General features: G+C 74.1%; 165 protein-coding genes, 1 tRNA gene and 2 riboswitches. Of the genes, 76 read left to right on the top strand and 90 right to left on the bottom strand.

Annotated elements, in window-relative coordinates; genetic code table 11:
* The first annotated feature begins 245 nt into the window (after nucleotides 1-245).
* Nucleotides 246-1,757 (top strand): glycerol kinase GlpK, encoded by a 1,512-nt coding sequence (gene glpK, locus AC3ERT_RS16335; RefSeq protein ID WP_335976248.1) that lies wholly within the window; start codon nucleotides 246-248, stop codon nucleotides 1,755-1,757.
* A gap of 7 nt (nucleotides 1,758-1,764) precedes the next feature.
* Nucleotides 1,765-3,378 carry a glycerol-3-phosphate dehydrogenase/oxidase gene (locus tag AC3ERT_RS16330; RefSeq protein WP_335975312.1) on the top strand — a complete coding sequence of 538 codons (1,614 nt, stop codon included), beginning with the start codon at nucleotides 1,765-1,767 and terminating at the stop codon, nucleotides 3,376-3,378.
* 172 nt (nucleotides 3,379-3,550) lie between these two features.
* On the opposite strand, the gene AC3ERT_RS16325 is transcribed toward AC3ERT_RS16330, so the two are convergent.
* Nucleotides 3,551-4,327 carry a nucleotidyltransferase domain-containing protein gene (locus AC3ERT_RS16325; RefSeq protein WP_335975309.1) on the bottom strand — a complete coding sequence of 259 codons (777 nt, stop codon included), beginning with the start codon at nucleotides 4,325-4,327 and terminating at the stop codon, nucleotides 3,551-3,553.
* Nucleotides 4,328-4,494: 167 nt separating this feature from the next.
* On the opposite strand from AC3ERT_RS16325, the gene AC3ERT_RS16320 reads away from it, so the two are divergent.
* Nucleotides 4,495-5,166, top strand: a complete 672-nt coding sequence (locus AC3ERT_RS16320; RefSeq protein ID WP_435174951.1) for a FadR/GntR family transcriptional regulator — start codon at nucleotides 4,495-4,497, stop codon at nucleotides 5,164-5,166.
* A gap of 49 nt (nucleotides 5,167-5,215) precedes the next feature.
* On the opposite strand, the gene AC3ERT_RS16315 is transcribed toward AC3ERT_RS16320, so the two are convergent.
* The 4 genes from AC3ERT_RS16315 to AC3ERT_RS16300 all read right to left on the bottom strand — a co-directional run bounded on the left by AC3ERT_RS16315 (nucleotide 5,216) and on the right by AC3ERT_RS16300 (nucleotide 9,289).
* Nucleotides 5,216-6,067: an amidohydrolase family protein gene (locus tag AC3ERT_RS16315; RefSeq protein ID WP_335975302.1), complete on the bottom strand. Its 852-nt coding sequence runs from the start codon at nucleotides 6,065-6,067 to the stop codon at nucleotides 5,216-5,218.
* Nucleotides 6,064-7,056, bottom strand: coding sequence for an aldo/keto reductase (locus AC3ERT_RS16310; RefSeq protein ID WP_435174948.1), 993 nt, complete (start codon nucleotides 7,054-7,056; stop codon nucleotides 6,064-6,066). Before AC3ERT_RS16310 ends, AC3ERT_RS16315 begins: the two co-directional genes overlap by 4 nt.
* A gap of 107 nt (nucleotides 7,057-7,163) precedes the next feature.
* Complete coding sequence (locus tag AC3ERT_RS16305; RefSeq protein ID WP_435174945.1) at nucleotides 7,164-7,973, bottom strand: SDR family NAD(P)-dependent oxidoreductase; 810 nt, start codon at nucleotides 7,971-7,973, stop codon at nucleotides 7,164-7,166.
* Nucleotides 7,970-9,289: an enolase C-terminal domain-like protein gene (locus AC3ERT_RS16300; RefSeq protein WP_435137731.1), complete on the bottom strand. Its 1,320-nt coding sequence runs from the start codon at nucleotides 9,287-9,289 to the stop codon at nucleotides 7,970-7,972. Before AC3ERT_RS16300 ends, AC3ERT_RS16305 begins: the two co-directional genes overlap by 4 nt.
* 305 nt (nucleotides 9,290-9,594) lie before the next feature.
* On the opposite strand from AC3ERT_RS16300, the gene AC3ERT_RS16295 reads away from it, so the two are divergent.
* On the top strand, nucleotides 9,595-10,584 hold the full coding sequence (locus AC3ERT_RS16295) for a PAC2 family protein (protein ID WP_435174942.1): 990 nt from the start codon (nucleotides 9,595-9,597) through the stop codon (nucleotides 10,582-10,584).
* Between the two features lie 12 nt (nucleotides 10,585-10,596).
* On the opposite strand, the gene mshC is transcribed toward AC3ERT_RS16295, so the two are convergent.
* The 4 genes from mshC to AC3ERT_RS16275 all read right to left on the bottom strand — a co-directional run bounded on the left by mshC (nucleotide 10,597) and on the right by AC3ERT_RS16275 (nucleotide 14,260).
* Nucleotides 10,597-11,826: a cysteine--1-D-myo-inosityl 2-amino-2-deoxy-alpha-D-glucopyranoside ligase gene (gene mshC / locus AC3ERT_RS16290; protein ID WP_435174940.1), complete on the bottom strand. Its 1,230-nt coding sequence runs from the start codon at nucleotides 11,824-11,826 to the stop codon at nucleotides 10,597-10,599.
* An 83-nt stretch (nucleotides 11,827-11,909) separates the two neighbouring features.
* A complete protein-coding gene (locus AC3ERT_RS16285) occupies nucleotides 11,910-12,872 on the bottom strand; it encodes an SCO1664 family protein (RefSeq protein WP_435174937.1) in 963 nt (320 codons plus the stop codon).
* The gene (locus tag AC3ERT_RS16280) at nucleotides 12,836-13,426 is read right to left on the bottom strand and encodes a DUF3090 domain-containing protein (RefSeq protein ID WP_335975281.1); all 591 of its coding nucleotides are present in this window, start codon (nucleotides 13,424-13,426) and stop codon (nucleotides 12,836-12,838) included. The genes AC3ERT_RS16285 and AC3ERT_RS16280 overlap by 37 nt, the downstream gene beginning before the upstream one ends.
* A 105-nt stretch (nucleotides 13,427-13,531) precedes the next feature.
* Nucleotides 13,532-14,260 carry a histidine phosphatase family protein gene (locus AC3ERT_RS16275; protein ID WP_335975278.1) on the bottom strand — a complete coding sequence of 243 codons (729 nt, stop codon included), beginning with the start codon at nucleotides 14,258-14,260 and terminating at the stop codon, nucleotides 13,532-13,534.
* Between the two features lie 366 nt (nucleotides 14,261-14,626).
* On the opposite strand from AC3ERT_RS16275, the gene AC3ERT_RS16270 reads away from it, so the two are divergent.
* The gene (locus AC3ERT_RS16270; RefSeq protein WP_335975275.1) at nucleotides 14,627-15,214 is read left to right on the top strand and encodes a hypothetical protein; all 588 of its coding nucleotides are present in this window, start codon (nucleotides 14,627-14,629) and stop codon (nucleotides 15,212-15,214) included.
* 40 nt (nucleotides 15,215-15,254) lie between these two features.
* Here AC3ERT_RS16270 and AC3ERT_RS16265 read toward each other — a convergent pair whose 3' ends face one another.
* Nucleotides 15,255-16,310 (bottom strand): LLM class F420-dependent oxidoreductase, encoded by a 1,056-nt coding sequence (locus AC3ERT_RS16265; RefSeq protein WP_435174934.1) that lies wholly within the window; start codon nucleotides 16,308-16,310, stop codon nucleotides 15,255-15,257.
* A gap of 133 nt (nucleotides 16,311-16,443) precedes the next feature.
* Between AC3ERT_RS16265 and AC3ERT_RS16260 the strand changes: the two genes are divergently transcribed.
* On the top strand, nucleotides 16,444-17,421 hold the full coding sequence (locus AC3ERT_RS16260) for an aldo/keto reductase (RefSeq protein ID WP_335979601.1): 978 nt from the start codon (nucleotides 16,444-16,446) through the stop codon (nucleotides 17,419-17,421).
* A gap of 62 nt (nucleotides 17,422-17,483) precedes the next feature.
* Nucleotides 17,484-19,823: a helix-hairpin-helix domain-containing protein gene (locus AC3ERT_RS16255; RefSeq protein ID WP_435174932.1), complete on the top strand. Its 2,340-nt coding sequence runs from the start codon at nucleotides 17,484-17,486 to the stop codon at nucleotides 19,821-19,823.
* 88 nt (nucleotides 19,824-19,911) lie between these two features.
* Here the strand turns inward: AC3ERT_RS16255 and AC3ERT_RS16250 are convergent, their stop codons facing one another.
* Entirely contained in the window at nucleotides 19,912-20,517 is a 606-nt protein-coding gene (locus AC3ERT_RS16250; RefSeq protein WP_335979597.1) for a hypothetical protein, read from the bottom strand.
* 48 nt (nucleotides 20,518-20,565) lie between these two features.
* On the opposite strand from AC3ERT_RS16250, the gene AC3ERT_RS16245 reads away from it, so the two are divergent.
* Entirely contained in the window at nucleotides 20,566-20,754 is a 189-nt protein-coding gene (locus AC3ERT_RS16245; RefSeq protein ID WP_335979596.1) for a DUF5703 family protein, read from the top strand.
* Nucleotides 20,755-20,978: 224 nt separating this feature from the next.
* On the opposite strand, the gene AC3ERT_RS16240 is transcribed toward AC3ERT_RS16245, so the two are convergent.
* From AC3ERT_RS16240 to AC3ERT_RS16230, 3 genes are all read right to left on the bottom strand, one after another.
* Complete coding sequence (locus AC3ERT_RS16240; protein WP_435136611.1) at nucleotides 20,979-21,596, bottom strand: chaplin; 618 nt, start codon at nucleotides 21,594-21,596, stop codon at nucleotides 20,979-20,981.
* A 210-nt stretch (nucleotides 21,597-21,806) separates the two neighbouring features.
* Nucleotides 21,807-22,040, bottom strand: coding sequence for a chaplin (locus AC3ERT_RS16235; protein WP_335979593.1), 234 nt, complete (start codon nucleotides 22,038-22,040; stop codon nucleotides 21,807-21,809).
* Between the two features lie 175 nt (nucleotides 22,041-22,215).
* Nucleotides 22,216-23,553, bottom strand: a complete 1,338-nt coding sequence (locus tag AC3ERT_RS16230) for a M20/M25/M40 family metallo-hydrolase (protein WP_335979592.1) — start codon at nucleotides 23,551-23,553, stop codon at nucleotides 22,216-22,218.
* Between the two features lie 243 nt (nucleotides 23,554-23,796).
* Here AC3ERT_RS16230 and AC3ERT_RS16225 point away from each other — a divergent pair.
* Nucleotides 23,797-23,881, top strand: a tRNA-Leu gene (locus AC3ERT_RS16225).
* A 351-nt stretch (nucleotides 23,882-24,232) separates the two neighbouring features.
* A complete protein-coding gene (locus AC3ERT_RS16220; protein WP_335979589.1) occupies nucleotides 24,233-25,417 on the top strand; it encodes a beta-ketoacyl-[acyl-carrier-protein] synthase family protein in 1,185 nt (394 codons plus the stop codon).
* A gap of 53 nt (nucleotides 25,418-25,470) precedes the next feature.
* On the opposite strand, the gene AC3ERT_RS16215 is transcribed toward AC3ERT_RS16220, so the two are convergent.
* Nucleotides 25,471-27,642, bottom strand: a complete 2,172-nt coding sequence (locus tag AC3ERT_RS16215) for a SpoIIE family protein phosphatase (RefSeq protein WP_335979587.1) — start codon at nucleotides 27,640-27,642, stop codon at nucleotides 25,471-25,473.
* Between the two features lie 423 nt (nucleotides 27,643-28,065).
* Here AC3ERT_RS16215 and AC3ERT_RS16210 point away from each other — a divergent pair, with 423 nt between their 5' ends.
* The gene (locus AC3ERT_RS16210; RefSeq protein ID WP_435136619.1) at nucleotides 28,066-28,818 is read left to right on the top strand and encodes a phosphatase PAP2 family protein; all 753 of its coding nucleotides are present in this window, start codon (nucleotides 28,066-28,068) and stop codon (nucleotides 28,816-28,818) included.
* Between the two features lie 82 nt (nucleotides 28,819-28,900).
* On the opposite strand, the gene AC3ERT_RS16205 is transcribed toward AC3ERT_RS16210, so the two are convergent.
* Nucleotides 28,901-29,323 carry an SH3 domain-containing protein gene (locus AC3ERT_RS16205; protein WP_435136622.1) on the bottom strand — a complete coding sequence of 141 codons (423 nt, stop codon included), beginning with the start codon at nucleotides 29,321-29,323 and terminating at the stop codon, nucleotides 28,901-28,903.
* Between the two features lie 118 nt (nucleotides 29,324-29,441).
* Nucleotides 29,442-30,119: a TetR family transcriptional regulator gene (locus AC3ERT_RS16200; protein WP_435136625.1), complete on the bottom strand. Its 678-nt coding sequence runs from the start codon at nucleotides 30,117-30,119 to the stop codon at nucleotides 29,442-29,444.
* Between the two features lie 165 nt (nucleotides 30,120-30,284).
* Between AC3ERT_RS16200 and AC3ERT_RS16195 the strand changes: the two genes are divergently transcribed.
* Together AC3ERT_RS16195 and metE are read left to right on the top strand one after the other, a co-directional pair.
* Nucleotides 30,285-31,778, top strand: coding sequence for an MFS transporter (locus AC3ERT_RS16195; RefSeq protein ID WP_435174928.1), 1,494 nt, complete (start codon nucleotides 30,285-30,287; stop codon nucleotides 31,776-31,778).
* A 95-nt stretch (nucleotides 31,779-31,873) separates the two neighbouring features.
* Nucleotides 31,874-32,092: riboswitch (cobalamin riboswitch) on the top strand.
* A 175-nt stretch (nucleotides 32,093-32,267) separates the two neighbouring features.
* The gene (gene metE, locus AC3ERT_RS16190; protein WP_435174925.1) at nucleotides 32,268-34,586 is read left to right on the top strand and encodes a 5-methyltetrahydropteroyltriglutamate--homocysteine S-methyltransferase; all 2,319 of its coding nucleotides are present in this window, start codon (nucleotides 32,268-32,270) and stop codon (nucleotides 34,584-34,586) included.
* 58 nt (nucleotides 34,587-34,644) lie between these two features.
* Here metE and cobF read toward each other — a convergent pair whose 3' ends face one another.
* From cobF to AC3ERT_RS16150, 8 genes are all read right to left on the bottom strand, one after another.
* Nucleotides 34,645-35,436 carry a precorrin-6A synthase (deacetylating) gene (gene cobF, locus AC3ERT_RS16185; RefSeq protein ID WP_435174923.1) on the bottom strand — a complete coding sequence of 264 codons (792 nt, stop codon included), beginning with the start codon at nucleotides 35,434-35,436 and terminating at the stop codon, nucleotides 34,645-34,647.
* 394 nt (nucleotides 35,437-35,830) lie between these two features.
* A complete protein-coding gene (locus AC3ERT_RS16180) occupies nucleotides 35,831-36,646 on the bottom strand; it encodes a DUF1684 domain-containing protein (protein WP_435174920.1) in 816 nt (271 codons plus the stop codon).
* A gap of 52 nt (nucleotides 36,647-36,698) precedes the next feature.
* On the bottom strand, nucleotides 36,699-37,394 hold the full coding sequence (locus tag AC3ERT_RS16175) for a flavin reductase family protein (protein WP_435174918.1): 696 nt from the start codon (nucleotides 37,392-37,394) through the stop codon (nucleotides 36,699-36,701).
* Nucleotides 37,391-38,524, bottom strand: a complete 1,134-nt coding sequence (locus tag AC3ERT_RS16170; RefSeq protein WP_435136640.1) for an LLM class flavin-dependent oxidoreductase — start codon at nucleotides 38,522-38,524, stop codon at nucleotides 37,391-37,393. The genes AC3ERT_RS16175 and AC3ERT_RS16170 overlap by 4 nt, the downstream gene beginning before the upstream one ends.
* 12 nt (nucleotides 38,525-38,536) lie before the next feature.
* The gene (locus tag AC3ERT_RS16165; protein WP_335979568.1) at nucleotides 38,537-39,658 is read right to left on the bottom strand and encodes an LLM class flavin-dependent oxidoreductase; all 1,122 of its coding nucleotides are present in this window, start codon (nucleotides 39,656-39,658) and stop codon (nucleotides 38,537-38,539) included.
* Nucleotides 39,655-41,094, bottom strand: coding sequence for an NtaA/DmoA family FMN-dependent monooxygenase (locus AC3ERT_RS16160; protein ID WP_435136644.1), 1,440 nt, complete (start codon nucleotides 41,092-41,094; stop codon nucleotides 39,655-39,657). Before AC3ERT_RS16160 ends, AC3ERT_RS16165 begins: the two co-directional genes overlap by 4 nt.
* A 35-nt stretch (nucleotides 41,095-41,129) precedes the next feature.
* Nucleotides 41,130-42,335 carry an LLM class flavin-dependent oxidoreductase gene (locus tag AC3ERT_RS16155; RefSeq protein WP_435174915.1) on the bottom strand — a complete coding sequence of 402 codons (1,206 nt, stop codon included), beginning with the start codon at nucleotides 42,333-42,335 and terminating at the stop codon, nucleotides 41,130-41,132.
* Between the two features lie 296 nt (nucleotides 42,336-42,631).
* Complete coding sequence (locus tag AC3ERT_RS16150) at nucleotides 42,632-42,775, bottom strand: putative leader peptide (RefSeq protein ID WP_335979562.1); 144 nt, start codon at nucleotides 42,773-42,775, stop codon at nucleotides 42,632-42,634.
* A 36-nt stretch (nucleotides 42,776-42,811) separates the two neighbouring features.
* Nucleotides 42,812-42,926: riboswitch (SAM riboswitch) on the bottom strand.
* Between the two features lie 573 nt (nucleotides 42,927-43,499).
* Between AC3ERT_RS16150 and AC3ERT_RS16145 the strand changes: the two genes are divergently transcribed.
* The 3 genes from AC3ERT_RS16145 to AC3ERT_RS16135 all read left to right on the top strand — a co-directional run bounded on the left by AC3ERT_RS16145 (nucleotide 43,500) and on the right by AC3ERT_RS16135 (nucleotide 46,506).
* The gene (locus AC3ERT_RS16145) at nucleotides 43,500-44,639 is read left to right on the top strand and encodes an amino acid ABC transporter permease (protein ID WP_435174912.1); all 1,140 of its coding nucleotides are present in this window, start codon (nucleotides 43,500-43,502) and stop codon (nucleotides 44,637-44,639) included.
* Nucleotides 44,636-45,409 carry an amino acid ABC transporter ATP-binding protein gene (locus AC3ERT_RS16140; RefSeq protein WP_435174909.1) on the top strand — a complete coding sequence of 258 codons (774 nt, stop codon included), beginning with the start codon at nucleotides 44,636-44,638 and terminating at the stop codon, nucleotides 45,407-45,409. Before AC3ERT_RS16145 ends, AC3ERT_RS16140 begins: the two co-directional genes overlap by 4 nt.
* A 137-nt stretch (nucleotides 45,410-45,546) precedes the next feature.
* Nucleotides 45,547-46,506, top strand: coding sequence for an ABC transporter substrate-binding protein (locus AC3ERT_RS16135; protein WP_335979558.1), 960 nt, complete (start codon nucleotides 45,547-45,549; stop codon nucleotides 46,504-46,506).
* A gap of 12 nt (nucleotides 46,507-46,518) precedes the next feature.
* Here the strand turns inward: AC3ERT_RS16135 and AC3ERT_RS16130 are convergent, their stop codons facing one another.
* The 11 genes from AC3ERT_RS16130 to AC3ERT_RS16080 all read right to left on the bottom strand — a co-directional run bounded on the left by AC3ERT_RS16130 (nucleotide 46,519) and on the right by AC3ERT_RS16080 (nucleotide 59,675).
* Nucleotides 46,519-47,370, bottom strand: coding sequence for an SMP-30/gluconolactonase/LRE family protein (locus AC3ERT_RS16130; protein ID WP_435174906.1), 852 nt, complete (start codon nucleotides 47,368-47,370; stop codon nucleotides 46,519-46,521).
* A gap of 51 nt (nucleotides 47,371-47,421) precedes the next feature.
* Entirely contained in the window at nucleotides 47,422-48,282 is an 861-nt protein-coding gene (locus AC3ERT_RS16125; RefSeq protein WP_435174903.1) for a fumarylacetoacetate hydrolase family protein, read from the bottom strand.
* A 91-nt stretch (nucleotides 48,283-48,373) separates the two neighbouring features.
* Nucleotides 48,374-49,438 (bottom strand): hydroxyacid dehydrogenase, encoded by a 1,065-nt coding sequence (locus AC3ERT_RS16120; RefSeq protein ID WP_435136665.1) that lies wholly within the window; start codon nucleotides 49,436-49,438, stop codon nucleotides 48,374-48,376.
* The gene (locus tag AC3ERT_RS16115; protein WP_435136722.1) at nucleotides 49,422-50,417 is read right to left on the bottom strand and encodes a dihydrodipicolinate synthase family protein; all 996 of its coding nucleotides are present in this window, start codon (nucleotides 50,415-50,417) and stop codon (nucleotides 49,422-49,424) included. The genes AC3ERT_RS16120 and AC3ERT_RS16115 overlap by 17 nt, the downstream gene beginning before the upstream one ends.
* A gap of 150 nt (nucleotides 50,418-50,567) precedes the next feature.
* Nucleotides 50,568-51,701: an NAD-dependent epimerase/dehydratase family protein gene (locus tag AC3ERT_RS16110; protein ID WP_435136668.1), complete on the bottom strand. Its 1,134-nt coding sequence runs from the start codon at nucleotides 51,699-51,701 to the stop codon at nucleotides 50,568-50,570.
* Nucleotides 51,702-51,709: 8 nt separating this feature from the next.
* Nucleotides 51,710-52,624: a carbohydrate ABC transporter permease gene (locus AC3ERT_RS16105; RefSeq protein WP_335979546.1), complete on the bottom strand. Its 915-nt coding sequence runs from the start codon at nucleotides 52,622-52,624 to the stop codon at nucleotides 51,710-51,712.
* 2 nt (nucleotides 52,625-52,626) lie between these two features.
* Nucleotides 52,627-53,538: a carbohydrate ABC transporter permease gene (locus tag AC3ERT_RS16100; RefSeq protein WP_335979544.1), complete on the bottom strand. Its 912-nt coding sequence runs from the start codon at nucleotides 53,536-53,538 to the stop codon at nucleotides 52,627-52,629.
* 95 nt (nucleotides 53,539-53,633) lie between these two features.
* Nucleotides 53,634-54,890: an extracellular solute-binding protein gene (locus tag AC3ERT_RS16095; protein ID WP_435174901.1), complete on the bottom strand. Its 1,257-nt coding sequence runs from the start codon at nucleotides 54,888-54,890 to the stop codon at nucleotides 53,634-53,636.
* 97 nt (nucleotides 54,891-54,987) lie between these two features.
* Nucleotides 54,988-56,292: a Gfo/Idh/MocA family protein gene (locus AC3ERT_RS16090; RefSeq protein ID WP_435174899.1), complete on the bottom strand. Its 1,305-nt coding sequence runs from the start codon at nucleotides 56,290-56,292 to the stop codon at nucleotides 54,988-54,990.
* A gap of 100 nt (nucleotides 56,293-56,392) precedes the next feature.
* Nucleotides 56,393-58,606, bottom strand: a complete 2,214-nt coding sequence (locus AC3ERT_RS16085) for a peptidase C14 (protein ID WP_488179843.1) — start codon at nucleotides 58,604-58,606, stop codon at nucleotides 56,393-56,395.
* 190 nt (nucleotides 58,607-58,796) lie between these two features.
* Nucleotides 58,797-59,675 (bottom strand): IclR family transcriptional regulator, encoded by an 879-nt coding sequence (locus AC3ERT_RS16080; RefSeq protein ID WP_435174896.1) that lies wholly within the window; start codon nucleotides 59,673-59,675, stop codon nucleotides 58,797-58,799.
* Nucleotides 59,676-59,891: 216 nt separating this feature from the next.
* On the opposite strand from AC3ERT_RS16080, the gene AC3ERT_RS16075 reads away from it, so the two are divergent.
* From AC3ERT_RS16075 to AC3ERT_RS16050, 6 genes are read left to right on the top strand one after another with little or no spacing between them, the layout of a single operon-like run.
* Nucleotides 59,892-61,244, top strand: coding sequence for an aspartate aminotransferase family protein (locus AC3ERT_RS16075; protein WP_435136678.1), 1,353 nt, complete (start codon nucleotides 59,892-59,894; stop codon nucleotides 61,242-61,244).
* A complete protein-coding gene (locus AC3ERT_RS16070; RefSeq protein WP_435174894.1) occupies nucleotides 61,244-62,431 on the top strand; it encodes a mandelate racemase/muconate lactonizing enzyme family protein in 1,188 nt (395 codons plus the stop codon). The genes AC3ERT_RS16075 and AC3ERT_RS16070 overlap by 1 nt, the downstream gene beginning before the upstream one ends.
* The gene (locus AC3ERT_RS16065) at nucleotides 62,428-63,276 is read left to right on the top strand and encodes an amidohydrolase family protein (RefSeq protein WP_435174891.1); all 849 of its coding nucleotides are present in this window, start codon (nucleotides 62,428-62,430) and stop codon (nucleotides 63,274-63,276) included. The genes AC3ERT_RS16070 and AC3ERT_RS16065 overlap by 4 nt, the downstream gene beginning before the upstream one ends.
* Nucleotides 63,273-64,211 (top strand): SDR family NAD(P)-dependent oxidoreductase, encoded by a 939-nt coding sequence (locus tag AC3ERT_RS16060; RefSeq protein WP_435174888.1) that lies wholly within the window; start codon nucleotides 63,273-63,275, stop codon nucleotides 64,209-64,211. The genes AC3ERT_RS16065 and AC3ERT_RS16060 overlap by 4 nt, the downstream gene beginning before the upstream one ends.
* A complete protein-coding gene (locus AC3ERT_RS16055) occupies nucleotides 64,208-66,412 on the top strand; it encodes a peptidase C14 (protein ID WP_435174885.1) in 2,205 nt (734 codons plus the stop codon). Before AC3ERT_RS16060 ends, AC3ERT_RS16055 begins: the two co-directional genes overlap by 4 nt.
* A gap of 49 nt (nucleotides 66,413-66,461) precedes the next feature.
* The gene (locus AC3ERT_RS16050) at nucleotides 66,462-67,391 is read left to right on the top strand and encodes a GNAT family N-acetyltransferase (protein ID WP_435174882.1); all 930 of its coding nucleotides are present in this window, start codon (nucleotides 66,462-66,464) and stop codon (nucleotides 67,389-67,391) included.
* A 48-nt stretch (nucleotides 67,392-67,439) separates the two neighbouring features.
* Here the strand turns inward: AC3ERT_RS16050 and AC3ERT_RS16045 are convergent, their stop codons facing one another.
* The 5 genes from AC3ERT_RS16045 to AC3ERT_RS16025 all read right to left on the bottom strand — a co-directional run bounded on the left by AC3ERT_RS16045 (nucleotide 67,440) and on the right by AC3ERT_RS16025 (nucleotide 70,934).
* Complete coding sequence (locus tag AC3ERT_RS16045; RefSeq protein WP_435136690.1) at nucleotides 67,440-67,922, bottom strand: GNAT family N-acetyltransferase; 483 nt, start codon at nucleotides 67,920-67,922, stop codon at nucleotides 67,440-67,442.
* 264 nt (nucleotides 67,923-68,186) lie between these two features.
* Nucleotides 68,187-68,516 carry a hypothetical protein gene (locus AC3ERT_RS16040; protein WP_435174879.1) on the bottom strand — a complete coding sequence of 110 codons (330 nt, stop codon included), beginning with the start codon at nucleotides 68,514-68,516 and terminating at the stop codon, nucleotides 68,187-68,189.
* Complete coding sequence (locus tag AC3ERT_RS16035; protein ID WP_435174876.1) at nucleotides 68,513-68,881, bottom strand: helix-turn-helix domain-containing protein; 369 nt, start codon at nucleotides 68,879-68,881, stop codon at nucleotides 68,513-68,515. The genes AC3ERT_RS16040 and AC3ERT_RS16035 overlap by 4 nt, the downstream gene beginning before the upstream one ends.
* A gap of 46 nt (nucleotides 68,882-68,927) precedes the next feature.
* On the bottom strand, nucleotides 68,928-69,746 hold the full coding sequence (locus AC3ERT_RS16030; protein ID WP_435136693.1) for an isocitrate lyase/PEP mutase family protein: 819 nt from the start codon (nucleotides 69,744-69,746) through the stop codon (nucleotides 68,928-68,930).
* A gap of 258 nt (nucleotides 69,747-70,004) precedes the next feature.
* Nucleotides 70,005-70,934, bottom strand: a complete 930-nt coding sequence (locus tag AC3ERT_RS16025; RefSeq protein WP_435174873.1) for an NAD-dependent epimerase/dehydratase family protein — start codon at nucleotides 70,932-70,934, stop codon at nucleotides 70,005-70,007.
* A 170-nt stretch (nucleotides 70,935-71,104) separates the two neighbouring features.
* Between AC3ERT_RS16025 and AC3ERT_RS16020 the strand changes: the two genes are divergently transcribed.
* The 5 genes from AC3ERT_RS16020 to AC3ERT_RS16000 all read left to right on the top strand — a co-directional run bounded on the left by AC3ERT_RS16020 (nucleotide 71,105) and on the right by AC3ERT_RS16000 (nucleotide 76,878).
* A complete protein-coding gene (locus AC3ERT_RS16020; protein ID WP_435136699.1) occupies nucleotides 71,105-71,731 on the top strand; it encodes a TetR/AcrR family transcriptional regulator in 627 nt (208 codons plus the stop codon).
* A complete protein-coding gene (locus AC3ERT_RS16015; RefSeq protein ID WP_435174870.1) occupies nucleotides 71,728-72,900 on the top strand; it encodes a GDSL-type esterase/lipase family protein in 1,173 nt (390 codons plus the stop codon). Before AC3ERT_RS16020 ends, AC3ERT_RS16015 begins: the two co-directional genes overlap by 4 nt.
* Nucleotides 72,901-73,373: 473 nt before the next feature.
* Nucleotides 73,374-74,813, top strand: coding sequence for a family 2B encapsulin nanocompartment shell protein (locus AC3ERT_RS16010; RefSeq protein WP_435136705.1), 1,440 nt, complete (start codon nucleotides 73,374-73,376; stop codon nucleotides 74,811-74,813).
* Between the two features lie 65 nt (nucleotides 74,814-74,878).
* A complete protein-coding gene (locus AC3ERT_RS16005) occupies nucleotides 74,879-75,904 on the top strand; it encodes a family 2 encapsulin nanocompartment cargo protein terpene cyclase (RefSeq protein WP_435174956.1) in 1,026 nt (341 codons plus the stop codon).
* Nucleotides 75,905-76,002: 98 nt separating this feature from the next.
* Entirely contained in the window at nucleotides 76,003-76,878 is an 876-nt protein-coding gene (locus AC3ERT_RS16000; RefSeq protein WP_335979518.1) for a geranyl diphosphate 2-C-methyltransferase, read from the top strand.
* Between the two features lie 108 nt (nucleotides 76,879-76,986).
* Here AC3ERT_RS16000 and AC3ERT_RS15995 read toward each other — a convergent pair whose 3' ends face one another.
* The 3 genes from AC3ERT_RS15995 to AC3ERT_RS15985 form a co-directional block, all read right to left on the bottom strand.
* The gene (locus AC3ERT_RS15995) at nucleotides 76,987-78,153 is read right to left on the bottom strand and encodes a ricin-type beta-trefoil lectin domain protein (protein WP_435174867.1); all 1,167 of its coding nucleotides are present in this window, start codon (nucleotides 78,151-78,153) and stop codon (nucleotides 76,987-76,989) included.
* Between the two features lie 94 nt (nucleotides 78,154-78,247).
* Nucleotides 78,248-79,669: a glycoside hydrolase family 76 protein gene (locus AC3ERT_RS15990; RefSeq protein WP_435174864.1), complete on the bottom strand. Its 1,422-nt coding sequence runs from the start codon at nucleotides 79,667-79,669 to the stop codon at nucleotides 78,248-78,250.
* A 373-nt stretch (nucleotides 79,670-80,042) separates the two neighbouring features.
* Nucleotides 80,043-80,891 carry an MmyB family transcriptional regulator gene (locus AC3ERT_RS15985; protein WP_435174862.1) on the bottom strand — a complete coding sequence of 283 codons (849 nt, stop codon included), beginning with the start codon at nucleotides 80,889-80,891 and terminating at the stop codon, nucleotides 80,043-80,045.
* 124 nt (nucleotides 80,892-81,015) lie between these two features.
* On the opposite strand from AC3ERT_RS15985, the gene AC3ERT_RS15980 reads away from it, so the two are divergent.
* Nucleotides 81,016-81,834, top strand: coding sequence for an SDR family oxidoreductase (locus AC3ERT_RS15980; protein WP_435174859.1), 819 nt, complete (start codon nucleotides 81,016-81,018; stop codon nucleotides 81,832-81,834).
* Nucleotides 81,835-81,943: 109 nt separating this feature from the next.
* Here AC3ERT_RS15980 and arr read toward each other — a convergent pair whose 3' ends face one another.
* Nucleotides 81,944-82,354, bottom strand: a complete 411-nt coding sequence (gene arr / locus AC3ERT_RS15975) for an NAD(+)--rifampin ADP-ribosyltransferase (protein ID WP_435174856.1) — start codon at nucleotides 82,352-82,354, stop codon at nucleotides 81,944-81,946.
* 275 nt (nucleotides 82,355-82,629) lie between these two features.
* Nucleotides 82,630-83,028 (bottom strand): hypothetical protein, encoded by a 399-nt coding sequence (locus AC3ERT_RS15970; RefSeq protein WP_435174854.1) that lies wholly within the window; start codon nucleotides 83,026-83,028, stop codon nucleotides 82,630-82,632.
* A gap of 184 nt (nucleotides 83,029-83,212) precedes the next feature.
* Between AC3ERT_RS15970 and AC3ERT_RS15965 the strand changes: the two genes are divergently transcribed.
* Together AC3ERT_RS15965 and AC3ERT_RS15960 are read left to right on the top strand one after the other, a co-directional pair.
* Entirely contained in the window at nucleotides 83,213-84,181 is a 969-nt protein-coding gene (locus AC3ERT_RS15965) for an ArsR/SmtB family transcription factor (RefSeq protein ID WP_435174851.1), read from the top strand.
* A 96-nt stretch (nucleotides 84,182-84,277) separates the two neighbouring features.
* The gene (locus tag AC3ERT_RS15960) at nucleotides 84,278-85,012 is read left to right on the top strand and encodes a Type 1 glutamine amidotransferase-like domain-containing protein (RefSeq protein ID WP_335979504.1); all 735 of its coding nucleotides are present in this window, start codon (nucleotides 84,278-84,280) and stop codon (nucleotides 85,010-85,012) included.
* Between the two features lie 5 nt (nucleotides 85,013-85,017).
* Here the strand turns inward: AC3ERT_RS15960 and AC3ERT_RS15955 are convergent, their stop codons facing one another.
* Nucleotides 85,018-85,413: an NUDIX hydrolase gene (locus AC3ERT_RS15955; RefSeq protein ID WP_335979503.1), complete on the bottom strand. Its 396-nt coding sequence runs from the start codon at nucleotides 85,411-85,413 to the stop codon at nucleotides 85,018-85,020.
* An 89-nt stretch (nucleotides 85,414-85,502) separates the two neighbouring features.
* Between AC3ERT_RS15955 and AC3ERT_RS15950 the strand changes: the two genes are divergently transcribed.
* Complete coding sequence (locus tag AC3ERT_RS15950) at nucleotides 85,503-86,126, top strand: DinB family protein (RefSeq protein WP_435135217.1); 624 nt, start codon at nucleotides 85,503-85,505, stop codon at nucleotides 86,124-86,126.
* A 23-nt stretch (nucleotides 86,127-86,149) separates the two neighbouring features.
* On the opposite strand, the gene AC3ERT_RS15945 is transcribed toward AC3ERT_RS15950, so the two are convergent.
* Nucleotides 86,150-86,767, bottom strand: a complete 618-nt coding sequence (locus AC3ERT_RS15945; protein ID WP_435174848.1) for a TetR/AcrR family transcriptional regulator — start codon at nucleotides 86,765-86,767, stop codon at nucleotides 86,150-86,152.
* Nucleotides 86,768-86,850: 83 nt separating this feature from the next.
* Here AC3ERT_RS15945 and AC3ERT_RS15940 point away from each other — a divergent pair, with 83 nt between their 5' ends.
* Nucleotides 86,851-87,546: an alpha/beta fold hydrolase gene (locus tag AC3ERT_RS15940; protein ID WP_435174846.1), complete on the top strand. Its 696-nt coding sequence runs from the start codon at nucleotides 86,851-86,853 to the stop codon at nucleotides 87,544-87,546.
* A 783-nt stretch (nucleotides 87,547-88,329) separates the two neighbouring features.
* On the opposite strand, the gene AC3ERT_RS15935 is transcribed toward AC3ERT_RS15940, so the two are convergent.
* The gene (locus AC3ERT_RS15935) at nucleotides 88,330-89,259 is read right to left on the bottom strand and encodes a LysR family transcriptional regulator (RefSeq protein WP_435174843.1); all 930 of its coding nucleotides are present in this window, start codon (nucleotides 89,257-89,259) and stop codon (nucleotides 88,330-88,332) included.
* A gap of 544 nt (nucleotides 89,260-89,803) precedes the next feature.
* Here AC3ERT_RS15935 and AC3ERT_RS15930 point away from each other — a divergent pair.
* The gene (locus AC3ERT_RS15930; protein ID WP_435174840.1) at nucleotides 89,804-90,286 is read left to right on the top strand and encodes a carboxymuconolactone decarboxylase family protein; all 483 of its coding nucleotides are present in this window, start codon (nucleotides 89,804-89,806) and stop codon (nucleotides 90,284-90,286) included.
* A gap of 64 nt (nucleotides 90,287-90,350) precedes the next feature.
* The gene (locus AC3ERT_RS15925) at nucleotides 90,351-91,331 is read left to right on the top strand and encodes a hypothetical protein (RefSeq protein WP_435174837.1); all 981 of its coding nucleotides are present in this window, start codon (nucleotides 90,351-90,353) and stop codon (nucleotides 91,329-91,331) included.
* A gap of 187 nt (nucleotides 91,332-91,518) precedes the next feature.
* Here AC3ERT_RS15925 and AC3ERT_RS15920 read toward each other — a convergent pair whose 3' ends face one another.
* The gene (locus AC3ERT_RS15920; RefSeq protein WP_435174834.1) at nucleotides 91,519-92,778 is read right to left on the bottom strand and encodes an ROK family transcriptional regulator; all 1,260 of its coding nucleotides are present in this window, start codon (nucleotides 92,776-92,778) and stop codon (nucleotides 91,519-91,521) included.
* A 527-nt stretch (nucleotides 92,779-93,305) separates the two neighbouring features.
* On the opposite strand from AC3ERT_RS15920, the gene AC3ERT_RS15915 reads away from it, so the two are divergent.
* The 4 genes from AC3ERT_RS15915 (at nucleotide 93,306) to AC3ERT_RS15900 (ending at nucleotide 99,776) form a co-directional block, all read left to right on the top strand.
* The gene (locus tag AC3ERT_RS15915) at nucleotides 93,306-94,688 is read left to right on the top strand and encodes an extracellular solute-binding protein (protein WP_435174831.1); all 1,383 of its coding nucleotides are present in this window, start codon (nucleotides 93,306-93,308) and stop codon (nucleotides 94,686-94,688) included.
* Nucleotides 94,685-95,635 carry a carbohydrate ABC transporter permease gene (locus tag AC3ERT_RS15910; protein WP_435174829.1) on the top strand — a complete coding sequence of 317 codons (951 nt, stop codon included), beginning with the start codon at nucleotides 94,685-94,687 and terminating at the stop codon, nucleotides 95,633-95,635. The genes AC3ERT_RS15915 and AC3ERT_RS15910 overlap by 4 nt, the downstream gene beginning before the upstream one ends.
* A gap of 89 nt (nucleotides 95,636-95,724) precedes the next feature.
* Nucleotides 95,725-96,630: a carbohydrate ABC transporter permease gene (locus tag AC3ERT_RS15905; RefSeq protein ID WP_435135195.1), complete on the top strand. Its 906-nt coding sequence runs from the start codon at nucleotides 95,725-95,727 to the stop codon at nucleotides 96,628-96,630.
* Between the two features lie 74 nt (nucleotides 96,631-96,704).
* Complete coding sequence (locus AC3ERT_RS15900; RefSeq protein ID WP_435174826.1) at nucleotides 96,705-99,776, top strand: alpha-mannosidase; 3,072 nt, start codon at nucleotides 96,705-96,707, stop codon at nucleotides 99,774-99,776.
* Nucleotides 99,777-99,849: 73 nt separating this feature from the next.
* Here the strand turns inward: AC3ERT_RS15900 and AC3ERT_RS15895 are convergent, their stop codons facing one another.
* From AC3ERT_RS15895 to AC3ERT_RS15880, 4 genes are all read right to left on the bottom strand, one after another.
* On the bottom strand, nucleotides 99,850-100,458 hold the full coding sequence (locus AC3ERT_RS15895; protein ID WP_435135189.1) for an NIPSNAP family protein: 609 nt from the start codon (nucleotides 100,456-100,458) through the stop codon (nucleotides 99,850-99,852).
* Nucleotides 100,459-100,563: 105 nt separating this feature from the next.
* A complete protein-coding gene (locus AC3ERT_RS15890; protein WP_335979487.1) occupies nucleotides 100,564-100,944 on the bottom strand; it encodes a toxin-antitoxin system YwqK family antitoxin in 381 nt (126 codons plus the stop codon).
* A gap of 202 nt (nucleotides 100,945-101,146) precedes the next feature.
* Nucleotides 101,147-102,181 (bottom strand): hypothetical protein, encoded by a 1,035-nt coding sequence (locus AC3ERT_RS15885; RefSeq protein ID WP_435174823.1) that lies wholly within the window; start codon nucleotides 102,179-102,181, stop codon nucleotides 101,147-101,149.
* Between the two features lie 187 nt (nucleotides 102,182-102,368).
* The gene (locus tag AC3ERT_RS15880; protein WP_435135183.1) at nucleotides 102,369-102,734 is read right to left on the bottom strand and encodes a YybH family protein; all 366 of its coding nucleotides are present in this window, start codon (nucleotides 102,732-102,734) and stop codon (nucleotides 102,369-102,371) included.
* A gap of 97 nt (nucleotides 102,735-102,831) precedes the next feature.
* On the opposite strand from AC3ERT_RS15880, the gene AC3ERT_RS15875 reads away from it, so the two are divergent.
* A complete protein-coding gene (locus AC3ERT_RS15875) occupies nucleotides 102,832-103,707 on the top strand; it encodes a LysR family transcriptional regulator (RefSeq protein ID WP_435135180.1) in 876 nt (291 codons plus the stop codon).
* A gap of 40 nt (nucleotides 103,708-103,747) precedes the next feature.
* Here the strand turns inward: AC3ERT_RS15875 and AC3ERT_RS15870 are convergent, their stop codons facing one another.
* The gene (locus AC3ERT_RS15870; RefSeq protein ID WP_335979470.1) at nucleotides 103,748-104,440 is read right to left on the bottom strand and encodes a response regulator; all 693 of its coding nucleotides are present in this window, start codon (nucleotides 104,438-104,440) and stop codon (nucleotides 103,748-103,750) included.
* Nucleotides 104,437-107,148: a DUF4118 domain-containing protein gene (locus AC3ERT_RS15865; protein WP_435174821.1), complete on the bottom strand. Its 2,712-nt coding sequence runs from the start codon at nucleotides 107,146-107,148 to the stop codon at nucleotides 104,437-104,439. The genes AC3ERT_RS15870 and AC3ERT_RS15865 overlap by 4 nt, the downstream gene beginning before the upstream one ends.
* 327 nt (nucleotides 107,149-107,475) lie before the next feature.
* On the opposite strand from AC3ERT_RS15865, the gene AC3ERT_RS15860 reads away from it, so the two are divergent.
* The gene (locus AC3ERT_RS15860) at nucleotides 107,476-109,473 is read left to right on the top strand and encodes an APC family permease (RefSeq protein WP_335979467.1); all 1,998 of its coding nucleotides are present in this window, start codon (nucleotides 107,476-107,478) and stop codon (nucleotides 109,471-109,473) included.
* Between the two features lie 98 nt (nucleotides 109,474-109,571).
* A complete protein-coding gene (locus tag AC3ERT_RS15855) occupies nucleotides 109,572-109,949 on the top strand; it encodes a DUF6221 family protein (RefSeq protein WP_435174817.1) in 378 nt (125 codons plus the stop codon).
* A gap of 103 nt (nucleotides 109,950-110,052) precedes the next feature.
* Here the strand turns inward: AC3ERT_RS15855 and AC3ERT_RS15850 are convergent, their stop codons facing one another.
* The gene (locus AC3ERT_RS15850) at nucleotides 110,053-110,220 is read right to left on the bottom strand and encodes a hydrophobic protein (RefSeq protein ID WP_200823292.1); all 168 of its coding nucleotides are present in this window, start codon (nucleotides 110,218-110,220) and stop codon (nucleotides 110,053-110,055) included.
* Nucleotides 110,221-110,323: 103 nt separating this feature from the next.
* Between AC3ERT_RS15850 and AC3ERT_RS15845 the strand changes: the two genes are divergently transcribed.
* Entirely contained in the window at nucleotides 110,324-111,094 is a 771-nt protein-coding gene (locus AC3ERT_RS15845) for an AraC family transcriptional regulator (RefSeq protein WP_435135167.1), read from the top strand.
* A 10-nt stretch (nucleotides 111,095-111,104) separates the two neighbouring features.
* Here AC3ERT_RS15845 and AC3ERT_RS15840 read toward each other — a convergent pair whose 3' ends face one another.
* Entirely contained in the window at nucleotides 111,105-112,202 is a 1,098-nt protein-coding gene (locus AC3ERT_RS15840) for an ABC transporter substrate-binding protein (RefSeq protein ID WP_435174815.1), read from the bottom strand.
* Nucleotides 112,203-112,629: 427 nt separating this feature from the next.
* Here AC3ERT_RS15840 and AC3ERT_RS15835 point away from each other — a divergent pair, with 427 nt between their 5' ends.
* The 4 genes from AC3ERT_RS15835 to AC3ERT_RS15820 all read left to right on the top strand — a co-directional run bounded on the left by AC3ERT_RS15835 (nucleotide 112,630) and on the right by AC3ERT_RS15820 (nucleotide 118,736).
* Nucleotides 112,630-113,733: a FecCD family ABC transporter permease gene (locus AC3ERT_RS15835; protein WP_435174812.1), complete on the top strand. Its 1,104-nt coding sequence runs from the start codon at nucleotides 112,630-112,632 to the stop codon at nucleotides 113,731-113,733.
* On the top strand, nucleotides 113,734-114,840 hold the full coding sequence (locus AC3ERT_RS15830; RefSeq protein WP_435174810.1) for a FecCD family ABC transporter permease: 1,107 nt from the start codon (nucleotides 113,734-113,736) through the stop codon (nucleotides 114,838-114,840).
* A gap of 4 nt (nucleotides 114,841-114,844) precedes the next feature.
* Complete coding sequence (locus AC3ERT_RS15825) at nucleotides 114,845-115,690, top strand: ABC transporter ATP-binding protein (RefSeq protein ID WP_435174807.1); 846 nt, start codon at nucleotides 114,845-114,847, stop codon at nucleotides 115,688-115,690.
* Between the two features lie 664 nt (nucleotides 115,691-116,354).
* A complete protein-coding gene (locus AC3ERT_RS15820) occupies nucleotides 116,355-118,736 on the top strand; it encodes a phosphoketolase family protein (protein ID WP_435174804.1) in 2,382 nt (793 codons plus the stop codon).
* A 72-nt stretch (nucleotides 118,737-118,808) separates the two neighbouring features.
* Here the strand turns inward: AC3ERT_RS15820 and AC3ERT_RS15815 are convergent, their stop codons facing one another.
* Entirely contained in the window at nucleotides 118,809-119,708 is a 900-nt protein-coding gene (locus tag AC3ERT_RS15815) for a substrate-binding domain-containing protein (RefSeq protein WP_435174802.1), read from the bottom strand.
* A gap of 433 nt (nucleotides 119,709-120,141) precedes the next feature.
* On the bottom strand, nucleotides 120,142-120,558 hold the full coding sequence (locus AC3ERT_RS15810; protein ID WP_435174796.1) for a hypothetical protein: 417 nt from the start codon (nucleotides 120,556-120,558) through the stop codon (nucleotides 120,142-120,144).
* A gap of 83 nt (nucleotides 120,559-120,641) precedes the next feature.
* Between AC3ERT_RS15810 and AC3ERT_RS15805 the strand changes: the two genes are divergently transcribed.
* Nucleotides 120,642-122,027: an FAD-dependent monooxygenase gene (locus tag AC3ERT_RS15805; protein ID WP_435135153.1), complete on the top strand. Its 1,386-nt coding sequence runs from the start codon at nucleotides 120,642-120,644 to the stop codon at nucleotides 122,025-122,027.
* Here the strand turns inward: AC3ERT_RS15805 and AC3ERT_RS15800 are convergent.
* Nucleotides 121,990-122,946: a DMT family transporter gene (locus tag AC3ERT_RS15800; protein WP_435174794.1), complete on the bottom strand. Its 957-nt coding sequence runs from the start codon at nucleotides 122,944-122,946 to the stop codon at nucleotides 121,990-121,992. The genes AC3ERT_RS15805 and AC3ERT_RS15800 overlap by 38 nt on opposite strands.
* Nucleotides 122,947-122,985: 39 nt before the next feature.
* Between AC3ERT_RS15800 and AC3ERT_RS15795 the strand changes: the two genes are divergently transcribed.
* Nucleotides 122,986-123,519: a MarR family winged helix-turn-helix transcriptional regulator gene (locus AC3ERT_RS15795; RefSeq protein WP_435135147.1), complete on the top strand. Its 534-nt coding sequence runs from the start codon at nucleotides 122,986-122,988 to the stop codon at nucleotides 123,517-123,519.
* Between the two features lie 412 nt (nucleotides 123,520-123,931).
* Nucleotides 123,932-124,699, top strand: a complete 768-nt coding sequence (locus AC3ERT_RS15790; protein ID WP_435174791.1) for an alpha/beta hydrolase — start codon at nucleotides 123,932-123,934, stop codon at nucleotides 124,697-124,699.
* Here the strand turns inward: AC3ERT_RS15790 and AC3ERT_RS15785 are convergent.
* From AC3ERT_RS15785 to AC3ERT_RS15775, 3 genes are all read right to left on the bottom strand, one after another.
* The gene (locus AC3ERT_RS15785; RefSeq protein WP_435174788.1) at nucleotides 124,696-125,577 is read right to left on the bottom strand and encodes a LysR family transcriptional regulator; all 882 of its coding nucleotides are present in this window, start codon (nucleotides 125,575-125,577) and stop codon (nucleotides 124,696-124,698) included. The genes AC3ERT_RS15790 and AC3ERT_RS15785 overlap by 4 nt on opposite strands.
* A 109-nt stretch (nucleotides 125,578-125,686) precedes the next feature.
* Nucleotides 125,687-126,679, bottom strand: coding sequence for an aldo/keto reductase (locus AC3ERT_RS15780; protein ID WP_435174785.1), 993 nt, complete (start codon nucleotides 126,677-126,679; stop codon nucleotides 125,687-125,689).
* Nucleotides 126,680-126,879: 200 nt separating this feature from the next.
* A complete protein-coding gene (locus tag AC3ERT_RS15775) occupies nucleotides 126,880-127,317 on the bottom strand; it encodes a hypothetical protein (protein WP_435174782.1) in 438 nt (145 codons plus the stop codon).
* Between the two features lie 140 nt (nucleotides 127,318-127,457).
* On the opposite strand from AC3ERT_RS15775, the gene AC3ERT_RS15770 reads away from it, so the two are divergent.
* On the top strand, nucleotides 127,458-128,543 hold the full coding sequence (locus AC3ERT_RS15770) for a LacI family DNA-binding transcriptional regulator (RefSeq protein ID WP_435135135.1): 1,086 nt from the start codon (nucleotides 127,458-127,460) through the stop codon (nucleotides 128,541-128,543).
* 151 nt (nucleotides 128,544-128,694) lie between these two features.
* Here AC3ERT_RS15770 and AC3ERT_RS15765 read toward each other — a convergent pair whose 3' ends face one another.
* Entirely contained in the window at nucleotides 128,695-130,416 is a 1,722-nt protein-coding gene (locus AC3ERT_RS15765) for a penicillin-binding transpeptidase domain-containing protein (RefSeq protein WP_435174779.1), read from the bottom strand.
* Between the two features lie 478 nt (nucleotides 130,417-130,894).
* Here AC3ERT_RS15765 and AC3ERT_RS15760 point away from each other — a divergent pair, with 478 nt between their 5' ends.
* Complete coding sequence (locus AC3ERT_RS15760; RefSeq protein WP_435174776.1) at nucleotides 130,895-132,619, top strand: carboxylesterase/lipase family protein; 1,725 nt, start codon at nucleotides 130,895-130,897, stop codon at nucleotides 132,617-132,619.
* A 67-nt stretch (nucleotides 132,620-132,686) separates the two neighbouring features.
* Here AC3ERT_RS15760 and AC3ERT_RS15755 read toward each other — a convergent pair whose 3' ends face one another.
* Nucleotides 132,687-133,421: a dienelactone hydrolase family protein gene (locus AC3ERT_RS15755; protein WP_435174773.1), complete on the bottom strand. Its 735-nt coding sequence runs from the start codon at nucleotides 133,419-133,421 to the stop codon at nucleotides 132,687-132,689.
* A gap of 299 nt (nucleotides 133,422-133,720) precedes the next feature.
* On the opposite strand from AC3ERT_RS15755, the gene tgmA reads away from it, so the two are divergent.
* From tgmA to tgmC, 3 genes are read left to right on the top strand one after another with little or no spacing between them, the layout of a single operon-like run.
* A complete protein-coding gene (gene tgmA / locus AC3ERT_RS15750; protein WP_435174770.1) occupies nucleotides 133,721-133,972 on the top strand; it encodes a putative ATP-grasp-modified RiPP in 252 nt (83 codons plus the stop codon).
* A complete protein-coding gene (gene tgmB / locus AC3ERT_RS15745; RefSeq protein WP_435174767.1) occupies nucleotides 133,969-134,937 on the top strand; it encodes an ATP-grasp ribosomal peptide maturase in 969 nt (322 codons plus the stop codon). Before tgmA ends, tgmB begins: the two co-directional genes overlap by 4 nt.
* Nucleotides 134,934-136,067: an ATP-grasp peptide maturase system methyltransferase gene (gene tgmC / locus AC3ERT_RS15740; protein ID WP_435174764.1), complete on the top strand. Its 1,134-nt coding sequence runs from the start codon at nucleotides 134,934-134,936 to the stop codon at nucleotides 136,065-136,067. Before tgmB ends, tgmC begins: the two co-directional genes overlap by 4 nt.
* A gap of 9 nt (nucleotides 136,068-136,076) precedes the next feature.
* Here the strand turns inward: tgmC and AC3ERT_RS15735 are convergent, their stop codons facing one another.
* Nucleotides 136,077-136,526 carry an SRPBCC family protein gene (locus tag AC3ERT_RS15735; protein WP_435174761.1) on the bottom strand — a complete coding sequence of 150 codons (450 nt, stop codon included), beginning with the start codon at nucleotides 136,524-136,526 and terminating at the stop codon, nucleotides 136,077-136,079.
* A 39-nt stretch (nucleotides 136,527-136,565) separates the two neighbouring features.
* Entirely contained in the window at nucleotides 136,566-138,131 is a 1,566-nt protein-coding gene (locus AC3ERT_RS15730) for an SDR family NAD(P)-dependent oxidoreductase (protein ID WP_435174758.1), read from the bottom strand.
* Nucleotides 138,132-138,346: 215 nt separating this feature from the next.
* Here AC3ERT_RS15730 and fahA point away from each other — a divergent pair, with 215 nt between their 5' ends.
* Nucleotides 138,347-139,585 carry a fumarylacetoacetase gene (gene fahA, locus AC3ERT_RS15725; protein ID WP_435174756.1) on the top strand — a complete coding sequence of 413 codons (1,239 nt, stop codon included), beginning with the start codon at nucleotides 138,347-138,349 and terminating at the stop codon, nucleotides 139,583-139,585.
* Nucleotides 139,586-139,606: 21 nt separating this feature from the next.
* Here fahA and AC3ERT_RS15720 read toward each other — a convergent pair whose 3' ends face one another.
* Entirely contained in the window at nucleotides 139,607-140,452 is an 846-nt protein-coding gene (locus AC3ERT_RS15720; RefSeq protein ID WP_435135229.1) for a UbiA family prenyltransferase, read from the bottom strand.
* Between the two features lie 134 nt (nucleotides 140,453-140,586).
* Here AC3ERT_RS15720 and AC3ERT_RS15715 point away from each other — a divergent pair, with 134 nt between their 5' ends.
* Genes AC3ERT_RS15715 through AC3ERT_RS15705 form a run of 3 tightly spaced genes read left to right on the top strand, consistent with a single transcriptional unit; the run spans nucleotide 140,587 to nucleotide 143,241 of the window.
* Complete coding sequence (locus AC3ERT_RS15715) at nucleotides 140,587-141,660, top strand: type III polyketide synthase (RefSeq protein WP_435174753.1); 1,074 nt, start codon at nucleotides 140,587-140,589, stop codon at nucleotides 141,658-141,660.
* A 7-nt stretch (nucleotides 141,661-141,667) separates the two neighbouring features.
* A complete protein-coding gene (locus AC3ERT_RS15710; RefSeq protein WP_335979429.1) occupies nucleotides 141,668-142,228 on the top strand; it encodes an isoprenylcysteine carboxyl methyltransferase family protein in 561 nt (186 codons plus the stop codon).
* Complete coding sequence (locus AC3ERT_RS15705) at nucleotides 142,225-143,241, top strand: NAD(P)/FAD-dependent oxidoreductase (protein WP_435174750.1); 1,017 nt, start codon at nucleotides 142,225-142,227, stop codon at nucleotides 143,239-143,241. Before AC3ERT_RS15710 ends, AC3ERT_RS15705 begins: the two co-directional genes overlap by 4 nt.
* Nucleotides 143,242-143,292: 51 nt before the next feature.
* Here the strand turns inward: AC3ERT_RS15705 and AC3ERT_RS15700 are convergent, their stop codons facing one another.
* Nucleotides 143,293-143,940: a DUF6529 family protein gene (locus AC3ERT_RS15700; RefSeq protein ID WP_435174748.1), complete on the bottom strand. Its 648-nt coding sequence runs from the start codon at nucleotides 143,938-143,940 to the stop codon at nucleotides 143,293-143,295.
* Nucleotides 143,898-144,470: a COG4315 family predicted lipoprotein gene (locus AC3ERT_RS15695; RefSeq protein WP_435135108.1), complete on the bottom strand. Its 573-nt coding sequence runs from the start codon at nucleotides 144,468-144,470 to the stop codon at nucleotides 143,898-143,900. The genes AC3ERT_RS15700 and AC3ERT_RS15695 overlap by 43 nt, the downstream gene beginning before the upstream one ends.
* Before the next feature lie 269 nt (nucleotides 144,471-144,739).
* Here AC3ERT_RS15695 and msrA point away from each other — a divergent pair, with 269 nt between their 5' ends.
* Nucleotides 144,740-145,255 carry a peptide-methionine (S)-S-oxide reductase MsrA gene (gene msrA, locus AC3ERT_RS15690; protein WP_435135105.1) on the top strand — a complete coding sequence of 172 codons (516 nt, stop codon included), beginning with the start codon at nucleotides 144,740-144,742 and terminating at the stop codon, nucleotides 145,253-145,255.
* Between the two features lie 104 nt (nucleotides 145,256-145,359).
* Here msrA and AC3ERT_RS15685 read toward each other — a convergent pair whose 3' ends face one another.
* Nucleotides 145,360-146,211, bottom strand: coding sequence for a discoidin domain-containing protein (locus AC3ERT_RS15685; protein ID WP_435174746.1), 852 nt, complete (start codon nucleotides 146,209-146,211; stop codon nucleotides 145,360-145,362).
* 15 nt (nucleotides 146,212-146,226) lie between these two features.
* Entirely contained in the window at nucleotides 146,227-147,825 is a 1,599-nt protein-coding gene (locus AC3ERT_RS15680; RefSeq protein WP_435174743.1) for an alkaline phosphatase D family protein, read from the bottom strand.
* Between the two features lie 323 nt (nucleotides 147,826-148,148).
* Between AC3ERT_RS15680 and AC3ERT_RS15675 the strand changes: the two genes are divergently transcribed.
* Both AC3ERT_RS15675 and AC3ERT_RS15670 read left to right on the top strand, forming a co-directional pair.
* Entirely contained in the window at nucleotides 148,149-148,799 is a 651-nt protein-coding gene (locus AC3ERT_RS15675; RefSeq protein WP_335979414.1) for a VOC family protein, read from the top strand.
* A gap of 905 nt (nucleotides 148,800-149,704) precedes the next feature.
* Nucleotides 149,705-149,902 carry a DUF397 domain-containing protein gene (locus AC3ERT_RS15670; RefSeq protein ID WP_335979411.1) on the top strand — a complete coding sequence of 66 codons (198 nt, stop codon included), beginning with the start codon at nucleotides 149,705-149,707 and terminating at the stop codon, nucleotides 149,900-149,902.
* A gap of 362 nt (nucleotides 149,903-150,264) precedes the next feature.
* On the opposite strand, the gene AC3ERT_RS15665 is transcribed toward AC3ERT_RS15670, so the two are convergent.
* The 3 genes from AC3ERT_RS15665 to AC3ERT_RS15655 form a co-directional block, all read right to left on the bottom strand.
* Nucleotides 150,265-150,948, bottom strand: a complete 684-nt coding sequence (locus AC3ERT_RS15665) for a hypothetical protein (RefSeq protein ID WP_435174739.1) — start codon at nucleotides 150,946-150,948, stop codon at nucleotides 150,265-150,267.
* A gap of 50 nt (nucleotides 150,949-150,998) precedes the next feature.
* Nucleotides 150,999-151,850 (bottom strand): helix-turn-helix domain-containing protein, encoded by an 852-nt coding sequence (locus AC3ERT_RS15660; RefSeq protein ID WP_335979407.1) that lies wholly within the window; start codon nucleotides 151,848-151,850, stop codon nucleotides 150,999-151,001.
* Nucleotides 151,851-152,092: 242 nt separating this feature from the next.
* Complete coding sequence (locus AC3ERT_RS15655) at nucleotides 152,093-152,989, bottom strand: LysR family transcriptional regulator (protein WP_435174736.1); 897 nt, start codon at nucleotides 152,987-152,989, stop codon at nucleotides 152,093-152,095.
* 75 nt (nucleotides 152,990-153,064) lie between these two features.
* On the opposite strand from AC3ERT_RS15655, the gene AC3ERT_RS15650 reads away from it, so the two are divergent.
* The 3 genes from AC3ERT_RS15650 (at nucleotide 153,065) to AC3ERT_RS15640 (ending at nucleotide 156,828) form a co-directional block, all read left to right on the top strand.
* Nucleotides 153,065-154,591: an MFS transporter gene (locus tag AC3ERT_RS15650; RefSeq protein WP_435174733.1), complete on the top strand. Its 1,527-nt coding sequence runs from the start codon at nucleotides 153,065-153,067 to the stop codon at nucleotides 154,589-154,591.
* Nucleotides 154,592-154,782: 191 nt separating this feature from the next.
* The gene (locus tag AC3ERT_RS15645; RefSeq protein WP_435135087.1) at nucleotides 154,783-155,679 is read left to right on the top strand and encodes an NAD-dependent epimerase/dehydratase family protein; all 897 of its coding nucleotides are present in this window, start codon (nucleotides 154,783-154,785) and stop codon (nucleotides 155,677-155,679) included.
* 438 nt (nucleotides 155,680-156,117) lie between these two features.
* On the top strand, nucleotides 156,118-156,828 hold the full coding sequence (locus AC3ERT_RS15640; RefSeq protein WP_435135084.1) for a G1 family glutamic endopeptidase: 711 nt from the start codon (nucleotides 156,118-156,120) through the stop codon (nucleotides 156,826-156,828).
* A gap of 161 nt (nucleotides 156,829-156,989) precedes the next feature.
* Here the strand turns inward: AC3ERT_RS15640 and AC3ERT_RS15635 are convergent, their stop codons facing one another.
* Nucleotides 156,990-157,826 (bottom strand): SDR family NAD(P)-dependent oxidoreductase, encoded by an 837-nt coding sequence (locus AC3ERT_RS15635; RefSeq protein WP_435174731.1) that lies wholly within the window; start codon nucleotides 157,824-157,826, stop codon nucleotides 156,990-156,992.
* Between the two features lie 166 nt (nucleotides 157,827-157,992).
* Nucleotides 157,993-158,655: an SGNH/GDSL hydrolase family protein gene (locus tag AC3ERT_RS15630; RefSeq protein ID WP_435174728.1), complete on the bottom strand. Its 663-nt coding sequence runs from the start codon at nucleotides 158,653-158,655 to the stop codon at nucleotides 157,993-157,995.
* Between the two features lie 146 nt (nucleotides 158,656-158,801).
* Between AC3ERT_RS15630 and AC3ERT_RS15625 the strand changes: the two genes are divergently transcribed.
* The gene (locus tag AC3ERT_RS15625) at nucleotides 158,802-159,854 is read left to right on the top strand and encodes a zinc-dependent alcohol dehydrogenase family protein (RefSeq protein WP_435174725.1); all 1,053 of its coding nucleotides are present in this window, start codon (nucleotides 158,802-158,804) and stop codon (nucleotides 159,852-159,854) included.
* 501 nt (nucleotides 159,855-160,355) lie between these two features.
* Here the strand turns inward: AC3ERT_RS15625 and AC3ERT_RS15620 are convergent.
* The gene (locus AC3ERT_RS15620) at nucleotides 160,356-161,141 is read right to left on the bottom strand and encodes a hypothetical protein (protein WP_335979387.1); all 786 of its coding nucleotides are present in this window, start codon (nucleotides 161,139-161,141) and stop codon (nucleotides 160,356-160,358) included.
* A complete protein-coding gene (locus AC3ERT_RS15615; protein ID WP_335979386.1) occupies nucleotides 161,131-161,733 on the bottom strand; it encodes a sigma-70 family RNA polymerase sigma factor in 603 nt (200 codons plus the stop codon). Before AC3ERT_RS15615 ends, AC3ERT_RS15620 begins: the two co-directional genes overlap by 11 nt.
* Before the next feature lie 692 nt (nucleotides 161,734-162,425).
* Between AC3ERT_RS15615 and AC3ERT_RS15610 the strand changes: the two genes are divergently transcribed.
* Nucleotides 162,426-163,289 (top strand): bifunctional 5,10-methylenetetrahydrofolate dehydrogenase/5,10-methenyltetrahydrofolate cyclohydrolase, encoded by an 864-nt coding sequence (locus AC3ERT_RS15610; protein ID WP_335979385.1) that lies wholly within the window; start codon nucleotides 162,426-162,428, stop codon nucleotides 163,287-163,289.
* Between the two features lie 106 nt (nucleotides 163,290-163,395).
* Here the strand turns inward: AC3ERT_RS15610 and AC3ERT_RS15605 are convergent, their stop codons facing one another.
* Complete coding sequence (locus tag AC3ERT_RS15605; RefSeq protein ID WP_335979383.1) at nucleotides 163,396-163,866, bottom strand: RrF2 family transcriptional regulator; 471 nt, start codon at nucleotides 163,864-163,866, stop codon at nucleotides 163,396-163,398.
* Between the two features lie 198 nt (nucleotides 163,867-164,064).
* On the opposite strand from AC3ERT_RS15605, the gene AC3ERT_RS15600 reads away from it, so the two are divergent.
* Nucleotides 164,065-166,782, top strand: a complete 2,718-nt coding sequence (locus AC3ERT_RS15600; protein WP_435174722.1) for an FAD/NAD(P)-binding protein — start codon at nucleotides 164,065-164,067, stop codon at nucleotides 166,780-166,782.
* Between the two features lie 492 nt (nucleotides 166,783-167,274).
* Nucleotides 167,275-168,066 carry a hypothetical protein gene (locus AC3ERT_RS15595; RefSeq protein ID WP_488180736.1) on the top strand — a complete coding sequence of 264 codons (792 nt, stop codon included), beginning with the start codon at nucleotides 167,275-167,277 and terminating at the stop codon, nucleotides 168,064-168,066.
* A 107-nt stretch (nucleotides 168,067-168,173) separates the two neighbouring features.
* Here AC3ERT_RS15595 and AC3ERT_RS15590 read toward each other — a convergent pair whose 3' ends face one another.
* Entirely contained in the window at nucleotides 168,174-168,995 is an 822-nt protein-coding gene (locus AC3ERT_RS15590) for an AfsR/SARP family transcriptional regulator (protein ID WP_335979377.1), read from the bottom strand.
* A gap of 695 nt (nucleotides 168,996-169,690) precedes the next feature.
* Here AC3ERT_RS15590 and AC3ERT_RS15585 point away from each other — a divergent pair.
* The 3 genes from AC3ERT_RS15585 to AC3ERT_RS15575 all read left to right on the top strand — a co-directional run bounded on the left by AC3ERT_RS15585 (nucleotide 169,691) and on the right by AC3ERT_RS15575 (nucleotide 173,102).
* Nucleotides 169,691-171,787 (top strand): MMPL family transporter, encoded by a 2,097-nt coding sequence (locus AC3ERT_RS15585; protein WP_435135060.1) that lies wholly within the window; start codon nucleotides 169,691-169,693, stop codon nucleotides 171,785-171,787.
* Between the two features lie 207 nt (nucleotides 171,788-171,994).
* Nucleotides 171,995-172,447, top strand: coding sequence for a carboxymuconolactone decarboxylase family protein (locus tag AC3ERT_RS15580; protein WP_335979374.1), 453 nt, complete (start codon nucleotides 171,995-171,997; stop codon nucleotides 172,445-172,447).
* A 178-nt stretch (nucleotides 172,448-172,625) separates the two neighbouring features.
* Entirely contained in the window at nucleotides 172,626-173,102 is a 477-nt protein-coding gene (locus AC3ERT_RS15575; RefSeq protein WP_435174716.1) for a DUF6059 family protein, read from the top strand.
* Between the two features lie 19 nt (nucleotides 173,103-173,121).
* Here AC3ERT_RS15575 and AC3ERT_RS15570 read toward each other — a convergent pair whose 3' ends face one another.
* The 3 genes from AC3ERT_RS15570 to hemG all read right to left on the bottom strand — a co-directional run bounded on the left by AC3ERT_RS15570 (nucleotide 173,122) and on the right by hemG (nucleotide 175,872).
* The gene (locus tag AC3ERT_RS15570; protein ID WP_335979371.1) at nucleotides 173,122-173,568 is read right to left on the bottom strand and encodes a YdeI/OmpD-associated family protein; all 447 of its coding nucleotides are present in this window, start codon (nucleotides 173,566-173,568) and stop codon (nucleotides 173,122-173,124) included.
* A gap of 166 nt (nucleotides 173,569-173,734) precedes the next feature.
* Nucleotides 173,735-174,343, bottom strand: coding sequence for a mycothiol-dependent nitroreductase Rv2466c family protein (locus AC3ERT_RS15565; RefSeq protein ID WP_435174714.1), 609 nt, complete (start codon nucleotides 174,341-174,343; stop codon nucleotides 173,735-173,737).
* 47 nt (nucleotides 174,344-174,390) lie between these two features.
* On the bottom strand, nucleotides 174,391-175,872 hold the full coding sequence (gene hemG, locus AC3ERT_RS15560; RefSeq protein WP_435174711.1) for a protoporphyrinogen oxidase: 1,482 nt from the start codon (nucleotides 175,870-175,872) through the stop codon (nucleotides 174,391-174,393).
* Nucleotides 175,873-176,062: 190 nt separating this feature from the next.
* Between hemG and AC3ERT_RS15555 the strand changes: the two genes are divergently transcribed.
* A complete protein-coding gene (locus AC3ERT_RS15555; protein ID WP_335979365.1) occupies nucleotides 176,063-176,839 on the top strand; it encodes an alpha/beta fold hydrolase in 777 nt (258 codons plus the stop codon).
* A 169-nt stretch (nucleotides 176,840-177,008) separates the two neighbouring features.
* Here AC3ERT_RS15555 and AC3ERT_RS15550 read toward each other — a convergent pair whose 3' ends face one another.
* From AC3ERT_RS15550 to AC3ERT_RS15530, 5 genes are all read right to left on the bottom strand, one after another.
* The gene (locus AC3ERT_RS15550) at nucleotides 177,009-177,884 is read right to left on the bottom strand and encodes an NmrA family NAD(P)-binding protein (protein WP_435174708.1); all 876 of its coding nucleotides are present in this window, start codon (nucleotides 177,882-177,884) and stop codon (nucleotides 177,009-177,011) included.
* A 90-nt stretch (nucleotides 177,885-177,974) separates the two neighbouring features.
* On the bottom strand, nucleotides 177,975-179,741 hold the full coding sequence (locus AC3ERT_RS15545; protein WP_435174706.1) for an FAD-dependent monooxygenase: 1,767 nt from the start codon (nucleotides 179,739-179,741) through the stop codon (nucleotides 177,975-177,977).
* Between the two features lie 213 nt (nucleotides 179,742-179,954).
* Entirely contained in the window at nucleotides 179,955-180,722 is a 768-nt protein-coding gene (locus tag AC3ERT_RS15540; RefSeq protein WP_435174704.1) for a gamma-glutamyl-gamma-aminobutyrate hydrolase family protein, read from the bottom strand.
* Entirely contained in the window at nucleotides 180,719-181,078 is a 360-nt protein-coding gene (locus tag AC3ERT_RS15535) for a non-heme iron oxygenase ferredoxin subunit (protein ID WP_435174701.1), read from the bottom strand. Before AC3ERT_RS15535 ends, AC3ERT_RS15540 begins: the two co-directional genes overlap by 4 nt.
* A gap of 193 nt (nucleotides 181,079-181,271) precedes the next feature.
* Entirely contained in the window at nucleotides 181,272-182,078 is an 807-nt protein-coding gene (locus AC3ERT_RS15530) for an SDR family oxidoreductase (RefSeq protein WP_435174698.1), read from the bottom strand.
* Between the two features lie 315 nt (nucleotides 182,079-182,393).
* On the opposite strand from AC3ERT_RS15530, the gene AC3ERT_RS15525 reads away from it, so the two are divergent.
* The 4 genes from AC3ERT_RS15525 to AC3ERT_RS15510 form a co-directional block, all read left to right on the top strand.
* The gene (locus tag AC3ERT_RS15525; protein WP_335979354.1) at nucleotides 182,394-182,840 is read left to right on the top strand and encodes a carboxymuconolactone decarboxylase family protein; all 447 of its coding nucleotides are present in this window, start codon (nucleotides 182,394-182,396) and stop codon (nucleotides 182,838-182,840) included.
* Nucleotides 182,841-182,900: 60 nt separating this feature from the next.
* A complete protein-coding gene (locus AC3ERT_RS15520; protein WP_435135033.1) occupies nucleotides 182,901-183,581 on the top strand; it encodes a sulfotransferase family protein in 681 nt (226 codons plus the stop codon).
* A 92-nt stretch (nucleotides 183,582-183,673) separates the two neighbouring features.
* Nucleotides 183,674-185,275: an alpha/beta fold hydrolase gene (locus AC3ERT_RS15515; RefSeq protein ID WP_435174695.1), complete on the top strand. Its 1,602-nt coding sequence runs from the start codon at nucleotides 183,674-183,676 to the stop codon at nucleotides 185,273-185,275.
* Between the two features lie 216 nt (nucleotides 185,276-185,491).
* The coding region (locus AC3ERT_RS15510) for an FAD-dependent monooxygenase (RefSeq protein WP_435174692.1) at nucleotides 185,492-186,806 on the top strand (1,315 nt) is incomplete at its 3' end.

Here is a 186,806-nt window from a genome sequence, read left to right as displayed (position 1 = left end):
CCCCCCCCCCCCCCCCCCCCCCACGGCCGCCGTACCGGCCCCACCGCCGGCCGCCGCACCCGAACACGAGACACGCGGCACCGGCCCGATCCGCCCACCGACCCGCCCGCACAGGACGCCAGACCCAGCAGGAGCAGACCGTGACCGACACCCCGCACGAGACCGGCACCACCGCCGCCGACGCCACCGCCTCCGCCGACCCGGCCGCACAGGACGCCGGCGGTTCGCACGGCACCGGCCCCTTCATCGCCGCCATCGACCAGGGCACCACCTCCAGCCGCTGCATCGTCTTCGACCGGGACGGCCGGATCGTGGCGGTGGACCAGAAGGAGCACGAGCAGATCTTCCCCAAGCCCGGCTGGGTGGAGCACGACGCCGCCGAGATCTGGACCAACGTCCAGGAGGTGGTGGCCGGCGCCGTCCGCCGCGCCGCCCAGGACGTGCCCGGCTTCGCGCCCTCCGACGTCAAGGCGATCGGCATCACCAACCAGCGCGAGACGACGCTGCTGTGGGACCGGCACACCGGCGAGCCGGTGCACAACGCGCTGGTCTGGCAGGACACCCGCACCGACGCGCTCTGCCGCGAACTGGGCCGGGACGTCGGCCAGGACCGGTTCCGCGCGAAGACCGGGCTGCCGCTCGCGTCGTACTTCGCCGGCCCGAAGATCCGCTGGCTGCTGGACAACGTGCCGGGCCTGCGCGAGCGCGCCGAGGCCGGCGACATCCTCTTCGGCACCATGGACTCCTGGGTGATCTGGAACCTCACCGGCGGCGCGGACGGCGGGGTGCACGTCACGGACGTCACCAACGCCTCCCGCACCCTGCTGATGGACCTGCGCACCCTCGACTGGGACCAGGAGATCCTGGACGAGATCGGCGTGCCGGCCGCGGTGCTGCCGCGCATCGGCTCCTCCGCCGAGGTCTACGGCACCACGGACATCGGCGGCCTGTCGGACGTCCCGGTGGCCTCCGCCCTCGGCGACCAGCAGGCCGCGCTCTTCGGCCAGACCTGCTTCGCGCCCGGCGAGGCCAAGTCCACCTACGGCACCGGCACGTTCATGCTGCTCAACACCGGCGAGACCCCGGTGGACTCGCACAACGGCCTGATCACCACCGTCGGCTACCGGATCGGCGACCAGGCGCCGGTGTACGCGCTGGAGGGCTCGATCGCCGTCACCGGCTCCCTGGTGCAGTGGATGCGCGACCAGATGGGCCTGATCAGCACCGCCGCCGAGATCGAGACGCTGGCGCTGACCGTCGAGGACAACGGCGGCGCCTACTTCGTACCGGCATTCTCCGGGCTGTTCGCCCCCTACTGGCAGGACGACGCCCGCGGGGTGATCGCCGGGCTGACCCGCTACGTCACCAAGGCGCACATCGCCCGCGCCGTCCTGGAGGCGACCGCCTGGCAGACCCGCGAGATCGCCGACGCGATGACCAAGGACTCCGGTGTCGAACTGGCCGCCCTGAAGGTCGACGGCGGCATGACCTCCAACAACCTGCTCATGCAGACCCTCGCCGACGTGCTGGCCGCACCCGTGGTGCGCCCCATGGTCGCCGAGACCACCTGCCTGGGCGCGGCCTACGCCGCCGGACTCGCGGTGGGCTTCTGGCCGGACACCGACACGCTGCGCGCCAACTGGCGGCGCGCGGCGGAATGGACGCCCCGGATGGCGGACGCCGAACGGGAGCGCGAGTACCACAACTGGCGCAAGGCCGTGACCCGGACCATGGGCTGGATCGAAGAGGAGCACTGAGAACGCCATGACCACCCTGCAACGCGTCCCCGCGCTGGGGACGCACCCGACCGCCGGCACGAACCCCGGGCGGGCCGAGACCCGCGAACTGCTCGGGCACGCCACGTACGACCTGCTGGTGATCGGCGGCGGCATCCTCGGCATCACCACCGCCTGGCACGCCGCCCAGTCGGGACTGCGGGTGGCGATGGTGGACGCCGGCGACTTCGCCGGCGCCACCTCCTCGGCCTCCTCCAAGCTGCTCCACGGCGGCCTGCGCTACCTCCAGACCGGAGCGGTGCGGCTGGTCGCCGAGAACCACCTGGAGCGGCGCGCGGTCTCCCACGACGTCGCGCCGCACCTGGCCAACCCGCTCACCTTCTACCTGCCGGTCTACAAGGGCGGCCCGCACGGCGCGGCCAAGCTCGGCGCGGGCGTGTTCGCGTACTCCGCGCTGTCCGCGTTCCGGGACGGCGTCGGGCACGTCATCAGCCCGGCCCGGGCCGCCCGCGACGTGCCCGAGCTGCGCACCGACGACCTGCGCGCGGTCGCGGTCTACGAGGACGGGCAGATGAACGACGCCCGGATGGCCCTGATGACGGTGCGGGCGGCGGTCGACGCGGGCGCGACCGTGCTCAACCACGCCGAGGTCACCGGGCTGCGCTTCACCCGCGGCCGGGTGACCGGCGCGGAGCTGCGCGACCGCACCGACGGCGCCGAGTTCGGCGTGGACGCGCGGCTGGTGCTCAACGCGACCGGCCCGTGGGTGGACCACCTGCGGCGGATGGAGGACCCGACCGCGGTGCCCTCGATCCGGCTGTCCAAGGGCGCGCACCTGGTGCTCAAGCGGACCGCGCCGTGGCGGGCGGCACTGGCCACCCCGATCGACAAGTACCGCATCACCTTCGCGCTGCCGTGGGAGGACATGCTGCTGCTCGGCACGACCGACGAGGAGTACGAGGGCGACCCGGGCGAGGTGGCGGTCACCGAGGCCGACATCACCCAGATCCTGGACGAGGCGGCGTTCTCCGTCCGCGACCACCAGCTCACCCGGGACCTGATCACCTACTCCTTCGCCGGGCTGCGGGTGCTGCCGGGCGGGCCGGGCGACACCGCGAAGGCCAAGCGGGAGACCGTGGTCACCGAGGGCCGCGGCGGGATGCTGTCCATCGCGGGCGGCAAGTGGACCACCTTCCGGCACATCGGCCGCACCGTGATGGCGAAGCTCGCCGAGCTGCCCGGGCACCCGCTCGCCGACGACCTGGAGCCGCTGTCCCGGCTGCCCAAGCGCGCCCCGCTGCCCGGGTTCGCCAGCCGCGACGCGGTCGCGCACCGGCTGGTCGTCGACGGCATCGCGCCCGGCCCGCGGATGGCCGCCGACACCGCGGGCCACCTCGCCGGGCACTACGGCTCGCTCGCCTTCGACATCGCCCGCCTGGCCAACGAGGACCCGGCGCTGGCCGAGCGCATCCACCCGGACGCGCCGGAGATCTGGGCCCAGGTGGTCTACGCCCGCGACCACGAGTGGGCGCAGGACGTGGACGACGTGCTGCGGCGGCGGACCACGCTCACCATCCGGGGTCTGGACACGCCGGAGGTAAGGGAGGGCGTGGCGCGCCTGCTGAAGGAGCGCCAGGACTGAGGACGGCACCGGCCGTTCGAATCAGCCGGGGCCGCCCGCTGTTCCTCCGGGGACGGCGGGCGGCCCCGCCCGCTTCCCGGCGGGGGCGGCCCGGCTTCACAGCTGGGGTCCGGCCTTGCAGCTGGGGCCCGGCTTTACGGCTGGGGCCCGGCTTTACGGCTGGGGTCCGGCTTTACGGCTGGGGCGGCGCGGGGTCCAGCAGGGCGTCGAGTTCCGCCAGGAGTTCGGCGGATGGGACGCGGCCGGTCCGCTCCAGCAGGGCCAGCCAGCGCTCCCGGCCCTCGCGCCACAGCGCGGGCAGGGTGCCGGCGGCGACGGCGCGGACGGTAGCGGGCGGCAGCTCGGCCTCGGCGGCGCGGGACGGGGTGAGCCAGTGCGCGGTGCTGTGCTCGGCCAGGCGGGCCATCCACAGCAGGTGGCGGGCGGCGTGCGCGAGGGCGTCCCGCGCCCGCAGGTGCTCGCCGCGGGCGGTGACGTGGGCGGCGAGCACCATCCAGTTGGCGAACCGCCCGCACAGGTCGGCGACCTCCTCGGCGGTGCCGGGCAGCGGCGCGCGGACGGGCAGCGCGGCGAGCACCGGGGCGAGCGCGCCGTCGCGGTCCACCACGACCATCGCGTCGACGGCCGCGCCCCTGGCCGGCCACTCCCCCACCGACGGGATGTCCGCGGTGGTGGCGAAGTGGAACTCGCCGCGGACCGCCTGGGCGAAGAGCGCCACATGGGTGCCGAACTCGTTGCGCAGCAGCAGGCGGACCGGCGCGACCCGGGCGCACCAGGCAGCCGGGTCGAGAGCGGCGCGCGCCGCCGGGTCGAGGAAGAGCCAGAACTCCACGTCGCTGTGCGCGTCGCCCTCCCCCGCGGCGAAGGAGCCGTACATCAAAGCGGCGCGGACGCCCTCGTCGGCGCGGCACAACGCCCGCACCCGGTCGATCAGTTCGTGCTGGATCACGCGCGCCAGTATGGGTGTGCGGCCGGGCCGGCTCCAGCGGTTTCGCGGCGCGGCGGCCCCGTACGGGGGCGGGCGTGGGGACGTGGCGGCGGGTGTGGCCCATAATGGGGATACATCGGAGGTCTGGCCCGGCAGGGTGCCGGCAGGCCCGACACGGGGAGGCCCGGATGGCGGTCACGGACGAGGCGATCGACAAGATCAAGGACATGATCGTCTCGGGGGCGCTGCGGCCGGGCGACCGGCTGCCCAAGGAGAGCGAACTGGCGGCCGAGCTGGGGCTGTCCCGCAACTCCCTGCGCGAGGCGGTGCGCGCGCTGTCGCTGATCCGCATCCTCGACGTACGGCAGGGCGACGGCACCTACGTCACCAGCCTGGACCCGCAACTGCTGCTGGAGGCGCTGAGCTTCGTGGTGGACTTCCACCGCGACGACACGGTGCTGGAGTTCCTGGCGGTGCGGCGCATCCTGGAGCCGGCGGCGACCGCGATGGCGGCGGTCCGACTCACCGCCGACGAGCTCGACGTCCTCCAGGGCAAGCTGGACGCGCTCGGCCCGGCCCCCTCGGTGGAGCAACTGGTCGCCTCCGACCTGGACTTCCACCGCGGCATCGTGCAGGGCTCGGGCAACTCCGTGCTCTGCTCGCTCCTGGACGGGCTGTCCGGGCCCACCACCCGCGCCCGGATCTGGCGCGGGGTGACCCAGGAGGACGCCATCGCCCGCACCCTCCACGAGCACCGGGCGATCCTCGGCGCGCTGCGCGACCGCGACCCCGACGCGGCGCGCGCCTGGGCCACGGTCCATGTGGCGAGCGTCGAGCAGTGGCTGCGCTCCACCCTGTAGGGGCCGGGCAGGTCGGGCCAAGCAGGTCAGGCCAGGTAGGCCGTGCCGGTCAGGCCAGGCCGTAGACGCGGAAGGCGTTGCCGCCGAACACCGCGTGCCGTTCGTCCGCGCTCAGGTCGGCCGTCGCCTGCTCGGCGAGCGCGACGACGTCGGCGTACCGGCCCGCGAGCGTGCACACCGGCCAGTCGGAGCCGAAGAGCACCCGGTCGGAGCCGAAGGCCGCCAGGACGTGGCGGGCGTGGGGCAGCACGTCCTGCGGCCGCCAGGACGCCCACTCCGCCTCGGTGACCAGCCCGGACAGCTTGCACACCGTGTTGGGGTGGTCGGCGACCGCGGAGATCTGCTCGGCCCACGGCTCCCACCGCCCGGCCGCGATCGGCGGCTTGCCCGCGTGGTCCAGCACGAAGCGCACCTCGGGCAGTTCCTCGACGGCGGCGAGCGCGGCGGACAGCTCGCGCGGGGTGACGAGCAGGTCGTAGGCGAGCCCGGCGGCGGCCACCGCGCGCAGCCCGGCGCGCACGTCGGGGCGGTCCAGCCACTGCGGGTCGGCCTCGTCCTGGACCTGGTGGCGGATGCCCACCAGCGGCCCGGCCGCGGCGAGTTCGGCGAGCACGCCGGGCAGCGCGTCGGGGTCGGTGAGGTCGGCCCAGCCGACCACGCCGGAGATCCGGCCGTGCGAGGCGCGGGCGAGGGCCAGCAGGTCGCGGGTCTCCTCGAGCGAGGAGCTGGACTGCACGACGATGGTGGTGTCGATGCCGTGCGCGTCCAGCTCCGGCAGCAGCTCCGGCAGCGCGAAGGTGCGGTTCAGCGGCGCCAGGGCGGCGCCGCGCAGCCAGGGCTGCGGGCGGCGGTCGAGGTCCCACAGGTGGTGGTGCGCGTCGATGCGCAGCGGCCGGGTCACCGCCCCACCGCCGGGAGGGCGGCGGCCGGCAGCGGCACGTCCGGGTCGAGCAGGCCCTGCGCGACGAGCGCGGGCCACAGCTCGGCGGGGATGTCGTAGTCGAACAGCGCCGCGTTGTCGCGGACCTCGGCCGCGCTCGCGGCGCCGACCACCGCGCAGGTGACCGCGGGGTGCGCGAACGGGTAGCGCAGCGCGGCCGCCCGCAGCGGCACTCCGAACTCGCCGCAGACCGCCTGGAGTTGCCGGGCCCGCTCGACGAGGCCGGCGGGCGCGGCCTGGTAGTCGTAGGGCGCGCCCGGCCGGGGGTCGGCGAGCAGCCCGGAGTTGTAGACGCCGCCGGCCACCACCTGGGTGCCGCGCCGCTCGCAGACCGGCAGCAGGTCGTCGTACGCGGTGCGCTCCAGCAGCGTCCAGCGGCCCGCGCACAGCACCACGTCCACGTCGAGGTCGGCGACGAGGCCGGCCAGTACCCCGCTGTGGTTCATGCCGAAGCCGATCGCCCCGACCACGCCCTGGTCGCGCAGCGCGGCGAGCGCCGGGAAGCCGGTGGCGCGGACCTCGTCGAGGTGGTCCTCGACGTCGTGCAGGAAGACGAGGTCGACCCGGTCCACGCCGAGGCGGCGCAGCGAGCCCTCCAACGTGGCCTCGATGCCGCCGGCGGTGAAGTCCCACTCCCGGGCCCGGGCCGGGTTGTCGACGAAGCCCTGGCCGTCGGGGGTCTCGCCGGGCCGCAGGTCCCGCAGCCGCCGGCCGACCTTGGTCGACAGCAGGTACGACCCGCGGTCCCGCCCGGCCAGCGCCGCGCCGAGCCGCTCCTCGGCGCGGCCCAGGCCGTAGTGCGGCGCCACGTCGAAGTACGCCGGCTGCCCGGCGCGGGTGGCGAACGCGGCCGCGACCGTCGCCTCGGCCTGCTCGTCGGTCATCGCGGTGTAGAGGTTGCCGAGCGGGGCGCAGCCGAGGCCGAGCCGGGGCAGTGCCGGTACGGGCATGCGGTGGGTCCCTCCTAGCGGGAAACGGGAGCGGGGTGCGGGCGGGGAGTGCGGTTCGGGCGTGCGGGCGGGGCCGGCGACGGGGGTCCGTCGCGGCAGGCAGGACCCTAGTCGGCCGACGGGCGCAGCCGCAGGCCCTGCATGCCGCCGTCCACGGCGAGACTGGCCCCGGTGACGCTGGCGGCCGCGGGGCTCGCCAGGTAGACGATCGCGGCGGCGACCTCGTCGGCGCTGACCAGCCGCCCCATCGGCTGCCGGGCGTTGAGCGCGGCCCGCTCGGCGGCCGGGTCGCCGGCCTGGTCGAGCAGCCGGCCGACCCACGGCGTGTCGGCCGTACCGGGGTTGACGCAGTTCACCCGGACGCCTTCGCGGACGTGGTCGGCGGCCATCGCGAGGGTCAGGGCGAGCACGGCGCCCTTGCTGGCGCTGTACAGGGCCCGTTGGGGCAGGCCGGCGGTGGCCGCGATGGAGCAGGTGTGGGTGATCGAGGCGCTGCCGGGGCGGGCGGCCGCGGCGGCGCGCAGGTGCGGCAGGGCGGCGCGGGCGGTCCGCACCAGGCCGAGCACATTGATGTCCAGCACCCGCCGCCACTCGTCGTCGGCGTTGTCCTCCACCGTCCCCACGGCGCCGATCCCGGCGTTGCCGACGAGGATGTGCAGGCTGCCCAGGGTGCCGACGGCCTCGGCGACCGCGGCGCGCACCGCCTGGTCGGAGGTGACGTCGGCCTGGACCGGGACGGTGCCCTCGGGGGCGCCCGCGGGGTCGCGGTCCAGTACGGCGACGCGCGCGCCGCGGGCGGTCAGCAGCCGGGCGGTGGCGGCGCCGATGCCGGAGGCGCCGCCGGTGACCAGGGCGGTCAGCCCGGTGAGGTCCTGGGCGGAGGCGGTGGGGACGGGGGTGTGCGGGGCGTCGGTCATCGGGCTGCCAGCTCCTGTCGGGCCACCCAGACCGGACCGTCCGGGTAGCGGTAGTCGGTGAGGGTCGCGGGGACCATGCGGGCGGAGAAGCCGGGGGCGGTGGGCGCCCGGTAGCGGCCGCCCGCGACCACCGCGGGGTCGGTGAAGTGCTCGTGCAGGTGGGGGACGTACTCGATCACGCGGTCGTCCCAACTGCCGGAGACGGCCACGTAGTCGAACATCGAGAGGTGCTGGACGAGTTCGCACAGGCCGACGCCGCCGGCGTGCGGGCAGACCGGCACGCCGAACTTGGCGGCCAGCAGCAGGATCGCCACGTTCTCGTTGACCCCGGCCACCCGGGCCGCGTCGATCTGCACGAAGTCCACGGCGCCGGCCTGGAGCAGCTGCTTGAACACCACCCGGTTGGCGACATGCTCGCCGGTGGCGACCGGCACCGGCTGCCCGGCGCGCACCGCCGCGTGCCCGAGCACGTCGTCGGGGCTGGTCGGCTCCTCGATCCAGTACGGGTCGTAGGGGGCGAGCGCGCGCATCCACGTGATCGCCTCGGCCGCCTCCCAGCGCTGGTTGGCGTCGACGGCGATCCGGATGTCCGGGCCGACCGCCGCCCGGGCCAGCCGCATCCGCCGCAGGTCGTCGTCGAGGTCGGCGCCGACCTTCAGCTTGATCTGGGTGAAGCCGGCCGCGACCGCCTCGCGGGCCAGCCGGGTCAGCTTCTCGTCGGTGTAGCCGAGCCAGCCGGGCTCGGTGGTGTAGGCGGGGTAGCCCTCGCGGCGCAGCCGCCGCGCCCGCTCGGCGCGGCCGGGTTCGGCGCGGCGCAGGATCTCCAGGGCCTCGTCGCGGGTCAGCGCGTCGCCGAGGTAGCGGAAGTCGACCAGGTCCACGAGCTGTTCCGGGGTCATCCCGGCCAGCAGTTCCCACACCGGGCGGCCGGCCCGGCGGGCGGCCAGGTCCCAGGCGGCGTTGACGACCGCGCCGGCCGCCATGTGCATCACGCCCTTCTCCGGGCCGAGCCAGCGCAGTTGCGAGTCGTGGGTGAGCAGGCGGGCGAAGCCGCCGAGGTCGGCGGTGACGCTGTCCACGGTGCGGCCGACCACGTACGGGCGCAGGGCGCCGATCGCGGCGGCGACGACGTCGTTGCCGCGGCCGATGGTGAAGCACAGCGCGTGTCCGGCCAGTTCGTCCGGCCCGTCGGTGCGCAGCACCACATAGGCCGCGGAGTAGTCCGGGTCGGGGTTCATGGCGTCCGAGCCGTCGAGCTGCTCCGAGGTCGGGAAGCGGATGTCGGACACCTCGACCCCGGTGATGGTCGGACTCATGCACTCTCCCGTCACGAGACATCGGATCTCTATCGGTGATCCGATGTATAGCCCCGTATGGTGCGCTCCGTCCAGAGGGAGGCCGGAAATCATCGACAACAGATCCGACGTATTCCGGTTCCGGCGGCCGGGGAGCCGACCGGCGGAGTGTGCGGGGCGGCGCGCGGGGGGCCGGCCCCGGCGCGGACTGCGGCGCACCGCCCCCGACGCCGTAGGCTTGTTCCCGCACGTGGACGTACACCGCGCGCACGGCAAGCCGGTACGGGGGCGGACCGCCGCCTCCGCCGGCCGGAAGGAGGAGCTGGGTGATCGAGCTGGAGGGTGTTCCCGAGCTGATCGACCCGGTCATGGTGGCCGCGTTCGAGGGCTGGAACGACGCCGGGGACGCGGCCTCCACCGCGGTCGACCACCTCGACCGGGAGTTCAAGGGCGAGGTCTTCGCGGCACTCGACGCGGAGGACTACTACGACTTCCAGGTCAATCGGCCCACGGTGTGGATGGACGGCGGCACCCGGAAGATCACCTGGCCCACCACCCGGCTGTCGGTGGTCCGCATCCAGTCGCCCAAGCCGCGCGACCTGGTGCTGGTGCGCGGGATCGAGCCCAGCATGCGGTGGCGCTCGTTCTGCAACGAGATCCTGGGCTTCGCCCACGAGTTGGGCGTCGAGATGGTCGTCGTCCTCGGCGCGCTGCTCGGCGACACCCCGCACACCCGGCCCGTCCCGGTCTCCGGGGTCACCTCCGACGCGGACCTGGCCGCCACCATGAACCTGGAGGAGTCCCGCTACGAGGGCCCCACCGGTATCGTCGGCATCCTCCAGGAGGCGTGCACGCACGCGGGCATCCCCGCGGTGAGCCTGTGGGCCGCGGTGCCGCACTACGTCTCCCAACCGCCCAACCCCAAGGCCACGTTGGCACTCCTGAACCGGCTGGAGGACCTGCTCGACCTGCGCGTCCCGCAGGGCGAGCTGCCCGAGGACGCCCGCGCCTGGCAGGTCGGCGTCGACCAGCTGGCCGCGGAGGACAGCGAGGTCGCGGAGTACGTCCAGACGCTGGAGGAGGCGCGGGACACCGCGGAGCTGCCGGAGGCCTCCGGCGAGGCCATCGCCAAGGAGTTCGAGCGGTACCTGCGGCGCCGCGACCCCGGGGACTACGCGACGAGCGAGGGTACGGACGGGGTGCCCAACTTCCGCGCCAAACCCGAGCCCCGTCAGGAGCCGGAGTCCGCTCCTGACGAGGCCGAGGGCGACGAGGAGAGCGGCTCCGGCTCCTCCGGGGAAGACGGCGACGAGTAGCGGCGCGCCGTATTACAGGGCCACGCCCAGGAGGGCGTCGACCGTGCGGGAGACCAGCCCGGGGGCACCTGTGTCCGTACCCCCACCCGCCGCCTGCGAGGCCGCCCAGGCGTCGACGGCGGCGAGGGCGCGAGGCGCGTCCAGGTCGTCCGCGAGGGCGGCCCGCACCTCTTCGAGCAGCGCGTCGGCGGAGGGCCCGTCCGGGCGGGAGACGGCGGCGCGCCAGCGGCCGAGGCGGGCGACGGCGTCGGCGAGGACGGCGTCGGTCCACTCCCAGTCGGCCCGGTAGTGGTGCGCGAGCAGCGCCAGCCGGATCGCGGCCGGATCGACCCCGTCCTTGCGCAGCGCGGAGACGAAGACGAGGTTGCCGCGGGACTTGGACATCTTCTCACCGTCGAGGCCGACCATCCCGGCGTGGACGTACGCCTTCGCGAACGGGTACCCGCCGGTGAGCACCTGCGCGTGCGAGGCGCCCATCTCGTGGTGCGGGAAGGCGAGGTCGGAGCCGCCGCCCTGGACGTCGAAGCCCATCCCGAGATGGTCCAGCGCGATCGCCACGCACTCGATGTGCCAGCCGGGCCGCCCCGGCCCGAGGGACGCGCCGTCCCAGCTCGGCTCGCCCGGCCGCTCGGCGCGCCACAGCATCGGGTCGAGCGGGTTCTTCTTGCCCGGGCGCTCCGGGTCACCGCCGCGCTCCGCGGAGAGCACCCGCATCGCCGCCGCGTCCAGGCGGGAGACCGAGCCGAAGTGCGGGTCGGTCTCGACCGAGAAGTACACGTCGCCGTCCACGTCGTAGGCGGCACCCGCCTCCCGCAGGCGCTCGATCAGCGGCACGATGCCGGGTATGGCCTCGACGGCGCCGATGTAGTGGGCCGGGGGCAGCAGCCGCAGCGCCGTCATGTCCTCGCGGAACAGCGCGGTCTCGCGCTCGGCGAGCGCGGTCCAGTCGTCCCCGGTGTCCGCGGCCCGCTCCAGCAGCGGGTCGTCCACGTCCGTGACGTTCTGCACGTACTCGACCTGGCGCTTCGTGTCGAGCCACACCCGCTGCACCAGGTCGAACGCGTTGTAGGTCGCCGCGTGCCCCATGTGGGTGGCGTCGTACGGGGTGATCCCGCAGACGTACAGGCGGGCGACCGGACCGGGCTCGACGGACACGAGTCCCCCGGTCGACGTGTCGTGCAGACGGAGGGGGCGTCCGGTGCCCGGAAGGGCGGGGACGTCGGAGGCTGGCCAGGCATGCATGAGATGAGGGTAACCGGGCGGCCTCGCGCCCACTCCTCGCGGGCCCGGCGGAAACCCGCCCGTGACCAGGCCCTCCAGCCCGATCAGACCGGCGGCCAGGGGATGGCGGGCCACTCGCCGGAGGGCGAGGGATGAACGCCGGTGGCCAGGAGCCGGTCCACCCGGGCGCGCAGGGCGGCGGTCTCGGCGGGGGTGAGGAGTTCGGCCAGCCGGTCGCCGAGCGGGCCGGAGAGGTCGGCTCCGAGCTGTCGGAGCATGTCGGCGGCCTCTACCGGCAGCGGCTCGCCCGCCCACCCCCACAGCAGGGTGCGCAGCTTGTCGTCGGTGTGGAAGGTCACGCCGTGGTCGATGCCGTAGAGCCGGCCGTCGGCGGCGACCAGCAGGTGGCCGCCCTTGCGGTCGGCGTTGTTCACCACGGCGTCCAGGACGGCCAGCCGGCGCAGCCTCGGGTCGTCGGCGTGGACGAGCAGCGCGGTGCCGCCGCCGTCGAGTTCGGCGCGGACGACCGCCTTCCAGCCCGGCGCCGGCTCCAGGTCCTCCGTCAGCGCCAGCAGCGCACCGGCGCCCCCCGCGCCGCCGGCCTCCTCGTCCGCGCCCGCGCCCTCACCGGCGTCCTCGGCCGGGTCGTCGTCGTCCGGGTCGTCCTCGTCCGCGGAGTCGATCCACAGCTGGACCATGCCCTCGCCGTACGGTCCGTCGCGCAGGACGGTGGGCGGCACCAGGCCCCAGCCGGTGGCCTCGGAGACGAGGTAGGCGGCGACCTCGCGCTCGGCGAGGGTGCCGTCGGGGAAGTCCCACAGCGGACGCTCGCCGCGTACCGGTTTGTACACGCAGACGACGGTGTGGCCCTCGTGGGTGCTCTCGCACAGCAGCACGGCGTTGGACGCGTCGCGGATCTGCCCCCGCACCGTCAGCTCGCCGTGGCGCAGCGCCTCGATGTCCCGCGGGTCGAACGCGGCCGGGGTGACGGCCGGTGCCGCGGTGCCGGTCCCCGGGTCCGTCCCGGTGCTCAGGCCGACCTCCGGTACCCGTTCTGGCGCGGGCATACGTGTCCTTCCGGGTCCAGGGGCAGGCTGCACAGCGGGCAGGGCGGGCGGCCGGCGGAGACCACGTCGAGCGCGCGCTTGGCGAACGACCGGGCCTGCGCGCCGGTGAGCAGCACCCGCAGCAGCGGCGGGCCGTTCTCGTCGTCCTGGAGCAGCTGCTCCTCGGCCGCCTCCAGCTCCTCCTCGTCCCCGCCGACCAGCTCCACCAGGGCCTGTGCCTCGATGACCATCCGCTCATGGGTGCCGTCCCACGCCAGCGCCATGGTGCCGACCCGGAACTCCTCCTCGACCGGCACCTCCAGCGGGGCGGCGTCCAGCATCTCGCTGGGGGCGACGGCGGGCACCGCGGCATTGCCGCCGGTCCTGCGCACCACCTCGTCCAGGAGTTCGTCGATGCGCTCGGCGAGCGCGGCCACCTGCGTCTTCTCCAGCGCCACGCTGGTGGTCCGGCCCAGCGCGGTGGCCTGGAGGAAGAACGTCCGCTGTCCCGGCTGACCGACGGTCCCGGCGACGAAACGCTCCGGGTGTTCGTAGAAGAAGACCTGACGGGGCACGCCCTGCTCCGTTTACTCGACGCGATCGGATGGATCGACTGTGCTGGTGGCGGGCGGCACGCCGGGGCGCGGGCCGCCGGTCATCCACCCTACTGCGGAAGGAGATCACGAGGTGCCGGTCGAGCCGCCCACCACCGCGTCCCCGGGGTCGATCCGGCCCGCCGCGCGCGCGTCCGCGGCGCCCTCGGCCGGCGGCACCGGGATCAGCCCGGTGAGGTCGCCGGTGTCGCCCAGCCGCAGCAGGAACGGCCGGTGCGGGGTGTAGCGGACCACCGTGACCGAGCAGGGGTCGGCGTTGATCCGCTGGAAGAGGTCGAGGTGCATGCCGAGCGCGTCGGCGACCAGCGCCTTGATGACGTCGCCGTGCGAGCAGACCAGGTACAGCGCGTCCGGGCCGTGCGCGGCCTCGATCCGGGCGTTCCAGTCCCGTACGGCGTCGACCGCGCGGGCCTGCATCGCCCGCATCGACTCGCCCTCGGCGCCGGGGAAGACCGCGGCGGAGGGGTGGCGCTGCACGGTCTCCCACAGCGGCTCCGCGACCAGCTCGCCGATCTTCCGGCCGGTCCAGTCGCCGTAGTGGCACTCGCCGAACCGGTCGTCGGTGTGCAGCGGCAGTTCGGACCGGGTCGCCAGCAGCGGGCCGACGGTCTCCTGGCAGCGCTCCAGGGGGCTGGCGACGACCGCGGCCAGCGGGAGCGCGGCGAGGCGGGCGGCGAGCGCGGTGGCCTGGGCGCGCCCGGTGTGGTCGAGGGCGACGCCGGGGGTCCAGCCGGCCAGTACGCCGTCGGTGTTGGCGGTCGAACGGCCGTGCCGGACGAGGATCACGGTGGGCATGTCCGCCACCGTAACCCCTTCCGGGCAGGCGCGTTGTGCTGGGTGACGGCCGTGGCGGGGAAGATCCCCCCGAGCCCCCACCACGGCCGCCGAGGGGCCGCCCGCCGCCCGGCCCGTTTTCCGAGCGTCTTTGCTCGCCGCTGACCGTGTTTTGCTCCCGCCTGACGCCCCGTTGCCTGTGCTTTGCATGCCCGTCAGGAGCCGTGCGCCCGGCGGCCGGTCGGGGTTTGCCGGTCCTCGCCCGCAGGCTCCGGCTTGTCACTCCCCGTGGGTAAGGTGCAACGGGGGACGGGTCGAGTCGGCCTGATGAGTCGGGACCGCGAAGCAGGTGTGGAGATGTTCAGCAAGGCGACGAGGAGCCGCCCGATGACGGATCTGGGCGTGGGTACCGCAGGCGCGGACTGGTCCGCCCACCCCCGGCTGAGGGACGCCGTGCAGGCCTACTTCCTGCACCCGGACATCGCGTTGGAGGCGATCGGCGGGGTGCTCGGCCGGCGCCGCGTGCGCGGCTTCACCCTGGAGCGGGTGGTGGACCTGACGGAGGCCGGCACCTCGATCTGGCAGGAGGCGGCGGTCTGCGACGGGCGGCGGCTCATCCTGTGGCACAGCGAGGAGTCCGCCGACGAGAGCGCCCCGGGCGGGACCGTGCTGGACTCCTCGGTGCAGGTGCTGCCCCTCGACGCGATCGGCCACATCGGCATGCGCACGCTCGTCGGGCACGACGAGCGCGGGCACCGCGTGGACCGCGGGGTCTACCTGGTGCTGGCCACCGCCATGCCCCACGAGGTCACCACCATCCAGCCCGACCCGGACGCCCCGCCGCCGCACGTCACCGCGCGCCTGCGCCCGGAGTCCTTCCGGTTCAGCAAGTCCCTGGAGGACGGCGGCCCCGGCCAGATCGCCCGCCTCATCGACTTCGGCCGCCTGCTGTCCCGCCTCGTCCCGAGCGGCTAGGACCCGAGCAGTTGGGAAGGGCGGGGCAGCCCGGCACGTCCTAGGCCAGCCCCGCCAGGGTCAGCGCCTCGACGCCCGCGCGCAGGCCGGCGAGGCGCTCCTCCAGCGTGAACCCGGACGGTGCGAGCGAGAGCGTGGTCACCCCCGCGGCGGCGTACTCCTTCATGCGGTCCGCGATCCGCTCCACCGGCCCCAACAGGCAGGTGGAGTCGATGAGTTCCTGCGGCACCGCGGCCGCGGCGGCCTCCTTCTCGCCGGCAAGGTACTTCTCCTGGATGTCGGCGGCCTCCCGCTCGTACCCCATGCGCCGCGCGAGCTGGTTGTAGAAGTTCTGCTTGCGGCTGCCCATGCCGCCGACGTACAGCGCGGTGTACGGGCGGAAGGTGTCCGCGAGCTTCGGCAGATCCTCGAGGGAGCCGAGCGACAGCGGCAGCGTGGGGCAGACGTCGAACCCGTCCATCGTCAGCCCGGCCTTCTCCCGGCCGGCCCGCAGCGGGCGGATCGCGGTCTCGGCCAGGTGCGCGGCGGACGGGAAGATCAGCAGGGCGCCGTCGGCGATCTCACCGGTCTGCTCCAGGTTCTTCGGGCCGATCGCCGCGATGTACAGCGGGATGTGCTCGCGCTGCGGGTGCACGGTCAGCCGCAGCGCCTTGCCGGGGCCGCCCGGCAGCGGCAGCGTCCAGTGCTCGCCCTCGTACGACAGCCGCTCGCGGGTCATCGCCTTGCGGACGATGTCGACGTACTCGCGGGTGCGGGCCAGCGGCTTGTCGAACCTGACGCCGTACCAGCCCTCGGAGACCTGCGGCCCGGACACGCCCAGGCCCAGCCGGAACCGGCCGCCGGTCAGGCTGTCCAGGGTGGCCGCGGTCATCGCGGTCATCGCGGGGGTGCGCGCGGGGATCTGGAGGATCGCCGAGCCGACGTCGATCCGCTCGGTCTGCGCGGCCACCCAGGACAGCACGGTCGGCGCGTCGGACCCGTACGCCTCGGCGGCCCAGCACACGGAGTACCCGAGACGGTCGGCCTCCTGCGCGACGGCGAGGTTGTCCGCGTCCATCCCGGCACCCCAGTAGCCGAGGTTGATCCCGAGCCGCATAGCGCTCCCCTAACTGCGTACTGGCCAGTAACGTCGTTGTCCCCCCGGACTTTAGCGCCTCGGCCCGGCGAACGCGCCTGTCGGGTACGTCACTGCTCCCCATTTGCGGGGCCGTTCGCTAGCCTCAGCGGTCATGGAGCACAGGCAACTCGGCCGCACCGGCCTCCGCGTGTCCCGGCTCGGGCTCGGCACGCTCACCTGGGGGCGCGACACGGGCGAACGGGACGCCGCCGACCAGCTCAAGTCCTTCTGGGAGGCGGGCGGGTCACTGGTCGACACCGCTGACGTGTACGCGGACGGAGGCGCGGAATACCTCCTCGGCCGGCTGATCGAGGACCTGGTGCCCCGCTCGGATCTGGTGATCGCCACGAAGGCGGGCAGCGTGCCCGACCCGGACCGGCGGTTCGACACCTCCCGGGGGCACCTGCTGGCCGCGCTCGACGCCTCGCTCCAGCGGCTCGGCACCGACCACGTCGACCTGTGGCAAGTGCACGCCTACGACCCGGACACGCCGCTGGAGGAGACCCTCCAGGCGCTCGACATCGCGGTCAGCAGCGGCCGGGCCCGCTACGTCGGCGTCTCCAACTTCTGCGGCTGGCAGCTCGCCAAGGCCGCGTCCTGGCAGCTCGCGTCGCCCGGGCGCACCCCGCTGGCCAGTACGCAGATGGAGTATTCGCTGCTCCAGCGCGGGGTCGAGCGCGAGGTGCTGCCTGCCGCGGTCGACCTCGGGGTGGGGCTGCTCCCGTCGTCGCCGCTCGGGCGCGGGGTGCTCACCGGCAAGTACCGCAACGGCACCCCCGAGGGCTCGCGCGGCTCCTCCGAGATGGCCGCGTTCGTCGCGCCCTACCTCGACGAGACCGCCGGGCTGATCGTGGACGCGCTGGCCATAGCGGCCGACGGGCTGGCGGTGTCCCCGCTGCACGTCGCGCTCGCCTGGGTACGGGACCGGCCCGGGGTCAGCGCGCCCATCCTCGGCGCGCGCAACGCCGCGCAGCTGAGCACCGCGCTGTCGGTGGAGGGCCTTACGCTGCCGGAAGAGATCTGCTCGGCCCTGGACGACGTCTCGGCGCCGCTGCACCGCTACCCGGACCACGACTGGACCACTCTCTGAGCGCCGTACCGCTCCTTGAGTGCTGTACGGCGCGGTCGTCCCGCTCCACGGAGGCTTTCCGCGTGACCACCCCGACCCCGTCCGACGACTCCACCGCGCCCCCGGCCACCGGCAGCGCCGCCACCGCGGACGGCCCCGCCGTGCCCGCCGCGCGCCCCGGCCCGGCCGGGAAGCCGGACCTGGCGAGCCTGGCGGCGGCGATGCGCTCCATCGAGCGCGGTGAGAGCCCGGCGGCCCCCGCCCCGCGCGGCGACGCGGCCGAGGCCCGGCGCAAGCGGCGCGAGGCGATGGCGGAGGAGACCGCCCGCCTCCAGGCCCTGGAGGCGGCGGAGGCCGTCCCGGCGGGTGGTTCCGCGGCGCCGGACGCGGACGCGGACGCGGGCCCGAGCGCGCCGGACGCCGTTGACGGTGACCCCGAACCCGCCCCCGCCCCCGCCACCGACGCGGGCGGCACCGGCGACGACGACGGGGAGAGCCCGCACAGCGACCCGGCCGCGCCCGAAGGCACGGACAGCGCCGAGGTGGACGCCCGGGGCAGGGAGCCGTCGTCGTCCGGTCCGCTCGGCAAGGAGGCCGCGGGGGCGGTCCGGGAGCGCCCGGAGCCGCGCTCCGCTGCCGCGGGTGCGGCGGTCCGGGGCCCCTTGGACGCGGTGGCGGTGGCGGCCGCGCGGGAGGTCCTGGCCGGGGGCGGGGCGCCCGGGGAGCTGGCGGAGCCGGTGGTGCGGGCGCTCGGGGAGGGCGCGGCGGAGCTGGTGCGGGCCGACCCGTGGAGCGTGCTCGGCCTGCCGGGGGTACGGGTCGGTGTTGAGCAGGTGGACGCGTTCGCGCGGGCGGTGCTGGGCGAGGCGGTCGGCCCGGGTGACGAGCGGCGGGTGCGGGCGCTGGTGAGCCATGTGCTGGACCGGGCCGCCGAGCAGGGCCACACCGCGCTGGGCGCGGACACGCTGCGTACGGCGCTCGCGCGCTACTCCGTGCCGGACCCGGACGCCGGGCTCGCGGCGGCCGTGGAGGAGGGCCGGGTGCTGGCCTTCCGCGAGGCGCCCGAGGGCGCGGAGGGCGCCGCACAGCACGCCGGCGATGCCGAGGGCGGCGAGGACGACGCGGACGGCGAGGACGGCGAACCGGCGCCCGTACGGCTGCTGTTCGGCCTGGACCGGTACGCCCTGGCGGAGGAGAGCCTCGCCGACGGCTGCGTGCGGCTGCTGCGGTCCTTCGAGGGCCCGCGGGAGGACGAGGCGCCCGGGTGGGAGGCCGCCGCGGCCGCCGCCCCGTCGCCGTCCGCGGCCGAGCTGATCCGGGCGGCGGCCGCGAGCGGCCTGGTCCTGCACACCGGCGGCGAGGCGGCCCGCGCGGAGCCCGCCGCGCTGGTGGCGGCCGCCCGGGCGGCGGGCCTGCGGGCGTACGCCGCCGCGTACACCGACAGCGGGCGGCGGCGGCTGGCCGAGGTCCCCGGGATCGGCGCGGAGGGCGCGCGGACGGTCGTAGAGCTGCTCGCGGGGGGCCGGTCCGCCGACGGCAGCCTGCCGCTGGACCTGCTCGCGGTGCTGGACGCCCCGCAGCTGTCCGTCGAGGAGGCCGCCACGCTGGTCGAGGCGGTCCCGGACGGTGCCCGGCTGGTGCTCAGCGGGGACCCGCACACGCTGTGGTCGGCCGGTCCGGGCCGCGCGTTCGCCGACCTGCTGGCCTCCAAGGCGTTCCCGCGGGTCACCTCGCGCACGCCGGACCCGGGGCCGATCGGCGAGCTCACCTCGTACGTGGCGGTCGGGGAGCTGGCCGCGGTGGAGGCGCCGGGCAAGGAGGTCGTGGTGGTCCCGGTGCGGGCGCCGGGCGAGGCGGTGCACCGCGCGGTGCAGCTCGTCGCGGACTCGGTGCCGCGCGCGTTCGGGGTGCCGCCGGGTGACACGCAGGTGATCACCCTCGCGCACGGCGGCCCGGTCGGCACCCGCGCGCTGAACGCGGCGCTCAAGGAGCGGCTGAACCCCGGCCCCGGCCGGTTCGGCGGCTTCGACCCGGGCGACCGGGTGGTCCATGTGCCGGCGCCGGGCCGTACGTATCCGGCCACCGTCGTGGGCGCCGACCAGGAGGGGCTGCGGCTGGCGGGCGCGGACGGGCCGGTGCTGGTGCCGCGCGCGGAGGTCGGGGCCACGGTCCGGCACGGCTGGGCCGTCACCGGCCACCAGGCGGCGGGCATCCGCTGGCCGGCGGCGGTCGTGGTGGTGCCGGGTGACGCGGGGCCGCTGCTCACCTGCGGCTGGGTCTACACCGCCTTCAGCCGCGGCGAGCGGCACCTGTCGGTCGTGCAGGGCGCGGATCAGGCGCTGGCGGCCGCGGTGGCCGGGCCGGTGGCGAAGGAGCGCACGACACGGCTGGCGGCGGTGCTGCGGGAGCTGGCCGCGCAGTAGGCACGCGGGGGCAGGAGCGGCAGCGGGGGCGGCGGCGGGCGGGCCGGGGGCGGCGGGCGGGGGCGGCGCGGCCCCCCCGCCCCCCGGTTCACTCGGACTCGACCGCGTCCGTCTCGTCCTCGAAGGCCAGGCTCATGTCGAAGCGGCACAGCGCGAGTTGCGGGTCGGCCTGGTCGAAGGGCGCGTCCAGCCACTCCCCCGGCTCGGTCGGCTCGGCCGCGCACACCCACAGCGTGGAGTCGCCCTCCTCCAGGCCGAACTCCTTGTGCCGCTGGGCGATCTCGTCGGGTTCGTACTCGCCGAAGACCGCCGCGACGGCCGCGGTGACCGACTCGCCGGCCTCCGCGTCGCCGTCGGCGGTGCGGCGGGCCTGGGCGAGCAGCCGCTCCGGCTCGACCACGGTGTAGTCGCGGCGGATCAGCACGCTGATCGACTCGGGGTCCTCGGGGCCGGTGTACTCCGGTGCGCCGTCACCCGCGGGCACCTCGAACGGGGTCACCTCGTCGTACGCGTCGTACAGCAGCTCGTCGTACGACTCGGCGGCCGAGGCCAGAGCTTCGAACGCCGCGTAGACGGACGGGTCGTCGTCCCCGGCACGGTTCTCGATGGCGTCGAGGTGGCGGTCGAGCGCGGCTTTGAGCGCTTCCGCCGCGGCACGGACCTCGGCGACGGTGGGCTGTACGTCATCAGACATGGAGCAGACGCTATCCGCAGAGGGGCGTTGCCCGCACAATAGATTGCGATGCCGGAATACGAATTCAGAGAGATGTACGTGCCGCGGGGTACCTCGCGCAAGGAAGCGGCACGTCTGCTGACCGACGAGGCCGAGTACAGGCACTGGGAACTGGACCGGGTGCGGCTCTACCCGGACGGGAGCCGCCGGGTGCGGCTGCGGCGCCGGATCATCCGCCAGATGCGGGCCACCTGGTGATCCACCAGGGGATATCCGCGCTCTGCCGGGAGGGCGCGGCCGGGGCCGGGTGAAGTGCCGCCGGTCGTTGCGCGGGGTGGTCCGCCCGCGCGGCCGGGGCGCCCGGCGGGGCCGGGTATGACCAGGGCATGTGACCAAGACCACGTGGAGTGGAGCGGCTCATCGATACCCGCGGGCCGGATCGGTGGATCGCCGGGGCCCGCGGGTCCGCCTGCCGTCGGCGGTCAGCGCCGTGCGGCGCGCCCGCGGCGGTAGAGCAGGGCGCCGCCGAGCAGCAGCGCGCCCGCGGCACCCGCGATCATCCCCATGTCGTCCGCGCCGGTGTGGGCGAGGGTGGGGGTGGTGGCGCCGGTCGGGGTGATCGTCTGCGCGGCCGGTACGGCGTCGTCGGTGGTGGTGCCGGTGTGGCCGGAGCCGCCCGAGCCGTTGGTGGTGCCGGGGTTGCCGGGGGTGGTCGGCGTACCGGGAGTCGTCGGCGTGCCCGGGGTGCCGGGGGTGGTCGGCGTACCGGGGGTCGTCGGCGTGCCGGGGGTGCCCGGGGCGCCGGGGTTGCCGGGCGTGCCCGGGCTGCTGGGTGTGCCGGGCGTCGTCGTTCCGCTGCTGCTGTTGCCGCAGCTGTTGCCGAACGCCGGGTTCAGCAGCGCGAGCACGTCGACGGTGTTGCCGCAGAGGTTCACCGGCACGTGGACCGGCACCTGGACGGTGTTGCCCGACACCACGCCGGGCGAGCCGGTTGCCGCGGCGCCCGCACCGGCGTCCGCGACGGCGAGCCCACCGGTCGCGGCGAGCACACCGCCCGTGGCGACCGCGGTGAGCAGGCCCTTCGTCATGACCTGACGCATGGGTTCGTTTCCCTACCTTCGATTCGACTCTTGACCGGAGCGGGCAGGGGGAACATCCATGCCCCGCACCTCCCCGAAAATGGCGAGCGGCCCCGGAGCGCCGCGAGGGCGTCCGGGGCCGGCCTCACCGCGCCCTCGGGCGCGGAAGGGTTCCCGAGCCGCGGCCTGAGGCGGCCGCGGAAGGTACCAGTGCTGGTGGCCAGGCGGTGCCTAGCTGTTGACGCAGGTGTTCCCGAAGGCGGGGTTGAGCAGCCCGACCACGTTGATCGTGTTGCCGCAGGCATTCACCGGCACGTGCACCGGGATCTGCACGACGTTGCCCGACAGCACGCCCGGGGACTGCACGGCGGCACCCTGGGCGCCGGCGTCCGCGAAAGCCAGGCCCGCGCCCGCGAGCACCAGACCGCCGGTGGCGGCCGCAGTGGCCACGACCTTCTTGATCATTACTTCCTCCTGAATGGGGCCGGTGTGGTCCCCTCAGCAGCGGACCACACCCGGCGTAACGACACGGAGGAAGCAGGGCAACGAAGAGAGTCGATCATTCACCCGTACCGGCGACCCGGGCCGCCGGTACGGGTACAGGAAAGCGAACGGCGTGCTCGGTGGACGCCGGCCGCGGTCAGCAGTTGTCGAGGAACCGGTCCAGCACCCGGACCCCGAACTTCAGGCCCTCGGTGGGCACCCGCTCGTCCACGCCGTGGAACATCCCGGCGAAGTCCAGCTCGGGCGGCAGTTGCAGCGGGGCGAAGCCGAAGCAGCGGATGCCCAGGTCGGAGAAGGACTTGGCGTCGGTGCCGCCGGAGAGCATGTAGGGCACGGTGCGGGAGATCGGGTCCTCGGCCTTGAGCGCGGTGCGCATCGCGTCGACCAGCGCGCCGTCGAAGTCGGTCTCCAGCGCCTTGTCGGAGTGCAGCGACTCGCGCTTCACCCGGGGGCCGAGCACCCGGTCGAGGTCGGCGAGGAACTCCTCCTCGTATCCGGGCAGGAAGCGCCCGTCGACATGGGCGGTGGCCTGGCCGGGGATGACGTTGACCTTGTAGCCGGCGCCGAGCATGGTCGGGGCGGCGGTGTTGCGCAGGGTGGTGCCGATCATGCGGGCGACGCCGCCGAGCCGGACGAGCGTCTCCTCCATGTCCTCCGGGTCCAGCTCGATCCCGAAGGCGTCGGACAGCTCGTCGAGGAAGCCGCGCACCGACTTCGTCAGCCGCACCGGGAACTGGTGCCGCCCGAGCCGGCCGACCGCCTCGCACAGCTCGGTGATCGCGTTGTCGTTGTTGGTCATCGAGCCGTGGCCGGCGGTGCCGTCCACGGTCAGCCGCATCCAGTGCATGCCCTTCTCGGCGGTCTCCACCAGGTACAGCCGCAGGTTCTCGTTGACGGTGAACGAGAAGCCGCCGACCTCGCCGATCGCCTCGTCGACGCCCTCGAACAGGCCCGGGTGGTTGTCGACCAGGTACCGGGCGCCGTAGGTGCCGCCGGCCTCCTCGTCGGCGAGGAAGGCCAGCACGACGTCCCGCGGCGGCTTGCGGCCGCTGCGCACCCGGTCGCGGATGACGGCGAGCGTCATCGCGTCCATGTCCTTCATGTCGACCGCGCCGCGGCCCCACACGCAGCCGTCGGCCACCTCGCCGGCGAAGGGGTGCCGGGTCCAGTCGTCGGCGTTCGCCGGGACCACGTCGGTGTGGCCGTGGATGAGCAGTCCGGGCCGGCTGCGGTCCTCGCCCTCGATCCGCACCACCGTGGACGCCCGGCCCGGGTGGGACTCGAAGATCTCCGGTTCCAGGCCCACTTCGGCGAGCTTCTCCGCCACGTACTCGGCGGCGGCGCGCTCCCCCGGGCCGGAGTGGTCGCCGTAGTTGCTCGTGTCGATCCGGATCAGCTCGGCGCACAGGTCGACGACCTCGTCCTCGCCCGCGACCCTCCCGTTCTCCGCCCTTGCGGGCCCCGACTCACTCACGCTGTCTCCTCGCTCGTTCCCCGCCGCCGCGACCGCGACCGGTGCCTGTTCCCATCCTCCCTCGCCGCCTGCCGTCTTCCCACCCCCGGCCCACCCCCCGGACCGGCCCCGCCGGGCCCCGCCCGGGCCGCTCCCCCGCTCCCGGCGCCCGGCGGCACCCGCCGACGGAGGTGCTTTCACGGTCTGGATCTTTGCTATGGTTTACCTCGTCGCCCCGGCCACGTCGCCGCGGTGACACACCCGGTCCGGGTGGCGGAATGGCAGACGCGCTAGCTTGAGGTGCTAGTGCCCTTTATCGGGCGTGGGGGTTCAAGTCCCCCCTCGGACACTCACAGTCATCACGGCATCGTCCGGGTCGAAATCCTTCGGCCCGGACTTTTTGCTGTCCGCCCGCCCGCTGGCCACCGCCCGGGCCCCCGGCAGGGTCAACGAGCCCCGCGCACGGCGCCGTTGCGCGTCGGCATCCCCAAACCCCCCGGTGGGCCGCGCACTTCTTCCAGCCGCGGTGCGTCGAGTGGCATCGGCCACAGATTCGCTCGAATCATGTCCAATTCGCCCTAACTTAGGTTATAAATTCCGAAGTGGTCAGCTGCTGTCCGCAATTGATCATCAGCGTGCGAAGTGACGTGTTTCATATACTTCGCAGCGATCCCTGGTACTGCGTCGAAAGGTGTGTCCCGTGGCCGCTTACCTCTCTCCCCCGGCGGTGATCCATGGCGAGCACGCCGTGACGACCGGCCAGATCCTGGCGGAGGTCCGGGCGCGGCACCCGCAGGCGCCGTGGCTGTCGCGGATCGAGGGCATCGCGGGCTCCACCGGGATCGACACCCGCGGCTGGATGCTGCCGCTGGAGGCGGCCGTCGCGCCCGGCGCCGGCAGCGGCCTGCGCACCCCGGACCCCGACCTGGCCCGCGAGGCGCTGGCCCGCGACGGGTTCGGCGAGGAAGAGGTGAAGCGGGCGATCGCCGCCCTGGAGGCGGTGCCGGCGCCGCAGACCGTGCAGGAGCGCACCGCCCCCGCGTGGGAGGCCGTGCAGGCGTACGGCGAGCGCGCGGCCCGCGGCGCCCTCCAGATCGCCGGGCTGGACGCCTCCGACGTCGACTGCCTGATCACCAGCAACTCCACCACCCCCGCGCTGCCCGGCCTGGACGTCTCACTCGCCAACCAGCTGCCGCTGCGCCCCGACGCGCTGCTGCTGCCGGCCGCGCAGTGGGCGTGCATCGCCGGCACCCGCTCCCTCGCGCTGGCCGCCGACCTGGTGGCCGCCGACCCCGACCGGGTGGTGCTGGTCGTCATATCCGAGGCGCTGAGCACCACCTACCAGCCCGCCGACGACACCCTCGAATCCCTCATCGTGCGGCTGCTGTTCGCCGACACCGCGGTGGCCGCGGTGGTCACCGGGCGCCGCCGCCCGGAGTCGGTGCTGCGGCTGGACGCGTCCTGGCACCACACCCTGCCCGGCACCCAGGCCCTGCACCGGCTGGAGACCCGCACCGACGGCACGCACTTCGTGATGGACCGGCACGGCCCGCGCGCGGTGCAGAAGACCGTCGGCGCGATGTGGGAGTGGCTGCGCCGCCGCCACGCCGGCGACGACTCCCCCTGGCACCCCGACCTGCTGCTCGCGCACCCCGGCGGCACCCGCGTGCTGGAGTACATGGAGCAGACCATGCCCGAGGGCTGGCCGACCGACGTTCTCAGCCACAGCCGGGACAGCTACCGCACCGGCAACCGCGGCGGCGCCGCCGTCTTCGACATCCTGCGGCGCGCCCATGACGCCGGGCAGCGGCCCGGCAGCCGCACCGTGCTGTACGCGGCGGCGCCCGGGCTGACGGCCACCGCCGTGGAAGCCGAGTGGCTCTGACCGCCTGACCGGCCCGGCCTTGCCCGGCCGGGCCGCCCCGGCAACCGCCGCGGCTACCAGGCGAGTTCGGCCCACACCACCTTGCCGGTCTCCGTCCAGCGCACCCCCCAGTGCGTGGTGACCTTGTGGACGACGTACAGGCCGCGGCCGCTGTCGTCCAGCAGCCCGGTCCGGCCCTTCCGGGGCCGCCCGTTGCCGGTGTCGCCCACCTCGCACAGCAGCCCACTGACGTCCTTGATCAGCCGTACGGTGATGGGCCCGGTGGCGAAGCGGCCGGCGTTCGTCACCAGCTCGCTGATCAGCAGCAGCGCGTTGTCCCGCGTCTCGTCCCTGGCCTGCCACTGCCGCAGCCGGGTCGCCGCCAGGGCGCGGGCCTGCCCTGCGGCGTCGGCGCGGGCGGGCAGCCGCCAGGTGGCCACGTCGCGCTTGCGGCGGCCGGTCATCCGGGCCAGCAGCAGCGTCATGTCGTCGCGCAGGTGGCTGCGCGCGGTGAGGGTGGTCACCAGCCGCCGCGCGGCCTGCTGGAGGTCGTCCCAGGGGTGCACCCGGCCGACGAGTTCCGCGAGCCGGGCGATGCCCTCGTCTATCGGCACCGCCGGGTCCTCCACCAGGCCGTCGGTGTACAGGGCGAGCAGCGACCCGGGCGGCGCGGCGAAGGTGTGCGTGTCGAACGGCTCGCGCAGCGCGAACTCGGTGCCGAGCCCCGGGTGCGGGGGCGCCGACAGCACCTCGGCGGTGCCGTCGGGCAGCACCAGCACCGGCGGCAGGTGGCCCGCGCTGGACATCACCACCTGGTGGCCGACCGGGTCGTACACCGCGATGCAGCAGGTCGAGCCGAGGGCGCTGTATCCGGCGGCCAGCCCCGCCTCCGCGTCGTCCAGCAGCGTCACGGTCTCGTCCAGGTGCTCCAGCACCTCGTCGGGGGCCAGACCCGCCGACAGCAGCGCGCGGGCCTCCATGCTGAGCTGGCCCATGGCCGCGGCGGCCCCCAGGCCGTGGCCGACCACGTCGCCGACGACCAGCGCGGTGCGCCCGCCCGGCAGCGGGAAGCTGTTCACCCAGTCCCCGCCGACGCCGGCGCTGTCGGGGGTGGTCGGCTGGTAGACGCTGGCGACGTCGATGGTGTCACTGCCGGCCCGCGGCAGCAGCCGCCGTTGGAGCGCGAGCACCTGGGCGTGCTCGCGTTGGTGCTGGCGGGCCAGGTCCACGTGGTGGGCGGTGCGCGCGGTCAGTTCCTGGAGGTCGAGCAGCTCGCTGTCGCGGAAGGGGCGGTCCGGGCGGCGCCAGATCTCCGCCACGCCCAGCACGATCGGCGCGGCGCCGTCCCGCCCCTCGACGACCAGCGGTATGCACGCCAGGCTGACCGGCCGGTCGCCCGGCACCAGGGCCCGGATCAGCAGCGGGTCGCCGCCCAGGGCCCGCTCGATCGACGCCCGGTCGGGGATGACGATGGGGCGGGTGACGCCGTCGCGCTTGACGGCCTCGGCCAGCAGGCGGTTCGCCTCGCCGGGGAGGTTGTCGCCGGGCGTGAGGTAGCCCTCCGGCCAGGCCCGGTCCGGCACCAGGGCCGCGCGGCGCAGCCGGACCCGCCCGGCCGGCTGCTCGGTGACGGCCTCGCCGGTCCACACCGCGTAGTCCAGGTCGATCGCGGCGACGTCGGCCCAGGCCAGCAGGGACTGGGCCAGGGACTGCGCGGTGTCGCCGATGTCCAGGGAGGTGCCGATGGCGGTCTCGGCGGCGTACAGGTGCAGCCGCTTGGCCATCGCGATCAGGGAGACGGTCAGGCCCTCCTGGGGCGGCGCGGCGGGCAGGATGCTCATCGAGACGACCAGCTCGGTGCCGTCGTCCCGCAGCAGCCGCTGGACCCGGGCGACGTGCGGCTCCTTCGTCTCGGCGACCTGCCGCAGCCGGCGGGTGACGGTCGGGATGTCCCCGGGCGGCAGCAGGTCGGCGAAGGGCCGGCCCGCGGCGACGCTCAGCCCCGCGAACGCGGGCGCCTCCAGGTTGCGGCGGGTGATGTTCAGCTCGCGGTCGAGGTCGACGGAGCCGAGGATCTGCTCCTGGCTCTCGGGGTGGTGTCCGGTGCCGCCGCCCGGCACGGCGGCCTCCTGCGCCCGGGCAGCGCCGGCCGCCGGCCCGGTGCCGCCGTGCGGGCCGTAGTTTCCCAGCGCGCGACTGACCTGGTCGGACGGCAACGAAGACGAGGGGGATGGTGTCGAGTCCATACGCTCTCTCAGCTCGCTGGCCGGCCCCGGTGCGTGGCCGGAGGCATGCCCGGTTTCTGCGTGCGAAGAAGCCCCGAGATCCCCTACCGCACACCCATTGAATAACACTCGACGCCGCCGCGCTCGCACGGTCGGCCACGCCTCGAACACACCCGGGCACCCTGCGTTCCCCGGCCCCGTGAATCCCCCGCCACTGCGCTCTGCCGCGGGCCCGAATTCCCGCGGTGCCCTGACCCGGGCGGGCGGAACAGGGGCGGGACGAGGCACGCGCGGGGGTACGGCTGGGCGGCGGGTTGGGGGGGCACGCCGGTGGGGGCGGCGTCGACCCGGGCGGGGTCTACGTCTACAGTGCTGTAGTCATTCGGGTTTCACGCACGTGCGGCCCGGGGCGGCAACGGACCAAGGATGCGGGGCCGAGGCAGGATGTCCTCAGCGTTCACCACGCGCGCCTTCGCCCACCGACGGCTGCGGACGCTCGCGCCGCACGGCGGCGGGGCCCTCGCGGCGGCCGGGGCGTTCACGCTGTGCGCGGCGCTCTTCACGCTCCTGGTGTGGGCGCTCGGCGCGCGCGGCGGCGCACCGCTCGGGCCGGACCGCGCCGTGCACCAGTGGGCCGTCGCCCACCGCTCCGCGGACGTGGTCGCCGCCTCGCGCCTGCTGGACACGACAGGGGCCGGCCCGCTGCCCTACGTCGCGGCGGCGCTGGCCGGGTGGACCGGGTGCGCGCAGCGGACGGCGTCGCGGCGGGAGGTGTCGGCGGCGCTGTGCGGGGTGGCGATCCTGCTGACCGGGCAGGCGCTGCGGCTGGCGGTCGTCTTCGCCCTGGACCGGCCGCGCCCGCCGGTGGCGGACTGGGCGGTGCTCGGCACCGACTGGGCGTTCCCGTCCGGCCACGCCACCACGGCCGCGCTGACCGCGGGGCTGCTGGCCTGGGCGGCGCTGCGCAGTGACGCGCCGCGCGGCGCCGTACGGCTGGACGTGCTGAGCTGCGGCTGCTGGGTGGCGGCGATCAGCGCCACCCGGATCTACCTGGGGGTGCAGTGGCCCACCGACGAGCTGGGCGGCTGGCTGCTCGGTGCGGCGTGGCTGGCCCTGACTCTGCCACTGCTGTCGGCGCTCGCCGGCCGTCCGGCGGCGGCGCGGACCGCTCCGCCCCCGGGCGGGATGCGGCACTGACCGGAGGCGGCGGGAGGGCGGCGCCCCGGAGCCGCTTGCGGGACCTGCCGCGGCTCCGGGATGCCCGCGTGCTTCGGGGCCGTCAGCCCTTGGCGCCCTTGGGCACCGCGTTCATCACGTCGCTGCCGCTGCGCAGCACGTCCTTGCAGTAGGAGACGTAGCCGGTGTTGTCGACGTACTTCGCCGAGACCCAGTTGGAGTTGTCCCGCAGCAGGTACCAGATGTCGTTGCCCTCGATGTTCTGGGCGCGGACCTTGCAGCGCAGGCCGACCTGCTGGCGGTAGGCGAGCGAGCCCTTCACGGAGGAGTCCGTGCTGGGGAACTGGCGCTGGACGACGCCGTTGCCGGCGACGACCGTGCCGTAGGGCTGGGCCGGGGCGGCCGGGGCCGCCTGGGCGGCGGTGGCGCCCAGCAGGGTGGTGCCGAGCGCCGCGGCGGCGGCCAGCGCGCCCGCGGCGGTGACGATGCGGCCTCGGAGGGTAGGAAGAGCAGCGGATGTCGCCAAGGGACTTCTCCTGTTCCTGGGGTGCGGTGAGACGCATGGGGCACCGCAGAAGCTACGCCGCACGCTCCGGGGACAAGGTGGGGAAATCGCCGCGTTCAGCCGAACGTGCGAGCCGCGCTCACCCGTCTGCGGACCCGTCCCCGGCCACCCGGCCGACCGGTCCGGGGTCGGTGCCAGGTCCGGTGCCGCCGCCGGGGCCGCCGCCAGGTACGGGCCCGGCCAGCCAGGGATCGGCGTCGAGCACGTGGTGGAACAGCGCGCGGGCCTCGTCCGCGGACAGATCGTGGTTGCCGCGCACCGCCTCGTCGAGCCAGACCCGGAAGGCGGCGACCGCGCGCGCCACCAGCAGGCGGGTGTGCAGGCCGGGCTCCGCGGCGCCGCCGTGCCGGTTGCGCACCTGCCGGGCGAACCGCTGCTCCTGCTGCGGCAGATGCCAGAACGCGTCGAACCGCCGGTCGGCGGAGCTGGTGATGATCCGCCGGTACAGGCCGAGTTGCCGCCGGTGGGCCAGCGCGTAGTCCGCGAGGTCCAGCATCGCCGAGCGGACCGCCTCGCGTTCGCCGGACCCGGCGGGTGTGGCGGCGAGCGACTGGTCGAGCCGCGCCGTCATCTCCTGGAGCGGCACGTTCAGCAGCTCCTCCTTGGAGGCGAAGTAGCGGAAGAAGGTGCGCCGCCCGATGTCGGCGGCCTCGCAGATGGCGGCCACGGTCACGTCGTCGTATCCGTGCTCGCCGAAGAGCCGGAAGGCGACCTCGATCGTCGCCGCGCGGTTGTCCGCGCGCTTGCGTTCGCGCATCCCGTCGATGTGCGCCTCCTCGGTGTACGGCCGTACGTCAACGATCCGATTGAATCCTATGCACGTTCGTGGCACCGTATGCCACATGGCACCGTGTGCCACGAAATCCGCGCGGGCCGCCGGACGGCCGCGCAGGCCAGGGCATGTCCAGAGCGAGGAGCAACCGTGGTGAAGAACTCGGAGCACGCCCCCGAGGCGTCGGAGGCGGCCGCCGACGGCGACGGCCGGGCCGGCTCGGGGCCCGGCTGGCAACCGGCCGAGATCGCCGCGCTCGCGGTGGTCTCGCTCGCCGGGCTGCTCGCCTCGCTCACCCAGTCGCTGCTGATCCCGGTGCTGCCGAAGATCACCACCGACCTGCACAGCTCCACCGGCGACGTGCAGTGGCTGCTGACGTCCACGCTGCTGGTCGCGTCCGTCGCGGTGCCGGTGGCCGGCCGGCTCGGCGACCTGTACGGCAAGAAGGTCACGCTGATCGCGGCGGCGGCCGCGCTCTGCGTCGGCTCGCTGGTCTCCGCGCTGAGCGACGGCCTGGTGCCGATGATCGTCGGCCGCGCGATCGTCGGCGTCTCGATGGCCGTGATCCCGCTGGGCATCAGCCTGTTGAGCTCGATCCTGCCGCGCGAGCGGGCATCGGCGGGGATCGCCCTGGTCAGCGCGATGCTCGGGATCGGCGGCGCGCTCGGGGTGCCGATGGCCGCGTGGATCGGCGAGCACGCCGACTACCACCTGCTCTTCTGGATCTGCGCGGCCGGCGGCGCGCTGTCGGTGCTCGGCACCTGGCTGCTGCTCAGCGAGCCGCCCGGGCGCTCCACCGGCCGGCTCGACCTGCCGGGCACCGTGGTGCTCGCCGGCGGCCTGGTCTGCCTGCTGCTGCCGCTGAGCCAGGCGTCCAGTTGGGGCTGGTCGTCGCCGACCACGATCGGCCTGCTGGTCGCCGCGGCGGTGCTGCTGGCCGGGTTCGTGGTCTGGGAGCGCCGCGCGGCCTCGCCGCTGGTCGACGTCCGGGTCAACGCCGCGCCCGCGCTGCTGCTGACGAACGTCGCGTCCGTCTGCGTCGGCTTCGCGCTGTTCGCCACGCTCATCGGCACCGCCTCCTACGTGGAGGCGCCGCGCGTGACCGGCTACGGCTTCGGCTCGTCCGTGGTGGTGGGCGGCCTGTGCCTGCTGCCCAGCGGCGTGGCGATGCTCATCCTGTCGCCGGCCTCGGCGGCGATCACCAACGCGGTCGGGCCGAAGATCACCCTGGCCATCGGCGCGACCATCGTGGCGGCCGGCTTCGTGGTGCGGATCGCGCTCACCGGCCACCTGTGGGAGATCATCCTCGGCACCAGCATCGCCGGGGCCGGCACCGGCATCGCGTACGCGGCCATGCCCGCGCTGATCAACCTCGCCGCGCCGCGCTCGGCCCTCGCGGCCGCCAACGGCCTCAACTCGCTCTTCCGCTCCGTCGGCAGCTCGCTGGCCAGCGCGGTCGGCGGCACCCTGTTCGCCTCGCAGGTGATCGTGCTGGGCGGCCAGGCCATACCCTCCCTGCACGCCTACCGGCTGCTCTTCGGGATCTGCGCGGGCGCGGCCCTGCTCGGCGCCCTGATCGCGCTGACGGTGCCCACCTCGCCGCAGGAGGAGGAAGCCGCGCAGGCGGAACCGGTACCGGCCTGACGCTCCCCGCCTGATGCTCCCCCGGCCGGGTGGAACACCCCGGCCGGGGCCGCCGGGACGGGAAAAGGGGCGGCCCGGCGGCGCCCGCGCGATCTATGCTGGCGGGTGCAGCTGGTTCGCCCCTGCCCGCCAGGCAGGCGCGTCGCAAGAGGGAACCCGGTGGGAATCCGGGACTGCCCCGCAGCGGTGAGTGGGAACGACCGCCGTCAGACGCACTGGGTCCGCCTCGGACCTGGGAAGCGACGGCCAGTAGGTGTCTGCCCCCGGCAGGCGTGCCCGCGAGTCCGAAGACCTGCCCGTTGCCCGTACGCGACCACTCGCGTGCGGAAGTCCCGGTGACCTCGTGGGCGGGTCGGCGTACATGGGCAGGCAGGTGGACGAGCGCGCGCCGTCGTCGGTGCGCCGGGTCCGTACCGGTCCGGTGTGCCGCCTTCGCACCCTCGTCCCGTCGCCGGGATGCCAGGGAGACATCTCGCGAAGGAGAGTTCCGTGTCAGCGAAGTCCGCAGCCGCGGCAGCACGGGCCACCGTGTACGGCTACCCCCGCCAGGGACAGCACCGGGAACTGAAGAAGGCCGTCGAGGGCTACTGGAAGGGCCAAGTCGGCGCCGACGCCCTCCGGCAGACCGCCGCCGGCCTGCGCCGCGCCAACTGGCGGCAGCTCGCCGGGGCCGGCCTCCACGAACTGCCCACCGGCGACTTCTCGTACTACGACCACGTGCTCGACACCAGCGTCATGGTCGGCGCCGTGCCCGAGCGGCACCGCGCGGCCGTCGCCGCCGACCGGCTCGACGGCTACTTCGCGATGGCCCGCGGCACCCAGGACACGGCGCCGCTGGAGATGACGAAGTGGTTCGACACCAACTACCACTACCTGGTGCCCGAGTTGGGTCCGGACACCGTCTTCCGCGCGGACTCCTCCCAGCAGGTCGGCGAGCTGCGCGAGGCCCTCGCGCTCGGGTACGACGCGCGGCCGGTGCTCGTCGGCCCCGTGACCTACCTGCTGCTCGCCAAGGCCGCGCCCGGCGCGCCGGCCGGGTTCGAGCCGCTGTCCCTGCTGGACCGGCTGCTGCCGGTGTACGCGGAGGTGCTCGCCGACCTGCGGGCCGCCGGCGCGGCGTGGGCGCAGCTCGACGAGCCCGCCCTCGTACAGGACCGCACGCCGGCCGAACTGGCCGCGGCCGACCGCGCCTACCGCGCGCTGGGCGGCGCCGCCGACCGGCCGAAGCTGCTCGTCGCGTCCTACTTCGACCGGCTCGGCGAGGCACTGCCGGTGCTGGCCGCGGCCCCCGTCGAGGGCCTGGCACTGGACTTCACCGGCCCGGCCGCCGCCAACCTCGACCACCTCGCCGCCGTCGGCGGGCTGCCCGGCAAGCGCCTGGTCGCCGGTGTCGTCGACGGCCGCAACATCTGGATCAACGACCTCCAACGGTCGCTGTCCACGCTCGGCACCCTCCTCGGCCTCGCCGACCGCGTCGACGTCGCCGCCTCCTGCTCGCTGCTGCACGTGCCGCTGGACACCGCGCCCGAACGGGACATCGACCCGCAGGTGCGGCGCTGGCTGGCCTTCGCGCGGCAGAAGGCCGCCGAGGTCGCCACGCTCGCCAGGGGCCTGGCCGAGGGCACCGGCAGCATCGCGGGCGAACTCGCCGCCTGCCGCGCCGCCCTCGCCTCCCGCGCGGCCTCCCCGATCACCCGCGACCCCGCCGTACGCGCCCGGGTCGCGGCGGTCACCGACGCCGACGCCCACCGCGCCCAGCCGTACCCGGAGCGGGCCGCCGCCCAGCGGGCCCGCCTCGGGCTGCCGCTGCTGCCCACCACCACCATCGGCTCCTTCCCGCAGACCGCCGAGCTGCGCACCGCCCGCGCCGACCTGCGCGCCGGGCGGATCGACCCGGCCGGCTACGAGGAGCGGATCAGGGCCGAGATCGGCGAGGTGATCTCCTTCCAGGAGCGGACGGGCCTGGACGTGCTGGTGCACGGCGAGCCCGAGCGCAACGACATGGTCCAGTACTTCGCCGAGCAGCTCACCGGCTACCTCGCCACGCGGCACGGCTGGGTCCAGTCCTACGGCACCCGGTACGTGCGCCCGCCGATCCTGGCCGGGGACATCTCCCGGCCCGGGCCGATGACCGTGCGCTGGACCTCCTACGCGCAGTCGCTGACCTCACGCCCGGTCAAGGGCATGCTCACCGGCCCGGTCACCATGCTCGCCTGGTCCTTCGTCCGCGACGACCAGCCGCCCGGCGACACCGCCCGGCAGGTCGCCCTCGCACTGCGCGACGAGGTGGCCGACCTGGAGGCGGCCGGGACGGCGGTGATCCAGGTCGACGAGCCGGCGCTGCGCGAGACGCTGCCGCTGCGCGCGGCCGACCGCCCCGCCTACCTGGCCTGGGCGACCACGGCCTTCCGGCTCACCACCGCGGCGGCCGGTCCGGCCACCCAGATCCACACCCACATGTGCTACGCCGAGTTCGGGGACATCGTGCAGGCCATCGAGGACCTCGACGCCGACGTCATCAGCCTGGAGGCCGCCCGCTCCCACATGCAGGTCGCCACCGAACTCGCCGGCCGCGGCTACCCGCGGGAGGCCGGTCCGGGCGTCTACGACATCCACTCGCCGCGCGTACCGGACGCGCAGGAGGCGGCGGCCCTGCTGCGCAAGGGACTTGAGGCCATCCCGGCCGAGCGGCTGTGGGTCAACCCGGACTGCGGCCTGAAGACCCGCGGCTGGCCCGAGACCCGGGCGTCCCTGGCCCACCTGGTGGCAGCCGCCCGCACGGTCCGGGCGGAGCTGGCCGCGAACTGACCCGGCCCGGCCGCGGGTCGGGGGGCGAGGGCCCGCCGGTCCGCGGCCGGGCGCCGGGTCACGGCCGGGTGCGGCGCAGCAGGTAGGTGTCCATGATCCAGCCGTGCCGGGCGCGGGCCTGCGCCCGGACCTCCCGGATGCGGTCGGCGACGTCGGCGAGCGGGCCGGCGACCAGGATCTCGTCCGGGGTGCCGAGGTAGGCGCCCCAGTAGATCCAGACGCCGTCGCCCTCGACCTGGGTGAAGGACTCGTGGGCGTCGAGCATCACGACCACGTCGCTGTCCACGCCGCCCTCCTGTCCGGGGAAGATCTCCGGGAGGCGGCGCGCGGGGGTGATGTGGACGGGCCGGCCGACCTGGTTCAGGCCGATCCGGTGCCGGGCGGCCAGCGCGGAGACGCTGCTGATGCCGGGCACCACCTCGACGTCGAAGGCGACGGTGCCGCGGGCGGCGATCTCGTCGAGCATGCCGAGCGTGCCGTCGTAGAGCGCCGGGTCGCCCCAGACGAGGAAGGCGCCCGCCTGGCCGGGCGCCAACTCGTCGCGGATCAGCTGCTCGCAGGCGTCCGCGCGCTTGCTCCGCCAGTCGTGCACGGCGGCGGTGTACGCGCCGCGCCCGGCGGCCGCCCGGTCGCGCGGCGGGTCTTCCGTCTCCACGATCCGGTGCGGCCGGTCGGAGTGCTCCTCGATCACGGCCCGCCGGAAGTCCGTCAGGGACGCCTTGACCGGCCCCTTCCCGATCAGGAAGAAGACGTCGGCGCGGCGGATGGCGCGCACCGCGCCGAGCGTCAGGTGGTCGGGGTCGCCGGCTCCGATGCCGATGACGAGGAGGTGGCGCTGCTCCGTGCTCATCTGCGGGCTTTCCAGGTGGTCGGTGGAGAAACCGCTGGTCCGCGGCAACCGCGCGCCCGCCGGGGGCGCGCTGCACGAAGCGTACGCTGCGCCGCGCCACGCCCGTCAGCGGGCCGTGGCGTCCCAGGCCGTGCCGGACACATCGCGCCTGCCCGGCGGGGCCCGGCACGCACGCTCCCCCCTGCCTCCGGCGGGAGGCGCCCCCAGCGTTGCCGGTCGTCGGCGCGGCCCGCCGCGCTCTGTTCCCCAGCGCTTCGCCTGGGCTACCCCCATCCTCCGCCGTGCGATCGGGGGGCACCGCCCATGCCGTAGGCCACGGGGGAGCACCAGACCCCGTCGGCCCCCGACCTTTGGGCGGGACGACGCTACGGGTCAGGCACGGTCCGGCCGCCCGTCACCGCCCGGCCGGGATCTTCTCGCCGGCCTCGATCGGCACCGGCAGGTGGTTCTCGGCCGGCGGCAGCGGGCAGGTGGCCAGGTCGGTGTAGGCGCAGGGGAGGTTGGCGGCCCGGTTGAAGTCGATCAGGACGGTGCCGTCGGCGTCAGGCGCGGCCAGCGACAGGGAGCGGTTGGCGGCGTAGGTGGTGACCCCGGAGGTGGCGTCGGTGAACAGCACCAGCAGGCTGCCGGGGGTGCGGCCGTTGAACGCGGTGAGCCGGTGGGTGGTGCCGTCGAGCTCGAACTCGACCTCGCCGGGGGCGTCGTAGACGTGCTGGAGGCCCTCGACGGCGGCGCCGACGGTCGTCGGGCGCGGGGCGTCGAACGGCAGGTAGCGGCCGGTGCGGGCCCAGCGCGGGTCGGGGGCGTAGGCGGGGGTGCCGGTGAAGTCGCGCAGCAGGGCGTTGTCGGGGTGGCGGGGGCGGAGGATGTCGTGGCCGCCGCGCTTGGCGATCTCGATGACGGCGTCCCCGGCGGTGGGGAAGAGCCCGTCGCGTTCGGCGATCACGCCGAACGCGTGGCGGCCGCGCAGGACCTGGCCGTCGAGGGTCAGCTCCTCGCCGTCGGCGAGGTCGACCACCACGCCGTCCTCGGTGGCCGACCAGGCGCCGGGCGCGTCGGGGAAGCGGGTGGGCGTGGCGTCGAGCCAGCGCAGGCTGGTGACGGCGAGGAAGCCGTGCGGGTCGGCGAGGACCCGTTCGTGCGCGGTGTGCCACTCCTCCCACTGGCGGGTGAAGGTCTCCTGCGCGGTCGCTTCGGCTTGTACGGTCATGGCGCTCCGTTCGGGGGTCGGACGGGCCCGGGCGGGCCGGGCCGGGGTCGGTTCAGCGGTGGTCGGTGTTCTCGCGGTCGGCGGCCTGTTCGAGGCGGCGGAACCGGCTGGCGTGGAAGACGAGCGGCGTGACCGCGTGGTCGGCGTCCAGCGCGTGCACCCGCAGCAGCACGATGTCGTGGTCGCCGGCCCGGACCAGCTGCTCGACGGAGCAGTCGAACCAGGCGCTGCCGCGGTCCAGCAGCACCGCGCCGTCGGCGGTGGCATGCCAGTCCAGCCCGGCGAACCGGTCGGCGCCGCGGGCGGCGAGCTGCGCGCAGTCGCGTTCCTGGTCGGCGCCGAGCACGGTGACGCCGAGCCGGGCGCGGCCGGCCAGCGCCGGCCACGTGGTGGAGGTGTGCGCCACGCACACCGACAGCAGCGGCGGGTCGAGGGAGACGGAGGTGAAGGAGTTGGCCGCCATGCCGGTGGGCACCCCGTCGACCAGCGCGGCTATCGCGGTCACGCCGGTGGGGAACGCGCCGAACACCCGGCGCAGTTCGGTGGCGGAGAGCGCCTCCTCCCCGGTGGGCAGCCGGCGCTGCGGCCGGTCGGGGTGCGGCGGCCGGGCGGCGGGGTCGTCGCGGTGCGCGGGGTCGTCGAGGTGGACGGGGTCGTCGCGGTGGACGGCGGCGGGCGGGCGCGCCGGCTGGCGGGCGCCGCGCCCGTCGTGCCGCTCGTCCCTGCGCTGCGCCCTGGTCGTCGTCATCGTCGCGTCCACTCCTCGGCCAGCAGCTGGTACGAGCGGACCCGGTCCGCGTGATCGTGGGTGATGGTGGTGATCAGCAGTTCGTCGGCGCCGGTGGCGTCGCGCAGCGTCTCCAGCTGGTCGGCGACCTGCCGCGCCGTCCCGACGAACTGCGTCTCGACCCGGTCGGCGACCAGGTCCCGGTCCTCGTCGCTCCAGGCGAGGGCGCGGGCCTGCTCGGGGGTGGGGAAGCGGATGGCGCCCGCGCCGGTGCGGATGCTGCGCACCCACGGGCCGTAGCCGGTGGCCAGCTCCCGCGCGGTGCCCTCGTCCGCGGCCACCACGACGTCGGCGGACACGCTCACATACGGCCGGTCCAGCTCCGCCGACGGCACGAACGCCGCCCGGTAGCCCTCGGCGGCCTCCAGTACGGTGGCCGGGCTGACGTGGTAGTTCGCCGCGAACCGCAGCCCGTGGGCGCCGGCGGTCTGGGCGCTGATCCCGGCGCTGCTGCCGAGTATCCACACCTGGAGGTCGGCGCCCTCGCCAGGGACGACGTGGGCGGCAGTGCCGTCCTCGGTGGCGTAGTCGCCGCCGAGCAGCGCGAGGATGTCCGCGATCTGCTCGTCGTAGGGCTGCGGCTGGGCTCCGGGCAGGGTCATCAGGCGCTGGTGCAGGGCGAAGCGGGGCGAGGTGAGCAGCTTCTCGGGGGCGAACCGGGCGGGGATGCGCAGGCCGTTCGGGGTGCGGCCGTCGACGACGGGCGTGGTGGCGGTGAGCGCGGGCTGCCGGCCGGCCGCGGGCGGGACCGGCCCGCCGGAGCGGCCCAGGCCCAGGTCGAAGCGGCCGGGGTGCAGCGCGTCGAGCAGCCCGAACTCCTCGACGGTGGACAGCGCGGTGCGGTGTCCGAGCTGCACCGCGCCCGACCCGAGCCGGATGGTGGAGGTGGCGGCCGCGGTCAGGGCGAGCACCACCGCCGGGGAGGTGCCGGCGACCCCGGGGTTGAGGTGGTGCTCGGCGAACCAGTGGCGGGTGTAGCCGAGTTGTTCGGCCTGCCGGGCGAGGTCGATGCTGTTGCGCAGGGCCTGGCCGGCGCTGGAGCCGGTGGAGATCGGCACCAGGTCCAGGACGGCGAGCGGGGTGGGGGCCACGGATGCTCCTTGTCAGGCGGCCGCGGACGGGGCCGCGGCGGGGTCGGACGTCGGCGCGGAGGGGTCGGGCGCGGCCGGGGCGCCGACCGGGCCCCAGGGCCACGGCGGGTCGGGGATGTCCCGGCGCAGGGTCGGCGCGATGTCCGACTGGAACAGCGCGAGCGCGTCGCGGTGCTGGGTGTCGGTGAGGCCGTCCGCGTCGGCGTGCAGGTGGAGCACGCTGTGGCCGAACTGCTCGTGGTAGCGGTGGACCTTGTCGATGATCTGCTGCGGGCTGCCGATCAGTGCCGAGCTGCGCGCGACGAAGTCCTCCAGGGTCGGGAAGACCGGTTCCAGGCCGAGCCGCTTGGAGAACGCGAGCCGGCCCTCGAAGACGGGGCGGTAGGCGGCCAGGGCCTCCTGCGAGGTGCGCGCGGCGTAGTAGCCGGCGCTGCCCGCGCCCACGGTGGCGAGCGCCGGGTCGTGGCCGTAGTGCGCCCACCGCTCCCGGTAGTAGCGCACCAACTCGGCGTAGGGCTCGATGGGGTTGGTGACGTTGGCGGAGAACAGCGGGTCGCCGTAGCGGGCGGCGAGGTCGACCGACTCGCGGCTGGTGGCGCTGCCGTGCCAGACCCGGATCGGCTGCTGGAACGGCCGCGGCCACACCTCGGCCTCCTCCAGGGCGGGCCGGAACCGCGGGCGGGCGGTGGTGCGGTCCTGCCGCCACAGGGTGCGGAACAGCTCGTAGCTCTCGGCGTTGCGGTCCCACTGGTCGTCGGTGGTGACGTGGAACAGCTCGCGCTGGGCGGAGCCGTTGCCCTTGCCGACGATCAGCTCCAGCCGGCCGTCGGAGAGGTGGTCGAGGGTGGCGTAGTCCTCGTAGGCCCGTACCGGGTCGAGCAGGCTGAGCGTGGTGACCGCGGTGAACAGCCGGATGCGGGAGGTGAGGGCGGCGAGGTGGCTGAGCACCACCGGCGGCGCCGAGGAGATGAACGGCCGTTCGTGGCGCTCCCCGACGCCGAAGCCGTCGAAACCCAGCTCCTCGGCGAGCAGGGCGTTGTCGACGACTTCCTGGAACCGGGCGCGGGTGGACTTGCGCTCACCGGTGACGGGGTGGGGCGCGTGGACGATCAGGGTGATGGCGAGGAACTTCACGACGCCGCCCTCACCTCACCGGCCGCGGCCGGTGCTCCGGCGCGGGCCGGGCCCGGGCGGTCGGGGTGGGCCAGGCCCAGGTGGTCGCGCAGGGTCTCGCCCTCGTACTCGGTGCGGAAGACGCCGCGCTCCTGGAGCAGCGGCACCACGGTGTCCGCGAACTCGTCGAGGCCGCCCGGGGTGAGGTGGGGCGCGAGGATGAAGCCGTCGCTGGCGTCGGCCTGGACGAACGCGTCGAGCTGAGCGGCGACGTGCTCGGCGGTGCCGACGAAGGACTGCCGCCCGGTCAGTTCGATCACCAGGTCCCGGATGGAGAGCTTGCGTTCCTCGGCGACGGCCCGCCAGCGGGCGGCGGTCTGCGCGCGGTCGTCGCGGTGGGCGTCGGCGCGGCCGCGGCCGATCGGCTCGGCGTCGGTCAGCGGCTCCACGTCCGGCAGCGGGCCCTCCGGGTCGTAGGCGCTCAGGTCGCGGTTCCACAGCCGCTCCAGGAAGGCGGTCGCGGTGGCCCCGCTGACCTGCTGGCGGCGGATCACCCGCGACTTCTCCTCGGCGTCGGCCGCGCTGTCGCCGAGGACGAAGCTCACGCCGGGCAGGATCAGCAGTTCCTCGGCGGTGCGGCCGTACTTCGGGAGGCGGCCCTTGACGTCGGCGTAGAACGCCTTGCCCGCCTCCAGGGTGCCGTGCCGGGTGAAGATCGCGTCGGCGGCGGAGGCGGCGAACTCCCGGCCCTGCTCGGAGTCGCCGGCCTGGAAGACCACCGGGTGGCCCTGCGGGCCGCGCGGCACGTTGAAGTGGCCGCGGATGTCGAACTGGGTGGTGCGGTGGTCGAACCGGCCGGGTCCCGGCGCCCGCAGGAAGGCGCCGCCCGCCCGGTCCGCGATGACCTCGCCGCCCGGCCAGGAGTCCAGCAACTCCCGTACGGCGGTGAGGAACTGGCGGGCCCGCTCGTAGCGGTCGGGCTGGGCGAGGTAGCCGCCGCGGCGGAAGTTCTCGCCGGTGAAGGCGTCCCAGGAAGTGACCACGTTCCAGGCGGCGCGACCGCCCGAGAGGTGGTCGAGCGACGCGAACTGCCGGGCCACCTCGTAGGGTTCGTTGAAGGTGGAGTTGATGGTGCCGGCCAGGCCCAGCCGGTCGGTGACGGCGGCGAGCGCGGCGAGCACCGTGAAGGTGTCGGGGCGGCCGACGACGTCCAGGTCGTGGATGAGGCCGCCCTGTTCGCGCAGCCGCAGCCCCTCGGCCAGGAACAGGAAGTCGAACTTCGCCCGTTCCGCGGTGCGCGCCAGGTGGACGAAGGAGCTGAAGTCGATCTGGCTGCCGGCGGCCGGGTCGCTCCACACGGTGGTGTTGTTGACGCCGGGGAAGTGCGCGGCGAGGTGGATCTGCTTGCGCGGCTTGCCATTGCTGCCGGGTGTGCCGGTCCGGTCGGTGCTGCTCATGCGGGGTCTGCCTCCTGGGGCTTCGCGCGGGTCGCTCAGGCGGGGGCGTAGCGGTTGGCCGGGCGGGGCAGGCCGAGCAGCCCGCGCAGCGTGTCGGCCTGGTACGACTCGCGGAAGGCGCCGCGGCGCTGGAGTTCGGGCACCAGGTCGCGGCTGACGCGGGCCAGGTCGTAGGGCAGCGTCGCGGGGCGCAGCCGGAAGCCGGTCAGCCCGGTGGCGGCGAACTCCAGCAGCAGGTCGGCGAGTTCGGCGGCGGTGCCGGTGAAGACCAGGGCGTCACTGGCGTAGGGCGCGTCCAGTTCGGCGTCCAGCCGGGCGCGGCGCTCGGCGGCCCGGCCGGGCTCCTCGTCGAGGAAGACCACCAGGTCCGCGAAGACGTGCACGGTCTGGCCGCCCCGCCCGGCCTCCTCCTGCGCCTGGCGGATCTCGCCGACGACCGCGGCCGCCTGCCCGATGCCGTGCGGGGTGGTGAAGCCGAGGTCGGCGGAGGAGGCGACCAGGCGGAAGGGCTCGGTGCGGTGCGCGAGCGCGGCCACCAGCGGCTGGCCCTGCGGCGGGCGCGGGGTGATGGAGGGCCCCTTGACGCTGAAGTGCGGTCCCTCGAAGTCGATGTAGTGCAGCTTGTCGCGGTCGATGAAGCGGCCGGTGGCCACGTCGCGGATCTCCGCGTCGTCCTCCCAGCTGTCCCACAGCCGCCGCACCACCTCGACGTAGTCGGCGGCCTCGCCGAACAGCTCGGCCAGCAGCGCCCTGCCGTCCGGGGTTTCCAGCGCGTCGAGCGACAGCCCGGGCAGGGTGCGGCGGCCGAAGTGCGCGGCCTCGTCGGGCCGGGCGGACACCCGCACCTGGACCCCGGCGCGGCCGGTGCTGACGTAGTCGAGGGTGGCGATCGCCTTCGACAGGTGGAACGGCTCGGTATGGGTGACCACCGCGACCGGCAGCAGGCCGATGTGCCGGGTCAGCGGTGCGATCCGGGCGGCGGTCAGCACCGCGTCCAGCCGGCCTCGCACCTGGTCGGTCCGCTCGTCGGGGCCGGTGGGCAGGGACGACTGGAGGCCGAGGGAGTCCTCGATGGTGAGCAGGTCCAGCAGGCCGCGTTCGGCCTCGGCGGCCAGGTCGGCCCAGTAGCGCGCGGTGAACAGCTCGGCCGGCCGCGCGTCGGCCTCCCGCCAGGCGGCGGGGTGCCAGCCGGCGCCGTCGAGGGCGACCGCGAGGTGGAGGGGGGTGGTGGATCGGGACATGGACGTACCGCTTCCTGCTCGGACGGGCCGCGGGCGAACGGCCGGGGCATGGAGGTCGGGGTGTGGACGGATCGGGGTGCGTACGGATCGGAGTGCGTACGGGATCGGGTGCCTACGAGGGCGCCGGGCCGCGGGTCCCCTCCGCACGCGGCGGACCGGCGGCCGCGGGGCCGGCGGCGGGCAGGCCGGAGGGAACCGGACGGGCCCGCACCGGGAACGGCGTCGTCCCCGGGTGGGCCGGCGGAAGGACGGAGGATGCGCGCAGGGCGCCAGGGTGAAGCGGGGGTGGAGCGGGCTCAGCCGGCGGTACGCGGCAGCCGGGCCGTCGGTGTGCCCGGACACAGGGCGCCGGCGACGCGCTGGAGGTCGATGTGGCGGCGCGAGTACGTGACGAGGCCGGGTACGCCGGGGGGCGTCGACTGCTCGCTGTCGCCGCGCACTTCGCACCTCCCGCCTCGATCGGCTCACGCCTGCCGAGCTCGCGCTTGCCGAGCCGCCGTCGGCTCCGCCGGGTCGTCACCTGGAGCACCCCACCGCGACGGAGGGTTGCCGGTCAGCCGGCCAGGGCCTTGGTTGCTGACGCTCATGACCTGCAAGCACGGTAACTCGGTGCCGTGTTCGAACACAATCCCCCCTCGCCGGACGCGATCCGCGCCACATCCGGCGGGCGCCGAGGGGGATTGCCCGGCCGCCGCCCTGCGGTTAACGTGCTGAGGGCACGGGCCCGGTGTCACGCGGCCCGCCACGACCGGTGTCCGCGGTCGTACCACCGGCCGTCAGGCCCGGCGCCCACAGCGCCGAAGACAGCGAGGGGACGGGCATGGACGCAGACCGACGCGGCCTGGCGCAGTGTCCCCGCGGCTTCGCCCGGACCCGGGTGGTCCGGCGCCATGTCGACCTGCTCCGCGTGTGCAGCGCCCTGTGTCCGGGGACGCCCGCGGCCCGCTGACGGCCCGCCGCCGTTCCTTCCGCACCTCCCGCACCTCCCGCTTTCCCACCGCCGCGCCATCGGTGCCGCGGCCCACTCCCCCGGCGTGCGCGGCCGGCTGAACTCCCGCCCGCCCCTGCCCTCCTTCCCGGTGGCCCCGCCCGGCCGGCCGGCCCCGCGCGGGGCCGCCATGCCCGGATGCCGCCGCGCTCCCCGACGAGACGGGAACCCCGACGATGCCCCAGCACGACACCTCCGGGCCGGTCACCGCCGCCCCCGGCCACCCGCCGCCCCCGCCCGACCCGACCGCGCCCGGCAAACCCGCGGACGCGGGCCGGCCCGCGTCCGACCGGCCCACCACGTCCGCAGCCGATCAGCCCGCTGAGCCGAAATCCGACCGGCCGCCGTCCCCGGAGTTCCGCGCGCTGGACGTCCGCCCGGCCGACGCCTCGCTGCTCGCCGCCCGGATCGTGCCGCTGCGGCGGCCGGGGCAGTGGCTCTCGGCGGCGGTGCTGCTGGTGCTCTTCGCGATGCTCGTCCACACCCTGGCCACCAACCCGCGCTTCCAATGGCACGTGGTCGGCCACTACTTCCTCAGCTCCTCGATCCTGCACGGCCTCGAGCTGACCCTGTGGCTGACCGGCGCGGTGATGGCCAGCGGCTACCTGCTGGGGGTCGGCGTCGCCGCGATGCGGCTGTCGCGCAACCCCGTGCTGCGCGCGCTGAGCTTCGGCTACGTCTGGCTGGTGCGCTCGGTCCCGCCGCTCGTCCAACTGCTCTTCTGGTACGAACTGGCCTCGCTGTACCCGCGGTTGTCGGTGGGGGTGCCGTTCGGGCCGCAGTTCGCGGGCGTCTCGACCGCGCACCTGTTCAGCGGGGTGCTGGCCGCCTACGTCGGGCTGACGCTGGACGTGGCCGCGTTCTCCTCGGAGATCGTCCGCGGCGGCATCCTGTCGGTCGACCGCGGGCAGCGCGAGGCGGCGCGGGCGCTGGGGCTGGGCGAGGGGCGGATCTTCCGCCGGATCGTGCTGCCGCAGGCCATGCCCGCGATCATCCCCGCCTCCGGCAACCTGCTGATCGGCATGCTGAAGGCGACCTCGATCGTCAGCGTCATCGCGGTCCAGGACCTGCTGTACTCCAGCCAGTTGATCTACAACCAGAACTTCCTGATCATGCCGCTGCTGCTGGTCGCCACCCTCTGGTACGTCATCCTGACCACGCTGCTGTCGGTCGGCCAGTACTACGTCGAGCGGCACTACGCGCGCGGCAGCGGGCGGCCCGGCGACCGTACCGCGCGCGGCTTCTGGCAGGTGGCCCGCGCGAACGTACCGCTGTTCGGGCCGGCCGGCGCCTCCACCGCGGCGGGGCTGTCATGAGCGCCGGCGGGCGGCCGCTGGTGCGGGTGCGCGGCCTGCGCAAGAGCTACGGCGCGCACACCGTGCTGGACGGTGTGGACCTCGACGTGCGCGAGGGCGAGGTCACGGTGCTGCTCGGGCCGTCCGGGTCCGGGAAGTCGACGCTGCTGCGCTGCGTGAACCACCTGGAGCGGCCGGACGCCGGGTTCGTGGAGATCGGCGGCGAGCTGGTCGGCTACCGGCACGACGGCGGGCGGCTGCACGAGCTGCGGGCGCGCGCGGTCACCCGGCAGCGGGCGGACGTCGGCATGGTCTTCCAGCAGTTCAACCTCTTCCCGCACCTGACGGTGCTCGGCAACATCGTCGAGGCACCGGTGGCGGTGCGCGGCGTCCCCCGCAAGCAGGCCGCCGCCCGGGCGCGCGAGCTGCTCGAACGGGTGGGCCTGGCGGGCCGGGAGGACTCCTATCCCCGGCAGTTGTCCGGCGGCCAGCAGCAGCGGGTGGCGATCGCCCGCGCACTGGCGATGGACCCGCGGCTGCTGCTCTTCGACGAGCCGACCAGCGCGCTCGACCCCGAACTCGTGGGCGAGGTGCTGGCGGTGATCCAGGACCTGGCGGTCAGCGGTATGACGATGATCGTCGTCACCCACGAGATCGGCTTCGCCCGCAAGGCCGCCGACACCGTGGTCTTCCTCGACGGCGGACGGATCATCGAATCCGGCGCCCCCGCCGACGTGTTGAGCGCGCCACGGCACGAACGCGCCCGCTCCTTCCTCGCCGCGGTCCTCTGACTCCCCCGCTCGCACCCCGCGTGCTCCCCCGCGGCCCCCTGCTGCCGCGCACCCGCCGGCGCCCTTCGCCGGTCTCCCCGAAAGGCACTCCCGTGACCACCGAACGCCGTTCCCACCGCCGTTCCCACCGCCGCTCCGTGAGACTCGCGGCCACCGCCGCGGCCACCGCGGCCGCCCTCGCGCTGCTCGCCGCCTGCGGCGGCTCCTCCGGCGACTCCGCCGGCACCTCCTCCGACGCGGGCGCCAAACCCGCTGCCAGCGGCGGGAGTTCGACCGCGATCCCCACCCAGGACGTGGTCTCCGCCGTCACCGCCGACCCGAAGCTCACCGCCGAACTGCCCGCCAAGGTCCGCGCCAGCGGCACCCTGACGCTCGGCACCACCCTCCAGCCGGGCGTGCAGGGCCTGCCGCACGCCGGCCAGGACAACGGCAAGGACGTCGGCCTCGACGTGGACCTGCGCAACGCCGTCGCCAAGGTGCTCGGCGTCACCTGGAAGGTGCAGAACGGCACCTTCCCCACGATCATCCCCGGTGTGCAGAACGGCCGTTACGACGTCGGCCAGGACAACTTCGGCGCCACCAAGGAACGCGAGAAGGTGGTCGACTTCGCCACCTACCTCAACGACGGGCAGGCGTTCCTCGGTTCGCGCACCGTCTCCCTCACGTCGGTGAAGAAGCTCACCGACCTGTGCGGCCTGACCGTCGCCACCTCGCCCGGCTCGACCTTCCAGCAGATCCTCACCGACGGCGCCGGCGACTGCGCGAAGGCCGGCAAGAAGCCGTACAAGGTGCAGTACTTCGCCGACAGCGCGCCGATCTTCCTCGGCCTGGCCAACGGCAAGGTCGATGTGATGTTCGGCCCGACCCTCGGCCTGAAGTACGACGCGACCCGGATCGCGGGCACCAGGTTCCTCGGCCAGATCAGCACCACCGCCGTGGGCTTCGTCACCGCCCGCAACTCGCCGATCGCCCCGGCGCTGCGCGACGCGGTGAACAAGCTGATCGCCGACGGCACCTACGCGAAGATCTTCGCCAAGTGGGGGGTGCCCGGCACCGGCATCACCAAGTCCGAGCTGAACCCGGCCACGACCTTCTGACCCGGGGCCCGCTCAGCGGCTCACGCCGTCCCAGGCGGGCAGGGGCGCGCCCCGCGCACCCGGGCGCACCGCGAACAGGCCGCCGTCGGGCCCGCCCGCGCTGATCAGCAGCGTGTCGAGGCCGGGCCCGGCGAAGGCCGCGCTCGACGGGTGCGCCACGGGAACCCGTACGGTCGCCAGGTGCCGGGCGTCCGGCGCGTGGCAGCGCACCTCGCCCGCGCCCCACACCGCGAGCCACAGGTTGCCGTCGCGGTCGGTGCACAGCCCGTCCGGCAGCCCGCCGCGCACCGCGAGGAAGTCCCGGCGCGGCCCGGCCCGGCCGGTCGCCGGGTCGTAGCCGCGGACCCGGACCAGTCCGGCGCCGGTGTCCACGCTGTACATCAGCGTGCCGTCGGGCGACCAGGCCAGGCCGTTGGAGCAGGTGAGGTCGGTGTCCAGGGGGCGGGGGCGGCCGTCGCCCGCGAGCCGGACCAGGATGTCCGCGCCGCGGCGGCCGTCGAGCGCGGCCGAGCCGACCAGGAAGCGCCCGGTCGGGTCGCAGCCGCCGTCGTTCAGCCGGGCCGGGGCGCCCTGCGGCAGCACCCGGGCGCCGGCCCGGCGGGTGCCGTCGGGCAGCAGCACCGTCAGGCCGTACCGGCCCGCGACCAGCAGGCGGCCGTCGGCGGCGCAGGCGACCGCGGCGGCCGGGCCCGGGAGGCGGTGCCTGCGCACCACCTCCACCCGGCCGGGCCGCAGCCGCCCCTCGTGGACCAGCCCGGCGTCGATGTCCACCCACAGCAGCCGCTCGCGCGGGCCGTCCCAGACCGGGCCCTCGGCGAGCCGGAAGCCGCCGGTGCGCACCGGCCGGGCGTCGAAGGTCAGCACCGCGCGGTCACCGGGCGGCCGCCGCGCCGGTCCGGGCCGCGTCGGGCGCGCTCAGGCATCGGCGCACACCGAGCGGTGCCGGCCGAGGCCCTCGATCTCCATCTCGACCACGTCGCCGGCGGACAGGTAGGGGAAGCGGCCGGAGAGCGCGACGCCCTCGGGGGTGCCGGTGTCGATCAGGTCGCCCGGCTCCAGGACCAGGTACTGGGACAGGTGCCGGACGATCTCGGCGACGCCGAAGATCATGTCGGCGGTCGAGGAGTCCTGCCGGGGCTCGCCGTTGACCCAGGAGCGCAGCCGCAGCGCCTGCGGGTCGGGCACCTCGTCGGCGGTCAGCAGCCAGGGGCCGAGCGGGTGGAAGGTCTCGCAGCTCTTGCCCTTGGCCCACTGGCCGCCGGGGGTGCCGAGCTGGAAGGCCCGCTCGGAGACGTCGTCGCCCAGCGCGTAGCCGGCGACGTACGCCAGCGGGTCGTCGTCCGCGGCGAGGTAGCGGGCGCGGCGGCCGATCACCACGGTCAGCTCCACCTCCCAGTCGGTCTGCCGCGAGCCGCGCGGGATGAGCACGGTGTCCTGCGGACCGACCACGGTGTTGGGGCTCTTGTGGAAGAGGATCGGCTCGGTGGGCGGTTCGGCGCCCGACTCGCGGGCGTGGGCGGCGTAGTTCTGGCCGATGCACAGCACCGCGCCGGGCCGGGCGACGGGCGCGCCGACGCGCAGCCCGGCGAGGTCGGCGGCCGGGAGTTCGGGCAGCGCGCCCGCGGCCAGCGCGTCCCGGGCCCGCGCGGGGCCGTCGGCGGCGAAGAAGGCGGGGTCGATGTCGGGGGTCAGGCCGGACAGGTCGTACGTCCGGCCGTCGGCGGTGCCGAGCACGGGGCGCTCGCCGCCGGCCGGTCCCAGGCGCATCAGGCGCATTGGTGTTCTCTCCTCGTGCGGGCGATGCGGGTGCGCATCGGGGTGCGGGCAGGGGTACGGGTGCGGGTGCCGGCCGGTGCCGGGTGTACGGCTACTCGACGCGTGCCAGCGCGTCGCGGTCCACCGCGTGCCGCAACTCCTCGCCCCGCAGGTGCCGTTCGACCTCGGCCACGGTGCTGTCGCCCAGCGCGTGCCGCCCCTCGACGGTCGCCGCGGCCTGATGGGGCGTCAGCAGCACGTTGGGCAGGGCGCGCAGCGGGTGGCCGGTGGGCAGCGGTTCGTCGTCGTAGACGTCGAGGGCCGCGTCGATCCGGCCGGTGCGCAGTTCGGCCAGCAGCGCGGCCTCGTCCACCAGCCAGGACCTGGCGGTGTTGACCAGCCCGGCGCCGTCGGGGAGCAGGGCCAGCTCCCTGCGGCCGAGCAGGTGCCGGGTCTCGGCGAGCGCGGGCGCGTGCACCGCGGTGATCCGGCTGCCGGCCAGCACCTGGTCCAGCCCGGCCACCCGCACCCCGAGCGCGTGCGCGTCCGCCGGGTCGAGATACGGGTCGGCCACTGTCACCTCGGCGCCGAGCGCCCGGACCAGGGCGATGTACGCGCGGCCGGTGCGGGAGGCGCCGATCACGCCCACCGGACAGCCGAGGATCTGGTGGCGCTCGGGCGCCGCCTCGGCCTGCTCCCAGGGCGCGCCGGAGCGCAGCGCGTGGTCGAAGCGGTGGACGCGGTGCAGCAGGGCGAGGGTGAAGGCGAGGGCGACCTCGGCTACCGGCCGGGCCATGGCGGCGCCGGCCTGGGTGACGCGCACCCCGCGGGCGAACACCTCCCGGGTGACATACGGGCTCACCGCTCCCCCGGTGTGCGCCACCAGCCCCAACCGGGGTGCGCCCGCGAGCAGTTCGGCGTCGAGCCGGGCGGTGCCCCAGCCGGTGACGAGCACGTCGGCCGCGCGCAGGGCGGCCGCCAGCTCCGCCCGGTCGCCGGGGTGTTCGAGGAGCACGACCTCGGCCAGTGCGGTCAGCCGCTCCCAGGACGCGCCGGTGAACAGCTGCCGCCGCAGCGCCTGCCCCACCGCGACGACGACCACCGCCCGCCCGCCCCGCGCCGGCTCCCCGCCGGCGAGGGGAGGTCGGGGGCCGCCGGGGTCAGGAGAGCCAGGCATCGCGGTGCTCCGCCACGAAGGCGTCGTCGGTCAGCCAGGGGTAGGCGGCGGCGACGCGGGCGATCTCCTCGGCCTGGCGCGGGGAGAGCCGTTCGGCGGGGTCGAGGCACCAGGTGCCGGCCAGCAGGCCCTGGCGGCGCAGGACTTCGTGGACGCCGGGGATGCAGCCGCGGAAGGCGTTGCGGACGTCGAAGACCGCCGCGTTGGCCTCGCTGAGCTGCGGGGCCCGGCGCAGCAGGTCGGTCATGAGGTCCTGGTCGCCGGCGCGGGCCGCGCGGACCTCGGCCAGCATCCGCACGGCGCCGCGGGTCCACACCGCCCACTGCCCGAGCAGCCCGCCGGCGAACCAGCGCAGTTCACCGCCGGAGGTGCGGTAGGGGGTGAGCAGGTCGTGGAGGATCGCGTCGTCGTTGCCGGTGTACAGGGCGACCTGCCCGGCGCGGTCGCTCGCGGCGACGGCGGCGATCACCTCGGCGGTGCGGTAGCGGTCGAAGGGCGCGGCCTTGATCGCCACCACGGAGGGGATCTCCGCGAACGCCCGCCAGAAGCCGGCCGACAGGTAGCGGCCCCCGACGGCCTCCTGGAGGTAGAAGCCGACCACGGGCAGCACCTGGCCGACGGCGCGGGCCCGCTCCAGCAGCCCGGCCTCGTCGGCGCCGGGCACCGCGGGGCTCAACAGCACCGCGTCGTAGCCGAGTTCGGCGGCGAGTTCGGCCTCGGCGACGGCCTGCGCGGTGTAGCCGCAGGCGCCCGCGATCTTCACCACGGGGCGGCCGGACTCCTTGTCGGCGGTCTCCGCGGCGAGTTCGAGCACCGGGCGGAGCAGGCCGACGGCGGCGTCCCTGATCTCGAACTGGGTGGTGTGCACGCCGACGGCGATGCCGCCGGCGCCCGAGGCCAGGTAGTAGCGGGTCAGGGCGCGCTGGCGCCGTTCGTCCAGCCGGCGTTCGGCGGTGAGGGCCAGCGGGTGGGCGGGTATGACGGTGCCGGCGGCGAGCAGGTCGAGCGGGCTCGCCCCGCCCGGTGCGCTGCCGGGAGCGTCGTCCGGGGTGCGGCCGGAAACGCTTGCGGGGGCGCCGTCGGTGCCGGTGGGGGCGGCGGTGCCGGGGGTGCGGGTGGACACGGTGGGTCAGAACCTTCCGTCGCGGACATGGAACTTGGTGGGCCGGCCCGACAGCGGCAGCCCGCGCCGAATCCACTCGGCCTGCCAGCCGACGAGGGTGCGCAGCGGCACCGGCGGATAGCCGAACAGGGCGTGGCAGCGGCTCGCGTCGGACAGCAGGGCCGTGCCGGATTCCTGACCCGTCGTCAAGGATGCCTGTTCCAGGGCGGTTTCGCTGCCCGGGCCGCCGCCAGTAGTGCCCGCCCGGCCGAACTCCTCGGCGAACAGGTGCGCCAGCCGCCGTACGGACGCGGTCTCCGGGCCGGTGAGGTTGAGGGTGAAGGCTTCGGCGTCGGCGTGCAGCAGCGCGCGCAGCGCGACCTCGTTGGCGTACCCCTGCCAGACCACGTTGGCGTGGCCGGTGGTGACGTCGACCGGCTCGCCCGCGTGCACGGTGGCGGCGATGTCGGCGAGCACCCCGTACCGCAGGTCGATCGCGTAGTTGAGCCGGAGCAGCGCGACGCGGGTGCCGTGTTCGGCGGCGTGGTGGCCGAAGACGCGTTCGCGGCCCAGGCAGGACATGGCGTACTCGCCGACCGGGCCAACGGGGTCGGTCTCGGCGGACCCGGCGGAGGCGGTGTCGACCAGCGGGTAGACGTTGCCGGTGGAGAAGGCGGCGATGCGCGCGTCCCGGTAGCGGCGGGCGATCCGGTCCGGCAGGGCGGCGTTGACCGCCCAGGCGTGCGCGGGGTTGCCCGCGGAGCCGAACTTGGCGCCGACCATGAAGACCGCGTTGCCCGCGTCGGGCAGTTCGGCCGGGTCGCCGTCGAGCAGGTCGAACGCGACCGGGCGGACGCCCTCGGCGGCGAGCGCGTCGGCCGCCTTCCGGTCCGACCAGCGGGACACGGCGTGCACCGCGAGGTCGCCGCGGCCCGCGGCGTCCAGCGCGCGGCGGGCCAGCCGGCACAGGCTGGGGCCCATCTTGCCGCCCGCGCCGAGGACGACCAGGTCGCCGTCGAGGCGGGCGAGGTCGGCCACCAGGGCGGGTGACGGCGTGGCGAGCAGGTCTTCGAGCTGCTGCTCGTCCTCCGGGAAGCCGGCGGGGGACGGGGAGGCGCTCGGGGAGGCGCTCGGAGAGGTGCTCGGGGAGGTGTGAGGCATGTGCGTGGTCATCCTTTGACGGCCGAACCGGTGACGCCCTCGGTGAAGTACCGCTGGCCGGCCAGGTAGGCGGCGAAGATGGGGACGAAGGCGATCACCGAACCGGCGAGCACCTGGCTGAGCGGCACCTGCTGCTGTTGCAGCGACGCGATGCCGACGGTGAGGGTGCGCATGTCGCTGCTCTGGCCCATGACCAGCGGCCACAGGAAGTCGTTCCAGTGCCACAGGAAGACGAACGTGCCGAGCGTGGCGAGGATCGGCTTGAGCAGCGGCAGCACGATGCTGACGAAGATCCGCAGTTCGCTGCACCCGTCCAGCCGGGCCGCCTCGAACATCTCGTCGGGCAGGTCCCTGATGAACTGCCGCATCAGGAAGACCGCCTGGGCGTTGGCGAGGGTGGGGACGATCAGGCCCCAGTAGGTGTCCACGCCGCCGAGCTTCGCCATCATGATGAAGGTCGGGATCATCGTGACGTGGTAGGGCACCATGACCATCGACAGGAACGACCAGAACATGGTCTCCCGGCCGCGGAACCGCTTCTTGGCGAAGGCGTACCCGGCCAGCGAGGACAGCACCAGCACCCCGACCACCGACACCACCGAGTAGACGACGGTGTTCAGCAGCCAGCGCGGCACGTCCTGGGCGTCGAGCACCGCGCTGTAGGAGGAGCCGGACAGGTGCCAGGGCAGCAGGCTGCCGGGCAGCGACACCGCGGCGCCGGGCTTCAGCGACAGCACCAGCATCGCGTAGAAGGGGAAGACCGTCGCCACGGAGGCGACCGCGAGCAGCACCCCGCGGACGATCCGCCCGGCGGCGGTGGGTTGCAGCGCGCGGGGCACGGTGTCGCGCTCGCGGGTGCGGGTGGCCCGGCGGGGCCGGTCGGCCCGGCGGAGCCGGGCGGCGCGCACGGTCGCGTTCGCCATGGTCACTTCTCCTTTCCGAGCACCAGCCGCTGCACGAGCGCCACGACCACGGTCATCACGAACAGCACGCAGCCGAGCGCGCTGGCGTAGCCGAGGTCGCTGTACTTGAAGCCGGCGTCGTAGAGCTGGTACACGAGGCTGTAGCTGGCGTTGGCCGGGCCGCCGCCGGTCATCACGTAGATGGCGTCGAAGATCTGGAAGCTGTTGGTGGTCTCGATCACCGCGAGGAAGAAGAACGCCGGCTTCAGCTGCGGGGCGACGATGTAGCGGAAGCGCTGGAACGGCCCGGCGCCGTCCATCAGCGCGGCTTCCTCCAACTCCCTCGGTACGTCCTGGAGTCGGGCGAGCAGGATGAGCATGCCGTAGCCGCAGCGGGACCAGATGCCGACCAGGGCGATCGCGGGCAGCACCAGCGCGGAGTCGGTCAGCCAGGACTGGTCGGGCAGCCCGAGCAGGCCCATCAGGTCCGACCAGGGGCCCTTGGTGGAGAAGATCCAGATGAAGACGGTGGAGGCCAGGATGAGGCTGGTGACCACCGGCAGGAAGAAGATCGACCGGAACAGCCGCGAGCCGCGAAAGGCCCGCCGGGTCAGCAGCGCGAGCCCGAGCGAGGCGAGGATGGTGAAGGGCACGGCGATCACGCTGTAGACGACGGTCACCCGCAGCGAGGACCAGAACAGCGGGTCGTGCACCATCCGCTGGAAGTTCTGGAGCCCGGTGAAGTGGGTGGTGTCGCCGATGGTGTAGTCGGTGAAGCCGAGCACCAGCCCGGCGACGCCCGGGCCGAACCGGAAGGCCAGGAAGAGCAGGAAGCAGGGCAGCACGAACAGCAGCCCGATCCGGGCCTCCCGGCGCGCGTGCGGTCCGCGTCGGTTCTTCTGCGGGCGGGTGGTACGTTCCGCGACTGCGGCCACGGGACCTCCTTCGGAAAGCGGCGGGTGCTGCCGGGCGGGCCGCCCACCGGGGGCGGGCGGCCCGCAGCCGTACGGGCGGTGGGCGGCGGGGGCGGTCAGCGCTTGCGGGCGATCAGCTGGTCGGCGGCCTGCGCCGCGTCGTCCAGCGCCTTCTGCGGGGTGGTCTTGCCGAGCAGCGCGGCCTGGATCTGCGGGGCGAGCAGGCCCATCACGTCACGCGCGGCCTTGTTGAGCGGCCCGACGTCGGTGCTGCCGAGCACCTTCTCGGTGGCCTGCTGGATGGCGTCGCCGGGGTAGAGCGCGGTGGCGTCGGTGCGCGGCGAGAAGTAGCCGCCCGGCGTCTGGAGCCCGGCGGAGTTCTTCGGCTGGGACACGTAGGAGATCCACTTGCCGGACAGCTCCTGGTTGGCGCCCTTGAAGACCGCGAGGGTGCCGACGGTGCCGTACGCCACGGACTTGGCGGCGGTCAGCGCCGGGCCGACCTCGATGTTCTCCTTGCCCCAGAACGGCTCGACCTCGGCGGCGGTGTTCTGCCAGGTGCAGGCGACCTTGTTCTTGGCGAGGTCGGTCTGCTCGATCTGCGGGGTGGTGGTGACCAGGTCCTTGGGCGTCCAGCCGTTGTCCACGAAGGTCTTCAGCCAGGTGAGGGCCTTGACGCCGGCCGCGCTGTTGAAGGCGGCCTTCTTGCCGTCGGCGGAGAAGACGTCCCCGCCGGCCTGCCACAGCAGCGGGTAGAAGGTCATGTTGAGGGTGGCGGTGGTGTCGCCGCTGTAGCTGGTGGCGTAGAAGCCCTTGGCCTTCAGCTTCGGGGCGAGCGCGGCGAGCTGGTCCCAGGTGGTCGGCGCGGTCGTCTCGCCGACGGCGTTCAGGACCTTCTTGTCGCACAGCAGCGGGTAGCTGGACATCAGCACCGGCGCGGCGTACGCCTGCCCGTCGACGGTGACCGCCTTGAGCGCGGCCGGGCGGTAGGCGGCCTTGTCCGCGGCGGACATCCACTTGGCCGCCGGGATCAGGTTGCGCTGGTAGGCGGAGAGCTGGTCGGGGATCAGGTAGGCGACGTCGGGGCCCTTGCCGGCGGCGATCGCGGTGGCCAGCGCGGTGTCGCGGTTGGCCCACGGGTAGGTGGAGACCTTGACGGTCACCCCCGGGTTCTCCTTCTCGAAGCCCTTGACCAGGCCGTCCCAGTAGGCGGAGTTCGCCTTCGCGTCATTGATCACCGGGTAGACCCAGGTGTTGATCGTCTTCTTCGAGCTGGACCCGGAGCCGGTGCCGGAGCCGCAGCCGGCGACGGCGGTGGCGGTCAGGGCGGCGGCGACGGAGAGGGCGAAGGCTGCGGTGTTACGGCGTCTCACGGTGGTTCTCGCTTTCCGGGCGTGGAGCGGGCGTTGGCGGTCGTACGGGCGCGGGCGGGGCGGGCGGGGTCGGCTGGGCGGGGTCAGCCGGGCGGGGTCAGCGGAGCGGCACGGTCTCGACGGTGCCGCGGTGCCGGGAGCGTTCCGCGGCGAAGGCGGCGAGGTGGCTGCCGAGGGACTCCAGCGGGCCGGAGCGGATGTGGGAGCGGTCGCCGGTGGCGAGCGCGGTGACGAAGGACTCGACCAGGACGGTGTCGCCGCCGCCGTGGCCGTCGGCGGCGTTGGAGCCGCTGGCGCCCACGTCGAGCACCTGGACGGTGTCGTCGCGGAAGTCGTGCACGGTGACCCGTTCGCCGTCGCCGCGCAGCCAGCCGTGGCTGCCGAAGATCCGGGTCTGGCGGTGGGTCTGCTCGGTGAAGGCGGTCATGGTGAACACCGCGGTGGCGCCGCCGGACAGCCGCATGGCGACCACCTGGTTGTCCACCACGTCGTTGTCCGCGCGGTACACGCAGCGCCCGTACGGTCCGGTGCGCAGCGCCTCGGTGAGGACCGGCTCGTCCTGCGGGCCGGTGGCGTGCTCGGTGACGTGGTCGATCGGCCAGGCGCCGCCGGTGGTGCGCAGCGCCGGGTAGTACAGCTTGGGCGCGGAGTACGGGCAGGCCGGTTCGGCCGGGCAGTCCAGGCAGGTGGCGGTCGCGCCGGCCGGGGCGTTCTCCGGGCGGAAGTGGGTCAGGGCGCCGAAGCTGGCCACGGTCTCGATCCGGCGGCCGGTGACGTAGGCGATCCAGTCCAGGTCGTGGCTGGACTTGGCGAGGATCATCGGCGAGGAGTCCGCCTCGCGGCGCCACGGGCCGCGGACGTAGGAGTGCGCGTAGTGCCACCAGCCGACCGGTTCCAGGTGGTCCAGGCCCGTGACGGTGCCCAGCACGCCGCTGTCCACGACGCTCTTCACCAGGTCGGTGTAGGGGGTGTAGCGCATGACGTGGCACACGGCGAAGGGCACGCCGGTCGCCTCGACGCCCTCGACGATGGCGCGGCACTCCTCCTCGGTGGGGGCGAGCGGCTTCTCGGTGAGTACCGCGTAGCCGGCCCGGGCCAGCGCGAGCACCGGTGCGGCGTGGTCGCGGTCCTGGGTGGCCACGATGACGCCGTCGGCCAGCGGGCCGCCGTTCGCCTCGGTCGCGGCGAGCAGTTCCCGCCAGTCGCCGTAGCCGGTCGCGGACGGCAGGGCGGCGCGCGCCTGGGGCCGGGGGTCGGCGACGGCGACGATCCGGGCCCGCTCGGGGTGTTCGCGTATCCACCCGGCGTAGGTCATCCCGCGGTTGCCCGCGCCCACGAGGGCGATCCGCACCGGGCGCCCCTGGATCGGGGTGCCGCCGGTGCTGCGCTGGTCGGTGGCCATGGTCTCTTCCTCACGGTGGACGTGGCGGTGCTGCGGGAACGGGTACGAGGGGGTGGTGGCCGGCCGGGCCCGGGAGGTGGAACGGGCCCGGCCGGCGGTCTCAGACCAGCAGGTTGCCGCTGGTGTGCCGGACCCGGTCGCCCTCGGCGGGCACCTTGGTGCGGGTGACGCCGTCCTCGGTGCAGCCGGTGTGCAGCAGGTAGCCGGCGCCGGTGAACGCGGCCGGGTCGAGTTCGATGCGGCCGCCGGTGAAGGACGAGCCGCCCGCGCGGTAGTGGTTGACGCCGTCGGTGATCAGCAGGTGCGCGGTCTTGCCGTCGGAGGCGCGGGAGTCCAGGCCGTCGAGCTGCCAGCTGACGGTGCGGTCGGCGCCGCTGCGGGCGAGGAAGGCGGCGGAGCTGTTGGTGCCGGTGAAGCGGGCGCCGCCGTCGATCCACAGCCGCTGGTCCTTGGCGGAGTCCAGCACCAGTCCGGTGTCGGCGAAGGTGCCGCCGTGCACCGCGGTGTCGGCGTGCGCGACGGTGCTCGGGGCGGCGCCGTCGCCCGCGCCGGTGAAGGTGCAGTGGTCCAGCACCAGGTCGCCGGTGCCGTTGAACTGCGCGCCGTCCAGGTTCTTCAGGGTGACCCGCAGCAGGTGCACGTCGGAGCTGACGGTGGCCGCGGTGACCTCGGACGCCTTGCCCTGGGTGAAGGCGGAGTCGGCGATCACCGTGGGCCGCTTGGAGCGCGCGGACGCCTGCGAGACCACCAGCGGCCCGGAGGCGACGCAGCCGCGCAGCTGGGCGCCGTCGGCGTTGACCCAGATCATGCCGGAGCCGGCCTGGGCGTTGCCGATGACGAGCATGTCCTCCAGCGTCAGGTCGGTGATGTTGGTGCGGGCCACGAACCAGGAGCAGGCGTGCCGGCGGACGGTGACCCGCTTGGCCGCGCCGCCCCAGGCGGCACCGGAGTTGGCGAAGGTCATCAGGCCGGAGTTGCCGGTGAAGGTCAGGTCGTGCTCGAACTGGCCGTGGGTGACGAAGGGGCCCTGGTCGTCGCCGTCGCCGTGGCAGTTGGTGACGTAGCCGTAGGCGGAGGCGGTCCAGTCGTTGAGGTGCCGGGCGTTGGCGACGTGGCAGTCCTCGACGTGGCCGTACAGGCAGTAGATCTGCTGGGTGAGGTAGCCGGCGCCGCCGTAGGTGACCGAGGCGGGGTTCTTCAGCTGGCACTCGGAGGTGCGGAAGTAGGTGCACCAGCGGCGGATGATCACCGGCCAGAAGGTGCCGGTGGCGTCGATGCCGGAGACGTCGCAGGAGACGGCGTACTCGTAGGCCAGCGGGTGCGAGCCGGTGACGGTGTCGTTGTCGGCGACGTCGGGGACGCCCTGGAAGACCATGTTGCGGACATGGGCGCGCTCGACCGGCTCGACCCGGGTCCAGGTGAAGGTGCGCCCGGCGGCCAGGTCCCAGCCGATCTTGTAGTTGACCCGGATGTGCGTGCCGTCCACGATCTCGGTGACCTGGACGAGCTTCTGCACCTCCTTCTCGTACAGCCCGGTGCCCGCGGCCGCGTCGATCTCGACGGTCCACCACTGGCCGACGGTGAAGGACGCGCTCCCCGGCACCTCGAAGATGTCGGCGAGGTCGGGCATGGCGGCGGACAGCTCGGACTTCACCGTGGTGTCGGTGACGGTGCCGCGGAAGTAGAGCACCGCGCCGAAGGGGTTGTTGTAGCTGTTCGGCTCGATCCCGTCGGTGGTGACGAGGTGGCCGCCGAAGTCCAGTTCGATCCGGGAGCGGGAGAAGGTGTGCCGCTTGGTGAAGTTGAGGTCGGTGTGCGCCTCGATCCGGTGGACGGCCGGGTCGTCCATCATGGCGTCCAGCGCGTCGTCGGCCGGGGTGGAGGCGTCGGCGATGCCGAACTGGCGGAAGTCCAGCAGGCCGTCGTGGACCATGAGCCAGCGGCCCTTGCCGGTGAGGCCGGCCGGGCGCAGCACGGTGCCGCCGTTGGGGGCGGTGGTGGCGCCGGCGTCCCAGCGGGCGGCCAGGCCGCCGCCGTCGCCGGGGGCGTGGTAGCCGGAGACGAACGCGACCGCGCCGTCGGCGAGCGACTTCGGGTTGAGCGCGAGCAGGTGGGCGACGGTGTCCACCGCGATCGGGGCGGGGGACTTGTCGGCGGCCGAGGCGGTGCCGGTGCCGGCGGCGACCGCGGTGGTGGTGGCCGCGAGCAGCAGCCCGCCGATGCCGCCGGCCCGCAGCAGCCTGCGGCGGGAGGTGTCCGGGTGGCTCGGTTCGGAGCTCGACTCGGGGCTCTGGTCGGTGGTGGAACCCGGCACGGGGCCAGGAGAAACGTTCACGGTGTGCCTCAGCCTTCGATGGGCCTTAGGTGAGGACGAGTCCCGTGACGCTTGCCGGAGGGGCGGATGGCGGTGACGGACCGGTGCGGGAAAAGCGCAGACCAGGGGCAGGGTGCTGACGCGGCACCGTCCGATGGGGCGAGACGCTATGCCCCGGCCGGTGAATCGGTCAAGACCCCGCGGTGGCCGCGGTGCGTCCCTCCGACGTCGCCCCGGCGCCGCCGTGCCCGAGGCTCTGACTGATCTGATCGGCGAAGTCCCGTACCTGGAGGCCGAGTTCGCGGAACCGCCAGCCGGGCAGGTCGAGCTTCAGCCCGGTGATGCTGATCGCGCCGACGCACCGGTCCCGGTGGTCGCGGACCACGCTGCCGATGCAGAAGATCCCGTCGGCATCCTCCTCGTCGTCCAGCGCGTAGCCGGTGGCGCGGATGTCGGCCAGGTGGGAGAAGAGCGTCGCCTCGTCGGTGATGGTGCGCGAGGTGCGGCGCGGCAGCCCGGTGCGGGCGATCAGCTCGCGTGCCTCGGCCTCGGGCATGGCCGCCAGCAGCGCCTTGCCGATGCCGGTGCAGTGCGGCAGTTCGCGGGCGCCCATCCGCAGGTCCAGCCGCAGTCCGCCGCCGGCGTCGACCTGGTCGACGATGACCGCCTGGCCGTCCTGGGGCACCGCGACGCGCGAGGCCATGCCGGTGGCGCCGGTCAGCTCGCGCAGCAGCGGGCGGGCCACGTCGCGCAGGGAGACCTGCGCCTGGGCACGGTCGCCGAGCCGGGCCAGCGACATGCCCAGCCGGTAGCGGCGGTTCATGCCCTCGCCCTCGTCGGCCACCAGCCCGTAGTGCCGCAGGGTCTGGAGCAGCCCGAACGCGGCGCTCTTGGAGACGCCGCTGCGCTGGGCGACCTCGGTGACGCTCAGTCCCGCACCCGGTCCGCCGGCGGCGAGCACCTCCAGCAGTTCCGCGGCTCTGGCCACGGTCTTCACCAGGTACTTCGGCTCCGCTCCCGGTGCCCGTCCCTGCTCGTCCGCGGACCCTTGCGCACCACTGTTCTGCATAGCGAAACAGTTTACCACCGGTTCCCCCTTGACCGGGGCGCGAAACCGGATCTAAGATCCCACCACTGTTCGGATATTCAGAACAGTGTTCTTGAAAATCGTTCCTTCAGTGCAGCGAACGATTCCTGCGACGACCTGCCGGGCGGATGGCCTCCCGCGGTCCCGACCGGGCAGGGCCGGGACCGTCACCCACAGCATCGACGCGAGGAGCACCACATGACGCTCGCCGAGCGGGCCCGCCAGGTGATACCGGGCGGGGTCAACAGCGGCCAGCGCAGCATTCCCGGCCTCACCGACCTGGTGATCACCCGCACCGCGGGTTCCCGGTTCTGGGACAGCGACGGACGGGAGTTCACCGACTACCACGCCGCCTTCGGGCCGCCGCTGCTCGGCCACAACGACCCGGACGTGGCCGCCGCGGTCGCCGACGCCTCCGGCCGGCTGGGGCTGACCGGCGTCGCCGTCACCGAGGACGAGGTGCTGCTCGCGGAGCAACTGGCCGAGCTGGTCCCCTCGATCGAGCAGGTGCTGCTCACCAGCACCGGCAGCGAGGCGACCTTCCACGCGCTGCGGCTGGCCCGCGCGGTCACCGGCCGCCGGCTGGTGGTGAAGTTCCAGGGCTGCTACCACGGCTGGCACGACGCGGTGAGCCTCAACGTCATCTCCGCGCCCGACCGGGTCGGCCGGCCCGACCCCACCTCCACCGGCATCCTGCCCGAAGTCCTCGACGCCACCTTGGTGCTGCGCTTCAACGACGCCGCCGCGCTGCGCGAGGTCTTCGCCGCGCACGGCCGCGACATCGCCGCGGTGATCGTGGAGCCCGTCCCGCACAACGTCGGCGCGCTGCTGCCGACCGCGGAGTTCCTGCGCGCGCTGCGCGAGGAGTGCACCGCCGCCGGCAGCGTGCTGGTCTTCGACGAGGTGATCACCGGCTTCCGGCACGCGCTCGGCGGCTACCAGGAGATCAGCGGGGTCACCCCGGACCTGACCACCCTCGGCAAGGCGATCGCCAACGGCGCCCCGATCGGCGCGCTCGGCGGCCGCGCCGACCTGATGCAGCACTTCAGCAGCCGGCCCGGCGGCCCGGTGTTCTTCGCCGGCACCTACAACGGCCACCCGCTGCCGGTCGCCGCCGCGCTGGCCACCCTGCGCAAGCTGCGCGAGGAGCCGGTGCACGAGCACGTCTTCCGGCTGGGCGAGCGGGTGCGCACCGAACTGGCCGCGCTCTACCGGCGGATCGGCGTGCCCGCGGTCGTCACCGGCTACGGCTCGGTCTTCGTCAGCTACTTCATGCCCGGCCCGGCCCCGCTCAGCTACGACGACCTGCTCGCCAACGACACCGCGCTGTTCGTCGGCTACCGCCGCCACCTGATCGAGCACGGCGTCTTCGAACTGCCGCTCAACCTCAAGCGCAGCCACCTGTCCTACGCGCACACCGACGCCGACGTGGACCGGCTGCTGGAGGCGACCGAGGCGGCCGTCACCCGCACCCTCGCCGAGGGCGGCCCGAGCGACCTGGCGCACACCTCGACCATGGGCGGCGCCGCCGCACCGAACGGAGCCCGCTGATGCTCACCGTCAACACCACCCGCCCGCCCGGCCCGGCCGGCCGGATCAGCAAGGTCGAGACCCTCCAACTCGGCACCGCCTGGCGCGACTTCGGCTATGTGCGCATCCACACCGACGAGGGCCTGACCGGCGTCGGCGAGATCACCCACCCCTACCGGGTGGACGAGACCTGCCGGCTCGCCGAGGCCATGGGCCACCGCCACCTGCTGGGCGCCGACCCGTTCGACGTCGAGGAACTCTGGCTGCGCATGTACCAGGGCGACTTCCTGCGCGGCGGCGACATCGGCGGCGTCGTCGTCTCCGGCGTCGACCAGGCGCTGTACGACCTGATGGGCAAGGCGCTGGGCGTGCCGGTCTACCGGCTCACCGGCGGCGCCACCCGCGACCGGGTCCGGGTCTACGCCAACGGCTGGTACACCGGCGAGCGGGAGCCAGCCGAGTTCGCCGCGAAGGCGAAGGAGACCGTCGCCAAGGGCTTCAGCGCGCTGAAGTTCGACCCGTTCGGCGCGGGCCTGCACGAGCTGGAGCGCCCCGAGCTGCGCCGCTCGCTGGCCCTGGTCGCCGCGGTGCGCGAGGCGGTCGGCCCGGAGGTGGACCTCTTCGTCGAGGGGCACGCCCGGTTCGCGATGGCCACCGCCCGCCGGCTGGTGCACGAGCTGGCGCCGTACGACATCGGCTGGTTCGAGGAGCCGCTGCCCTGGACGCACATCGAGCGCTACGCCGAGCTGCGGCAGATCGCGGCCTTCCCGATCTCCGGCGGCGAGCACTTCCACAACCGCTACGAGTACAAGCAGCTCTTCGCCACCGACGCCGTCGACATCGTGCAGCCCGACCTGTCGATGGCCGGCGGCTTCACCGAGCTGCGCAAGATCGCCGCCCAGGCCGACGCGCACGGCATGCTCGTCGCCCCGCACAACTCCAACTCGCCGCTGTGCACCACCGCTTCGGTGCACGCCACGCTCGGCATCACCAATCTGAAGATCCTGGAGACCTTCGACGGGCTGCTGGAGCCGTACGTCTTCGACGCGGTGCGCGGCGCGCTGCCGATCACCGACGGGCACGTCGAGCTGCCCACCGCGCCCGGGCTCGGCATCGAGCTGGTCGACGAGGTCTTCGCCGAGCACCCGCCCACCCACCGGTTCTGGAACATGTTCGCGGACGGCTGGGAGAAGAGGAACCGCACATGATCGTCGACGTGCACTCCCATCTCTTCCGGCACAGCCACGACTTCGACGACGTCTTCCGCGCCGAGTCCGCCCGGGCGCACGCCGGCGAGGTCGACCTCACCGTGCGGTACGAGGAGTACGCGGCCAGCGCGCCCGAGGGCACCCGGACCGTGGTGGTCGGCGGCAAGGCGCGCCGCAGCGGCCTGTGGGTCGACGACGCGGCCGTGGCCGGCTACGTCGCGAAGCACCCGGACCGGCTGATCGGCTACCTCTCCATCGACCCGACCCAGCCCGGCTGGCAGGACGAACTGCGCCACGGCCACCAGGAGTTGGGGCTGCGCGGGATCAAACTGATGCCGATGTACGCCGGGTTCGACCCGGCCGACGAGGCGTACGAGCCGCTGTACGCCTACGCCGAGCGGCACGGGCTGCCGCTGCTGGTGCACACCGGCACCACGTTCGTCTCGCAGGCGCCGCTGGAGTACGCCATGCCGCGGCACCTGGACTGGGTGGCCATGCGCCACCCGGAGCTGCGGATGGTGCTGGCCCACCTCAGCCACCCCTTCGAGGGCGAGTGCATCGCGGTGATCCGCAAGCACCGGCACGTCTACGCCGACGTCAGCGCGCTGCACTACCGGCCGTTCCAGCTGTGGCACAGCCTGCGCCTGGTGCAGGACTACGGGGTGTGGGACAAGCTGCTCTTCGGCAGCGACTACCCCTTCACCACGGTGGACGACTCGGTGGAGGGGCTGCGCCGGATCGCCCGCATCCCGGGCATCCCCGGGCTGGACCCGCTCGACCAGGACGCGGTGGAGGCGCTGATCCACCGCCCGTCGCTGGAACTGCTCGGCCTGGAGGGGCCGTGAGCGGCGCGGGTGCCTCCGGCGGGACGGACCGGGCGCGGCCCGACGGCGCTGACGCGGCGGCGGTCGGCACGGCGGCGGGCCGCTTCGACCTGACCGGCCGCACCGCGCTGGTCACCGGCGCGGCCCGCGGCCTGGGCCGGGCGTTCGCGACCGCGCTGGCCGAGGCGGGCGCCGACCTGGTCCTCACCGACCTGCCCGGCGCCGAAGGGCTCGCCGAGACCGCCGCGCTCGTCCGGGACCTGGGGCGCGGCGCGCTCGTCGTCGAGCAGGACCTGTCCGACATCGGGGCGCTGCACGACTTCGCCGACGAGGTACGCGCCCAGGCCGGCCCGATCCGCATCCTCGTCAACAACGCGGGCACCGCGGCCCTGGAGCGGTTCAACGAGATCACCCCGGACAGCTGGTACCGCGTGATGCGGGTCAACCTCGACGCGGTGTTCTTCCTCACCCAGCGGGTCGCCGAGCACATGGTCGCCGACGGCGTGCCCGGCCGGATCGTCAACATCACCTCCAAGAACGCGCTGGTCGCCGAGGCGGGGCTGGCGCACTACAACGCCTCCAAGGCCGCGGTGGACCTGCTCACGCAGACCCTCGCGGTCGAGCTGGCGCCGCACGGCATCACCGTCAACAGCCTGGCCCCGGGCATGGTGGAGACCCCGATCGACGGCGAGTTCCCGTTCGACCGGGCGGCGTTCGAGGCCGCCTACCGCCACCGCATCCCGCTCGGCCGCTACGCGCGGCCCGAGGAGTGCACCGGCGCGCTGCTGCTGCTCGCCGGGGACGGCGGCGGCTACCTGACCGGCACCCGCATCGTGGTGGACGGCGGGGTGCTGGCCGACCAGATGCCGCGCACCGAGTTCATGCCCCCGTACCGCACGTCACTCGACCCCGGGCCGCAGAGCGGTCCCGGACGGAAGGACGGCACCGCATCATGAACACCACCCGAAGGCACCTGCTGCGCTCCGGCGGGCTCGGCGCGGCGGCCGTCGCGGCCGGGGCGCTGGCCACGGTGCCCGCGCAGGCGGCCGAGCCCGCGGGCAGTACGAAGGACGACCAGGGCGGGGCCCCGGCCGCGGGGCGCCCGGCCGCGACATCGGCGGCCACCGTCGCCGACCTGCTGGCCGCCCCGTCGGCGTCGCTGCGGGCCGGCGCGGTGGCGGTCGTCGCCGGCTACCACGCGCCCGGCGACGGCGGCGGCATGACCGTACGCTGGGACGCCGCCAGCACCCTCGCGCCCGACGGCGGCCTCGTCCTGCGGCCGGACGACCGCCCCGCGCACGGCCGTTGGCGCCGCGTGCACGACGGGGTGCTGGACTTCCGCGGCTTCGGCCTGTTCGACGCGGGCACCCCGGCCGACGACGCGCTGGACGCCATGGTCGGCGACCCGTCCGTACACCGCGTCGAGGCCCACACCGACCTGCTCTTCCGGCGCCGCCACACCTACCACCGCTCCCGGATCACCCTGGACTTCGGCGGGCACACGGTGCACACCGGCGGCATCGAACGCAACACGCACGACAACCCGTTCGGCGCCGTCCTGTTCTTCCAGGGCACCGTCACCGGCGACACCGTCACCCACGTGCTGCCCGCCGGCGTCATCGAACTCACCGACGCCTTCCCGGTGCCCGACTCCGGCGCCTTCGAGGTCGGCCAGTGGTGGGCGGTGCAGAGCGACGAGGTGGCCGGCGGCGGCAGCGACGAGCGCGAGCTCCAGAAGATGGTCGAGGTCACCGAGATCATCGACGGCACCCACATCCGCGTCGACTACCTCAACGGCTGGCCGCTGGCGGCCGGCCGCACGCTCACCTGGCGCCGGGTGGAGCCGGTCGTCGGCGCCCGGGTGGAGCACCTCGTCTTCCTCGGCGCCGGCCAGGACACCGGCGCGGTCGACGACGAGTACACCGGCTCGCACCCCGTCGCCTACGAGTACGCCGTCGACTGCGACGTCTCCCGCATCCAGGCCACCGGCACCTTCTGGCCGGTCATCATGCGCCGCTGGTGCACCCGCTACCGCACCCTCCAGTGCGGCCTGAAGAACCCGCCCACCGTGATGTACGGCGGCGCCGGCTACCTCACCCAGCAGATCTACTGCCTGTACGGCCACGTCGCCGACTGCACCAGCAGCAACGTCCGCCACCTCAACGACCTGACGGCGTCGGCCTACTGCCAGGTCGTCAACTGCCACGGCGACGGCGACGACGAGGGCGGCAACCCCTTCACCACCCACGGGCAGTACGAGCACGACCTGCTCTTCGACGGCAACTCCGGGCTGATGGACATCGCCAACTCCGGTGCCCAATGGGGGAACTCGGCGAAGCGGATCACCGTACGCAACCACGTCTGCTCCTGGTTCACCGCGAACACCCTGATCACCGACCTGACGCTGGAGAACGTCAAGGTGATCCCCCGGCCCACCTTCGACCCCGACGGCACCCTGGTGATCAACGCCGACGGCGCCCAACTGCGCGGCTGCACGGGCGCGTTCTTCGCCGTCGCCCAGCGCTCGGCCCGCTCCAGCCGGCCGACCACCGTCACCGACTGCGTCTTCGACCTGCCGAAGGCGTCCGTGCTCGTGCAGACCCCGGTCACCGCGCCCGTGCACTTCGTGCGGACCACGTTCACCGGGCTCGACGGCAACGTCCTGCGCGGCAGCGGACCGGTGCACTTCACCGACTGCCGCCTCACCGGCAGCGCGAAGGGCGCGCCGCTGTCGGTCGGCGCGGCCGAGGTCACCGTCGACGGCGGCAGCCTCACCGACACCGGCATCGCGCTCAGCGCCGTACGCGACCAGCGGATCAGCGTCGGCGGCGGCGTACGGCTGGCCGGGACCAACGCGGCCGGCGCGCTGCTGTCCCGTGACACCGGCACCGGGGCCACCGTGGTGTGGGAGCTGGCGGACCTGCGCAGCGAGGCGGCCGACGCGGACACCGCGCACGTACGGGTCACCGACGGCACCAACCGCTACAGCGCGGTCGGCGCCCGGTTCACCGGCGGCCGACTCGCCCTGGCCGCAGCCGCGTTCGGCGGTTCCTCCGCGCTGCTGCACACCGCCTGCACAGAGGACCAGGTGACCCGCGAGGGGCTGCCCGCGGACGGGAAACGGGTCAGCGCCACCAGCGGCAACCTGATCCTCTGACCGACCGCCCACCCCCGCCCGCACCACCTCCGGAAGGGAGGCCGCCGCCATGCGCTACCGCACCGCGGCTCCGGCCGACGAGGGCGCCCTGCACGCCCTGTGGGCGGCGGTCTTCCCCGACGCGCCCACCGTCACCACGCTCTGGGGCCGCGACCCGGGGCGCCACCGCCGCACGTTCGTCGCCGAGACCGGCGACGGGCGGCTCGTCTCCGTCCTGCACTACCTGCCCCGGCCCATCCGCTCGGCCGCCGGCACACCCCAGCGCGTCGGCTGCGTCGGCAGCGTCGCCACCCACCCCGACGCCCGCGGCCAGGGCCACATCCGCCACCTCCTCGCCGCCGCCGTCGCCGCGATGACCGCCGACGGCTGCGCCTGGTCCCTGCTGTTCACGGGTACCCCGCGCGTCTACGAAGGCGCCGGCTGGCGGTCCTTCGCCGCACCCGGCTGGTCCGGGCCCCTCACCACCGCCGCACCGCACCCCGCCGCCGCGGGTGTCCGCCCCGCCGCCCCCGCCGACCTGCCCACCCTGCGCGCCCTGCGCTCCTCCTTCGACGCCACCCGCCCCCTGACCACCGTCCGCACCCCCGCCGACTGGGCCCACCGCGTCCCCGTCTGGTACGCGCCCCCGACGCAGACCCTGCTGACGGACGCGGGCACGGGCTTCGTCGTCCTGCGCCGTCCCGCGGCCGACTCCGTCGAGGTCGCCGAGATCGCGCTCGCCCCGGGCCACGAGGCCGTCGCGGCCCCGGCGCTCCTCTCGGCCGCGGCCATCCACGCCCGCGAGGCCCACCTCACCACCGCCACCGTCCACCTCCCCGCGGACCCCGCGATCCGCGCCGCCCTCCCCCACCTCCTCGCCGCCCCCCGCTTCTCCCCCACCCACTACGGCATGTCCCGCCCCCTCCTCGCCTCCCCCTCCTCCGTCCACGCCACCACCACGTCCCCCACCGCCTTCCACTGGCCCGCCGACTCCTTCTGACCCCACCCGGGGGGCGCCCGGCACCGGCGCGGACGAGGTCGCGTCGGGTCAGAGTTCGCGGAAGTAGACCGTGAGGGGGTGCGGGGTGCAGCCGAGGGAGGTGTAGAGGGCGCGGGCCGGGGCGTGGAAGGCGTCGCCGCCGGTGCCGATCTCGACGACCGCGGCGCCAAGTGCCCGCATCCGCGCGAAGGCGTGTTCGCACAGGGCAGTGCCCAGGCGGTGGCGCCGGTGTCCGGCCGCGACGGCCAGGATGTCGATGTCGCCCTTCTTGCGGGCCGGATCGACGCGCCAGGCCACGTATCCGGCGATCTTGTCGTCGGCCTCGGCGACAGCGACGTACCGGTGTCGTTCGGGTGCGTGGAGTTCGGCGACCTGTTTGCGGTAGTCCTCGCGCCAGTTGCCGTGCTGGACGGCGAAGACCACCTCGCCCACCAGCGGGCGGAAGGACTCCTCGTAGAACGGCCCGAACGTGTCGATGGACAGTTCGGTGAGCGGTGCAAGGTCCTGCGGGGTGCATGCGCGGATGAGCACGGAGGTGCTGCCTCTCAGGCTGAGGGCTCGTTACCCGGGCGGAAAAGGGCATCGGTCAGCCCGCTCCCTGCCCCCGTTCAGCAGTGAGCCGGGCTCCCTCAGCGGCGCGTACGCCAACTGGCAAAGCACTCCATCCCCGCAATGTACGCCGCCGGCCCCGGCGCTGGGGGTCTTTAGCGGTGGTTCCTCGCGAGGTACCCCGCTAATACACACCGCCGCACCTCCCTCCTCGGCCCCGCGGGACGGGCAATCCGTCCCGTCGACCTACGGCTGATCAGGAGCTCGTCGCTCCAGACCCGCCTGCACCGTACCCAACCGACCACCCGTCTCCGGGCGGGGCTTCTCTCCGCGGTAGGGGACCCATCGATATCCAGGCCGAAAGGTGACGTAGTCGTCGCCGAGGCCGAGTTCGGCGTGCAGTGCTTCGGAGAGAACCAGACCGTGGATGCTGCCGTCGCTGAGCTCGTCCGGAGTCCAGTCGGACTTGAGATCGCTGAGCTCTAGGAAGCCTTCTGGGTTCCAGCCAACCTTGGCGGCAACGTAGCCGTCGAACCGTGCGAGCAGCGTGTAGAGCTGGTGCCCCAACTCCGTCAACTCGGCCGGCTCCGGGTCCGACCAGCGTGACAGAGGCACTCCGCTCTCGGCAGCAGTCGGTAGGCCAGAACCTTCGCTTCGGCGGCCGGCAAGGGCGTGAACGGCGACGGACGGCCAGGTCGTTGGCGGTCCCGCAGTCCGGCAAGTCCCTGCTCGGCGAAGCAGTGCCGCCAGCGGCGCACCGTGTCCAGGTGCAGGCTCGTCTCCCACGCGATGCGGGCGATGGAGCGGCCGGGCGCGGCGTGCAGCACGATCTGCGCCCGCACCCGCTGCCGATAATCGCTCGTGTGGCCCCAGGTCACCTTCTGCAAGCGCTTGCGGTCGGTGACGGTGAGAAGGATCGGACAGGCGGCGGCAACGGGCACGGTAGGCGGGCCAACTCCTGGTATGCGAGGCCGGCTGGCGGGCCGGTCAGTGGGGGCCGGAGAGCAGCGCGTTGAGATCTGCGAAGGGGATGCCTTGGGCGAGGGAGTCGTAGCCGCCGGTGCCGAAGAGGTCCTGTGCAGCGCAGCGGGCGGCAGCGTAGGCGGCCTGCGCCACGCCCGAGCCGAGACTGACGCGAGCCACTCCGAGGGCGCCGAGCTCGGCAACGGTCGGGGTGCCGGGGCCGGCCATGACGTTCAGCGGTACGGAAATGTCCCTGGCCAGTGCCGCGATGGTGGCGGTGTCGGTGACACCGGGGACGAAGATGCCGTCCGCGCCCGCGTCAACGTACAGATGCGCCCGGGCCAGGGTTTCCTTCAGCCGGGTGTCCGGGTCGCCGAGCCCGAACAGAAAGGTGTCGATACGCGCGTTGAGGAACAGATCCGCGCCTGCCCGGTCGGCACTCCGCCGAGCTGCTGCCAGCCGCGCCGCGAGCTCTGCCGGAGGCCGGGCGCCGTCCTCGATGTTGACGCCGACGGCACCCGCCGCGAGGACCCCGGACACGGTTTCGGCAACGCCGGCGGCATCCGTCCCGTACCCGCCCTCGATGTCAGCGGTGACCGGCACCGCGACGGCAGTGACGATCCGGGCGATCAGCTTCAGCGCCCGGTCGCAGGTAAGGACGTCGCCGTCTGGAGCCCCCAGCGACCAGGCGACACCGGCGCTGGTGGTCGCGATCGCGGGGGCGCCCGCGGCCTCGATGACGCGGGCGCTCGCAACATCCCAGGCGTTGGCGAGCGCGAGGGGTTCAGCTGGTGTGTGCAGAGAGCGGAAGAGGCGGGCATTGTCCGGCTGCGTGATGGTCATGGATGCAGCCAAACATCGACTACTGCCCATCTTCTGGCAAGAATCCGACACGAACATAGATCTCGAACCCGCCCCATGGTTCCGGCTCCGAAGCCGACCCCCGAAGGAATTCCGGAGCCGACCACTGAGCCGACAGCGCCGCGTGCGGCCGTCCGGTCACATCGCCACTCGCGGGCCGCGTGCAGGGTGATCGACGAGATCCGGCGCAGGCCCCCGTCGGAGTGCGGCCGGTCGTGCCGACGTCTGGGCCGCCCGGGATCACGCTGCTGTCCAGGCGTCGCGGATCATCGTGGCGAGGTCGGACCGCTCGGCTTTCCAGCCGAGTTCATTCGTGATCCTGGCGATGTCGGCCACCAGACGCGGGGGCTCGGGTTGGGGAGGGCGGCGGACCACGGGGACGGGGCGGGCCGTGATGCGCTCGACCGTCGCCACGACCTCGCGCATGCTCGCCGGGGTGGCGCCGACGTTGTAGACGCGGTAGGGCACGTCGGTGGTGGACTCCAGCGCCAGCAGGTACGCGCGCGCCACGTCGTCCACGTGCACGAAGTCCCGGACCGCGGTGCCGTCCCCGTTCATCTCCAGGTGCGGGAACCGGCCGGCCGCGACGGCCAGCGCCTTCGGGATGATCCGGGTGCCGTCGGCGTCCCCCACCCCCTGCACGGCCCCGGCGATGTTGAAGCACCGCAGGCTCACCGCGCGCACCGCGCCGGTCTCCGCGCGATCCCTCAGCACATCCTCCGCGGCCAGCTTCGACACGCCGTACGGATTGCCCGGGGCGGGTGCGGCGTCCTCACCGATGGGTTGGTGCTCCGGAGCACCGAAGACCGCGGCCGTGGAGCCCAGGACGACGGTGGGGACGTCCCGGCCGGTACGTGCGGCTCCCACGGCGTTCAGCAGGGCGGTCGTGCCGCCGACGTTGACCCGCTGGTAGTCGTCCGGCCGCTCGAAGGACTCGCGCACCCTGGTGAGGGCCGCCAGGTGGCACACGCCGTGCACGCCTTCGAGGGCGGCCGTCACACGGCGCTCGTCGAGAACGTCGGCCCGGAGGACGTCGGTGACCGGCAGTTCCGGTAGCGGGGCGTCGGCGCCGCGGTGGGTCATCGCCACGACGTCATGACCGGCATCGGCGAGCCTCCGCACCACGGCGGTGCCGACGAAACCGTAGGCACCGGTGACCAGTACACGCAACGGATGTTCCTCTCCGCCAAGGACGAGCCCGCGGGGTGCGAGAGGTTCGCCGTCCAGCAGCCCGCGCCCGTCCGCACGGTACACGGTGCCGCTCCTCCCATGGTCGGTAGGCATTTGCCTAAAGGATGTAGGCAGATGCATGATGGGTGGAGGCGGATGGGAGGAAGCCGATGGTTCGGGTGGGGCTGAGTGCGGAGCGGCTGGCGCGGGCGGGGGCCGAGCTGGCCGACGAGGTCGGGTTCGGGCAGGTGACCGCGTCGGCGCTGGCGCGGCGGTTCGACGTGAAGGTGGCGAGCCTGTACTCGCACGTGCGCAGCTCGCACGACCTGAAGGTCAGGATCGCGCTGCTGGCGCTGGAGGAGATGGCCGACCGGGCGGCCGCGGCGGTCGCGGGCCGGGCCGGGAAGGACGCGCTCGCGGCGTTCGCGGAGGCGTACCGGGACTACGCACGGGAGCACCCGGGCCGCTACGAGGCGGCGCGCCTGCGGCTGGACCCGCAGACGGCGGCACACAGCGCCGGGGTACGGCACGCCCAGATGACCCGGGCGATCCTGCGCGGGTATGACCTGGCGGAGCCGGACCAGACCCACGCCGTACGGATGCTCGGCGGCGCCTTCCACGGCTACGTGGACCTGGAGCTGAGCGGAGCGTTCAGCCACACCCCGGTCGCCGCCGAGGAGTCATGGGCATGGCTGATCGACTCGCTCGACCTCCTCCTGCGCAACCGCGCGACCCCCGCCACCGGCACCGGCACGGACCCGGGCACCGACCCCTCGACCGACAGGCAGAAACCATGAGCACCGAGCAGCCCCTGACCACCACCCCCGTCACCCCCGAACTGCTGCGCGGCGCCGTGGACATCGAGCCCACCGCGCACGGACTGCTGCCGCACCGGCTGCCCGCCGCCGCCCGCCGGCAGATCCCCGAGAACGACCTGCTGGCCGTCGCGGAGGCCCAACCGTCCGGCGTGCGCCTGGTGTTCCGGACCCGGGCGACCGTGATCGAGCTGGACGCGCTGGCCACGAAGCGGGCGTACGTCGGTGCGCCGCTGCCCGCGGACGGCGTGTACGACCTGGTGGTGGACGGGAAGCCCGCCGGCCAGGCCACCGCGCCCGGCGGCCGGGTGCGCACCACGGACATGGCGACCGGGGCCGTGGAGGTGACGGAGGGGCCCGCGGGCACCGCCCGCTTCACCGGCCTGCCCGGACACGCCAAGGACGTGGAGATCTGGCTGCCGCACAACGAAGGCAGCGAGCTGATCGCGCTGCGCACCGACGCTCCGGTGGAGCCGCTCGCCGCCGGCCGCCGCAAGGTGTGGCTGCACCACGGCAGTTCGATCAGCCACGGCTCCAACGCCACGCATCCGACGGGCACCTGGCCCGCGCTGGCCGCCGCCCGCGGCGGCGTCGACCTGGTCAACCTCGGCTTCAGCGGCAGCGCGCTGCTCGACCCGTTCACCGCCCGCGCGATGCGCGACACCCCGGCGGACCTGATCAGCGTCAAGCTCGGCATCAACATCGTCAATGCCGACCTGATGCGGCTGCGCGCGTTCGGCCCGGCGGTCCACGGCTTCCTCGACACCGTCCGCGAGGGGCACCCGACCGCGCCGCTGCTGGTGGTGTCGGCGATCCTGTGCCCGGTGCAGGAGGACACCCCCGGCCCGCTGGCGCCGGACTTCGGCGACGGGGTGATCCGCTTCAAGGCGACCGGTGACCCCGCCGACGTCGCGGCGGGCCGCCTGACGCTGAGCGTCATCCGTTCCGAACTCGCCCGGATCGTCAAGCAGCGCGCAGCGGACGACCCGCACCTGCACTACCTGGACGGCCGCGAGCTGTACGGCGCCGCGGACTACGCCGAACTGCCGCTGCCCGACGAGGTGCACCCCTCCCAGGAAGCGCACCTGCGGATCGGAGACAACTTCGCGCGGCTGGCCTTCGGCCCGGGCGGCGCCTTCGCCGGCGCGTAGCCCGCAACCGCGGAACGTCTCGTACGGTCGGATCGAACACGTTGTAGACACATCGCCCGAACGGGCGGATCATTCAGGCCCCGGGCGCGGCAGCCGCCCGGGGCCTGTTCCGCGTACCCCTCCAGGCGCCCACCCGGGCACCCTGCCTGGTACCTACCGGCGTGCGACGGTCCCCCGCGCGCCGGGGGTGCACTCCCGCACTCCGGCGCGCGTTGCGCGCCAACGGCACACTCCTGCGCGCACTCCCCCAGGTGCTCCACCTGCGAGGTTTACACCACCGGGGGCGCGAAGGCGCCCCCCTTCCGCTATACCGCCGCACACCCCCGGCTGCTTGGCTGGACCCTGCACGCAACCACCGGCGGGCTCCGCCGCCCCGACCGTCGGCGTACGCCAACACCGTTGCCCACCAAGCCCGTTCACCTGTCACCAGGTCCTCTCACGCTGCCTGTCCAGCTCGTCTTACGGGAGAAAACGTGCCCGAACCGGGACACCCCACCGGCGCCACCACCGACGACCCCGCCGCCGACCAGGCGAGCGGCGCACAGCTCACCAGTCTCACCACCCAGGCGGCGCGCCAGCTGGCGACCACCACCAAGTCCGAACCGCAGATGCAGGGGATCAGCTCCCGGTGGCTGATCCGCATGCTGCCGTGGCTGGACATCAAGGGCGGCACCTACCGCGTCAACCGGCGGCTGCAACTGACCGTCGGGCGCGGCCGGGTGGCGTTCGAGCAGAACGGCGCCGACGACATCCGGGTCATCCCCGAAAGCCTCACCGAACTCCCGCCGCTGCGCGGCTACGCCGACACCGGCGTCCTCACCGACCTGGCCGCCCACTTCCAGCCCCGGGACGTCCGCCCGGGCGAGGTGCTCTTCGAGGCCGGCCAGCCGATCACCGACACCTTCCTGGTCGTGCACGGCCGGCTCACCCGCTACGCCGAGGGCATGTACGGCGAGGAGGGCGTCGTCGGCGTCCTCACCGACGGCGACCAGGTCGGCGACGAGGCGATCGGCCAGGCCGAACCGCGCTGGAAGACCACCGTGCGGGCCGACACCGCCGGCGTCGTGCTGGCGCTGCCCTGGCAGACCGTCCAGGAACTCTCCGCCCGCGAACCGTCGTTGGCCGCGCACCTGGCGGCGTACGCCGAGCAGCAGCGGCGGCCCACCAACCGCCGCGGCGAGGCGGACATCCCGCTCCAGGCCGGCCACTTCGGCGAACCCGTGCTCAACAGCGGCTTCGTCGACTACGAGCTGCGCCCGCGCGAGTACGAACTCTCGCTCACCCAGACGGTGTTGAAGGTGCACAGCCGGGTCGCCGACCTCTACAACGACCCGATGAACCAGACCCAGCAGCAACTGCGGCTGACCATCGAGGAGATCCGCGAGCGCCAGGAATGGGAGATGGTCAACAACCGCGAGTTCGGGCTGCTGCACAACACCGACTACGGCCAGCGGATCAGCACCCACTCGGGCCCGCCGACCCCGGACGACCTCGACGACCTGCTCTCGATGCGCCGCAAGACCAAGCTCTTCCTCGCCCACCCGAAGGCCATCGCCGCCTTCTTCCGGCAGTGCAACAAGCGCGGACTGGTGCCCGGCAGCGCCGATGTCGGCGGCCACCAGGTGCCCGCCTGGCGCGGGGTACCGATCTTCCCCTGCGGCAAGATCCCGGTCAGCGAACGGCACACCAGCAGCATCATCGCGCTGCGCACCGGCGAGGAGGACCAGGGCGTCGTCGGCCTGCACGCGACCGGCATCCCCGAGGAGTACCAACCCGGCCTGAACGTCCGCTTCATGGGCATCAACGAGGCCGCGGTCATCAGCTACCTCGTCACGGCCTACTACTCGGTGGCGATCCTGGTGCCCGACGCGGTCGGCATCCTGGAGAACGCCCAGCTCGGCCGGGTCGAGTGACCGCGTCCGAGGGCCGGGCGGAGAACCCGGCGACCGCGTCCCCCCAACCGGCCCGCCCGGCCCGCCTGTCGCTGCCCGGACCGCCGAGCTTCCCGCGCCCGGCCGCACGCCGCACCGGGGTCATCCCGGGGCTGAGGTACCAGCCGGCCGTGCCCGCCGACCCGGAGAAGGTCAAGGAGGTCGACCGCCGGCTGGAGGAGTGGGCCCGCGAACTCGACCTCTTCCCCACCGCGTGGACCGGGGACTTCTCCGGCTTCCAGTTCGGCCGGGCCGTGGTGCTCCAGCACCCCCACGCGGCGGACCTGGACCGGCTCACCGTCGCCGGCCAGCTCCTGCTCGCGGAGAACCTCGTGGACGACTGCTACTGCGAGGAAGCGGAGGACCGCGGCGGCTCGCACCGGGGGCTGGGCGGACCGCTACTGTTCGCCCAGTCGGCGATCGACCCCTACCACGGCACGCCGGAGGCCGAAGCGGGCTGGCAGCAGGGCATGCAGGCGGACGGACCGCTGCGCTCGTACTACTGGGCGATGAAGGGGTACGCCGCCTTCGCCACGCCCAGCCAGACCACCCGCTTCGTCCACGACATGGCCCGCCTGCACATGGGCTACCTCGCCGAAGCCGCCTGGGCCGAGACGAAGTACGTGCCCACCGTCTGGGAGTACCTGGTCATGCGGCAGTTCAACAACTTCCGCCCCTGCCTGTCGATCGTCGACGCGCTGGACGGCTACGAACTGCCCGAACCGCTCTACTCCCGGCCGGAGGTCCAGCGGATCACCGCGCTCGCGTGCAACGCGACCACCCTGGTCAACGACCTCTACTCCTTCACCAAGGAGCTGGAGACCGACCCGGAGCACCTCAACCTGCCCCAGGTGGTGGCCGCCAACGAGGGTTGCGGGCTCAAGTCCGCCTACCTGCGGGGCGTGGAGATCCACAACCAGATCATGGCGTCCTTCGAGGAGGAGGCCGCCGCGCTGGCGGTGACCTCTCCGCTGGTCGGCCGCTACGCCAAGGGGCTGTCGGACTGGGTGGCCGGCAACCACGAGTGGCACGCGACCAACACCCACCGATACCACCTGCCGAACTACTGGTAGGCGCACCACCGCACCACCGCCAGACGCGCCACCGGTACACCGCACCACCAGAAACACCGCACCACCAGCACCATGCACCCGTACAGAAGGAGTCAGCGTTGACCACGTCCCACCACGGCACCGCCACCGCACCGGTGCCGGCCCAATCCACGTACCAGACCCGCATCGCGGACTACTGGAACGCTGAGGAGAACCCGGTCAACCTCGAACTCGGCAAGATCGACGACCTCTACCACCACCACTACGGCGTCGGCGACGCCGACCGGTCGGTGCTCGACGAGCCGGACCCGAACCTGCGGCGCGATCGGATCACCGCCGAACTGCACCGCCTGGAGCACGCGCAGGCCGAGCTGCTCGCCTCCCACCTCGGGCCGCTCACCCCCGACGACCGGGTCTTCGACGCCGGTTGCGGGCGCGGCGGCGGCAGCGTGGTGGCCCACCTGCGCTACGGCTGCCACGCCGACGGGGTGACGCTCTCCACCAAGCAGGCGGACTTCGCCAACGCGCAGGCCCGCGCCCGCGGCATCGACGGCAAGGTCCGCTACCACCACCGCAACATGCTCGACACCGGCTTCCAGACCGGCGCCTACGCCGCCTCCTGGAACAACGAGTCGACGATGTACGTGGAGTTGGAGCTGCTCTTCGCCGAGCACGCCCGGCTGCTGCGGCGCGGTGGCCGCTACGTCACGATCACCGGCTGCTACAACGACACATACGGCCGGGCCTCCCGCGAGGTGTCGCTGATCAACGCGCACTACATCTGCGACATCCACCCGCGCTCGGGGTACTTCCGGGCGATGGCGGCCAACCGGCTGGTCCCGGTGCACGTCGAGGACCTGACGGCGACGGCGATCCCGTACTGGGAGCTGCGCCAGCAGGCCGACCACCTTGTCACGGGCATCGAAGAACCGTTTCTGACGGCATACAAGAACGGCAGCTTCCAGTACCTGCTGATCGTGGCCGACCGGGTGTAGCGGGCCCGCGCGGACGCCGAGCGGCGCGGTCCGGCCACGGGAGGGTGCCCCGTGGCCTGGCCGCGCCGCCGTCATGCCGCCCCTCGGGGCAGTGAATGTGCCGGCCTGTCAGATGGCGGTCAGCGTCGTCCACTTCTGCGCGTCGGTGCCGTTGCAGTCCCACAGCTGGAGCTGGGTGCCGTCCGCCGTCGAGGAGTTGGGGTCGTCGAGGCAGCGGCCGGACACCGGGTTGCGGTAGCCCCCGCCGTAGGGCTCCCAGACCTGGTTGGCGCCGCCGTTGCACTCCCAGAGCTGCACCTTCGTGCCGTCGCCGGTGCCGAGGTCGGCCGCGTCCAGGCACTTGCCGACCGCCCGCAGGGTGCCGTCGGTGCGCAGCTGCCACCACTGGGCGTCGCTGCTGTTGCACGACCACAGCTGGACGGCGGTGCCGTTGGCGGCGCTGTCGCCGTTGTCGTCGAGGCACTTGCCCGCGATGCCGGAGTGCACGGTGCCGCCGTTCGGCACCGGGGGCGTGATCCAGCCGGCGGCGTCCGCGGCCTGGATGCCGGCGTCGAAGGCGTCGGCCATCTTCTGGTAGCCGCCGTCGTTGGGGTGCAGCGCGTCCGACAGGTCGGCGGTGGTCAGGGCGCTCATGTCGACGAATCCCACGTGCTTGCCCGCGTTCTGCTCGGCCTGCACGATGCCGGGCACCGCCGCGTTGAACGCGGGCCGGTTGGGCTCCTCCACCGCGTTGGTCGACACGATCAGCGAGCCGACCAGCACGGTGACGCCGGGCACGTCCGCGGTGATCTGGTCGATCAGGGCGTGCAACCGGTCGGTGGCGGTGGCGACCTGGTAGTTCTGGTTGAGGTCGTTGGTGCCGATCTCCAGGGTGACGACGTCGGGCCGGTAGCGGTCGAGCACACCGTCCGCGATGCCGGCGATCTGGTCGATCCGCCAGCCGGAGTGCCCTTCGTTGTCCGGGTCGCCCATCGTGCCGTTGCGGCCGGTGCCGACGAAGTCCAACGCGTGTCCCTGGCCGGACAGTTCGTCCCACAGCGCGGACCGGTAGCTGTCACCGGTGCTGCTGCCGACGCCCCAGGTGATCGAGTCGCCCAGCGGCATCACCCGCAGGCTCGACGCGGCGGCGGGCGAGACGGCGGACGACACGGCGGACGCGGAGGCGGAGGCGGGGGAAGCCGCCGGGGCGGCCGCCGCGGCCGGCAGCGCGGTGCCCGCACCGGCCCCGACCGCGGCGGCCAGCGCCAGGGCGAGCAGTAAGGGGGATCTTCTCATCGTCGTGCCACGCTCCTTCACGGGTCCACGCGGTCAGGCGTGGACGGGAAGTGGGGGGGAAGGGAAGGGGTGGTGCGCGGGACGAACGGCCGGGTCAGCCGGCCGCGTTGAGCAGGTCGAGCACGCTCTGCTGGCAGCCGTAGTCGCTGCTGCCGCTGCCGCCGGCCCAGTGCGGGCCGTACTGGTCGAGCGCGTTGCGGTCGTGGGCGTAGGCGGAGTTCGCCCACGCGGTGAGGTCGGCGGCGTAGGGGTGGTCGGACAGCTGGGTGTTGAGCTTGCCCAGCCCCCGCACGTAGGCGCCCTTGAAGCTCGGGCCGTCGCCGGTGCAGCCGTCGCCCTCGCCCGGCTCGCGCAGCACCCCGCCGGAGACGAGCTTGACCGTGGAGGCGTCGGCGAGGGTACGGGCGGTGGTCAGCAGGCCCGAGTCACCGGTCGCCTTGTACAGCTCCGTCAACCCGCCGAGCACCACGCCCTGGTTGTACGTCCAGGTGGTCTGCCCGTTGTTGGCGCAGGAGTCGTCGAGGCCGTCGTTGATCATATGGTCGCTGTTGATCATGCCGCTGTTCTGGAACCACGACCACTCGGTGTTCGCCCGGCCCAGGTAGGTGGTGTCGCCCGAGATCCGGTTGTGCAGCGCCGCGTTGAGGTAGAGGTACAGCTCGTTGGTGATGGCGTTCTTGTACTGGCCGCCGGTGTTCCAGCGCACCCCGCCGCCGCAGGTGCTGTTCCAGTTGTCGGCCATGTGGTCGGCGTCGGCCCGCGCGGTGGTCAGGTAGCGGCTGTCGCCGGTCGCGTCGTAGGCGTCCACCCACGCCAGGCCCCACCAACCGGTGTCGTCCAGGTAGCTGTTGGTGAAGTTGCCGTCCTGCGCGTTGATGTTCGCGCTGTACGTCTCGCTGATCGCGTACTTGTAGCTCGGCATGCCGCTGACCCGGGCGTTGTCGATGATCGCGGTCAGCGCGTTGGCGCTGGTCCACCAGCCGTTGCCGCCGAAGAGCTTGCTGCCGCGGTCGTAGGACATCATCAGCGCGGTCGCCGCGGCGGTGCCGCGGGACCAGGCGTTCCAGGTGGTGCGGGCCCACGCGGTGCAGGCGATGTCGCTCGTCCCGGCCGGCTCGCCGCAGGCGCGCACCGCGCCGACGCCTTCGTTGTTCCAGTCGTCGACGTTGTACATCAGCGTGCGCCAGCCGCCGTTGCCGGACGGGACGGAGGTGGCGCCGAGCTTGCTGCCGTCGCTCCAGGTGCGGCCGCCGTCCCAGGACCGGTCGAGCCACACCTGGTCGCCGGCGCCGCCGTTGCCGATCGACCCCCACGCCATGGCGTCGTTGTCGTCGAAGTGCAGCACGATCGAGCGGGAGTCGACGGAGGCGGTCACCGGCTGCCGGTCCTGCGTGCTGAGCGCGGGGTCCCGGGCATCGCAGTAGCTGTTGCAGACGGTCGTGGCCGCGCTGACAGCGCTGACCGCGGGCGAGGACTGCTCCGGCGGTGCGGCACCTTGCGCCACGGCGACTGACATCGTTGTCAGAACGGCCGTGAGGACAGCGATGCGCAGTGTTCTCATTGCTCGCATGGGGGGCTCCTGAGCCGTGGTCTGGCGTGCGGGAACACGCGAGTTGGGGGGAAGGGGCTCTGGTCGGAAGCTAGCCAGCGGGTGCGGGCGCGTCAAGGACCCGGGCGGATGGTCGGATCACTCGGGCGCCGCGGGCGCGGGTGCCCGTAGCGGCGCCCGGTCGCCCCGCTCCGGGCAGGACGTCGGGCCCTGATGAGCCGCCTCAGCGATCACCGGCGGAACTCCCGTACCAGCAGCCTCGGTTCGCCGACCAGTCGTCGGAGGTCTGCGGAGCCCGGTCGGGGGGCGGTCGGGGGCGGTCGGGCGGTCGGGGGCTGACTCAAGCGTGGTGGAGCGGCGCGAGGGGCGGGTGGGCGCCGCCGGAATCCCGCGCCGGCGTGCAGGTCATGATGCGGACGTCGTTCTCGGGCAGCTTGAGGACGTCGTAGTGGAAGACGGGGCGGCCCGCGGACGGGTGTGCGGCGCTTCGCCGCCCGCCCATCCGTGCGCCGAGCGACGGGGACTTCCACAGGGCGCGGAAGTGCGCGCTGGCCGCGGTGGCCTGTGCGACGAGTCCGGCCAGCTCGCGGTCGTCGGGATAGGCGGCGAGGGTCAGGCGCAGTTCGGCGACGAGCGCGGTGGTGAAGTCGGGGTCGCCGTCGCCGGTCGGAAGGACGGCTGTTCCGCCGGGCGCGGGGGGATCGACGAACAGGGCCCGGACCAGGTTGCGCGGGGCCAGGGGGTGCTGGTCGGGGTCGGCCAGCAGGGCGGCCCAGGACGGGTTCCACGCCAGCAGGGTCCAGTCGGCGGCGAAGACCCCGGCGGGGATGTCGCCGAGGTGCCGGACCAGCCGCGCGACGCTCGCCGGCACCTGGTCGGGCACCTGGCCGGGTACGGGCGGCAGCAGCCCGGCGACCAGGTGCAGGCGGCATGCCTCGTCCGGGCTCAGCCGCAGCGCCCTGGCGAGCGCGGCGAGCACCTCGCGCGAGGGGCGCCGTGAACGGCCCTGCTCCAGGCGCAGCAGGTAGTCGACGGAGACGCCGGCGAGCGCGGCGAGTTCCTCACGGCGCAGGCCCGCGGTGCGGCGGCGGCGCGTCGCGGGGAGCCCGACGTCGGCAGCGGTCAGGCGCCCGCGCCAGGCACGCAACGCCTCGCCCAGCGTGTTCTCGGCCCGCGTCGGTTCATCCATGCTCGCTCCTCGCTCCCGCTCAGCGTAGTACCGGCGTTCTGGTGATCAGCAGGGCTCTGGCTGCGGCCGCCGGCCGGATCGAAGGTGGGGACGGATCGGATACGGCCGAGGAAGGGACACCATCATGAGTCAGGCGCAGTCCGGTGCGAGCCAGGCGGGCGGGGCCCCCGCCGGTGCTCCGCAGGGGTCGGGCCCGGCGTTGGCCGGGCGGGTCGCGCTGGTCACCGGGGCCTCCAGCGGGATCGGGCGGGCGACGGCGCTGGCGGTCGCCGAGCAGGGCGGTGCGGTCGCGGTCACCGCGCGCCGCGCCGACCGGCTCGAGGAGCTCGCCGGGGGCATCCGGGCGCGTGGCGGCTCGGTGCTGGTGCTGCCGGCGGACCTGTCGGACCCGGCGCAGGTCGACGCCGTGGTCGAGCACACCGTCGGGCACTTCGGGCGGCTGGACGTGCTGGTGAACAACGCGGCCGCCAGCGCACCCGGGTTCGTCGAGCACAGCGACCCGGCGCGGTGGGACACCCTGGTGGAGGTCAACTTCCGCGCTGTGCTGCGCCTTTCGCACACCGCGCTGCCGCACCTCCTGCGGGCGGCCGACGGGCCGGCGGGCGTCGCGGACGTCGTCAACATCAGCTCGGTCGTCGGGCGCAAGCCCATCAAGGGCAACGCGGTGTACTCGGCGGCCAAGCACGCGGTCATCGCCTTCGGCGACGCGTTCCGCCAGGAAGTGGCGCTGCGCAAGGTGCGGGTCGGTGTCGTCGAGCCGGGCATGGTGGCCACGGACATGACGGTCGGCACCGGCGTCGGGGACGAGGCCGGGCACACGATGACCGAGCGGGACTGGCTGCACGTGGACGATGTGGCGCGTGCCGTCGTCTTCATGGTCACCCAGCCGCGGCACTCCGCGGTCAGCGAGATCCTGCTGCGGCCGACCGCCCAGGAGTACTGATCCGCTCGGCGGGCGGGCGAGCCGGCCCGCGCTAGCGCGGGTCGCTTCCCCGTCCGGCGCCGCCCGACGCCGCTCGACGCCGCTCGGCAGACCGGCGGCGGGACGGCCCTCAGTTGATGATCTCGGCGCGGCTGTCCTGGCGCGTCGCGGACAGCCGTTCCCGCCACATCCGGAGTGCTTCGGGTGTCTGGCGGGTCCAGTCCGTGACCTCGCCGAGGATGCGGAGCGGGTGCTTGCTGCGGTAGGAGCGGGTGGGGTTGCCGGGGAACTTCTTGTCGGTGACGTTGGGGTCGTGTTCGAACTCCCCGGTGGGCTCGACGGCGTACACCCGCGGGGGCCCGTCTCCGGCGGCGAGTTCGGCGGCGAGCCCCGCGCCGTCCCGCAACGCGGTGAAGTAGATGTGGTTCATCACGACCTCGGGCCGGTAGTTGGAGCGGAACCCGGGGGTGAGCTGGTCCCCGGTCCGCAGATCGGCCCTGGTCCCGTGGAAGAACGGCCCGTCGTCCAGCACCTCGCTCATCGCGGCAGATTACCAAGCCGCCGCGGGCACAGGGTGCGTACGCACGCGGGCCGACCCGCGTACCGCGGCGGGGCCTTCGTGCCGAGGGGATGCCGGGGCCGGTGCACGAGATCGCCCGCCGGACGGGCGGTCCGGGCACCGGCACCGGCACCGGCACCGGCACCAGGTTCGACGCCGAAGCTGGTGCCTCAGCCGCCGGCTGCGACGTCTCAAGCGGGCGGGCGCGCCCGCCCCGGCCGTCGGCTAGCCGGCGCGGCCCGCCGGCGCCTGAGTCGTCAGCAGGGGTGCGTGGCTCCGTGGTTGCTGAGATAGACGTCGCTGAACCAGCCCTCCTGGCTCGTACCGGAGATCCGGCCGTAGGTCCAGGTGTCCATCGTGAGGCCGTTCGAGGTGACCGAGCTGCCGGTGTCGTAGCACCAGTAGTAGATCTTCGCGCCGTGGGCGGCATAGCCGTACGCGTCGCAGTAGGTGTACGGGCCCTCGCGGCGGGCGAGGCTGTCGGCGGTGACCGTGCCGCTGCCCGCGTCCGCGTTGTGGTGGTAGAAGTCGCAGGCGACCTTGGGCGATACGTCGGCCGACGCCGAGGCCGAGGCCGACGCCGACGGCGCCAGGACGAGGCCGCTGCCGAGCAGTGCGGCTCCTGCCATGAGTCCGATGTGCGTCTTTTTCAGCACGTGGGTTCCCTCCCGTGATCGAGCGTGATGTCCGGTTTCTGCCTGCCGCACCCTTCCCCCGGCGGCAGAGACTGGACCGGAACGCGTCACAGCGTGCGTGTCGGGCGCCGTCCGCGGCAATGTATTCAGCTGCCGCTGAACTGTCGGACGGGTCAGGCGCGGGACCGGACGGTGGGGGGACCGTGTGCTGAGGGTGCATTTCACCGCGGAGGACCTGTTACGGGTCCGGATGGCCGACGAGCCCGCGCCGTTGATGGAACTGGGCCTGGCGCTCATGACGCTCAGACGCCCGGCGGACCCGGTGTTCCGCCAGTGGCGGCAGCGCGCCCAGCGGTCCCTCCCGCCGCAGGCCCGGCCGGTGCTCGACCTGCTGTCGCCGACCGGTACGGGCCCGCTGTTCCTCGACCCGCCCACCGCGGGCTTCGCCGAGGGGATGGACACCGTCCGCTCGGCGCCGCGCGCGTACGTTCGCTCCGAGCTGCTCAGGGTGCGCGCTCCGGAGCAGCCGCGCGCCCGGTGGGCCCGCGGGCTCGCCGACGACGACCGCGAGTCCTGGCAGCTCCTCGAGCGGTCGATGGCCGCGGCCTACGCGAGCCTGCTCGCCGGTGCCTGGCCGCGGGTCCGGGCCGGATTCCACGCGGAAGCGGCATGGCGTGCGCGGTACCTGGCCCGGCACGGGCTGCTCGCCACGCTGACCGGGCTGTCCCCCTCGGCCCGGTGGGACGGCATGGCCCTGGAGTTCCCGGGCGCGTACGACCGCGAGATCCGGCTGACCGGGCAGGGCCTGACGCTGCTCCCCTCGCTGCTCTGGACCGCAGGTCCGCTGCTCGCCCCGCAGCCCGAGGGCCCCACGCTCCTCGTCTACCCGGCCGTCACCCCGCTGCCCCTCCAGGAGGCCGCCGCCACCCCCGACCCCCTCAACGCCCTCCTCGGCAGCACCCGCGCGGCGATGCTCCGGCTGCTGACGGCGCAACACACCACCACGGGCCTGGCCAAGGCGCTCGACATCAGCCCCGCGGCGGCCTCCATGCAGGCCAGAACCCTGCGGGACGCCCGGCTGATCACCACCCGGCGCGAAGGCCGGAGCGTCTCCCACTGCTGCACCGCGCTGGGGCTCGACATGATCTCGGCGGCAACGCCCGCACTGTGCTGAGCGCGTCGGCACCGCGCCTGCCGAAGACGCACTCGGCTGTGCGGCGCGGCAGCTCCTCGGCGGCGGAGTCGGCGTGTTCGGCGTACGGTTGGGGGCATGACCGCTGGTGAGCCGACCATTGTCGCCACGTCCGGGGGGCTTCGGGCCGGCGGGCGGACCCGGGTGGAGTTCGACGCGCTCGTCCACCACGCCGTGGAGCTGTCGGGGGTGCACGGGCGCCGGCCGCGGGTGATGTACGTGGGGACCGCGATCGGGGATGCGGAGCACTTCACGGCGCGGGCGGTGGAGGCCGGACGGGTGGCGGGGTTCGACGTGACGCCGCTGCACCTGTTCCCGATGCCGAACGTCGCGGACATCGAGGGCGAGGTGCTGGCCCAGGACGTGGTGTGGGTGATGGGCGGTTCGGTGGTGAACCTGCTCGCGGTGTGGCGGGCGCACGGGGTGGACGCGGTGATGCGGCGCGCGTGGGAGTCCGGGGTGGTGCTCAGCGGGGTGAGCGCGGGCTCGATCTGCTGGTTCCGGGGCGGTACCACGGACTCCTACGGGCCGCGGCTGCGCCCGGTGACGGACGCGCTGGGCCTGCTGCCATACGGGAACGGGGTGCACTACGACTCGGACGCGGGCCGACGGCCGCTGGTCCACCGGCTCGTCGCGGACGGCACCCTGCCGGCGGCGCACTGCACGGACGACGGGGTCGGGCTGGTCTACCGCGGCACCGAACTGGTGGAGGCGGTCGCGGAGGTGCCGGGCAAGGGCGCCTACGTCGTCCGCCGCGAGGGGGACACCGCCGTGGAGGAGCGGATCGAGCCGCGCAGGCTGCCCCCGGTGTGAGGCGATCAGGCCAGCTCGCCCGCGGCGTTGAGGTCGTCGAAGAGCAACTGGTCGACGGGCGGGACGCGTTCACGGTCCGCGTACGAGAACCAGGCCGTCTCCTCGATCTCGCTGCTCGGCGCCAACCGCCCTTCGTACGCGGCGGTGTAGCACGCCATCCGCACCACGGCGCCCTCGGGCAGATTGGGCCCGCCGGCCTCGTACGTGCCCGCGTGGACGGCGCTGTGCGGGTCGAGCCGGACCGTCAGCTCCTCCCGGATCTCGCGGACCAGCGTCTCCAGATCCGTCTCGGCGCCCTCCCGCTTGCCGCCGGGAACGTAGAACACGCCCTTCCCGCGCGGCCGCGCGCACAGAATCCGGCCGCCCTCGATCCGCACCCAGGCGACCGTGTCGATCAGCACGCCGCCCCTCCTCTCCCCGGCACGGGGCCGACCCCGCAGCCGTACGCCACTCGCCTGCGCCGACCCTACGGGACGGCAGAATGACCCGCATGACCGCACACGACGCGAAGGCCGAACTGCACCTCTACCTCCAGGGCGCTCGGGAGGCGTTGCTGTGGAAGCTGGACGGGCTCTCGGAGTACGACATCCGGCGGCCGATGACGCCGACGGGCACCAATCTGCTCGGGCTGGTCAAGCACGTGACCGGCGCCGAACTGGGCTACCTCGGCGACACGTTCGGTCGGCCCTCCGGCAAGCTCGCGCAGTGGAGCGACGAGAACGCGGAGCCCAACGCCGACATGTGGGCCACCGCCGAGGAGTCGCGCGAGTTCATCGTGGCCGGATACCGCCGGGCGTGGGCGCACGCCGACGCGACGATCGAGGCACTGCCGCTCGACACGGTCGGCGAGGTCCCGTGGTGGCCGGCCGGCCGCAGGGACGTGACGCTGCACCACGCCGTGGTACGGGTCGTCGCCGACGCGCAACGGCACGCAGGCCACGCGGACATCCTGCGCGAACTCCTCGACGGCACCGTGGGGATGACGCGGCAGAACGTCGGCGTGCCCGAGCAGGACCGTGCGTGGTGGGAGGCGCACCGTGCCCGCGTCGAACAAGCCGCCGCCCAGGCTCCGACCGCCCGCACCGCCCCGCTCCCCGGGCAGGCCACCGCGTAAGCGCTCGGCCGGGCGGCGCGGGGTCAGGCTTCCGCCGCCGTGTCGGGCCCGGCGGGGCGGGCGGGACGGCCGTCGCCCTGCTCCCCCGGGACGGACAGGTGCTCGAGCGCGGCGAGGAAGTGGTGGAAGGCGCGGTCGGCGCGGTCGGTGTCGCCGGTCGCGTCGAGGTCCATGATCAGCCCGCGGATGACCGCGAGCACGAGCGTGGCGAGGTCCGGCCGGCCGATGCTGCGCAGGCCCTCCTCCAGCGGGCCGAGCCAGTCGGTCGTCGCGGTGCGGCGGAAGCCGGGCCACAGCCGCTGTTCCGCGCTTTCGCGCAGCCGGCCGAACATCCGCAGGTAGGGCTGCCCGCCCGGGCCGGTGATGGCGCTCCAGGCGCGATCGAGCGTGGCCGGGTACGGCTCGCCGGGCCGCACGCGCAGCAGGTCGCCGAACGCGTCGAGTTGGCGCTGCCGCGCCCTTTCCAGGACGGCGCGCAGCAGGGCGTCGCGGGTGCCGAAGTGGTAGATCAGCATGCGGGCCGAGGTACCGGTGGCGGTGGCCAGCGGCTCCAGCCGGTCGGGCAGGCCGTGGGCGAGCGCGTGGTCGGCGCAGGCGTCGAGCAGCCTGTCCTTGATGTGCGGTTCCGGTCGTCTGCCCACGCCCCGACTTTTTCACGTAATTGTCGTTACGTCTATCGTCGGAAGGGAAGCAGGTCGCGACAGACAGACACACGGAGGCTGGGATGAGGGTCGTGTTCGTGCACGGGGCATGCGTGCGGGACGGGTCGTGGTGGTGGCACCGCACCGCCGAGCTGCTGCGGGAGCGGGGGGTGCCGAGCGTGGCCCCGGCGCTGCCGAGCTGCGGCGAGGCGGGCCCGCCCGGCGGCGCCGGGGGTCCGGGGCTCGTCGAGGACGTCGCCGCGGTGCGCCGGGTGCTGCGCGGCAGCGACGAGCCGACGGTCGTGGTCGCCCACAGCTACGGCGGCATCGTCACCGCGGAGGCCGCTGCCGGAATCGGGTCGGTTCGCCACCTGCTGCTGGTCTCCAGCTACCTGCCCGAGGCCGGGCAGAGCCTGTCGGACTTCGGGGACGGCGGCCCCGCCCCGTTCCTCGACGTCGACCCCGATGCCGGCACCTTCGCGGTCCGCCCCGAACTGCTGGTGGACACCTTCCTCCATGACTGCGGCTCCGAGGTACAGGCGCAGGCGGCGGACCACCTCGCCGCGCAGAGCGTGCGGGTGACCGGGCAACCGGTCGGCGCGGCCGCGTGGCAGCAGGTGCCCTCGACATACCTCGTCTGCGCCCGGGACCGCGGCACCCCGCCGCGGCTCCAGCGCGAGTTCGCCCGGCGGGCCGCCGACGTCGTCGAACTCGACGCCGGCCACCACCCCTTCCTGTCCCAACCGGCCGCGGTCCGGGACCTGCTGCTCGCCCTGTGACGACCCACCGCCGCGCCGCCACCGCACCCCCAGGGCCTGGGCGGGACCGCGCTGGTGGGCCTTCAGTTCGCGATGCGGGCGGGCCCGCCAGAGCAGGTCCGCGCTTCCGGCCGAGGCAACCCGCCACAACTCCGCTCCGGTGAAGCCGCGGTCGCTTGTCCCGCCCGGCCCGCGGCACCCAGGAACCTCCGGACACCCGACACCAGCCGAAACCCGCAAGTCGCTACTGGCATTGAGGTTGACGTGTCATTCGGACAGCCTGAAAGAGTCACGGCCGCCAGCATGCGCCTGCCGAATCCATGGCACCGCGGACCACAGGCCGAGATCGACCCGGCGAGGCGGTACACGCATGCCAACTATTCACCTCACGAATGCCAGTTATCGCAAATACTCATTTGAATAATGTTCGTTGCTGCTGCATCGTGGCCATTGCAAGCTGTTCGGGCGGAGCCGACGGCGCCGGCACATATCCTCAGCAGTTCGGCAATCCTCCCCACCGCTTCTCTCGCGCAATGGAATGCAACACTGGAGGTACCGACATGACGGTGAACGCTTCCCTCACCAGGGCCTCTCTCCCGGCGCGGGTATCGGCTGACACACCCGGACGCCGCATACGCCGTCGTCTGCGGCCCGCCGAAAACCTCAACGCCCCGGTCACGGTGCTGATCGTGCTGGTGGGTCTCGTTCTCCTGGCCTGCGGCGCGCTCGGGCTCGGGGCGGCACTGTACGGGCTCTGCCACTGCCTGTAGAGCGCCGGCCGGGCCGTCCGCCGCATACCACTCCTCAGTGGTCGCCAGTCGGCCCAGGTGGCTGGGGAGTTGCGGGGAACCGAGTGCCGAGCGCGACACGTTCGAAGGCTCTGGCGGCCGCGCCCAGTGTCCTGTTGGTAGGGACGGCCAGGGAGATGGGCCAGTTCAGGTCGGCGTTGGTCACAGGCAGAGAACTGAGGCCGTTCCGAGCCCGGCCAACGCCTCGTGGCAGAAGTGCGATGCCCAGCCCGTGGCGGACGAAGTCGGCGCCGGAGGTTATGGACGTGATTTCGATGACGACTCGGCGTTGCAGACCAGCGGACTCGAAAGCCCGGTCGGCCACAGCTCGGTTGCCGTAGCCGACCGGGAAGTCGATGAAGGACTCCTCGGCCAGTTCCGAGAGGTCGACGCTCTCTTTTCGGGCCAGGCGGTGATCGGGGAGGGTCACAACGTCCAGGGGGGTGGAGGCGACCTCTGTCAGGCGGGCACCGGACGGAACCGCGCCTGGGATCGACACGAACGCCAGATCCATGGCGCCCTCTTTGACCGCGTGGATCAGCCCCGGTGAGCCGCCGTTCGAGGAAGCCGTGGCAAGGTGGACGGATACGGCAGGGTAGTCGCGGCGGAAGCGTCCGAGCAGCGCGGCCAGGTCGATGAGCCCGAGGGAACTCATCGTCCCCAGGCGGAGGGTGCCGCGAACGCTGCCTGTGGCGTCGTCGACTGCGTTCCTTGCCTCCTCGGCGGCCAGCAGGGCAGCCCTGGCCTTGGGCAGCAGGGCGTTGCCGGCGTCGGTCAGTCCTACCCGGCGCGAGGTGCGCTGGACCAACTGGGCGTGCAGTTCGCGCTCCAGAGAGGCGATGGTCACCGACACGGCGGATTGCACGATGTGCAGGCGCGCCGCCGCGCGAGTGAAGCTTGATTCTTCCGCTACTGCGATGAAGCACTCGAGTTGACGCAGGTCCATGCCCGCGACTATCGCATGTTCAGATGGATGGAGACGACATCAATCGTCGGACGCCATCCTTCGTGTGACGGCCCGTCATGGCTGACAACTGCTCCGAGGCAGCCGCCGATGGCGTGGTCGTGCCCGTCCCCGTCGGGAGACGGCATACGCACCGATTTCCTCGACGGCTTGTGTTCCGCGCGCCGCGTCGCCGGACCTCGAATATACGGTCCGGCAGAGCATCCCTCGGACGCATGGGCGCCCAGGCCGAGTTCCCTCATCGATCTTCGGGATGAATCCGAGTCATCAACAAACACCATTGGACACCGCAGGGGTCCTGGACAACCCTGGGAAGTGGTTGCGGCGGGCTCTGGAACAACCATCCCTTTGCTGGCCTCTTCCAGAAGCCAGAGAACCTGCAGAAGAGAACTAAGCGATGGTCAAGGAGCTTCGAAGTGACCGTTCAAAGTGACGCACTCGGTGGGCGCCTCCCGTTGGTCGGCCTGGCAACGCTGACAGACGCGCAGCAGGAACTGTTCGACTATGTGGTGGCGAATCAGCTGCCGTGGGCAAACGACGCCGGGTCAAAATCACGACCGGCGACGGCCGCCTCATCGGCCCTTTCAACGGATTTCTGCGTCGCCCCCGGGTGGCGTTGCAGTGGCTCGCTTTCGCTGAGGCCGAGGCGAAGCACACGTCGCTGACGGACCGGGTACGAGAGGTGGTGATCGTCGCTGTCGGAGCCGTGTGGGAGTCGCAGTACGAGATGTACGCCCACAAGATCCTGGCCCGCCAGTACGGTCTTTCGCCTGAGGTCGTCAAGGCGCTGGGCGAGGGGGCGGTACCGGATGAACTGAGCGACGACGAAAAACTCGCAGTACGCATCACACGGCAGTTGACGCTCAATCACCGCCTCGACGACGAACTCTTCCGCGAGGCTGAGCAGACTTTCGGCCATCAGGGGCTGTCCGACATCTGGGCAGTAATGGCCGAATACCAGGGAGTGTGCATCCTGTTGAACATGTTCACGGTCCCCATTCCCGACTGATCGCGTAGAACCGCGAAGCCATGACCCGTTCCGGGTCTTCTTTCGATCTCAGAGGAGATTCAAGGTGACAACTGAGAACAGCCAGCCCAAGCTGACGACGGTCGCTACGCTGCCGGAGCACTACTTTCTGGAGAATCTCGCGGTCCGTGCTGACGGCTCGATGCTGGTGACCGCGCTCAACCGCCGGGAGCTGTGGTGGGCGCCGGCTCCGGCGGAGGACGCGACCATCGGGGCCGTCCTGGTGGACCGGCTGGAGGGCCTGCCCATGAGCATCGTCGAGGCCGAGCCCGACGTGTTCTACGTGTCCTCGATGGCGCCGGCCACCCTGGACCGTTTCGACCTGCGCGGCTGGACGCCCGGCGCGCCGGTGAACCGCACCCGGGTACTCAACTTCGCGTCGCAGGCAGCGGGGCTGAACGGCAGCTGCCTGCTGGCTCCTGGCGTGATCCTGGTCGCCGACTGCGCGGCCGGTCTGATCTGGCGGGTCGACCTCAGCGACGACGGGATGGCCGGGACCGCCAAGGTCTGGTTGAAGCACGACTCCATGGCCCCCGGGCTGGACCCCGAGCGAGCGGTCCACCTGACGCAGACCTTCTCCATCCCCTACCCGGGCGTCAACGGCGTGCGTACGGCGGAGAAGTCGAACCACGTGTACTTCACCGGTTCGTGGGAGCAGATCTTCGTGCGGGTGGCCTTCGACCCCGACACCCACGAGCCGGTGGGAGAGCCGGAAGTGGTCTTCAAGGGCATCCACGCGGTCGACGACTTCTGCATGGACGAGAACAAGGGCGTCGCGTACATCACGACTCACATCGACAACAGTCTGTACAGCGTCCCGCTGGACCCCGGGGTCGCGGCGAAGGAGACCAAGCTCATCGTCGGTGACCCCATCGACGACCGGTTCCTCGGCCCGTCGAGCGCTGCGTGGGGCCGCCAGGAGGGTGACTACGGCCGCGTCGCCTACTTCACCACGGACGGTGGCCACACCCCGCCGAACAACTCCGGGCTGATCCGGCCCTCAGCGGTCGTTCGGATCGAGTTCTGAGCCGGTCGCAGTCCGCCCGGCCGAAGACGGCATGACGGAGAGCGTCTTCGGCCGGGCCCTTCGGGGACACCGGGCCCGTCCCACTCACAGCGGCCTCCCCGGCCCCGATGCCACTTCCACGTCTGTCATCAACTGTCGCTCCCATCACGGGAGTTACACCGCTCGCCGTACAGACCCGTGCCGGTTCCTAGCCTCGCGGCTGCGTCAGCATCCGCCAGCCCGGGGCGTAGGTGCCGTGCAGGACCAGCGATGCCGCGCCCACCGCGCCCACCGCCTCGCCGATCACGCTGCGCTCGACGGCGACGCGCCGGATCACCCGGGTCACCGATGTCGTGTTGACGGCCGCCTCGACCTCCTCGCACATGATGTCCTCGATGCCGCGCAGCGCCTCCCCGCCCAGCACCACCCGCTCGACGTCGAGGAGGGCGACGGCGCCGCGGGCGGCCTGGCCGATGCGGGCGGCGGCGGTGCGGACGACGTCGCAGGCCGCGCGGTCGCCGCGGCGGGCGGCCCGGCACAGCAGCTTCCAGTCCGCGTGCGCGGACTCCTCGACCCGCGCGGGGTCCGCGGCGCAGGTGAGCCCGATCCGCTCGGCGGCCGAACTGCCGTACCGGGCCAGCAGATCGGCCAGGACTGCGGACGGGCTGACGTACGGACCCAGGCAGTTGGTGCCACCGCAGTGGCAGGTCCGTTCGCCCGGCTCGACGGCCATGTGGCCGAACTCGCCCGCGTTGCTCGAATCACCGTGCAGCACCGTGTTGTTGAGCACGATCCCGGCGCCGATGCCGGTCCCGAGGTAGAGGAAGAGGAAGCTGCCGGCCCGGGCCCGGCCGCCGATCCAGCGTTCACCGATGGCCGCGGCGGTCGCGTCGTTGTCCATGGCGACCGGCATCCCGGTGGCGGCGCCGAACATCTCCAGCAGCGGCACCCGGCCCCAGCGGGGGAAGTTCGGCGGGTGCACCACCTCGCCCGCGGTGCCGTCGATCGGTCCGGGCGTGGCGATGCCGGTGCCGAGCAGCCGGGCGGGGTCCACCCGGGTCCGGGCGGTCAGGCGCCGGGCCGCGGCGGCCACCCGGGCCACCACGTCGGCCGGCTCGGCGGAGTCCGCGAGCGCGACCCGGCGCGAGGCCAGCACCTCGCCGGCGAGGTCGACCACCACGATCACCGCGGCGTCCGGATCGAGCTGCACCCCGACCGCGAACGCCCCGTCGGCGCGCGGCGAGAGCAGGGTCCGGCGCTTGCCGCCGCTGGAGGGCGCGTGCCCGGACTCCGTGATCAGGCCGGCCGCCAGCAGCCGCCGCACCACATTGGAGACGGTCTGGCTGGTCAGCCCGGTCAGCGGCGCCAGCTCCACCCGGCTGACCGGCCCCGCGGTCCGGATCGCGTCCAGGATCACGGCCTGGTTGTAGCCCCCCACCCGGGGCAGATTGGTCCCACCCTGCGTCACCGTGTCACGTTCCTCTCCCCTCGCCGTGTCACGCCTCCCGCCCGTCCCGTCCGCGCGCCGCCCGTACGAAGCAGCCGTACGAACCAGCCGCCGTACGAAGCCGCCACGCAAAGTCGCCGCGCAAAGCAGCCGCCGCCCCCAACGGCCGCCGCACGCGCCCGACTTCGCGAGCCCCCGGCCCGTACCCGCCCGCGCCCCATTCCGCTTACGCCCCCGCCCCGCCCGGAACGCTCCCCCGCCCGGCACCGCCCGCGCCCGCGCGGCCCCGCGGCGACCGCGGCGAACCGCCCCGCCGCGCGCCCCGCGCCCGCTTCCGCACCCCCCGACGGCGGGAAGTTTACATGTCAGAAGCGTTGACTTACTCCATCCATTGGATTTAGCTTCGCCGACAACCAGGGCGCCGCCCGCCCTGCCGGCCACAGGTTTCCGACTGTTGGCGCCCTGTGGCACACCCGCGTCCCGCGCCCGGCCCGCCCTGTCACCTCACGCTCGCGGGCCGAGTACGGGCACTCCACCGGAGGTTGAGCGTGCGCACGAGACTCACCGTTGCCGCCGGCATCACCGCCGTCACCGCACTGCTGGGCGCGACCGCAGCGGGCTGCGGTTCCGGTTCCGGCAGTTCCGGAAAAACGATCAAGGTCGTCTACCAGAAGCAGCTCAACAGCAGCAACACGGTGCAGCCCGACTTCCTGGCCGCGCAGGTCAAGGCGTTCGAGAAGGCGAACCCCGGCACCACCGTCAAGCTCGTGCCCGTCACCGCCAGCGAGAACGACTACTACACGAAGATCCAGCTGATGATGCGCTCCCCCGTGACCGCGCCCGACCTGGTCTACGAGGACACCGCCACCATCAACTCCGACGTGGCCAGCGGCTACTTGAAGCCGCTGGACAGCTACCTGGCGTCGTGGCAGGACTGGAGCCGGTACGCGGCGGCGTCCAAGACCGCGATGAAGTACGCCAAGGACGGCAAGACCTACGGCGTCCCGGACAACACCGACACCCGCGGCATCTGGTACAACAAGACGCTCTTCAAGCAGGCCGGCATAGCAGTGCCCTGGCAGCCGAAGACCTGGGCCGACGTGCTCACCGCGGCCCGCGCCATCAAGGCCAAGGTGCCCGGCGTCACCCCGATGAACCTCTACACCGGCACCGCGGGCGGCGAGCAGTCCTCGATGCAGGGCTTCGAGATGCTGCTGTACGGCACGGCCGCCGGCGGCAACTCCCTCTACGACGCGGCGCAGCAGAAGTGGGTGGTGGGCAGCGCGGGCTTCAAGGACGCGCTGGACTTCCTGCACACCGTCTACAGCGAGAACCTCGGCCCGAAGGTGCAGACCGCGCTCGGTGTCAACATCGGCGCCCAGGTCGGCACCGAGATGATCCCGCAGGGCAAGCTCGCCATCGACATCGACGGCTCCTGGATGCCCAACAACTGGATTCGCACCGGCGCGAAGCCCTGGCCGCAGTGGGAGACCACGATGGGCGAAGCCGCGATGCCGACCCAGAACGGCCAGGGCAAGGGCAAGGTCAGCATGTCCGGCGGCTGGGCCTGGTCGATCCCGGCCAAGGCGAAGAACACCGCCCTGGCGTGGAAGTTCCTCCAGGCGCTGGAGACGGAGTCCGCCTCGGCGCAGTGGAACAACGTCAACGCCACCATCCCCACCCGCCAGGACGTCGCCGCCGACCCGAAGTACCTCAAGGCGCTGCCGACCAACGAGTTCTTCAGCTCCCTGGTCGCCGACACCTACTACCGGCCCGGTGTGCCGGCCTACACCCAGGTCTCGACCGCCATCCAGAAGGCCATGGAGTCGGTGACGACCGGTCAGGCCTCCGTCGACAAGGCCGCGAGTACGTTCGATAACGATGTCAAGTCCGCGGTCGGCGCGGACCACACCGTCCAGGGCGCGCAGTGACCTCCGCCGCGCCCGCCCCCACCGCTCCCGCCGCCGGCCGCAAGGGGGCCGGCGGCGGCCGACCCGAGCGGGGGCCGCTGCCGGCGCCGCTGGCCGCACTGCTGCGCGGGCTGCCGGTGCTGCCGTCGGTGGTGCTGCTGGCGGTGTTCCTCGCCGGGCCGATCGGGTACTGCGTCTACTACGCCTTCACCGACATGCAGCTCACCGGCGCGTCGGGCACCCACTTCACCGGGCTGCACAACTTCTCCCGCGCCTTCGGCGACCCCGACTTCACCAACGCGGTCGAGCTGACGCTGCTGTTCGTGATCGGCTCGGCGGTGATCGGGCAGAACACGCTGGGGCTGGCGCTGGCGGTGCTGATGGAGAAGGCGTCCAAGCCGGTGCGGTCGTTCACCAGCGCGGTGGTGATCTCCGCGTGGGTGCTGCCGGAGGTGGTCGCGGGCTACCTGATGTACGCGTTCTTCTTCCAGCAGGGCTCGCTCAACGCGATCCTGCGCTTCCTGCACCTGCCGCAGCAGAACTGGCTGTACACGCTGCCGATCCTGGCGGTGTGCCTGGCCAACGTGTGGCGCGGCACCGCGTTCTCGATGCTGGTGTTCTCCGCGGCGCTCGGTGATGTGCCGCGCGAGCTGGTGGAGGCGGCGGAGGTGGACGGCGCGAACCCGTGGCAGCGGCTGTGGCGGGTGACGCTGCCGGTGATCCGGCGCTCGATCCTCACCAACCTGATGCTCATCACGTTGCAGACGCTGTCGGTGTTCGGGCTGATCTACACGATGACCCGGGGCGGCCCGGGCAACAAGACCGAGACGCTGCCGATCTTCATGTACCAGCAGGCGTTCCAGAACAGCCTGATCGGCTACGGCACCGCGATCGCGCTGGTGCTGCTGGTGGTGGGGGCGCTGTTTTCTGTGGTGTACATCCGGATGCTCAGAATCGAGGAGGGGTGACGAGCGAGTCACCGCAGTGGGCGGCCGACGAAGGAGGCCGTCCGCGAAGGAGACGAGGAGGAACACCGACCAATGAAAGGGGCGGGGTGATGGCCGCTACGGACAGTGCGCCTGTCGCGGCGGTCTCGGCCGGGCGGCGGGCACCGGTGCGGGTGCGGGTGGGGCGGACCCGCAAGGGGCGGGTGCGGGCGGGGCGCAGCGTGATCAACGTGGTGCTGCTGCTGTTCTCGGTGCTGTACCTGGTGCCGCTGGTGTGGATGGTGCTGGCGTCGGTCAACGCGCACGCGTCGTTCAGGCTGTCGGTGCCCTCGCCGACCACCGCGAACTTCCGCCATGTGCTCACCTACGACACCACGTTCCGGCCGATGCTCAACGGCCTGCTGCTGTGCGGCGGCGGGACCCTGGTGTGCGTGGTGTGCTCGATCCTGGCTGCGTATCCGCTGTCGCGGTTCCGGTCGCGGCTGCGCCGGCCGTTCCTCTACACGATCCTGTTCAGCACCGGACTGCCGATCACCGCGGTGATGATCCCGGTGTACAGCATGTTCGTGCAGGTCAACCTGATCGACTCGATGCCGGCGACCACGCTGTTCCTGGCCGCGTCCGCGCTGCCGTTCGGGATCTGGCTGATGAAGAACTTCATGGACGGGGTGCCGGTGGTGCTGGAGGAGGCCGCCCGGATCGACGGCGCCAACTCCATGCAGGTGCTGTGGCGGATCGTGCTGCCGCTGATGTGGCCGGGGGTGATCGTGGTGACGATCTTCACCTTCATCAGCATGTGGGGGAACTTCTTCGTGCCGTTCATCCTGCTGCTGACGCCGGAGAAGCTGCCCGCCTCGGTGAGCGTCTTCAACTTCCTCAGCGCCCACGACTACACGCAGTACGGGCAGTTGTCGGCGTTCTCGATCCTGTACTCGATCCCCGTGGTGATGCTCTACCTGGTGCTCGCCCGGCGGTTGGGCGGCGGGTTCGCGCTGGGCGGCGCGCTCAAGGGCTGACCGGCCGCCGTTCCGTTTCCCCGGTGCCCGGCGTCCGCCCGGGCACCTGTCCACCCAGAGGGAGGGCCCCTGCTATGCACAGCGATCCCGCCGCCATCGAGGAGCGGTTGCGGCGTGTGCTGGACCAGCGGCTGCGGCCGGCCGTGCACGCGCGGACGGTGCCGCTGGCCGTGGAGGTGTGGCACGTGCCGGGGGAACCGGTGCCGGTGGCCGAGGCGTTGGCCGCCGGGTACGGTCCGGCGCGGGTCGGCGACCGGTGGGGGCCGGCCTGGTCGACGAGCTGGTTCCGGCTCGCCGGCCGGGTGCCGCGGGAGTGGGCGGGGCTGCCGGTGGAGGCGGTGGTGGACCTGGGGTTCGGCACGACCGCGCCCGGGTTCTCCACCGAGGGGCTCGCCTACCGGCCGGACGGCACCGCGGTGAAGGCGCTCAACCCGCGCAACACGCATCTGCCGGTCGCCTCCCCGGCGGCCGGCGGCGAGGAGGCGGTGTTCTACGTCGAGGCGGCGGCGAACCCGGTGGTGATGCACACCGGCCCGGACCAGCTGACGTTCGGCGTCACCTCGGCCGGCGACCGGGCCGGCTGGCTCGCGGACGGCGAGGGCGGCGGGGGCGGCGCGGACATCGGTGGCGAACCCCTGTACCAGCTGCGGCGCGCGGACCTCGCGGTCTTCGACGCGGGCGTCTTCGAACTGGTCCAGGACCTGGACGTGCTGGGCGAGTTGGCGCGGGAGCTGCCCGAACAGGCCACCCGGCGCTGGCAGATCCTGCGGGCGGTCGAGGACGCGCTCGACGTCATCGACCTCCAGGACATCGGCGGCACCGCGGCCGCCGCCCGCCAGGTGCTGGCGCCCGCGCTCGCCGCCCCGGCGTCCGCCGGCGCGCACCGCGTCTCCGCGGTCGGCCACGCGCACATCGACTCCGCGTGGCTGTGGCCGCTGCGCGAGACAGTGCGGAAGGTGGCCCGGACCGTCTCCAACGTCACCGAACTGATGGACGGCCACCCGGAGTTCAGGTTCGTGATGAGCCAGGCGCAGCAGCTGGCGTGGCTGAAGGAGCACCGCCCGGAGGTGTACGCGCGAGCCCAGGAGAAGGCGCGGACCGGGCAGTTCCTGCCGACCGGCAGCCTGTGGGTGGAGCCCGACACCAACATCACCGGCGGCGAGTCGCTGGTCCGGCAGTTCGTGCACGGCAAGCGGTTCTACCTCGCGGAGTTCGGGGTGGAGACCGAGGACATGTGGCTGCCGGACACCTTCGGCTACAACGCGGCGCTGCCGCAGCTGATGAAGCTGGCCGGGGTGCGCTGGTTCCTCACCCAGAAGATCTCCTGGAACACCACGAACGCCTTCCCGCACCACACGTTCCTGTGGGAGGGCATCGACGGCAGCCGCGTCTTCAGCCACTTCCCGCCGGTCGACTCCTACAACAGCGGGCTGACCGGGGCCGAACTCGCGCACGCCGAGCGGAACTTCCGGGACAAGGCGCACACCCACCGCTCGCTGGTGCCGTTCGGGTACGGCGACGGCGGGGGCGGTCCCACCCGGGAGATGCTGGCGCGGGCCGCGCGGGTGGCCGACCTGGAGGGCTCGCCGCGCCTGAGCGTGGAGGGGCCGGCCGAGTTCTTCCCGAAGGCCCGCGCGGAGTACCCCGAACCGCCGGTGTGGGTGGGCGAGTTGTACCTGGAGTTCCACCGCGGCACCCTGACCAGCCAGCACCGTACGAAGCAGGGTAACCGGCGCAGCGAACACCTGCTGCTGGAGGCCGAGTTGTGGTCGGCGACCGCGGCGCTGCGGACCGGGGCGCCCTACCCGTACGACGCGCTGGACCGGCTGTGGAAGACGGTGCTGCTGCACCAGTTCCACGACATCCTGCCGGGGACCTCGATCGCCTGGGTGCACCGGGAGGCGGAGCAGACGTACGCCGAGGTGACGCGGGAGCTGCGGGAGCTGGTGGACATCGCGCAGCGGGCGCTGGCCGGGGGCGGCGGCGGCACGGTGGTGTTCAACGCGGCGCCGCACGCCCGCGACGGGGTGCCCGCGATGGGTGCCGCCCCGCGCGGCGCCGGCCCCGCCGCGGTGCGGCCGGTGCCGTCCGGCGGCGGTTTCGTGCTCGACAACGGCCTGGTGCGCGTCACCGTCGACGGTCGCGGCCTGATCACGTCGGCGTACGACGTGGGTGCGGGGCGGGAGGCGTTGCCGCCGGGGGCGGTGGCGAACCTGCTCCAGTTGCACCAGGACTTCCCGAACCGCTGGGACGCCTGGGACATCGACGCCTTCTACCGCAACGCGGTGCGCGACCTGACCGAGGCGGAGTCGGTCACCGCGGACGAGGGCGCGGGCGGGGTGCGGGTGGTCCGCGGCTTCGGCGACTCCCGGGTGGAGCAGGTGCTCACCTTGCGCGAGGGCGCCCGGCAGGTGGACATCGACACGGTGATCGACTGGCACGAGCGGGAGAAGCTGCTCAAGGCGGCCTTCCCGCTGGACGTGCGGGCCGCGCACTCCACCGCGGAGATCCCGTTCGGCCACGTGGAGCGCCCGACGCACGTCAACACCAGTTGGGACGCGGCCAAGTTCGAGGTGTGCGCGCACCGCTTCCTGCACGTCGGCGAGCCCGGCTGGGGTGCCGCGCTGGTCAACGACTCCACCTACGGCCACGACATCACGCGGGACGTGCGGCCGGACGGCGGCACCACCACCACGGTCCGGCTGTCGCTGCTGCGCGCGGCGCGCTTCCCGGACCCGGAGCAGGACCAGGGCCGGCACCGCCTGCGGTACGCGTTCGCCGTCGGCGCCGAGGTGCCGGACGCGATCCGCGCGGGCTACCGGATGAACCTGCCCGAGCGGAGCGTGCCGGGTAGGGCGGCGGTCGCGCCGCTGGTCGCCGTCGACCACGACGGGGTGGTCGTCACCTCGGTGAAGCTCGCCGACGACCGGTCCGGGGACGTCATGGTGCGGCTGTACGAGGCGCACGGCCGGCGGGCGCGGGCCACGCTGACGGCATCGTTCGCGCCTGCGTCGGTGACGGTCACCGATCTGCTGGAGCGGCCGCTCGCGGACGACGGAAGCTGTACGGCCGACGGGGCCGGTGTGCATCTGGCGCTGCGGCCGTTCCAGATCCTGACGCTGCGGCTGGCGCCGGGGCGGCCCTGAGACCGGCCCGGGGCGCGCGGGTGTACGCGCGCCCCGGGGGCCCGGCGGCCCTCGGCGAGCACGCCGGTCGGGCTCAGTGCAGGGGCGAGATCGCGGTCGGGATGCCGATGCTGGAGGTGGCGTGGGCGATGTTCTGCGGACCGTTCTCGGGCGGCCAGATCCCCCGGTCGTAGGACTCCTTGCGGATCTCCAGCCGGGCGTTGAGATCCGGGAACGGCCAGATGTGGGTGATCCTGGGGATGCCGTCCAGGCCGTACATGGCCGCGGTCAGCGGGTACATCCGGGTCCGTTCGGGCACCGCCTTGCGCCAGCCGCTCATCGTGGGGTTCAGGCCGCCCAGCTTCAGGTGGTAGGTGCGGAACTCGTACACGCCCCCGTACGCGCCCGGGGTGACGTCCGGGAGGAAGGGGAACATGCGGTAGGTCTCCACGGTGAAGTGGTCCAGGTGGTCACCGATGCCGAACGGGTCGGCGCTGGTGAGCAACCGCTCGCGCTCCCGGGCCAGTTCGGCGGCGTCCTCGAAGCCGCGCAGCACCAGCAGCCGGCCGAAGATCTCGCCGTGCTCGATCTCCCAGCAGCCCAGCAGCCGCCCGGGCGCGCCGGCCGTGTAGGACTCCAGCGGTCCGAGCACGTCGGGCACCGCGAACAGGGTGACCTGGAGGGTGGCGATCTCGTACAGCATCTGCGGTCCTCGTTCCGGGAGGAGGGGTTCCGGGTCTCCAGGATCGCGTGCGGCCCGCCGCACCCTCGCGGCGCCCCCTGTCGGCGGCCCCTGCCAGGGCCCCCGTTACCAGGCGGAGTGCTCGGACTCCTGGTCGGCGAAGCGCCACGTCATGGTGGGCAGCCCCTCGCGGTCCCACTCGTAGTGCTCCAGCAGCGTGGTGCGCTCGTCGAAGACGCGGCTGACGGCGAGCACGCCGTTGGGGTGCCAGTCCTTGAACTCGCCCACCACCTGGCCCATCCGCAGCGAGCCCTTCGAGCGGAGGGTGCCGTCCGGGTACCACTCGATGGACGGGCCGTCGGGCACGCCGTCCCGGTAGGTGCTCAGCGCGACCCGGGCCTCGCCCGCGAACTCCTCCACCTCGCCGGTGAACAGTTCGTTCCGATACACGACGCGCAGTTCCTCGTCCTTGCCGACGTCCGGATCGTCGAAGTTGATGCGCTGCACCGGCCTCACTCCTGTCCCAGTCCCCTTTGTTCCGTTCCGCCCCGCGACGCCCGTGCGGCGGCGGCCGTCCGCCCGCGCCACCAGCCGGGCGGAAGACCGTACCGGACCTGCCTGGACCCCAGTATGGCCGCCCCGGGGCGCTTCGGTGACCGCCGATCGGGCCGAATCGCCCGACAGGCCCCAAGCGCCCCGGAAGGTGCGCTCAGCCGACTTCGGCGGCCGGCCGCTCGGAGGTCCGCGCGAGCCACGCGGCCGCCTCCGCGGGCGGGAGGACCGCCTCGAGCGCCACCTCACCCGGCATGCCGGCGAAGAGCCGCCCGGCAGGCCAGCTGCGGACGTACGACGGCGGGTCGAGGACGAGCACGCGGACGCCGTCCACCGGCGGGATGTCGGCGGGGATGCCCTCGTTCCAGATCACGGTGCCGTCGGCCGCCGCCAGGTCGAAGGAGCCGGTGGTGTCGGGTGCGGGCGTGCCCGGGGACGCGTCGCGGCAGACGGCCGCGGCAGGCGCGGCGGGCGCCTCGCCGGGCAGGTGGCCGCCGCCGACGAGTTCGGCGGCGAGCAGCGTGTGCAGCTGGAAGTTGTCGCCGAGGCCGCTGATCCGCAGCCGGTAGCCGGTGCCGGTCGGGCGGTGCAGCACCACCAGCGGCTCGTCGTCGAGGACGGCGAGCATGTAGCGCAGGTACTTCAGGCCGCCCCCGGTCGCGTCGCCGAGCCGCTCGGCGGCGTCGATCAGCGCGGAGCGGTCGGGCACGGCCTGGCGCACCGCCTTGTGGTTCAGCACCGCGACCGCGGCCATCTCCCACTGCGGCAGCGTCCACCACGCCTCGGTGGCGGGCTGGCCGACCCGGTCGAAGACGGCGTCCTCGGGGTTGGTCCGCTGCGGGTCGGGCAGGTCGCCGCCACCGGTGGCCGCCCACCGCGCGGTGAACTCCTCGGCGGCGGCGAGCGCTTCGCCGAGCCCGGCGAGGACGTTCGGCGCGCAGGCGGCCGGGTCGGCGCCGCGCTCCACGGCCGCGCCGACCACCACCGCGACCACCGATCGCGGCCCGAGCGGCACTTCCGGCGCCAGCGCCGCCAACCGCGGTGCCACAGCGGCCAGTTCCCCGTCGTCCGCCGTCTGGAACGTCTCCTGGAGCCGCCCGAACGCGACCCCCGAGGCGTGCGCGTCCCGCGCCCGCACGGCGGTCTCGAAGTCGGCGGCGGCGCTGGTGAAGGTGGCTTGTCCGGAGTTCACCCCGGCAGCCTATCGGCCGCGGCACCGCGCCGAAGCCGTCGCCGCCGACGGGGTGTGCCCTCCTCGGGTGCGCGGGCCACGTCGAACGGCGGCCTCGCCCGGCCGACCCGACCGAGCGACGACGAACCGAACCCCATCCTGTACAGCGGGACTTCCGGGGTACGCGGGGGGGTGGTCCGGCGGTCGGTCAGGTCTCGGGGGTGGTGAACTCCGGCTGGTCGAGGATGCGCAGCCAGGTGCCGTCCGGCTGGCGGCGGGCGACCTGGGCGCGGGCGCCGGCGCCGTCGCGCGGGGCGGTGGAGGTGAGCGCGATGTCGCCGTGGACGAGGGTCGGGAGGGGTTCTTCGGGCGCGAAGTGCGGCCGGGCGGCGAGCACCTTCTCCCACAGCGCGCGGATGGCCTCGCGGCCGACGGTCCGCCCGCCGGGCGGGTAGGCCAGGACGGCGTCCTCGGCGTAGAGCGCGGCGACCCCGGCGGCGTCGCCGGCGTTGGACCGCTCCACGAACAGGCGGGTGATGTCCTCGGGCCGTTCGGCCCCGGCGTACTCCGGCATGGTGTGCCTCCTCGGTCGTCGGCCTGGACTTCCAGCGTGGCTCCGCCCGGATGAGAAGTCCAACAGATGGTTCTGCTGCGAACTAGAATCAGTAGTTATGGACCTCAGGCAGCTGGAGTACTTCGTCGCGGTCGCGGAGGAGCGCAATTTCACGCGGGCCGCCGAGCGCGTGCACATCAGCCAGTCCGGGGTGAGCGCGCAGATCCGGCGCCTGGAGCAGGAGTTGGGCGCGGAGCTGTTCGACCGTTCCGCGCGGGTGGTGGCGCTGACCGTCGCGGGCAAGGCGGCGCTCGCACACGCCCGGGCCGCGCTGGCCGCCGCCGGCGCGGTGGCGCACGCCGTCGGGGAGGTCAGCGAGGTGGTCCGGGGCCGGCTGGCGGTGGGGATGGTGGTGGGCTGCACCGTGACCCCGCTCTTCGACGCGCTGGCCGCCTTCCACCGGGCGCACCCGGGGGTCGGGATCGCCCTGCTTGAGGGCGGTTCCGAGGCGCTGGTGGAGGATGTGCGGTCCGGGGCGCTCGACCTCGCGCTGGCCGGGACGGCGAGCCCCGCGCCGGACGGGCTGGAGGCGCTCGTGGTCGTCGGCGAACGCCTGGTCGCCGCGGTCCCGCCCGGGCACCCCCTCGCCGCCCGCGGCTCCGTGGCGCTGGCCGACCTCGCCGCCCACCCGGTGATCTGCATGCCCGCCGGCACGGGGCTGCGCACCGTTTTCGACCGGGCGTGCGCGGCGGCCGGGGCGCAGCCGGTGGTCTCCTGCCAGGCGAGCGCGCCCGACGCGATCGCGGACCTCACCGCCCGCGGGCTCGGCGTGGGCGTGCTCAGCGCCTCCATGGCCGAGCGGTACCGCGACCGCCTGCTCGCCCTCCCGATCGAGGACGCCGCCGCACCCGCGTACCTGTCCCTGCTGTGGCGCCCCTCCCCCGCCCCGGCCCTGCGCGCCTTCCTCCCGCACGCCCACCGCGCTTTCGCCTGACGCACCGTCATATCAGCGCTTCAGCACGGCAGTTGGGTCGTCACGGTTCGAAGCGGTAGCCCATGCCCGGTTCGGTGATGAGGTGGCGGGGGCGGGACGGGTCGGGTTCGAGTTTGCGACGCAGCTGGGCGAGGTAGACGCGCAGGTAGTTGGTCTCGGAGCGGTAGGAGGGGCCCCAGACCTCCTGGAGGAGCTGGGTCTGCGTGACCAGCCGCCCGGGGTTGCGGACCAGGACCTCCAGCAGGTGCCACTCGGTGGGCGTCAGCCGTACGTCGGCGCCCGCGGCGGTGTGCACCTTCTTCGCCGCCAGGTCCACGGTGAAGGCGTCGGTGGCCACCACGGCCTGGTCGTCGGCGCCGGTGCTGGTCCCGGGTTCGGCGCGGCGGACCGCGGCGCGCAGCCGGGCCAGCAGCTCGTCCATGCCGAAGGGCTTGGTGACGTAGTCGTCGGCGCCCGCGTCGAGCGCCTGGACCTTCTCCTTGGAGGCGTGCCGGGCCGACAGCACGATGATCGGCACCCGGGTCCAGCCGCGCAGGCCGCGGATCACGTCGGCGCCGTCCATGTCGGGCAGGCTCAGGTCGAGCAGCACCACGTCGGGGTTGTGGGCGGCGGCCAGCCGCAGCGCGCCCGTGCCGTCGGGGGCGGCGTCCACCTCGTAGTGCCGGGCGCGGAGGTTGATCACCAGCGCCCGGACCAGCTGGGGTTCGTCGTCGACCACCAGGACCCGTGTCATCGTTCCGGCGCCGCCTCTCGCAGCTCGGGGGCCGGGGCCGGCCCGGGGGCGGTGGGCAGCGTGAAGACCATGCTCAGGCCGCCCCCGGGGGTGTCCTCGGCGGTGAGGGTGCCGCCGGTGGCCTCGGTGAAGCCGCGGGCGACGGCCAGGCCGAGGCCGACGCCGGTCCCGGCGGTGGGCGCGTCGCCGTAGCGCTGGAAGGGCTCGAAGACCAGGTCCTTCGCCTCCTCCGGTACGCCGGGCCCGCGGTCGATCACCCGCACCTCGACCCGGGTGCCGTCCGGCAGGGCGAGCGGGTCGGCCCGGATCACCACGGGCCGCCCGGGCGGGCTGTACTTGACGGCGTTCTCCACCACGTTGGCGACCGCCCGCTCCAGCAGCCCGGTGTCCACCCGCACCAGCGGCAGCGCCTCGGGCAGCTCCAGGCGTACGGCATCGGCGGGTACGTCGGCGAGCGCGGCGGGCACCACCTCCTCCAGCGCGACCTCGCGCAGCAGCGCGTGGACGGCGCCGGTGCGCAGCCGGCTCATGTCGAGGAGGTTGCCGATGAGGTGGTTGAGGCGGTCGGCGCCGGTCTCGATGCCCGCGAGCAGCTCCGCCTCGTCCTCCTCGCTCCAGTCGACCTCGTCGGAGCGCAGCGAGGTGACCGCGGCCTTGATCCCGGCGAGCGGGGTGCGCAGGTCGTGGGAGACGGCGGCGAGCAGCGCGGTGCGGATGCGGTTGCCCTCGGCGAGGCGGCGGGCCCGGGCGGCCTGCTCGGCCAGCCGCCGCCGCTCCAGCAGCGCGGCGGTCTGCGCGGCGAACGCGACCAGCACCCGGCGGTCCTCGGCGGGCAGCACCCGGCCGTTCAGCGCCAGCACCAGCCGCTCCCCGGCCGGGACTTCGACGTCGGCGGCTTCGGGTTCCAGCGCGGGGTGCGGCCCCACCGAGGCGGCGGTGCTCCAGCCCCCGGCCGCCTCGCCCCCGTCACCCGTCGTTCCGCCGTCGCCCGCCCCGCCGCCGTCACCGGCACCGCGACCGCCACCCTCACCCTTGCCGTCGCCCTCGCCCTCGCCGGGCTCTCCCGCGGGCGGCCCGCCCGCGTCCGGGCCCGCGGTGAACTCCAGCAGCGCCGCCGACTCCATCGCGAAGGTCTCCCGGACCCGGTCCAGCAGCGCGGTGATGCTGTCGGTGCCGTCCTCCCCGCGCAGCACCGCCCCCGCGAGGTACCCCAGGATCTCCGTCTCCGCGCGGCTGCGGGCCGCCTGCTGGGCTCGGCGCGCCGCGAGGTCGACCACGGAGGCGACCGAGATGCCGACGGCGACGAAGATCGCCAGCGCGAGCAGGTTCTGCGGGTCGGAGATGGTGAAGGTGTGGGTGGGCGGCGCGAAGTAGTAGTTGAGCAGGAGCGAGCCGACCAGGGCCGCCGCGATCGCCGGGAAGACCCCGCCGACGAGGGCGGCGGCGACGGTGAGCGCGAGGAAGAGCAGCAGCGGCGTGGTGAGCCCGGGGGTGCCGGTGCCGGCCCGCAGCAGCAGGGTGAGCAGCGGCGGGCCGCCGACGCCGATCAGCCAGCCGCCGACCGCGCGGGCCCGGCCCAGGCCGATCGGCAGCCGCCCGGGCAGTCGGGGCCGCCCGCCGGCCACGTGCTCGTGGGTGACGATGTGCACGTCGATGTCGCCGGACTCGCGGGCGACGGTCGCGCCGACGCCGGGCCCGAGGACGTACTGCCACGCCTTGCGGCGGCTGGAGCCGAGCACGACCTGCGTGGCGTCCACCCCGCGGGCGAAGTCCAGCAGCGCGGCGGGGATGTCGGCGCCGACCACGGAGTGGTAGCTGCCGCCCAGGTCCTCCACCAGCCGCCGCTGCCCGGCGAGGTCGCCGGCGGCCGGTCCGGCCAGGCCGTCGGAGCGGACGACGTGCACCGCGAGCAGTTCGCTGCCGGAGCCCTTGGCGGCGATCCGGGCGGCGCGCCGGATGAGGGTGGCGCCCTCGGGCCCGCCGGTCAGGCCGACCACGATGCGCTCGCGGGTCTGCCAGGTCGCGGCGATGCCGTGCTCGGCGCGGTAGCGCAGCAGGTACTCGTCGACGCGGTCGGCGGTCCACAGCAGCGCCAGTTCGCGCAGCGCGGTGAGGTTGCCGGGCCGGAAGTAGTGCGAGAGGGCGGCGTCGACCCGGTCGGGGGTGTAGACGTTGCCGTGCGCGAGGCGGCGGCGCAGCGCGTCGGGGTCCATGTCGACCAGGTGGATCTGCGCGGCGCGCCGGACCACCTCGTCGGGCACGGTCTCCTGCTGCCGCACCCCGGTGATGCCCTCCACCACGTCGCCGAGGGACTCCAGGTGCTGGATGTTGACGGTGGAGACGACGTCGATGCCGGCCCGCAGCAGCTCCTCGACGTCCTGCCAGCGCTTGGCGTGGCGGCTGCCGGGCACATTGGTGTGGGCCAGTTCGTCGACCAGCGCGACCTTGGGGCGGCGGGCGAGCACCGCGTCGAGGTCCATCTCGGTGAACTGCGCGCCGCGGTGCGTGACATGGCGGCGCGGCACGGTCTCCAGGCCGGCCAGCAGCTCGCGGGTGCGCGGCCGGGCGTGGTCCTCGACGTAGGCGGCCACGACGTCGGTGCCGCGGGCGATCCGGCGGTGCGCCTCGCCGAGCATGGCGTAGGTCTTGCCGACCCCCGGCGCGGCGCCGAGGTAGATCCGCAGACTGCCGCCGTGCGACGTGCCCACCGCTGCCTCTCCCTCTCCACGGACTCCGCCCGCGAACCGCGCCCACGGACTCCGCCCGCGAGCAGCACCCACCACTGCGCCCGCCGCGAAGCTCCGCGGACACCCTTGAGCATAGGCCGCCGAAGGCCGCCGCAACGCCTCCCACCAGCGGTGGCGCGGCCGCGGCCCCCCGCGGGGCGGTAAGGGGAAGGGGTCGCGCCAAGGCACCAGAGGGAAAGGCGTTAAGGACGCGCTAAGATCCCGCGCCCGCCGCCCTGGATGTCCGGTTCGCCCGGACTGCGTGCCGTCTCATAGGAGGGCCCGCACTCCTTTCCGAACGGACCGCCCATGCTGTCGTCCCCCGCCCGGCCCCCGGCTGCCGCGCTCCCCGAGAGCCCCGGGTACCGGGTGAAGAAGCACCTGCTGGGCACGCCGCTCGTCACGGAGCAGCTCACGGCCGAGCGGCTGTCCAACCCGATCGCGCTGGGCGTGCTCGCCTCGGACTGCATCTCCTCGATGGCCTACGGCTCGGAGCAGATGCTCGTGGTGCTGATCCCGGCGATCGGGGTCGCCGCTTTCACCGCGCTGATACCCCTGACCGCCGCGATCCTGTGCGTCCTGCTGCTGCTCACCCTCTCCTACCGCGACGTGGTCATGGCCTACACCCGGGCCGGCGGGTCCTACGTGGTGGCGCGGGAGAACTTCGGGCCGCGGGTCGCCCAGGTCGCGGCGGTCGCGCTGCTGATCGACTACATCGTCACCGTCGCGGTGCAGGCGGCGGCCGGCACCGACGCGCTGGTCTCGCTGATCCACCTGCTGTGGGGCGACGCCCGGCTGACCGCGCTGGACGACAACAAGCTGTTCATCACCGTCGGGGTGGTGCTGCTGCTGTGCTGGGGCAACCTGCGCGGCATCCGCGAGGCGGGCCGCTCCTTCGCGCTGCCCGCCTACCTGTTCATGAGTGCGATGGCGCTGCTGATCGTCACCGGCTTCACCCGCTTCCTGCTGGGCGACCACTCCCGGATCGACGTGCACACCCCCGGCATGGTGGGCCTGGGCGGCGACACCCACGGCTTCTTCTACGGCGCCTCGCTGCTGATCCTGCTGCGCGCCTTCGCCAACGGCGGCTCCTCGCTGACCGGCCTGGAGGCGATCTCCAACGGGGTGAGCGTCTTCCGCGCCCCGCAGGGCCCCAACGCCCGCCGCACCATGGTCGCGATGTCCTGCATCCTGGGCACCGGCGTGCTCGGGGTGTCGCTGCTCGCGCACATCACCCACGCCACGCCGTACGTCGCGCAGACCCCCACCGTCGTGTCGCAGGAGGCGAGTTGGGCCTTCGGCGACAGCTGGTACGGCACCGCGGGCCTGGTCTTCGTGCAGCTGGCGACCGCGCTGATCCTGTACATGGGCGCGAACACCTCCTTCAACGGCTTCCCGTTCCTGGCCAGCTTCGTGGCCGAGGACTCCTTCCTGCCGCGCCAACTCACCCGGCGCGGGCACCGGTTGGCGTTCTCCAACGGCATCATCGTGCTGACCGTGGTGTCGCTGGCGCTGCTGTTCGCCACCAAGGGCAGCCTCAACTCGCTCGTCGGGCTGTACGCGATCGGCGTGTTCTCCGGCTTCACCATGGCCGGCGCGGGCCTGGTCCGGCACCACTGGCGGGCCCGCGACGGCCGGTGGCGGGCGAAGCTCGCGCTCAACGGGCTGGCCTGCGGGGTGTCGCTGCTGGTCGCCCTGATCTTCGCGGTCACCAAGTTCACCGAGGGCGCGTGGGTGGTGGTGCTGGTCTTCCCGCTGGGCGTGTGGGCGCTGATCAAGGTGAACCAGCGCTACCGCGAGGAGGCCGCCGCGCTGGCGGCCGCGCCCGCGGACGCCACGCTGCCGGGGGCCAGCACCCAGGTGATGTACCTCCTGGTGGACCGGGTGGACCTGGCGGTGATCAAGGCCATCCGGTACGCCCGCGCGCTGCGCCCGGCCGAGATCCGCGCGGTGCACGTCATGGTGGACGCCCAGGAGGCCAAGCGGCTGGCGGCGCAATGGAACCGCACCGAGGTGGGTGACCTGCCGCTGGAGATGGTGGAGTGCCCCGACCGCCGGATCAGCCGCGCGGTCCTGGAACTGGTCGACCGCCGGGTCCGCGAGCAGCGGGCGCAGGTGACCCTGCTCATCCCCGAGCGCAACTACTCCCCGGTGCTCGGCCGCCTCCTGCACCGCCGTACCGCCGACCACATCGCCCGCGCGGTCGGCCGGCTGCCGGACGTGGTCGCCACGATCGTGCCCTTCGACGTCGCCGAGCCGCACGAGGAGCGCGCGCCCGACGGCTCGGCCGCCGCCCGCCGCACCTGAAGGACCACCCCACCGCCGCGGGGCGCGGGCCCGTACGATGCCAGGACGCCGGGGCCGCCAGCAGGGGCCGGGCGTGCGGCCGGGTGGAAGGGGACGCCGTGATCGAGGAGTTGACGGCCTTCGTGCGTGCCCGCATGGCGGAGGACCTGTCCTGCGCGTGGGGCGGCGCGGCGGACGGCGGGCGGTGGACGGCCGACGGGCCGCGCCTGGTCGTCGGCTCCGGTGCCGCGTTCGAGATGGGCGCGCCGGCGGCCGGGCACGCCGCGCACCACGACCCGGACCGGGTGGTGCGGGCGGTTGCGGCCAAGCAGGCGATCCTCGACCGGTGCGAACGGCACCTCGAGCGGACGGCGCCCGGGCCCGGCGCCCGCGACGGCGAACTGGTCGTCGCGCAGATCCTGGTGGCGCTGGCCGCGGAGTGGGCGGCCCACCCCGACTACCGCGCGCAGTGGACGGGCGCGCCCGCGCAGACGTAGCCCGCGCGCCGGGCCCGGACAGGGCAGTGGGCCGCCCCGGGTCGATCGGAGCGGCCCACCATGACGCGCGGGCCAGGTGCGAGGCAGCCGGCCCGCGCGCGTCTCACCACCGGTACCAGCGGCCCCTCCCGGAGCCGGACCCCGGCCGGATCAGGAATCCGAGCAGCCACAGCACAAGTACGACCACCGCGACCCACCAGAGGATCTTCACGGCGAACCCGATCCCGAACAGCAGCAGCGCCAGCAGTAGCACGACGAGCAACGGTCCCATGGTTATCAGCCTCCTTGACCTGCGCCTGCCCCGCCGCCCGCACCCCACACCGGGCAACCTCCGCCGGTTCCGCGGCGGGCGGGATGCGCTATGTTCGGTGACCATGTCGCCGACCAGCCGGCCCGCCCAGCGCCCCGCGGCCCCGCCCGCCGAGGCGCTGCGGGTGATCAACTTCGACCTGGCCCGCGGCCAGCGGTTCGGCGAGCACGAGCACAGCACGCACCAGCTGGTGTGGTCCCCGGCGAGCGTGCTGACCGTGGACATCGCGGACCACTCGTGGGTGCTGCCGCCGACGCTGGCGCTGTGGATACCGGCCGGGGTGCCGCACACCACGGGGGCGACCCGCCAGGCCCAGATGCGCAGCGTCTACCTGCTGCCGGACCGCTGCCCGGTGCGCTGGACCCAGCCGACGGTGGTCGGGGTGCCGCCGCTGCTGCGCGAGCTGATCACCCACCTGGGCGACCCGGACCTCGGCGCGCAGCCGCGGGCCCGGGCGGAGGCGGTGCTGTTCGACCTGATGCGGCCGGTGGCGGTGACCACCATCGAGCTGCCGATGCCGCTGGACGAGCGGGCCCGCAAGGTCGCCGAGGCGCTGCTCGCCCGCCCGTCCGACCACCGCGCGCTGGAGGAGTGGGGCCGGGAGGTGGGCGCCAGCGCCCGCACCCTGGCCCGGCTGTTCAGCGCCGAGACGGGGATGTCGTTCGGCCGGTGGCGCACCCGGGCCCGGCTGCGCGCGGGCTTGGAGCACATGGCGGCCAACCGCCCGCTCGCGGCGGTCGCCCACCACGTCGGCTACACCACGCCGAGTTCCTTCGTCGCCGCCTTCCGGCAGGAGACCGGCCGCACCCCGGGCGCGTACTTCACCGCGCGGTGAGCGCGTCGCGTCACAGCGAACCGAGTGCCTTCTCGAAGTCGCCGAGTGCCGCGATCGCGTCCTCGTAGCCGGCGGGCAGGAAGTAGCTGCTGCCGTAGAGGCGGCCGGCCTTGGTGGCGGCGAGCTGCTGGAAGGACTTCTGCGCGAAGAGCTTGGGGCCGAGGTTGGCGGGCTTGCCGTCGTTGGTCGTGTAGTAGAAGACCGCGTCGGCGTCGGCGAGTCTGCTCGTCACCAGCTCGTACGACACCGACTGCTGGACGTCCAGGCGGCTGCTGCCGGTGGCGAAGAGGGCGCCCGCGTCCGCGAGGATGCCGCCGATCGGCGAACCGTGGCCGTACAGCCACCAGTTGCCCGCGTCGAAGCCGCCCTGGAGCAGGTCCCAGCGGGTGCGGGCGAGCACCGCGGCGTGCGCCTTCCTGATGGCGGCGGCGCGGTCGGTGTAGCGCTTCTTGAGCTGGTCGAGCGCGCCGGGGACGCCGAGGACGGCCGCGGTCTGGTCGGACATGTCCCGCCAGGGCGCCTTGGACTTGCTGAACGGGAGCAGGACGGTGGGCGCGAGCGCGCTGAACTCGTCGTAGGAGATGGTCGTCTGGGCGTCGATGCCGATGATCAGGTCGGGCTTGAGCGCGGCGACCTTCTCCACCTGGATGGCGCCGCCGACGCCGTCGGAGACCTTGGGGACCGCCTTCCAGCGGGTGAGGTCGCGCGGCGGGACGTACTGCTCACCGGCGTCGAAGACACCGGCCGGGGTGAGGCCGAGGTCGAACATGGCGGACATCGGGAAGTCGTTGATCGCCACCACGCGCTTGGGCGAGGCGGGCACCTTCACCGGGCCCTTGGCGGTGTCGACAGTGCGGGTGCCCGAGGCGCCCTTCGCGCCTGAGCTGCCCGAGCCGCCGCCGGAGCCGCAGGCGGCGAGCCCGAAGAGTGCGGCGCCCGCCGCGCCCGCGGAGAGCAGCCCGCGCCGGGTCGGTCTGCCGCCGCCGCGCCCGGCGTCGGGGCCCTGGGAGCGGGCGGGTTCGGCGGAAGGAACGGCCGCGGGGTCGGCTACTGGCTCAGTTACGGACTCGGCCGCGTGTTCGGCGGACGGGCGGAACGTCAGGGGCATCGGGACCTCCGGTACGGCGACGGGCCGGTCGTACGCCGACCGAGCCAGAACTTAGGGTGACCTAACTTCGGCCACCCTAAGTGGCCCGTTCGCCGACGAAATCGGCACTAGGACGCCGGATAGCGCCAACCCGACACCCCGGCGGCCGGCCCGCTCCACCGCACTCCCGCCGCGCGGCGCCCCAACACCCCCGCCGCACAAGCACTTTCGGCCCTCACGCCATCCCGGGTCCGCCCGGCCGCCGCGAGCGCGCGCGGCCCCGCACGCCGCTCCGGGTGTCCGTCCAGCGACATATGACGGCCGTCCGACGCGGGATGGACACCGCCTCCGGCGGCACCGGGAGGCGGGGCGGGTGCGGACCACCGCGAAAAACTAAGTTAGCCTCCCCTTACTTCGCAGGGAGGAAGACCGGCCGAGGAGACCCCCCATGAACGTCCCGCGCGCCCGCACCGGGCCCGCCCCGGCCCCGGACCCGGCCCGGCCGGCGGCCGCAGGTCCGGCCCCGGCCGCGGTGCCGGCGCCCGGGCGGCGGCGCACCGCCACCCTGTCCGCGGGGTTGCTGGTGGCCGGTGCCGTCCTGGCCCTCGCGGTCGTGGCCAGCCTCGCCGTCGGCGCCAAGCCGGTCCCGCTGGGCACCGTGTGGGACACCGTCTTCCACCACGACCCCAGCGACCCCGACCAGCTCATCGTCACCTCGCTGCGGCTGCCGCGCACCGTGATCGGGCTGCTCACCGGGGCCGCGCTCGGCCTGTCCGGCACCCTCATGCAGGGCCTGACCCGCAACCCGCTCGCCGACCCCGGCCTGCTCGGCGTCAACGCCGGCGCGTCGCTCGCCGTGGTCGCCGCGATCAGCGTCTTCGGGATCGGCTCCTTCACCGGCTACGTGTGGTTCGGCTTCGCCGGCGCCGCGGCCGCCGCCCTGCTCGTCCACGCCGTCGGGTCCCTCGGCCGCGAGGGCGCCACCCCGGTCAAGCTCGCCCTCGCCGGGGCCGCGGTCAGCGCCGGGCTGTCCTCGCTGACCACCGCCGTGCTGCTCACCGACACCGCGACCTTCGACCAGTTCCGGTTCTGGCAGGTCGGCTCGCTGGCCGGGCGCGAACTGTCCACCGCCTACCAGGCGGGGCCCTTCCTCCTGATCGGCGCCGGGTGCGCGCTGTGCTCCGGGCGCCTGCTCAACACCCTCGGCCTCGGCGACGACACCGCGCGCAGCCTCGGCCAGAACGTGGCCGCGGCCCGGCTGTTCTGCGCGCTGTCGGTGGTGCTGCTGTGCGGCTCGGCCACCGCGCTGGCCGGCCCGATCGCCTTCGTGGGCCTGACGGTGCCGCACGCCGTGCGCTTCTTCACCGGGCCCGACCACCGCTGGATTCTGCCGTACTCGATGCTGGTCGCCCCCGCGCTGCTGCTCGTCTCCGACGTCGTCGGGCGCGTCGTGGCCCGGCCGGGCGAGGTCCAGGTGGGCATCGTGACCGCGGTGATCGGGGCGCCGGTCCTCATCGTCCTGGTGCGCCGCAGCCGGCCGGCGGGGGTGTAGATGTCCGCGCACACCTCCGGCGGCAAGGGGTCCGCCGCCGCGGCACCGGCCGCCCCACCGTACGGCGTGCCGTCCGCCGACGCGGTGCGGGCCGTACGGTCCGCGCGCAGCCAGCCGCGCGTCCGGGCGGCGGCGGTCACCGCCGTCATGGCCGTCGTGGTCCTCGCGCTGTTCTGCGCGTCGCTGTCGGTCGGCAGCTTCCGTATCCCGGTCCTGGACGTGCTTCGCACGCTGGGGGGCGGCGGCGACGCCGGGACCCGGTTCATCGTGGTGCGGGTGCGGATGCCGCGCGCGCTCACCGGGGTGGCGGCGGGCGCGGCGTTCGGGCTGTCCGGGGCGATCTTCCAGTCGCTGATCCGCAACCCGCTGGCCAGCCCGGACGTCATCGGGATCACGGCGGGCGCGAGCGCGGCGGCGGTCGTCGCGATCGTGGTGTTCTCGCTGGCGGGCACCGCGGTGTCGCTGACGGCCGTGGCGGGCGCGCTGCTGACCGCCCTGCTGATCTACCTGCTGGCCTGGCGCCGGGGCGTGACCGGCTACCGGCTGGTGCTGGTCGGCATCGGGGTGGCGGCGGCCCTGTCGAGCGTCGTCTCCTTCCTGCTCACCCGCGCCGACGTCTACACCGCGCAGCAGGCGCTGCTGTGGCTGACCGGCAGCCTCGACGGTGCGGACTGGCCGCGGGCCCGCGCCGTCCTCTACCCGCTGGCGGTGCTGCTCCCGGCCGCGTTCCTCGCCGCCCGCACGCTGCCCGCGCTCGGCCTCGGCGACGACAGCGCGCGCGGGCTCGGGGTACGGGTGGAGCGCGGGCGGCTCGGGCTGGTCCTCGTCGGGGTCTGCCTGGCCGCGGTCGCCACGTCGGCCGCGGGGCCGGTGGCGTTCGTGGCGTTCCTGTCCGGGCCGGTCGCCCGGCGGCTGCTGCACGGGCGCGGCCCGGCGCTGGTGCTGTCGGCGCTGACCGGTGCCGCGCTCATGCTCGGGTGCGACTTCGCCGGGCAACACCTGCTGGGGCCGACCGAGTTCCCGGTCGGCGTGATCACCGGGGTGCTGGGGGCGCCCGGCCTGCTGTGGCTGCTCGCCCGTGCCAACCGCGTCGGCCAGGGAGGCTGAACTCTTGAGCGACACCGACACCTCGGCGGGGACGGCGGCCCCCGCCGCCGAACCGCCCTCCTCCCTCGCCGCGCGCGACCTGCACCTGGGGTACGAGCAGCGCGCCGTCGTCCGCGGGGTGAGCGTCGCGATACCCACCGGGCAGGTGACGATGATCGTCGGGCCGAACGCCTGCGGGAAGTCCACGCTGCTGCGCGGTCTGGCGCGGCTGCTCGCCCCCAGCCGGGGCGAGGTGCTCCTCGACGGGCGCAGCATCCACGCGCTGCCGACCCGGCACGTGGCCGAACGGCTCGGCATCCTCCCGCAGACCCCGGTCGCGCCGGACGGCATCCGCGTCGTCGATCTCGTCGGGCGCGGGCGCTACCCGCACCAGGGGTGGTTCCGGCGGTGGAGCGCAGACGACGACCGCGCCGTCGCGGAGGCGCTGACCGCGACCGACACGCTCGAACTGGCGGAGCGGTGCGTGGACGAACTGTCCGGGGGGCAGCGGCAGCGGGTCTGGATCGCCGTCGCGCTCGCCCAGCGCACCGGGGTGCTCCTCCTCGACGAACCCACCACTTACCTCGACCTCCCGCACCAAATCGAGGTGCTCGACCTCCTCACCGACCTCAACCGCGACCGCGGCACCACCGTCGTCACCGTCCTCCACGACCTCAACCTCGCCTGCCGCTACGGCGACCACCTCATCGCCATGAAAGACGGCGCCGTCCTCGCCGAGGGCGCCCCCGCAGACGTCATCACCCCCGCGACCATCCGCGAGCTCTTCGCCATCGACTGCCGCGTTGTTGCCGACCCCGTCTCCCGCACCCCCCTCGTCCTCCCCATCGGCCGCCACCACGCCCTCTCCTGACAACGAAGCGCCTCCCCCCTGCGGAGCGCTCCCGGCCGCGCAGTTCCCCCGCGCCCCTGCGTAAGTGCCCCCTCCGGCCCGCAACCACCTGCCAGTACGTCGTGGCTCGTCGCGCAGTTCCCCGCGCCCCTGCGTGAGTGCCCCCTGCGGAGCGCTGCTACCTGCCGGTACATCGTGGCTGGTCGCGCAGTTCCCCGCGCCCCTGGGGTACGTGCGGCTGCTCCGCAGCGCACCGGCGCACCCGACCACGCCGAGCACCCCCACCAGGGGCGCGGGGAACTGCGCGCGCAACCACCCACCACCCAGCAGCCGGGAACGCACCGCACCCCAACGGCGCAGCACCGCAGGGGCGCGGGGAACTGCGCGCGCAACCACCCACCACCCAGCAGCCGGGAACGCACCGCACCCCAACGGCGCAGCACCGCAGGGGCGCGGGGAACTGCGCGCGCAACCACCCACCGGCCGGCAGCCGGCACCACACCGCACCCCCAACGGCGGGCCGCCGCAGGCACGCGCCGGAACCGCACCGCACCCCCAACGGCGGGGGGAACCGTCAAGCCCGCCCGGAGGGGCTCGCTCGGATGGGCGTACGCCCGCACGCCGCCGCTGGGTACGCCTGAGCATGCGGAAGCAAGCGCACATGCCCGACAAAGGACCACTGAGGATGCCGAGCGGCCTGACCGAAGAGGAACTGTCCGCGCTGGACGCCCACTGGCGTGCCGCGAACTATCTGGCCGTCGGCCAGATCTACCTGCTGGACGCGAACCCGCTGCTGAAGGAACCCCTGCGCCCGGAGCACGTGAAACCGCGGCTGCTGGGCCACTGGGGCACCTCCCCCGGCCTGAACCTGGTCCACACGCACCTGAACCGGATCGTCCGCGCCAGGGACGTGGACGCGATCTGCGTCTGGGGCCCGGGCCACGGCGGCCCGGCGGTGCTGGCGAACGCGTGGCTGGAGGGCAGCTACACGCAGACGTACCCGGACGTCACCCGGGACGCCGCGGGGATGGGCCGGCTGTTCCGCCAGTTCTCGTTCCCGGGCGGGGTGCCGAGCCATGTCGCCCCGGAGACGCCGGGCTCGATCCACGAGGGCGGCGAGCTGGGCTACGCGCTGTCGCACGCGTACGGCGCGGCGTTCGACAACCCGGACCTGCTGGTGGCGTGTGTGATCGGCGACGGCGAGGCGGAGACGGGCCCGCTGGCGACGTCGTGGCACGCCAACAAGTTCCTGGACCCGGCGCACGACGGCGCGGTCCTGCCGATCCTGCACCTGAACGGGTACAAGATCGCGAACCCGACGGTGCTGGCCCGCCTCCCCGAGGACGAGTTGGACGCGCTGCTGCGCGGCTACGGGCACGACCCGATCGTGGTCGCCGGGGACGAACCGGCCGCGGTGCACCGGGAGATGGCCGCGGCGATGGACACCGCGCTGGAGCGGATCACGCAGATCCAGCGGGCGGCACGCCATGGCGCGGGCCCGGTCCCGGACGGCACGGACCGCCCGCGCTGGCCGATGATCGTGCTGCGGACGCCGAAGGGCTGGACGGGCCCGGCGGAGGTCGACGGCCTGCCGGTGGAGGGCACCTGGCGCGCCCACCAGGTGCCGCTGGCGGAGGTCCGCACCAATCCGGAGCACCTGCTCCAGTTGGAGGAGTGGCTGCTGTCCTACCGTCCGGCCGAGCTGTTCGACGACACCGGGCGCCCGCGCGAGCAGGTCCTCGCGTGCGTGCCGTCCGGCGACCGGCGGCTGGGCGCGAACCCGCACACCAACGGCGGTCTGCTGCTGCGCGAGCTGCCGGTGCCCGACCTGGACCGCTTCGCGGTGCCGGTCGAGCGCCCGGGCACCGAGCTGCACGAACCCACCCGCGTGCTGGGCGGGTTGCTGGCGGAGGTGATGGCGGCGACCGCGCAGCGCCGCGACTTCCGGATCGTCGGCCCGGACGAGACGGCGTCCAACCGGCTCGACGCGGTGTACACGGCGTCGGGGAAGTCCTGGCAGGAGCGGCTGCTGCCCACCGATGAGGACCTGGACCGGCACGGGCGGGTCCTGGAGGTGCTGTCCGAACACACCTGCCAGGGTTGGCTGGAGGGCTATCTGCTCACCGGCCGGCACGGGCTGTTCTCCTGCTACGAGGCGTTCGTCCACATCGTCGACTCGATGGTGAACCAGCACATCAAGTGGCTGCGGGTGACCCGCGAGCTGCCCTGGCGGCGCCCGATCGCCTCGCTCAACTACCTGCTGACGTCGCACGTGTGGCGCCAGGACCACAACGGCTTCTCCCACCAGGACCCGGGGTTCATCGACCACATCCTCAACAAGTCCCCCGAGGTGGTGCGGGTCTACCTCCCGCCGGACGCCAACACGCTGCTGTCGGTCGCCGACCACGCCCTGCGGTCAAAGGACTACGTCAACGTCATCGTGGCCGGCAAGCAGCCCTGCTTCGACTGGCTGACGATGGACGCCGCCCGCGCGCACTGCGCCCGCGGCGCGGGCATCTGGGAGTGGGCGGGCACCGAGGACGGCAGCCGCGAACCGGACGTGGTGCTGGCCTGCGCGGGCGACGTACCGACCCAGGAGGTGCTGGCCGCGGCGCAGTTGGTGCGCCACCACCTGCCGGAGCTGGCGGTGCGGGTGGTCAACGTGGTGGACCTCGCGCGGCTGTTGCCGGAGAAGGAGCACCCGCACGGGATGTCCGACGCGCAGTACGACGCGCTGTTCACCGCGGACCGGCCGGTCGTCTTCGCCTACCACGGCTACCCGTGGCTGATCCACCGGCTCGCCTACCGCCGCAGCGGCCACCGCGAGCTGCATGTCCGCGGCTACAAGGAGATCGGCACCACCACCACGCCGTTCGACATGGTCGTCAGCAACGACCTGGACCGCTACCGGCTGGTGATGGACGTCATCGACCGGGTGCCGGGGCTGGCCGTACGCGCCGCCCCCGTACGGCAGTTGATGGAGGACACCCGGCTGCGGCACCGGGGCTGGATCCGCGCGCACGGCACCGACCTGCCGGAGGTCGCCGAGTGGCGCTGGGACGGGTGAACCCGCCTGGCTGAAGTGCCCCGTGCGGCCGTCCGGGTCCGCCCTTCCGCGCGGTCCCGGGCGGCCCACCGGTCAGCCCGCCGCCGGTCCCGGTGCGCGCAGCGCGGCCGCCACCGCGCGCAGGAACTGCGCGTACGCGCCCGGCGCGGGCGGCAGTTCGGGGTTCCAGGGCAGCACCTGGGCGGTGCGGGCGAGCTGCTGCCAGGCCGGGACCCCGGCCAGTTCGGCGAGCGGCACCGCGTTGGCGCGGGCGTCGGCGAGCAGCACCCCGGCGCCGCCGACCGCCTCCAGCGCCTGGTCCCAGTCGGTGGTCCGCCAGTTGACGCCCGGGCCGGGGCCGGGGTCGGGCGTGCGGACCCCGAGGTCGGCCAGGTGCCTCAGCTCCGGCCAGGTCTCCGGCCGGGCCAGGTGCACCTGCTCGGGCCCGCCCGGCGACAGCGCGACCACCCCGGCGGTGCCGGCGCCCGCCGCCAGCTCACGCAACTCCGCTTCGGCGGCGGCCAGTTCACCGTCGGCCGCGGGCGCGGGCGCACCGAACGCCGCCGCCAGCTCCGCGAACCGGCCGAGGATCGTCCGCAGCGGCGCCCCGCCCCCGACGCCGAGCGCCACCACCGGCACGCCCGCCTGCTCGGCGGCGTCCTCCGCGAGGGCGTACGCCGACTTGCCGTCGTAGGTCACGTCCACCACGACGTCCGGGCGCAGCTCGCGCAGCACCTCCGCGGTGATGTCCGCTCCCCCGCCGAGGTACGCCGCCTTCCGCGGGTCGAGCCCGCCCAGCTTGGCCGGGTCGGCCCGCGCGCCGCTGTCGTGGCCGGACCCGTAGACCGCGACCGGCCGTATGCCGTACTCCCACAGCGCCGCCCCGGCCCGTACGTACGCCACCACGCGGGGCGGCGTGCCCGGTCCGGTCGCGGTGCTGCCCCGGTCGTCGGTGAACTCCCACCCCGCCTGCCGCGCCCTGTCGTCCGCCATCACCGGCACCCCCTTCACGTCCCGTGCGGGACGCCTCGCTCCTCCAGCGTTGCCTGCGCCGGCCCGCCCCCGCCCTACGCGCCGCGCTTTCCACCCTGCGCCCCGACCCGCCTTCGCGACAAGGACGCCTCGCCCGCCGGATCGCGCGATCAGCCTTCGCCGCAAGGGAGTTCGGCGGAGGAGGAAGCGCGGCCAGGTGCGTGCTGGCGATCCGGCGGTCGCCGGTCCGGCCCGGCGCTGACCGGCGCTGGGCGGCGCTGACCGGCGAGGGAGACCTCGCGGCGGGGGCGCGGGAGGGGGACCGCGGGGACGGCGCCCTCGCCACCGTCCAGGCCTACTGAGCACCTACTGGAGCACCTGCCATGTTGTGTCGCCGAACGGCCATCGGCGGCCCATCAGTCGGCCGCGGGCCGCCGAACACCATGGTGGGGCTTCAGTAGTCGCAGCCGTTCAGCCCGCGGTAGACGAAACGGGTCAGCGCCTCGATCGCCTCGTCGTCCACCTGGCCGGCGCGCTGGGGGCGGGTCCGCAGCATGGCGTGGATCAGGTCGAACGCCATGCGCAGGGAGGTCTCCGGCGAGGCGGGCAGGGGGCGGCCGGCCTCGGCGACACAGGTGACGTGGCCCAGGATGTCGGCCATCTCGCTCGCCTCGAACCTGGCCAGTGTCGCGGCGATGTCGCCGCTCACCAACGCGGCCTCCTGCGCGGCGCGCATCGTCACGGCGTGCTCCCGGTAGAGGTGCGCGTACATGGCGATGTGTGCGCGGACGGCCTCCGGATCGGCGAAGACCCGCTTGGCCGCTGCCTTCAGTGCGACCTCGGTCTCCGCGGCCCTCTCCTTGCGTTTCACGGCACCTCCTTGACCCGGAACAGTACCAACGAGCATACTGAACCCACATTCACTGAATGCAGATTCAGAAAAGAGGTCCGATCATGGACGTACTGATCGCGGGTGCCGGTCCGACCGGCCTGACCCTGGGCATCGACCTCGCCCGGCGCGGGCTCGGCGTACGCGTCATCGACAAGGCGAGCGAGCACTTCGCGGGTTCGCGGGGCGACGGCCTCCAACCGCGCACCCTGGAGGTCTTCGAGGACCTCGGGGTCCTCGACGCGGTCCTCGCGCGAGGGCGCTCGGTGGCAACGGTCCGCGTCCACCTCGACGGCGCCCACGTCATGGACCGGCGGACGGCCGAACTGATGGAAGCGACTCCCGACGTGCCCTACCCGAACGCCTGGGTGCTCGGCCAGTCCCAGACGGAGGGCATCCTGCGGGACCGGCTCGCCGGACTCGGCGTGCGCGTCGAACTCGGCACGGCGCTGGTCGACTTCACCCAGGACGAGGACGGGGTGGCGGCGCGCCTGTCCACCGGAGAGACCGTACGCGCCTCCTACCTGGTGGGGGCGGACGGCGGACGCAGCACCGTCCGCAGGACCCTCGGCGTCCCCTTCGAGGGGACGACGGACGAGACCGTCCGGATGCTGCTCGGCGACGTGACCGCCGACGGACTGGATCACGCCTGGGGCTACTGGTTCGCCCGCGCGGACGCCCCGCAGGCCGGCGTCGGCCTGAGCCCGCTGCCCGGCACGCCCGGCCTGTTCCAGTTCAACGCGCCGCTCGTCGAGGAAGACGACGACGCCACGCTGGAGACCCTCCAGGCCGCGTTGGACGCACGCGGCGCGGGCGTCCGGCTGACCCGGCTGGACTGGTCCACCGTCTGGCGGCCGAACATCCGCCTGGCCGCGCGCTTCCGGGTGGGCCGGGTCTTCCTCGCGGGCGACGCCGCCCATGTGCATCCGCCCACCGGCGGGCAGGGGCTCAACACCGGTGTGCAGGACGCCTACAACCTCGGCTGGAAGCTGGCCGACGGCTCACCCGAACTGCTCGACAGCTACGAGAGCGAGCGGCGCGCGACCGCCCAGAAGGTCCTCACCGTCAGCACCGAACTCCTGCGCAAGCACCGGGAGGGAGCTGAGGACGCCCACGAACGCGGCGCGAACACACGTCAGTTGGACGTCTCCTACCGGACGGCCGAGGGACGGGTCGTGGCGGGCGACCGCGCTCCGGACGCACCCGTCACCGACGCCGACGGCCGGGCCATACGGCTCTTCGACCTCTACCGCGGCCCCCACGCCACCCGACTGACGTTCGGCGCACCCGCACCGGACGCCCCCCACGCCTTCGCGGTCCTCCGCCCCGGCCAAGCCGCGACCGGCCCCCATGTCATCGACACCCACGGGCACGCCTACCGGGCCTACGACGCCTCGGACGGCACCAGCCTCCTCATCCGCCCCGACGGCTACATCGGCCGGCGCCGCTGAGCGGGCGCCGGCGCCGGAAGCCGCCTGGCATCCTCACGCTCCCCGCGCCGTCACCAGTTGCGGCCGACCCGGACGCCGGCGCCGGACGGCCGAGCAGCACACCGGCCAGCACCAGCGGCAGCCCCGCGAACTGTCGTACGGTGAGCGGCTCGTGGGCGACGGCGGTGCCGAGCAGCACCCCGGTCACCGGGTTGAGCAATCCCACCAGGCCGACCGTCGCCGCGGGCAGCCGGCTCAGCGCGGCGAACCAGGCGGTGAACGCGACGGCCGTGGCGATCACCGCGACATAGCCGAACCCGAGCAGCGCGCGGCCGTCGAGCGCGGGCGGCGCGCCCTCGAAGGCCGCGGCGAACGGCAGCAGCAGGAGGCCGCCGGCGAGCAACTGCCAGCAGGTGGAGGCCAGGACGTCCACCCCGGTGCCCCAGCGCTTGGCCAGCACGTAGCCGAGCGAGGACAGCAGCATCGCGCCCGCGGACGCGGCCACCCCCAGCAGGTCCGCGCCGCCCGACCCGCCCCACAGCATCAGGCACACCCCGCCGATGCCGACGCCCGCGCCCGACAGGTGGGCGGCGCGCGGGCGTTCGCCGACCAGCGGCCACGCGATCAGCGCCATCACCAGCGGTGCCGCGGCCATCACGGTCGCCGCGGTGCTGGTCGGCAGGCGCTGCGCGGCGAGGTACACCAGCGCGAAGAAGCCCCCGGCGTTGAGCACCCCGAGCACCGCGGACCGCCACCACCACGCCCCGCGCGGCAGCCGGCGGCGCAGCGCGAGCAGCAGCAGCCCGGCCGGCAGCGCCCGGATCGCCCCGCCGTAGAGCGGGTCGCCCGGGGGCAGCGCCGCCTTGGTGACGTAGTAGTTGGCGCCCCAGGCCACTGGGGCGACCGCCGCGAGGAGCACCCACCGAATATTAGCTTCCATGGAAGATACTATGCCTTCCACGGAAGCTATAGTGAAGCCATGCCCGCAGAACCCGCCGGCTCCGGCCCGCCGCTCGACCACATCGCCCGCATCCAGGCGGAGTGGGCCCGCGAACGGCCCGGGGTGGACGTCTCCCCGCAGGGCGTGATCGGCAGGCTGCACCGCATCGCGGGCATGCTCACCGAGCAGCTCTGCGTGGTCTACCGCCGGTTCGGCCTGAGCGAGGGCGAGTTCGACGTGCTCGCCGCCCTGCGCCGGGCCGGGGCCCCGTACGAGCGCGCGCCCGGCGAACTGGCCGCGCACACCATGGTCACGACCGGCGCGATGACCAAGCGGATCGACCGGCTGGAGCGCGGCGGCCTGGTCGCCCGCCGCCGCGCCGCCGCCGACGGACGCGGCCGCGTGGTCCGGCTCACGCCCGCCGGGCGGGACCTGATCGACCGGGCCTTCACCGAGCACATGCGCAACGAGCGCCGGCTCCTCGACGCGCTGCCCCCGCAGGAGGCCGCCCAACTCGAAGCCCTCCTGACCGCCTGGCTCTCCCGCCTCGAACCGCCGCGCACGGAAGGGTGATCGCCGCCGACGCGGCGCTTCCGCAAGGAGAGCGGACCGCCCGCGGACGGGCGGGCGGACCGATGCGGATACGTGATCGGTCGTGATCAGGAATCGTCGTTGGACGGCCGCGCCGCGTGTGCTGCATGCTTCGGGACATGACGACGCACCCGCCCGCGGACCGACCCGGCCCCTGCGGCCCGGCACGCGGCGGGGCGCCTGCCCGCTGTTGCTGCGGCTAGCGGCGCCGTCCGACCGCCGCGGGCCAGTGCTGCCGCCCGGGTGCTGGCGCGGATGACCCGCGCCCCGCTGCCGGCGCGCATCCCCGGGTCCGCTCGTCCGCGGCCGCGCCCGTATCCGTACGTCCCCGTACACCCCCGCACCCGTCACCGTACGCACGCGCCCGCGCGCCCCTGCCCCCGAGGACACCGCCATGACTTCCGTGAACGCTGCTCCCGCCCCCGCGGCCTGGGAGATCCCGCCGGCGCTGGGCCCGCGCGGCACCGTCGTGCTGCTGCCGGGCCGCGGCGAGGACCCGCTGCTGTACGAGCGGTTCGGCACGCGGCTGGCCGCGGACGCCTACCGGGTGCGGGCGGTGGCCGACCCGAGCAGGTGGCCGCGGGAGGCGGCGGCGCAGGTGCGGGAGGTGCTGGCGGTCGCGGACACGGTGCGGCCGGTGGTGCTGGCCGGGTCGGACGCGGGCGCGCTGTTCGCGGTGGGGCTGGTGGCGGCCGGCGAGGTGGCCGTGGACGCGCTGCTGCTGGCCGGGCTCCCGACGGACAAGGACGCCGATGGCGCCCAAAGCGCCGAGTGGGAGGAGGAGTTGGGGACGCGCACCGCGTGCCCCACGCACCAGGGGCGGCTGGCCGCGGCCGAACGGCTGGAGCGCGGCGCGCTGTTCCGGCCGCTGCCCCCGCAGTGGTACGACCGCGCGGAGTTCGCGAAGGTGGCGGTCCCGGTGCTCGGCCTGCACGGCGCGGCCGACCCCGTAAGCCCCGTGGACGCGGCGCGCACCGCCTACGCGGCCGCGCCCCGCGCGGAGTTGGTGACCCTCGCCGACGGGCGGCACGACGCCTTCAACGACATCTCGCACCGCAGCGCCGCCGCGACCGTCGTGCTCTTCCTGGAACGGCTGCGGCAGGGCGCGGACCTCGCGCCCATCGCGACGCGCGAGCCGCTGCCCGGGCGGGCCGCCGACTAGACGGCGGCGGCCAGCAGGTCGCGCACCGCGGCGGCGGTGGCCCCGGCCAGTCCCGGCGGCGCGTCCGCCCTGGTCCGCAGGTGGAGCGGTTCCGGCGGCACCGGCGGGAGGTCCGCGCACCGCTGGAGCCCCTCCGGCGGCGGGCCGACGTCGGCGATCAGGCCGACGCCCAGCCCGCCGCGGATCGCGTTCATCACCCCGGCGAGGTAGGCCGCCTCCACGACGACCGCCGACGCCACGCCGTGCCGGGCCAGGGTGTCCAGCGCGCGGCGGCGGATCGTGCAGGGGTGGTCGATGACGACCACCGGCACGGGCACCCCGGGCGCCGGCATCCGCCAGCCGGGCGCCGCGAACCACGCCAGCGGCAGTTCCCCGGCCGGCACGCTGCCGCCCGTGCCCGTGCCCGTGCCCGCGTCGCCGACGAAGACGGCCACGTCGATGCCGCCGCGGTCCACGCCGTCGCTCAACCGGGTGCCGCGGTCCAGCCGGAACCGTACCCCGCGGCCCGGGTAGTGCTCCTTGAGCGCGCCCGTGATCGCCGGGAGGATGCGGTCGGCGGCGTGCTCGGTGGCGCCGACCACGAGGGTGCCCGCCCCCGCGGCGCCGCCCGCGCCCCGGCCGAGGCGGGCCAGCGCCTCGTCATGGGCGGCGAGGATCTTCCGCGCCTCGGCGAGCAGGATCTCCCCGGGCGCCGTCAGCCGCGTCACCCGCCCGACCCGCTCCACCAGCGGCCGCCCCACCGCCTTCTCCAGCCGCCGCACATGCTGGCTCACCGCCGACTGCGACAGCCCGATCGCCGCAGCCGCCCGGTGGAACCCGCCGCAGTCGGCGATCGAGGTGAAGCTGCGCAGCGCAGCGATGTCCAGCACGTCGGCCATCCGCGAAGCGTACCGATCCGCCGTTTCAGCAACCTTGCAGCGATATGTACCGCCGCACGGCAGCCGGACCGGGGACCCCCCGGGGGCCGGGCCGGGGCCGTACCACCGCTCAGCCCCGGGCGACCTCCGCGGTGTGCGCGGGGGTGTAGCGCTCGCCCCTCACCTGGTCGCTCAGCGGGTCCAGCGCGGCCAGCGCCTCGGCGTCCAGGGTGAGTTCCAGCGCGGCCGCGTTCTGCTCCAGCCGGGCCGGGCTGCGGGTGCCCGGAATGGCCGCCACCGCCACCCCGAGCCGCTCGGCCTGGGCGTACACCCAGGCCAGCGCCACCTGGGCCGGGGTGGCACCCAGCCGGTCGGCCACCTCGCGCACGGTCCGCGCGATCTGCTCGTTGGCCTCGCCCGCCGCGCCGGCGAAGCGGGGGTTGCCGCGCCGGAAGTCCTTCTCGCCGAGCGCGGAGCGGTCCAGGGTGCCGGTCAGGAACCCCCGCCCCAGCGGCGAGTACGGCACCAGCCCGACCCCCAGCTCGGCCATCACCGGGGTGACCGCCTCGACGTCGCGGGTCCACAGCGAGTACTCGCTCTGCACCGCGGCGATCGGGTGCACCGCGTGCGCCCGGCGCAGCAGCGTGCCGTCGACCTCGGACAGGCCCAGGTGGCGTACCTTGCCCGCCCGGACCAGCTCGGCCATCGCGCCGACGGTCTCCTCGATCTCCACGTCCTGGGGCGGGCGGTGGGCGTAGTACAGGTCGATCACGTCGACGCCCAGCCGCAGCAGCGAGGCGTCGCAGGAGCGCAGGACGTAGTCCCGGGCGCCGCGGATGCGGCGGGCCCGGTCGCCGGCGCTGCGGTCGATGCCGAACTTGGTGGCGAGCTGCACCTGGTCCCGGCGGCCGTGGACGGCCCGGCCGACCAGCACCTCGTTGTGCCCGGTGCCGTAGGCGTCGGCGGTGTCGAGGAACGTGACGCCCAGGTCCAGGGCCCGGCCGATGGTGGCCAGGCCGCCGTCCCAGTCGGCGGCGCCGTAGCTCTCGCTCATGCCCATGCACCCCAGGCCCATCGCGCTGACGGTGAGACCGGGTGAGCCCAGCGTGGTTCGGGTGATCATGTGCGGACACTCCTCCTGCCCGGCGGGCCGGGCGGTACGTCAAAGGCTGGTGAACGCCGCTGACGCTAGGACCTGGAGGGCGCTCGAAGGCAAGCCGGCAGTCCCGCACCCCGCCGGCGGGTCGGGCGTGGCAGGCACGGCGGGGCGGCGGGCACGGCATGCGCGGACCGGGGGCCCGGGCCGTACGGAGGCCGGGCCGGTCAGGCGGGAGGGGCCGGCGGAGTGCCCAGGGTGAGGGCGCCGTTGATGTCGCGGGCCTGGACGAAGGGGGCGTTCTGGGTACCGCCACTGATCGTGTTGTGGACCACGCTGATCGGGGCGGCTTCGGGCGGGGCACCCAACTCCGCCAGGAGCGCCCGCAGTTCGGCGGCCGCCGCCGGGTCGGCGCGCAGGACGCGGCGCAGCCGGGCCCGCCACTCCTCTTCGACGTCGGCCGCGGTGCCGGTGTCGCCGGACTGCCGGGCGGCCACCACTTCCGTACGGGCTGCGTCGAGTTGGCCGTCGACCGCGGTATCGTCGCCGCCGCGGGCGAAGAAGGCGGCGAGCCGGCCGCGGACGTGGCTCCACCCGTCCTGGACCATGAGCTGCACCAGCGTGGTCGCGCCGGACGCCGCAAGCGCGGTGAGTTCCGCCTCCACCTGTGCCTCCCCCGTCTCCCAGGTGCCCCGCGCCTCCCACCGTAGGGCACCTGCGCGCGCCGCCGCCGCGGGTTCGCGATACTGCTCCGGCAGGGCAGGCGCGTAAGGCGAAGGCGCGTGAGGCGAAGGGCAGGGGAACGATGGCGCGGGACACGTCGCGGGAGGCGCGGGAGGCGGCACCCGACGACGCGGGCGGCGCGGGCGGGCTGGCCCGGGTGGCCGCGGAGGCGGGCGTGTCCGTGTCGACCGTCTCGAAGGTGCTGCACGGCCGCTCGGACGTCGCCTCGCGCACCCGGGCGCGGGTGCAGCGGCTGCTGGAGCAGCACGGGTACGGTGCCGCGCCGCGCGGGCGGGCGGTGCCGACCGCGCTCGCCCCGGGCGGCCTGATCGACTTCGTGATCGGGGAGTTGGACGGCCCCTGGGCGGCCCAGCTGGTGCGCGGCGCCGAAGCGGCCCTGCACGCGGTCGGGATGGGCCTGGTCGTCTCGGCGACCCACGAGCGCGAGGGCGGCCCGGCCCGCAACTGGCTGGACGCGCTGGCCGAGCGGCCGACCCGCGGCGCGATCCTGGTCGTCCCGTCGCTGACGAAGGAGCACCGGGCCGAACTCGCCCGGCTGGGGCTGCCGTTCGCGCTGATCGCACCGGCCGAGGAACCGCCGCCGGGCGTGCCCTGGGTGGGGGCCACCAACTGGCCGGGCGGCCTCGCGGCGACCCGGCACCTCGTACGGCTGGGGCACCGCAGGATCGCGGTGATCGGCGGCCCGCCGGACCGGCTGGCCTCGCGCGCCCGGGTCGACGGGTACCGCTCGGCGCTGGAGGAGGCCGGGCTGCCCCACGACCCGGCGCTGGTCCGCTACGGCGACTTCTCCCGCGGCCCGGCGTACGACCACGCGCTCGACCTGCTGCGGCTGCCGGACCGGCCGACCGCGATCTTCGCCGGGAGCGACCAGCAGGCGCTGAGCACGTACCGCGCCGCGGACCGCCTGGGGTTGCGGGTCCCTACGGACCTGAGCGTCGTCGGGTTCGACGACCTCGACTTCGCGGACTGGGTCACTCCGCGGCTGACCACCGTCCGCACCCCGCTGCCGGAGATGGCGGCGGTCGCCACCCGCATGGTGCTCACGCTGCTGGCCGGGCAGGCGCCCGAGACCACGCGGGTGGAGGTGGCGAGCGAACTCGTCGTCCGCGACAGCACCGCGCCGCCGCCGCGGGCGCCGGGGCGGTAACGGTCGGGGCGCGCTGCGGACCGGGGCGCGGGCGCATCGCCGACGAACCGGTCGGCGCCTTCCGGGTGTTGGGCTCCCACGGCGCCGTCGACCGCGGGCCCGTGTGCGGACCGGAACGACCGCACCTCCGCGTCCACGGCCGGCGGGGCCGTCAGGACGCCCGCAGCACCTGCGCCACGATCGGGCCCGCCGAGGTGTTGCCGAACCCCGCGTCGTGGACGACCGCGGCGACCGCGACCCGGCCGGCGAACGCGGTGAACCAGCCGTTGGTGGCGGCCTGCCCGTCGACCTCCGCGGAGCCGGTCTTCGCCCCGGAGTCCGGCCCGAAGCCGCTCATCACGCCGGTGGCGGTGCCGTTGGTGATCGCGCCGCGCATCAGCTCCCGCAGGTCGCCCGACACGCGCGAGCCGACGCCGGCCGCGGTGATGCGTCCGTTGATCATCCCGGCGGCCACGATCCGCGGCTCGTGGAAGCTGCCGGTGGCCGCGGTCGCGGCGACCGACGCCATGATCAGCGGGTTCGCCACCACCCGGCCCTGCCCGATCATCTCCGAGGTCAGCTCGTCGGCGCCGGTGCCGTCGGGGAAGCCCGGCTGGTCGTCGGGCGTGGCGGTGCCGATGTTCCACGGCTGGGTGAGGCCGAACTGCGCGGCGGTGTCGCGCAGTCCGTTCGCGCCGAGCTTGGGAGCCTGCGTGATGAAGCCGGTGTTGCAGGAGTTGGCGAAGTCCCAGAGCAGGTCGGCGTTCGCGTTGTGCAGGCTCGGCGAGTCGTTGTGGTACATCCGGCCGTTCTGCACGTTGTCCGTGCTGTTGCAGGGCGCCGCGGAGCCCGGGCCCATGCCGCGTTCGATCAGCGCGGCGGACGTCACGATCTTCATCGTGGAGCCGGGGGCGTCGGCGCCCTGCAACGCGATGTCGGTGCCGCTCGGGTCGCTGTTGGCCACGGCCAGGATGGTGCCGTCGTCGATGTCCAGCGCGGTGACTCCCGCGCCGTTCTTGCCCTTCACCGCCTTCTCCGCGGCCGCCTGCACACCCGCGTCCAGCGTCGTCCGCAGCTTCTTGTCCGTGCCCTTGCGCAGGACCTTCAGCACCTTGCCCTGTGTCCCGTCGCTGTGCTGCACATACGTCTCCAGGCCCGCGGTGCCGCCCTTGACCTGGTCGCCGTGGCGGGACTTGAGGTCCTCGATGATCCTGGCCAGCGACGGGTAGGCGGCGGCGGTGAGCGCCTTCCCGTTCCGGTCGGTCACGTCGATCGCGGGTGCCCCGCCCGTGCCCGTGACGATCGAATCGCCCTCCCCCAGCTCCGGGTTGATCACGGACGGCTGCCAGGTGACGACCGGTGCGCCGGTGCTGTCGTGGTCCACCGCCAGCGACGAGGCGTACGTCCAGGTGGTGGCGACGCCGTCGGCGGACAGGTGGGCGGTGACCGTGAAGTCGGCTTGGCCGCCGCCCGCGGGGGTGGCGGTGGCCGGGGCGGCCGGGGCCGTCGTGGCGGCCGTCGCCGTCGCGCCCGCCGTCGCGCCCGCCGGGGTCGCGGTGACCGTCGGGACGATGCCGCTGATCGCCAACGACGTGACGTGGCCCTGGCTGCGGAAGCCGGTGAGGGCCGTCGTGGCGGTCTGCGGCGAGTCCGTCAGCGCCGCCGCCTTCGCGATCTCACCGCCGGACCACGCGGTCAGGAACTTGCCCGCCGTGTCCGCGACCTGCTTCACCGTCAACGGCCCCGGTGTCGCGGCCGCCGTGGACCCGCTGTGCCCGCCCCCCGAACCGTCCAGCGCCGTGTACACGTTGTAGGCCCCGTACCCGGCCACGCCGAACATCCCCGCACACACGACGCCTATGACGCCGATCTTCACACCTCTCGCAACGGGCACGGCCCGCTCCCCCCTTTGTGTCTGTGAACGCCCCCGCGCGCCCACTGCGATGCGCGCGCCCAGCATAGGGCGCCTGGCCAGGAGCCCGGCCCCCGCACACCGCCGCCCCGCGGCGATCCGGTGAAAACACGGCGAACCCCCGGCGAACTCCGTCCCGTTGGACCGGGTAATCCGCCGCGGGAACACGGCGGCGCATTCGCGCCCGGCATCTTCTTTCCACCTGAACGCACTCTTGATAAAGTCGCGCCGAGATCCCCCGCTGCCGATTAACCGGAACGTCACGCACACGTGTTCCCGGTGAAACTCCGACGTCTCCGGTACGTCAATGCGCTGCGCGGCCACGGCCGTTGGTAGGCGCGTCATCGCCGCGGCGCCGTCATGTCACGCCGTATTGCCACATTCCCGTGTTCCCGCGTTCCCGTATTCCCGCATTCGACCTGTTCCCGCATTCGACCCACTCCGCGATGGAAGTCCACGAATGATGAGATCTGTTCAGTCCGTCTTGCGGCGGTTCCGGCTGTTCGGTCCGGTCGCGCTCACCCTGCTCCTGATAGCCGGCAGCGGTTTCTTCGCCGGCTCGGCGGGAGGGGCGGCCTCCGCCGCCGACGCCGTCTCGGCCGCCGACGCCTCCGCCACCGCCACCACGTCCGCTGTCTCCTGTACGGCCGGTACGACGGTGCGGCCCGCCGCCGGCCCGCTCTGCGGCATCGACAAGGACGCGACCCGGAACTATCTCGGCGTGCCGTACGCCGCCGCGCCCGTGGGCGACCTGCGCTGGCGGGCACCCCAGCCGCGTACCCCCTGGACCAGCGTGTTCAGCGCCGTGCGGGAGGGCGCCGCGTGCCCGCAGCCGGCCGTGGACGGGGAGGCGCCGCCGGCCGTGATGAGCGAGGACTGCCTGAACCTCGACATCCAGGAGCCGACGACCGCCACGCCGGGCGCCAAGCTGCCGGTGATCGTCGACATCCACTTCGGCGGGTTCCTCCTCGCCAACCCGCTGGACAACTCCGAGATCGCCTCGAACGGCCACGCGGTGGTCGTGTCCATCAACTACCGCCTCGGCATCCTCGGCTTCCTCGCGGACAAGTCCCTCGGCGCGCATTCGGGCGACTACGGTCTCCAGGACCAGTACATGGCGCTGCGCTGGGTGCGGCAGAACATCGCGGCTTTCGGGGGCGACCCGGAAAACGTCACGCTGGAGGGCTCGTCGGCCGGCGGGGCCAGTGTGTGTGCCGCCATGGCGTCGCCCGAGGCGAAGGGGCTCTTCCAAAAGGGAATCAGCGAGAGCGGGTTCTACAACTACAACGACGACACCATCTGGTGGACCGCGGACTGCAAGTCCGACCTTCCCACCGAGGCGCAGGCGCAGGAACTCGGCGCCTCGTTCGCGGCGAAGGTCGGGTGCGGGTCGTCCGGCGACGTGGCGGCCTGCCTGCGGGCCGTGCCCGAGGACACGCTCGTCACCGCGGCGGGACAGCTCTTCACCCCGACCAGCGGCGGCGCGATCGGTCCCATCGTCAACGGCACGACGCTGCCGGTGTCGCCGGCCCAGGCGTTCGCCACCGGGCGGATCAACCAGGCGAGCCTGGTCATCGGGGTGGCCCGCGACGAGATCAACGGCAGCATCTACCAGCCGTCGGTGCTCGCCACCACCCCGGCGCAGTACAAGGCCCTGCTCACCCAGCAGTTCGGGAACAGCACCGCCGCGGTCATGGCCCGCTACCCGCTGGCGCGCTACCCCGACTCCTCCCCGCTGATCGCCTACCGGACGGTCATGGCCGACGCCTTCAGCGTCTGCCCGTCCCTCCGCGCGGCGGCCGAACTGGCCCGGCACACCGCCGTGTTCTCCTACGTCTTCGACGACACCGACGCGCTCTCCCCCAACGGGGGCTACCCGCTCGGCTCGCCCCACAGCGGCCAGGTCGTCTACCTCTCCCCCGACTTCTTCGAACCCCCGGCCGTCCAGTTCGACCCCGACCAGGCCGCGTTCCGCGACCAGATCGTCGCCCAGTGGTCCGGCTTCGCCCGCACCGGCAATCCGACCGTCGACGGCGCCCCCGCCTGGTCGCCCTTCCGCAACACCTCCGGCGCCACCGGCGGGCTCGTCATGGACCTGGCCCCGGCCGGGGACAGCGTCCTCACCCCCGCCTCCGTCCTGGCCCAGCAGCACAACTGCGGCTTCTGGCAGCAGACGAACGGCTAGGCAGGCAGCCGCCGTTGCCCCGGCCGGCCGTCACGCGCGGCCGGCCGGGGCAACGGCCCGGGGGCGGTCAGGGCGTCCGGAGGGTGCGGGCCAGGAGGGGGAGCAGGCGGGTCCAGTGGCGTCGCAGCCCGGCAGGGTCGAAGGCGTCGGTGTCGGACATGGTGAAGCCGTGGACGGTGCCGGGGTAGACCTCGGAGGTGGAGGCGATGCCGGCGGCTGCCAGGTTCCGGTCGAGCTCGGCGAGGGCGTCCGGCGTCATGTCGCCCTCGGCGTGGCCGAAGTGGACCTCGGCGGTCAGCCGGGCGAGGTCGTCGGGCCCGACGGCGCCCACCGGTGCGTGGAACGCGGCGACGGCGGCCACCTGGTCCGGGTGGGCCACGGCGGTGCGCAGCGCCAGCAGTCCGCCGACGCAGTAGCCGGTCACCGCGACCGGCCCGGCGGCGACCTCGGGCCGGGCGGCGAGGTACCGCAGGTACGCCTCCGCGTCGCTCAGGACGCGGTCGGTGGTGTGCGCCTTGATCAGCGGCATCACCTGCGCGAACACCGCGGGCCGGGTCTCCGCCCCGATGTACGCGGGCAGTTCGACCACCGGCGTCGGGCCGTGGCGGTAGAAGTAGTTCGGCACCAGCACGTAGTACCCGTGCCCGGCCAACTCCTCGGCCAACTCCCGCACCACCGGCCGGATACCGAACCCGTCGGCGTACATCAGCACCCCGGGGTGCCGCCCGCCGCCCTCCGGCAGCGCCGCGAACCCGTCGGCCACCCCGTCCGCCGTCGGAACGTGCACCGTCTTGATGGACATCAGCTCTCCTGTCGTCGTCGATCCTCCACACCCCTGACCAACGCGACGAAGGCGGCCCCCGCCCGGCGCTCAGAACACCCCCGGGTCACCCATCCGTGCATGGCGCGACGCCGTCCCGGTCCTCATACCCCCGGAGCATACCCACGGGTCGTCACCCGGAGGCCGGTGGGCCGACCACTTCTGCGCCATCACGTGCGCGTTCGTTCTTGTGTTGCCCGGCGAGAGCGTCAAGTCCAGTGCGTTCGGGGGCTTTTGAGGCGGGTAGCCATAGCGTGTCCCGCTGATGAAGGAGGATGTGGGTGACTTATTCGACGCCGAAGCCATGGGGGCTGACCCGGATGAGACCGTTCCCGGTGTCGGCCGCCGTCGTCGCGGGCAACGTCGTACTTGACGCGGAAAGCCAGACCGGACGATGGATCGGACCGGATGAATGCAGCGCGCAGAGCATGGCGCGCCACAAACGGAGCGAGACCAGCAAAGAGACCAAGACGAAGACCTCACTCGACGGAAACTCCGATGAAGGCAGTGACCAGGAAGGGGACACTGATTGACCAGGCCGTCGCCTGTCCTTGTCGTCACCCGACTCGACGACGTGACGGCCGACGGTGTCATCGCGGAACTGGGGCAGCGCGCGGTTCCCGTGGTCCGCCTGGACCCCGGGGACTTTCCCGCGGACGTCACCGTGAGCGTCCGCACCGGGTCGCTCGGCCTCACCGGTGATATCCGCACACCGACCCGTACGGTCGCGTTGGACCGGGTCCGGTCGGTGTTCTGGCGACGGCCTCGGCCGTACACGGCGCGGGCCGGGCTTGAGGACCGAGACGCCCAGTGGTGCATTGACCAGGCCCGGTACGGGCTCGGCGGCATCCTGGCGTCGCTGCCGGAAACGCACTACGTGAACCATCCCTGGCTGAACCGTGCCGCCGAGTACAAGCCTGCCCAGCTCTCGGCAGCCGCCCGATACGGGTTCCGCGTTCCGCCCACGCTTGTGACGAACGACGTGGACGAGGCCCGGCGATTCGTGGCCAGGTACGGGCCGGCCGTCTACAAGCCGCTCTACAACAGCGAATACGCCGACGCCGACGGACACGGGCTGACAGTCTGGGTGGAAGAAGTCACGTCCGAGGAACTGGACGCGGGGGTTGGCCATACCGCACATCTTTTCCAGCAGCGGGTGGCCAAAGTCGCGGACATCCGACTCACCGCGGTGAGCGGTTCCCTGTTCGCCGTGCGGATCGACGGCTCGCCCGGCTTGGACTGGCGCCGACACTATGACGACCTCTCGTACAGCACGATCGACACGCCGCACGACGTGGCGAAGAGCGTATGCGGCTACCTCTCGCACTTCGGCCTGACGTACGGTGCTTTCGACTTCGGGCTCGACGCCGCGGGCAGGTGGCACTTCTACGAGTGCAATCCGAACGGCCAGTTCGCGTGGTTTCCCGAACCCATCACCACTCGCATCACCGCAGCCATCGCCGATCAGCTGGAGTACCCCGGACGGGACCGCACATGACCACCAGCGCCTTGCTCCGCCAGGAACTCGCAGCTGAACTCACCCTGGGCGGCGGAATCACCGACCCCGCGTGGCGGGCTGCCGTGGAGGCCGTGCCCCGCGAACTCTTCCTGGGGGAGAGCGTCTTCCGCCCGGAGGGGGCGGGGTGGGAGCCCGTTCGCCGCGGCCAGGTCGGGGACGAGGAGTGGCTGCGGCTGGTCTACTCGAACACCACGTGGGTGACCCAGGTCGAAGGTGTCAGCGCCGACAGCGCCCGCGGAGCGATGACCGGGCGCCCCACGTCGTCCGGCACCCTGCCCTCCCTCGTCGTGCGGATGCTGGAACTCGCCGACGTCGAGGAAGGTGACAAGGTCCTCGAGATCGGGACGGGCACCGGCTACTCCACCGCGATCCTGTGCCACCGGCTCGGCGAGGAGGCCGTCTACTCCGTCGAGTACGACGAACACCTCTCCGCCGGCGCAGCGCAACGGCTCCGCGCCGCGGGGTTCGCGCCGCATCTCGTCACCGGGGACGGCCTGCGGGGCTGCCAGGCGGGCGCGGAGTACGACGCGGTCGTCGCCACGTGCGCGGTGCGCAGCATCCCACCGTCGTGGCTGTGGCAGCTGCGGGACGCGGGTGGCGTGGTGACAACGCTCAGTGGGTGGATGCTCGCCTCGGGTCTGATCCGGCTCGTCGTCGACGACGAGGGCGTGGCGCGCGGCCGGTTCACCGGGGACGAGGTCTCGTACATGCTCGCCCGCCCCCATGAGCGCCCGCCCCGGCCCACCTACTATCCGCACCCGGGCGCCGCCCGCACGACGCCTGTCGATCCCGCCGTGCTGGACGACTGGACCGGCCGTTTCGTCGCGCAACTGGCGGCGCCCTCGGCGGAGTTGGTGCGCACCGCGGAAGGCGTGGCCCTGCTCGACGTGGCGACGGGTTCGCAGGCGTGGACAGAGCCGGACGGCGGTGGCTGGACCGTGCACCAGGACGGCCCGCTCCGGTTGTGGGACCAGGTCGAGGACGCACTGACGCAGTGGCAGCAGGAGGGTGCGCCGGACCAGAGCGCGTTCGGCATGACCGTGACCGAGTGGGACCAGACGGTGTGGCTCGGCGACCCGGACGGGCCGAGTTGGCGGCTGCCGACGTGACCCCGCGGGTCAGGCGGGGGTGGTGAGGAGGGTGGTGAGGGCGCGGGTGAAGAGGGGGCGGGCGGTGAGGGTGGTGGGGCGGGCGAAGAGGGGGTCGGGGAGGCCCCGGACGCGGAGGTCCTCGCGCCAGCGGACGTGGGTGCCGGGGGTGGTGGGCGAGGGGCGGACGGAGAGTTCGGCCCAGCCGAGGACGACCCGGCCGGTCTTGACCAGGCGGCATTGTCCGCGGCCGTCGGCGCCGGGCGGCTGCCACTCCTCGACGCGCATGGGGTCGGCGAAGGAGAGCGGGCCGAAGCCGGTGCGGGCGACGAAGACGGTGCCGGCGCCGGACGGGGGCGGGGTGAGCACCTCGATCCGGGTCAGCGGCACCGTGGCGGTGTGGCGTTCCCAGGCGGTCAGGCGCCGCCACGCCTCGTCCGGCGGGAGGTCGGTGGTGCGTTCGACGGTGAAGAGGGCCACCCGGCAAGGGTAGGCCGCGCGCTCACACCGCCCGGGCCCTCACCACGCCGAGGGGCGGTAGTCCTTGAGGAAGCAGCCGTAGAGGTCCTCGCCGCGCTCGCCGCGCACCACGGGGTCGTACACGCGGGCGGCGCCGTCGACGAGGTCGAGCGGGGCGTGGAAGCCCTCGGCGGCGAGCCGCACCTTGTCCGGGTGCGGCCGCTCGTCGGTGATCCAGCCGGTGTCGACCGCGGTCATGAGGATGCCGTCGGTCTCCAGCATCTCCTGCGCGCTGGTGCGGGTGAGCATGTTGAGCGCGGCCTTGGCCATGTTGGTGTGGGGGTGGCCTGGGCCCTTGTAGCCGCGGCTGAACTGCCCCTCCATGGCGGAGACGTTCACGACGTACTTGCGCCGGGCGGTGGCCGCCGCCATGGCCGGCCGCAGCCGGCTGATGAGGACGAACGGCGCGGTGACGTTGCAGAGCTGGACCTCGAGCAGTTCGACGGGGTCCACCTCGCCGACGGTCTGCACCCAGGTGTTGCTGGCGTCGAGGTCCGGTACGAGCCCGCCCGCGTCGATCGCGGTGCCCGCCTCGATCCGGGCGAGCGAGGCGGAGCCGCTGACCAGGGCGAGGCCGGTGACGTCGTCGGGGGTGAGCAGTTCACCGCGCGGTGAGGGCAGCGCGGCGGCGGTCTGCGCGCCCGACCCGAAGGCGCCGAGCACCTCGGAGGCGGGCAGCTCCCCGGCGGGCAGCGGCGCGCTCTCGGCGGCGACCAGCTCGCTGTAGGCGCGCGGCGAGCGGCGTACGGTCTGGGCGGCGTTGTTGATGAGGATGTCCAGCGGCCCGCCGGCGGCGACGGAGTCGGCGAGCGCGACCACCTGCGCCGGGTCGCGCAGGTCGATCCCGACGATCTTCAGCCGGTGCAGCCAGTCCGCGCTGTCCGGCATCGCCTTGAAGCGGCGGATCGCGTCGTTCGGGAAGCGCGTGGTGATCGTGGTGTGGGCGCCGTCGCGCAGCAGCCGCAGCGCGATGTACATGCCGATCTTGGCCCGGCCGCCGGTGAGCAGCGCGCGCCGCCCGGTCAGGTCGGTGCGGGCGTCGCGGCGGGCCCGGTTCTCGGCCGCGCACGGCGGGCACAGCTGGTGGTAGAAGGCGTCGACCTCGACGTAGCGGGTCTTGCAGACGTAGCAGGAGCGGGGCCGCTCCAGGATGCCGGCGAGCTCGGTGCTCACGGAGGTGGCGAGCTGGATGCCGAGGGTCTCGTCGTCGATCCGGTCGGCGGCGCCGGTGGCGGTGGCCTCGGTGACGGCCTTGTCGTTGGCGGTCTTGGCGGCCCGGCGCTCCTGGCGGCGGCGCTGCTTGACCGTGCGGTAGATCCCGGCGGTGGCACGGCGTACGGCGATCGCGTCGGGGTGGTCGACCGGGAGGTCGTCCAGCTCGGCGAGGACGGCCAGGCACAGCGCGAGGCGCTCGGGGTCGATCCCGGGGACGTCCGAGGGGTCGGCCGGGGGCACGACAGCGGCAGCGGCACCGGCACCGGCGGGGTCGCCGTCGTCGGGCAGGCCCTCGCCGCCGTGGGCCGGGTCCGGCCCGGGCCCGTACAGGTCCTGCGTGGTCGCCGTCATGAAACCGCTGCTCTCCGTGTGATCCCCATGGGTGCCGGGTTCTGCGCCCCGCCCACCCGTGGGGCGAACTTTACGTTTGCCGCCCGGGCAGCTCCAAACCCGATTGCCGCCCCGCCCCGCGCCGCCCCCGATACCCTCGGGACGTTTCCGTGATCATCGCGACCACGGCACCGCCCGCACCGCACCAGCCGCACCCGCACCCCCGTGGAGGTCCGTTGAGCCCCGCCGACCCGTTCGACCTCCCGCACGACGCGCCCTACGGCGTGCACAACCTCCCGTACGGCGTCTTCAGCACCCCCGCCGACCCCGCCCGCCGCCGCCTCGGCGTGCGCTACGGCGACCACGTGCTGGACGCCGGCGCCGCCGCCCGCGCCACCGGCGCCCCGACCGACCTCGCGGACCTGCTGGCCGCGCCGTCGCTCGGCCCGCTGCTCGCCGCGGGCCGCCCCGCCTGGACGACGGTGCGCGCCGCGCTCACCTCCTGGCTGACCGCACCGGAGCACCGCGCCGCCGTCGCGCCCTGCCTGCTGCCGCTGACGGACACGGTGCCGCACCTGCCGTTCGAGGTCGCGGACTACGTCGACTTCTACGCCTCGGAGCACCACGCCTCGAACGTCGGGCGGATCTTCCGCCCGGGCGCCGACGCGCTGCCGCCGAACTGGAAGCACCTGCCGATCGGCTACCACGGCCGGGCGGGCACCGTGGTGGTGTCCGGCACCGACGTCGTACGGCCCTGCGGGCAGCGCCGGGAGCCCGGCGAGCAGGAGCCGTCGTACGGGCCCTCGGTGCGGCTGGACATCGAGGCGGAGGTCGGCTTCGTGGTCGGCACGCCCTCGGCGCGGGGCGAGCGGGTCGCGCTCGCCGACGCCGACGACCACGTCTTCGGGCTGTGCCTGCTCAACGACTGGTCCGCGCGGGACATCCAGGCGTGGGAGTACGTCCCGCTGGGGCCGATGCTCGGCAAGTCCTTCGCCACGTCGGTGTCGGCGTGGGTGACGCCGCTGGACGCGCTGCGGTACGCGCGCACCGACCCGCCGCCGCGCGACCCGGCCCCGTTGCCCTACCTCGACGACCGCGCCGCACCCGTCCCGTACGGCCTGGACCTCGCGCTGGAGGTGCGGCTGAACGGGCACGTCGTCGCCCGGCCGCCGTTCGCCGGGATGTACTGGACGTACGCGCAGATGCTCGCCCACCTCACCGTCAACGGCGCCTCGCTGCGCACCGGCGACCTCTTCGGGTCCGGCACCGTCAGCGGGCCGGTGCGCGAGACCCGGGGGGCACTGATCGAGCTGTCCTGGAACGGCGCGGAGCCGCTGCGGCTGCCCGACGGCACCGAGCGGGCGTTCCTTGAGGACGGCGACGAGGTGGCGATCTCGGCGACCGCGCCGGGCCCGGACGGCGCCCGCCTCGCGCTGGCCGAGGTGCGCGGCCGGGTCCGGCCCGCCCGCCCCTGACCGCGACCGGCGCCGCGGCCCTCACGCCAGCGCGCCGCCGTGCGCGAGGAGCAGGACGACCGCGGTGACGGCCATCGCCAGCGTGGTGAGGAAGGGCGCCCGGCTGCCGGTGCCGGCGCCCGCGGTGCGCACCGTGGCGACCGCCAGCCCGCCGGTCACCGCGAGTGCGGCCCACCCGGCGCGGCCGACCGGCCCGGGCGGCCCGAGGACGAGGACGACGGCCGCGGCCAGCAGCGGCACCGGCGCGAGCAGCCGGCTGCGGCGCCGCCCGATCCGCTGCGGCAGCCCGCGCACCCCCGCGGCCAGGTCCGCGTCGATGTCCGGCAGCACGTTCGTCACATGGGCGCCGACCCCGAGCAGCGCGCCCGCCGCGACCGCCCAGCCCGGCGGGCCGGGGTGCCCGGGCAGGCCGAGCGTCACGAACGCGGGCAGCAGCCCGAACCCGACGGCGTAGGGCAGCCAGGACAGCGCGGTGCGCTTCACGCCCAGATTGTACGCCCAGGCCGCCGCCACCCCGGCCAGGTGCGCGGCGCCCGCCGCGGCCCCGCACGCCAGCGACGCCACGACGCACACGGCGAGCGCCGCGGCGGCCGCGGCCGCGGCGGTGGCACGCGCCGGCACCCCGGCGGCCAGCGGCTTGTCCGTACGGCCGGCCGCGCGGTCCCGGTCGGCGTCCACCACGTCGTTGCACCAGCCGACCGACAACTGGCCGCCGAGCACCGCGACCGCGACCGCCGCGCACCCGCCCGGGCTCTGCCCGGACGCGGCCGCGAGCGCCGTCACCAGCACGGTCACCGCCGCGGTCGGCTCCGGGTGCGACGCCCTGACCAGGCCCCGCACCGCGCCGCCGCGCACCCTCGCCTCCATTGCCACGTCCGCCACGCTAGGCGGCCCGGGCACGGCAGCGGCCCCGGCTCGCCGCGCCCGCGACGGGTGGGTCGTCCGGGCGGCTCTCGGTCGCGCCTGGCCGGATTTGCGGTAGTTCTTCCTATGCTGAGGCGATGAGCCGAATCGTGGGCGTCCACGCTGTGCTGCCGCCGCACCGGTACGAGCAGCGCGACATCGCGGACGCCCTCGTGGCGATGGGGGCGGTGGGCGGGCAGGGCCGGGGCGTGCTGGACCGCTTCCACGCGGCCTCGACCGTCAAGTGCCGTTATCTGGCCCTGCCGTTGGAGCAGTACGCCGCCCTGGACGGCTTCGGCGCGGCGAACGCCGCGTACGTCGACGCGGCCACCCGCCTGTCGGAGGAGGCGCTCCGGGGCGCCCTGGCACGCGCGGAGCTCGCCGCCGACGACGTGGAGCTGGTGGTGTCGACGTCGGTGACGGGCCTCGCGGTGCCGTCGGTCGAGGCGCGGCTGGCCGCCCGGTGCGGGCTGTCCCCGCACGTCAGACGGGTGCCGATCTTCGGGCTCGGCTGTGTCGCGGGCGCGGCCGGGCTGGCGCGGGTGCACGACTACCTCGAAGGGCACCCGGCGGGCGTGGCGGTGCTGCTGTGCGTGGAGCTGTGCTCGCTGACGGTCCGCCCCGGCGAGCCGTCCGCGGCGGGCATGGTGGCGAGCGCCCTGTTCGGCGACGGCGCGGCCGCGGTGGTGGCGGTGGGCCGGGACCACCCGGCGGCGCGGACGGCCCCGCCCGGCCAGGGCCCGTGGACGGTGGCGACCCGCAGCCGCCTCTACCCCGACACCGAGGGGCTGCTCGGCTGGGAGACCACCGACCGCGGCTTCCGGATCGTGCTCGGCCCCGACCTGCCGGACACGGTGCTGCGCCATGTCGGCCCGGAGGCACGGGACTTCCTCGCCGGCCACGACCTGAAACCGGTCGACGTCGGCGGCTGGATCTGCCACCCGGGCGGCCCGAAGATGCTGGAGGCGGTCCGGGCCGGCCTCGATCTGCCCGCCCGCGCCCTGGAGCCGTCGTGGCGCTCGCTGGCGAAGGTCGGCAACCTCTCCTCCGCGTCGGTGCTGCACATCCTGCGCGACATCCTCGACGGGCCGCTGCCGCTGGCCGGGACGCCCGGGCTGATGGTGTCGATGGGCCCGGGCTTCAGTTCCGAACTCGTCCTCCTGACCTGGTAGGCCGCTGATGACGTCCTTCGCCCCGCCCGCCCCGTACACCGTGCTGGTGGCGCTGGTCGCCGTCGAACGGCTGGCCGAACTCCTCACCGCGCGGCGCCACACCGCGTGGAGCCGCGCCCGCGGCGGCGTCGAGCACGGCCGCGGCCACTACCCGGCGATGGTGCTGCTGCACACCGGGCTGCTGGCCGGGTGCCTGCTGGAGACCGGGTGGGGCGGGCGGCCGTTCACGCCCGCGCTCGGCTGGCCGATGCTGGTCCTGGTAGTGGCCGCCCAGGCGCTGCGCTGGTGGTGCATCCGCACGCTCGGGCCGCGCTGGAACACCCGGGTGGTCGTGGTGCCGGGGCTGCCGCTGGTGGCGGGCGGACCGTACCGGTGGCTGCGCCACCCCAACTACGTCGCGGTGGTCGTCGAGGGCGCCGCGCTGCCGCTGGTGCACGGCGCGTGGGTCACCGCGCTGTGCTTCACGCTGCTGGACGCGCCGCTGCTCGCGGTCCGGCTGCGCTGCGAGAACGCGGCGCTGGCCGCCGCCCCGGGCGCGGCGCCGGCCGTCGCGGTGGCCGCGCCGTGATCGACCTGCTCGTCGCCGGGGGCGGCCCGGCGGGGCTCGCCACCGCCATCCACGCGGCGCGGGCGGGCCTGGAGGTGGTGGTGGCCGAGCCCCGGCCGGGCCCGGTGGACAAGGCGTGCGGCGAGGGGCTGATGCCCGCGGCCGTGGCGGCGCTGTCCGGGATCGGGGTGGCCGTCGGCGGCCGCCCGCTGCGCGGCATCCGCTACGTCGACGCCCGCCACGCCGCCGAGGCGCGCTTCCGGGCCGGGCCCGGCCGGGGCGTACGGCGCACCGAACTGCACGCGGCCCTGGCCCGCCGGGCGGCCGAACTCGGCGTGCCCGTCCTGCCGTTGAAGGTCGACGCGGTACGGCAGGACGCGGACGGGGTGGCCGCCGCCGGCCTCACCGCGCGCTACCTCGCCGCCGCGGACGGCCTGCACTCCCCCATCCGGCGCGCCCTGGGCCTGTCCGGGCCGCCCGGCCCCGCGCCCGCCCGCTACGGCCTGCGGCGGCACTTCGCGGTGCCGCCGTGGAGCGACTGCGTCGAGGTGCACTGGTCCGCCCGCGCGGAGGCGTACGTCACGCCGGTCGGGCCCGACCTGGTCGGGGTCGCCCTGCTGACCTGCGACCGCGCGCCCTTCGACGAGCATCTGGCCGCCTTCCCGGCGCTCACCGCCCGCCTGCCGCCCACCGCGGCGACGGCGGTGCGCGGCGCCGGCCCGCTGCGGCAGCCGGTCCGGGCCCGGGTCGCCGGCCGGGTCCTGCTCGTGGGCGACGCCGCCGGGTACGTCGACGCCCTGACCGGCGAGGGCGTCTCACTGGCCGTGCGCGGCGCCGCGGAGCTCGTCCGCTGTGTGCGCGCCGGCCGGCCGGAGGCGTACGAACGGGCGTGGTCCGCGATGTCGCGGCGGCACCGCGCCCTGACCACGCTGCTGCTGCGGGCCCGCGGCTGTCCGGGGACGGCGGCCCGGATCGTGCCGGCCGCGGCGCGCTTCCCGGCGCTGTTCGCCGCGGTGGTCAACCGGCTCGCGTGACCCCGCGGGCCCCCCGACCCGGCTGGTACGGCCCGGCTCGTTCGCGGCCGGTCAGCCCGGCGGGAAGACGCTGGAGAAGCCGGGCACGGTGTAGCCGCCCAGTACCCACAAGGACGCGGTGTACCAGAGCAGGGCCGCCGTGACGAGCAGCAGCGAGCCCACGGCGGGGAGCAGCACCCCCGGCAGCCGCCTGCTGCGCACCACGATCACCTTCGCCACGAACGCGCCGTAGAAGACGCACCCGGCGAAGGAGTGCAGCGCCGCGCGCGCCGAGGTGGTCTCGATGCCGTACGTGACCAGGCAGTGGTAGGCGATCGGCAGCGAGAAAAGGAAGAGCAGGTAGCCGAGCACGCGGTGCCCGGTGCGTACGCGGGCGGGCGCGGCCGGCACCCGGGGGATGCGGCCGGTCATCCACAGCGCGATCCCGTACTGGAGCAGGACGAGGCAGAACAGGGCGCTGCCGAGCCGGGCCTTGAGGTCGATCGCGTCGATGCCGTGCTGCCCGTAGAGCCCGCTGGTGTAGTCGGGGGTGTGCTCCCGGCCGAAGACGTAGAGGCCGGCACCGACGGCGAAAGGCGCCAGGACGGCGAGCACGGCGAGGGCGGCGCGGGCACCCGGCCCGTGCCGCCGCCCGCCGGGCTCGCCGGCCTGCCCGCTCAGCTCGTGACCTGCTTGCCCTGGGCGTTCACGACGTACCACAGCGCGCCGAACTGCTTCAGGCCCTGGCCGTTGGTCTGCCCGGGGCTGGTGTCGCCGCTGTAGTAGTAGAGGGGGTGGCCGTTGTAGCTGACCTGGTTGATGCCGCCGGAGCGCTTGGCCACGCCGAGCATCTTCTGGTCGGCGCCCTTGCCGGGTTTGGCGGCGCCCTTGGTGGTCAGCAGCGGCGGCCAGGCCACGGCGCAGGCGCCGGTGCAGGTGGAGACGTTCTTCGTCTTGTCGGCGAGGAAGAGGTAGAGGGTGCGGCCCTTGCCGTCGACGAGGATCGTGCCGAGCTTGCCCGCGCTCTTGGTGGCGACGGTGGCCTGGCCCTTGGCGATCGCGGAGCTGACCGAGGCGGAGGGGCCGGTCGGGGTGGTCGCGGTGGTGGCGCCGCCGTAGCCGCCGGAGCTGTTGGCGCTCGGGGACGAGCCGGCGGCGGAGGTGGCTTTGGTGCTGGAGGAACAGCCGGCCAGTGCGGCGGCGATCAGGGCTGCGGCGGCGCAGGTGGCCACCCGGGCAGTGCGCTTCATCTGAGGGCTCCGAAAGGTGAGCGGGGAGACAGGATCACAGCGTCGCGCCGCGCCGCCCCGGCTCACGTGTCCGGCGCACGCACGCGCCTCCCGCTCCACCCTGACGGCGCATTTCCGTGCGGCCACCGGGGTTCGCGCCGTCGCCGCCATGGCGCAGACCCCCGCTGCGCGGCGGCTGCGCGGGTATGGAATCGCGGCGGGCCGGAAAGCGTTCACCTTCGTGCAGGATCGACGAGTACGCGAGCGAGCTCACGAGTGGGAGGACCGAGATGGCCGCGCAGACGCAGAGGGCCGTACTGGCCGGCGGGTGCTTCTGGGGGATGCAGGACCTGATCCGCCGGCAGCCGGGCGTGATCGCGACCCGGGTCGGCTACACCGGTGGCGACGTCCCGAACGCCACCTACCGCAACCACGGCACGCACGCGGAGGCGATCGAGATCCTCTTCGACCCCGAGCGCACCGACTACCGCGCGCTGCTGGAGTTCTTCTTCCAGATCCACGACCCCAGCACGCCCAACCGCCAGGGCAACGACATCGGGCTGAGCTACCGCTCGGCGATCTACTACGTGGACGACGCGCAGAAGGCCGTCGCCGAGGACACCATCGCCGATGTGGACGCCTCGGGGCTGTGGCCGGGCAAGGTCGTCACCGAGGTGGCGCCGGCGGGGCCGTTCTGGGAGGCGGAGCCGGAGCACCAGGACTACCTGGAGCGGTATCCGGAGGGGTACACGTGCCACTTCCCGCGGCCGAACTGGAAGTTGCCGGTGCGGGCGGACCGGGGCTGAGGCCGTAGGGCCGGGGCGCGGGCCGGGGGCCTGTCGGTAGGGGCGCCGGGGCGTGTCGGCAGGGGCGGGGCGCCAGGCCCCGCCCCCTTTGCGGCGGTGCGGGGTCAGGACGCGTACGCCTCCAGCTCCGCGACGCGGGAGTAGGTCGGTCCTTCGTTGCTGGCGAGGGTGACCACGCGCAGGGCGGTCGCCGTCTGCGGGGTGAAGGCCGAGGCGGCCTCGGCCGCGGTGTTGTCCCGCACCTGGGCGACGGTCTGCCAGCTGCCGTCGGTCAGCAGTTCCACGTCCCACGCGGACAGGCCGTAGCCGGCCGCGGGGTACTTCGCCGAGTCCAGCGTGTACAGGTCCACCCGGCCGACGGTGGTGGGCTCGTCGAAGGTGACCTGGAGCCAGTCGGGGAAGCTGCCCTTGGTGGCGTCGTTCCAGCCGCCCCCGGCGCCCCACTTCGCGGAGGTCCGGTCGCCGTCCACCGCCCCGCAGGCCGGGTAGTTGGGCAGGTTCTCCGACGACGCGGAGACCTGCATGTAGCGCACCAGGTTCCCCGTGTCGTTGACCGGCGCCGCGTTGACGTGCACCGGCAGGGACAGCTGCTGGTCGCCGGCGTGCACGCTGATCGTGTAGTCGCCCGGCGGCGTCGTACGCGGCGCGGACACGTCGATCTCCACCTTGAGCGTGTACCCGGGCGGCAGGTAGCTGGAGACCAGCGAGCGGGACACCGTCAGCGGCGCGGGCGCGTCGATGAACGCGTCGGCGTACACCGCGGCGGAGCCCGCGTTGCCGAACTGCAACTGGAAGCCCTGCACGGCGCAGGGCACCGGGTCGACCAGCACCTGGCCGACGTCGGAGCCGAGCGTGAGCTGCTGGCCGGCCGCCGCGGCCCGGCCCGGCGCGAACACCGCGCACAGCAGCACCACGGCGGCCGCGGCCAGCCCGCGCAGCCCCCGCGAAGTCGTCACTCGCATGCTCTCCCCCTACGCCGGGTTGAGGCCGGGGTGCCCGGCCTCGACGGTGAACTTCCTGATCGTGCTGATCGGCGCGCCGACCTGGTCGATGTACGGCACCGCGCGGTAGGACGCGTGCAGCGCGTGCGGGGTCAGCTCCACCACGATGTAGCCGCGCCGTTCGTTGACGAGCTTCAGGTGCGGGTTGTGGTCCAGGAAGTTCTGGCCGTTGACGGAGACGTCCACGCCGTTGCCGCCGCTGCTGATCGAGGTGCCGACCAGTTCCACGCCGATCGTCGGCGAGTCCGGGTCGTCGAAGTCGCGCTTGATGTCCATCGCGTACGCGGCGTGCACGTCGCCGGTGACCACCACGGGGTTGCGGGCGCGCAGCCCGGCCAGCCCGTCGAGCAGGGCGGTCTGCTCGGCGGTGTAGCCGTCCCAGGCGTCCATGTTGTACGTCGGGGTGCCGCTCGCGTCCAGGTCCATCCGGCTCAGCACGACCTGGTTGGCGAGCAGGTTCCAGGTGGCGTGCGAGGCGCGCATCCCGTCGAGCAGCCAGCGCCGCTGCTGCGCGCCGGCGAAGGTGCGGGCGGGGTCGTCGCGGCCGGGGTTGTCCGGCTTCCACAGGTCGCCGTCGGCCTGGTCGGAGCGGTACTGCCGGGTGTCGAGCACGTTGACCTCGGCGAGCCGGCCGAAGGTGAGGCGGCGGTAGAGCAGGTAGTCCGGGCCCTGCGGCGCGGGGGTGCGCAGCGGCATGTGCTCCCAGTAGGCGCGGTAGGCGCTGGCCCGGCGGACGGTGAAGTCGTCGATGGGGGCGAGGGTCTTGGAGTACAGGCCCGCGTAGTTGTCCTGCACCTCGTGGTCGTCCCAGGTGCCGATCCAGGGCGTGTTCTGGTGGGCGGCTTGCAGGTCGGGGTCGGACTTGTACAGCGCGTACTGGAGCCGGTAGCGGTCGAGGGTGTCGGCCTCGGTGCGGAACTGGTCGGGCACCGGGTCGGCGGTGTTGCGCAGCCCGCCCGCGGCGGAGATGCCGTACTCGTAGATGTAGTCGCCGACGAACAGCACCGCGTCGACCTCCTCGGCGGCGAGGTGGGCGTGCGCGGTGTAGTAGCCGTCGGGCCAGGACTGGCAGGAGGCCACGGCGAAGGTGAGCCGGTCCGGGCGGTCGCCGGGCGCGGGCGCGGTCTTCGTCCGCCCGACCGGGCTGAGGTGGCCGTCGGATCTGAAGCGGTACCAGTAGTGGCGGCCGGGCCGCAGCCCGCGCACGTCGACGTGCACGCTGTAGCTGTACTCGGGCTGCGCGGTGGCGGTCCCGGAGCGCACGACGTGCCGGAACCGCTCGTCGCTGGCGACCTGCCAGCTCACCGGCACCGCGTGGTAGGGCATGCCGCCCAGCGGCTCGTACGGCTGGGGGGCGAGCCGGGTCCAGATCACCACCGCGTCCGGCAGCGGGTCGCCGGAGGCGACACCGAGGGTGAACGGGTCGCCCGGTAACGGCGTGTCGGCGCCCGCCGCTGCCGCGTGCGCCACGTTGACGCCGAAGGCGAGGGCGGTCGCCGCGCCCGTCACGGTGAGGAACCGCCGCCGGGTGTGCCGGGCCGCCTGCGGTGGGAATGCGTCGGATGTCACGTGTGAGGCTCCTTCCAACGTCGGGCGGCCGCCCCGGAAGTTCGGGCGGCCGCCTGTTCATTAGCAAGGTGCCATATGGCCGCCGTACGGCCTCCAGGCGTGCGCAAGATGACCGGAATCCGTCCGAACTCCGCTCCTTCGGGGGTGTTCGCCGGCCCGCACCGGCAAAGGTGCACCCGGCGGGACGGGCCGGCGGGACGCCCGGCGGGACGGGGTGCGGGCGGTCGGGGCCGCGCCGCCGCCCGGGTGGAATCCGGCGGCCCGCCACGGCCGCGCCGCCCGCCTGGGGCACCGCCGGGCCCGGCGGTGTTACGTTGCCGCGCATGGTCGAACGCATCACACCGAGGCAGTTCCACGAGGCGGCCGGGGTCGACGACTGGCGGGTGCTCTTCGACGGCGCGAGCGCGTACTTCCGCACCGGGTCGTTCGCGACCGGCGTGCGGCTGGTGGACGCGATCGGCGCCCTCGCGGACTCCGCGAACCACCACCCCGACGTGGACCTGCGCTACCCGGGCGTGACGGTGCGGCTGACCACCCATGAGGTCGGCGGGCTCAGCGAGCGCGATGTCGCCCTGGCCCGGGCGATCTCCGGGGCGGCCCGGGAGTTGGGCGCGCCCGCCGACCCGGGCGCGCTGAAGTCCGTGCAGATCACGGTGGACGCCCTCGTCGGCCCGCAGGTGATGCCCTTCTGGCGCGCCCTGCTCGGCTACCGCGACGCGGGCGAGGCCGACCTGGTGGACCCCAACGGCAGCGAACCGCCCTTCTGGTTCCAGGAGATGAGCACCCCGCGCACCGAGCGCAACCGCCTCCACATCGACGTCGCGGTCCCCCACGACCAGGCCGAGGAGCGGATCGCCGCGGCCATCACCGCCGGCGGCCGCCTGCTCTCCGACGCCCACGCCCCCGCCTGGTGGACCCTCGTGGACCCCGAGGGCAACGAAGCCGACGTGGCCACCTGGATGTCCCGCGACTGACCCACCCACCCCTTACCGCTGCCCCGCCCCCTTCGCTCCTGCTCCCTTGCCCGTTGCCCCTGGCAACGGCTCCGGCACTCGCCTCTCAAGGAGAAGGTCCGACCCGCTGCCCCGGGGCACGTATTTTCCATATTTCCCTCACGGGAACTACATTCCGCGATCATGCGAGCACACGTGGCAGTTCGGCTCGCGCTCTTGGCATAGTCATAAGTCAAATGACCACCCGAATGGCGCGGATCGGGGTTCACAACCTAGTGGACCCGCACACAGGGATGGGCCGAAATCGAGCAGCGACGGGCAGATTCACCCGGGAACGTACCGCTTCCGCCTTCTTGGCCGCCGCCGCACCGGGCTCGGGCGGCGCCCGCGGAATCCGGGAATCCCAGCCGCTGGCCCCGCCCGCAGACGTACCAAAGCCCACTACCTCGCAGGTGAACGGGGCGAGTTCGCCCACGACCGGCCATCGGCCGCTTCGACGCCCCCGCCACCAGGCTTCGTTGATGGGGTGTCAAACATGCCCCGCATAAGCCGGTGCGCGGCACGATCGGGCGACCGCGCGTACGCCGGCTCGCTATTGGCGTTCGGGCGCGCCCGAGCGGGCGTTCGTAGCCCTCTCATCGAGACCATGACCGCCTGCAGCCGCCGCACATGCCCTTCGGTATGCTTCTTGCCACCGGTCGACCCGGTGCTTTAGCGTTCAACGCGGGCTGGGTTGTGTCTTGCCACCGCAAAATGGGTATCCCCCTTATTCGGAGGCGCGGCACGGCTATGGACCGCTCTGTGCGCGGAGACAGGTACTGCGGAATTCCACCGCACCATTTCCGCTCACCGAAGCGATCCGGACCGAGCGGCGCGCGACTGCGGGACCGGCCTACGACCGGCCGGTTGGGGGGATGGTGATCTTGATGCCCGACACGTCCGGCGGATGGCGCAAGAGCAGCTTCAGCGGAAACGAGTACGAGTGCGTGGAGGTGGCTCTCCATACCGACCAGGTGCGGGCTCGCGACTCGAAGGACCGTACCGGCCCTCAGTTGGTGTTCCCGGCCCAATCCTGGCGCGAGTTCGTCGCGGCCGTGGCGACCGGGCAGTTCGGGACACCGTGATCGTCGTGGCGAGTGTGGGAGAGGCAGGCGCGTGAGCAGCACCGACGGCGAGGACCGCGTGCAGCGCTCCCGTGCCCCTTCACCGTCCGTGCCCGGCGCGCGGTGGCGGCGCCGGCTGGCGCTGGTCGCACTCGGCGCGGGCAGCGCCGCGTTCGTGCTCGTCGCCGCCGGCCTCACAGCACAGGTGGTGGACGGACCCGCGGCCCGGACCGCGGTGTGGCTGGCGACCGCGGTCGTCCTCACCGCCGCACTCGGCCTCGGGGCGGCGTGTGCCCAGGTGATACGGGCGCGACGTCGCTGCGCGCCCCCGTCCCCGTACCCGTCCCCGCCGGCATCCACTCCGGACGCGGTTCACCCCGACCTCACCCAGGCCCTGACGGCTGGTCAGGACCCGAGGTCCGGCCCGGACGGTCATGCGACCGGGGACTCGATGGACCCGCCGCCGGAGTCGCCGTGTGCTCCGACGCGGCCGGGCTCGTCCCGGAACCGTCGGCCGTCGACCGGCTGGTCGGCCCGCTGACGTCGTCCCGGTCCCCGCCCGCCGAGCGCGTCAGCGACGCGACGATCCGCTGGAGCGGCGGCCGCCTCCTGCCCGCCACGCACGCGGGCACCACGACTCCGACCAGTACGGTGGCCACGCAGCTCCCGACCGTACCGAGCGGAAGCAGGGCGCGGTGGTGCGACAGCTCCACCAGCACCGCCACCGGCAGGCCGCAGACCGCGAGGCACGGAAGGATCAGCCCGAACACGATGACGGTGCGCCGCTGCTGCTGCGCACGCGAGGTCTCCACCCGCCGAAGGGCATCGGCGTCGGCCGAGGTGCGACGCTCGTACGCTTCGGTCTCGGCGCCGATGCGCTCCATCTCCTGTGCGTGCCGACGCGCCCGGTACTCCAGCACCTGATCGAAGCGCCCCCGGTCGCCCAGCGCGCTCAGCAGCACGTCGTTGTCCGAGACGTGCCCGGCAGCCGACCGGTCCGCGCCGGGCTCGTCGTCGCCCGGGTCCGCACCGTCCTCAGCGCTGCCGTCCTGCGCAGTACTCCGCATTGTTGGCCTGAAACTCTCTCGGTCTCCAGCAAGAACCCGACGACAGGTGTTCAGTCCTTGCCGGTCTCCTCCTTGGCCTGCTCGATCAGCGCGCGGGCGGCCTCTCCGTGCCTGGCTCCGGCGGTGAGGACTTCGAAGCACTCCTGGTAGCGGGCCAGCAGGGCGAGGTCGTCCCCGGTGGTGACACTGCCGGTGGCCTGCTCCAGGTAGAGCACGTCGGCGTCGTCGGTGAAACCCAGCAGGACGAAGCTGCCCATCGTGCTGTAGTGCGCCCCGAAGTCCAGCGGCAGCACACTGAGGTCCACGCGCGGATGCCCGGCCACCTCCAGCAGGTGGTCCAGCTGTCCGCGCATCACCGCCGGGCTGCCGATCCGGCGGCGCAGTGCGGCCTCGTCGATCACGAAGGAGAGGTTCGCCGTCCCGTCGAGCAGGTGCGTCTGGCGGTCCTGGCGCAGTGCCGCCACCCGCGCCACCCGCGCCGGCTCGACCCGCGGCTCGAGAAGCGCCTCGGTGTAGCCGCCGGTCTGCAAGTGCCCCGGCACGACGACCGGATGGTAGGCGGACACCTGCTCCGCCGCACCTTCCAGGCCCAGATACTGGCCGAACGACGGGGACAGCACGTCGTGGTACTTCGCCCACCAGCTCGACCCCTTGCTGTTGCGGGCGTCCGCCACCAGTTGCTCCACCTGCGCCCGCTCGGTCACCTGGTAGAGATCGGCCAGCGCACGGACATCGGTGACGGACACACCGACCTGACCCGTTTCGATCCGGATCAGCTTCGACGGTGACCATTCCAGCAACTTCGCGGCTTCGCGCTGCGTCAGGCCGGCGTGCTCCCGAGCCCGGCGCAGGTCCCTGCGGAGTTTGCGCCTGGTCACGCTCGGGTCCACCGTTCGGGTCATGTCACTCCTTCGGCCAACTCGCCACGCGGGCGGTGACATCAGCACGTCCCGTGGCCAACTTCTCACTCTGCTAGGCGCATTGTGCGACTAGCTATTCGTCGCACTCTAGCTGACGCCCCGCCAGCAGAAGGTCGCACCTCGTGTTCCGAGGGTCACCGGTCGCAGTTGCCTGGGATGTTCCGGGCGGGCATACCGTGACCAAACGGCCGGCGCGCACATGCAGGCCGGCGCGGGGGCCGTCGTCAGGCCAGAGCCGTACGGATGGTGGTGCGGAGCCAGCGTTGGGGTGGGTCGGCGTCCAGGCGGGCGTGCCAGAGGAGGCGGACGTCGAGTTCGGGGAGGTCCGCGGGCAGCGCGAACCAGCGGATGCCGAGCGTCGCCCCGTACTGCTCGGCGAGGCGCTGCGGGACCAGGCCGACGTAGCCGCTGGAGGCGACCAGCAGCGACGCCACCGCGAACGTCGGGACGACGGCGGCGACATGGCGGCGCAGGCCCGCTGCTTCGAGCACGTCGTCGAGGGGGCCGCGGGCCCGGCCGCGCCGGGAGGCGGACACGTGCGGGTGGCGGCACAGCTGGGCCAGGGTCGGGCGGCGGCCCGCGCCCAGCGGGCTGTCGGCGCGCACCACGCCGACCAGCCGCTCCCGGTACAGCACGGCGCCGCGGATGTCGGGCGCCGCGACATCGCCGACGCCGATGTCCAGGTCGACCGAGCCGTCCCGCAGCGCCTCGACGCTCTCGCTGCCCTCGGCCACGAAGCGCAGCACCACCCCGGGGGCGGCCGCCGCGACGGCGTCGACCACGGCGGGGGCGAGGGTCGCGGCCACGCCGTCGTTGATCCGGACGGTGAAGGTGCGCTCCAACTCGGAGACGGGCACCTCCCGGTCGCCGCTGACCAGCGCGGACGCCTCGTCGAGCAGGGACCGCACCCGCGGCGCGGTGCGCAGGGCGAACGGCGTCGGCGCCATCCCGCGGCCGGCCCGCACCAGGATCGGGTCGTCCATCGCCCGCCGCAGCCGGCCCAGCGCCCGGCTGGTCGCTGGGATGGACAGGTGCAGCCGCTCCGACGCCCCGGTGACGCTCCCTTCCTGGAGGAGCGCGTCGAACACGCGCAGGAGGTTCAGATCGAGCTGCTCGGCCATAGTTGCATGGTACGCAATGCGTGATTGCTGAAGTTGCGTGGCACGAAGGGCACCGGGGTTCGTAGCGTCGTCGGCATGCCAACCCACGCAACGATCAGCGGCCGTGCCCCGGCGCCGGACGGCCCGCGGCTCTCCCACGGCGGCGCCGCGCCGCGCGGCCTGACAGCGGTCATGTGCGCCTGCGTCGTCCTCGTCGTCGGCATGGTCGCCGCGGTCAACCTCGCCGTCCCGCTGCTCGCGTCGAGCGGGCTCCACCCGTCCGCGTCGGCGCTGATCTGGATCGTCGACACGTATGTGGTCGTCTTCGCCTGCCTGGTGATCCCGGGCGGCGCCGCGGGCGACCGGTTCGGCCGCAAGGGCGTCCTGCTCGCCGGGCTGCTGCTCTTCGCCGCGGGCGCGCTGCTCTCGGCCCTCGCGCCGGGCCTGCCGCTGCTGCTCGCCGGCCGCGCGGCCACCGGTGTCGGCGCCGCCGCGGTGCTGCCCAACACGCTGGCGGTGCTGCTGCACGCGGTGCCGGACGCACGCAAGGGCGCGGCCGTGGCCACCTGGGCGTCGATGACCGGCATCGGCGGGGTGGCCGGCAACGTCGGCGGCGGCGCGGTGCTGTCCGGGGGCGCCTGGCGCTGGCTGTTCGCCGCCGCCGTCCCGGTCGCGCTGCTGCTCGCCGCGCTGACCGCCCGGATCGCCCCGGTCTCCGCCCGCCACGACCGCCGGCTCGACCCGCTCGGCGCGGCGCTGCTGGTCGCCGCGTCGGTCACCCTGCTGCTCGGCATCGTGCAGGGCCCGGAGCAGGGCTGGGGCAGTCCGCTCGTCGTCACCGGATTCGCCTGCTCCGCCGCGCTGTTCGCGGTATGGACCCTGGTCGGGCTACGGGCCGCGCACCCCCTGCTCGACCCGCGGCTGCTGCGCCTGCCGGCCCTGCGCAGCGCCTGCCTGGGCATGACGGCGGTCTTCTTCGGGATGTTCGCGCTGTTCTACGTCAACGCGTCGTTCCTCCAGTACGTCAAGGGGTTCGGCGTGCTGCGCACGGGCCTCGGCATCATCCCGCTGACCGTGCCGCTCATGGCCGGCGCGCGCCGCAGCGGCCGCCTGGCGCGGCGGATCGGCCTGGACGCCACCCTCGCGCTCGCCTTCGCCTTCGTGGGCGGCGGGCTGCTGGGCCTGTCGACGGTCGGCGCGGGCACGCCGTACGCCGCCTACGCCGGATGGCTGCTGGTCACCGGCACCGGAGTGGCGCTGGCCCTGCCGGCGCTCTCCGGCGCCATCGCCGGTTCGCTGCCGCCGGCCCAGGCCGGGGTCGGCGCCGGACTCCAGGCGACCACACGGGAGTTCGGCAGCGCGCTCGGCGTGGCCGTCATCGGCACGGTGCTCACCGCGCGCTTCACCGCCGCGCTCCCGGCCGACGTCGAGGCCGCCGGTCACCCGCGCACCGTGGCGCAGGCTCTCGCCGCCGCCCCGGCCGACCGCGCGCCCGCCGTCGTCGGCGCCTTCACCTCCGGTGCGGACGCCGGGCTGCGCGCCGTCGGCGTCGCCGTCCTCGCCGCGGGCGCCCTCGTCCTCCTCCTCTCCCGCCTGACCGGCCGCGCGGACGCCCGGCTCTGACCGGAGGCGGCTGGGTGAAAGCAGCGGACCGGAGGCGGTGGACCGGGCCAACGGCGCGACGGCGCCGCGGACTTCACGCCCGGCCCACGCCCCGAGACCCCCACCCCCACGGCGCGCCCCGCACGGGCCGCCGACCACCCCACCAGCCGCGGCACCCGACGTGCCGCGGACCGAACCGAAGGAAGAACGACATGCGTGTATTCGTCACCGGAGCGACCGGCTGGATCGGCTCGGCCGTCGTCGACGAACTGCTCGGCGCCGGACACGAGGTCGCCGGGCTCGCCCGCTCGGACGCCTCGGCCGCGGCGCTCGCGGCGAAGGGCGCCCGGGCCGTCCGCGGGGACCTGGACGACCTCGGCGGCATCCGCGGCGCGGCAGCCGCCGCCGACGCCGTGGTCCACCTCGCCAACAAGCACGACTTCGCCGACCAGGCGGGCACCAACAAGGCCGAGCGCGGCGCCGTACAGGCGATCACGGACGCGCTCGCCGGCTCCGGCCGGCCCTTCGTGGTCGCCTCGGGCCTGGCGTTCCTGACCCCGGGACGGGTGGCGACCGAGCAGGACCGGTCGCCGTTCCACGGCGTCGACTCCCTGCGCGGCGGCAGCGAGAACCTCGCGCTGGAGGCGGTGGAGCGCGGGGTCGGCACCGTCGTCACGCGCTTCGCGCCCACCGTGCACGGCGCGGGCGACCACGGCTTCCTCGCCGGGATCGTGGCCACCGCCCGGGACCGGGGCGTCTCGGCGTACATCGGCGACGGCACCGACCGCTGGGCCGCGGTCCACCGCGGCGACGCGGCCCGTGTGGTGCGGCTGGCCCTGGACCGCGAAGTGGCGGCGGGCACCACGCTGCACGCCGCGGCGGAGGACGGCATACCCACCCGGCGGATCGCCGAGGTGATCGGGCGCGGTCTCGGCCTGCCGGTCGTCTCCGTCCCGGTCGGCGAGGCGGCCGGACACTTCGGCTGGCTCGCGAAGTTCTACGGCACGGACATGGCGGCGAGCAGCGAGGCCACCCGTACGGTACTGGGCTGGACGCCGCAGGGCCCGAGCCTCGCCGAGGACCTCGACGGTGGCCACTACTACCGCTGAGCCCCTCTGCTACCGCTGAGTCCTGCTCCTACGGCTGAGCCCGCGCCCCCGACCACCGGCCACGCCCCCACCCGCCCCTCCCGACGCCCGCGGCGCTCGCGCCGCGGGCGTCCGGCGTACCGTCCTTCGCCGCCCTGCCGTAGGACCCGAACCCGCATACGGCGTACGGCACTTGCCGCCCCGCCCCACATCAGCGGCGAACTCCCGCCCGGACCTGGCCACTTCGGCGCGCCGGCTGTCACCACTCCGAGTGTTGTCATGTTCACGCCATTGCGGCATCCGGTAGCAGCCCGCCCCTTCCGCCCCACCCGGCACAGCCCGCAGCATCGCTACAGCGGCCTGATCGGCCAGCCTCCACCCACAACCACATGGGCATGCGGACGGCCGGCCGACTCCCCCCACCACCCTCGCAACTCCCACACCTTTGGAGTTCACCGGATGCACAAGTTCCGCACAGCCGCCCCCGCAAGGGCGGCCGCCGCCGCACTGCTCGCACTGTCCTGCGCCTCCCTCGCCGGACCCGCGAGCGCGGTCGCACCCAGTGTCGAGTTCGGCACCGCGCACTACGCCCAGCCCCTGCACGGCTTCTCCGGCGACAGCAACTGGGGCGGCTACGTCGCCCGCGGCTCGGGCTTCACCGACATCTCCGGCTCCTGGACGATGCCCGAGGTCACCTGCAACTCGACGAACGACCTGTACGCGCCGTGGATAGGCATCGACGGCTACGGCTCCTCGACCGTCGAGCAGACCGGCGTCCAGGTCGACTGCTCCAGCGGCAGCCCGGAGTACTCGGCCTGGTACGAGATGTACCCGGCCGCGCCGGTCTACTACGACGAGTCCGTCGACGCGGGCGACGCCTTCACCGCAAGCGTCGTGGACAACGGCGGCGGCGCGTACACCCTGAAGCTGTCCGACACCACCAAGGGCTGGTCCAAGACCACCCAGAAGTCGCTGTCCGCCGACGACGTGAGCGCCGAGGCCGTGATCGAGTCGCCCACCGGCAGCTACCCGTCCTTCGACGAGCAGGACTTCAGCGGCATCACCGTCAACGGCCAGTCCTTCGACACCTACGGCCCCGAGGCCATCGACAGCGGCCAGTACACCGAGACCGCGCTCAACGGCGGCTCGTTCTCCATCATCCCGGGCTGACGCACCGTCACATCGCGGTACGGCCAGGCGCGTTCGCGAAGGCGGCGCGCCGGCCGGCCCGGTCGACTCCCCCCACGGGATACCGGTCCCCGAGGCACCCCGCCTCGGGGACCGTACCCGTCTCACCCGGCGACCGCCCGATACCGGGCCGCGCCCGTTGCTCAGGCGCCGGCGCCGCCGTCGACCGGCAGGATCGCGCCGGTCACCATCGAGGCGCGGTCGGACAGCAGCCACGCCGCCGCCTCCGCCACCTCGCGGGGCTCGGCCATGCGGCCGAGCGGGGTGGACGCGGCGATGGCCTGCACGACGCCCGGCGTGGCCGCCTCCCACGCGTCGATCATCTCCGTGGCCGTACCGCCCGGGGTGATGCCGTTCACCCTGATCCCATGCGGCGCCCAGCTCACCGCGGCACTCTCGGTGATGCTGTTGAGCGCGCGCTTCATGGCGCCGTAGGCGGGCAGCGCCGGGTTGGCGCGGCGGCTGCCGATGCTGGAGGTGTTGACGATCGCCCCACCGCCGCCGCGCCGCATGAGGGCCGCCTCGGCGTTCATGGCGGTCCAGTGCGCGCGGAAGTTCACGGCGAACTGCTCGTCGATGACCTCGTCGCTCGTGGTGTCGAGCGGGCCGGGGTGCTGGCCGGCCGCGCCGTTGTTGAAGGCGCCGTCGAGCCGTCCGTGCAGCTGCTCGACGCGGTCGACCGCGGCGCGGACGCTCGCGCGGTCGGCGAGGTCGAGGGGGACGGCGTCCGCGGTGCCGCCGGCGGCGCGGATCTCGGCGGCGATCCGCTCCAGCGCGTCGCTGCCGCGGGAGGCGAGGACGACCGAGGCGCCCTCGGCGGCGAAGAGATGCGCCGCGGCCGCGCCGATGCCGCGGCTGGCGCCGGTGATGAGGACGACCTTGCCGGCGAGCAGGCCGATGGGGGCGGCGCCCCGATCGCCCCGGTTGCGGCTGTTGTGCTGGTTGTGCGGGTTGTTCTGATCATCCCTGTTGTTCGTCATGTGACCAGCCTTGTCGAACGGCTCGGGCGCATACAGGCACAGCCAGTACCTGGCTGGGCCGCGACGGGGGCGGCGGGTCCGCGGTAGCGGCACAGGCAAGGGGGCGCCGCCGGTCCCGTCCCGGCGGCGCCCCTGCCCGTGCCCGGCCGTCAGGCGGCCCCAGCCGTCAGGCCGTCCCGGCCGCCCCCAGCTCGCCGATCACCGCGAGGAAGGCGCGGGCGATCACCGCGTGCCCGGCCAGCACCGGGTGGACCCGGTCCCCGGCCCAGTCGGCGGGAGCGGTGTGCGCGAGGACCCGGTCGAAGGCCGCCTGCACGTCGATCAGCGGCAGCCCCTTCTCCGCGGCCACCTCGCGGGCGGCGGCGACGTAGCGGTCCGACTCGGTCCGCCAGGGGTCGGAGGTGTCGCCCTCGATGAGGTACGGCGTGGCGAGCACCAGCCGGCAGCCGGTCTCCGCAATGGCCCGGTCCAGCAGCCCGGAGAGCGTCGTGCGGTACTCCTCGACGGACACGGCCTCGTCCGCCTTGCCCTCGATGCCCCGCCAGCAGTCGTTGATGCCGATCTTCACGAACAGCCAGTCCGGCCGCTCGTCGAGCACATCGGCCTGCCAGCGCCCGGCGAGGTCGCGCACGGTGTCGCCGGAGACCCCGCGGTTGGTCCAGCGCAGGGCGAGCTCGGGGGCCTGTGCGGTCACCAGGGCCTGGATCAGGCTCACATAGCCCCCGCCGTACGGCGCCTTGTCCCCGGTGCGGCCGGCATCGGTGATGCTGTCGCCGATGAACAGCACATGGCTGCCCTTCTCGAAGGGAAGCGTGATGTCAGCGGGCATAGTCCTCGGACTCCTGTGGGTGCGCTCGGTCGGTGATCGTTCACACCGTACGAGGTCCCCTCCCCCGCAACCAGACCGTGGCCGGTGGTAACGGGCACGGCGGGCGCGGATTGCCGCGCCGGTGGGGGCGGCGCATGCTGGGGGGTATGGACGAGTCCGCCGGTGCGGGGGACGTGGGCGGCTGGGCGGTCGCGGAGCCGGGGCCCATCGCCTCGGGACCGCTGCATCCGGTGCGGCGGCCGGTGCCGCGGCCGGGACCCGGCGAGGTCGCGGTACGGGTCGAGGCGTGCGGGGTGTGCCGTACGGACCTCCACCTCGCGGAGGGCGATCTGCGGCCGCACCGGGCGGGCACGGTTCCGGGCCACGAGATCGTCGGCCGGGTGGTCGCCGCCGGTGCGGGCGCGGACCGCTTCGCGCCGGGCGACCGGGTGGGCGGCGCGTGGCTGCGCGGCACCTGCGGGGTGTGCCGCTACTGCCGGGCCGGCCGCGAGAACCTGTGCCCGTCGTCGGTCTACACCGGCTGGGACGCCGACGGCGGCTTCACCGAACTGACGCTGCTGCCGGAGGAGTTCGCCTACCCGCTGCCGGGCGGCGCCGACCCGGCCGAGCTGGCGCCGCTGCTGTGCGCGGGCATCATCGGCTTCCGCGCGCTGCGGCGCGCCGCGCTCCCGTCCGGCGGCCGGCTCGGGCTGTACGGCTTCGGGGCGTCCGCGCACCTGGCCGCGCAGGTGGCGCTCGCCGAGGGCGCGACCGTCCATGTGCTGACCCGGTCCGCCGCGGCCCGGCGGCTCGCCCTGGACCTGGGCGCCTCGTCGGCGCGCGGCGCCTACGACGCCCCGCCCGAGCCGCTGGACTCCGCGATCCTCTTCGCCCCGGTCGGCGACCTGGTGCCGGTCGCGTTGGCGGCCCTCGACCGCGGCGGCACCCTGGCGGTCGCCGGCATCCACCTGTCCGACATCCCCGCGCTGAACTACCAGCACCACCTGTTCCAGGAGCGGAACCTGCGCAGCGTCACCTCCAACACCCGTGCGGACGGCCGGGACTTCCTCGCGACCGCGGAGCGGATCGGCATCCACCCCACGGTGACCCGCTACCCGCTCGCCGCGGCGGACCGCGCGCTGGTCGACCTCGCCGCCGACCGCGTCAACGGCGCGGCGGTCCTCATCCCGCCCAGCGCCCCTACCAGCGACGTCAGTTGACTCGCCGTCAGTTCAGTGGGCCGGGGGCGAGTCGTCCGCTCGGCGCGAGCCCCTTTGCCGACGGCGGGCAATCGGGTGAAGTTCCGGGCCGGCCTCACGCCTGCGAGTGAGTACCGCTCCCGCCCGCGGATAATGATCGTTACGTTGTTCCCCTCGGACCTTCGCGGTCGCGCCCCTGACAGACGCGCCCGCGAAGGTCCGCTCCCTTCACCCTCCCCCGGCCGTCTCCGCCGCCCCGCGCTCCGCCGCCCTCCTGGCGAGGACGCCCGCCTCCAGGACGCCCAGACCGCGGGCCGGCGGCGAGGGCGAGCGCGAGCGCGCGGGACGCCTTCTCCAGGCCGGGACGGTCCTCCGGCCCGGCCACCGCGAGCAGCCGGTCGACCACGGCGAGCGCCGCGGGCAGTTCGTCGAGGACGACGAACCCGTCACCGCCGGTCGGCATCTCCTCCTCCTTCCGCGACGGCCCGCCCGCCGGTCGAGCGGGTGTCGGAGCCGTCGGGCTCAGGCGCCGGCGGCCACCCGGCCGCCGGTCATCTCCTCGATCTTCGCCGCGAAGCCGTCCGCGGGGAGCGGGAGGTCGAGGGAGTCGTCGACGAAGCGGACAGCGGAGCGGACGTAGCCGACGACGGCGGTCGCCTCGTCGGGGACGGTCTTGCGGCGGGCGACGGCGTGCAGGCAGGTGGCCGCGGCGGCGGTCTCGCGGTCGCGGCCCTCCCGCACCGCGCGGGCCCACAACTCCTTCCCGCGGCGCGGGATCTGGTCGTGCCACCAGTTGGCCTCCTGTACCTCGCCGAGCGCGAGGTGGTGCAGGAAGAGGCAGAACTTCGCCTCGCCGTCGTCCGCGCCGGAGGCGAACTGCCACCAGAAGCGCGCGCTGTCCTCGCGGGCGGCGAGGTGCAGGACGCAGGCCAGCACCCGGGCGCCCTCGGGTTCGAGGATGCGGCTGGGGTCGTCGGCGGCCTCGACCGAACCGCTGACGAAGGCGGACATCGTCTGGAGCGCGTTGGCCTGGGTGATGACGATCTTGCACAGGTGGCGCAGGTCGTCCGCCGCGTCCAGCCGCTCGCGGTCCTCGGTCTCGCCGCGGTGGCCGGACTCCCAGCGGCCGGGCCGTACCGGCTCGCACCACAGGTCCGGGCTGGTGGCGTCGTCGAAGGTGAGCGCGCCGGACATGATGTGCCGCATCGCGGCGGCCTCGGCGAGCCGCGCCTGCGCGGCGACCAGCTCCTCACGGGTGTACTCCGGCGTGCGCAGCCGCGCCTTCGCCAGGATCTGCTCAAAAGGCATCGACACGGGCATCTTCGCGTCCCTTCAGGTCGGGGTCGAGCGCCGCGGCGAGCCGGCGCCGCGCGTCGCGGGCGGTGGAGCGGACGGTGGCCTCGGTGATCCCCAGCAGGTCCGCGGTCTGCCGGACGGTGTAGCCGAGGCTGTACCGCATGAGGAACACGTCGTGCTGGCGCTCGGGCAGCGCGTCGATGGCCTCCCACAGCGCGATGCTGACCTCCAGCGCGCCGATCGGGTCGACGGTGTCGTGCGCCAGCTCGGTGGTGAAGATGGCGTCGGCCAGCTTCTGCCGGCGGCTGCGGGAGCGGGCCGCGTCCCGTACCCGGTTCTTCACCAACCACCAGGCGTAGGCGGCCGGTTCGGGCTGGGCCAGGGCCTTGCGCCAGTGCCGGAGGAGTTCGAGCATGGCCTCGTGCACCGCGTCCTCGGCGTCCGCGCGCGAGCCCAGGTACATCTGCGCCCAGCGGACGTACGCGCCGCGGTAGAGCGCGTGGAACGCCTGGAAGTCCAGCGGCTGGACGGCGGCGTCCGGGTCCGGGTCGTCGTCGGCCTTCGCGCGGGGCAGGCGGTCGCCGTGTGCCTCGTCGTGGTTCACCGGGTGCCTCCCCGTCCGCGGCGGGCGCATCCCACGGCCCCGCCGGCAGCCGCGGGCGCGGCTCCGCTCTGATCTGTCGTCACGGCCCTCGCCGTTCCTCTCGCTGAGGGAGAAGAAGCGCCACCCCCGTGTGCACTCCGGGACCGCACCTTCGCGGTCTTGCCTACATAGCGTTCGGCGCCGCCCAAACGTGCACCCGACGGCAGGCATATAAACGCACCAATACGTACCGACTGGTCGGTTCCGCACCGGCGCACGACCGCCCCCGGCCACCCGGCCGCCGCCCCCGCACCGGCCACCAGCGCGAACACCGGCCGCCCGGCCGGTCCGTCCGCCACCGGGGGCCGCAGCGCACCGGCCCCCGCGACTCCGCTGTGACGAACACCACATCAGCATGGCCCGCCGCCCCCGGCGCCCCGCCCGCCCGGCCGCCCCTCGAGCCGCGTGCGCGACCCTTCACCCGTGCACCGCGCCCGCCGTGGCCACCGGCGCCCGCGGGCGAGCCCGCCCGAGGCACGGGTCATCCGCGACGGCAACCACACCATCGTCTTCACCTGGGGCCGCGGGGCCCGCGGGCGAGCCCGCCCCGGTTCCGTGCCCCCTGCACGGAGGCCATATTCTTGGCGTGGTACCCCCGTACGCAGTCCTTGCCACCGGGTGAATCGTCCGCCGACAGAAAGCGGTTCGCCGCCATGACACGCACGATCAAGGGCGCCGAGATCGCCCGCGCCATCCGCACCCGGGTCGCCGAGCGCGTGGCCGAGGCCGCGCCCGGCGGCCGGGTGCCCGGACTCGCGACCATCCTGGTCGGCGACGACGCCGCCAGCGCCGTGTACGTCGCCGCCAAGCGCCGCGCCATCCGCGAGGCGGGCATGCGCGACGTCCACCACCACCTGCCGGCCGACGCCACCCAGGAGCAGGTGGCGGCCGTCATCGACGCGCTGGCCGCCGACGCCGACGTGCACGGCATCCTGCTGCAACTCCCGCTGCCCCAGGGGCTCCAGGCCGCACCGCTGATCGACCGCATCCCTGTCACCAAGGACGTCGACGGCCTGACCACCGCCAGCGCCGGGCGCCTGGCGCGAGGCGAGCGCGGACTGCGGCCCTGCACGCCCAGCGGCGTCATCGAACTCCTCGACGCCGAGGGCATCGAGCTCAAGGGGGCGTGCGTCGCCGTCGTCGGCTGGGGCGAGCTGGTCGGCCGCCCGCTGGCTCAGCTGCTGCTCCAGCGCGGGGCGACGGTCACCGTCGCCCACGAGTTCACCGCCGACCTCGGCGCCGTCACCCGGCCCGCCGACGTCGTCGTGGTCGCCACCGGGGTGCGCGGACTGGTGGGGCCGGAGCACATCAAGCCGGGCGCGACCGTCATCGACGTCGGCATCCACCGCACGCCCGAGGGCCTGCGGGGCGATGTCCGCACCGCCGAGCTCGACGGCATCGCGGGCCGCATCACCCCCGTGCCCGGCGGGGTCGGCCCGATGACGATCGCGATGCTCCTGGTCAACACCCTCCAGGCCGCCGAGTGGGACGCCGAGCGCGAGCCCGTCCCCGCGTAGCGCGTGGCCGCGCGGCCTCCCCCACGTCCTCCGGGACGGGCTCGGGGGCCGCGTCGGCCGGGGCTCGTGCTGGGGTACGCCGCCGGTCCGGCGACGCGACGGGGAGTTACGGGCGCGGGTCGGGGGCGTCGGGCGCGTCGGCGAGGTAGGTGCGGGCGCGGGTGCGGACGACGTCGGGCAGGTCGCCGGCGGCGAGGTCGGCGAGCTTGGTGGTCTCCAGCACCTCGCGCAGGCTGGTGCGGACCGCGCGCCAGACGTCGGGCAGGGGCGCGGCCGGGCCCGGGTAGCTCAGCCCGGTGAGGCTGAGGTCGCGGACGTTGGCGAGCGGGCCGTCGACGACCCGGATGACGTCGGCGAGCGAGATCTCGTCGGCGGGCAGCGCCAGCGCGTAACCCCCTTCGGGGCCGCGGATGCTCTGCACGAGGCGGCTCATCCGCAACTCCCGCAGAATGCCGAAGAGAAAGCGGACCGGGATGTCCTGGCGGGCCGCCAGCTTCTCCGCGGTGAGCGGGACCTCGGAGGCCGCGAGTTCGGCCATCGCCCGCACCGCGTAGTCGGTCTTGGCTGTGATCCGCACGGCCCAACTCTCTCACAGACCCGCCGGACCGGCCCCGTACGGGCGCGGTCCGGCGCCCGGACCGGAGTCCGGCTGGAGTCCGGGTGGAGTCCCGGGGGATTTGGCGCAACGCCCTTGCCGAGTGCAGGTATTTCACTGAAATAGTGAATTACGGGCCCCGGCCCGCCCCAGCGCCCTTCGTCCGCACAGGAGGCTCCCATGTCGTCAGGCATGCCGTCAGGAAATCCCGCCCGGACGGTCGCCGTCGTGGGAGCCGGCGCGGCGGGCACCATGGTCGCGATCCAGTTGTGCGAAGCGGGGCGGCGCCGCGGGTTCCGCTTCGAGCTGGTGCTCGTCGACCCGGCGCCGGAGGCGGGCCGCGGCGGCGCGTACGCCACCCGCGACCCGCGGCACCGCCTCAACGTCCCGGCGGGCAACATGAGCTGCCACCCCGACGACCCCGGGCACTTCGTCCGCTGGCTGTGCCGCCACGGCGAACCCGACGTCAGCCCCGCGGACTTCGCGACGCGCTACCGCTACGGCGCCTACCTGGCCGACACCCTCGGCCAGGCCGTCATCGCCGCCCGCGGCACCGTCCGCGTACGGCGGCTGCGCACCCGCGTGACCGGATACGCCGAAGCCGGCGCCGCCGCCCGGCTCACCCTGGCCGACGGCGGCACGCTGGACGCGGACTGCGTGGTGCTGGCCACCGGCCCGGCCGCACCCGACGCCGGCTGGGCGCCCGGCGCGCTGGCCGCCGACCCGCGCTTCGTCGCCGACCCCTGGGCGCCCGGGGCCCTGGACGCGCTGCTGGCCGAGGGCGAGAACGGCGACGTGCTGCTGGTCGGCACCGGCCTGACCGCGATGGACCTGGCCATGACGCTGGACCGGCCGGGGCGCACCCTGCACGCGGTGTCCCGCAACGGCCTGCTGCCGCAGGCCCACGCGGTGGCGCCGCTGCCGCCCGCGCCGCTGCCCCCGGCGCTGCGCGCCGAGCACACCCCGGACCTGCCGCTGAGCCGGCTGCGGGCGGCCGTGCACCGCCACGTGGGCCGCACGATCCGCGCCCAGGGCGACTGGCGGCCGGCGGTGGACGGGCTGCGCCCGGTCACGGCCCGGCTGTGGACGGCGCTGACGGCGCGGGAGCGGGCGGAGTTCCTGGCGTGCGACAGCGCGCTGTGGAACGTCCACCGGCACCGTATGCCGCCGGCCACCGCGGAGTGCGTGGCGCGGATCGGCCGGGCCGGGCGGCTGCGCACCCACCGGGGCCGGGTGGTCGCGGCCGGTGAGGGCCCGGGCGGCCTGGCCGTCACCGTCGCCGGCGGCGGCGCCCGGCGGGAGTTGGCGGTGGGGTGGGTGCTGGACTGCACCGGGCCGGGCCGCACCGCGGACCCGCTGTGGCAGGGCCTGCTCGCCGGCGGCCGCGCGGTGCCCGACCCGACGGGGATGGGCGTCGCCACCGCCGACGGGCGGCTGCTTTCCGCGCACGGCCGCGCGGACCGGCATCTGTGGACGCTCGGGGCGCCGCGCCGGGGCGAGTTGTGGGAGACCACCGCGGTCCCGGAGATCCGGGTGCAGGCCGCGGCCGTGGCGGCGGCGGTGTTCGGCGCGCTGGCCGGCCCGCGGCCCGCGCGTCGGCCGCGGCGCCCGGCCGACGGCATGGGGTTCGCGCTGTCCACCGGCGCGGACTCCGCGGCGGCCTACCGCGCCGGGGTGGCGCGGCTGCTGAAGGTGAGCGCCGGCGCCGAGGACGCGTTCGCCCGCGCCACCGCGCTCGACCCGGGCTTCGCGCTGGGCCACGCCGCACTCGCGCTGGTGGGCCACGAGACCGGCGCGGACGTGGACGTGGCCGGCGCGCTGGCCGCCGCCGAGCGCTCGGCGCGCGAACGTGCCGACGACCGCGAGCGGGCGTTCGTGGACGTCGTCTCCCGCCGGGTGCGCGGCACCGCCGCCGACGGCGACGCGGCGCTCGTGCGGTATCTGGGCGCGCATCCCGGTGACGCGCTCGCGCTGGCCGTCGCGGTGCCGACCATCGCCTTCTCCGGCCTGCACGACCTGGAGGAGGTCAGCGCGCTGCGCCTGGTCGAGCAGACCGCCGCCGCGCACGCCGGGCACTGGTTCCATACCTCGCTGCTGGCCTTCCTGCGCCAGGAGCAGGGCCGTTACGACGAGGCCGGGGTGCTGGCCGAGCGGGCGCTCGCCGCCGAGCCCGCGTCCGGGCACGCCATGCACGCGCTGGCCCATGTGCACTACGAGTGCGGCGACCACGAGGCGGGCCGGGCGCGGCTGGACGCCTGGCTGGCCTCGCGCGGCCGCGGCAGCGCCCACCGCGCGCACTTCTCCTGGCACGCGGCCCTGCACGAGCTGGCGTTGGAGGACACCGGCGCGGTGCGGCGGCGCTGGGCGGGGCAGCTCGCGCCGGCGAAGGTGCGCGGGGTGCGGGCGCTGGTGGACTCCGGCTCGCTGCTGTGGCGGGCCCGGGTGACGGGCAGTTGGGCCGGCCGGGTGCCGATCGACGACGTGCTGGGCGCGGTGGGCGCGGAGATCCTGGAGCGCCCGGCGACCGCCTTCACCGCGCTGCACGCGGCGCTCGCGCTCGCGGCGGCCGACGACCTGGCGGGCCTGAACCGGCTGCGCGTGCACGCGCTGGGCGCCGACGCGGTGCAGCGGGAGGTGGTCGCGCCGCTGTGCGAGGCGCTGGCCTGCGTCGTGGAGGAGCAGTGGGCGGAGGCGGCCGGGCGCCTGGAGCGGGTGCTGCCGCTGCTGGGCGGGGTGGGCGGCAGCGCCGCGCAGCGCGAGGTGGTGGAGGAGACGATGCTGTACGCGCTGGTGTCGGCCGGCCGGCACCGGGCGGCCCGGCTGCGGTTGGAGGAGCGGTTGGCCCGCCGTTCCTCGCCGCGGGACGACCGCAGTCTGGCGGCGCTGTCGATGGCGTGAAACCGCCGCCGACCGGGGCGCCTCCCCGGTGCCCACTACCCGACAGGCACCCCGGTCGGCGGCGGCGGAGTATGGTTCCGGTTCTGCGGCACCATGTCCGAAGTATGCTTCCGGTACAACGCAACTGTGTCCGAAGAGAGCCGCGCACCGCCCGGTTCAGGACCGAATCCCGTGGGTACGTGCTGTCCATGGTGTTCACTTTGCTTCGGGAAAGGACACAGTGTGGTGATCAGCGCGTCGGGGGATGCCTCCGCCGGGTCCGAACCGCCTGAACGCCGGACCCCTCGGCTTGCGGGTCGTGACCAGCCCGCGAGGCTTTCCGAGTCGATCTTCCGCATTCCTGTCGCATTGCTTCGCGACGCGGACTCGCCTCGGTTGGAGGGTATAGATCGCAACCACGTACGTTCTCTGGTGGCGACCGAGGGAAAACTCCCACCCATCATCGTGCATCGTCCGACAATGAAGGTTGTCGACGGGATGCACCGTCTGCATGTGGCGCGATTGAACGGCCAGCGGGAGGTAGAGGTCCGTTATTTCGACGGATCGGAATGGGAAGCGTTCCTGCTGGCCGTGGAGTTGAACATGCGGCACGGATTGCCGCTGACCTTGTCGGACCGCAAGAAGTCGGCCATGAAGATCCTCGAGGGCTGCCCGGAGTGGTCGGACCGGGGCATAGCCGCCCGAACGGGATTGTCCGGCAAGACCGTTGGCGCGCTGCGCCGGAAGGCGGCGGGCCGCATCGCGCAGGCGCCGGTGCGGGTCGGCCGGGACGGCCGGGCGCGGCCGCTGCACCGGGAGGAGAGCGGCCGGGCGGCCGTCGGGCTGCCGCCCGGCCGGTCCGCGGACCCGCCGGCGGAGCTGCTCGCGGGCCGGCCGGTCGGGCCGGCCCGGGAGCAGCTCGGGGCGGCGCTGCCGGCGCCCCGCAGCCGCTTCGCCCCGCGGCTGGTCGGCGGCGAACGCGCCGACGGCGCCGCGGTGTCCCGGCCGGGGGCGCTGTCCGCGGCGCCGGCCGCGCACGCCCTGGGCGGGTACGCCGACCCGGACACGCAGTTGGCGTCGCTGAAGCGCGATCCGGCGCTGAAGTACAGCAAGGACGGCCGGGAGATGATCCGCTGGCTGGAGACGCATGTCGTCCGGGACGCGGATCTGGGGCTGGTGCTCCAGGCCCCGGCCCATCAGGCCAGGAAGATCGCCGTCCTGGCGCGGGCGTGCGCGGCGAACTGGAACGGCATCGCCATGCGGATGGACCTCGCGGGCGACGACGCCCCGCCGTCGTCGGGCTGATCCGTCCGGCCGGTGCGGCCCCGCCCGGGGCGGCCGGGCTCCGGCGCTCGTGTCGACTGAGGAATTTCCTCAGTCGACACGGCCCCCGGACGGCCGCGCGCCGCGCTTCAGTTGGGGTACCAGCCGAAGGCCGAGGACGGGCGCGGGCCGGCGGCCACGTCGAGGCGCGGGTCGACGGTGAGGATCGCGTGGTGCAGCCGCTGCAACTGCGGCGAGGGGTCGACGCCCAGGTCCTCCACCAGCCTGGCGCGCAGCCGCTGGTAGACGTCGAGAGCGGTCGCCTGGCGGCCCGAGCGGTACAGGGCGACCATCGCCTGGGCGTGCAGGCCCTCGTGTTCGGGGTGGCGGGCGATCAGGTCGGTGAGCTCCGCGATGAACTCCCGGTGCCGGCCCAGCCGGAGCTCGGCGTCGATCCGCCGCTCCACGGCCACCAGCCGGCTCTCCTCCAGCCGGGCCGCCTCGATCTCCAGCACCGGTCCCATCCGCACGTCGACCAGCGCGCTGCCGTCCCACAGGTCGAGCGCGCGCCGCAGCAGGTCGGCGGCGGTGACGTCATCGCCCACGTCGTAGGCGCGCTGGCCAGTGGCGACCAGGCGCTCGAACTCGTGGACGTCGACGTGCTCGGGCCGCACCTGGAGCAGGTAGCCGCCGTAGCGGGTGACCAGGACGTCCTTGGCGGTGCCCGGCTCGTCCGGTCCCATCGCCCGGCCGAGCCGCCGGCGCAGCTGGAGGATGTACGTCTGGAGCGTGGTCAGCGCGCTGGCCGGCAGGTTGCTGCCCCAGATCTCCTCCATGAGGGTCGAGATGGGCACCACCCGGCCGGGGTAGAGCGCCAGCAGCGCCAGGATCTGGCGGGGCTTACTCGCGGTGGGGACGACGGTCAGTCCGTTGACATCGACCTGTAAGGGGCCAAGGACCTTCGCTCTCACTGGTTCCTCCTCGCGTCGGCCGGCCGCACGTGGACGAGCCGGCACCGAATCCGATCCGTAGCGCATGTCGCACGGGCACAATCACGCGGCCTCTCTCTGCGAAACGAGCCGTCGAGTACGTAACCACTGACGCGACCCGACTCCACAGGTTGTCCGCCGCTCTTCCGACGGTTCTCCAACGGCGCATGAGGCGTTGTCGAACCGCGAGGGGCGGACCAGCGCGATTCTCGCGACCGGTCGCCGGAGCGGCAAGTGCGGCTCTGACGTACTGTCAGGGAACGCCTGCTGTCCGTCACGAACAGGTCAGGCGACCCTTGAGCCGGGTGGGGCGCGGCGGTCCGGTGGGACGGGTGGGAGCCGCCACCGGAAACCGGCGGCCGGAACCTGTGGCAGCCGCCGAGCCCGGGCCGGCCGGCACGTCGCCGTCCGTGACGGACGCCCGGCCGACTTCCCCTGGGGCATGCCCGCTCGGCCCGGTCGCGGCCGGCTGTCACATGTTCCGGCCGCCGGCCGTCATAGCAGTGACCGACGAAGCCGCGTCCCGACGCGCACGCCCCACCCCGCTGACCGGAGCCGTGGAGAACGGCCTCCCCGACCTCTTGCGAGCTGGCATGACTACCAAGAATGAGCAACCGATCACACAAAGTGTCAGGTCGGGGCCCAAAGACGGCTTCACCGCGGGCTATGCCCGGCTGGTGAGCGGGCGCCGCTCGAAGTGGGCGGTGCTGGTGATATGGCTGGTCCTGATCGCGGCCGGCGGATCGCTCGGCGCCAAGATCGGCCACGTCCAGAACAACGACCAGGAGACCTGGCTGCCCTCCAGCGCCCAGTCCACCCAGGCGGTCAAGATCGCCGAGAAGCACTTCGCGGACCGGCACACCAGCGGCGCGGTGATCGTCTACACCCGCGCCGGCGGCCTCACCGCGGCCGACACCGCGAAGATCACCGCGGACAGCGGCGCCCTGAAGGACGTCGCCGTCGGCCCGGTGTCCGCCCCCGAGTTCTCCACCGACCACGTCGCCGCCTTCATCAGCCTGCCGCTGCGCACCAGCCCCAGCGACAACAACGTGCTCACCCACGCCGTGGACCGGTCGGAGAAGGTCGTCCGGGACGGCGCGCCGGCCGGGCTCGAGACCAAGGTGTCCGGTGAGGCAGGCAGCATCCGGGACTTCGCCGACGTGTACAGCGGGATGGACGGCGCCCTGCTGGGCGCGGCCCTCGCCGTGGTCGCGATCCTGCTGCTGCTGACCTACCGCAGCCCGGTGCTGTGGCTGGTGCCGCTGCTGTCGGTCTTCCTGGCCGCGGAGGTGGCCAGCGGCGTGGTGTACCTGTTCGCCGCGCACGCCGGGCTGCTCGTCAACGGCCTGAGCACGTACATCCTGATGATCCTGTGCGTGGGCGTCGGCACGGACTACGCGCTGCTGCTGATCGCCCGCTACCGCGAGGAACTGCACCGGCACGAGGACCGGCACGAGGCGATGCGGATCGCGGTGGGCCGCTCGATCTCGGCGCTGTCGGCCTCCGCGGCCACCGTCGTGCTGGCCTCGCTGTGCCTGGTCTTCGGCCGGATGACCTCCACCCGCGGGCTCGGCCCGGTGGTGGCGATCGGCATCGCGGTGGTGTTCCTGGCGATGACCTCGCTGCTGCCCGCGCTGCTGGTCGTACTCGGCCGCTGGACGTTCTGGCCGTTCGTGCCGCGCCACACCCCCGGCTACCGGGCGGGCGCGGAGCAGGAGCACGGCGCCTGGGCCAGGGTGGCCGGCGCCGTCGCCCGCCGGCCGCGGGTGGTGTGGGCCTGCTGCATCGTGGTGCTGGCCGCCCTCGCCGCCGGCACCGCCACGGTGGAGACCGGCCAGACCCAGGCCCAGCAGTTCACCAAGTCCGTCGGCTCCATCGAGGGCCAGAAGGTGCTGGCCGCGCACTTCCCCGCCGGCGCCTCGGAGCCCGCCGACGTCTACGTGCCCAGCCAGGCCGGCGACAGCGCGCTGCGCGTGGTGGAGTCGGTGCCCGGCGTGCAGAGCGCGGACATCGAGCGCACCGCGGGCGGCTGGACCCACATCACCGCGGTCTTCAAGGACGCCCCGGACACCCCGGCCGCCCGCGCCACCGTCCACCGCATGCGCAGCGCGCTGGGCAGCGCGCCGGGCGAGACCTCCGACGCGGTCGTGGGCGGCCAGAGCGCCATCGCCCTCGACACCGCGAACGCCACCAAGGACGAGGAGATGCTGCTCATCCCGCTGGTGCTGCTGGTGGTCCTGGCCATGCTGATGCTGGTGCTGCGGTCGGTGGTCGCGCCGATCGTGCTGCTGCTGTCGGTGATCCTGTCCTACGCCGCCGCGGTCGGCGCCGCCTCGCTGCTCTTCCACGCGATCGGCTACCCGCACATGGACCGCAGCCTGCTGCTGATCGGGTTCCTGTTCCTGGTCGCCCTCGGCGTGGACTACACGATCTTCCTGATGGCGCGGGTGCGCGAGGAGGTCCGGCGCCGCGGGCACCGCGAGGGCGTGCTCACCGGCCTGACCGTCACCGGCGGGGTGATCACCTCCGCGGGGATCGTCCTGGCGGCCACCTTCTGCGTACTGGCCACCATCCCGACCGTCTCCTCGCTCCAGGAGGGCCTGCTCATCGCGGTCGGCATCCTGCTGGACACCTTCCTGGTGCGCAGCCTGCTGGTGCCCGCCCTGTCGCTGTCGATCGGCCCGGGCATCTGGCGCCCGGGCCACCCCGAGACCCAGGCGCCGCCCGACGGCGGGCGCCCGGTGGAGACCACCCGCGCGGACGTCGGCGCCTGACCGGCCGCGACGGGTGACGAGGGGCGTCGCGCCGACCCCCGCGGTGCGGCGCCCCGCTTTCCCGCCCCGGCGCACCACCGCCGGGGGCCGTTCGGGTGCCGGTGCGCCCCCGCTGTCACACTCCCGCGGCGGCGGTCGTCATAGAAGTGGCGCCGCCCCGCGGCGGCGCCGTGTGTTCACCCCCGAAAGGCACGAAAGGCAATGACCATGGAAGCGCGCATGAAGAACCCGGCGATGATCCTCGGCGCCACCCAGTCCATCCAGGACATGTACAAGGCGATCTACTCCGGCGGCGTCCCGAAGACGACCCTGGACCTGGTCCACCTGCGCGCCAGCCAGATCAACGGGTGCAGCTCCTGCGTGGACTCCGGTGCCCGCGGCGCCCGCAAGAGCGGCGAGACCGAGGAGCGGCTGTTCGCCGTCGCCGCCTGGCGCGAGACCACCCTGTTCACCGACGAGGAGCGCGCCGCGCTGGCGCTGGCCGAGCACGCCACCCGGCTGGCCGACCGCAGCGACCCGGTGCCGGACGCGGTCTGGGACGCGGCCGCCGACCACTTCGACGAGAAGGGCCTGGCCGCGATCGTGCTGATGGTCGCGCTCACCAACTTCTTCAACCGGCTCAACGTCACCACCCAGCAGATGGCCGGCGACTGGGGCTGACCGGCCCCGCGCGGCACTGCCCCGGCTCCCCGCCCGGCGGGGACCCGGGGCCGTCCGCGTGCGCGCCCGGCGGCCCCGCACCTGCTTGAGCGGGCTTCCAGCCCGGCTCCAACCGTGCCGCGGACAGTAGCGTCACCGCCTCCCGCACCGGGGGGCACGACGCGAAGGGACCCCGTCCATGGCCGCCCTCGCCCTGCTCAGGCGCTTCGTCGGCGAGGTGTGCCGCTCCCTGGGCGCCTACGGGGCCATGCACGCCCTGGGGCTGTGGGTGCCGGGCTGGCCGCCCTTCGACCAGGAGCCGGAGCAGCCGGACGGCCCGCCGCCCGCGCACCCCGAACGCCTGCGCCCGCAGGACCCGCTGAGCGCGCTGGAGCGCTCACTGCTGCGCCAGTGGCGGCGGCAGGACCGGCAGGAGCGGCGCCGCCGCCGGCAGGCCGAGCGGCGGCACCTGGAACGGCAGCGGGAAGAGCACCGCCGGCGGCAGCGGGAGCAGCACCGCGAGCAGCGGCGGGAGCAGCAGCGCGAGCGGGAGCGGGACGCACGGGAGCAGCAGCGCGAGCGGGAGCGGGACGCACGGGAACGGCAGCCGGACGCGCGGGAGCAGCACCACCCGCGAGAGCGGGACGCGCGGGAGCAGCGGCGCCCAAAGCGCTGAGCGCCGCTCCCCCGGCCGGTCAGGACAGGTCCTGCTCCCGCAGCGTCAGCAGCGCCTTGGCGATGCGGCGGGCCCGGGTCTCGGGCTTCTTCGCGCTCTCGACGGCCCGGATGTGCTCGCGCTTGCGGCTGGGCGTGAGGCTGTTGTAGGCCGTGGCGGCCACCGGGTCGGCCTTCAGCGCCGCGGCGAAGTCCTCGGGCTCGGTCACGGTGCGCGGCGCGGTGTCCAGGGCGAGTTCGACCTCGACCTCCTCGCCGGTGTCGACGCCCGCGGCCGCCCGGTTGGCCTTGCTGAAGCCGATCAGGTGCCGGCCGCGCATGATGGCGAGCCGGCTGCGCCAGGTGTGGCCGTTGACGGTGATGGTCACCGGCGGCCGCGCTCCCCCGCCGAGTTCCTCGACGATCTCGGGCGGCACCTCCAGCCCGCGCATGGGCTCCGGGGGCTCGACCTGGGTCCGAAACTTCATCGTCTGCTCCTGTCGGCGGGGCCGGTCCGGGTCCAGTGTCGCGATCCGGCCGCGGGGGCGCGGCCCCCTCGGCGTTCTGCGAGCATTATCACCATTGGCCGTGCCCCGTCCGCAACGGCGAACGGGGCACGGCGTGTTCGGGTGTGAGGGAGCGGGCCGGCCGCGGTCAGTCGAAGCTCGGCCTGCGGTCGCGGGTGCGCTTCAACTCGAAGAACCCGTCGGTCGAGGTGACCGCCAGCACCCCGTCCCACAGCTTCGCGGCGGCCGCGCCGCGCGGCACCGGGGTGACCACCGGCCCGAAGAACGCGTTCCCGGCCACCGAGATCACCGGTGTGCCGACGTCGTCGCCGACCTGCTCCATGCCCTCGCGGTGCGAGCGCCGCAGCGCCGCGTCGTACTCGGCGGTGTCCATCGCCTCCGCCAGGTCGCCGTCCAGGCCCGCGGCTTCGAGCGCCGCCGCGGCGGTGGCCCGGTCCCGCGGCGCCTTCTCATGGTGGTAGCGGGTGCCCAGCTCGGTGTAGAGGCGGCCGAGCACCTCGGGGCCGTACTTCTGCTCGGCGGCGGCGCACACCCGCACCGGGCCGATGCCGTTCGCCGCCCGCCAGCGCTCCGGCAGGTCGCGGCCCTCGTTGAGGACGGCGAGGCTCATCACGCGCCAGCGCACCTCCACCGGCCGCAGCAGCGCCACTTCGTGTATCCAGCGCGATGCGATCCACGCCCAGGGGCACTGCGGATCGAACCAGAAGTCGACAGGGGTCGGGGTGCCTTGCGCCACGTCGGGCCTCCAATGGGACGGAACGGGGATGCGGTGCGGACGGCACGTCAGTCCCGGGCCCGCGCCGCCGCCGGGGCGGCCGGCGCGGCGGCGCGCAGCGAACCGAGCACCTGGTCGACGGCCCCCCGCGCGCTGACCACGCACTGGCCGATCCCGACGCCGTCGTACACGGCGCCGCAGACCGCGAGGGAGGGCTGCGCGGCCACGGACGCGCGAATCCGCGCCACCCGGTCGAGGTGCCCGACGGTGTACTGGGGCACCGCGTCGGCCCAGCGGCTGACCCGGGCCGCCACCGGGTCGCCCACCACCCCGGCGGCGTCGGCGACCTCGGCCGCGGCGAGCGCGACGAGGTCGGCGTCGTCGCGCTCCAGCACGGCGCCGTCTCCGCTGCCCCCGGCCTGGCAGCGTACGATCTCCACCTCACCGGCCAGGTGCGGCCACTTGACGGTGGAGAAGGTGACGACCTTCATCGGCCGCCCGTCCACCGCGGGCACCCGGTAGCCGCTGTGGCCCAGGGCACGCATGGCGTCGAGCGCGCCGCGCGGGTAGGCGAGGGTGATGATCACCGAGCCGGCGTGCGGGACTCCGCTGAGCCCACTCGCGGCGGCGCCGGCCCCGGGCACCCCGGCGAGCAGCCGGCCGGCCGCTCCGGCGGGCGCGGCGAGGACGACGGCGTCCGCGTCGACCACTTGCGTCCCGGCGGCGGTGTCCACGGTCAGCCGCCAGCCGTGTGCGGCGCGGGCGAGTTCCCGCACCGCGGACCCGGTGCGCACCGCCGAGCCGGGCGACGCGGCGAGCAGGGCGTCGGCGAGCACCCGGGGCAGCCGGCCCAGGCCCCCGACGAGGGTGGAGATGCCCGTGGGGGGCCGTACGCCGTCCGCCGGCAGCGGCGGGATCAGCGCGGCCGCCGCCTGTGCCAGGGAGGGGTGCCGGCGGGCGGCGCCGACCAGCGGGGAGAGCGTGGCCGCGGCGGACAGCTCGTCAGCGCGGCCGAAGTACGCGTCGGCCAGGAACGGGTCGACGAGCCGGTCCACGACCTCGCGGCCCAGCCGCGCCCCGACGAACTGCGCCACCGACACGTCGCCGTCCGGCGCTGACATGGGCCGCACGGCGTCCTCGCGGGCCCGGTCCACCGCGGCGCCGGACAACAGGCCGGCGCCGGCCAGCTCGTCCATGTCGCAGGGCACCCCCATGAACTGGCGGTCCGGCAGGGGGCGCAGGGCGCCGCCGGTCCTGATCGCCATCGCCTTGGTGCCCGCCGAGACGACCCGGTCCGCGAGCCCGGCCTCCTTCAGCAGCCGCGCGGTCTTGGGGCGCTTGGCGTACGTGGACTCGGCGCCCTCGTCGACGACGGTGCCGGCCAGCTCCGAGACGGCGAGCTGCCCGCCGATCCGCGACGACCCCTCCAGGACCGTCACCCGCACCGGTTCGTTCCGCAGGAAGAACGCCGCCGCGAGGCCCGCGACACCGCCCCCGACGACGACCACATGCGGGACTTCGCGCGTCCGAGACATTCCGTTGTCCGCCATTCCGCCGGCTCCCTCATGGATTGGGTGTGGCCCCAGTGTCGACAGGCCCGGCGGCAGTCCCGGTCGAGTCCGGGTGGACCCCGGCCCGCGGCCCGGGCGGTGGCGTGCGATCGGCGCTCGACCGGCCGTCCACCGGCCTGCCGGACAGTGGCGGTACCGGCCACCACCAGCCCAGCGTGAGGAGAGCGCCATGCGGAAGGTCGTATCGCGGGACGGCACGACGATCGCCTACCGGTCGGCGGGCGACGGCCCGCCGATCGTCCTGATGAACGGCGCGTTCCGCGACCACACGATCTTCGACGCGCTGGTGCCCGAACTCGCCCCGCACTGCACCGTGTACGTCTACGACCGCCGGGGGCGCGGCGAGAGCGGCGACAGCCCGGCGTACGCCGTCGAGCGGGAGATCGAGGACCTGGCCGCGCTGATCGACGAGGCGGGCGGCGCGGCGGTGGTGTTCGCCGGGTCCACCGGCGCGAACCTCGCGCTCGAGGCGGCCATGGCCGGGCTGCCCATCACCAGACTGGCGCTGCACGAGCCGTACTTCCGCACCGCCGGGTACCCCAAGCCGCCGGCCGACTGCATGGAGGTGCTGCGGGGGCTGCTCGCGGACGGGCGGCGCGGCGAGACCGCGGAGTACTGGCTCACCGAACTGCTCGGCCTGTCCCCCGCGGTCCTCGCGGACTGGCGGCGCGGCCCGCTGTGGGCGACGAACGAGACGAACGCCCACACGCTGCTGTACGACACCGCGATCCTCGGCGACTTCGAGGTGCCCGAGCAGCGCCTCGCGACGCTGCGGGTCCCCGCGCTCGTCGTCCACAGCGAGAGCACCGGCGACTGGCTGCGCGACGCCGCCCGCGCGACCGCCCGCGCCCTGCCCAACGGCTGGGGCATGGGGCTGCCGGGCACCTGGCACCGCATCCACACCGACATCCTCGGCCGGGTGCTCGCCGGTTTCGCCACCTCCTGAGCGGCGGCGCCGACCGCCCGAACCACCGCGTACGGCACGGGGGCCCGCGGGTCCCCGTACCGTACGCGCACGTGCGCTCCCTGCGCCGACGGCGCAGCGCCGCTTGCGGCACACACGACCGGCCCGCCTCCCCTGTGCCGCGGAGGCGGGCCGGTCGCGGTGCGCGCGGTCAGTCCGAAGCGGCAGGCGGCACCGTCCAGTTCGCCCGCAGCCAGCTCTCCAGGCCGACCAGGTCCGGGCGCCGGCGGCGCAGCGCGGGCAGGTCCGCGCGGTAGCCCTCGCGGTCCAGCCAGTCGAACATCCGGGCCAGGTCCGGGCGGGCGGCCCGCAGCGGCTCGAAGGACTGCTGCTCGTACCGGGTCGGCAGGCCCGAGACGCGCGCGAACGCCTCGGCCATCTGCGGCCCGGTCAACTCGTCGCTCGCGATCTCGACCTGCCGGCCCCGCCACGCGTCCGGGTCGTCGAAGGCGTCCGCGGCGAACGCGCCGATGTCGGAGGTCGCGATGACCTGCACCGCGACCTGCGGGCGCAGCCACAGGCCGAGGACGAGCCCGCCGTCCGCGCGGCGCGGGCCGATGTCGCGCAGCACGTCGTGGAACATCGCCGGCCGCAGTACGGTCGCGGGCAGCCCGAGCTTGTCGATGTGCTGCTCGATGCGCCACTTGCTCTCGAAGTGCGGGATGCCGCTGCCGCGTTCGGCGCCGCCCACCGAGCTGTACACGAAGTGCGCGACGCCCGTGGCCGCGGCGGCGTCGGCCACTGTCCTGCCGTGCCGTTCCTCGGCGTCCGACCCGCCCGGCGTGCGGAAGGTCTGGACGCTGAAGACGCCGTGCACCCCCGTCATCGCCGCGCGCAGCGACGCCTCGTCGTCGAAGTCGCCGGGCACCAGCACCGCGCCCCGCGCGGCGAGCGCCTGCGCCGCCGCGGACTGCGGCGCACGCACCAGCGCGTGCACCGTCCGCCCGCGGCGCAGCAGTTCACGGGCCACCGCGCCGCCCTGTCTGCCGGTCCCGCCCAGGACCAGCACCGTCCCGTCCACCGTCACCGTCTGCCTCCGTCTCGGCTGCCTCAGCCGCCTGGTCGTTGCGCTGTGCGGGCCTTCCTGGACCGCCTGCCGTGTCCGGGCCGCGAACCGCTACGCGCCGGGGCCGGCCAGCAGCCGGGTGAGCACGTCGGCCAGGGCGGCCGCCGGGTCGTCCGCGGCGGTCGCGGCACGCCAGGCGACGTGGTTGTCCGGGCGCACCAGGATCGCGCCGTCCGCGGCGGTCCCCCGTACGGCCGCCCAGCCGCCGTCGGTGTCCGTGTACGGGGCGCCGGCGCCGCCGATCCGGACCGCGGTGACCGGGGTGGCGAGCTTCTCCGCGACCTGGGCGGCCGCCTCGCACCAGGCGGCCCCGTCCGGGCCGGTGAGCAGGACGAAGCCGCGCTCGGGGCCGGCCAGGTCGTGGGTCGACACGCGCCTCCCGTCGTGCTCCAGCCAGGCGTGCGGCAGCCGGTGCCCGGGCCGGGTCGTGGGGTGGTAGACGTCGCGCATCGCGGTGCGCGGCGGCGGCGCGCTGCCGTCGGGGAGCACCGCGCCCTGCTCGTAGGCGAAGCCGATCTCCAGGTCGTGGGCCTGCCCGCCGGCCCGGTGGGTGTCGAGGATCTCCGCGGTGCGCGCCCGCACCACGTCGCCGATCGGGGACTCCTCGAAGAACCGGGCGAACATCCGCTCCCGGCGCTGCTGGGGCGCGTGCGGGCCCAGCCCGATCGTCTCCAGGACCGTCTGGTGGTGGGAGGCGGCGGACACCGCCCAGTCGACGTTGTGCCGGCACACCGGGCGCCGCTCGGCCTCATAGCTGTCCAGGAGGGCGTCGCCGGCCCGGCCGGAGAGCACCGCGGCCAGCTTCCAGGAGAGGTTGTGGGCGTCCTGGATACCGGAGTTGAGGCCGAGGCCGACGGTCGGCGGCTGGCGGTGCGCGGAGTCCCCGGCCAGCAGCACGCGGCCCTTGCGGTAGTGCTCGGCGACCAGTGCCTCCACGGTCCAGTTCGTCACGTGGTGCAAGGTCAGCTCCAGGTCGGGCACGCGCAGCAGCTCGCGGATGCGGGCCGTGACCGCCTCCTCGTCCAGGCGGCCGTCCGGCATCGGCGGGAAGTGCAGCACCCACTCCTCGCACGCCTTGCCCCAGCTCGGCCCCATCTCGATGAGGTTGCTGCACAGGTCGGGGTCGTAGGCGTTGAGGAAGTGGGTGAGCAGCGTGCCCTCCTGCCACCACGGCGACAGGTCGGCGGCGAAGTAGGCGGTGGTGACGTCGAGGAGGCCGTGCAGGCCCTGCATCTCGATGCCGAGCGCGCCGCCGACGGTGCGGCCGCCGTCGGCGCCGATGAGGTACTGCGCCGTGACGGTGGTGGTCTCGCCGGTCGCGACCTCGCGGATCTCGGCCACCACGTGGTCGCCCCGGTCCTCGAAGCCGGTCATCTCGTGGCCGAAGCGCACCCGGCCGGGATTGCGCTCCTCCGCGGTGCGGCGCAGGATCGGCTCCAGCCTGACCTGCGGCAGCTTGACCGGCAGGACGGGGCCGGCCGCGGCGTAGCGCTCGCGCAGCACGCCGCCGCCGAAGGCGTCCATCTCGTGGATCAGCCGGGTGTCCATGGGCTCGTCCCCGGCCAGCGAGGTCAGCCAGCGCAGGCCGCCGAACAGCTCCAGGGGCGCGCCCTGCTCGGTCATCGGCCGGTCCAGTCCGTGCTGCCGGAAGATCTCCATGGTGCGCTGGTTGAGGTAGTGCGCCTTCGGCACGTGGGCGGTGTCGGAGTGCCGCTCCACCAGCAGATGGGCCACACCGTGGTCGGACAGGAAGTTGGAGGCGGCCAGGCCGCATCCGCCGCCGCCCACGATCAGAACCGGAACCTCGACTGCTGCCATTGTGGTCCTTCCTGGAGGTGGCAGCCGCGCGCTCGCGGGGGCTGCCGCACGGGCCGGGCCGCCGGTCGCCGGTCGGCCCGCCGCGTCCTGGCACTGACGCGGACTGGGGTGGTGCGCAGGGGTGGTGATGTGCGGGAGTGGTGGTGCGGGTGCGCGGCGGTGCGCTCGGGCCGCGGTGTTCTCGTAGCGTGCCGACGGCGTCTGTAGCCGCGGTCAAGGACGGGTGGACCCCGCGGGTTGCGGGTGCCTGCGCCCGGCCCGTGCGGCAGCGGCCCCCGCGAGCGCCCGGTGGAAGCGGTCGTCCGCGGTCTGGCCCGCCTCCCACTGCACGCCCACGGCGAAGGGCCGGCCGTCGGCCTCGACGGCCTCGACCGTCCCGTCGGGGGCCCACGCGGTCGCGGTCAGGCCGGTCCCGACGGTGTCGACGGCCTGGTGGTGGTGGCAGAACGACTCGGCGCCGCCGTCGCCCAGGATGCCCGCGACCCGGCTGCCGGGCCGGAGCTCCAGCGCGTGCCGGCCGAAGGTGAAGCCGGCGGTGGCCGGGCGGTGGGAGTCGTCGCCGGTGGTCTCCGGCAGGTGCTGGTGCAGGGTGCCGCCGCGCTGCACGTTCAGCAGCTGCATGCCGCGGCAGACGGCGAGCAGCGGCAGGTCCGCCGCCAGCGCCGCGCCGATCAGCGCCAGTTCGGCGCGGTCCAGGTCCGGGCGGACGGCCCGGGTGCTGGGGTGCGGCGGCTGCCCGTACAGCGCGGGGTCGACGTCGGGGCCGCCGGGCACCAGCAGGCCGTCGAGGGTGCCGGCGAGTTCCTGCGCGCCGTGGGCCAGCGGCAGCACCACGGGCAGGCAGCCGGCCGCGGCGAGGAAGTCCACATGGGACTGGAGCGCCAGGCTGACCGTCAGCGCGCTGCCCTGGAGGGTGACCGGCGCGGTCCGCGCGGCGATCCCGACGACCGGGCGCCGCTCTCCGGTTGCCGCGGCCGTCACGCCTGACCGCCCGCCAGCTCGCCGGACGGCTCACCCGCCGCGGCCGCGGGGCCCGGCGCGACGTGGACGTAGCCGTCCTCGACCTTCACCCGGTAGGTGGGGATCGGGCGCGTCGCGGGCGGGCCCGAGGGGGCGCCGGTTTTCAGGTCGAAGCAGGAGCCGTGCAGCCAGCACTCGATCGTCCCGTCGTAGACCTCGCCCTCGGCGAGGGGCACTTCGGCGTGCGAGCACAGCTCGCCGACCGCGTAGACCGTGCCGCCGCTGCGGGCCAGCGTGACCGCGGTGCCGTCGACCTCCACCGCGATCGCGCCTTCGGCCGGGACCTTCTCTTCCGGGCAGACCTTGACGAAGCTCATCGGTCGGGCTCTCCTCCTCCGTCGGATTCCGGCGGCCGCTCGGTCCCCGCCGCAGCGGGGCGGGGAGCCGGCCGCCCGCCACCCTGCCCGCGCGCGGTGGAGTACGGCCCGAGGAACGGACGAGGCCCGCTGCACCCGGGCCAGCCCGCCCCGCCCGGCTGCCCCGCCCGCCTGTCCCGCCCGCCCGCGGCCGTCACCACGGCACCGGGCCCTCCTCGGCCAGCGACGCCCCGGACGGCCCGTCCGCGTCCAGCAGCGCCAGCCGTACGGCGATCACGGCGCCCTGGGCGGGGGTGCGGTGCCCGCGGCGGTGGTTGATGTCGGTGGCCACCACGCCGGGGTGGGCGGCGTTGACCTTGACCGCCGTGCCCCGCAGCTCCTTCGCGTAGGCGAGGGTCAGCGCGTTGAGGGCCGTCTTCGAGGACTGGTAGGCGATCATGTTGACCCCGGCGAGCGGGGAGTCCGGGTCGGCGTGCAGGGCCAGCGACCCGATGTGGCTGGACATGTTGACGATGCGGCCCGCCGGGGCGCGGCGCAGCAGCGGCAGCATCGCGCGGGTGACGGTGACCACGCCGAAGACGTTGGTCTCGTAGACCGCGCGCAGGTCGTCGGCCGTGGCCTGGCTGGGGGCGCCGGTGAAGCCGCCGGCGACGCCCGCGTTGTTCACCAGGATGTCCAGGCGGCCGTGGCGCCGCTCGATACGGGCCGCCGCCTCGGCGACGCCGGCGGCGTCGGTCACGTCCAGCCGCAGCGGTTCGGCGTCGATGCCGCCGGCGGCCAGCGCGTCGGCGGCCTGCTTGCCGCGTCCCTCGTCCCGGGCGCCGACCAGGACGCGGATGCCCCGCTGCCCCAACTGGCGCGCCGTCTCGTACCCGATCCCCTTGTTGGCGCCCGTGACGAGCGCGACCTTCCCGGCGGTGTCGGCTTCCCCGGCTTCCCCGGCTTCCCCGGCTTCTCCGACTTCCCCGGCTTCTCCGGTCACGGCGGCTTTCCCGGTCATCGCGGCCCGTCCCTTCTGCGGTGGTCCGGCCGCCCCGGCCGGCGTGTGCGAGGCCCCTCCCGTGGTGGCGGGGGTTCCCCGAACTGTGCGCACCGGCACGGCGGTTGTCGACGCCCGGGCCGTTCAGGGCGTGCTCAACCGCGCCCGCTCCGCAGTCGAGCACGCCGGGTGCCACCGGCCGCACGGCGTTCCGGTGCGTTCAGTTGCCGCCGCCGCGTGCCGGGCGGCAGCCTGGGCCCCGGCACCCGCCGCCGCGCACCCGGAAGGGGGCGCTCGGGCGGCGCGGCTCGGCCCCGACTCCCAGGAGATGACCCGATGCCACCGCGGATGAACAACCCCTCGCTGATCGTGCCGGACGCCCTGCAACCGCTGCTCGACCTGTCCAAGGTCATCGGCGCGACCGGTGTGCCGCAGCGGACCCTGGACCTGGTCCGGCTGCGGGTGAGCCAGATCAACGGCCGCCGCTACACGCTGCCGGCCGACCTCGGGCCGGCCGCCGCGGCCGACGAGCGGCTGCCGCGGGTGGCCGGGTGGCGCGCGGCGGACTGCTTCTCCGGGGCCGAGCGCGCCGCACTGGCGCTGGCCGAGGCGACCACCGAGATCAGCGGGCGGGAGGACCCGGTGGCCGACGAGGTCTGGGCGCAGGCCGAGGCGCACTTCACGGCGGAGGAACTCGCCGCGCTGGTCCTCCACATCGGCCTGGTCAACCTCTGGAACCGGGTCAACGTCTCCACCCGGCAGGTACCGGCCGACTGGCGCTGACGCGCGCCGACCGCCTCGGCAGGCGCCTGCCGACCGTACGCACGGAGGGAAGTCATCACGATGCTCAAGCTCATCAACGCCGGCCTGGGCCGGACCGGGACGACGTCGTTGCAGGTGGCACTGGAGCGGCTGGGCCTGGGCCCCTGCTACCACATGTTCGACATCGTCGGCGACGAGAAGCGGCTGCGGCAGTGGGAGGGCATCGTCTGCGACGGCGAGGAGCCGGACTGGGCCGCGGTGTTCGACGGCTACACCTCCGCCGTGGACGGCCCGCCCTCCTTCTACTACCGCCCGATCGCCGAGGCGTTCCCCGCGGCCAAGGTGGTGCTCACGGTGCGCGACGCGGAGGGCTGGTACGACAGCACGTACCACACGCTCTTCCAGTTCGTGCTCAAAGGCCGGGAGGACCCGCCGCAGGAGGGCTCCCGGCAGGCCCGGGTGCTGCGGATGACGACCGCCATGACGTGGGACGGGCTCTTCGACGGCCGGTTCGAGGACCGGGCCCACGCGATCGAGGTGTACCACCGGCGCAACCAGCAGATCATCGACTCCGTCCCCCGGGAGCGGCTGCTCGTCCTCGACGTGCAGCAGGGCTGGGAGCCGCTGTGCGACTTCCTCGGGGTCGAGGTGCCGGCGGAGGAGTTCCCGCACGTCAACACCACCGCCTCGATGCGGGATCGGATGCGGCGGATGGGCGGCGCGGGCGGTCCGCTCGCGCCCGAGGGCGTCAACCGGCCCTGACCGCCCGTCCGTCGGCGCGAGGCAACCAGTGAGCAGCTGCGGCACCGGCCGGCCGACGCCGGCGGGCCGCCGGACACGATGGGGGAGACACGATGCGGAAGACGTCACGGAGACGAAGACTCGTCGCGGCGGTGGCCGCGGTGGCCGCGCTCGCCGGGGTGGCCGCGGCCGCACCGGCGCAGGCGGCCACCGGGCCCGCGGCGGCCAGGACGGCTGCGGCGGCGGTCACGGCGGTCACGCCGGCGGCGGGGACCATCAGCTGGGCGCCCTGCCCGGACAGCGACCCGCTCGTCGGCACCCTCCTCAAGGGGCTGGAGTGCGGGTCCCTGCGGGTGCCGCTCGACTACGCCGAGCCCGGCGGCCGGCAGATCACCCTGGCGCTGACCCGGGCCCGGCACACCGCGCCCGACGACCAGTACCAGGGCGTGGTGCTGCTCAACCGCGGCCAGTGGCCGGGCCAGTTCGGGCGGGACCTGCCCACCCGCTTCGCCACTGGCACCTCCGGCCTGCCGACCGGCACCGGCGCCCAGTACGACTGGATCGGCTTCGACCCGCGGGGCACCGGCGCCAGCGAGCCGATGGTCACCTGCGACCCGGCCTACCTGTGGCCGGGTCAGGCCCGGCCGGACTACGTGCCGCGCACGGCCGCCGAGATGAGCACCTGGGTGGACCGGGCCCGCAGCTTCGCCCGCAGCTGCGGCGACGCCTACGGCGACGTGCTGCCGTACCTCGGCACCAAGGACGCCGCCCGGGACCTCGACAGCATCCGGCAGGCGCTCGGCCAGCAGCGGATCAGCTACTTCGGCTACGACTACGGCACCTACCTCGGCGCGGTCTACGCCTCCATGTTCCCCAGCCGGGTACGGCGGATGGTGCTGGACACCGTGGTCGCGCCGGCCGGCACCTGGTACGCCACGGACCTGGCGCAGAGCGACACCTTCGAGAAGAGCGCCGGCACGTACTTCTCCTGGATCGCCGCCCATGACGCCACCTACCACCTGGGCACCACCGAGGCCGCCGTCGAGGCCCGCTACTACCAGGGCATGGACGCGGTGCGCCGAGCGCCGATCAGCGGGCAGATCGGCCCGTCGGAGTACTCCGACATCTTCCTCGTCAGCCTCTACCGCCGCTCCTCCTGGGCCGCGAACGCCAAGGCGCTCGCCGACTGGGTGCTGCGCGCGGACCCGGCCGGGCTCCAGGCGGGCTTCGGCGTGCCGGGCACCCCGACGCAGAACAAGCAGGCCATGTACAGCGCGGTGCAGTGCGTCGACACGCCCTGGCCGCACGACTGGAAGCGCTGGCAGCAGGACTACGCGGCGCGGTACGCCGCCGGCGACCACATGATGACCTGGTCCGACGCCTGGTACAACGCGCCCTGCGCCTTCTGGCCGGTGCCGGCCGCGACACCGCAGCGGATCGGCAGCGGCGCGGACGTGCTGCTGCTCCAGGGCGACGACGTCGGCAGTTCCCCGCTGTCGGGCGCCCTGCGGATGCAGCGCGAGTTCCCCGACTCCCGGCTGGTGGTGGAGCACGGCGGCTTCGAACACGAGACGTCCATGTCCCGCAACGCCAACGCCTGTATGAACGCGTACGTCAGCGCCTTCTTCAAGGACGGCAGCCGCCCGGCGGCCGGCCCGGGCGCCGACGCGACCTGCGCGGCCAATCCGGCACCGGCGCCGCCCGCCGAAAGCTGACACCGGCTTTCACGAAGTGCCGCGACGAGGCGTCAACCGCGGAAATTCCGCGGTTGAACGCCTTTTCGCACGCGGTGTATCCGCCGCTTTTTCGCAAGGCTCCGCCGGCGTTTTCGCGCACCGCCTCTTCTCATTGCGAGCGCGCCCGGCGGCATGCAATTCTGAGCCGATGACTCACCACCCGCCCTATGTTGGAGGGCCCTCGTGGAAACTGGCGTGATCATTGTCGGGGCCGGCCCGGTCGGCCTGTTACTGGCGGGCGAACTCCGTCTGGGCGGCGTGGAGGTGGCCGTCTACGAAAAGCTCTCCGCCCGGTCCGGGGAATCCCGCGCGCTCGGTTTCAACCGGCGGGCCGCGGAATCCCTGGCGCAGCGCGGCCTGCTGTCCCGGCTGGCGCCCTTCCGCTGGGGCCCGATGGGGCACTTCGGCGGGGTGCGTTTCGACCTCGGCATTCTCGACGAGGACCACAGCGGGGTGCTGGGCCTTTCGCAGGCCCGCACCGAGGAAATGCTGGAGGGCCGGCTCGCCGAACTCGGCGTCCCGGTGCGGCGCGGCCACGAGGTGACCGGGCTGCGCGAGACGGCCGACGGCGTGACCGTGTCGTTCGCGGGGCCGGACGGCCCCGGCGAGGCGGCCGCCGCCTACGTGGTCGGCTGCGACGGCCCGCACAGCGCGGTCCGTGCGGCGGCGGGCATCACCGTGACCGGGCGGGCGGCGACACGGGGCATGTACACCGCGGAGATCAGCGGCGTCACGCTGCGCCCGCGGCCGATCGGCGAGCGGCTGCCGGGCGGGAACATGGTGGTGTGCACGCCGCTGGGCGAGGGCCGCTACCGCGTCGTGGTCCATGACCGGACCCTGCCGCCCGACCCCGACCCCGGCACCCTGACCTTCGAGCGGGTCGCCGACGCGTGGCAGCGGCTGACCGGCGAGTCGATCCACGGCGCGCGGCCGCTGTGGCTGTGGGCCTGCGGCAATGCGGCCGGGCTCGCCGACCGGTACCGGCAGGGCCGGGTGCTGCTGGCCGGCGACGCCGCGCACGCGATGCCGCCGCTGGCCGCGTGGGGGCTGAGCGCCGGTCTCCAGGACGCGGCGAACCTCGGCTGGAAGCTGGCGCTGGTGCTGGCCGGGCGGGCCCCGGACGGGCTGCTGGAGACGTACCACGCCGAACGCCACCCGGTCGGCGCGGCGCTGGTGCGCAACGCGCAGGCGGCGTCGATGCTGTACCTGGGCGACGACGCCATGGACCCGGTCCGCGAGGTGCTGGGCGAGCTGGTGGCGCACAAGGACGCGGCCGGGCAACTGGCCGGCGTCGTCAGCGGTTTGGGCATCCGGTATCCGATGGGCCCGGGCGAGCACCCGCTGCTCGGCCTGCGCATGCCCCCCGACCAGGAGATCCGCCGCACCGACGGCACCACCGCACGCGTCGCCGACCTCCTCCACCCCGCCCGCGGCATCCTCCTCATCACCGGCGACGACGCGACCGCCACCAAGACTGCCCGCACCGCCGACGCCTGGAGCGACCACGTCC

This window comes from Actinacidiphila sp. bgisy145, from assembly GCF_057708125.1.
Note: the sequence above shows the minus strand (reverse complement) of the source record. Positions and strands in the feature narration are given on the sequence as shown.

Coding starts and splice junctions, on each gene's coding strand:
- AC3ERT_RS16330 (WP_335975312.1), top strand. CDS start 1,765: ATGACCACCCTGCAACGCGTCCCCGCGCTGGGGACGCACCCGACCGCC.
- AC3ERT_RS16320 (WP_435174951.1), top strand. CDS start 4,495: ATGGCGGTCACGGACGAGGCGATCGACAAGATCAAGGACATGATCGTC.
- AC3ERT_RS16310 (WP_435174948.1), bottom strand. CDS start 7,056: ATGCCCGTACCGGCACTGCCCCGGCTCGGCCTCGGCTGCGCCCCGCTC.
- AC3ERT_RS16305 (WP_435174945.1), bottom strand. CDS start 7,973: ATGACCGACGCCCCGCACACCCCCGTCCCCACCGCCTCCGCCCAGGAC.
- AC3ERT_RS16300 (WP_435137731.1), bottom strand. CDS start 9,289: ATGAGTCCGACCATCACCGGGGTCGAGGTGTCCGACATCCGCTTCCCG.
- mshC (WP_435174940.1), bottom strand. CDS start 11,826: ATGCATGCCTGGCCAGCCTCCGACGTCCCCGCCCTTCCGGGCACCGGA.
- AC3ERT_RS16285 (WP_435174937.1), bottom strand. CDS start 12,872: ATGCCCGCGCCAGAACGGGTACCGGAGGTCGGCCTGAGCACCGGGACG.
- AC3ERT_RS16275 (WP_335975278.1), bottom strand. CDS start 14,260: ATGCCCACCGTGATCCTCGTCCGGCACGGCCGTTCGACCGCCAACACC.
- AC3ERT_RS16270 (WP_335975275.1), top strand. CDS start 14,627: ATGACGGATCTGGGCGTGGGTACCGCAGGCGCGGACTGGTCCGCCCAC.
- AC3ERT_RS16265 (WP_435174934.1), bottom strand. CDS start 16,310: ATGCGGCTCGGGATCAACCTCGGCTACTGGGGTGCCGGGATGGACGCG.
- AC3ERT_RS16260 (WP_335979601.1), top strand. CDS start 16,444: ATGGAGCACAGGCAACTCGGCCGCACCGGCCTCCGCGTGTCCCGGCTC.
- AC3ERT_RS16250 (WP_335979597.1), bottom strand. CDS start 20,517: ATGTCTGATGACGTACAGCCCACCGTCGCCGAGGTCCGTGCCGCGGCG.
- AC3ERT_RS16245 (WP_335979596.1), top strand. CDS start 20,566: ATGCCGGAATACGAATTCAGAGAGATGTACGTGCCGCGGGGTACCTCG.
- AC3ERT_RS16240 (WP_435136611.1), bottom strand. CDS start 21,596: ATGCGTCAGGTCATGACGAAGGGCCTGCTCACCGCGGTCGCCACGGGC.
- AC3ERT_RS16235 (WP_335979593.1), bottom strand. CDS start 22,040: ATGATCAAGAAGGTCGTGGCCACTGCGGCCGCCACCGGCGGTCTGGTG.
- AC3ERT_RS16215 (WP_335979587.1), bottom strand. CDS start 27,642: ATGGACTCGACACCATCCCCCTCGTCTTCGTTGCCGTCCGACCAGGTC.
- AC3ERT_RS16210 (WP_435136619.1), top strand. CDS start 28,066: ATGTCCTCAGCGTTCACCACGCGCGCCTTCGCCCACCGACGGCTGCGG.
- AC3ERT_RS16200 (WP_435136625.1), bottom strand. CDS start 30,119: ATGCGCGAACGCAAGCGCGCGGACAACCGCGCGGCGACGATCGAGGTC.
- cobF (WP_435174923.1), bottom strand. CDS start 35,436: ATGAGCACGGAGCAGCGCCACCTCCTCGTCATCGGCATCGGAGCCGGC.
- AC3ERT_RS16180 (WP_435174920.1), bottom strand. CDS start 36,646: ATGACCGTACAAGCCGAAGCGACCGCGCAGGAGACCTTCACCCGCCAG.
- AC3ERT_RS16175 (WP_435174918.1), bottom strand. CDS start 37,394: ATGACGACGACCAGGGCGCAGCGCAGGGACGAGCGGCACGACGGGCGC.
- AC3ERT_RS16160 (WP_435136644.1), bottom strand. CDS start 41,094: ATGAGCAGCACCGACCGGACCGGCACACCCGGCAGCAATGGCAAGCCG.
- AC3ERT_RS16155 (WP_435174915.1), bottom strand. CDS start 42,335: ATGTCCCGATCCACCACCCCCCTCCACCTCGCGGTCGCCCTCGACGGC.
- AC3ERT_RS16145 (WP_435174912.1), top strand. CDS start 43,500: ATGCCCCAGCACGACACCTCCGGGCCGGTCACCGCCGCCCCCGGCCAC.
- AC3ERT_RS16140 (WP_435174909.1), top strand. CDS start 44,636: ATGAGCGCCGGCGGGCGGCCGCTGGTGCGGGTGCGCGGCCTGCGCAAG.
- AC3ERT_RS16125 (WP_435174903.1), bottom strand. CDS start 48,282: ATGCGCCTGATGCGCCTGGGACCGGCCGGCGGCGAGCGCCCCGTGCTC.
- AC3ERT_RS16120 (WP_435136665.1), bottom strand. CDS start 49,438: ATGCCTGGCTCTCCTGACCCCGGCGGCCCCCGACCTCCCCTCGCCGGC.
- AC3ERT_RS16110 (WP_435136668.1), bottom strand. CDS start 51,701: ATGCCTCACACCTCCCCGAGCACCTCTCCGAGCGCCTCCCCGAGCGCC.
- AC3ERT_RS16105 (WP_335979546.1), bottom strand. CDS start 52,624: ATGGCGAACGCGACCGTGCGCGCCGCCCGGCTCCGCCGGGCCGACCGG.
- AC3ERT_RS16090 (WP_435174899.1), bottom strand. CDS start 56,292: ATGGCCACCGACCAGCGCAGCACCGGCGGCACCCCGATCCAGGGGCGC.
- AC3ERT_RS16080 (WP_435174896.1), bottom strand. CDS start 59,675: ATGCAGAACAGTGGTGCGCAAGGGTCCGCGGACGAGCAGGGACGGGCA.
- AC3ERT_RS16075 (WP_435136678.1), top strand. CDS start 59,892: ATGACGCTCGCCGAGCGGGCCCGCCAGGTGATACCGGGCGGGGTCAAC.
- AC3ERT_RS16070 (WP_435174894.1), top strand. CDS start 61,244: ATGCTCACCGTCAACACCACCCGCCCGCCCGGCCCGGCCGGCCGGATC.
- AC3ERT_RS16065 (WP_435174891.1), top strand. CDS start 62,428: ATGATCGTCGACGTGCACTCCCATCTCTTCCGGCACAGCCACGACTTC.
- AC3ERT_RS16055 (WP_435174885.1), top strand. CDS start 64,208: ATGAACACCACCCGAAGGCACCTGCTGCGCTCCGGCGGGCTCGGCGCG.
- AC3ERT_RS16050 (WP_435174882.1), top strand. CDS start 66,462: ATGCGCTACCGCACCGCGGCTCCGGCCGACGAGGGCGCCCTGCACGCC.
- AC3ERT_RS16030 (WP_435136693.1), bottom strand. CDS start 69,746: ATGACCATCACGCAGCCGGACAATGCCCGCCTCTTCCGCTCTCTGCAC.
- AC3ERT_RS16020 (WP_435136699.1), top strand. CDS start 71,105: ATGGTTCGGGTGGGGCTGAGTGCGGAGCGGCTGGCGCGGGCGGGGGCC.
- AC3ERT_RS16015 (WP_435174870.1), top strand. CDS start 71,728: ATGAGCACCGAGCAGCCCCTGACCACCACCCCCGTCACCCCCGAACTG.
- AC3ERT_RS15995 (WP_435174867.1), bottom strand. CDS start 78,153: ATGAGAAGATCCCCCTTACTGCTCGCCCTGGCGCTGGCCGCCGCGGTC.
- AC3ERT_RS15990 (WP_435174864.1), bottom strand. CDS start 79,669: ATGTCAGTCGCCGTGGCGCAAGGTGCCGCACCGCCGGAGCAGTCCTCG.
- AC3ERT_RS15985 (WP_435174862.1), bottom strand. CDS start 80,891: ATGGATGAACCGACGCGGGCCGAGAACACGCTGGGCGAGGCGTTGCGT.
- AC3ERT_RS15980 (WP_435174859.1), top strand. CDS start 81,016: ATGAGTCAGGCGCAGTCCGGTGCGAGCCAGGCGGGCGGGGCCCCCGCC.
- arr (WP_435174856.1), bottom strand. CDS start 82,354: ATGAGCGAGGTGCTGGACGACGGGCCGTTCTTCCACGGGACCAGGGCC.
- AC3ERT_RS15960 (WP_335979504.1), top strand. CDS start 84,278: ATGACCGCTGGTGAGCCGACCATTGTCGCCACGTCCGGGGGGCTTCGG.
- AC3ERT_RS15950 (WP_435135217.1), top strand. CDS start 85,503: ATGACCGCACACGACGCGAAGGCCGAACTGCACCTCTACCTCCAGGGC.
- AC3ERT_RS15940 (WP_435174846.1), top strand. CDS start 86,851: ATGAGGGTCGTGTTCGTGCACGGGGCATGCGTGCGGGACGGGTCGTGG.
- AC3ERT_RS15935 (WP_435174843.1), bottom strand. CDS start 89,259: ATGGACCTGCGTCAACTCGAGTGCTTCATCGCAGTAGCGGAAGAATCA.
- AC3ERT_RS15905 (WP_435135195.1), top strand. CDS start 95,725: ATGGCCGCTACGGACAGTGCGCCTGTCGCGGCGGTCTCGGCCGGGCGG.
- AC3ERT_RS15900 (WP_435174826.1), top strand. CDS start 96,705: ATGCACAGCGATCCCGCCGCCATCGAGGAGCGGTTGCGGCGTGTGCTG.
- AC3ERT_RS15895 (WP_435135189.1), bottom strand. CDS start 100,458: ATGCTGTACGAGATCGCCACCCTCCAGGTCACCCTGTTCGCGGTGCCC.
- AC3ERT_RS15880 (WP_435135183.1), bottom strand. CDS start 102,734: ATGCCGGAGTACGCCGGGGCCGAACGGCCCGAGGACATCACCCGCCTG.
- AC3ERT_RS15875 (WP_435135180.1), top strand. CDS start 102,832: ATGGACCTCAGGCAGCTGGAGTACTTCGTCGCGGTCGCGGAGGAGCGC.
- AC3ERT_RS15870 (WP_335979470.1), bottom strand. CDS start 104,440: ATGACACGGGTCCTGGTGGTCGACGACGAACCCCAGCTGGTCCGGGCG.
- AC3ERT_RS15860 (WP_335979467.1), top strand. CDS start 107,476: ATGCTGTCGTCCCCCGCCCGGCCCCCGGCTGCCGCGCTCCCCGAGAGC.
- AC3ERT_RS15850 (WP_200823292.1), bottom strand. CDS start 110,220: ATGGGACCGTTGCTCGTCGTGCTACTGCTGGCGCTGCTGCTGTTCGGG.
- AC3ERT_RS15845 (WP_435135167.1), top strand. CDS start 110,324: ATGTCGCCGACCAGCCGGCCCGCCCAGCGCCCCGCGGCCCCGCCCGCC.
- AC3ERT_RS15840 (WP_435174815.1), bottom strand. CDS start 112,202: ATGCCCCTGACGTTCCGCCCGTCCGCCGAACACGCGGCCGAGTCCGTA.
- AC3ERT_RS15835 (WP_435174812.1), top strand. CDS start 112,630: ATGAACGTCCCGCGCGCCCGCACCGGGCCCGCCCCGGCCCCGGACCCG.
- AC3ERT_RS15830 (WP_435174810.1), top strand. CDS start 113,734: ATGTCCGCGCACACCTCCGGCGGCAAGGGGTCCGCCGCCGCGGCACCG.
- AC3ERT_RS15820 (WP_435174804.1), top strand. CDS start 116,355: ATGCCGAGCGGCCTGACCGAAGAGGAACTGTCCGCGCTGGACGCCCAC.
- AC3ERT_RS15815 (WP_435174802.1), bottom strand. CDS start 119,708: ATGGCGGACGACAGGGCGCGGCAGGCGGGGTGGGAGTTCACCGACGAC.
- AC3ERT_RS15805 (WP_435135153.1), top strand. CDS start 120,642: ATGGACGTACTGATCGCGGGTGCCGGTCCGACCGGCCTGACCCTGGGC.
- AC3ERT_RS15800 (WP_435174794.1), bottom strand. CDS start 122,946: ATGGAAGCTAATATTCGGTGGGTGCTCCTCGCGGCGGTCGCCCCAGTG.
- AC3ERT_RS15795 (WP_435135147.1), top strand. CDS start 122,986: ATGCCCGCAGAACCCGCCGGCTCCGGCCCGCCGCTCGACCACATCGCC.
- AC3ERT_RS15790 (WP_435174791.1), top strand. CDS start 123,932: ATGACTTCCGTGAACGCTGCTCCCGCCCCCGCGGCCTGGGAGATCCCG.
- AC3ERT_RS15785 (WP_435174788.1), bottom strand. CDS start 125,577: ATGGCCGACGTGCTGGACATCGCTGCGCTGCGCAGCTTCACCTCGATC.
- AC3ERT_RS15780 (WP_435174785.1), bottom strand. CDS start 126,679: ATGATCACCCGAACCACGCTGGGCTCACCCGGTCTCACCGTCAGCGCG.
- AC3ERT_RS15770 (WP_435135135.1), top strand. CDS start 127,458: ATGGCGCGGGACACGTCGCGGGAGGCGCGGGAGGCGGCACCCGACGAC.
- AC3ERT_RS15760 (WP_435174776.1), top strand. CDS start 130,895: ATGATGAGATCTGTTCAGTCCGTCTTGCGGCGGTTCCGGCTGTTCGGT.
- AC3ERT_RS15755 (WP_435174773.1), bottom strand. CDS start 133,421: ATGTCCATCAAGACGGTGCACGTTCCGACGGCGGACGGGGTGGCCGAC.
- tgmC (WP_435174764.1), top strand. CDS start 134,934: ATGACCACCAGCGCCTTGCTCCGCCAGGAACTCGCAGCTGAACTCACC.
- AC3ERT_RS15730 (WP_435174758.1), bottom strand. CDS start 138,131: ATGACGGCGACCACGCAGGACCTGTACGGGCCCGGGCCGGACCCGGCC.
- AC3ERT_RS15720 (WP_435135229.1), bottom strand. CDS start 140,452: ATGGAGGCGAGGGTGCGCGGCGGCGCGGTGCGGGGCCTGGTCAGGGCG.
- AC3ERT_RS15715 (WP_435174753.1), top strand. CDS start 140,587: ATGAGCCGAATCGTGGGCGTCCACGCTGTGCTGCCGCCGCACCGGTAC.
- AC3ERT_RS15710 (WP_335979429.1), top strand. CDS start 141,668: ATGACGTCCTTCGCCCCGCCCGCCCCGTACACCGTGCTGGTGGCGCTG.
- AC3ERT_RS15695 (WP_435135108.1), bottom strand. CDS start 144,470: ATGAAGCGCACTGCCCGGGTGGCCACCTGCGCCGCCGCAGCCCTGATC.
- msrA (WP_435135105.1), top strand. CDS start 144,740: ATGGCCGCGCAGACGCAGAGGGCCGTACTGGCCGGCGGGTGCTTCTGG.
- AC3ERT_RS15675 (WP_335979414.1), top strand. CDS start 148,149: ATGGTCGAACGCATCACACCGAGGCAGTTCCACGAGGCGGCCGGGGTC.
- AC3ERT_RS15670 (WP_335979411.1), top strand. CDS start 149,705: ATGCCCGACACGTCCGGCGGATGGCGCAAGAGCAGCTTCAGCGGAAAC.
- AC3ERT_RS15665 (WP_435174739.1), bottom strand. CDS start 150,948: ATGCGGAGTACTGCGCAGGACGGCAGCGCTGAGGACGGTGCGGACCCG.
- AC3ERT_RS15660 (WP_335979407.1), bottom strand. CDS start 151,850: ATGACCCGAACGGTGGACCCGAGCGTGACCAGGCGCAAACTCCGCAGG.
- AC3ERT_RS15655 (WP_435174736.1), bottom strand. CDS start 152,989: ATGGCCGAGCAGCTCGATCTGAACCTCCTGCGCGTGTTCGACGCGCTC.
- AC3ERT_RS15650 (WP_435174733.1), top strand. CDS start 153,065: ATGCCAACCCACGCAACGATCAGCGGCCGTGCCCCGGCGCCGGACGGC.
- AC3ERT_RS15645 (WP_435135087.1), top strand. CDS start 154,783: ATGCGTGTATTCGTCACCGGAGCGACCGGCTGGATCGGCTCGGCCGTC.
- AC3ERT_RS15640 (WP_435135084.1), top strand. CDS start 156,118: ATGCACAAGTTCCGCACAGCCGCCCCCGCAAGGGCGGCCGCCGCCGCA.
- AC3ERT_RS15635 (WP_435174731.1), bottom strand. CDS start 157,826: ATGACGAACAACAGGGATGATCAGAACAACCCGCACAACCAGCACAAC.
- AC3ERT_RS15630 (WP_435174728.1), bottom strand. CDS start 158,655: ATGCCCGCTGACATCACGCTTCCCTTCGAGAAGGGCAGCCATGTGCTG.
- AC3ERT_RS15625 (WP_435174725.1), top strand. CDS start 158,802: ATGGACGAGTCCGCCGGTGCGGGGGACGTGGGCGGCTGGGCGGTCGCG.
- AC3ERT_RS15620 (WP_335979387.1), bottom strand. CDS start 161,141: ATGCCTTTTGAGCAGATCCTGGCGAAGGCGCGGCTGCGCACGCCGGAG.
- AC3ERT_RS15610 (WP_335979385.1), top strand. CDS start 162,426: ATGACACGCACGATCAAGGGCGCCGAGATCGCCCGCGCCATCCGCACC.
- AC3ERT_RS15600 (WP_435174722.1), top strand. CDS start 164,065: ATGTCGTCAGGCATGCCGTCAGGAAATCCCGCCCGGACGGTCGCCGTC.
- AC3ERT_RS15580 (WP_335979374.1), top strand. CDS start 171,995: ATGGAAGCGCGCATGAAGAACCCGGCGATGATCCTCGGCGCCACCCAG.
- AC3ERT_RS15575 (WP_435174716.1), top strand. CDS start 172,626: ATGGCCGCCCTCGCCCTGCTCAGGCGCTTCGTCGGCGAGGTGTGCCGC.
- AC3ERT_RS15570 (WP_335979371.1), bottom strand. CDS start 173,568: ATGAAGTTTCGGACCCAGGTCGAGCCCCCGGAGCCCATGCGCGGGCTG.
- hemG (WP_435174711.1), bottom strand. CDS start 175,872: ATGGCGGACAACGGAATGTCTCGGACGCGCGAAGTCCCGCATGTGGTC.
- AC3ERT_RS15555 (WP_335979365.1), top strand. CDS start 176,063: ATGCGGAAGGTCGTATCGCGGGACGGCACGACGATCGCCTACCGGTCG.
- AC3ERT_RS15545 (WP_435174706.1), bottom strand. CDS start 179,741: ATGGCAGCAGTCGAGGTTCCGGTTCTGATCGTGGGCGGCGGCGGATGC.
- AC3ERT_RS15535 (WP_435174701.1), bottom strand. CDS start 181,078: ATGAGCTTCGTCAAGGTCTGCCCGGAAGAGAAGGTCCCGGCCGAAGGC.
- AC3ERT_RS15530 (WP_435174698.1), bottom strand. CDS start 182,078: ATGACCGGGAAAGCCGCCGTGACCGGAGAAGCCGGGGAAGTCGGAGAA.
- AC3ERT_RS15525 (WP_335979354.1), top strand. CDS start 182,394: ATGCCACCGCGGATGAACAACCCCTCGCTGATCGTGCCGGACGCCCTG.
- AC3ERT_RS15520 (WP_435135033.1), top strand. CDS start 182,901: ATGCTCAAGCTCATCAACGCCGGCCTGGGCCGGACCGGGACGACGTCG.
- AC3ERT_RS15515 (WP_435174695.1), top strand. CDS start 183,674: ATGCGGAAGACGTCACGGAGACGAAGACTCGTCGCGGCGGTGGCCGCG.